Below are 228,706 nucleotides of genomic sequence, written 5' to 3' on the forward strand. Positions count from 1 at the left end.
ACCCCGATTGCAGAGGATATGCCGAGGCACTAGCTAAAGGTGAAGCCCTTCCCAATCAGTGTCCACCAGGCGGGGTTGAGGGCATTAAAAGGCTCAGTCAGGTTTTGACGTCAATTTATCCACAAGATGCATTTGATTTGCATCCAAACATCAATCCAGAATGTGGCATTGAGCGCCCAAGAGCAGTCGCGTTCATTGACCCACAAAAATGTATCGGCTGTACCTTATGCATTCAAGCATGTCCTGTTGATGCAATCGTAGGTGCCTCGAAGCAAATGCATGTGGTGCTATCAGATTGGTGCACTGGTTGCGATCTGTGTATTCCGCCGTGCCCCGTTGATTGCATCTCCATGATCAATGTGACAGAGGAAAAAACTGGTTGGGATGCATGGAGTGCTGATTTAGCGCAGCTTGCACGCCAGCGCTACCATGATCGTGAGCAGCGATTGGATCGGGAGCAAAAAGATAATGATGAGCGTTTAGCTAAGAAAGCAGCGGTTAAGTTAGCCGCTGTAAATGCAGAGCAACCCTCCTCAGCCGAAGAAGAAAAAGAGAAAGAGCGTAAGCGCGCAATTATTGCCGCAGCAATTGCGAGGGCTCAGCAAAAGTCATGATGAACCCAGAAAAGCGGCGTGCTTTTTTTGAGCAACTCAAAGCAAACAATCCAAAACCCACTACCGAGCTGGAATATAACTCGCCTTTTGAGCTACTCATTGCCGTATTATTATCCGCTCAGGCTACTGATGTGTCTGTAAACAAGGGAACTCGCAAACTTTTTAAAGTCGCCAATACCCCTCAAGCAATTCTTGATCTTGGCGAAGAAGGTGTACGTCCTTATATTCAACATATTGGACTTTTTAATGCCAAAGGTAGACATATTCAGGAGACTTGTCGCTTATTAATTGAAAAGCATGGTGGAGAAGTGCCACAAAATAGGGAAGATCTTGAGGCTTTGCCTGGTGTTGGTAGAAAAACGGCCAACGTCATTCTCAATACTGCTTTTGGTCAACCTACCATCGCAGTAGATACTCATATCTTTAGGGTATCCAATCGCACCGGGTTAGCGCCTGGAAAAGATGTTCTGGAAGTGGAGAAACAATTGCTCAAGCGAGTCCCAAAAGAGTATCTTCTAGATGCGCATCATTGGCTTATCTTGCATGGTAGATATACTTGCAAAGCTCGCAACCCCGAGTGCGCCCAATGCATTGTTGAGCCACTCTGCGAATTCAAACAGAAAACGGCAAAAGGAAAAGTTCGTGGCTCTATTTAATCCCACTCGTGAAGAAGTTCGTCGCTTTTTCTGTGATACCTGGAAGAAAAAAAGTGAAGGGCAGATTTTGGATGCGATGGAGACACTTGCCAGCGATTGGATTGCGCAGCATCCGGAATATCACACCCTATTAGCTGACCCAGAGGGAGCTTTATCTCAAGACTACACGCCAGAGCGCGGGGAAACCAATCCCTTCTTGCATCTATCCATGCATCTATCGATTAGTGAACAAATTTCTATCAACCAACCACCAGGCATCAAAGAGATTGCTGAAAAACTGAGTAAGAAACTGGGTTCGGAACATGAAGCCCAACATCTCATGATGGAATGCTTAGGACAAGTGATGTGGGAATCGCAGAGGGAGGGCAAACCCCTCAATCCCGAGAATTATCTCGAGGCCCTCAGGAAACTTTGTTAACGCTATACAAAGAATTAAACGGGTTCAAATAAATGGGTCTTTTGACCATCTTGTGTTTCTTGAAACACTACCCTTACCTTTTGCCCAACTCGAATTGAATCAAAATCGCAATTGGTCAGGTGAGTCAACATAGAAATTCCCTCTTGTAATTTGACATAAGCCATTGCAAAAGGCACCTCAACACCGCGCCTCATAACGGTATAAGAATAGATTTCTCCTACCCCTGCTGACTTGATCCAGGTGGTGTCATCACTACCGCAGTGGGGGCAAATGGTGCGCGGATAGTAATGAGACTCCTTGCAAGAATTGCAATGCTTTAATAGAAGTTCATCTTTCTGCGCTGCCTCGAGGAATGCTTTGTTCTCAGGATTGGCAACAGGACTTGGCAAACGATGTTCTGCTTGCTTTTGATTTGCTTGGCTCATTGCAATCTCCCCATAATTAACACTGAAGCACCGTGACGAGTACCTAATGCACCGCCAATGCCAGATGCAAGCGCAAACTCTAGATTGGGAACTTGTACAGCTGGGTGTGCTTCTCCGCGTAACTGTCTAACTGCCTCAATGACCTTAGTCATTCCGCCTCGATTGGCTGGATGGTTATTGCATAAACCACCGCCGTCGGTATTGAATGCTAATTTTCCTTTACCAGAAATGAGTTGACCACCTTCTACAAACTTACCGCCTTCTCCTTTTTTGCAGAACCCAAGATCTTCTAGCTGAATCAATACGGTAATAGTGAAGCTGTCATAAATAGAGGCATAACGAATTTGCTCTGGCGTCAGTTTGGCCTCTTTAAATGCGAGAGGTGCAGCCCATGCCAACCCTGAATAAGTCAGATCTACCTTGCCACCCATCTGACCCTTCGTTGTTTCTCCAGCACCCATCATGGTGACAACTGGCTTCTTCAAGCTCTTAGCGATATCTGGATGCACCACTACCAGTGCGCCGCCACTATCAGTCACAACACAACAATCTGCGCGATGCAATGGATCTGCAATCATCGGCGAATTCAAAACATCATCCACTGTTAATACATCTTTCAAAGCGGCATTGGGATTGTGTTGCGCATGATGGGAGGCCGCCACTTTAATCCAAGCCAATTGCTCACTGGTAGTGCCAAACTCATACATGTGACGCATCGCGCACATTGCATAGGTATTCAATGGCGCTGGAGAATAAGGTTTCTCGAAGGCAAAGTCGGGTGCACTCGCCCATTGGCTACGCACTTGTGTGCCACTGGATCCTTCTGATTTTGGTCGGCCCGCCAAAGTAATTAGGGCAACCTTACATTGACCGGCAGCAATAGCGCGGGCAGCATGATTTACGTGCGTTAAGTAGGAAGATCCGCCAGTATCCGTCGAATCAAGATAGCGTAATTTCTTTAATCCTAGATAGTCAACCATCGATACTGGACCCATTCCAGGCGCGTCACCAGCACAGAAATACCCATCTACATCATCTAAAGTGAGACCTGCATCTTGCAAGGCACCTTGAGCAACTTCAGCATGCAATTGTGCAACCGTATGATCTGGCGCAACTCTCAGAGGGTGCTCGTAAATGCCCGCTATACAAGCATCGTATTTGTTAGCAGCAAATGACATGGATGTTGATTGCCTTTCTATATCTCTTATCTTATTAATCAATCGTAATTTGGGACTGCGCAATTAACTTACGCCATTTCTCAATTTCACTTTTAATAAAGGTAGCAAATTGTTCAGGAGTTCCAGGCATTGGATCAGCACCCTGCGCAATTAATTTATCCTTAAATTTAGGATCCACTAGAATGCCCTGCAACTCCTTATTAATTCGATTACGAATTTCTACTGGTAAATTTGCTGGCGCCACTAAACCATACCAAGTCGCCATGTCATAACCTGGAAGCCCAGATTCAGCGATAGTTGGAATATTAGGTGCAGCACTAGATCGCTTTGCAGTAGTAACGCCAAGAGCTCGTAGACTGCCAGACTTTACATGCGGTAAACCACTGGGTAAGTTTGGAAAACTCATATCTACTTGCCCTGAGATCACATCTGGCATAGCACTACCAGTACCCTTATATGGCACGTGAATCATATCGATCTTAGCCATCTTTTCAAATAATACTGCTGATAAATGAACGGATGTACCGCTACCACTAGAAGCAAAAGTAAGCTTGCCGGGATTTGCTTTTGCAGCTGCAATCAATTCATTTACAGATTTATAAGGCGAGTTTGTAGGAAGGATGAGGATGTTGGGTGCTGAAAACACGCTGCCAATCGCCGTGAAATCTTTCACAGGATCATATGGAAGATTTTTGTAGAGCGAAGCATTTACAGCATGGCCAATTGAAGGGAAATACAAAATATAACCATCTGCTGGTGATCGCGCTACGTACTCAGCAGCGATGTTTCCGTTTGCACCAGCCTTGTTTTCAACTACAACAGGTTGACCCAATCTAAGTGAAAGTCCTTCAGCCAAAGCGCGCCCAACTGTATCAGCGGAGCCTCCCGGAGAAAATCCGACAATTAAATGAATGGGCTTACTTGGGTAATCCGTTTTGCTTTGAGCGCAAACAATTCCAGAAAACAACCAAGCAGTAAGAATGAATATTGATCTAAGGCACGCGTTCATTTATTGTGCCGAACCCTGAATCATTGGTACGCCACTTAAAGATTGCAGCTCTTCAAAACTAAGACCGTCTACCCAATCTAATGCAACAAGCCCTTCAGGGGTAACAGCGATTGTTGCCAAATCGGTATAAACGCAGTCAACAGCAGCTAAAGCAGTTAAGGGATAAGTGCACTCTAGAACGAGTTTGGACTCACCAGATTTAGTGAGATGCTCCATCATGACAAATAACTTCTTTGCGCCCAAAGCCAAATCCATCGCGCCACCCACTGCAGGGATGGCTTTAGGATCGCCCGTGCGCCAATTCGCAATATCGCCTTTGACGGAAACCTGAAAGGCGCCCAATACACAGATATCAATATGGCCCCCACGAATCATCACAAAAGAATCTGTATGGTGACAAAGAGATGCACCCGGCAGCATCGTGACTGGCTGCTTGCCAGCATTCACCAACTCTTCATCAATCTCATGATCCTTAGCAAGTGGGCCCATTCCAAGCAACCCATTCTCCGAGTGCAAGAGGATTTCTTTATCTGAAGGTAGGTAATTAGAAATGGTCATGGGTTGACCAATGCCCAAATTGACATGTGCCCCGTCAGGAATATCTTGAACAATCCTCTTGGCAATATCCGCTGTTGTACGTTTTTTGACTTTGGAGAGATCAATCATGATTTTCCTCCTACTAGCACAACACGTTTTACAAAAATTCCGGGGGTGATGATCACTTCAGGATCGAGCCGCCCCAATTCCACAACTTCATTGACTTGCGCAATTGTGCAACGCGCAGCTGTTGCCATAATGGGGCCGAAGTTACGACCTGTGCGATGATAAGTTAAATTACCCCAGCGATCCCCTTTGTCAGCCTTGATAAGAGCATAGTCCGCTTTGATTGCCGTTTCAAAAATGTGGTCAACGCCATCAATAATCCGTGTATCTTTTCCTTTAGCTAACTCTGTACCAAAACCAGTAGGGGTATAGAATCCACCTATTCCAGCACCACCAGCGCGTATCCGCTCGGCTAGGGTACCTTGCGGAACTAACTCCAGCTCAATTTTTCCCTCACGATACAAATCGTCGAAAGCACCAGACTCTGGCTGACGAGGAAATGAGCAAACAACTTTTTTAACCTGGCCTTTACCAATTAACTTAGCAATACCAATTCCTGAATTTCCGGCATTGTTGCTGATGATGGTGAGATTCTTTGCGCCCTGTTCCGCAAGGGCATCCAATAAATATATTGGCAAGCCTGCACCACCAAAACCTGAAACCAAAATGGTTGAACCATCGGCTATATCTTGGACGGCTTGCGCCACGCCAGGAATAATTTTGTTTATCACTACCTGTCTCCATCTATTTTTATTATTTGTGCCGCTTTTCAGCTTTGCGCTGATTTTCTATTAATTTAATACATTTGCGAGATCGCATCACGAATAATTGCGGGCAGCTTCTTGGCAAGCGCTCTTCTGGACTCAAGCGCTGATTTTGAGCTTTCTCTCACCTTCGCCGACCATGGTGAACCCGGGAAATAATCATCATCCTGGTATCGAGGAATGACATGCCAATGAATGTGAGGAACCATATTGCCTAAGGCAGCAAGATTAACTTTATCTGGCTCCATCACCTCACGAATAACCTCTTCAACCGCAAACACTAAAGACATGATGTGTTCACGTTCGCCATAGGTGAGGTCAGACATTTCAGGAACATGGCGATTCCAGATTACCCGACAAAACCCTGGCAAATCAGGATCATTCACCATGATGACTCGGCAATCATCGCCGCGCCAAATTAACTCACCCTCATCGGGCTTGAGTTCATCCTTACAAAGTGTGCAATTTGTCATGCAATGAATGTATACGAAAACGGCATCTAAGTCACCTTTGTGAGGTAATTTAGATGCCGCGGCAGTAAGGGTGTTACTGCTACTACAGACTACTTAGGGATTCTTAGTGGAACTGCTCTTCTTCAGTGGAACCAGTCAACGCTGTAACCGATGACTTACCACCTTGAATTACAGTAGTTACATCATCAAAGTAACCAGTACCAACTTCTTGCTGGTGTGATACGAAGGTGTAACCACGATCACGCGCTGCAAATTCTGGCTCTTGCACTTTCTCAACATAAGCAGTCATGCCACGCTTAGAGTAATCTTGCGCCAAGTCGTACATGTTGTACCACATTGAGTGAATACCAGCGAGAGTAATGAACTGATACTTGTAACCCATTGCGCCCAACTCACGTTGGAACTTCGCAATCGTTGCATCGTCCAAGTTCTTCTTCCAGTTAAATGATGGTGAGCAGTTGTATGCCAACATCTTGCCTGGGAACTTCGCACGAATCGCTTCAGCGAATTGACGTGCAAAATCCAAATCAGGAGTGCCGGTTTCACACCAAACCATATCAGCATATTCAGCGTAAGCCAAACCACGTGAAATTGCTTGATCCAAACCTTTACGAGTCTTGTAGAAACCTTCTGCAGTGCGCTCACCAGTCAAGAATGGCTTGTCGTTTTCATCGTAATCAGATGTCAACAAATCAGCAGCTTCAGCATCGGTACGAGCCAAGATGATGGTTGGCACGCCCATTACGTCAGCAGCTAAGCGGGCTGCGATCAATTTCTGTACAGACTCGCCAGTTGGCAACAATACCTTACCACCTAAGTGACCGCACTTCTTAACAGAAGAGAGTTGGTCTTCAAAGTGAACACCAGCAGCACCTTGTTTGATCAATGCTTTAGCCAATTCAAAAGCGTTTAATACACCACCGAAACCAGCTTCAGCATCAGCAACGATTGGCGCATAGTAGTCGATGTATCCTGCATCGCCAGGGCCAATACCTTTAGCAGTTTGAATCTCATCAGCACGTTGGAATGAGTTGTTAATACGCTCAACCATCTTTGGAACAGAATCTACTGGATACAAAGATTGATCGGGATACATTGCTGCGTAAGAGTTTCCATCAGCAGCCACCTGCCAACCAGACAAGTAGATCGCCTGAATACCTGCTTTAACCTGTTGCATTGCTTGACCACCGGTCAATGCGCCTAAGCAATTTACGTAGGCTTCGTTATTCACGAGATCCCACAATTTTTCAGCGCCATGCTTTGCTAATGTATGCTCAATCTTTAACGAGCCGCGTAGACGTACAACGTCCTCTGCTGTATAGCCACGTTTGATGCCTTTCCAACGTGGATTGGTATCCCAATCCTTCTGAATTGCTTCGATTTCAGCTTTGCGATCTGCCATGTTTTTCTCCCTAAGTTAAACAAGTAATTCAAAAATTCGAAGAGCCTTAAGAACTGATTTAAGTCTTATGTCTTATATAAGAGTTTAGAGAGATATAACAAGCAGGCAAGATCTATTTCAATCTTTTTTAAAAAAATTTAACCCTTAATTTTCAGTTACTTATGGAGATATTTTTGTAATGCGGAATGTGTATCCGCCCTGCGGAATTAAAAATATCTATACATGTTGCACCGCATTTTATGCAGCGTAATGAAGTTTCATATTATGAAAAATATAGACGTTGGGGGTTGCTACAGAGAATCCGATTGCGTAGCTCCTCATCGGGAGCATACAAAGCCAAACTTTCCAGCATTTGCGCGACTCGCGGCATGACCCCCCAATTAGCAACATGCGGCCAATCGGAGCCCCACACACATCTATCTGGTGCCGCAACAATTAACGCTTTAGCGTATGGCACCACATCCAAGTATGGGGGTGGTTCATCAGTTAAACGATATGCGCCTGATACTTTTACCCAAGCTCGCTCCTTAACCAACTCAAGCAGGGCTGCAAAACCGGCTGACTGCATTCCCACTGATGTACGCAAATATCCCATATGATCAATTACTAAAGTCGATTGCATCTTTTGCATGCGTGGCATCAGATCTGGTAAATCATTTGTATCCAATAAGAATTGAATATGCCAACCCCAATCTCTGGCGAGAGCATCGCACTCTTCCAATTTTGAAATGTCTAAACCACCACCAGAGAACATCAAATTCATACGAATGCCGACAACGCCAGCATCCTTCATTCTTTGGTAATAAGCGTCTGGCTGATTAAGCAGAGGAACAGCGACGCCACGTAAGCGTTTTGGGTGACTCTTCAGCACCCTAAGCATGGGTTCGTTATCTTGGCCATTCACACTCACTTGAATCAGAACACCATAAGTCATACCAACCTCATCGAGCATACGAATATATTGCTCTTCGGTTGCCTCCGGAGATGTGTATGAGCGATCAGGCACAAAGCTGGCAGCACTGATTACATGGGCATGCGTATCAACTGCACCATAGGGAACATTAAAAGGAAAAGGACCGCTCTGATGTTCAGGCGGTCCAGGGCAAAACGGAATATCTACTGCAGACACAGACTTCCTTAATTGGCTTGCAACTCTCGTCCTTTAGTCTCCGGAAGAATCACTGCCGCAATAAAAAATACGCCATAAGCAATCACTGCAAAAATCGCAATTGCCATTGCTAATCCATATTGAGCCGAGAAGTAGCCAACTAATGCTGGGAACAAAGCACCGATGCCGCGACCAAAGTTATAGCAAAAGCCCTGTCCAGATCCGCGTAAACGCGTTGGGAATAATTCTGTCAAGAATGCGCCCATACCAGAGAAATAGCCGCTAGCGAAGAATCCCAATGGGAAGCCTAACCACATCATCATCTCATTAGTAATTTCTAGCTGGGTGTATGCAATCACCAAGACAATCGCACCAAGTGAGAATGTCATGAATAGCTTCCGGCGACCGTAACGGTCCGCCATCCATGCGCCCACAAGATAACCGATGAAGCTTCCTACAATTAAGAAAGCTAGATAACCAGTCGATCCAACTACAGTTAATTTACGTTCCGCCTTTAAAAAAGTTGGCACCCAAGTGGTAATAGCGTAGTAGCCACCTTGCGCGCCCATGGTCAGCAATGAAGCCAAGATAGTAGTTTTCAAAATACCAGGCTTGAAGATTTCCAAGATAGAAGGTGCTTGACCTGCCGCAACCACTTTTTCACGAGCAACTTTTGCAATTTCTGGCTCATCCACATGGCGACGAATATACAAAAGCAACAATGCAGGGAAAAAACCGACCACGAACATTGCACGCCATGCCATATCGGCTGGCAATAAGCTAAACATGATGGCCTGCAAGAGAACTGCAGCACCCCAACCGATTGCCCATGCAGACTGCACGGTACCAACCGCGCGACCGCGATACTCTGCACGAATGGTTTCACCCATCAATACCGCGCCAGCTGCCCACTCACCACCGAAACCAAATCCCAAGAGTGCGCGAGCAATCATGAGTTGATTAAAGTCTTGAGTAAATGCGCAGACCAAACTAAAACTGGAAAACCATAAGATGGTGAATTGCAAAGTGCGGACACGACCAATTCGGTCAGCGAGATATCCAGCAAACCATCCACCGAATGCAGAAGCAAGCAAGGTCCCCGTTACCGCTAAACCAGCCATACCGCGATCCACTTGCCAGATAGCAATAATGGTTCCAATGACTAATGGATAGATCATGAAATCCATCCCATCTAAGGCCCAACCCAAGAAGCAACCCCAGAATGTTTTCTTTTCTTTGGGGTTCATGACCTTATAGAAACCGGTCAGACTAGTATCTGTTTGTTGACTCATTTTGTCTCCTTTTTGTTTTAGGCTTTAAATTAGCGAATGAGTAACGCATTTATAACCTAAATATTCTGCTTATAGGGCAAACTAGAGTAAACCCTTAATTTCACATCATCATGCATTGCACACTCATTGGCGACCACAGCGTATTAATAGATTTCTCAAAATCAAGTGAGCCGCTCAAAAGCATTCATGCGCTCAGTAAAGCTCTCTTTGCCAATCAACCAAGCTGGGCATCTGAAATCGTACCAGGACTAGATTCGCTCGTTATTCAATTGCAATGCACCAATGAAGATCCCAAAACGATTCGTGAGCAAGCGCTTGCAGATCTTAAAAAGATTGGAGGGCAATTTGAAAAACAGAAAAACCGCAAAACAAGTCCGAACAAGATTCATCGGATTCAGGTTTGTTATCACCCAGATCTCGGATTAGATTTACCCGCCATTGGCAAAGCTTGCAAACTATCAACTGAAGAAGTTGTTCGTCTACATAAAAACAGTTTGTATACCGCAGACATTTTGGGCTTTATGCCTGGATTCGCTTATTTCAGCGGACTCAATCCTGAGTTGCGTTTACCTAGACTGGCTTCACCTAGGCCAGCGGTGCCTAAGGGAAGCGTTGCAATTGCGGAATTACAAACTGCCATCTACCCCCGCGTCACACCTGGAGGCTGGAACATTATTGGTAGATCGCCCAACAAGTTATTTGATATCGATAAAGATCCGCCGGGCTTATTTATGGCTGGAGATCAAATGGAGATTGAAGAAATTTCACTTGATCAATTTCGTCAACTAGATGATGCCAAAGCATCTAAAGAAGTAATTCGATCCTTTGATAAAAATACATCAGCAGCATCAGTCGAAGTTTTACAAGCAGGTACTTTTAGCACTATTCAAGATGAGCCACGCTTGGGTCTCTCTCACTGGGCAGTGGGCCCCGGAGGTGCTTGTGATATTACTTCCCTACATCTAGCAAATGCATTAGTAGGCAATTCACCAGAGACAGTAGCTATTGAAATGACCTCTACTGGCCCTAGCCTGCTTTTTCATGAGGCAGCTTGCGTAGCTTGGGTTGGCGCAAGTTGCGAAGGGATTGTGAAAAATCAACGCATTCCAGGTAATAGACCTGTATGGATTCCAAAAGGATCTACCCTAAAATTTTCCGCTTTGAATCCAGGATTCAGAACCATACTCGCCATTGGTGGTGGATTAGATCTTCCCAAAACATTAGGTCGCTTTGGATCCCACATTAGCGCAGACATTGGACCTAAACGTTTAGAAAAGGGAGATCAACTATTGCTTGCGGATCCCAAGATGCCATTCAAATCCACATTCCTAAAATCGCTTTATCAGGAAGAATCACTGCCCACCTATCCGAAGTGGCATATTCGTTCACCATTTTTACCAACTAGTTCAGATACTCAAATCCGCTGTTTAGCTGGTCCGCACTTATCATTTCTCAGTGCAAAAGAGCGTGAATTATTTTGGTCTACTGTCTGGACAGTAAGCAATCAAAGTAATCGCATGGGTGTGCGCTTGCAGGGCGACTTCAAAGTAAAAAAAGATTTACCGAATATTCCGTCTCAAGCCATTACATATGGAACGGTGCAATTCCCTCCATCCCATGAACCAATCATTATGTTGGCCGAACACCAAACAACTGGAGGCTATCCACGTCTAGCAGAGGTCATTCGCTCGGACCTCATCAAATTAGCCCAAGTAAAGCCTGGTAATAAATTACAGCTTCAATTAATCGATCTAGATGAAGCAGACACTATCAACGCAGAGGCAGTAAAGTTGCAAGAATCAACCTTAAATTCAATTCAGACCATCATTGATAACTAATGGAAATTTGTATGGATATTAATAGCGATATGGGCGAAGGTTTTGGGGCCTGGGAAATGGGCAATGATGCCCTTTTACTTGACTACATTACTTCCACAAACATTGCTTGTGGCTGGCATGCCGGTGACCCTGCTCGCATGCAAAAGTTAGTGAATCTAGCTATCCAAAAAAAGGTTCGCATTGGCGCGCACCCAGGACTGCCTGATCTAGCTGGTTTTGGCAGGCGCGAAATGGCCATCTCAGAACAAGATGCCTATCGCTACACACTCTATCAAGCTGGCGCTCTGCAAGCATTTGTAAAAGCGGCGGGTGGAGTACTTCATCATGTTAAACCTCACGGGGCTCTGTACAACCAAGCGGCTCGAGATATCAAACTTGCCCGCGGAATTGCAAAAGCCGTAAAAGATCTAGGCAACGAAGTGATTTTGTATGGCTTAGCAGGGAGTTGTCTCATTACAGCGGCAAAAGAAATCAATGTGCCTGTTTGGCAAGAAGTGTTTGCTGATCGCCGCTATACACAAGAAGGCTTCTTAGTTCCCCGCACTCAAGCAGGCGCAGTCATTGAAGAGGATGAGCAGGCACTCAAACAGGCCTTAAGAATGGCAAATGATGGTGTCGTGACCTCAATCGATGGAAAAGAGATTGCTATTCAAGCGGATACTTTGTGCATCCATGGAGATAACCCACATGCAGTCGATTTTGCAAAGAAGATTAAAGCCGCCCTTCACTAACTCCCGTGAAATATTTAAGTAGGGTTATGAGTAGTGGATGAAACTTTAAATACGGTTGGAATAATCATCAACTGAAATAGCGCGATTCCAATGAAGAGTGCTTTTGGTAGTCCTGCATCCATAAAGAATCCGAACACAAACGGCCCAACAGCCGCACCCAAATCAATTCCTGAATATACGATACCGTAAACGCGCCCAGCAACACCTTTTGGCGTTGCTAATTTCACCAACAAATCTCTTGAGGGAGCAATAACACCATAACCAAATCCCAATGCACAGAAAATAACTGGGATCAATTGCAAAGGCATGAACCCCGTTGAAAGAAGCAAACAAATCATGATGGTGATCGAAAGAAAACTCGACACAATTCGCTCTGGGGTATACAACTTGGCAGCCAGATATCCGCCGACCAAAACACCTGCCGCACTACCGAGCGCCAAAAGTGTTAAGTAGTAATTACCGAGATTAACCGGTAAGTCATAGATCTTAAACAGCGCACTGGGTGAAAAGGATTGTAGGCTTGAGGTAGAAGCCATGCTAAAGAAAAAGAAGATCCAGCATAACCAAACAGCTTTTAATCTTAAGAACGCAAACGCTCCTTCTGCACTTGCACCCGATTTGCTTGATAAATTATTTTCTTTGTCATGCTCATGGCGCTCTTTGACGTTATCAACCAGTTGGCTCTTATTAACCCAAAGAATTAATAGGATTGCAGCCTCCAATAGTGCCGCCGATAAGAAAGCAATCCGCCAATCTGATATCTGCGCTATTCCCACCATAAATGCTGGCGCTGCAGCCCAACCCAAATAACCTGTTACACCATGCATTGAGTAGGCATAAGGTAAATTTGGCGGGGAGATTTTATGGTTAATTAGTGTGTAATCAACTGGATGAAAAATGCCATTGCCACACCCCGCAATCACCGCTCCCATCACCAACATCCAATATCCATTGCTTTGGGAATAAGCAAGAGCAGCCAAAGCCAACAAACCAACACCCGCAAATAGAATAGGTCTTGCGCCAATACGATCGACCAAAAACCCTGAAGATGCTTGCACCACGCAAGAGACAACAAAGAAGATGGACATCAATAGCCCAAGCTCAGCGTAATTGAGTGCGAACTCATTCTTCAACCAAGGAAACATTGGTGGAAGAATTAAATGAAAAAAGTGAGAGCTGCCGTGCGCTAGGCTAATAAGACTAATAACCCGGACATCACTGGCACGCCTACTAAGCGCAACAGTCATGTACCGAGTGTACTAGCGCAGGATGATTCCTGCAAAAAATATGAGATCTTAATGAACTAGGCGGGTAAAGCTAAACTCGCCATTCTTGTCCACATCCACTGGAACAACATCCTTAGGGCCAAACTTACCCTCCAAAATCATCTTAGAAACAGGGTTCTCGATGTGTTGTTGGATGGCTCGTTTTAATGGACGCGCACCAAAGATTGGATCGAAACCAACCTCGGCAAGCTTGCTTAAGGCAGCATCGCTCACGTCAAGTTGCATATCTACCCTCGCCAAGCGCTCCGACAAATTCTTCAACAAGATCTTTGCGATATTGGCAATATTGTCTTTATCCAAACCATGGAATACTACGATCTCATCAATGCGATTTAAGAATTCTGGACGGAAGTGATTCTTCAATTCTTCAAAAACCGCTTCTTTAATCTCAGCTTGCTTCTTATCTGCCATAGATTGAATTAACTGCGAGCCAATATTGCTAGTCATCACGATGACCGTATTTTTAAAGTCGACTGTGCGGCCTTGACCATCAGTCAGACGTCCATCATCAAGTACTTGCAAGAGTACGTTAAAGACATCGGGATGTGCTTTCTCGATTTCATCAAACAAGATCACGCTATAAGGATGACGACGGACTTGCTCAGTTAAATAACCACCCTCCTCATAGCCAACATAACCAGGAGGGGCGCCAATTAATCGTGCAACACTATGCTTCTCCATAAACTCACTCATATCGATGCGAATTAAATGATCTTCGCTATCAAATAGGAAGCCAGCCAATGCTTTACATAGCTCAGTCTTACCAACTCCAGTTGGTCCCAAGAATAAGAATGAGCCATAAGGACGATTCTCTTCAGCCAGACCAGCACGAGAACGACGAATCGCATCCGATACTGCGCGAATAGCCTCATCTTGTCCTACTACACGCTTATGCAATAGCTCTTCCATTTTGAGGAGCTTGTCACGCTCGCCTTGCATCATCTTAGATACAGGAATACCTGTCGCACGTGAAACCACTTCAGCAATCTCTTCAGCGCCAACTTGCGTCCGAAGAAGTTTATTCTTCACAACACCATCTTTATCGCCCTTTGCTTCAGCTGCAGCAGCAGATTTGAGCTTTGCCTCAAGCTCAGGTAATTTTCCGTACTGCAATTCAGCAACTTTTTCGAGTTTGCCCTCACGTTGCAACTTAGCGATTTCTGCACGAACCTTCTCAATCTCTTCTTTCAGATGTGCGGCACCTAATACAGCACCCTTCTCCGCCTTCCAAATCTCTTCTAAGTCAGCATACTCAGCACCAAGACGCTTGATCTCATCTTCAATCAAAGCAAGGCGCTTCTGCGAAGCTTCATCCTTCTCTTTTTTGACTGCTTCACGTTCAATCTTGAGCTGAATCAAACGGCGATCCAACTTATCCATCACTTCAGGCTTGGAATCAATCTCCATACGAATACGTGAGCCAGCCTCATCGATCAAATCAATCGCCTTATCTGGTAAAAAACGGTCGGTAATGTAACGATGAGATAACTCAGCAGCAGCTACGATTGCTGGGTCAGTAATTTCGATTCCATGGTGTAACTCATAACGCTCTTGCAAGCCACGCAAGATAGCAATAGTTGCCTCTACGCTTGGCTCTTCTACCATCACTTTTTGGAAGCGGCGCTCCAACGCGGGATCCTTCTCGATGTACTTACGATATTCATCCAAAGTAGTTGCGCCAATGCAATGCAATTCGCCACGTGCCAAAGCAGGCTTAAGCATATTGCCAGCATCCATAGCGCCATCACTCTTACCAGCGCCGACCATCGTGTGAATCTCATCAATAAAGATGATCGTCTGACCTTCGTCTTTAGCAACATCACTCAAAACCGCTTTCAGACGTTCTTCAAATTCACCGCGATACTTCGCACCCGCCAATAACAAAGCCATATCTAACACCAAAACACGTTTATCTTTCAGTGTTTCAGGTACTTCACCATTCACAATACGTTGCGCCAAACCTTCCACAATGGCTGTTTTACCTACACCTGGCTCACCAATTAAGACGGGGTTATTTTTACCGCGTCTTTGCAGAATCTGAATGGTGCGACGGATTTCATCGTCACGACCAATCACAGGATCAAGCTTGCCCATACGAGCGCGCTCCGTTAAATCCACGGTATATTTTTTCAAGGCCTCACGTTGACCTTCAGCATCTGCACTATTCACCGACTCTCCTCCGCGGACTAAATTAATCGCCGCTTCAAGTGATTTACGATTTAAACCATTCTCACGAGCAACTTTACCGAGCTCGCCCTTGTCATCGGCCACCACCAGTAAAAATAACTCACCAGCAATGAATTGGTCATTGCGTTTGTTTGCTTCTTTTTCGCATAAGTTAAGCCAATTTGCGAGGTCTCGCCCTACTTGAACCTCACCACTGGTGCCCTGCACTTCCGGGAGGTTATTAATGATCTTTTCTACGCCTTTTTCAAGACCAGAAATATTCACCCCAGCACGGGTCAATAAACTCTTTGCAGCACCATCGGAGTCACGTAACATTGCTAATAACAAATGGGCTGGCTCGATATATTGATTATCTTTAGCTAAAGCAATACTCTGGGCCTCGCTCAAGGCTTGCTGAAATTTAGTAGTTAATTTATCTATTCTCATTTTTATTGCCTCATGTATTCCATGTATTTATATCTATAGGATATATGGGCTATATTACGAATTTCAAGGCTTTTTACAGCCCCTTTTAACCCAAATTTGGCCTGATTTTGACCTGGTTTGTTTACCTTCTAGAGTGCTCTGACGGCAGTTACTACGCTGGCATTACAAACCGTCTTGAACATCGCATTAACGCCCATAATTTAGGGCAAGGTGCACGCTATACAAGATCCCGCGGACCGGTTAAATTATTAGCAACTCAAGAGCATCCAGATCGATCTGCTGCATCAAAAGCTGAAGCCCAAGTAAAGCGCCTGTCGCGCTCGCAAAAATTAGCGTTCTTTAAAACTCCAAAAGGGTAGCGCCTAAGAAAGGCAGAAACCACCATTTAGCAATGCGCTAGGCAAAGTCCAAGCCCTATACAAACCAAACCCGGCACCAATAAATAACAGCAAAGCGGCAAAATATCGAACCCATGCATATTGCCCAAACTGAGTTAAGGCTGCGGAAAATTTAGAGATTAATACTAGGTTTGGTAAGGTACCCAAACCAAAAGCGAGCATGATGGCTGCACCAGTCAATACATCGCCAGATAGAAACGCCAATGGCAGCACGCCGTAAACCAATCCACAGGGCACAAGCCCCCACAACATTCCACTAAACCAGCGAGACGGTTTATTGGCAAAACGGCCGAGATACTTAGACCAATAATTCGCAACTTGAGCACTAAGCCAGCCACCACCAATACGCGTGCTAGATCGATCCATACCCAATAATCGAGCTCCCATGAAAGATAGCAAGATTGAGGTCAATACAAATAATGCGCGCTGGATTGGCAGCACATTTTGTTGCCATAGTGCTAGTCCAACCCAAGCCGCAAGGGCCCCCAATAAAACATAGGTACTGACACGTCCGAAATGCATAAGAAGCTGGTCGTATATCAGCTGGGATTTGGGGCGCAAAGGCGCCTGAGAGGCCACGGGACGCTCAATTGCAGCGGCTATACCACCACACATCAAAGCGCAATGCCAGCCACTGACAAGCGCTCCCAAAAATACTGCTACCAAAAGGCTCAGGGTCAACATATAAAAAGGTGAGGGCTATCGTTCACCCTAGTAGAATAAACTGTCTGCATAATTAACCCAATATGAATTACAAGCCTACCGATACCCCTACCAGCAAATGCTCGGTTTGCGTTTTGGGGCAGTTTTGTCTACCAGTGGGGTTAAGTTCTAGCGATGTATCTAAAATCGATACCCTCGTGAAAGAGCGGGTGCATTTACAAAAAGGGGAAAGCCTCTATCGCCATGGCGATCCATTGAGCTCAGTTTATAGCGTCCGCTTTGGTACCCTCAAAACTGAATACTGCCTACAAGATGGTCGGCAACAAGTGATCGGCTTTCATCTACCTGGTGAAATTTTGGGATTAGATGGGATTGGGGATGGTCACTACCAATCTGACGCCATTGCACTTGAAGAAAGTGACGTCTGCATTATTCGTTACGATGCATTTGAGGATCTTGCACGACAAATACCAGTTCTGCAAAATCAGTTTCACCGCATTATGAGTCGCGAACTCACTCAAGATCAACGTCATTTACTGTCTCTTGGCACAATGCGCGCCGAGGAACGATTGGCAGCTTTTCTATTAAGTCTTTCGCAACGCTTAGCAGCACGCGGTTATTTAAATAATGAATTTGATTTACGGATGAGTCGCGTGGATATTGGTAGCTATCTTGGCATTCAAATTGAGACGGTTAGCCGCATGCTCTCACGCTTTGCTGAATCAGGGCTCATCCAAATTAAACAACGTCATATCAAACTGATTGACATGAATGGACTCTACGAACTGGCCGGCATACCAAACCCAGATAGAACTGCCTGCGTTAGCCCTGACATCCCCGTAAAACAGGGGTAAGCACTAAATTAATCCGCGATCGATTTCTTTGTTCTCGGATGACTCAATGCCAGGCAATATATAAGCAGTTAATGCGCTTGAGACTGCGCAAAATGTCCAAATAATGAAAAACCCAATGGTATAAATTCCCTCATCTGATACATCTGGATGATAGCCAAAGAACAATAAATCCTGCGGGTGAATAACGGTAAACAGCAAACCCTCCGCCATACCGGCAACCAAGAATGAGGGCCACAAAATCCATATGAGTAAGCGATATTTCATTTGCGAACCTGCGCATCTTTCAATTGCTCAACCTTTAAACCCTGCTTCACTACGCCATCCCGCAAAGGCTTATCCGTATACATATTTACTGCAAGCCAAATCGTAATCACACAAGCAATCATTGCCACTGCTGGCCCGCTAATTAAGAGCCAAGGCCACAACTGTTTCCACCAGGGCTTGCTGATCTGCTGTTCGGTCATATGCTTGCTCTCCATCTTTTGCTTGCTAGCTTAACGAGGAATGATAAAGCTGGATTTTTCATTACGTGTTCTTGTAATAAATTCATTGCCAGCTTGCTCTTGCGCCGTGACATCAAAATGAATTGGGTAATTTCCAGAATCGTTTTGGCCAATATTGGTACTGACTTTAATTGGCATCAACTGATTGCTTGCGGGACCGACATTGATTTCGTTAACCTCTTGGCCTTGAGAATTCAGAATCCTTAAATCATTCAGACCAGTCGCCTTAATCTGAACTTTCATTGGGTTCTCTGAGGCATTCATGATCTGAATACGATAAATGTTTTCAATGCGAACACCCTCCACTTCACGTGCTAATGCCCCACGGTCACGCATCACATCGACACGTAGCGGATTTCTAGTGGCTAAAGAAAATAAGAATGCGGAAGCCAGTAGCGTAATAAATGCTGTATAGAAAATCACGCGTGGACGGAATATATGTCTGATAGCGCTTTGATTAGTCTCTTTATCCAACATCGCTCTCTCGGTGGTGTACCGAATCAAACCTTTAGGATAATTTACCTTCTCCATCACTTGATCGCATGCATCAATACAGGCGCCACAACCAATACACATGTATTGCAAGCCATCTCGAATATCAATACCCGTTGGACACACCTGCACGCAAATACTGCAATCAACGCAATCGCCTAAACCTAAAGCGCCATGATCCGCAGACTTACTTCTACTACCACGTGGTTCACCACGAACTTTGTCATAGGTCACCAAAAAGGTATCTTTATCGACCATCACACTTTGGAAGCGTGCGTATGGGCACATATATTTGCAAACCTGCTCACGCATAAAGCCTGCATTACCCCAAGTAGCGAAGCTGTAGAAACACAACCAGAATGTCTGCCATGGGCCTAAGGACAAATGCAAAATGGCAGTGCCCAGGGTTTCAATCGGCGTAAAGTAGCCGATAAAGGTAAAGCCGGTCCAGAAAGCAATCACCAACCAAAGGAAATGCTTCGCTACCTTCAAGCGCCATTTTCTGAAGCTCCATGGCCACTCTTCCCCGTCTAGACGTATTCGCGCAAAACGATCACCTTCTACCTTGCGCTCGATCCACATAAAAATCTCTGTGTAAACCGTCTGCGGGCATGCGTATCCGCAAAATAGACGACCTGCAACCGCAGTAAACAGAAATAAGGCTAAAGCAGAAAGGATTAAAAGTAATGTGAGATAGATCACATCCTGTGGCCATAAAACCAAACCGAAGATGTAAAACTTACGCTGAATTAAATCAAATAGAACCGCTTGACGACCATTCCAACTGAGCCAAGGCAGACCATAAAAGAGAAGTTGTGTGGCAAATACTAAGATGAAACGCCAGCGGGCAAACAAGCCCGAGACAGAACGCGGGTAAATCTTTCGCCGGACCTCGTAAAGAGATTCCTCTATTACCTCTATTGGAACGGGTTTTCCACCCGGCGAATTCTCTGACACCGTTACTTCACTTACCCTATTTACTTACTTGCTGGAGCTTGCTTATTGTTTGATAAACCCCAGACATAAGCTGTTAGCAACTGAATCTTCTCAGGACTTAACACTTTATCTTGAGCAGGCATCATTGCCATACGACCCTTAGTAACTGTCTCAATAATGGTTGCCTCAGAGCCACCATACAACCAAGTTTTATCAGTTAGATTGGGTGCGCCTAACGCGATATTGCCCTTACCATCTGGGCCATGACAAGCCGCGCAGTTCGCTTTAAATACTTCTGCGCCACGCGCTACTTTGAGATCATCAGCAGGCAAGCCGGATAAGCTACGAACATAATTTGCTACATCCACAATTTGCTTGCTATCCAATTGCGGGAATGGAGGCATTACACCACCACGACCATTGGTAATGGTTGTTTTGATGTTCTCAGGTGAGCCACCATATAACCAATCACCATCGGTCAAATTCGGGAAGCCTTTAGAGCCACCAGCATCTGAGCCATGGCATTGCGCACATGAATTTAGAAATAAACGCTGGCCCATTTCACGGGCTTGTGGATCGGCAGCAATTTGCTCTATATCCATCTTCACGTATTTTGCATAGACCGGCTTGAGCTCATCGTTTGCATTCGTCATCGACTTCATCAAGGCGCCATCGGTGCTATACCCCAATACACCTGGATAGGAGCCGAGACCTGGGTATAGCACTAGATAAACCAAAGCAAATATGCATGAGATTAAGAACATCCACATCCACCAACGTGGCAATGGATTATTCAACTCGCGCAAGTCGCCATCCCAAACGTGACCAGTGTCATCCACTTGGCCATCTGGCTTTAGCGTTACCTTAGTCTTGCGTTGAGAAAATAATAACCAAATGCACCATACAATACCGACCAAAGTTACTAAGGCGATATAGGTACTCCAACCGGCACCAAGAAAGTCACTCATGATTTATCCTTACTGAATTCATCGGGTAGATCGAACGGGAGTTCTGCGGATTCTTGATTGGCGGGCTGTCTTTTTGCAGACCAAGCCCACCAAACGATTCCTAAAAAAACTACTAAGCCAAGCACTGTAGATATTGCCGAGAGGTAGGGTGCGATATTTTGCATAGTTTCCCAATAGCTAAGAATTACTTAGCTACCACCTCGTCAACAATGATGTATCTACGATTAATGCCAAGTCCTTGTAGATAGGCAACCAAAGCATCAAGCTCAGTTTTCCCCTCTAATTCTTTTGGCGCATTTGCAATATCTTCATCGGTATATGGCACACCCAATCGACGCATTGCAGTCATATGTGACTGAATAGTGCTGGCATCTGCGGCGTTCTTCGCCAAATACGGATAAGCAGGCATATTTGACTCGGGCACAACATCACGTGGATTGTTTAAGTGAATCTGATGCCAAGCGTCAGAATAACGGCCACCAACACGTGCCAAGTCTGGGCCAGTACGCTTACTACCCCAAAGGAAGGGATGATCAAAAACAGATTCACCGGCTAGTGAATAAGGGCCATAGCGCTCTACTTCAGATCGCAATGTACGAATCTGTTGCGAATGGCAACCCAGGCAACCTTCTCGCTGATAAATATCACGACCCGCTAAACGTAATGCAGAGTAAGGCACTACTCCAGGGCTTGGCTCTGTAGTGGAGTGCTGGAAGAATAGTGGAACGATCTGCACCAAGCCCGCAATCGAAATTGCTGCGATGGTAGCAATAATCAACCAGCCAGCATTACGCTCAAGCGTTTCGTGGGAGAAAAATCGACGTTGTTCTGACATGTTCTTTTCCTTAGTGAGCGGCAACAGATGCTTGTGGAATCTCAGCATCAATAAATTTTTTGTTAATCACTGTCTTGTACACGTTGTAAGCCATGATCAACATGCCACCTAAGTAGCAGAGACCACCCAACAAACGAATCACATAGAAGGGATAAGTCGCTTTTACAGATTCCACAAAGCTATAAGTCAATGTGCCATCTGGTTCAAAGGCTCTCCACATCAAGCCTTGCATCACACCAGCAATCCACATAGCAGCGATATAGATAACTACACCGATCGTGGCTACCCAGAAATGCAACTCAATTAATTTCGTGCTGTACATATCTTTTTGACCAACTAAACGTGGGATGAGATAGTACAAAGAACCGATTGTGATCATTGCAACCCAGCCTAATGCACCAGAGTGCACGTGACCGATGGTCCAATCTGTGTAGTGAGATAAGCTGTTCACCGTCTTGATTGACATCATGGAACCTTCGAAGGTAGACATGCCGTAGAAGGACAGCGCCACAACCAAGAACTTCAAGATTGGGTCGCGACGTAACTTATGCCATGCGCCAGATAAAGTCATGATGCCGTTGATCATGCCACCCCATGAGGGTGCCAATAAGATCAATGAGAACACCATGCCTAAGGATTGAGTCCAATCAGGCAAGGAAGTGTGTTGCAAGTGGTGAGGACCTGCCCACATATATGTAAAGTTCAATGCCCAGAAGTGAACGATGGACAAACGATAGGAGTAAATTGGACGCTCTGCTTGCTTTGGAATGAAGTAATACATCATGCCCAAGAAGCTGGTCGTTAAGAAGAAGCCCACAGCATTATGTCCATACCACCACTGGATCATTGCATCTTGCGTACCAGCATAAGCAGAATAAGACTTGAACAAGCTGGCTGGCATTTCAATGTTATTAACAATATGCAGAACTGCAATCGTCAAGATATACGCGCCGAAGAACCAGTTAGAAACATAGATATGTTTGGTTTTGCGCTTGATCACTGTACCGAAGAACACAATCGCATATGCAACCCAAACAACGGTAATTAAGATATCAATTGGCCACTCTAATTCAGCATACTCTTTAGAAGTAGTAATACCCAATGGCAATGTGATCGCTGCAGAAACAATGACTGCTTGCCAACCCCAGAAGGTAAAGGCAGCTAACTTGTCACAGAACAAACGTACCTGGCATGTTCTTTGCACGATGTAATACGAAGTCGCAAATAGTGCAGATCCGCCAAATGCAAAAATCACGGCGTTGGTATGCAGTGGACGCAAGCGACCATAACTTAACCAAGGAATATTAAATGTAATTTCAGGCCAAATTAATTGCGCAGCGAGGATAACCCCGACGAGCATGCCAACAATTCCCCACAAAACGGTAACGATGGCAAATTGGCTGATTACCTTGTAATTGAAGGTATCTTGATTACTCCCCACGGCAGATCCCATGGTTTCTCCTTTTTCTGACCAAACAGCGACACAATCCAAATAGACTGGATTGATTATCAAATTAAGGTTTTAGGTGGGTTTTGATCTATATCAAAAAGGGTGGGGCAAAATCAGAACCCGCCATGGATAGCAGGCCATGAAGCATATAACATATTGTTTTATATGGTTATTTTTGAGAGTGTTCGCTAACTTTTTGTGGTTTTGGAACGTCATCATCCATCAAAATAGACTCGCCAGGACCACTCAAATCATCGAACTGCCCACTTTTCACTGACCAGTGCAAGATCCAGGCTAATAAAGCCACCAAAAGCAGGGATAGAGGGATCAAGATAAAAAGACTTTCCATCCCGACAGTCTATGCCTTTCTTAAACGCCAAGCATTTAATGTGACTGCCAAAGAAGATAGGGACATGCCTATTCCCGCTATCCATGGATTGACCAACCCTAACATCGCAGTTGGTATCGCTAACACGTTATATACCAATGCCCACAACAAATTTTGCTTAATGATTGCTTGAGTCTTATCAGCCAATATCAAAGCTTTTGCTAAAGGCTCTAAAGAATTTGCAGTCAGTATTGCATCCGCACCAGCAGCAGCAAGTGGTGCACCTGCACCCACTGCAACAGAAACATCGGCACGCGCTAGTAATGGCGCATCATTTACACCATCTCCAATTGCCCAAACAAAGCGCCCCTCTTTTTGCAATTGCTCAATGTAATCAAATTTATCTTCGGGCGTACAGGTACCGCGATAATCTTCGATCCCTACTTGTTGCGCCCACCAAGCAACGGTGTGCGCATTGTCACCCGACACCAAGTGGACTCGAATATGTTTTCCCCTAACTGCCTGCAATAATTTTTCTAAACCAGGTCTAGGTGTATCCAAGAAAACAAAGCTTGCGATTAAGCCTTGCTCATCCGCTAAATACACCTGACCATATTGCCCATCAGATGAACTCATTGCATCATGCTGCAAACCAAGCCAATTGGCGCTTCCAAGACGATAAGAACCACTACTGAGACCTTTACCAAGTAAGTTATTGACTGGCTCAGATAACGTAACGGGCGTAAGGTTTTCTAGCTCAATAGCGCGCAATAGAGATAAAGCTAAGGGATGTTTTTGACCAGCCTCTAGTGCAGCTACAATCGCTAAAGCATCTTGCCTAGAGAAGCCAGATCGCACAATCACAATCTCTTTTAGCTCAGGCTGACCCATGGTTAAGGTGCCAGTTTTATCTAAAACTAAATCAGTTGCTTTTGATAAACCTTCGAGCACATGACCACGCACAATCAATAAGCCTAATTTTGTAACAGTACCTTGCGCTGCAGCGAGTGCTGTTGGCACAGCCAGCGAAAGAGCGCACGGGCAACTTGCCACTAAAACAGATACTAATACTGTCCATGCTTGAGTGGGATCAAAGTACAACCAAATCGTCGCAGAAACAAATGCGCTGAGCAAAAGAAATCCAACAAAATACGCAGCCCATTTTTCAGCCAGGCTAACCATCACTGGTTTAGCAAGCAGAGCTTGATCTAACAAAGATGCAATGCCCGCAATACGGGTGGATTGGCCTATCGCATCAACGCGCATAATCAATGGATTGAGAATATTGTGAGTTCCGGCATAAACATGGTCACCGATTTCCTTCTCGACAGGCTTTGACTCACCAGTTAGTAAGGATTCATCCAAAGAACTGGCGCCCTCAACCAAGACACCATCAGCAGGAAGCACTTCTCCTGGTGAAACGCGTAAGTAATCACAAGCGCTGCAATTGACTACAGGAACAACAGTAACTACTTTTGATTGTGGGTAATTACTCAGCCGTTCACATGTTGCTGGAAGTTGTTTTGCTAATGCTTCCGCGCCACCTTGTGCATCCTGTCTTGCTAATAGCTCGACATAACGGGCAGCCAAAATAAATGCGACAAACATTGTGATCGAATCAAAATAACTCTGACCAGATCCTTTTATAAGATTAATCGTGCCAGCAGTAAACGCCAGGAATAGTGCTAAGGCAATTGGCACATCCATACCCAACATATGGGTTTGTTTAAATGTTCGCACACTACGCCATGCAGCTTGAAAAATAGGGCCAGCCGAGTACACCATCACGGGCACTGTTAAGGCCCAGCTTGTCCAGCCTAATAACACTTCAAATTCTGGAGTGATATCAGCACCTACATAGCTTGGCCATGCATACATCATGACTTGCATCATGCCTAACATCGCCACACCAAGCCGAGTTAATAATTGGCGCCGCTCCTTTTTGGATCTTTCAGCCGAGAGAGAGGGCTCGAATGGCCAAGCTTCATAACCAATGCGCTCAATCTCAAATAGTAAACGAGCAAGACTAGTTTTGTCTGGCATATAACGCACAATGGCTTTCTGCGTTACATAGTTGATCTGTACTTCTTTTACACCAAAGATTTTTCTAAGATGTTGCTCACACAACCATACACATGCAGCACAGCGAATCTTCTCTAGGCGCAAAGTTGTTTCTAAATCGCCCGTATCGCCATAAGATCGAGTAAAGCGCGCGCCCAATGATGGATCATCATAGGGCTTGAGATTTTCAGGGATCTCATTACTAGCAAAATAGACTGCGGGCTTTTCGCTAGACTGGGCTCGTCGCGCATAAAACACCTCGAGACCTTCGCCATGAATCGTTTGAGCAATCGCCATGCAACCCGCACAACAAAATTGACGCTGTATACCCGCTAACTCAGCCTCTATCAGCTCACTAGGCAAAATACTGCTTGAGCAGTGGTAACAAGTAAATGAAGGGCTGCTACTCATGTTTCGTTACTCACCCAATGGTTTTATCAACCCAACCATTGCGACGCTCATAAATTACAAACATAACTCCCCAAATTACGACAGCTGCATAAGCCCATATCCATGCTGCAGAAGATGCACGCGACCCTGCAATATCTAATACAAAACCAAAAATAGCGGGGCCCATTAATCCACCGCCAAATCCCATTAATGAATGCAGACCCATGGCAGCACCCTTAATATTTTCTTGAGCGCTGATCACTAAACCCGCAGTTAATGTTGAAGAGTCGGCCATGATGAAAATCGCATGGCCTATTGCCAAGGCAACAATCAACCACCATGAGTGGCCAGTAGAGGAAGCTAGAGCAATTCCCATGACCGCACTGGTCAACATCACAATACAAACCCACTTTTGTCGCCCAACTCGCAAGGCGATTTCATTACCCAGAATTGATGAAGGAACCCCAAAGAAATTAATTACACCAGCCAATGTAGTGGCGGTTAAAAAAAAGCTCTCTCCGGAAGCGGCAGCACAAAATGCAAAGAACGCCACAATCCAACTTCTAGAGGCAAACAACTCAAGGGAATGCGCGGTATACCCAAAAATAAATCCTGATGCTTTTTTATCCATCAACACCAGTTTCCATTTATTCACCGGGAATATGTCATGCAAGCGAATTCGAATCGGTCCCTTCCATTTTTCATGAGCCAATGGCGGAATACAGAAGAGCACAATTAAAAATGCCGCGAAAGGTCCCAACGCAATAATCCCAAATACATAATGCCAACCCAAGGCGTTTAGGATCCAGCCAGAACATAAATAAGAAAAGCCAGTACCAATACCAAAGAACGCCGTGTAAAAAGCAATATGTCTAGTTAGCTCACCAGACTGAATACGATCAGACAATATTTTTAACCCTGGCATATAGGTGCCAGCAAGACCAGCGCCATTAATAGACATAAACAAAAGAGCTGTCCAAAAATTATTGGCCAATAGGGCCATTCCCAATAAGCCGGAGGTCGCTGAAATTCCGCCTACTAAATATACTTTTCTAGCATCAACGCGGTCAGTAAGTGCTGTCGCCAGAGGCACGGCTAACATATAGCCAAAGAAAAAGGCACTGGCAATCAAGCCAGACTGGAGATTAGAAAGATGCCATTCTTCCTGCAGCGGAGCCAGAACAACGGCATAGCACGCGAAACCCAATAAGGCGCAGGTTTGCGCCATAAGCATAAAGGGAGTGTAGCCAACTGATCGAAAACGCATAGAGCACCGGTGAAATCGTCAGCTCATTCTACTCGCCCAGATGATCGAGACCCGCTACACTAATGAAAAATAGAATGGAGACGATATGAAGCATACATTTTTCCTTGGGTGCCTAGCTAGCTTGACGCTTGCACTCGGCAGTCAACTCGCATATGCGGATAACTACCCATCAAAACCTATCAAAGCGATTGTTCCCTTTGCGCCTGGTAGTGCCACTGATCAAATTGGCCGAGCATTTGCAGCCAAGATGGCCGAGTCCCTTGGTCAACCAGTAGTCGTTGAAAATCGCCCCGGAGCCAATGGCATGATCGGCGCCGATGTAGTCGCTAAATCACCTGCTGATGGCTACACCCTACTATTTGGAACCAATAGCACTAATGCCGCGTTAAAAAGTTTAGTCAAGAACTTACCTTACAACCAAGATACGGCATTTACGCCAATTGGTTACTTTGGATCGGTACCATTAATTGTTGCGATCAATAATGATGTGCCAGCTAAATCGCTAAATGGTTTTGTATCCCTTGCAAAAGCCGATCCAGGAAAAATGACATTTGCTTATGCCAGCACATCTCAGCGCGTATCCTCAGAAATGTTAGCTAGTGCTGCTGATATCAAAATGACTGGCGTCTCTTATAAGAGCGGTCCAAATGCAATGACCGATCTTATCGGCGGTCAAGTCAATATGTTTACGGCGGACTTTGCAGTGACATTGCCACAAGTTCAAGCAGGGAAAATTCGAGGTCTAGCAGTGACCTCACTGAAACGCTCCCCTGCGATTCCTGAGTTACCCACCGTCAATGAGGCGCTAGGCATCAAAAACTACGAATTGATTGCATTCTTTGCCGCATTTGGACCTGCAGGCATGCCAAAAGTTGCTGTACTGAAACTTAACAAAGCCATTAACGATGCAGCGAAATCAAAAGAGTTAACTGAGCGATTTGCTTCTATGGGTTTTGAAACACAACCAGGCAGCCCTGAAGCGCTTGGCCAGAAGATTAAGCTCGAAACTGCGAAATGGGCAAAGGCTATTAAAGCGGCAGGAATGGAAGCGGAATAAGAAACTTACTTTGTATCAATTTCCATGGATAAGAGCCAATAAGAAAGGCTCTTGCCATGAGAATCCAAATTCAAAGAAAGATTGACGCCACCATCCAATAAGTCGTCAATAACAAAATTGAGTGCCTGCAAATTCGGTAAGTCATAACGCTTTACTGCGCTTGGATGACGGAATCCAAAATGATCCTTAACTTTTTCTTCTGTCAACTCTCTTTGCAAGATTGGGAAATCTTCTTTTCGATACGCAATCACACTCATGTTTGAGCGAGAGCCCTTATCCCCCGTACGCGCATGGGCAATGTGATGCAGAGGCGTTAAATGATTTTTCATTTTCACTTCCCTTCCCCATAAAAGACATAGGATGGTCTTATTTCAGCCCGGGGAATCATGGCGACCAGAGTATTCAATCTAGGCTTAAGACTGGTTCTCACGCCACCACCGCCAGCTGGGCCGCAGGTGTACAAAGCAGTCACTTCGCGACACACCCGCATTGCCAACTGTCGATCTTGATTGGCGGCAGCAACACGAAGACGTATATCTTCAAAGGATTTTGAGGGATTGATTAAAGGTCCCTCTCCAGAATCACTCATAAAAACACTAGATGATCCAATGAAATCAATCCTAAGAGCTAAGTCTTCACCAATTCGATCACAAATAATTTGTGCCGCCAACTGTGCGCGCTCAAGAGCGTGATGACCCGCATATGAAATCTCAGCCTCAGCGAGCCATCCACCATCAATACAAATATTTGCTTTGAGAGAATGTGGTTTGGGATGTCCTTTGATACCAGTTAATTCAACCCGGTTATTTCCAAGATCACAAATCGTAGCGCGAGTAATGTCCGCAACAACATCAGGAGTTAAATAAGCGGCAGGATCATGTAACTCGTATAGCAATTGCTCAGTGACGGTTAAACGGTTAACAATACCCCCCGTACTCTCAGGCTTAGTAACGCAAATATTACCTTGCGAATCAAACTCCACAATTGGAAAACCTACATTGCTTAAGTTGGGAACGTCTTTGTAACCCGGATCTGCAAAATAACCGCCTGTGACCTGAGCCCCACACTCCAGTAGATGCCCAGCCATTGTGGCGCTAGCCAAGAAATCCCAATCTTCCCAGCTCTTTTTAAAGTGAGCCATCAGTGGGCCGACAGTTAGAGCTGGATCAGCAACGCGACCTGTCACCACAACTTGAGCGCCAGCAGTTAAGGCATCCGCAATCTCTTTGGCACCAAGATATACATTCGCACTGACTAGCTGGCTTTGTGCCAACAGTTCTTGATCTGACTTCGCAAGATGAGCCTCAATAATTCTTTGATAGTCAGATCCAGAGATGTCATCACCTATGACAACTGCGATCTTTAATTCCGGCAAATTCTTTTCTTTTGCCAAACTCGCAATGACGGCAGCGGCGGCAAATGGATTTGCAGCGCCAAAATTACCAATAATTGGAATACCCGCTTGCACACAATCAGACAAAATGGGTTCAATCATTTCTTGAAGCAAGGGCTCATAACCCAATTGATTATTCTGGCGACGCTCCAATTGGGCAAGCGCTAAAGTTCTCTCGGCTAGGCTTTCAAAAATAAGGCATGCCGGCCCTCCATGCTTCAACAATGCATCTATCAGAGGCTTCGCCACTCCTAGGCGATCACCTGAGAACCCTGCGGCACAAGCTACACGATAAATGTCCGGCACGATTAATTAGGAATTATTGTTGGCTACGGTTAGGAGAGTCTTGAAAACCATTAGATCTAAATGTGAGAACCAAGGTATCGCGATATCCATAGTCAGCTAATGGCTGAATAGGGGTAGATTCATGAATCATCCGCTCATCATTCATCAACAGTAGAGACCAAGGCTGAGTTAAGGTGAAGCGCAAGCCGGCAGAACCTTTTGCATCAAAGATTCGAGTTTCACCACCTTTAATACCCACGCGATTCAATAAAAATACTGCGACAAAATCTACTCCATCACGATGCGCGCCCTCTGGTGTTGGGCGTCCAATACCATCAGCAGTATCGATGCGGAACTGATGAGCCTCAACAAACCATGTCTTTACTGGCTTTAAACTATTCAGGAGATTGGATAGGCCAAGTAACACACCCTGCCAAGCAGGATCATTCAAGACAACAGGCAGCACGGGCTCAAACCAACGCTCTATACCGCCATGCAAAGCGTTGTAGTCGAGCGATTGCCAATGCGCGCGATGGGGAACCAAATTCAAGTTTTGATTTTGAATCTCGAAGCTGGCATGACGCCGAAAACGATAGCGACCCCCATCTTTTAAATAAGGGTCACGCGGCAAACCTTCCCAATACTGAGAAAGATTTTGCAAGTCTTCTAAAGACATACCACTCACCTCTGCCACAGTTTCTGGAGATGCCACCACAAAACCATCTCGACTCAAAGCTTGAGAGAGTTCTTTAGCTGAAGTCAGCTTAGGCGAAAGTATGGCGGCAGTCATAGATTGATTGTAGGACAAGCGAGCGCTTAATCAAGCTGAGCACCAGACGCCTTCACTATTTTTGCCCACTTAGCTAATTCATCCTTGAGCAATCCGGGAAGCTTTGCTGGTGGTACTGGATTCAGATCTAAACCTTGAGCAATCAATTTTTCCCTTACATCCGGCTTGGCCATTAGCTTATCCATAGCTGCCTGAATTTTTTTCACGATATCTGTTGAAGTTCCGATTGGAGCGAATAGGGCAACCCATACTTCACCAACGCAATCTGGATAAGTTTCTGCGATTGTTGGAATCTCTGGCGCTGCACTAGAACGCTTTGCCGAACTGATTGCAATCGCTTGCAGCTTACCTGCTTTGATGTAATTTAATGCGGATGGCAAACTGGCAAATGCTAAGGGAACTTGCCCGCCAAGTACATCATTAATCGCAGGTGCCACGCCCTTATAGGGAATATGCTGCATATCAACACCGGCGCTCGTATTAAGCATTGCACCTAAGAGATGACTGATAGTTCCATTGCCAGCGGAAGCATAGGACAGCTCACCTGGCTTCTTTTTAGCGGCAGCAATTACCTCTGCCAAAGTCTTGTATGGTGAACCTGGTGGTGAGACTAGAACATATGGTGTAGCTCCGATGTAATACAGAGGAACAAAATCATTAATAGGATCAAATCCTGGGTTTTTGTACAAAGCGGGATTAATTGCTTGTGCGCTATTAATCGTCAGGAGCAAGGTGTAACCATCTTTAGCAGAACGGGCAACACTTTGCGTACCAATGTTTCCCCCGGCACCAGGTCTGTTCTCAACCACCACTGAGCCACCAATTGCTTCCCCAAATGCAGGCGCAATTAAACGCGCCACAATGTCATTTGTTCCACCTGCCGCTTGTGGAACCACTAAAGAAATCGGCTTATTCGGGTAAGGTTGCGCAGCTAACGACAGAGAAAGAAACGCCCCGCCCGCAAGAGTGGCTAACTTACAAATTATTTTATGCATTGCTTTGTCTCCAGCTTTTTTATTATTTAATGAATCATCGAGTGCCTCAAACTCCTGAGGCACTACCTTTAGAAACTCAGGGGTACAAGTGCTTTAGTCGTGCACGCACATCACCAACGTGACCCTTCAAGTCATACAACTCTTTAGAGTCCATCATCGATACCTTGATATTGCCGACACGCTTCTCAATCGTTTCTAGATCCCGAAAGTTTTTCTCCTTCAGATCAGGATTAAATGCATTTCTTTCAAGCTCTCGTAACTCTGCATAAACCTGAGCCAGCTTTAATCTCAGCAAAAAGTTTTTGGCTGAAGGAATATAGGTAAAGAGTGGAATCAAAATAACCAATAGCGGGATCACAATCTTGACGAAGCGTCCTACCCAAACCGCAGTCCAGAATGGGAGATGGCGATGTAAGAATGATGGGCCATCTTTTAAATAGATTTCTGCATCAACGTGCAAGGGAAAATCCATGCCAACACCAGAAGGAAACTCCCCTGGTTTTTGCAAACGAGAATAGGATTTCAAAATATCGTAAGAGGCACTCAGCATGAGCGAAATCATTGCTGGGCTGACTTTGTCTTGAGTCACCAAAGTTGCCGTTGGCGCGATTACCTGAATGTCTTGCCTTGGAACGTCATGCTCAATACTCAATAAGCCCCTAGGAACACTAACCTTGGATAAATAAGGCAAATTACGTGTATAGGCATCGGCTTGATCAAAGCTCATCAATCGAATACCTGGAAACTCATAAAATTTCTTCAAAATCGGGGCTTCAGCTGCTGCCACGATAAATACCGCATCTAACTCACCATTACTGAGTTTTGCTAATGCCTGGTCTGGCTTTAATTTTTCACCGTGGATTTCATCTTCTTTAATGCCACTAATTTTCAACAAAGCCGTGCTTAGGGCAAGCGTTCCACTCCCCTCATTACCGATGGCCACTCGCTTACCTTTGAGCTGACTTAATACCTGTAAGCGGCCACCTTCACTTTTAAATCCTGGTTCGCGATACCAAACCCAGATAGGCTCATAAAACATACCGGCAATCGAAACCAAATTGGGGTATTTGCTTACGTCAGCAACTCCGCCTTGCACCATGGCGAAATTCACACCGGAGTTTGGGTCATTTAATAAACCTAAGTTATCAATCGTTCCGCCCGTTGCCTTTACTTCAAGATCGACACCATCTTTAGCAACCTCTTCTTTGAGGCGCTCGCCAAATTGGTAATAAAGCCCCGTTGGAAAGCCCGTAGCCATCTCAATCACCTTTGGTGGCGGAGGCACCAAAATCCATAACACCGTAAAAATTGCAACCAGCACCACACAGAAACCCACCGCAATTGCAAAAGGGTTGTATAGATATCTTTTATAAGTTGTCATAGGGTGGGATTAAGTAATTACGGATAAACCTGATTAACCAATATACGTACTTTAGCTGAACCCAGCTTTACAGTTTGTACCGCCGATATCAAATCACCTGACTCAGCCTTTGCCATGCCAGTCTTCGAAATTCGAGCCTCAATATTGACCTCAGATAGCTCAGAAATCCGTTTATTCGGATTCATGGCTAAAGAGTCATCCAATACAAAACTAAATGGAAATTGACTTACGGGCATTTTTAGAACAGCTACTGGCATACGCTCGCCTGGCTGTCTTGCGATGACCATCAGCATATCTCCAGGCTTTATCTTGGACTGAAGCTCAGCGGATAACTCAATTTGACCACTGATGGTTTTTCCAACAGCCGCAGGGGTAGCAGCAACTCCACCTTTCGAACGCGCTTCCTCAATAGAGCCAGCAATCGCACGCGCTTCATCCGATCCCGGAGGCAGCAGTTTGGCGAGCTTCTCCCAAGTTTGGGCTGCTAAAGAATAATTTCCGTTGGTATACGCAGCAGTGCCAGACAACCAGAGTGCTAACAAATTATTAGGGTCTAATTTAAGAGACTGCTGGAGAAGCTGCATTGGCTTACCCGCAAAACTTCCATTGGCAACTCCTACCAATACATCTGCGTACTCAGCCAAGAGCTCAGGATCATCGTTAATAAAATTACCCGCGCGCGCGTATGCTTTTGCAGCATCTTGATTGCGTCCCAAAATACGATAAGAGCGAGCCAACATGGCCCACCCTTTTAGATTATCTGGATCCTTCTCCATCTTGAGCGCAAAATCAGCGACCATTTGCTCTACACCGGCTTGGGTCATGGGCTTTTGATCATTTGTTTGCGCTACTCGATACGCATCACCTAATGCGAGATATAAACCAACTGACAAAAGCACAGTAAATACACTAAGACCAATAATGACTTTTTTGGTGGAACCCATTACTGCCTTATCATCCTCAACTTCGGCATCCTGGAAAAGACGCTGACGCATCTCAGCATGACTCATTTCATATTCTTGAGCATCAATTCTTCCGGCTGCTCGATCTGTCGCCAGCTTCTCTAACTCTTCTTGATAGATAGCAGCATTCATTTGACGGCGCGATGTATTTTCTTCCCCCTTGCTAAATAGAAATGGCTTGAGAAGCAATGCCAGCACTATTACTAATAGAAGCAATGCGGGAATGAGAAAGCTAATCATGAGGTCAATCCCGATCATTCTTTGATATTGTATTTAGGAGGGCATCAATTTTTTGATTGTCTTCAGCCGTTAGCTCTTTTGCGACAACATTGGCGTTGCGGCGACGCAGGTAAGAAAATAAAAAACCAATACCAATCAACAAAATTACAAACGGGCCAATCCATAGCAGCCAGGTAATCGGCTTGACGGGTGGACGGTACAGCACAAAATCGCCATATCGCTCCACCATAAAACTACGAATCTGCTCATCACTCTTACCTTCTTTTATAAGCGTGCGAATTTCCCTACGAAGATCGTTCGCCAGATCAGAGCGCGATCCTGCTAAAGATTCATTTTGGCAAACTAGGCAGCGCATTTCTTCAGAGATGCTGATTAAACGTTGCTCTGTTACAGGGTCATCTGTCAGTGGTGCTGCATCATTTGCATATGACAACTGCATGATGAGGATAGAAGCAATCACCAAGAAAAACGATTTCATGATTTCTTGAGCTCACGAATTAATGGATACATTTTTTCGTTCAAAACCTGCATAGTGATGGGTCCAATATGCTTGAACCGGATAATCCCTGCCTGGTCGATGATGTATGTTTCTGGAACACCATAAACACCATAGTCAATTCCCACTCTGCCATTCTCATCAAATGCTGAAAGCACATAGGGGTCACCTAGACGCTGCAGCATCGCTAAAGCATCCTCACGTTTATCTTTATAATCAAGGCCAATTACAGGTGCTTGTCCAGATTTTGCCAACTCAACTAAGACTGGATGCTCTTCACGACAAGCAACACACCAAGATGCCCACACATTCAAAATCCACACCCGGCCCTTCATGCTGACTGGTGAAAAGGTTTTATTAGGTTGAGATAACTGTGCAAGCTCGAAAGCTGGGGCTGGCTTATTAATAAGAGGTGAAGGAACCTCGCGTGGATCACGGTTGAGGCCAACCCCCAAAAACACCACTAAGACAAGAAATAGAATTAAAGGAATTAAAAACTTCGCTTTCATGGCAAGACCTTCTTTAACTTCATGCGATAGCGTTTATCCATCATCGCCAAGATTCCGCCCAAAGCCATTAAGAGACAGCCTCCCCAAATCCAATCAACAAATGGCTTGTAATACACGCGTACAGCCCAAGCTTTATCACTTAACTCCTCACCCAGAGATACATAAACATCTCGAGTTAAGCCAATATCAATTGCCGCTTCTGTCATTGGCATGGTTGATGAGAAGTAATTGCGCTTTTCAGGGTACAAAATCGCTTGAGTAGAGCCATTTTTGCTTAAGGTGAATGTGCCGCGCATAGCTTGATAATTTGGCCCAGGTACAAGCTCAACACCCTCCAGCTGAATTTGATAACCCCCAACACTTACGGTATCGCCAGCCAACATTCGCACGTCTTTCTCTTCCTGGTATGCGCCTACCATCGTTACGCCAATAACAAAGATCGCTATTCCAAGGTGCGCAATTTGCATGCCAATAAAGGAGCGTGTTGGCTTACCCAATTTAATCTGACGCAGAATCTGCAATGAGCCAGAAGCAATAATCCAAAAAGCCAACAAGAAACCAAGGCCTGCTAACCAGGTGAACTGGCCCATGATCATAGGAATGGTGATACCCGCAATCACGGCAGCTAAACCTGCAGACCACAAACGCTTAATCACTGATATCAAATCAGTATTTTTCCAATTAGCCCATGGACCTATACCCATTAATACCAAAAGTGGAACCATGATGGGTACAAAAACACTATTGAAGTATGGAGGACCCACTGAAATTTTTCCTAAGTGGAGAGCATCAATCAGCAAGGGGTAGAGTGTTCCAAGCAAAACAGAACCAGCGGCCACAACTAAAAATACATTACCCAACAAAATAAAAGTTTCTCTTGAACTCAAACTAAATTTACCGCCCAAAGTATTTTTGGGAGCACGCCATGCATACAAAGTTAGAGATGAACCCACTACTAGAGAGAGGAATATCAAAATAAATATTCCGCGTCTTGGATCAGTAGCGAACGCATGAACAGAAGTCAGAACGCCTGAACGAACTAAAAATGTTCCCAGCAAAGAGAGTGAGAAAGCAGTAATTGCTAACAGGACTGTCCAGCTCTTAAAGCCACCACGCTTTTCTGTTACCGCTAAAGAGTGCAATAAAGCCGTGCCAACTAACCACGGAATAAATGATGCATTCTCAACAGGATCCCAGAACCACCAGCCGCCCCAACCAAGTTCATAGTAAGCCCACCAAGACCCAAGTGCGATACCCAGCGTTAAAAATATCCATGCCGCCGTAGTCCAGGGGCGAGACCAGCGAGCCCATGCTGCATCCAACCTTCCAGAGAGCAAAGAAGCGATTGCAAAAGCAAATACTACAGAGAAACCAACATACCCCATGTACAACATCGGCGGATGGAATACCAAGCCAGGATCTTGTAATAAGGGATTTAAAGATCTTCCATCTTGTGCCGCTGGTAATAAGCGCGCAAAGGGATTTGATGCCGTCAGCACAAACAACAATAAGCCACTGCTCACTAAACCTAAAACGCCAATTACTCTCGCAACCATAAATTCATCTAAGGCTTTTGAAAGCTGGGCAACCAAAATAGTCCAAGTGCTTAATAAGAATATCCACAGTAATAAAGAACCTTCGTGACCGCCCCATACTGCACCCAAGCGATAAATCACTGGTAACTGTGAGTTCGAGTGCTCTGCCACATAAAGAACAGAGAAATCATTGACGTAAAAACTCCATGCGAGAGTCCCAAAAGCAATCGCCAGCAGTAGAAATGCAGTTTGCGCAGCAGGCCTGGCTAGAACTAAAAATTCACGGCGGCCATAATGGGCGCCGAGTAAAGGCAAGACGCCCTGAATTAACACCACACAAAGCGCTAGGATCAGCGCGTAATGCCCAAGCTCAGGAATCATTTTTGCATTCCATTTTTCTGCGCTTGCTCTAAAGCATGCTTCGCTTCTGGAGGCATATAGTTCTCATCATGCTTTGCCAGAACCTCACTCGCAACAAATTCGCCATTAGCATTAAGGCGCCCTTGTATCACGGCGCCCTTACCTTCTTTAAATAGATCCGGCAAAATACCGGTGTAAGAAACGGGGATATCTTTGACCATATCGGTGATTACAAAGTGCACAGTTAATCCATCGCGTTGCAAAGAACCATCTTTCACCATACCACCAATCCGAAATGCCTGCCCTTGCGGGGCTTTGCCTGCAGCAACTTCACTTGGCGTTACGTAAAGAGCAATATTGCTATTAAGGGCATTCAAAATAAGTAGGGCAGCAATCGCAATTGCCGCTAGAGCAGCAACAATAATCACAGCGCGTTTATGTCTTGGCTTCACTTGCGGCTTTCTTTATCAAACTGTTCTGCCAAGCGCTCCTGCCGAAGTCGTTGAATAATAGCTTTTCTGCGAACACAAATACTCATTGGCTCAAAGAGCATTACCAAAATGCAAACTCCAAAGCTGCACCATACATAAAGGGCATAACCACCCATTGCAAAAAACTCTGCTGGACTATTCCACATTAACCATTTACCTCTTTAATCTCTTCTAAGCGCTTTACCCAATCTGCATGAGCCTCACGCTCCAGAATGATTGTGCGGACTCGCATCAATCCCACCGCAATTGAATACATCCAAAAACAAAGCGCCATCAACAGCATTCCCCACAACATCGTTTGAGCCATTGCGGGGGCTTTTGTTAACGATACAGAGGCACCTTGATGCAAGGTATTCCACCACTTCACAGAGAAATAAATAATTGGCACATTCACGATGCCTACTAATGCCAAGATTGCACCAGCTTTGTCAGCTCTGCGCGGGTTATCAATAGAAGCTTGTAACGCCATAAAACCCAAATACAAAAATAATAAGATCAATTCCGATGTCAGGCGTGCATCCCAAACCCACCATGCACCCCACATTGGTTTACCCCAAAATGCACCCGTCCATAAAGACAGAAATGCCATCCAAGCACCAACAGGCGCTAAAGCTTGAGCCATCATCGCAGACAAACGCGTATTAAAGATAAGACCCACCCCCGCCCAAACTGCCATCACGATATAAATAAACATCGACATCCATGAAGCGGGAACATGAATAAAGATAATGCGGTAGCCCTGTCCTTGCACGGCATCAACAGGTGCAACAAAAAAACTAATCCACAAACCAATCGCCCCAAACAGTGCTGTTAAGGCCCAGAAAATAGGAATGAGCTTACCCGCCACCGGATAAAAGGTGCTCGGGCTTGATAACTTAAACCAGTTAATCAAGCGGTTATTTGAAAAGGTGCCGATCTCTGTCATTCGATTGCAATCTTTACAGCGCTAGCGCTGACCCAAGGTACAAATGCTAAAGCCAAAATGAATATCGCGCCCAATAAAGAAAAATGTCCTGAAGTATCTAGGCCAACACTATTGGCATAAACTGCGCCAGCACCAAAAATTAATACCGGAGTGTAAAGCGGCAAAATGAGCAAGCTAACAAGCAAACTACCGCCACGAACACCAAGGGTTAGCGCCGCCCCAATTGATCCCAATAGAGATAACACTGGGGTTCCCAATAAAAGTGTCCCCATTAATACATATAAGGAAGTTCTATCCAGATCGAACTGGATTCCAATAATCGGGGCCAAGATCACTAGCGGAAGGCCGCAAACAATCCAATGTGCCAAAATTTTTCCCGCAACAATCATCACCATCGATTGAGGCGATAAGGCCATTTGCTCCAGGGAACCATCTGCGTAATCCGTCGCAAACATGCGATGTAGCCCCAGTAAAGTTGATAACAAAGCCGCCACCCAAATCACTCCAGGTGCCACCTTGCGTAAGAGCGTGGCATCTGCACCGATACCGAGCGGGAAAAGGCTAGTGACTACTACGAAGAAAAATAATGCAGTAAGTACTTCACTCTTACGGCGCGCTACCAATAGCAAATCACGATGAATTACCGCAAATAGAGCGCTCATAATTCGAGCAACCTTACATTAGGAATCCTAACTGCCTGGTGACTAGTCAACACCAATAATCCACCTGATGCTAGATGCTCAGCCATTAACTCTTCAAGCTGAGTAACTGCATTCACATCAAGCGCATTAAAAGGCTCATCTGATATCCACAACTTTGCTTGTCGTGTGAGCATACGCGCCATTAATACCCTACGCTTCTGTCCAGCCGATAGGCAATTGACTGGTAAATTTTCACGGCCCCGCAATCCAAAACGCCATAATGCAGCTAACGCCCTCTCAACAGGTAGCGCAATATCATCAACTGCAGCATAGGTTTGGAGATTCTCAAGGGCAGTTAACTCTTCCTTAAGTGCATCACGATGACCTAAAAATAATAATTCTCGGTGGTATCGATCGACCTGCTTAGAAATGGATTCTTGATTCCAAAGAATCTGACCTGCATCGGGCTTAGATAAGCCAGTCAATAAACGTAACAAACTGGTTTTCCCAACGCCATTTTCTCCACGCACATGAAGGCATTCCCCTGAGTGCAAACTAAAACTGAGATTTGAGAATAATTTTCGCTCTCCGCGCACACAAGCCAAATCTTGAGCTTGGAGCGTCAAGATATTATTACTGGAGGTCGAAGAAAAATGGGCTGTCATGAGGGCTTAGGGCTTGAATCAAACCGCCAAACGCATTGTCCAAGAGCACCTATTAGCTGTCAAACGCACAAAAAGGGATTTTTAGAGAATATTCTCTTTTAATTCAATTGCTTACGTAATTATAAGCCCTGTCTCTCTTAAAAGAAAAAACCACCCGAGGGTGGTTTTTCATGAGCCGAAAATAAAAGTTCTTTATTTCAAACGTTTTGTGATTTCGGCAATACGCTGTCCATAGAGTCTGGCTGTCTCAAGATCGCCAGGATTAACCTCATCCGCACCGGCATCAGATGGGGTTTGCATCATAGCGCCAGCAAATGAACCAACATAGTTCACATCATCACGCTTGGCCGCTTTTGAATTTGATGGCATCAAACCAGTACCGACCCACAAACCAGAATGTTGCATCGCTAGTGTAAAGAAATAATGCAATGTTGAATGCTTATCACCATTCATTGTTGCGGAGTTTGTGAAACCACCAAACACCTTATCTTTCCATTGCTGTGAAAACCATTGCTTTGAACTAGCATCAGCAAATTTCTTAAATTGCCAACTCACAGTACCCATATAAGTTGGCGATCCAAATACAATCGCATCCGCTTCATTTAGAGTTGCCCACTGAGCATCGGTAAGATTACCTTCAGCATCAATGGCAACCAAAGTGCCATTCGCACCCTTTGCAACAGCTTCGGCCTGCTTTACTGTGTGGCCATAGCCACTATGAAATACAACTGCTACTTTTGTCATTTCATTCTCCTATTAACACTGTTTGTTAAGTTATTTATTAAGATTCATTTGCCTTATTTTTAGCATCGACAGAAAAACCACCGGCACCAAATACAGTCAAGAGCAATAAACCACCTGCCATACTTAGATTCTTCATAAACATAATATTTTGAATATATGCTTGATCTGCTGGAACTGCCCAGAAGTTATGAAAAATGAAGGCGGCCACCACCGAGAAACCAGCTAGCAAGAAACCGGCTACACGGGCTTTATAGCCGATCACCACAGCAATTCCACCTAATACTTCCAAGGCGATTGTGAGGGCAGCCAATACTGCTGGAAGAGGTAGGCCTTTTGATGCGATATAGCCAACAATTCCATCAAATCCAGTTAGCTTTGATAAGCCAGCAGAAATAAAAATTGCGGCCAATAAAATTCTTGCTACCAATGCCAATGGACCTGAGCTGGATTTGCAGATTGCGTTCATATGAATTCCTTTAGTTTGAAAATTTATTTATCAAAAACAGTAGTTAGTGTTTGCAGGACGTTTGATAGCTCTGCAAGCTCTTTTGCGCTTAATTGATTGAATGCTTTACCTAGATATTGCAAATGCGCTGGAAACACTCTTTCAAATAGTTTCTGACCTTCTATAGTTAATCCAATCATCTGACTGCGAGCATCATCTGGATTTAACTTGCGATCCAAAATACCCTTTGATTCCAGTCTTTCCAAAACACCCGTTAGAGTTCCTTTGGTAACCAAGGTTTTTTCACCTAACTCTTTACAAGTCATTGGTGGCTGATTGCCTAAGGTCGCAATGACATCAAACTGGGTCATTGTTAAACCCATAGATCGAAGATCTGGTGCTGAATATCGCTCAAATCCCTGATAGGCAGAAACCAAATTTCTCAAAACAGGTAAAAAGTTCGTTTGCATTGGATAAACATTAAAAAGTACTAACTAGGACTAGTTTAGTACTAATTAGAACTAATTGCAACACCCCTGCCTTTCCAATAAAAAACCCCACAATATCTGTGGGGTTTGGGCTTTTGAACACTAAAAACACTAGAACTGCACTGTTTCTCCCTCGGTCATGGGAATGATTTTGATATTGCTTCCCTTCATCGCAGCTTGGAACTCAGCTAAGGTGCCTTTTGTCATGGGATTAGAGTTGTAATGCATTGGGATTACCATTTTTGGCTTCACCCAAGTTTTTAAAGCATATGCAGCATCATCCGGAGCCATCGTAAAGTTACCGCCGATTGGAATCAATACTAAGTCTGGCTTGTAATGTTCGCTGATGAATTTCATATCGCTAAATAAGCCGGTATCACCCATGTGCCAAATTTTGAATCCGTTCTCCAGCTCGATGATGTAGCCAACTGGCTCACCTGCAGGATGTGATTCCATTTTGTCGGTTGCAGGATTTTTCCAAACTAATAAAGAAGAGTGCTCAGCTTGTACTGCGGTTATCTTTACCCCTGGCAATGGAGTAACTCGTCCAGTCTTGTTAAAGCGCCATCCTAAGTCTGCAGGAAGTATTCCCAAAGTAATGAGTGGCGTCACCATATCGGCTGGGCCATACAGCTTGACATTATTCGATTTGGCAACAGTTGGCGCATCACCAATGTGATCAACGTGCGCATGCGTTACCAGCACCACATCTATTGGCCCAATTGCCGCGAGATCATTTTTGTATTGAGGCGGTGTTTTAGGTCCACCAGTAATCCACGGATCAATCAAGATCATCTTACCTTCTGGTGTTTTAATCCGAAAGCCAGCTTGACCAAACCACAATAATTCTGTTTTACCTTGGGCGCTAGGAGCACTCTGTGCAATTACAGATTGTCCAGTGATTAGCAATAAAGGCATTGCTATAGCAGCAGCAAAGACTTTTTTAAGTGAATGCATTCCCATCAACTTGTCCCCCAATCTATTTATGAATAGGAAAACTATATCTCATATCAGAGATATCAGCTTGAGGGATCTGTACGGCACCGCAACAATATTTAGGGCTGAATACTTTGAATCTTTTTCAGCTTTAGCTCATAAGAGATGAAGTACTTATACACGTTCCTCACATAAACCATAGGTTCATAGCCCATATGCTCGGCCGCAGCAAACTCAACATTACCAAACCATTGGTCTGGATCAAATCCTTGCTGCTTGGCAAGATCTCTAGCCTTAGCAACATTATTAGGGCCGATATTGTAGGAAGCCACGGCAAATATGGCACGATTTTTACCGGCAAAATTGATATTTGGAAAATATTTTGTGATGAGCTGATTCATATAGTCAGCACCTGCATGAATATTAGGCTCCAGTAAATGAATATCTCCCACTCCAAGAGCATTACCAGTAGCAGGCATGAGTTGCATTACACCTACTGCGCCAACCTTACTTACAGCATTTTGATTAAGTAGCGTTTCTTGAAATCCAAGCGATGCGATAAAAAGGGGATCAATTTTGTACTCAGTACCATACTTATCAAAGAGTAAGCGCATAGACTCAAAGCGCGCCCAAGCAGCTTTTTCAACGGGATCTTTTAAACCTTTTGCGTGATCCTTATATTCCTGCTCATGAAATGCATCTAAGGCATTATTAAATTTATCGGTTCGATAAAATTCTGAAAGTTCTGCATTTAAGTCCGCATTGCTAGAACGAACGGCTGAACCAACCCAACCCAAATCATCCGCATAAATATCATTGTGTATCTGCAAGTTTTTATAGATAGGTTGCCAAAGCTTGGCTTTCCAATCAGCAATGATTACAAATGGAATCAGACCTGCATCAACCATCTCTAATAAATCCTCATCATCGAGAACGCCTAGAGGAGAAATTAGATTAACGGGGGCCTTACCGGCCTTATTTAGCGCTTTATTTAAGGGCTGCAAGGTAGAATCAAAATTGATGTTAGGGCCGCCATACACGGTCTGCCCTGAAAGATCATGGATGTTTTCAACGTTAATTGAACTAGGCCCAGATATCAACACCTCTCGATTAAATCTAAAGGCATGATTGAGGAGAAACTCATTGGAATATGGCAAGGATTGATTCACACCCAAATTACCAATCACGATATCAGCCTTACCCGAACTCAATGCAGTAAAAAGCTCTGCTCTAGCAATAGGAATCAACTTTACAGAAACTTTGTTCTTGCCTTCACCCGCATTTTTAGTGTTAGTCCAGGATTCAAATACCTGAGCCATATTAACCGCGAGCCCTCGCGGCACTCCCTTATCGTTAATATAGATTGTTCGGTCATATGGAACGGCAACTCGTATCAATCCACGCTCAAGCATCTGATCGTAAGTACCCAACCAAATCTCATCTCCAGAAGTTGATGAACGCGATGATTGCGCATTAGATAAAGCAGAAATAAAAAAAACGCTAGCGATCGCCAGCGAAGTAAATATGTTTTTTAGATTTATGGGGCTTAAGGACAACACTACTCACTTCCAGAAGAGAGATATCTTTTGTGATGCATTTGCTTTCACGTTTAATGTTCTTTTCTGTTCAACACCTTGATAACTTGCCTCAATAGAATAATCGCCTGGCTCCAAGTTGATCAGCATGTATGGGCCATCAGCTTGCGCATTAAAGATCACTTTTTGCTGCTTATTGATGAGCTTAATTTGTGCTCCAAAGATCCACACGCCTCTGCCATTCTCAATTTGAGATAACTCTAACAACAATGGCCACTGCTTCGCTTCAGCCAAAATTGCAACAGACTCTTCCTCACCAACCCCGCCAGAAATATAGGAGATGCCATACGAATGCTGGGTAGCAGGAATTTGCGCGAAGGCAAAACCAGAAACGATAAGAAAAAAGCTGGTGATTACGTATTTAAAAAATGTATTCATATTTTCATATTACAACTTGCTCACAAAATAAAAAAGCCCTGCTAAGCAGGGCTTCAATTGAGGCCTTGTTGAATTAAGGAATCATCACAATTGCACCAGACACTTTTCTGCCTTCTGCAGCACGATGCGCATCAGCTGCTTGTTCTAGAGGAAATTTAGCACCAATTTGCACTTTGACATGACCTTTGGAAATAGCGTCAAATACTGCCTTTGCATTTTCCTGCAGCAATGCGTGCGTAGCGTTATGCGGGAAAACAGATGGTCTTGTTAGGAACAAGCAACCTTTTTTATTTAAGATCTCCGGTTGAATTTCAGGGGCAGGGCCAGAGGCTGCACCAAACAGCGCAACAGTACCAAAAGGTGCAGCGCAATCCAAAGAACCCAAGAATGTATCTTTAGCAACAGAGTCATAAACCACGTTAGCCTTCTTGCCACCTGTTGCCTTTAATACCTCATCGACCCAGTTCGGATTAGAGTAATCTACCACCGCATCGCAACCTGCAGCTTTTGCCGCTGCTACCTTTGCTTGCGAGCCAACCGTGCCAACGACAAAGGCTCCCAATGCTTTAGCCCAACCTGCCAATATTTGTCCAACGCCACCAGCGGCTGCATGCACCAAAACAATATCACCCGCTTTAACTTTATAAGTCTTTTGCACCAAGTATTGCGCCGTCATCGCTTTGAAGAAAACTGCTGCGGCAACTTCATCAGAGATATCGCCAGGTACTGGGACCACCTTATCAGCCGCAACATTACGCGCGCTTGCATAGGCACCGATACCCGCATTCATATACATAACGCGATCGCCCACTTTGAGCCCAGTCACGCCCTCACCTAAAGCCTCAATCACTCCGACAGCCTCATGACCCAAGCCAGTTGGCAAATCTAATGGGTAAACTCCTGAGCGTTGATAGACATCGATGAAGTTAAAACCAATCGCCGTTTGTCGCAATTGCACTTCACCTTTCGCTGGCGGAGGCAATTCTTTATCAATCAGTTTGATTACGTCTGCACTGCCAAGCTTATCTAAGCTTACTACTCGCGCTTTAGTCACGTGTCACCTATTTATATTTGTTATGAGAAAAAATATCATACCCCAAAAGACATTCTTAAGCAGGGGCCGAAAAGCACCGCTAGAATGATTTAATTCATCAATTGGCAAACTTTGAAAGCATATTACTCCGACCACTTTGTTTTACCTCTTCCACCGGGGCATCGCTTTCCGATGGAAAAATATTCGCGCTTACGTGATTTGGTCGGCGCCCTTCCTAATGTCTATCTAATTGAGGCTCCTGCCGCCACCGATACGCAGCTGCTCTATGCGCATGAACCAAGTTATTTATTAAGAGTGGTTCATGGAAATTTGAGTAATGTGGAGCAAAAAGAAATCGGTTTCCCATGGAGCGAAAAAATGGTGGAGCGCTCCAGACGCTCCGCTGGCGCAACGATTGCTGCAACCAAAACTGCTATGCAAGAAGGCATTTCAGGAAACCTTGCTGGTGGCACACATCACGCCTATCGCAATCGTGGCAGTGGGTTCTGTGTTTTTAATGATGCAGCAGTTGCAGCACGGACCCTGCAAAAAGAAGTGAACCCCAAACTAAAAGTGGCCATCGTAGATCTCGATGTCCATCAAGGCAATGGCACTGCATCAATACTGGAACATGATTCATCGATATTTACTTTATCTATTCACGGGGAAAATAACTTCCCGTTCCAAAAAGAGATAAGTGATTTGGATTGCGGTCTCCAAGATGGCTGTGATGATCAAACTTATCTACAGGCTCTCTACGAATGTCTTGATCAATTAGATAGGCGATTTAAACCTGACTTTGTCATTTATCTTGCAGGTGCAGATCCCCATGAGGATGACCGCCTCGGTAGACTAAAAATCACCAAAGAAGGCATGCGATTAAGGGATGAGACCCTATTTCAATACGGTCTTGACCGAAACATACCAATCGCATTTTCAATGGCAGGTGGCTATGGGAAAGAAATTGCCTCTACCGTTGAAATCCACTATCAAACCATCCAAACCGCACTGCAGTTTCAGATGCGGTATTGATTTGAGCCTACTCTCTGCCCTGTTTCTTCTTTGAAGAACCCTTAGCAGCAGATAAGTTAGCAACACTCTCCACACTCTTTTCAAAGTTTGCGAAAGAGTCTGCCATGGCAGCGCGTACTAGCTCAAAATTCTGGAGTGCATTATTAAAAGAAGTCTTAAATACAGAAACATATGCCTCACTTCCAACTGGTGCATTATTGGTAGCATCATTCACAAAATGAATAAGATCCGCTTTTGAGTCTTGAATCATTTCTTCAGCAATTTCCGATAACTCTTTATTACCACTTCGAAGAACATCAAGAAGCTGCTGATGGTAGTGAGCCACCTCTTTTGCGGCATCCTGTAAAACCTCTGCATGAACATAATCAAAAGCTGTCTTAGGATCCTGCGTTTTCATCAGATCAGAAACACGCCTTTGGATTAGCTCAGCGAAATCTTGGGCTGCCTTTTGATTGATGCTTGCAATCGCTTGTGCACTTTCCATGGCAACACGACTTACCGCCTTACTAGCGTCAATTGCTTTTTGTGGACTTTTACTCATAACCCCTCCATTAGAGACATTGGTTAATACCAATCTACTCCGGTTTTAGGGTGTTGCTATAGAGAAATACCAGTAGAGCCTGACTTAATAGCCTGCCAGACCTCCTGACTGCAAGCACTTATTTTGCAGAAGTACCTGATGTCACTTTTTTTGGCATGCTATTCAAGGTAGCAGCATCGTTTAATTGCTGGTCCACTAAATAGAGAGCGCCACCATAGTTTGCCTGTAGGTCGTATCCTGACAAGCCAACTGTATAGAACGTAATATTTGGATTGAATGAGCGAATCGTGCCACCAGAACCAGCTGAGAAGTTCGCATCCACATCAATTCCACCCTGTTGACCATCTACAGTGGAAAGTAAAAATTGATCGATTGCAGAAGTAGTCTTAAAAATTACCACTTGATACTGCTTTTGATAGCCTGCCCCAAGACCCTCACCTGTTTTAATGTCTTGCATAAAAATGGGTTGCTTGCGACGCTTGTCATATAGAACACCTTCGCCGCGCGCAACGACTAACAAGACAATATTGACGTTGGTTGCATCGAAAACAGCATACCCTGCCGCCGCATCAATCTCTTTCCTGACGGCTGGATTTTGTTTGAGCAAAGCATCCAAACCCGTTTGCGCCATCTTCAGAGTAGCTTCACGCTTTTGAATAATCTCTTCTTGAGTAAGAGGTTTGCCATCTTTACCGGTGGATTGGCAACCTGAAAGGGTCAATAGAGCGAAGGCAATTAAGAAAATTGGCTTGGTAAGCGTAAAAAATGAAATGCGCATAAACAGGTTCTTATTAAGTGATTGCTGAGGGGATTTATCTAAGCGCTCATTATCCCGCTTTTTAGGGGTCTTAAGCCTGTTTTTGTTATCTAATAAATCGATTATTTATATCAATATTATTCATTATACAAATATCAAGATAGTGCCTAGAATGGACCCCGTTGTCACAGTTTTTCATGAATCATTTAGTTAAAAAAGGAAAAGGAGCACCATGTCTATTATCAATACAGCCGTACAACCATTTAAAACTGAAGCTTTCCACAATGGTAAGTTTGTAACCATCACTGACGAGACCCTCAAGGGTAAGTGGTCAGTTCTCATTTTCATGCCAGCAGCATTTACATTTAACTGCCCAACCGAAATTGAAGACGCTGCTGAAAACTATGCAGAGTTCCAAAAATTAGGCGCTGAAGTCTATATCGTTACAACCGATACTCACTTCTCACACAAAGTTTGGCACGAGACTTCTCCTGCCGTTGGTAAAGCGAAGTTCCCACTCGTTGGCGACCCAACACACACATTGACAAACGCATTTGGCGTACATATTCCTGAAGCAGGTTTGGCATTGCGTGGCACATTCGTCATCAACCCAGAGGGCGTGATCAAGACAGCTGAGATTCACTCCAATGAAATTGCTCGTGATGTTTCTGAAACATTACGTAAGCTCAAAGCAGCTCAATACACAGCTGCTCACCCAGGTGAAGTATGCCCAGCTAAATGGAAAGAAGGCGCTGCTACTTTGACTCCATCTTTGGACCTCGTAGGCAAGATCTAATCGATCAATCCTAACCAATCAGACTCTCTCCGGAGAGTCTATTGGAGAGGACAAGATCCTGCCCAATGGACTCACTGAAATTTATACAAAGGATGTCACCATGTTAGATAACAACATTAAGACCCAATTAAAGGCTTATTTTGAAAAGATTGTTTCGCCAATCACGCTAACTGCGTCACTGGATGACAGTCCAGCTTCCGCTCAAATGCGCGAGCTACTCAATGAAGTGGCTGAGCAATCAGACAAGATTACTGTTGAAACCAATGGTAGTGATAAACACGTACCTAGCTTTACCGTTAGCAAAACTGGTGAAGCAGCTCGTATCCGTTTTGCAGGACTACCAATGGGTCATGAAATGACTTCATTTATTTTGGCGATCTTGCAAGCCAGCGGTTACCCACCAAAAGTGGAAGAAGATATTCTGGCGCGCATTCGCAAATTGGATGGCAAGTTCCGTTTCCAAACATTTATCTCCTTGTCATGCCATAACTGCCCCGACGTAGTTCAGGCACTCAACTTGATGGCTACGCTAAACCCCAATATCGAACATGAAATGATCGATGGCGCGCTCTTCCAGCCTTTGGTTGATCAGTATCAAATTATGGCTGTTCCAACCGTGATCTTGAATGGTGAAGTTTTTGGCCAAGGTCGTATGGGAGCGGAAGAGATCATTGCCAAACTCGATACTGGCAGCGCCGAAGAGGAGGCTGCAAAACTCAATGCCAAGGGTGACTTTGATGTTTTAATTGTTGGTGGTGGCCCAGCTGGATCAGCGGCAGCAATTTACGCAGCTCGCAAGGGCATTCGCACTGGTATTGTTGCTGAGCGTTTTGGCGGCCAAGTGATGGATACCTTAGGTATCGAGAACTTCATTTCCGTTTCTCATACAGAAGGCCCCAAACTCGTTCAAGCTTTGGAACAACACGTCAAAGACTACGAAGTCGATATCATGAATTTACAACGTGCTAACGCATTGCGTAAAACCAACTCTGGCATCGAAGTTGAAATGGCGAACGGTGCAATATTAAAAAGTAAATCCGTCATCATTAGCACTGGTGCACGCTGGAGAGAGATGAATGTTCCAGGTGAGCAAGAATATCGCAATAAAGGCGTGGCCTATTGCCCGCACTGCGATGGCCCCTTGTTTAAAGGGAAGCGAGTTGCAGTAATCGGTGGTGGTAATTCGGGCGTTGAGGCTGCGATTGACTTGGCAGGTATTGTGAGTCACGTTACCTTGATTGAGTTTGATAGCCAATTACGCGCTGATGCTGTATTACAAACAAAATTGTTCAGCCTGCCTAATGTAACTGTGATTAAAAGCGCACTTACAAAAGAAGTTTTGGGCGATGGTAGCAAGGTCAATGGCCTACGTTATCAAGACCGCACCAATAATGCCGAACATACGATTGAGCTGGAAGGTATCTTCGTGCAAATTGGTTTGTTACCAAACACCGAGTGGCTCAAAGGCACCATAGATTTATCGCCACGCGGAGAGATTATTGTGGATGCTAAAGGCGAAACATCTGTGCCAGGTGTGTTCGCAGCAGGTGATTGCACTACCGTTCCTTATAAGCAAATCATTATTGCTATGGGCGAAGGCGCAAAAGCTTCACTAGGTGCATTCGATTACTTGATTCGCCATTCTGTTAGCGAAGAAGCACCAGTCTTAGCAGCTGCTTAATAAGCGTTAGGCAAATAAAAATCCCCAGAGAGACTTCTGGGGATTTTTACTTTCTACGTTCAAATATAGTGATTAGCGCTTATAAAAGCTTAGCGTGACCTCGCCCAATTCAATTCCAAATTTACTCATCTTGGCTTTATTGATCATTACTTTTGAGTTCATAAGATACATCCAGTCATTGAACTGAACGTGATAGATCGTGCCATCCACAGGTAGCGCCAGCGTATAAGCCCAATTGAGGGCATTGCCTGCTGCAATGCCATTAGCATCACCTACTACATCATCAGCTCTGCCAACATACTTACCTGGTGAAACTTCGGTAATCACCCAAATACGCTTTTGTTTAGTGCCATCTGAATATTCAAAACTCTCATCTAGAGTACCTACTTTTTTGCCATCCACCACTTTCCAGCTAGCCTGCATTAGCACGGTAAAACGCTTGACTACCTCACCACTTCGATTCGTAAAGATGCCATAAGCATCAATCGTGCCATTGAAATACTCACTTAAATCCAGGGTTGGCTTTTCTTTGGCATATTGCGAAACTTGTGGCCCTGCACAAGCAAATAAAAAGAACGCGCAAAAAGTAAAAGCAAAAATCTTTTTTACTAAGTTTTTCATTGCTTACAGGTTTCCTCTAGTAAAGGTGGCGGGCAATATTGCCCCAATAATTGTTCACGAAGTTTTGGCGCAGTAGTTTTTGAATCAAGCCATATACCAAAGAATGCCTTTGAAAAATCAGCACCAGCAATTTGTGCCAGCGGCTTCCCATCGAAATAGAAACTAGTTCCTTGTTTAGGGTTATAGATTGCGGTCAAACTTTGACCCGGCTCTACGTTTGGTAGAAACGTCGCCAATTGCTTTCCCCAAACCTGAGCTTGGGTTTCAGGGACACCCAGTTTCTTCATCTCCTCGGCAGATCGATTCGCAATCGCTAAGCCACTTAATGATTTGTGATACTGAAGATGTAAGGCAAATTCAGCTGAATTGAAGGAGCCAGATCGATAAAAGTTAGCATCATAAATATGCAAGCCCCACCAAGTCAGCTTGCCACTTCCTTGAAGTTTTGCTGGGTTGAGAGCTTGATCAATGTAAGCCAGATCACGGGCAAAACTCATTGAGGTGATTCCATAGGCAATGAGTAGTGCCGTAGCCAAAAATAACCTTGCAAAATATTTCATTATTTTTTCTGCACCAATCGCAAAGCAATAGGTCCAATGACGCCAGAAATCGCATGCCGATTTTTAGCAAAGACTTGATAAGAAAATCTCAAAAATGGCTGAAGAGATTTTCTGGAGCAAAGCCAGGCTAGAAAGCGAAGGTTAGCCCTTCTGTAGGCCTCAGGGAAAACTGCTGCACCATGAATCAAGGAGCCATCAGCATACTGCCCATACATTGCAGCCAAAGCTTGCTCACAAGTAACGCCGACTTTTTCAGGATCATATTGATTAGAGTGGATATCCACAAAGCGCAATAGCTTATCTTGATTCCAGCTAGATAAAAACAAAATTTCGGCCTGGCACAAGGGACATGTGCCATCATAAAACAAGGTGAGTTGTTGCAAATTGCCATCCATTGAGCAAGTGTAAGACTTATTGAATAAACTGGCAGGACAGCAATTAAATTCAATAAAAACTTTGCAAATTCTATCTAAGCCCTTTCGTGCACTAGTCATCGGCTCCTCGGGAACGATTGGGTCTGGATTTGTTGATCTTCTACAAAATGACCCTTCTTGTATCGGGGTTGCAGGTATTCACCGCAAATCCATACCTGCCATTGATTATCTCGATCCCGAGACTATTCAAACTTGCGCAAGTTCACTAGCCCAAAAAGGCCCCTATCAACTCATTATTAATACGATCGGGGTTTTGCATACAGATCGCTGGATACCTGAAAAACGATTGGATGATCTCAACTCTGAACAGCTCATCGAGCTAATGCAAATAAATGCTATTGGACCAGGATTAACCATACGTCATTTTTTACCCCTATTAGATCCCTCAGGAAGTTTGATGGTGACGCTTTCAGCAAAAGTAGGCAGTATTGAAGACAACCGTCTCGGAGGTTGGTATAGCTATCGCAGCTCTAAAGCAGCATTGAATATGCTCATCAAAACTGCATCCATTGAGCTTGCCAGAACCAAGCCCAATATTGCCCTTATCGCCATGCATCCCGGGACTGTGAACTCTAGACTATCAAAACCATTTAAGGGTCAACAAATCGGTAGGCCCGCAGTTGATGCCTGCACCGACATGTTCAATGTCATGAAGAGCCTCCAAGCAAAAGACTCGGGCAGTTTTATTTCTTATTCCGGCGAAAGATTGCCATGGTAATCGACTTTACGATTGGGATTTACTAGAGCGCTTGCGACAGGCATCTGAGCAATATTTGATTGATTCCCAATTTTTCTCCCAAGACTTTCGCCAAGTCATTTCTTTCTTGCAAACAACACAAATCTTGCTTGGTAAAAAGGATTTATTTCCCTTAAAGGAAGATTTCATAATTCTTACAAATTATTCAGATTATTTAATACTTGTTGAGCATGCTCGACTATCGCAGATTGATCGGCATCATTTATCTTCTTCAGATTTGCCGTCATTAATCGTGTACGCGGATTACTGTCAAACTGCTTACGATGTTTAATTAAGAAATTCCAGTACAGGGTTGTTACAGGGCATGCACTTTCGCCGAATCGTACATCGGGTTTATATTGACAACCGCTACAGTAATTACTCATGCGCTTAATGTAGGCGCCGCTGGCAATGTATGGCTTGCTGGTAAAGCGGCCACCGTTCGCAAAGAGCGCCATTCCGGCAGTATTAGGCAACTCAACCCATTCAATCGCATCTACATAAATCGCTAAATACCAATCACAAACAGCCGATGGCAATATTTCAGCTAGCAAAGCAAAGTTACCAGTTACCATCAAGCGCTGAATATGGTGGGCATACCCATATTTAAGTGTCTGATCAACGGCATCTTGCATACAGCGCATTTTGGTTTTGCCAGTCCAATACCAATCTGGCAAAGCGCGCTGATGATCATAGTAATTATCTTGAGCCAAGTTTGGCATATCGAGGTAATACATTCCTCGAACAAATTCTCTCCAACCCAATATCTGACGAATAAATCCTTCGACTGTCGATAAATCAAGAGAGTATTTTTTCCATGCATCCAAGACGGCAGAAATAAGCTCGCGTGGATTGAGCAACTTGAGATTTAAGGAGCTCGACAAAATAGAGTGCCATCCATATGGCGTGTCTGTCCACATCGCGTCTTGGTAAACTCCAAAATTTCTGAGGCGATAGTCTACAAAGTAGCGCAAAGCCTCCAAAGCCTGATCCCTGGTGACTGGCCAACGAAAGTGCTCAAGTGAACCAGGATGCTCGGAGTAATTAGCCTGGACAAATTGAAGCACTTCCCGAGTAATTGCATCGGGCTCAAATAGAACTGGGGACTCAATAATGCCGGGGCCTGATTTGGGATATGGCTTACGGTTATCTTGGTCAAAATTCCACTGACCGCCCTCTGGGTTGCCGTCTGTATCTAAAAGAATATTATGCGTTTTTCGCATGAGTCTATAGAAAAACTCAAGACGCAACTCTTTTTTATTGGCAGCCCACTCTCGAAATTCACGATGACTACAATAAAAGTGTTCATCCTCGCGCATATCTAATTGCAATTGTGAATCTTGCGCTAATTTTTCAATATCCCTCTTTAAGCGCCACTCTCCAGGCTCAACACAAATCAGATGAGCAATCTTTTTTTGTTGTAATAATGTTTTTAGGGTATCGACTATCGATAATTTTGAGTCGGAAACGTAATGAACTGCATACCCATCTGCGACAAGTTCTTTAGCAAAGTGACGCATAGCCGATAGAAATAAAGCAATCTTGGCTTTGTGAGACCACACCACCTGAGCCTCTGGGATTGACTCAATCATCACCACTTCGTCATGCTGAAAGTCAAAATCCTTTAAAGCAGAACTCTGCTTATCCAGTTGATCACCAAGAATCAATACCAGTCTTTTGGGTTTGCTCATTTATTTTTATATTGAGTTGGGCAATAAGCGCGTTGAACCAATTTGCTTCGGAGCGCCATATGTTTTGTGACTCTGCCAGAGACCCGCTCTCTCCATAAATCAAATGAACCTCTCTTGAGCTCTCGACGCATTAATTGAATCACTTGAGACTCTGAAAATCCAAATGTTGCTTCAATAGCCTCAAATGGAGTTCGATCCTCCCAAGCCATCTCAATCAGGCGGGACAGTTCATCTTTAGAGAGCGTTTTAGATGGATCTTTTGACATCCTGCAAGTTTAAGACTTATTCACTAAACTCGTACTGACCTTTTAATTCTGCAATTTAAGATGAATGGCAAAATTCGTCAAAAATTGATTACACAAGCACCTCGAGTAATTGCAAATACTCAAGCAATCATTTGCCCAATATGCGATCGATCTATTCCAGCATCTCAAAAAGATGCTCACCACCTCATCCCGAAATCTAAAGGGGGAAGAACTACAGAATTTCTCCATCGTATCTGCCACCGACAAATACATGCCCTCTTTACCGAAACCGAGCTAGCGAACCAATTCCATAATGCAGCTGCCTTGCAAGATCATCCAGAAATGAAACGATTTATTCAATGGGTAAAAACAAAGCCAGATACTTTTTATGAAAGAGTTCGCAAAAGTGCCCGCATTAAAACATAGAGGCCTCTAGAATCAGTATTCCTTTGCCCATAGATAATAGAATGGCAATATCACGATATTTCGAGACAAACACCAAAAATTATGAATCATTCAAACAATAAGGTTGCTTTAGTTACTGGCGCAGGAGCAGGAATTGGTAGGGCTGCGGCCAAAGCGTTATTGCACGGTGGCTATCAGGTTGTATTAACAGGGCGTAATTTAGAAAAGCTACAAAAAGCTATTAGTGATATTGGTGGCAATGGGAATAATTGTCTAGCTGTCACCTGTGATGTTGGTAATCCAGAGCAAGTAAAAAAACTATTTGCAGCAACTAAAGCCAAGTTTGGTCGCATTGATGTCCTATTTAATAATGCAGGTATGGGCGCACCTGCCGTTCCCATGGAAGACTTAACGTATGAACAATGGATGAGTGTCGTCAACACCAATCTTTGCGGAGCCTTTCTGTGCTCCCAAGAGGCAATTCGGATGATGAAAGCACAATCCCCTCAAGGCGGCAGAATTATTAATAACGGCTCAATCTCAGCACACGCACCAAGACCCATGTCAGCACCTTATACCTCCACAAAGCATGCTATCAGCGGCCTTACAAAAACAATCGCTTTGGATGGTCGACCATTTAATATCGCTTGTGGACAAATTGACATTGGCAATGCCGCAACTGAGATGACTGAGCGCATGGCTGCGGGCATCATACAAGCCGATCAGTCCATTAAGGTAGAGCCTCGTATGGATGTTGATCATGTTGGTCAGGCAGTACTTCACATGGCACAACTACCACTGGAATCCAATATTTTGAATATGACCATCATGGCAACCAAGATGCCATTTGTAGGTCGAGGCTAGCTCCACATTCAGCCCTCGTAACTAAAAAGCCACCCTAGGGTGGCTTTTATTATTTCTCAGGCTTGAAATTACTATCCAAAAAGTCTTGGACCCCCGCGAACATTAGCATACGGTTTTTCTCCATAATGATGGTATGGGTGCCTTCGCTAATCTGCAGCATAATTTTGTATGGCGCATTCTCTAGCTTTGTGTAGTACTCATACATCATATAGCTTGGCAAGTCTGCATCCCATTCAGCATGCACCAACATCACTGGCACACGAATTTCTTTAGGATCGTAAACAGGAATACCGGCAGTCCAAAACTCACGCGCATCTTGAACAGTGCCGTTTGGCGCACGCAATTTTTTAGGATTTTGTGTTTTGCCCCAGGGGTCAGTCTCAAATGTGGCTTCTGCCCACTTCTCAAACCAACCTTCAGGTATTAGGCTTGCTTTTGCACTTTCAGGAACCCCCGTTAACCAACGATTTTTCGCGTCAGCAACAGAAGCCACTCGATAGGCACCTAATTGACCGCCCTTGTCAGTCAATGGTGCACCACCCTGACGCAACCATTGCGGGGCGTAGAGAACCAACTTATTTACTTTTTGATTATTAAGGGTTGTGTATTTTCCCATAATGGTTGTACCCCAAGACCAACCAAGTAAATTAAGTTTATTGATGTTGCGTTTAGCAAGAATGTAATCAACAGCGCTAGAAACGTCACGAACAGCAACATCAGTGCGCACTATTGGCGGATTTTGATCTGCTGGTTGATCCATTTCCGGTGGACGAGTAGATTTGCTGTAACCACGCAGATCGACCAACCAGACGTCATAACCCCTAGCGGCGATATATTCCATCCAAGAAGTGCCGCCCAGAGATAAATCAAAAGCTGTTTCAGCTGGATAAGTTGATCCATGCACATAAAGTAGAGTTTTTTCTGGAGAGAATTTTTTCATTCCCGCCAAATGTTTATTGCGCACGTACAGGGAGATGCCTGGTGTATCGCTCTGAATCATGTACTCATTCATTTCGATCTTTCCCGCAGCGAAAGCCTGAGAAAAGCCAATAAAAACGAGCAAGCTCAAAACAGAAAGCCCAATAGCTTTAAAAATGAATTTCATATTGTCTCCAAAATACTTTTTTTATTTCAACTACTCTACACTAGATTCCTAGAGATACTCTTAGCTGCTATAAAAACTCAGGGAATTACCCGATCAGTTCACTAATCTCTATAAGATTCTGATCTGGATCTCGGACATACACAGAATTAATCTTTGCTGTCGCACCTGTCCGTATAACTGGGCCTTCAATAATGGGCCAGTTCTCTTGTGCCAAATGATTGATTACCTCAGTTAGAGCTCGGTCTGCTATAAAACATAAGTCCAATGAACCAGGGGTAGGGATATTTGCTTTAGGCTCAAACTCCTTGCCCTTGGTATGCAGATTAATTTTCTGATTACCGAATAAAAATGCCTTGCGTTCCACTGGCGGGGTACCGCCAATAAATGATTCCAACTTCATCCCGAGAACACGTGTATAAAAATCAATACATGCTGTCTCATTAGCCGTTGTTAAAACCAAATGGTCTAAGTGATCAATCATATAAGCCCTTTATTTTTCTTTGCTTACTTAAGATCATTTATATATTCTGGGGCAGGATGCAAATCGCAACTACGCCCTGCTTTAGCAACTTGACCCGGTACGGTATGACCAACGATTTGTGGTAACTCTCTAGCCAACTCTAACAACTTAGGGATGTTAATGCCCGTCTCGTACCCCATAGCATCAAGCATATGAATGGCATCTTCACTGGAGATATTGCCGCTAGCACCTGGCGCATATGGACAACCACCCAAGCCACCAAGTGAGCCGTCAAAACGAATGATGCCGCTCTGCACTGCTGCCAGCACATTGGCTAGTCCCATACCTCTCGTATTATGAAAGTGCATTGTCATCTGCAATTGAGGGAACTTCTTTTGCAAAGACTCGGACATTTTTGTAACCTGCGCCGGATTTGCCATACCAGTCGTATCGCATATCGTTAGCCCACGAACTCCTAGATCCGCAAATCGTTGGCAAAAATGCTCTACTACCTCTTGCGGAACATCACCCTCCATAGGGCAGCCAAATGCGGTTGATAATGAAACATTAATTGGTGTTTTTCCATCCACGTACTTAATTACTTCTGCCAATCCAGCAAAACTTTTCTCACGTGTCATGCGCAAATTGGCGAGATTATGCGTTTCTGATGTGGACATCACTAGATTAAATTCGTCTGCGCGAGATTCCAGAGCGCGTTCTGCGCCACGAAGATTGGGTACAAGGACCGTATATTCAACGCCGGGAACTCGTTTGATCCTACCCATGACTTCTTCAGCATCTCTGAGCATCGGGATAGCCTTTGGAGATGTAAAGGAAGTCACTTCTATTTTTGCGAAGCCACACTGACTCATAGCATCAATCAAGCGCACCTTATCTTCCGTTGGAATAAAGTTTGGCTCAATCTGAAATCCGTCTCTAGTGACTACGTCATTGAAATAAATTCTGGTCATGTTCTTTTTCTTCTCTTATTGTGTAAAGGCAACACCGCGCTCTTTTAGGGAAGCAATTTGCGAGTCATTCAAGCCGATTTCTTTTAAGACCTCATCGGTATTTTGACCAATACTTGGTGCAAGGGTCTTAATTGACCCTGGTGTGCGCGATAACTTTGGCAAAACACCAGGCACTTCTAGATGACTGCCGTCCTGCATCTGAATGCTTTGAATATTCTCACGTGCTCGGTAATGAGGGTCATTAGCAATATCCGCCACGGTATAGATACGCCCCGCAGGAACAGCAGCTGAATCAAGTAATTCAAGTGCTTTATCAGTCGTAGTTGATTTTGCCCACGCACCGATTGCTTGATCCAATTCTTGAACTCGTTTGACGCGCCCGTCATTATTTTCCAACTCGGGATCGTTACCTAAATCATCACGTCCAATGAGCTTCATCAAACGCTTAAAGATACTATCGCCATTGCCAGCAACCAAAACATAGCCGCTATCTGAGCATTGATAAGCATTAGATGGCGCAATACCTGGCAGTGCACTGCCAGCAGCTTGTCTCACTTCACCGAAGGCACTGTACTCAGGTAGCAAACTCTCCATGCAATTGAAAACTGCCTCATATAAGGCAACATCTATTACTTGACCCTTGCCACTACGATGGCGCTCTTGCAACGCCAACAAAATACCGATAACACCATGCAGTGATGCCAATGTATCGCCAATACTTACACCCACTCGTACCGGAACCCTTCCAGGTTCAGCAGTTAAATGTCTTAGGCCACCCATTGCTTCCGCTACAACACCAAATCCAGGCTTGTCTTTATAAGGACCTGTCTGACCATATCCACTAATTCGTAGAATGATGAGTTTTGGATTTAGCTCAAGTAATTTTTCTGGATCCAGACCCCAGCCCTCTAATGTTCCAGGACGAAAGTTCTCAATCAAGATATCCGCTTCTGTAGCGAGCTTTCTGACGATGTCTTGCGCATCCGTTTGGCGTAAATCTAAGGAGAGAGAGCGCTTATTTCTTGATTGCACTTGCCACCAAACCGATGTGCCATCTTTTAATAAGCGCCATTTACGTAATGCATCGCCCACTTTTGGCGGTTCAATCTTGACTACATCCGCACCAAAATCTGCCAAGGTTTTTGCGGCGAATGGACCAGCGATCAACTGACCCATTTCAATCACTTTTAATCCTGCTAGTGGCTCCATACGAGATTCCCCTGCTCTTTTGCATCTTGGTTTTTTCAATGGTAGAAAAATAACCCTAGTTTTCCCCTTTGGGAATTGCTATCTATCTAGCAAGCCTTCTCATTTTGCGAAGGCTTGCTAGAATATCCCCATGAAACCCCAAATAAACCCCGCTAGAGTGGACTTTGTTACTCTCAAGCTGTTCTGCGCCATCGCACAATCCGGCAGCATTACCAAGGGCGCCAATGAATGTAGCCTGGCTCTTTCAGCAGCCAGCAGAAGAATTTCTGAGCTAGAGGAGACGGTTGGGCTGGCGCTTCTTGATCGATCAGCTAAGGGTGTCACCCTGACTCAGGCTGGACATGCAGTCATGCAACATGCCTTACGACTATTCCAAGGCTTTGAACAATTTAGCAATGAACTTGGTGAGTACGCCAAGGGGATTAAAGGGCATGTGCGTTTGTGGGCCAATATGTCTGCGCTAACTGAGTTCTTGCCAAGCGCTCTCGCCGGGTTCTTAAAAACACATCCTGATATTCAGGTGGAAGTAGAAGAACAAATCAGCGGTGATATTGTCAAGGCATTACTCGATGGCATTGCCGATGTAGGTGTATTCGCGGATGGCACACCAACAGCTGGGTTGGAAACCTACATCATTGGCCAAGACGAATTGGTTGTAGTTTGCAGCAAATCACACCCAATCAAGAATCGCAAAAGCATCTCTTTTGAAGAATGTTTGGACTACGACTTTGTTGGACTCAATCGCGGTAGCTCACTACTCGAACTGACTTCAAGACAGGCAGAACGCCTAAGCAAGCAAATGCGCCTACGAATCCAGGTTCGAAGTTACGATGCCATGTGCCAAATGATCGCGGTTAATCTGGGTGTAGGCATACTGCCTCTACAGGCTTGCGCACCTCAAATTAAGGCCATGGATCTTAAGGTGATACGTCTTGAAGATGGCTGGGCAAAACGCAACTTGCTCCTAGCTACCAAAGAGAATGGACGCCAATCTCCCGCTAGCATATTACTCATTGAGCACCTCCTTCAAAGATCAAAAAGTTAAGCTAATATCTATCAATCTTAAAAATGCAATAACAAAAGACAAAAGGACAAAGAAAAATGAGTCTCTTAGATAAACTGAAATGGCGCTATGCCACCAAGAAAATGGATCCTACTAAAGAGGTCCCAACAGAAAAAGTAGGGCAGATTTTAGAGGCTATTCGCTTGACAGCCAGCTCTAGCGGCCTTCAACCCTATGAGCTGATTGTGATTACCAACAAAGATCTTCGTGAAAAAATTAAAGCAATTGCTAACAATCAGAGCCAAATTACGGACTGCTCTCATCTAGTCGTTTTTGCAGCATGGGATCACTACACTGAGCAGCGCATTAATGATGCATTTGATATGACCGAGAAAGTTCGTAACTTCAAAAATGATGCGGGCGTTGCTTACCGTCAAATGCTACTTAAAAATTATCCGGCCAGAGATCCAGAGGTGAACTTCACGCATACTGCTAAACAAGCTTATATTGGACTGGGTACTGCTTTGATTGCAGCAGCAGAGCTGGAGGTTGATGCCACTCCGATGGAAGGATTTGATCCCAAGGCTTTAGATGAGATTCTTGGTCTAAAAGCTAAAGGTCTTCGTAGCGTGGTTATGTTGCCACTAGGCTATCGCAAAGCCGATGAGGACTGGCTCTTGAATCTAAAGAAAGTTCGACGTCCTGCCGATCAATTTATTAGCTGGATTAAATAAAGCATTACGCAGTAAGTAAAACGCCAACCCTAGGGTTGGCGTTTTAGCTTGCAAACTAACAAATTACTTCAGTAGTAATTGATTCATACGCTTTACAAAGCTGGCGGGGTCATTTAATTGCCCACCTTCGGCCAAGAGTGCTTGATCAAATAGCAAATTAGTCCAATCATCAAACTGCTTGTCATCACTCTTAAGCTTTAACAGCAGTGGATGCTCTGGGTTAATCTCCAGAATAGGCTTCATGTCTGGCGCCTGCTGTCCAGCAGCTTTTAGCATGCGCAATAAATTGCCCGAGAGCTCATTCTCATCCGCGATCAAGCAAGCAGGAGAGTCTGTTAAGCGGAAAGTGACTCGCACATCTTTAGCCTTATCCTCAAGGACTTTTTTCATGCGCTCAATCAAATCCTTGAATTGCTTCTCGGTTTCTTCGTGCTCTTTCTTTTCCTTTTCATCACTCAGGCTGCCAAGATCTAAGCCACCCTTGGCAACAGAGGCTAATTGCTTGCCATCAAATTCGGTGATGAACGACAACATCCACTCATCTACGCGATCTGAAAGCAGAAGCACCTCAACGCCTTTCTTGCGGAATATTTCCAAGTGAGGGCTATTCTTAGCAGCATTGAAAGACTCACCAGTGACGTAATAGATCTTGTCTTGACCTTCTTTCATGCGTGAAACATACTCAGCGAGCGATACTGTCTGCTCAGAAGAATCGGTATGCGTACTTGCAAAGCGCAAGAGTTTGAGAATGCGCTCTTGATTCGCCTGGTCTTCGCCAACGCCCTCTTTCAATACCTGACCAAATTGAGTCCAGAAGGCGCGATATTTTTCTTTTTTCGCCTCATCATCGGTATTAGCAAGCTCCTCGAGCATGCTCAATACCCGCTTTGTCGAGCTTTCACGAATCACTTTAATATCGCGCGACTCTTGCAAAATCTCACGAGATACATTTAATGGCAAGTCAGCTGAATCAATGACACCAGTAACAAAGCGGAGATACATTGGCATGAGTTTTTCAGCGTCATCCATAATGAAAATACGCTTTACGTATAACTTAATGCCACCACGCTTATTGCGATCCCATAGATCAAATGGGGCACGAGATGGCACAAAGAGTAATTGCGTAAATTCGTTTCTGCCCTCTACTCGATTTAAGGAGTAGCAAAGGGGATTCTCATAGTCATGAGACAGATGTTTATAGAACTCGTTGTATTGCTCTTCGGTGATATCAGACTTATTGCGCGCCCATAGAGCTGAAGATTGGTTGATGCTTTCTAGCTCATCCCTAATAACCTGCTCTTTCTTCTTCTCATCCCACTCTTCTTTGCGCATCTGAATTGGCAAAGATATATGGTCAGAGTACTTACGAATAATCGATTTCAGCTTATAGCTATTGAGGAAATCATCTTCGCCTTCACGTAAATGCAAGGTGATTGTCGTTCCACGCTGCGAACGATCAATAGTCTCAATTGTGAATTCGCCAGAGCCATCAGATTCCCAGCGAACACTATCGGCCGCAGGTAATCCAGCACGACGAGTTTCTACGGTAATGCGATCCGCAACAATAAAAGCGGAGTAAAAGCCAACACCGAATTGGCCAATTAATGCCGCATCTTTTTGATGATCACCTGAAAGTTTGGAAAAGAATTCTTTGGTTCCCGAGCGGGCAATAGTGCCGAGATTGCTAATAACCTCTTCACGACTCATGCCAATGCCGTTATCTGAGATTGAAATCGTTCTAGCGGCTTTATCAAACTCAACCTTAATTTTGAGTTCTGGATCGTCACTATACCAATCGGGGTGCGCGATGCCCTCAAACCGTAATTTATCAGCAGCGTCTGATGCGTTGGAAATCAGCTCGCGTAGGAAGATCTCTTTATTGGAATACAAAGAGTGAATCATCAGTTGCAGAAGTTGTTTGACTTCCGCCTGGAAACCCATCGTTTCTTTAGTTGCAACAGTCATTTCAGAATCCTATAAAAACCCAATAACTCCCTGTATATAGGGGCTATTTTTCAGATTTCAAGCCCCAGTAAGGGGTTTGTAAGCCCTAATCTAGCTCTACACGGGCATCTTCGCTAGGCAAGTCTTCCAATATCTCTTTGCGGTTACGCTTTTGAAGATATTCGAGAATCAGGCGCTTTAACTTAGGCCTTGTTATTGGCTCCCGGGCATTTTCCTGGAGCTCTAAATGATCAACTTCGAGCATTTTTTCTCCAATTTAATGTTCAAAACAAACTTACTCAAAAAAATAGTGGGTATTAATTAACCCCAAATTTTTGGGGAGATTTGACACCCAGATCCTTAGATATTGGCAAAAATTTCAATTTCAAGACCCCCTTGAAATTGAAAAAAGTAATCCCTAAATAATGCTTACCTAGATGCCTTCGGGGTCCAGGAATTTGTGAACTTGCTTATATTTAAGGAGAAAACGATGTCTTATCCATTTGGTAGAAATGTATTACTAAGCTCTGTTGGCTTTGATCGCTTTATCAACGCTATAGAGGAATTAAATTCAGGGGAATCTCTGAATAAGGCGCAAAGCTACCCCCCATACAACATTATCAAAAAAAATGAGCGAGATTACGCCATTGAGATCGCAGTTGCCGGCTTTAAAAGCGATGAAATCGACATTACCGCCGAGGGTAATAAACTTACCGTAACCGGCAAAGTAAATGCCGCTCAAGAAGGTGAGTACCTACACAAGGGAATAGCCAACCGTGACTTTAGTCATGACTTTACCCTTGCAGAAACCGTCAATGTCCGCTCAGCAGACATAGAAAACGGGCTACTCATCATTAAGCTGGAGAACGTTATTCCTGAGGAAAAGTTGCCTCGTAAGATTCTCATTGGCAGAAATTCCAAGCTAGTCATTGAGGAAGTTAAAGAAGCGGCTTAACTGGGTGCCTACCCAGCAATTGCTGGGTAGGCATTTGCATTTACTTTTGGAGAAAAGCATATGAACTCAAATAATCCTATTAGATTGCGCTATTCGCTTGCGGATTGCATTCAATCTTTACAAAAAGCAAATGTGGGGAAGTTTCCTAAACATAGCGTCACCGACTGCCTTAACTCAATTAAGCAAATGAAAAATGGGAATTAAAAAAATTTCCTTAATTGGCTTTTTTCTACTTGCTCTTATTCTCACCATTCCAATAGTCCATTGGGATGGCGTCGACTCATTCACCACGGAAATGAAATGGGTCTTTCAGGAATTGCCGGAAGTTAAATCAATTGAGCTAATAGATAGATTTAAGAAAACTTGAGCCTTAGGACCTAGCTTGCAAAGGTCAATTTAGCGATATAGATATAAAGCGGGATACCTAAAATGATATTGAATGGAAAGGTAATTCCTAAAGACATACCCATGTAGAGTGCGGGATTGACTTCCGGCAAGGCATGCCGCAAGACTGCTGGGACTGCAATATACGAGGCACTAGCAGCAAGCACCATCAATAAGACTGTATCCCCTAGTGGTAAGCCCAATAACTTGCATAAACCCAGCGCTATTGAAGCATGCATAAGCGGGGCCAGAATGGCGTAGCACAGAGTAATAGGTGGCTTGCCTTTTAATCCCTCAAAGTTCTTTGCAGCCATTAAGCCCATATCCAATAAAAAGAAGGCTAGCATCCCCTTAAATAGATCAATTGAAAATGGCGCCATCAACTTCTGACCAGCCTCACCACTAACAAGGCCAACTACCATTGAGCCAAGTAACAGCAGTTGCGCACCATCAGTGAATGACTCATGAAGAATTTTGGACAAACCAATAGACTGGCTGATACCAGAAGATTCAGCACGTGCTTTATTTGCCAATAAGATCGCCAAGATAATCGCAGGCGACTCCATTAATGCCATTGCGGCTGCCATGTGGCCACCATATTCAACACCATATTGACCCAATACTTGCGTAGCAGTAATAAAGGTAACCGCACTAACCGAACCATAAGTCGCAGCGATTGCAGCGGCATCAAAACTATTAAGTCTACTTCTTAAGATGGCATAACCCATTAGGGGAACTAAGATAGCCAAAAATACTGCGAGGCCAAGAGCTAAGCCAATTTCAGTGGTAAAGCCCGATTTATGAAGAGCAAAGCCCCCTTTTAAACCTAGGGCCATTAATAGGTAGAGAGATAAGAACCGAGCAATCGGTTGCGGTATCTCCAGATTTGACTTCACTAAACCAGCAAATACACCAAATATAAAAAATAAGATTGCCGGATCTAGGAAATTGCTCATGCTTGTATATTAGGGAATTTTTAGAATTCTTGCATTAGCCACACGCTGCATAGGTCTAATAAGCAAGCAACAATCACCCAATAAATAAGCGGGCGCTTGATAAACAGAAACCCCCAAATTGGGGGTTTCTAAGTATGACTAAGAATCAATTAAAGAGCCCTATCGCACCCATTCTATTGAGTGGTGAGTGTTTCGATTGAATATTTGCTCTTTAGCGAAATAAAAGTTGGCGCTGATTTATCAAAATTAGTTCGATTTAAATCCACCATTCTGAGTGGCTGATAGTCATAAGTAGAAAAATAGAAGCGCATATTCTTCAAATCAGATATCACACTCCATTGCGTTAATTCCATAAAGGTCTTCTTATTAATGGGCGTTCTAATAGAGCCAATCGGAATATCAAAATTGTGTAATACATGCTCAGCTAAGCGTACATTTTGGTCTGCACTCTTTGCTGGCGTAATGGTAGAGCTATACGCTAAAGCTCGAATGAAACGTGAAGGCGAAGTGCTGTCACCAGGCATTCCCAAGAAACCTGCTCCGGTAGATATTGGGCTGACGGATTGACCAAACACTTTGATTGGATCAGGCTCCACAGGACTGAGCTTCACATAATTACCAAGGTTATTTACATGCCAATCAAATGGAGGTGAGTTTGTCATCACCCCATAAGGATTGTCATAAGCAACTAATTTTCCTTTAATTGGCTCTACAACTAAAACAGCACCTGATGCATCATGAAAGACATAGTGGAACGGTGGTACCACTTTTAGATCTGGCTGCACAATATTGATTACCGATACGTCATTTAGTGCTGACTTAATCTGTGCAACACTTGCAAAATTCATCAGTGCCCAAGACATAAATTCCCATGGGGCCATCGATTTCTTAGCATCTACATCTTTAGGGTTTGCATATACGGCATGATCTGGAAAATAGAGAATTCCACCCGCCAAACCTTTCTCATTTAAACCATCAATAACGAGTGGCTTACCAAAACCATTCATCCCTACCACGCCATACTTACCATTCCAAGAAGCTCCAGGCTGATTGTTGGGGCCAGTCGCCACAAAATGAAAATTACGGGGCATGATCACGACGTCGGAATATAAGGGAAACTGAAACTCCATCGTGCGCGCATACACACGAGAGCCATCTGCTGCTACTAACTGAAAACTGGTGCACGCCCCTACTGCCTGACAAAAGAAAGTGAGTGCAAGGATGGGCAAGAAAATAATCTTCTTTAAGGAATGCATATTGATCTCTCTCGAAAAACGAAATTACAAATTGGAATGCCCTGGGAACTTGACCTGAAAAGCGACAAAGATTCCCAGTAAAACAAACAGGGTAACTGATACGGAATTAATTACCTTATCCGAAGCTTCGGTAGATTAATTGCGCAAAATACCAAATGACCGATAAAGGCAAAACAAACAATTTCAGTCTAGTGGAGCTTTATCTAAAAGTCTAGGCTCAACAACCTTGATTGGCGACTGTTAGAATCCAGGACTAATTAGGGGGTTGTCAACCTGTCCTTTGGAAATACAAGCTTGAATGTACTGCCGCTTCCAGAAACACTCTCTATTAATAGTTGCGCCTGATGTCGATTTGCAATGTGCTTAACAATTGCCAAACCAAGCCCGGTACCACCAGTTTCTCGAGAACGACTGCGATCAACTCGATAAAAGCGCTCAGTCAGGCGCGGCAAATGCTCAGCTGGAATTCCGGGGCCACTATCTCTTACTGCAAATACTCCTTGGTCCTGATCCGAAACAGACCAACTGACATCAATCTTTCCGCCTTCAGGTGTATACCGAACCGCATTAGATACTAAGTTGCCAAATGCCGAAAGCAACTCCCGCTCATCGCCCAGAATATTGAGATCTTTATCTGCAGTAAATTGCAAAGAATGCTTAGACTGAGATAAAGCTTCTGCATCATTTTTTAATAAGGCAAAGATAGTGCTCATTTGCACTTTTTGATTTGGTGCGGGCAAGGTATTTGCTTCTAGGTTTGCTAGAGTCAATAAGTCTTCTACAAGGTTTTTCATACGCCTTGCTTGAGTCATCATCATTTCAAGATATTGATCTTTTTGAGACTCCTCTAAATCTAATGTCTGTACAGTCTCCAGAAATCCCATCATGACGGTCAGCGGAGTGCGCATTTCATGAGAGACATTAGCAACGAAGTCCCGACGCATTGCCTCAGCCTTACGTAAGTCTGTTACATCCTGAACTAGTAATAAACGACGATTCTCGGCAAATGGGAAAGCTTGCAGCAGTAGAGATAAATTGGCTGATGGTCCCATTTGCTCAATGAGCAGCGGCTCATCAAATAGTCGGTCATTTAAATAGCGAATAAACTCTGGTCTTCTAATAAGGAAATTGATTTTTTGTAAGGCGTCACTCTTAAAGCTCAGACCGAAGAAATGCTCAGCAATCGAATTGCACCATTCAATTTGATCCTGATCATCGAGCATGATGATGCCGTTAGGGGATGCCTGAAATGCCTGAATAAAGCGTTCATGCTGCTTCTCAATATTGCGCACTTGGCCCTTCATATTACGAACCAGTCTTTCAAGGCGAGAGAAAACTTCTCCCCACAATCCGCTGGCAGCAGGTAATGCCTCAACGCGATTTAGCAAAATAAACTTCTGAAGTCTTGCCAAATTAAAGTAGGCATAGATAAGAGGTACCGATAAAATAGCTAAGCCAGCTACAAAAGCAGAGTATTGCCCCCAAAAGCCACTAGCAAGCCATGCGAATAGAATCGCAACCGCCAAAATAGTGAGGTATCGGGTAATTACAGCCAACATGCCATCATCTTAGAGCATGGGGAGATTTATTGGGAAAGTGGTGTTTTAGTAATGCGGTATCCACTACCCCGAACGGTTTCAATAAACTGATCGCAATTAAATGGGGCAAGGGCTGCTCTGAGTCGTTTTACATGAACGTCTACCGTCCGCTCCTCAATATATGCCTCGTTACCCCATACATGATCAAGCAAATTGGCTCTTGAGTGCACCCGCTCTGGGTTAGCCATCAGGAAATTCAGGAGCCGAAATTCGGTAGGGCCTAAAGCTAAATTTTTAATATCCTGATTGGGCCAGTGAATAGCAATTCGATGCGTAATGGCATCAAGACTCATAGGGCCCACGACTAACGGCCCCTCTTCTGAGGCCACTGAATATCTTCTTAAAAGCGCTTTTACTCTAGCAATTAACTCTTTAGGTGAAAAAGGCTTTGTTACATAATCATCGGCACCAGCGTCTAAACCAGTCACCTTATCCACTTCCTCGCCCTTGGCTGTTAACATCAAAATTGGAATGTCCTTGTACTTTTCATTTGCACGCAAATCTTTAGCAAATTGAACGCCAGACTTCCCAGGCAACATCCAATCAAGCACGATCAGATCAGGTGCTTGAGTATTCAGCATGGACAGCGCTTCATCTGACTGCATTGCTCTTCTTACAGCATAACCAGCATGCGTCAGATTCACCGCAATTAACTCGGCAATAGATGGCTCATCTTCCACAATGAGTATTTGCTGGGACGACTGAGTCATAAATCCTATTTACTTGCCTCGCGAATGAGATCTTCATGCGCCATGTGACGTACGTCCGATCCTTTAGCAACATAAATAACAAACTCAGCAATATTTTTGGCATGGTCACCAATTCGCTCAATGGCTTTTGCGATTGTCATCATATCTAAACCGGTAGTAATTGTGTGGGGATCTTCCATCATATAAGTGATTAGTTTACGCACAAATGCACGGAACTCCTCATCAATTTGACGATCCTCCTGAACTACCTCAGCAGCAGCGACTGTATCGAGTCGGGCAAAGGCATCCAAACTTCGCCTTAATAAAGATATTGCCATTTGACCAGATAAACGAATTTCAGCTACATTGATTTTGCTATTCACACCCGACTCAATGAGTCGCTTCGTTCTTTTCGCTACCCGCTCCGCCTCATCGCCCGCCCTCTCCAGATTAGTGATAGCCTTTGAGACGGCCATGACTAAGCGTAGATCTCGTGCGGTTGGTTGCCGGCGAGCAATTAATTCTGTGCAAGCTAAATCAATCTGAATTTCCAGGTCATTTACTAATTTTTCATTTTCGATGACGACATTGCATGTATCAAGATCCATTTGCGTAAATGCACGCATGGCAGTGGCAATTTGAGACTCCACCAAGCCGCCCATCTCCAACAAGCGACTAGATAGAGAATTTAGATCGGCATCAAATTGTGAGGATAAATGTTTATCTGGCATAGTCGTCTCCTGTTAACCAAATCGACCAGTAATATAGTCTTCGGTCTCTTTTCGTTTTGGCTTAATAAAGATTTCGTCTGTCTTACCGTATTCGATAAGACTTCCTAAATACATATACGCTGTATAGTCTGATACCCGAGCCGCCTGCTGCATATTATGTGTAATGATAGCGATAGTGTAGTCATTTTTCAGTTCATGAATCAGCTCTTCTACCTTACCAGTGGATATGGGATCTAAAGCTGAAGTTGGCTCATCTAACAGGATGACTGAAGGCTTTACAGCCACACCTCTGGCGATACATAAACGTTGCTGCTGGCCCCCTGATAAAGATAAGCCACTTTGATTGAGCTTATCTTTAACCTCACTCCATAGAGCCGCTTTATTTAATGCCCACTCAACTCGCTCATCCATTTCAGAGCGAGATAGCTTTTCATAGAGGCGAACACCAAAAGCGATGTTTTCATAAATTGACATCGGGAATGGAGTTGGCTTTTGAAAGACCATACCGATCCTAGAGCGCAATAGATTTAAATCTAAACCTGGCTCAAGGATATTTTGACCATAGAAGTTAATTTCACCTTCTGCTCGCTGACCTGGATACAAGTCATACATGCGGTTTAGCGTTCTTAGCAGAGTGGACTTACCACAACCAGATGGGCCAATAAATGCAGTTACCTTGCCTTGCTCAATGTCTAGATTGATCTTCTTTAAACCCTGGAATGAGCCATAGAAGAAATTCAGATTCCTAACTTCAATCGCATTCACAGCATTATTTTGCGGCTCTTGACTACCCGTATTCATTAAACCCCCTTGACCATCCACCTGATTTAAGTCAAACATTGTTCTCATATCGCTCATCACGCCTTAACCTTGTCTCGAAACACTACGCGAGCCAAAATATTCAAACCAAGGACAGCAAACGTAATTAATAACGCACCGCCCCACGCCAAATTTACCCAGTTGTCATACGGGCTCATCGCAAACTGATATATCACTACTGGCAGGTTCGCCATCGGTGCATTCATATTAGTTGAGAAAAATTGGTTATTTAGAGCTGTAAATAGAAGTGGTGCCGTTTCACCGCTGACACGAGCAAGCGCGAGCAAAATTCCTGTTATCACGCCGCTTTGCGCAGCACGCAAAGTGATCATGAATGCTACTTTCCACTTCGGCGCGCCCAAAGCATAGGCTGCTTCACGCAAACTTCCAGGAACTAGGCGCAGCATATTCTCTGTTGTTCTAACAACTACTGGTATGGCAATTAGCGCCAAGGCAATCGTTCCAGCCCATCCTGAAAAATGCTTTACCTGTGCTACGACAAAAGCATATACAAATAAACCAATCACAATTGAGGGTGCGGATAGCATGATGTCTGTAACAAATCGGGTTGTGGCTGCAACCTTGCCGCGATCACCATATTCAGAAAGATAGACTCCAGCTAATACACCAATAGGGGTGCTAATTAGGGTGCAGCAGCCAATAATCATGAGGCTGCCAACAATCGCATTGGCTAATCCACCACCGTCAGACCCAGGGGCGGGCGTACTGTGCGTGAAAAGAGAAAAATCAATCGACGAGAATCCCTTTATCAACAAAACACTCAAAATCCAGAATAAGAAAATCATGCCCAGGCCCATAGCACTCATTGAGAGAGCTAAGCCAATCTTGTTTGCACGCTTACGACGGGCAAATACCGCAGGATTAATGTTGCTAGCCTTATTCATGACTTCAGACCTTGCTTCTTTTCCATATTGTTCAGCATCCATTTAGCGCATGCCAAGACAATGAAAGTAATAATGAACAGTGCCAAGCCTAATGCAAAGAGTGAAGACAAATGATTGCCAGCCTCAGCTTCACCAAATTCATTGGCAAGGGTTGAGGCAATAGACGTGCCTGGGGCAAATAGTGAGGCAGATAGGCGTTGTGAATTTCCAATCACAAAGGTAACTGCCATGGTTTCACCAAGCGCCCGACCTAAACCCAGCATCACGCCGCCAATCACACCTGCTTTTGTATATGGCAAAACAACATTCTTAACCACTTCCCAAGTAGTGCAGCCTATGCCATAGGCAGATTCTTTTAGTACCGGCGGAACAATTTCAAATACATCTCGCATGACTGATGAGATAAAAGGCAGAATCATCATCGCCAAAATTAATCCGGCACACAACACTCCAATACCATTGAATGCACCTGAAAATAAAATGCCTAGCCCCGGTATTTTGCCAAGTGTTGCAGCCAAAGCAGGCTCAATATATTCAGCAAACAGTGGCGCAAATATGAACAAACCAAACATGCCATAAATAATGGAAGGGACGGCTGCCAAGAGTTCTACTGCTGTACCCAAAGGCCTGCGCAATGGACCAGGACATAGCTCAGTTAAAAAGACAGCGATCCCAAAACTGAGCGGCACTGCAATCAAGAGCGCTATTAGAGAGGTAACGAGCGTTCCGTAGATAGCAATCAAGCCACCAAACTCACCATTAACAATATCCCATTCTTGGGTAAAGAAAAATCCTGGGCCAAAGGTATGCAAGGCAGGCCAAGCATTAATGATCAAAGAAATAATGATGCCTAACAAGGCGATCAAGACACTGCAAGCAAAAAATTGAGTGACCCGATGAAATAGAAAATCTTGGATCCTTTGGATCTTGGCGATTTTCAGCGCTTGTGGAGTTGGGGCAGAATGTTGCTGAGCGCTGTTGTTCATTTTGATTGATGCTTTTTGATCGGGCGACCCTAGCTTGGTAGCGTCGCTCTATTTGATCAAGTAAACAATAAAGTTGTAGTTACTTAACTGCGATTTTGGTGAATACATTCTTACGAATGAAATCAGTTGTCTTGTCTGGCATTGGCACGTAATCAAGATCCTCAGCCATTTTCTTGCCATCTTTGAAAGCAAAGTCGAAGAACTTAATGACTTCTGCAACATTAGCTTTGTTCTCAGGGTTTTTATAGATCAAGATGAATGAGGCGCCTGTAATTGGCCAAGATTTAGCACCTGGAGCATTTGTAATGAAAGTACCCATGCCAGGAACAGCCGACCAATCTGTACTTGCCGCTGCGGCAGAGAATGTTAAATCATCCGGCGCCACGAATTGACCGTCTTTATTCTTAAGAGAAATAAAGGTCATCTTATTTTTCTTGGCATAGGCGTACTCAACATAGCCAATCGCATTTTTAACGCGGGTCACGTTCGCGGCAACACCTTCATTACCTTTGCCACCTACTGTCGATGCTGCTGGCCACTTCACAGAAGCTCCGGAACCAACCGAATCTTTAAACAAAGAACTGGTTTTAGCTAAGTAGTCGGTAAAGATCGCTGTTGTACCAGATCCATCCGCGCGAACAACCACTGTAATCGGGCCCGATGGAATTTTGACTCCAGGGTTCATGATGGCGATACGCTTATCACCCCAATCAGAAATCACACCTTGGAAAATGTCTGCAAGTGTTGGACCATCTAATTTGATTTCGCCCGGCTTAACACCCTCCACATTGATAACTGGAACAACGCCACCAATAATGGCAGGGAACTGTACAAGGCCATCAGCCTCTAGATCGGAGAATTTGACTGGATTATCGGTAGCGCCAAAATCTACTGTCTTGGCTTTAATTTGCTTGATACCGCCAGATGAGCCAATCGATTGGTAATTTAAGTTTGAGCCAGTCTTAGCTTTATATGCTTCCGCCCATTTTGCATAAATTGGGTACGGGAAAGTAGCGCCTGCGCCTGTCATATCTGCCGCAAAAGCTACCGGAGCAAGTGAAATAGCGCCTATTACGAGGGCTTTTTTCAAGAAAGATTTCATTAATCAGTCCTTAGAAATATGCGCATTAGCGCGATACCAGAACGATAAATCCGCAATATGACAGTTTTATGACGGTCTATACGGCCCTGAAAATAGGGCATTTAACAATATCCCCCAAGGATTGTCATGCTCTTATGCGACGATGCTCATCACATTTATCTATTTTTTCAGGGGTAAATCACAAATAAGCAAATCCAAACCAATCAAATGGTTTACCAAAAAACTTGGCAAAGAGGCAAAAAAGTTAAAAAATGCCTCAAAAAAAGAAGTTTGCTAGCATTCCAAAAGCTCGTTCAGAAAGCAAAGATACGGCTGGAAAATATGACAGCGTCAAGGCGATTTTTAAAAAATAAACCTTTTACAACTACATCTTTGTCGTACAAAATTTCATTAATCAAAGAAGTACAAACTTTACTTATTAAGTAAATCTATAAATTAATGTCAGACGCACTTATAAAGTAGACGCAGATTCTGGATCTTTCCAAATTGATATTCTGCAGCCTGCATTTCATCATCGTAATTTTCTTTGTGAGTGTGAACAAAAATATGCAACACTCGCTTAGCCTGATCATGGCCCTGTAAGGCAGCTAATGATAAGAAATAAAATGCTTTCTTTAAATCTAATGGCACAAATTCACCTTTACCATAGAGCGAGCCCAAGGTGTACGCGCATTGACGACTCCCCTCTTCAGCGCCAATAGTTAAGTATTTAATGCCTAATTCAACATTTCGTGGAACGCCTTGTTCCATACCTAAGCCCAGGGCATAGATATTGCCTAAATTACAAAACGCATCCTTTACCTCTTCTTTGACCGCTTTTTGATAGTAATCGACAGCAATTTTGTAGCTTTGCGGAACCCTGCCAAGACCTCGTTCATGCATCAAACCCACATTAAATAAGGCATAACCATTACCAAGACTAGTATGGCCATTTTGCAACTCATAAAACTTTTCCATCTGCTCAGCATTCAGATTGCCATCAAAGGTCATCTTTGTTAACAAAAAGAGTGCGTCATCGTTTTGATCGTTAACTGCTGAATCAAACAAAATATCAAAGGCAACATCGTACTTGCCTTTTTGCATATTCATTTGCGCTAAATCTATTGCGCCGTAATTCATAATTTTTACCTTTTTTGAATGCTTATTTATTAATTTACAAGACCTATTATATAAATATGACTATATATAGGATTAAATCTGATCACGAAATTGGTGCACTAGCTCCAGGATACATCCTGATACCAATAATTGATTCGTCGATTTAAACGTGCATTTTGGATTGCTGAACGCGTACTGTAGAACTCATTTAAGTTCAATTTTGTTGGCTCATGTAGCTCGCACCCAACTCGAATGCGAGAAGCCTCGAGTGGACTTGGACGCAGACTTTTAATGACCAAATCAAACTTTGCTGTTCTCGCAGTCAATCGCTCAAGGCTACTATTCTTCCAAATAGTTCCTATCTCCATTTCTGTAGAACCTAAACGCAGATCAAGCTGTAAGCCATGATCAGAGATATCGACAATATCCCCAATCATCTCCTTGCCTACAGTAAAGAAAATAAGTGCTTTAAAAGTACGATCTGGCGGTGCCTTTACTCTAAAGTCCTCTCGCCTCTGAATGAGTGTTACAGCTTTGGGTATATGACAAGTTAATGTTCCCGTTTCCGCTGACCTTAATCCTTCAATTAGAAATTGCAGCTTTCCACCATCAAGACCTGCAACAAAGTAGCATGACTCTCCCATATATGAACCTACGCCATTTTTAGGAGGTTCTTCTAATTTGAATTTGATACCTGCCTTGGGATCCAAACTCTGCACACTAACCGGGAACTTTTCCGAGGTTTTTACATTAAAGATTGCTGAAACTGGACCTGGGGATAACATCCTCTCCAAGTTTTTAAAAATAAAGCGTGGGTCTAGCACGTATTTAGGATCGATTTCACCAAGCTCCGGAGAGTATATTTCAAAGGTCATGCGGTCCATTTTACTGAATACTGAAGTATGATCGATGAGAGATCAGGAGTGAAATCAGCCGTGAAAAAGTTTGAGGTAATCTCAATTGAACCTAGTGATTTAGCCCATTTTTGGGTTGTCAGCTACAAAATCGGTGATGGCGAGATAGAAAAAGAGGCAATTGAGGCAATTGACTCTAATGAGGCATATATAAAATTTCGCAACATGATGATCAAACAGTTCAAGAATAGAAACAAGGGAAAAAGAAGTTAAAGAAAAGTACAATCAACCTGTGATTTCTATGGAGAATGAAGGATGACACCCGCAGAATTTGAGAGGCATGCCGATCTAATACGTAAAGCCAAGACTTTAAGTGCTGCAAGCGAGCATTATTTCAAAGCAGCGCGGGCGATTGAGATGGGCGAGTCCGAAGATGCCAGATATTTGCACATTAAAGTCGCAAAAGAATCACTTGAAGATGCTTTTCCGGAAATATTTCAAGCTCGACAACCAACACACAAATTTATGATCAAAGAAGAAAATGATCATCGAGTTCTCAAAACAATTGGTTTAGTGACACTAATTTTGGGTATTCTATTTGCTTTTGTGAAGTTTGGGCCGACTGGCGACCTCACCAAAACATGGACAGCTGACGACATTCCAAAAGCAACCGCCTATCCAAAATAATCTAGGTCTCAGATGCAACTTGCGCTTCAGCAAACTTCATTTCTAGAGCCAGTCGCTTGAAACCAGGCTTATCTGAATAAGTCTTAGAAAGATAGTAAATTAATTCTCGATCAGTTTTGCCATACTGATGGTCCTTTAGCATTGTTCTTAATGCCCAAATAATCTGTAGCGTATTTCGCTCATCTCTTAGTAAATTTGCTTTTTCTTCCGCACTTTCATCTAAAGCGTCAAGATCAACCCCTCGAGCAAACGCGGCAAGCCTTGGTGGCATCTCCCATTTGCGAACATTGCCAGCCCAAAATAAGAAGCGCTTGAAATCAACACGCATGTTTTGCGCAGAAAAATTCTGGATCCATGCATGCTCCGTAAGCAAATCAAGCTTTATCCGAAATTCATCGTATCGACCATCAAAGTTTGTTCGTTCGAAATGAAGTTCACCTGCCGCATCACGCACCGGAAATTTAATTTGCTTAGGATTGATTCCCTGAATCAGGGCTGCAGCCTGCCAAGTATATATATATGTCTTTGAGAACCAAAAATCCCAATCAATGTCCGCCATGAGCTATCCTTAAGAATGTGCAATTCTGTATAGCTTACTATGGCTTGCATACATCTGTTAAATTAGAAACTTAATTCTTTTCCAAAATTAGAATGATGATTAAAATCTTGCCACTTCTCGCAGCAGTCTTAACCTCTTTTCATGCCTATGCAGGTTTATCGGTCGCCGAATTTGAAAACAAAAACAAGACCCTCTCCACAAACACTTATCTGTTAGGCCTGAGTTCAGGATTAAATGCCTCGAACAACCAACTTAGCGCAATTAATCAAGTGCCATTATTTTGCTATCCGCCTTATTTAAATCTGACAGTAAATAATTACCGAGAAATTATTGTCCTGGGCATTAAAGATATACCCCCCAATAGCCCAACGAAACCCACTATTGATGAAGTCTTACTCAAGCAACTAATGAAGCTTTATCCCTGTGGCTATAACTGAGCCAACTAAATCGGATCAGCTTTTTTAATCGTTTGTGCTCTTGTTGAGTTTTCTGCGCTTTCCTTGGCGTAATTCTCAGCTTGGATTGTGAGATATTGAAGCAATTCAGCATCTAGCTGAGTGGACTCAGTCTCCAAAGAATGATTCCTTGGAGTTGGCCCAAGCAGCAAATAAAAGCCAAACAAAGCAGAGAAAAGCGCCAGAGCAAGAGGTGCCAACCAGCTCTTTAGTTGCGCTTTCATCGAATGGCAATCAAGCTAGAGTCAACGCCATGAATGACACTTGGCAACACATCGCTTGAATAGGCGCGCTTATTCACCTGCTCATGCCACCTGAGATAATCCTTGACGAGGTCTTCAATATGAAGCTCTACAAAATCCTTAGAATTATTCGCCGGTTTATTGATCGCATCTTTTTGCCCCATACAAACTCCTTGTGAGAGAGATTTCTAATTCACATCCTAGGGGCAATTCAATATGGCGAAAAGAGAAAAGCCATTTACAAAACGTATTTTTTATCTACTGAAATTTTTTTTAAATTATTGATTTATAAGCAATTTATTTCATACGTAAAATTTATCTCAGGGATAACAAGGGTATGAAATCAAATACTCATATTCACTTTATAAGAATGTTATAAGTCTCTGATTTTGAGAGTAATTGTGAAAAATTTTGCTTATAGATATAAGCAAAAGTAACAATAAATCTTTTGCTCATGCAAAAAAGATCTAAGCCTATCACTTCATTAGCAGGCGACTTAATGCGCCTCGAGCTTCTGATACATTTAAATCCATCGCTAACTGAAGCAAGCTTGTCGCCTTGGGAATGTCTCCGAGATGACCTGACACAACTCCATAGTTATAAATCGCTTGAGGATTTTTGTTTTTAACCTCCCGCTCTAACTCGTGGAAAAGCACATCAAGCTGGGATTGATTAAGCTGGCCAGCCATGGCCATCATGCAAGGCTTTAAAAAAGTACATTCAAAATTTCCTACCTCAAGCGCCATAAACATCTCAAAAGCTTGCGGATATAAACCTAGCTTTAGGTACTGTTCGGCCTGGTAGTAATCAGAGTTATCCATCATTCAAACCCACATTAAACCTGAATTTGCTCCCATGTACCGCTTAGTTTGGTATGAAAAGGTTCGTGATAGCGGTAGAACTCTATCTCTGTAAATTGACTGTCCGTTTCTAAGATACGATTTGATAACTCTGCGATGTTAGATGGCTTCCAGCTAAAGTCAGGCTGCTCTACCCAGGCACGAATTCCCTCCTCACGCTTAATAAAATGATCCATTGATCCAATCATTTTTGTAATCTCCGCGCCATACGTGACAATCGCCCGCAAAAACTTTGGAGAGTCGACAAAAGCAAATTGAATAACAATATAGGGCAATGCAAATGCGAGCGTCATATGTTTTCGAACATTACGAAAATAAACCTGCTGCGTTATATCCCAAGGCTTATCTGAACCATTTAACGAATAGTCAAAAATCCAATTACGACTATAGAAAAAAATACACTGACGCCCAACGATTTCATCGCTGATGGTGCGAATATGCGCCTTCTCGCGCAGTAGTCGCAACTGCTCATATGGCTGCAGATAAGAGCCTGAATTTGAGTCTAACTCAGGTGAAGGGCTCATTCTTGTTTCTTAAATTGTTCGATGACCACATCAACCTTATCGCCTAGATCCCTGCTAATACGATAAACAAAATTTTGGTCATAAATAAAGAAATATTTCTTAAGGTATGGGTCGGCGAAAACGATGCGCTTGAAATTTCCTTCACCAAGACCGTTTACCAACGCCAAAGTTTTTTGAGCCTCAGGCTTTAAGGCAACTCCAGAATCCTGCGCTCCAGAGATTCTAGCCAAAAGATCAGATTTATTGGTGGAACCTTCGTAAAAGGCTAAACAACATTGCACAACTCCCTTTGGTCTAGTTCCGGTCCAAGTAAACTCCTCACCATTCAAAATGAGTGTATTTGCGGTTACCGATAACTTAAGCTTAGCGCTCTCGGCAGTCCACGTACCAATCCATCGCTCATTAATCGGGGTAGAAGCCAGAGACTTGATGGGCTCTTTGGCATCATTGGTGCTCGCCACATCTTGATTTGATATGGTTCCAGTAACCACCTGATCAGAATTAGGCATCTCTGCGACAGGCAGGACGGGTGTGCTTGGCGCAATGGGCTTTGGTGCATACCGTACTGAATTGGAATTTGCGTAGTACAGACCACCCAGAACCACCGTAAACAAAATGGCGCCCAAAATACCACTGACCTTTAAACGCCTGGCATCATCCCAAGTCGTAATTAAGGCTTGATCACTTGGATGTTGAACATTTAAAAAAGGATTTTTTAAACCAACTGTCTCAGCCTCAAGAGGCTCAGAAGCTTCGGGCTGCTGGTCCCCCTCTACGTCGCTAGACTCGGTAGCAGAAAAAGTGCTGGCGGGTGCAACCTTATCCAAGATTGGGCTCTCAATTAAATGCACATAAGCCAGGGCATCATTTATAGAGGAGAAAATTTTATTGCATGCAGTATGCTGATCAAGTACAAGATTTTTTTCTATTTGATATTTATCAATCAAATAAAGAACATACGAATCGTTACTAAGATCTCTGTCACCAATAAAGGTTCTTTGCTTGCTGGCCATGACGGGAACGAAAAAAATTCCAGCAGATAAAAAAATTAGGCCAAACAACCATTGCAGCTGAGAAGTACTTTGGATCTGGTTTGCGACAAAGCTTGAAAATGTAGCAAAGTCCATTGGTTGGCTGCCAGTGTGAGCGGCAGCAAGCAATAAAACAGCGCCACAAGCAATAGCGATGATTTTAAAAGCTAGTTGTAGCCGCCTTGATGGGGGTGTGGCACTTCGCATTAATTTCCTTTGGGGACAAAAAACCTTGCCAATTAGAGCGTTACACCTACAGGCAAGAATTTCTCAATTTTAACCACATTAAGGGGACTTTATTCTGCCCTAGTAGGTTTAGCGCTACGGACCTCTTCCTCGTCAGCACCTGAGACCTCAACTGGCTTCAGAGCCGATGAAGCATCACCCTCTTGTTCATCTTTTGATTCTGGATTGGAATCAGACAAATCATTACCCTCCCCAAGCGAGTTGGTCATGGTGAATGTATCGGCTGAATCAAAATTCTTCACCCATTTAAATTTTTCCATGAACTCCGCAATAGGCAAAAAACGTAAGTTTGAATCAACAAGATTCTTGTACTCAACATAAGAAATGCCAAGCGCATTAGGTGGAAAGACTTGCCGGACAGCAACCCTTGCGCCATTCTCATCTTCAAAAATGTCATGCCTTTGGGGATCACTCATGATGGGCCTATATTAAGTTGTGCTAAAGGGAGGAAAACTTATGCCCTAGTTAGTGTATTTCAATTTACTTGTCATTTTTGCGCAAAAAACTAGGAACAAATCGCTTGCTAAACGATTGCTCTTGGGTGCCACCCTGAGCTTCGTCAGATACCAATTCTTGGTTGAATTCAGCGTTAGCCGCCCCCCCATAAAAACCAAGGCTTTTTGCCCTATTTCGGTAATCATCTAACACGCTAACTTTTTTTGCAATTTCTCGGTTGATAGATTGACCTGAGATCGACAAAGTCCTTCTAATTTCGCGACGTTCATCAATTTTTTGCGAAATATATTTTCCGAAGGCTGAAAAATTATCAGCCACCGCCTTATCTGAGCATACACAGAGAAAATCTTGATAAACATAGCTATCTATTTCAGGTGTGCGATGAATTGGCGGCGCAATAAAGCAATTTGCTAAAAAATCTAAATTGGTAAAAGATCCCTGTGAAGCATATCCAGGATCAACCCTGCTTGGAACTACTATCAAGCTTTGCTTACTTGCAGCCAAACGAGCCATTCTCTTTTGAACATACTCGAGAATAAAAATTTCTGTGCTAGCCATTTCAAACTTCGCGCTTGAACTTGGTATCAATACGATATCAAAGTCAGTCATGAAATCTTCCGACATAGCCGGCGTCCAAGTGAAATCACAAATACTAATTTGGACACCCGATGAATATTTGCGTAAATTCGCCCTAGCACTTAAGAGGGCCATACCAACGCTTTGATAATTAATTTCCGCCCGACTCACTCGAATTCCAATATCTGGAGCCTTTTTAGTCCAATGGGATGAGGAGGCCTGCTTATCAAAATCTATCAAAGAGACCCCTAAACCCTCTTGAATAGCAAGATATGCAGCCAAATTCGCGGAAATCGTGCTTTTACCAACACCACCCTTCTGATTGGTAACGAGTATCTTTATGGCTTCACTGGCGGGCATCGCAGATCTCTCCTTAAGACTACATTAGCCATCGAGCTGATCATCAGCAAGCAAGTCTTGCTCCGTGATCTTAGATAACAAGCCACTCAAGCGAGCCCCCTGCTCAATTCCAATTTGGGCATAAATGATATCTCCATGAACATCTGCCCCACTATGTAGCTCAACCCGCTCGGTTGCCCGAACGTTACCTTCCACTCGTCCAGCCACCAGCACCCTGCCGGCAGAGATGTTGCCCTGCACCAGCCCTGTTTTACCGAGGGCAACACAAACATCGGCGCCTTGTTTTGTCACAACATCGCCAATAATCGTTCCATCAATACGCAAACTCTTGGTGGCCACAATACGGCCAAATATTTCTAAATCAGATCCAATGATCGAGCCAAACGTTTCCCTAGAGGGATCTAGTATTCGAATCGCATGACTTTGTCTTATGGCCACGGATTAAATGATTAGTTTTTAATAAACTTACCAGCAACTTTACCGCCACGCTGAATATGGATGTACTTGTAACTAATATTTCCATCTACGTGCGCAACTGGACCAACATTGAGATCTTCGCAATTCACATCACCCTTGAGCTGGCCTTTAATTACCAGTTGCTCTGAATTCAGCTCTCCATCCACCTGGCCAGTGGAGTCGATCAATACAGACTTTGCCGTAATTTTCCCACGAACGGTTCCAGCAATATTGAGCACACCATCTGAAGTAATGGTTCCTTCAAATGTAAAACCTTCGCTAATGATCGAGGGCTTAGTTAATACACTTGACCGGTTCGCTGAATCTAGTCTTGTAACTGGCTCGGGAGCATAAGTAGCTACAGCCGGCACCTGTTCTTCTGGAGTACTTTCTTGAGCAATCTCTTCGCTCACGTTAGAGATTGAATCATTGTCGACGGTTGGTTGATTTTTAGAAAAAATAGACATCATTCAATATTCGGAAATAAATTTAAAAATTAATTAAGAGTGTGGATTGAGGTTATGTAATTCACCATGCAGATGTCCACCTTTTTCGATTTCGATTTCTGAGTAATGAATTGATCCAGTCACCTTACCGGTAGAGCGAATAATTAAACTGCGAGAAGAAGAAACCTGCTCATTAACTTCGCCACGAATATCAATTGACTCTCCGCTTAGCTTGCCGCGCACAATACCAGTAGCCTCAATTAAGATTTGCTTGGCTGTGAGTTCACCCTCTACAGTGCCTGAAATGGAAGCAATATCAGGAACTTCGAAGTTACCCTTGAGAACAACCCCCTCACCCACAAATAGGCAACCCTGTTGATTTACTTCGGCCATACTTAGCGCTCCTTAGCAAGCAATGTCATTAATAAAGATTTAGGCAATTCTAGCAGTTGATCTTCACTTTTGGGCTTTAAAATACATAAAATTGCACCTAAATACTCTTATCAGCCCCAAAATTAAAAATGCCCCCATTCCTCAAAAAAATGGCATTAATGTCGATTACGGCTTTTTTGCTCAATCCAATTACCCCTAGTTTTGCAAAATGGGTTTTTTTATCCAACGATAACGTTGGCAATGCCTATTACTACGAGGACAGCAAAACTGTAAATGACCCTGAAAATGAGCAAGTAAGCACTTGGCAGCTCATCAGCTATACCGAGGCACTTTCTGCCCCCAATGGAGAGACGACTTTATCCATCATCCAAGATGTGTCATATTTTTGTAAGGTGGGCTATGAAAGCTATAAGCAGTTTTACATAGGCTACTACTCTGGACCCAGGGGCTCTGGGGTTAGCGTGGATCAGGTTGACACCTCTAATTCCAGCTGGGAAAGGGTCATTCCCGACACCATGAGCTATGTGCTCTACAAATTCTTTTGCAAACCCCCTAATCTACCCAGTTAATTTGACTCAGAACCCTCATCTGATTTAGAGCTGGTTGGCTTAGTGAAATAACTCATCGGAAAAGTCGATTCCGTGCCATAGGGCCCCTTGATCCAGATTTGATCGTTATAGCGGACATAACAACTCCTTGTCACCATGCCTAAAGCATTGACAGAGTACGAAAAATACCAATTGGGTTCTACTCGACCTGATTCAGACGTACAGGGCTCGGAGGTGATATACAAAACCTCAGTTAACGAAGGCATCTGACCAATAATGGCAGCCTTAGGCGAAGCAGTAAAAACCAGCATAGCACTAGAAAAAATAAGCCAAAGCGGTATTTTCAAGGTTAAAAACCAGGGTTTTGATTTGATCACAGTCTTATATTAAGGCTAAAATGACACTCGTTTAAGGATTATAGGTCTTTTAAAGATCCATATTTGGTAAATTATTTAATATAAATCAAACACTTATAATCATTTCATGCAATTATTTTGGGTATCGGGCTCGACTGGAGCAATCAAACAAATCAACATCACCAAAGAGCGCCTCACGCGCCTTGGAATCATTGTTGGTGGCTCCTTCCTCTTGCTCGGAGTTCTCATCTTCTCCACAGGCATTCATATTGCACTTGAAGTTAGCCCTGACTTCGCTAGAGAGGTCAGTGGAGTGGTCACAGTTAAAGAGCGCATGGCCCTCGATAACAAATATGCCAAGCAACTTAAAACAATTCAGGATCAGCTAGCTAAAGCATCCATGCAGTTTAATGAATTGAAGTCGATCAAAGATCGCTACCTGGCAATTTCTACACCCTACACAATTAAAAACAAATTTGTCGACAATGTTAGCGTTGGCGGCCCATTAAAACCCCTCAGCTTTAAATATGAACCAGCTAAAACCTTGGCTGAGAATTTCGAAGACTCCGTATCTAAATCCACTGAGATGGCTCAGATCTTTGAAAAATCAGAGCCCGAATGGAATAAGCAATACCGCTGGTTGCGCACTATACCTATAGGACCCCCCATTGATGCTCGCCTCGGTATGACTAGCAATTTTGGCGTCCGCGTAGACCCATTTACAAAGCAACTTGCACAGCATTCCGGTATCGACTTTGTCACCCCTGTTGGCACCCCTATTGTGGCGACGGGGGATGGCACCGTTATCAAGGCGGGCCAAGATCCAGCTTATGGTCATTTCATTGAAATCGCACACGGAGATGGCTTTATTTCAAAGTATGCTCACAATAGCAAACTATTTGTAAAACCCGGTCAGACGATTACTCGTGGCCAGCTAATTGCCAACTCAGGGTCTACTGGCAGATCCACTGGACCTCACCTGCATTACGAGATCCACCAAAATAATACCTATTTAAACCCAGCAAAAATTCTGGTCTATGCACCGCCCTCCGCCTACTGGTAGAAAGCAAAGTTCAACTTTTTTGCTTTTGCGCGCTCTCTAGCAAAATATTAAACAGTTCGCTTTGTAATGGCGTTGCGTTATTTGGATCTGCAAAGTATTTCACTAGTTCATCAACATCGCTCACACTCACAATTTGCTGCAATTTGGAGATGGCAATCTTAAGCTCTTCTGCGGCAACCGTTGGATGATTCGATAAAAAGCTTAAATCAAGTACAGGCGTTCCACCATGAGCACTGCTAGTATCGGCATGTTCGACGCCCATTTGTACTTTAGCTTTTTCAAGCAGGCGATCCAACTCGCTTTTGGATAAATGCAATCGTTTAGCTTCAGCCTCAATCAGCTCTTGCTCCTCCGCTGAAATCACTCCATCCTCTAGCATGTGATAGAGCTCATTCATCATTTTTTCACGCTCGATGCGCAACTGATCACTTAAGGCGGATGACAGAATCGCCGCAGGAATTGCAAAAATACCGATTCCAAGAAGAGCTAATACAATAGTCATCGCACGGCCTGCTGGAGTGATCGGAGAAATATCTCCATATCCCACACTGGCTAGCGTCACAACCGCCCAATAAATAGATTGGGGAATATTTTCAAACTTATCAGGCTGTGCTTCATGTTCAAATAAATAACCGAGGCACGCAGCCAGCATCACCAACAAAATCATGATGAATGCTGATGCCTTCATGACCGGCCACTCACGCTTAATCACCACAAATAAAGATTGCGTAGCACCGGAGTAACGGGCTAGCTTGAGCAATCGCATCAATCTAAAGACCCGCAAGAATCGCAAATCAAATAAATGATGCAAGAGACTTTCCAAATAAAATGGCAAGATAGCTAACAAATCAATAATGCTAGTTGGGCTAGTTGCATTTTTAAGGCGCCCCATAAACCAAGATTGATATCTTGGATCTTCAGGGCAACTGTATATGCGCATTAAATATTCTGTAGAAAATATTGCAACCGCCATGATGTCAAGAATCACAAATTCAGAATGCAAATAGTAGTTAATGCTATGCACTGATTCCAAAATGACGCACAGCACTGAAATGATTACCCAGATAACAATGGTGAGATCAAATATGTGATGCAATTCGCCACTAGTTGGGGTTTCGTTCACTAAAGCGTATATTTTGTAGCGAAATGACTTATCTTTATTTTGCTCTAGGAAATCTTGTACCGCAGGCGCAACTGCTCTAAACAACTTAAACAAACGCAAGAGTCGTAACGCTCTCAGTACACGTAAGTCAGCATCAAAGAAGGCGCCCAAGTAGAACGGTAATATCGAGATTAAATCAATTAATGCAAAGGGGCTTTTAAAAAAAGCGAAGCGTGGAACTTTTGCGGAACTAAAAGCAGGGTCTTCGGGAGCGACATATAAACGCAATGCATACTCTATTGTAAAAATTCCCAAAGAAAAAACATCGAACAGATGAAATAAGCGTTGACGAGATTCATAAATTACTGGAATGTGCTCAAGCACTAAACCTGCCATATTAAGCACAATCATGTAGGTAATGAACTGCTCAAATTGGCGATGAAAATTATTTTTTAAATCGGGATTAAACAGTAAGTCATATACCTTCTTGCGTAAACGCAAATTCATACTAGATATCAATGGGATCTTGGTATTCATAACCTAAACTCCCCGATTTTGATAAGGTAGTAGCCGGTGTCGCAAAGGCTTAAACGAATGTTCATACCGCTTACTAGCTTTTCATTTGGATCCATTGTGCTCACTGTTGAGGGTCCTGCTGGGTTCATTATCATTTTTTCAAAAATGAATGCGCCAGCCGTCCCCAACTCATGCTTGTCACATTTGCTTGCATAAGGAGGGGCTTGAGGCATGATTAAATTGGTGTATCCATGAAAAGGGCCCTCTGCGGAAAATAGCAGGCTAATGCAATCATTCCATGTATTAGGTTTAGCACCTTTGAGGTCTACCGGAATCTCTTGTGCAGGAATGCAGGATTTTTGGTCTACAGGTTTATTTTCTTGAAGTTGTTGATTAAATCCCTCAAACCAAGAAATGATCTGTTCGCCACTGGTTTGGGAATAAGCAACTTTCAGAGCTTTTTGATGATCACCAACCCCGAGATATGCAACCAGGACTAAATTTGCAAATAAAACCCATAGGAATAAAAAATCGGAATATCGCATTCCCTGAAATATTCCATAGCCCTGTTTACTCAAACCCATCTCCCAAAACCCTGCTTATTTTGCAGCTATCATGCCGCTTTTAATTGCTGTATATTCAATCTAATTGCTTGCAACCTTTTTTGGAATTAACCATGTTTATTCAAACAGTTATTCAAACCCTTCTCAAAAAAAGAAAAAAAGCAGAAAGATCGTCAAAGCCAACAGTAACTACAAATCCTAGAGCCGAAAATGAATTGTCCCCAATGGCTCAGAGCATAATGCAAAAGCTTGCCGAGCACGAAAAAAATGCTGCCACAAGCCCAAAAAAGGATGTGATTGCGGAAGATAAAGGGTCTAAATAGAGCCCCAATAAATCATGAAGCGAGTTTTTAGTCTAATTGGATCTTCTTAAACTTGCCTAATAGCGCTAGGCTAGCCAAAATTTTATTCGCCATAGACCCCGCTAAATCCCCCTTAGCCAACCCATACAGGATTTGATCTGCCCGCTCTTGCTCGGGCGCAGCTAGCAAAACTTTAAAGACTTCAGCCTCACCCATGCCGACATTGAATTGTAATGGGGTCAAATTGATTTTTACGCTACCACCCCTGATGCCAAAACGCACTTGAGCGATCTCTATAAGTTCTCGTTCTTGCCTCTCTTGGAGCTGGATCAAGCTCGGCATTGGATCATTGACTAAACTAGCTTGCTGCTTTTTATATTTTGTATATACCAAATCGTCCATATCCACTCTTTAATTTTTATATGGGCGATAGTCAATAATTATTGCCTATAGTAACTTCGTGATTCTTTGATAGGCACTGATGCGTCTGTCGGCGCTCATCGGGATAGCATCAAGCGGATTGGGGCTACTGACTTTTACCTCGAGGTTCACCGAAGGTCCAGGCTGAGCCACTTTCAAGTCTTGAGGAGCTGGATGAGTCCTGCTGACCGCCGCCCTGGGTATTGTTGTTTGGCGCTCATGAATTGTGCCCCCGCTCCTCTGAGACGAGGTATTTAAATACTGAGACTGAAGGTTTAACTTATCCAATTGGCGGCAGAATTGTTGGCTAATCAGTGTATCTTAGCAAAAATTTCAGCATTAACAGGCACAAAAAGTCGTTTTAATATACAAATTGCCCGAATTATCTTGTTGCTCTTGGATTAGATGGTAAATAATATCGAAATGTGCGATATCACTTAATCACCAATGAAAAGGGTTGCGGTGAATAACGATTCAATGAGACTGCTATGACAAAATTAAATCGCTGGATTTTGCTGATATTTTCTGCTGGATTGGTGCTTTTGCTCACTGCTTGCGGCAAAGGCGATGAGCAAACAAAAGCAGAAATTTGGCTGCCAGACACTAAAGTCGTCAAACTGCCCATGGACGACTATGCAGGCATTCCATTTAATACTACCCGCGAAGAGGCTAAAGAAAAATTCAATTGCACGGCCTATGAGCTGTCATTTAGCTGCAAGGTGAAAGTGGATGACAAAGAAGAGGCTATTTGGCTAATTTATAACGAAGCAGGACGCCTTGTTCTGATGAAAAAGGAACTAGGTTATTACAACAAACAAATTGCCGATACGATTATTGAGCGCTTTACTATCAAATATGGGCTTGACTATACCCCTTCTGAAGGTCAAGAAAGCGCATTTGCTGCCGGCATCCGTAAGTCAAAGACTTATGTTTTTGGTGGTGGTCAGGTAGCATTTCAGATTGGAAGAAGTTTAAATAACCGCAATGAACTGATGTTGGTTTACTTTTTTCCAGAAGATGTTGGGACCACCTTCGCAAAAAGCGTGATGAACTGAGTGCAGACTTACAGCAGGGGTTTATTTGGCCTTAGCTGCTCTGGAATGAAATTAATTTCAGGTATTTCACCCTGAACTCCGCCTGACTCTCTCACCTCATACGCCCATGCAAGTATCCTTGCAACTGCTTCAAAGAGAGACATTGGGATAGCTTCACCGATTTCTAATTGACTATAGAGGTAACGGGCGAGTGGTGGTATTTGAGCAACGGGCACCGCGTGCTCTCGAGCCACCTCCTGTATTCGCAAGGCTAGAAGATCAGTTCCCTTGGCAACTACGATTGGCGCCGACATCTTCTCCATGTCATAGCGTAGTGCAACTGAGTAGTGATCCGGGTTAGCCAATACAACATCGGCACGCTCAATGGCTGCCATCATGCGGGATGATGCGATCTGACGCTGTCTTTGACGTAAGCGTTGCCTAATTTCAGGTGAACCTTCGGATTCCTTCATCTCCTGCTTCATTTCCTCAGGACTCATCCGTATTTGCTTGCGAAAGTTGAACCATTGCAACCAACCATCACCCACTGCAATCAACAGCAAAGGAATCATCAGCAGCAAGAAGCCGTTGAGAATGAAATAAGACGTATGCAAAAGCGCAGCATCAAAATCCTGGCTCACAATCGATCTGATATATACAAATAGCCCTGATAAATAGGCCATCCCTATTCCCAAGACTAGAGTCGTTTTCAGGATATTTTTTATGAGCTCTGTTAAGGCGTTTAATGAGACCATTCTGCCAAACCCAGAAATAAAATCCAATCGGCTCATGTCAAATTTGGGGGCAAAGTAAGCGCGAAAATTCACCAAGGATAGAGGAGCAAAAATAGCTACCAACCAAATAGGCAGAAAAATTAAACTTAACAAAAGCAAGACTACGAGAAAAGCTCCGCCCAACCATTCTTGAATATGATCCAAGAGTTCAATCGGCTTAGAAAACACAAAGCTGGACTTGGTCATTAAAACTAACTGCTGAAGCAGCAACGGACCTGCGGCGATTAAAAAGATGATAAAAACCGTTAATAGCGCAAAAGTTGCGATATCTCTTGATTGTGGTAGCTGTCCTTGTTCTCGAGCACGTAGTATTCGCCGTTCACTCGGCTCCAGTTCCCGTTCTTGAGCGTTATCCCCGCCTTCAGCCAATCTTTACCCCATCAACGATACGTTTTCAATTAAGAATAAACGATTTGAGATCGATATATAGCGCTAAGCACCTAGGGCATGGTTTTCTTGAGTTTGGCTATTAATTCGCCAGCCCTTTCCAGCTCCGCAGGGCTTAATTTTGCCTTTAACTGCTTAGCCTCTGAAGATGCCATCGGATTACCGGAATTATGGGATAACTCCATCCAAACATAAGCCTGAAGTAGATCTACAGGGACCTGATTACCGTCCTCATACAGATGGGCCAAGTTGTACTGGCCAGCAGCACTTCCCGCCATTGCCGCCTTCTGAAACCACATAAATGCCATTTGCTCAGAATTTTCTAAAGAGGGACTTTTTTGATAGCGAACTGCCAACTCCAACATAGCCTGAACATTACCGCCATTGGCGGCTCGATTCATCCAGACCCAACCCTTATCTATATTTTTACTTGTACCGATACCCTGCAAATACATTTGTGACAAGTCGTATTGGGCTTGACTGTCGCCAGCATTTGATAACTGCTCGAAAATGTGTAGAGCTTTTGTATATTCGCCTGCCTCATAGGCTGACCTAGCTTTACGATAATCCGAACAAGCCATCAGCAAAGCAACCAGCAAGAATACAAACGGCACTCGTGTCACGGAGTGCCAATTGATCGATCGCATAAAAAGCTTAATTATTTTTTAGCTGGAGCTTGCTTATCTGATTGCTTGTCTTTACCTGCAGCTGGCTTAGCATCCTCTAAATCTTCGTCATCCTCAGCTGGAGCATCCGCAGCTTTTAGATTGAGAGTTGGGGCTGGTGGCTCAACACGATAGCTGGCACCCAAGTCCCCGCCGATCATCCTGGCGTAAGCGCCAAAGTAACGGCGACTAAGATCTGGGTAGTAAGGGGCAGTTGCCAAATAACCTTTGCTACGAATACATGCGGCATTATTCATGGCGCCCTCGCAACTAGCGATCGCGGAGAGTCTGCCCACCTCGAATTGTTCGCCCAAGATAAAACAAAAAATAAGCAATACCAAGGGCAGAATGAACCAAAGAAGGGCCTTTTTGAGAAGTCCAACGATACGTTCTAATTTTTCATTCATGTTGAGCAATCTCCAATATTTTCTATATTAATGCTGTTGCGTCTTTTTGCCCGTAGATTTTTGCACTAAATCACTGGGCAATTTTCTCCAAGATGCAATCGGCTCTTCATTATGTAACTTTGCATACACCTCAACAATGCGAGGGTCTGCAGGATTAGCATTTTCTTTCATTGCGTTGTACATCTTAGCGCCATCAATTTTATTGCCTTGGTTGATAAATTCTATGGCAGCAGTGTAGTAAAAGTTGGTTGCCTTATCTTTTCGCGGCGCGCCCAAAATGGTTGAACTGTATACGTTTCCTAAGTACTGGCAAGCATAGGCATTTTTTTCTTTAGCGGGTAGCGCTAAATATTTTTCTGCCAATAAAAATTGCTGCTTGGCGTAGCGACGGTAGACTGTAGCAGTCAAAATAAAATCAGGATGGGTGATAATCTCGGCTTGAGAATCATAATAAACGCCTCGCTCATAGGCAATCAGGCCACGATAATAATTGGCCTGGATATCACCCTCTGCAGATAACTCATCCAATTTCTGCAATATTCGTAAGGCTTCCTTGCTATAACGCAGCACTTCATCCTCTGGATCAACGCACTTGGGATTGCGCACACATGCAATAGCTGTAATGGTTTTATCAGTTGCCTTTTTATATCGCTTGTACAGCTTCTTTGCTTCCGACGAGGGGCCCACAAATGGCTCGCCATTGTTTGATGATGAAGTTTTGGCTACCTCACTATGAGACGCCTCTGCTGGTGCATGAGAATCGCTTGCAAAACTAGTTTTGCAAGCGAGGAGAATTATTAAAAATAGACTAAACCTGGAGATAGTAAACAAGGTTTTACCTCGCTGGCTTATCCGCTGATGGACTTACTTTAGGAGGTATCTCCATAACAGGCGCTTTGGGCGCATTATCTTTCGACAAGAATTGCGCTGGAGCGCGCAAATTCGGCGGAATCTCTTGAGCGCCCTTCTCAATGGTCTCTGGCACCTTCTCAATTGGACGAACTACAGGCTTTTTCTCATCCTGCTTGGGCTTCTTATTCAACAAAGTAATAGAGATACGTCGATTTAATGGATCATTCAAATCTTCAGGGTTTAAAGGGACGGTATTGGCAAAACCAATTACCTGAACAATCAATGCAGGATCAAGACCGCCTGCAATTAACTCGCGACGCGCTACGTTAGCGCGATCTGTGGACAATTCCCAGTTGGTGTAGCCAGTCTCACCATTACCGAACTTTGCGCCATCTGAATGTCCTTCGATGCGCACGGGGCCCGGCGCCATCTGAATGGATTTACCAATGATCCGCAATAATCTTCGCGCAGAAACACTAGGCACGGTACCACCGCTACTAAAGAGCGGTTTACCCTTTTCATCAACAACCTGGATGCGCAGACCTTCAGCGGTGATATCCATAAATACCTGGCCCTTTGCATTCTTGAGCTCAGTATCCGCTTCTATCTTCTTCTGAATATCTTCTTTGACTTGCTCATTCTTTGTTTTATCTTTACGAGCATTCTCAACATCAGTAACTGAAGAGTCACTAATACGACGCTGCTCTGTATCAGCATCAGCTCGAGATTCCTCGCCAACAGTTTTTGTAATGTTGTCTCCTCCGCCCTTGATGATGCGGGTGGCATCGCCAGAACCCTGCCCACCAGATAAGGAAACACGTAATGGATTTTGAAAGTAAGCCGAAATACCAGCCAAATCTCCTGCTGTTGTAGATCCGAGAACCCACATCAGCAAGAAGAAGGCCATCATGGCCGTTACGAAGTCTGCGTAAGCGATCTTCCAGGCGCCACCGTGATGTCCGTGACCGCCCTTCTTAACGCGCTTAATGACAATAATGGGCGCGTCGTTCTTTGCCATACTACTTATTTTCCTTTAACGGCTTTAGTACCCTCATCAAGCTCAGCAAACGTTGGACGCTGATAGCTAAAGAGCACTTTGCGACCAAACTCAACCGCTGCCGCAGGAGGGAAATTGTTTAAGCTTGCAATCAAAATTGCTTTAACTGCCATGTATGCACGGCTATCAGCTTCTGCGTTTTGCTCCAACACTTTCGCAACTGGGGAAACAATCGCATAAGCAAGCAAAATACCCAAGAAGGTACCTACAAGCGCCGCACCAATCAACTTACCCAATTCAGCTGGTGGCAAACCAATGGATCCCATAGTGTGAACCACACCCATAACCGCTGCCACAATACCGAAAGCCGGCAAACCATCGCCAACGTTAGTAACGGACGCCACTGGGATATGAGTTTCCTGGTGGTGCACATCCAATTCTTGCTCCATCAAGCTCTCAATCTGAATTACATCTAAGGAGCCGCCTAGCATCATGCGCAAGTAATCAGTAATGAAATCAACCAAGTGATGGTCTTTCATAATTAGAGGATACTTCTCAAATAGAGGGCTAGCTTCTGGTTCCTCAATATCACCTTCTAATGACATCAAACCATCGCGCTTAATCTTTTGCAAAATCTCAAACATTAAGCAGAGCAAATCTAAGTGCATCTGCTTAATATTGCTTTTTGATTTAAATGCACCACCTAAAGCAGAAAGCGTCTTCTTTAGGTTAATCATGCTGTTTGAAGCAATCATCGTTCCAACAGCAGCGCCCACAATGGTCAGAACCTCAGTTGGCTGCCATAAAACCATGATGTGGCCGCCGTGCAGGGCATAGCCTCCCAGGGCACAAGCAAGCGCAATAATCCACCCTAAAGGAATATTCATACTTCGATCAACTCAGTTTTTATAGTTTAGAAAACAAGTTACTAGACTGAAGCTTAGCAAACATTGCTTGGGCTGCGTTTAGTAATGTCTGAGCTCTAGTATAAGCCGCAGTTGCCTCGGCCATATCAGTATCCAAAAGGGTAGACTGGGAAGAGGCAAATTCAACGCCAAATGCGCTCATTGCCGTCTTGGAAGCATCTACCTGAGCGGAAATCCCCCCGCTAATCTGCTCAGCCATCGTAATCTGGTCAAAAGCAGCATCCAGACCCGATTCAACACTCCCGGCCGTTTGGGTGGTAGCCACCCCACGGGATTTTTCATCTAAATAGGTTACAAATTTATTGATACTGTCATAAAGCTGGGAATTTTCTGGGCTTGAAAATGTACCCCCCGCCCCAAAGGCGTCGGTAAATTTCACCCCAGAATCGACCATCACATTTGGCTCAATTTGCACCTGATTAACGGTATCTGCAAAGATTGGGTTGCCAGTTGCATCTTTCGCAACCATCTGGCTTTTGATTGTGTCGCGGATTTGCTGCGCCTGAATTTTCAAAGCACCAAAGTTTGAAGTATTTAATGCGCCATTTTGAGATTGAGTAAAAGTTTGTTTGAGGCTATTTAACTCATCAATGATGCTCCCCATTTGAGCTTGAGCAACCGCATGAGAAGACGTTAAAAAATTTTGATTAGCCTTATACATTTGAAGTCGACCAATATCAAAATCCAGTCTCACCCCTCTTGACACTGCGTAGGCATTATCTGAAACCTTGCTGTATTGCTTGCCAGAGCTAATTTTTTTCTGCCAAGCGGTTGCATCAACCAGGCTATTATCCATTGCCTGTGTTCCGGCATCTAATACTTGATTTGAACTAATTCGCACGCTCATTTCTTACTCCTTAGTTCATTATTGATAGAAGGGTGTTGAACATCTGATTGCCTGCCTGTAATACTTTTGTGGAGGCGGTATAAAGTTGCTGATACTTTAATAAGTTAGCAGCCTCTTCATCTAAGTTCACTCCAGAAATTGAATCGCGCTGATCTTTAAGATTTGACATTACAACCGTGTCGGCCTTTTGATTGTTTTTCCAGGTGGCTACCTGAACACCAATTCCATTCACGAAATCAGAAGCTCTAGAAGCAAAAACAGTGCTCAACTTCTGCAATGTATTGGCTTTAGCCGAAGTAATCAACGGAGCGCCCCCATCAACAGCACCTGTAAAGTACTGCAAGAAATTACTAGGAGCAACCGAGACAAAATTAGAGGCTTTTAATCCGTTTGCAGTCATTGAATTGGCTGGCGTAGCTAAATCGTTGTACAACGATGTCATGTCAGCATTAGATGCAATATCTCGAATATTGGCGGTTCTATCGCCGGTTGCCAAACTTGAATAGGTAGTTGAGCCCACTTTAAAACCGAAGATTGCCAAGGCAGTTGCGGTTCCAGCACTACTTTGTGCAGCGCTATTTGCTACCTTGACTAAACCTAACGCTATCGTATCAAGCTGCCGAACCATATCGGGTACAAACTCATTAGATATTTTTAATAACGCTCCGGCCTGCCCACCATCCAAACTTTGAACAGTAGTCTGAAAGCCTTTATCAGGTCCGTTTTGTAAATTAAAGGTCAACGCTACATGTTCAAGATCGGCATTAATAGTTACCTTATTGGCAATCGCCCTTTCTACCAATGGCATGCCTGCAACTAATTGTGTGGCCGTTTCATCAGAGTTAATCAAACTCTGTCCACCAATCAATTTTTGCAGCTGAGAAAGAAGGCGGTCTCGCTCATCTAACAAATCAGCTGATGGAGCAGTGTTACCAGGGCTGTTGGCCTCAATAATTCTTTGATTTATGTCTGCTAAGGCAGGTAACAGCGTATTTACCTGAGCGACAGTATCTGACAGACCTTTTTGAGCATCCGCTTGTATCTGGGCAGCAAGTGTGCTCATCCCAGTCATACGCTGAGCAACTGCATTTGCAGCCCCAGTAATCGCACCAGCCATTGATTTATTTGTTGGGTCTGCAGCGTAGGTACCAAAAGCGTTAAAAAAATCATTTAATGCGACATTAAGGCCTGTAGCCTTATCAGCAACCAAAGAATCGACGGATTGGGTGTACTGCACTAATGTATTGGAATAGCTAGACTTAGCCTGCTGATTTAGTAGCTGACCATTCAATAAGGATGAGTATTGGCGTGTGAACCCCTCAACTGCAAAACTTGATCCATTTAACATCAATGAATTTGGGGCCAACTTATCCATAATGGCATTGGCATTTCGCCTAGTGTAGCCATCAACGGAAGTACCTGCTACGTTTTGCGAGGTCGTCAAAATTCCTGCTTGAGCTATATTCAAGCCAGAAAGTGCTGATTCAGTGATGGAGTAGATACCCATTTTGCTTCCTTACTTATTTAGCCGCGCCCAAAGAGCCATCTGGCCTCTTTAGAGCGTTTAAGGCTTCGGCTGAAACTGCGCCTTCTCTAGGTGCATTTAGTGGTTTAACGGCAATTTCTGAGGATCCGATTAGCTTTCCAGCATTTGCCTGCTGAATTAGCTGCTCAGCCATTTTGGTTGCAAATCCAATCCCATTACCCCTAGAGAGCATATCTGCAACATGGTCGTCCATAATCTCTAGGTAAGACCTTGAACTATTACTAGGCTCATCCGTGCCGCGTATGTTGGTACTACGAACGGTACTCAACATTTGACGTATGAGTGTACGTTCAAAGCCTTGGGCAGCCTTTCTCAGCTTGTCTTCGCTACTAGTAGTTTGTACATCGATCTTTGCAGGCATCAAGAGTCTTGCGCTATTTTGATCGATAGGTGCCGAGATGGAATTTGAAACAGACATTAGATTACCTCCAACTCTGCCCTTAAAGCTCCTGCTGATTTCAACGATTGCAATATTGAAATCAAATCTTGTGGGGTAGCACCCATCATATTGAGCGCTTTAACTACTTGGTCAAGTGATGCCCCTGAGGGAACGGATATTAAGCTATTTTCTTTGCCGCTATCGCTCAGGGTTGCCGTATCTTGAGTAGCTACAGCAGTCTGCCCACGACTAAAAGGTAAGGGTTGACTAATGGTTGGTGTTTGCTGAATTTTTACAGTTAGATTTCCATGCGCGACTGCCGATGGGGATAGCTGAACTGCTTGATTCATAACCACAGAACCTGTTCGAGAATTCAAAATAACTCTTGCAGGCCCACTAACCATTGGCACTTCTAAATCTTGTAATGCAGCCATAAACGCTGTGCGTCTTAAAGGCTCAACAGGCACCCTTACATTTAACGTTCTAGCATCAACTGGAAGCGCAGTTCCTAAGCCAAAACGTTTACCAATAGTCTCAGCAGTTCTTTGCATTAAGGAGAAGTCTGCTCTATGCAAATCCAGTTGAATAAATTCATCAGCAAGCAAAGATGGAACTGCCCTCTCAATCAAACCACCAGAAGGTATACGACCCGCATTCAAATGATTGACTGAGGTTGCAGCGCCACCGGTAGCGGCTCTTGAGCCCCCAATCACAATATTTCCTTGGCCCTGCGCATAGACCTGACCATCTGCAGCCTTAAGGGGCGTCATAACTAATGTTCCGCCCTTTAAGCTCGTGGCATTACCTAAGGAGGAAACAGTAATATCAATTTGCTGACCAGGACGAGCTAACGCTGGGAATTCTGCAGTAACCATAACAGCAGCAGTATTCCGCAACTGTGTTTGACCACCACCCTGTGGAATGGTTACTCCCAAAACACCAATCATCTGCAATACGCTTTGCAAAGTAAATGGGGTTTGTGTTGTTTGGTCACCAGTACCATCAAGACCAACAACCAAGCCATAACCAACCAATTGATTTGAGCGTTGACCAGCAATATCAGCAAAATCTTTAATGCGATCAGCAAAACAATTAGTTGAAAATATTCCAAAGCTTACCAATAGCAGTAAGCTTTTTTTCAGAGAATTTGCACGCAAAGTATTCATCACATTAGAACGGAGCAAGCTTCAAGAATAGTCTCGTGAGCCATCCGGTGCCCTGCGTATCATCGGTTGCACCTCTACCACGATATTCAATACGTGCATCAGCCACTTGTTGCGAAGAGACTTGATTAAATACCAAGGTATTAGGATTTACCACTCCACCAAAGCGAATAATTTCTTCTTCGTTGCTAACCGCGACCTGCTTTTCGCCCGCTACCACTAGGTTTCCGTTTGAAAGAACCTCAACAACGGTAACCGTAATTGTTCCAGCAAAAGTATTGCTTGCTGCACTTGCTCCAGTTCCTTCACTCTTGATATCACCTGTACCACCAAAGTTCGCAATATTAGCAATACTGGTGTAAGGACCAAATGACATTGGTCCAGTATTTGAGAAATCTGATGCCGCATTCGCTTTTCTAGCAGCAGACATACCACTATTTTTAGCCGCACTAGTTGTTTCATTGAGTACTACAGTCAAAGTATCGCCAACATTACGTGCGCGACGATCTTCGAATAATGGGCGATGACTAACTGCATTCACATATGGCCCGCCAGAATTCGCTGGATACAAACTGCCCATATTGGCGGAAGTCTCTTGAATTGGGCGTGGCCTCGCCGTTACTGGGGTAGTCAATAGTGTTGGACGGTCCGCACTTGCACAACCCCATAACACTAACACGCTAAAAATTAGCGCAATATAGTGACGATAGTTTCTAACTAAGAGTTTCATCACTGACCCATATTACTTACACGTTGCAAAATCTGGTCTGAAGCAGTTACCGCGCGTGTATTAATTTCATATGCACGCTGTGCAGCAATAAGATTCACCAATTCTTCTGCAACGTTAACGTTTGACTGCTCAATGTAATATTGATTGGTAGTTCCCATGCCATTTGTTCCAGCAATATTATTTTGCGCTGTACCTGATGCTGGGGTTGGAATAAAGTTTCCTCCACCGAGGGCAAATAGACCTGCTGGATTCACAAAGTTAGCCATAGTAATTTGTCCAGCAGTAATTGCTGTTTGATTACCTTGAAGGGTATATTGCACTAGACCAGCTTGATTAATTGTTATTGATGTTGCATTTGCCGGAATCACGCCCGCACCTGCAACCACATTACCTGATGCCGTTACGATTTGACCCGTCGCACTCTTGCTAAATTGACCATTTCTTGTATAGGCCAAGGTGCCGTCAGCAAGCTGGATCTGAAAAAATCCATTACCCTGAATGGCAACATCTAATTGATTACCAGTTTGGATCAATGTCCCTTGTATATTGTTACGCTCAGTTGAAGTTACCGCTGCACCTGCACCAATTTGCAGGCCGGTTGGTAAAAGATTTTGTGCATTTGATGCAGAACCAGCAGTTCGCAATGTGGTGTACAACAAGTCCTGAAACATTGGTTGTACACGTTTAAATGCAGTTGTTTGAGAGTTCGCAAGGTTATTGGTAATAACATCGAGATTGAACTGCTCTGCATCCATCCCAGTTTTGGCGATCCACAATGAACGTAACATATTTTCTCTTTTTCTTTTATTTATTAAGCACGTGATAGGGACATTAAGGTGGTTGCTGATCGAGCATTTTGATCCGCATACGTAATAGATCTGGTATTTAAATCAAACATCCGGCTTTGATCAATCATTTGCACCATCGCAAGCGCGGGATTATTGTTGCTCAACTCATAGGCGCCTTGAACTACCCTTACGCTTGGATCCGCGGCTGCCTGTTCACCAGGAATATCGAATAACCCATCGGCAGCCCTTACAAGACTGTTTGTATTGGGATTTACTAACTTTAATTTGCCTGCCTGGTTAAGATACTGATTACCCGGAATCTGGGTATAAACAGCGCCATCCTCCGCGATTTGAACTGATGCTCCCACAGGAATGGTTATCGTACCTCCAGCACCAACAACCGGTATATCTTTTCCAAGCATAAGCATTCCCTGCTCGTTAGTCATGAACTTACCAGCCCGGGTATAGGCTTCTTGTCCGTCAGGACGACGCACAGCAAACATACCGTCACCCTTAATCGCCACATCTAATGAGTTGCCAGTGGTTTGTATTTGCCCTTGTGTGAAATTACTACCGGGAGTGGTATCGGCTACAAATACACGTGTATCAGCACCATTGCCAGTAAATGGCACGCCATCACCCTTTAAAGGAACGGCGCGAAACGCACTAATTACCTCTCGGAATCCTGGAGTTAATGAATTCGCCAAATTATTCGATGTCACAGCCAACTGCTGCGTGGCAGAAGTTGCTCCTGTCATCGAAGTGTAGGCGTAACGATTGATCATAATGAGTAAGCGCTTAATCCTTATCGACCAATGTTGATAGCATCATCAATTAGCGTTGCAGCCATCACCTTTGTTGCTTGTGAAACTGCAGAATATTGACGTTGCAATACCATCAATCGAACCAATTCTTCGGTTAGATCTACGTTTGATTGCTCAACAGCTTTAGAACGAATCGCACCTAAGGTTCCATCACCGGGGAAACTCAGAAGCGGGTCTCCAGAAGCAGATGAAGCCTCATAGGTATTGTTTCCGTTTGGAATCAAGCCTTCTAGATTATTAAAATATGCCAAAATTAATTGGCCTTTAACAACAGATTTTCCGTTGTCATATTGAGCAACTAATCTACCGCTTGAGTCGACATTATAGGAAGCCAATTGAGATGTAGCTGATCCATCCTGCGTATTTGTATATGTTTGTCCAGCAGATGAGTAGGCTGTATTTCCATTCGATTCAATTGTTAATTGAACTGCACCACCATTCAGTGTTTGTCCATACCCGGACCCAGTACCCCGTGACGCATCAATATTGAATCTTGTGGCAAATTGTGGATTACCAAATGAATCTCTTGATAATGAGTCAATATTTTTACCAGCAATGAAACCTACCACTCCAAGGGCCTGTTGCTCTGCAACTGGAGAACCCTCAATTAGTACACTTGAGGCTGTCGTACCACCAACCACCGGATTTAATACACTTGTTAGTGTCGATACATCTGACTTACCAGCCGTACAAGTAAATGTCACGGTGTTTGTTGATCGCGTACCAGTGGACCAATCGGCTGCGGCACCAGATGTAAATACACCACCCGTGGCTGCACCGGTTAATGAATTATTTGTATTAACTGTTGTGTAGCTCTGACCAGCGGTAATACTTGCAAATGCAGCAGCCACTTGTGCTGCAGTAGCGCCTGAAGTTCCAGCTGTAAATGTCAATCCTGCCATTGTGATGCTTTGACCAGCAGCCAGGCTATTAAAGGCCAATGATGCTGTTGCTGCTACACCCGATGTTGTTGTGATAGTTGGAGCTGTACCAGTACTGGTAGCCGTCAAATCAGATACATTTGTGTAAGGCGTAGTACTTGTAAACACTACTGTCGCAGTTGATCTAGCCCCAGTGGACCAGCCTGCGGCTGTACCAGAAGTAAATGTACCACCTGTTCCAGATGTTGTTAACCCATTGTTAGAATTGATTGTCGCGGCAGTATCACCGGCTGTAATACTTGCAAATGCTGCTGCCACTTGTGCGGCTGATGCTCCACTTGAATTTGCCGTGTAGGTTAATCCAGCCATAGTTAAAGTCTGGCCACTAGTTAAATCTTTAAACAGTACTGAATTTGTTTCTGTTACTGCGGCAGCTCCAGCTGTTCTTGTGGGTGGAGTTGATGGAGTAATGCTGGCATTAGACGTTACTGGATTGCCATCCATGGTTGCAAACACCTCAAAACGGTCAACGCTCACTGTGTACTGAGCTTTAACATTTGATGCACCAGCAACAGTTTGAGTAAGGGTTAGATTAGTTCCATCACGCAATCTCAAGTTGTATACAGAACCAACGGTATTTGCTGTGCCGCTAATTGGCGTTAAGGTCGCCTCATAGATAGTCTCAGTGCTTGCCGCGCCTGTTCCAAGAGCGACTGCTGTAGATGCAATCTTATTAAATTGCTCGCCAGGAGGCCTGTTATACGAATCAACTGAAGCAATGCTTGGATCAATTGTTTGGGTTGGACTGAAGTCAAAATTGGTTCCTGCGGCAGTGCCAACAGCGCTTGCAGTAACGGTTAATAATTGCGAGCTAACTTTCTTGTAAAAAACTGACAAAGTATGAGCAAAACCCTTGTCATCGTAAACGGTTTGTGAAGTAGCTTGACTATAAGTTGTTGGATCTGTTGGTGAAAACACATTCCCTGTTTTTGGATCCACGCGATCATCAAGATTAAGTTCTAGCGTCGAATTTCTGGTTGGAGTTTGCGCCAAAGGCTCGCGATCCAAAACTAATACTGACTTTGCGCTAGAAATAATAGTTCCCGAAGAGTCAGCAGGATAGCCAACCAAGTACATACCATTCTCATTCACAATTCGATTTTGGCCATCAACAGCAAACTGGCCGTTACGAGTAAATTGGAATTTAGTAGGGTTCTCGGTTGGAACGGTGCCATCAACTTGCTTTGCCAGCATAAACATGCCGGGACCAGTAATTGCCATATCCAAAGGATTTTGAGAATTAACTACAGTTCCATAACCACCCGTGCGACGAATCGACATACGGTATGCGCCCATACCCGCACGATCAAGAGACTGCGGATCCTGAGCCTTAAAGAACTGATCGGAGAATACATACTCTCCAGACTTATAACCGATTGTCTGCGCGTTTGAGATGTTATTACTGGTAACGTCAATTGCTTCGGAGGCTGACTTTAATCCTGATAATCCGATTCCGTATCCCATTTTTGTTTCCTTTGTCTAACTTTGTTCTGTTTATTTATAACTATGTAAATTAATATCTATTTAGCTAATCCACTGCTGCACTTCTGAAGAATTCACGGTTCTGCCATCTGCCAAATTCAGGATGGCATCACCATTAGTTCCTTTGGTTACTGAAGCTACAGGTGATGCAACATAGGCTGTTGGATTTTCAGTGGCGTTATCTGCGTTTTTACCCGAGAGGCTTAAGTAATAGATCCCAGCAGGAACGGTATCGCCATTTGCGTCCTTGCCATTCCATATGAAATTTGTCATGCCGGTATTCACGTTGCCAAGGTCAACACTATTGACCACATTGCCAGATGCGTCGGTGATAGTTGCAACCACTGACTTCAGTGGATTTGTAGCGTTAGCCCCAAGCATCACTTGGGTTGCACCATCAAATGCAATGCCATTTCCAGCAACTACTGGACTGTGCCCAATTAGCGCTGCTTGATTCATGAAGTTCACGCTCTGCATTTGTGCAAGCATCGCAGTCATAGAAGTATTCATATTGCCCATACTGCTAACCATATTCAGCTGTGACATTTGTGAGGTCATAGTCGATGCATCCATTGGCGCCATTGGATCTTGATTCTGAATCTGGGCAATTAATAACTTCAAAAAGTTTTGCGTTTGCTGAGCAGCAGTACCGCCCGTTGTTGAGTTTGTCGTGGCATCAGCCGGCTTATTTGCCGTCGCTGGGTCATAAACTCTGATTCCGCTTAATGGATTGGTTGCCATGATTTCCTCTTATTTCTTACTTTTCAGGTACCACTGATTACTTACCTAAATCCAAGGTCTTTAACATCAACTGACGCGATACATTCATTGCCTCAACATTCATCTGGTATGAGCGTGATGCAGAAATCATGTTCACCATCTCTTCCACTGGATTGACGTTTGGCATTTCTACATAACCAGCTGCATTTGCTTTTGGATGTCCAGGGCGGTATTCAATCCGCATTGGGGCATTACTTTCAATAATCTTGCTCACCTCAACACCTGCACCAGGCTGTCCTGGTTTATAAACAGCGCTAAATTCCACCTGACGAGCGCGGTATGGTCGACCATCGGGACCGGATACGCTCTCTACGTTGGCAATATTGGAGGCAGTCGTATTCAAGCGCATGGATTGCGCTGTTAAGCCGCTAGAACCGATATCAAAAGCGCCTAATAAACTCATGAGGCTTGTCCTGTAATTGCCGACATGCGAGCGCGGATTGTGCTACCCAACATATTTAAGGCGGACTCAGTAAAAACCGAGTTTTTAGTAAATTCACTGAGCTCAATATCGCCATCTACCGTATTGCCATCCATTGATGGTTGATTTGGGATGCGATAGAGCAAACGGGGATCCTCTTGACTTGACTTGCCAGGTATGTGGGCTGAATGAGTGGTAGCCAAGCCAACTGCATTGGAAGGCGCAACACCCTCCAATTGAGCCTTCAGTACATCAGCAAAGCGAATATCCCGAGCTTTAAAGCCAGGGGTATCAGAATTTGCCAAATTGTTACCCAGCACTTGTTGACGGAAAGTCCGCAATTTAAATGCGGTTTCGCCAAAAGTAAGTGGATCATACTGCGGCACTGCGTTCATTCAATCTCCTCCCTACTCGGGGATGAAAAAGCCTGAGGGGAAAGTCCTCAAGTATGAATATGCAAAGACCGTGCCAACTTTGGTTTCTGAGAGAAAGATAAGTAGTCGCTAACCTACTCGAGTTTATGCATTCAGAGAGTTAAAACTTAAAAAGGCGCTAAAAATAGCAAAAAAGCCCTATTTCTAGGGCTTTTTCATTCAAGGTGGCAAATTTTGCCGTTTTGTCAGATCAAAATTAGAAACATTGGACAAAACCTGCCAAAAAGCTCTTTTATATGAGATTTACAAACTACCCCTAGTTTCCTTGATCAAACGATCTCCCTTGGGCTGCAAAGGGCGCGCATTCATGGGGTAGATGCGGTCAAAGTTCTTCACTTGCTCTTCGCTCACGTAAATTGGGTTTTTCATGACGAACCAAAGAACATTTTCGCTACATGGAGGAGTTGTTAGGGATCCCATATAGGTGAAATAGCCTCTATCGGTTGGCAACAGCTGATTCACATCAATCATTACGCCTGGGGTCTCAGTCCTGCCTTTTACCAATGGAACATTGTTCCAAAGGGTCTGAATCATAGGATTATCTTTGCCACCATCATCACCAAACCAGGATTTTTTAGCTGATCCGGGCTTTTTAGTATTCATCAAGACGCCGACTACCGCAAGGCTGCCGTCGTGATGCTGATGCACCAAGTGCACCACCATATCGGTACGCTCACCGTTAATCGCCTCTTCACTGGGCTTATGAAAATGGAACTGAACCAGTCGATACTGGCGACCGTCAACCAGCAAGTTACTGCCTTCACCATAATTCACCATCACAGTATGACCGTTATCCACGATCGATAATGGCGATGGTCTGTAGAGAAACTCCAATGGAGGAAGCTCAGCCTTAACCGCGCGATCGACATTAATGTTGATGGGAGACTGGGTTTTGCCTGTTGAGCACGCCAAATTGGCTTTACTCAGATTGCCCCAGTTCTCGGGACCGCCAGGACCATCTATATATGACCAATGTACATCATGGGCATCTTTTTCAGCGGGCTTTGTAGTTTTCGCAACTTTTGGTTTATCTGCTGCTTTCACCTCACTAGGGGGGGCACCTGCAGGTAAATCGCCAGTACGAATTACGATATCACCCGAGCCTTTGCTGATCTTGTCAAACAATGCTTTGCTCATCTGATCGTCACCAGAAGCAGCGGGTACCGAAGCCTTAGTCTTGGGGGCTGCAGGTGCAGCGGCGGCTGGCGCAGGAGCATCATGCGAGTCGCTCGCGAGGGCATTACCCGCAAGCAGCATACTTAATAAGGCGCCAACTGAAACAATAAGGCGTGGGGATAGATTATTTGTTTTCATAAGTTCGCTAACGGCTTTTGTATAAATAGTGTTTATATTGCCATATAAATCAATGCTTAAGCCGATTTTTCAGCTGACTCAAGGCGATTGCTTAAATTCTCGACGCTCAGGGTTGTTTATTTGCGGGCTTCTTCGGGGTAGCTTTCTTCACGGGAGTTGAAACGGGCGCGAGATTACCATTCGCACTGCTACCTCCAGGCAATACGTCTATTACTGGCGAACTGCTTCGAGAAAACATCCACTCACATTTCATAAGCCCTGCTGTTTCCTGCTTGCTTTCTAAGGGGGTCGACTGCTTTAGTGCCACCTCTAATGCTTCATCTGTCGGAGGTGGAGTCAAATCATTACTAGTGGCCCACCTTAAAAAGCGCTGATACCAACCTTGCTTGGGCATTCTTCCAGGATCAGCATAAAAGTTGGAACTACAGATTTGTAAGCGGCGCTCAATTTCACTTGCGGCCATGTAATAGCCGTCGACCAAGATATTGGCTACAGCCGAATTGCACCTAGCCCAAGCAGCCAGTTCAATCTTCGAGCCAGTCGTCCCTCCACCCGAAGATTTATCTGAAACCAAAGAATTGATTTCGCAAATCATTCTTTTCCCACGAATTTGCAGTTTTTTGCAAATATCTCCACCATTTTCGGCATATGGGTTATTGGATGTAGATGCAGGGAAGGGGTACTTTAATTCGCAATCTACTGGACCAGTCGGCGCTTGATCCAATGAATTTTGGTTTAACTTATCTTTTTGCGCGGCAGTGAGTCCCTCCTCCACAGAACCGTTAAGGGGTACCTCTGAATTTACCTGAGCATTTGCTAGATTGCTAAGACAAGTCACAGATAAAAATAAACCTGCAGCAAATAGGTGAGAGAAAAATTTATTTTGCATAGGGAGTCTCTACGCCTTGGCGAATAAGTTGCATCGGATTTTCAAGTGATCTCTCCAAAACAATTTGCAGATCCGGAAGAATCATAAAAATAACCAAGAATGCTAAAGGAATGCTAACAGCAAAACCAACGGAGAACAAATTCATCTGCGGGCTCGTGCGGCCTAAAAAAGCCTGGGTTAAGTTAAACATCATATAAACCAACAATACAGGCATCGAAAGAATCAGACCGAGACGAAATGATGCGGAGACCAAATCTACGACACCTTTTGAGGACCATGCACTTGGCCATATGCCAACCGGAATAGTCTTAAAGCTTTGCAAAATAATTTCAATTAACACTAAGTGAATGTTCAAGGCAAATGCTAAGGCAATCACAACTAGACCTAAAAACTGACCCACCAAACCCGAGTCTAGAGTTGGATCTCGGAAATAGGTTGAGGCAAAACTAAATCCCGCCTGAAATGACAATACCTCAGCCGCTATATCGACCACCATAAAGCCAATTCGAATCACAAAGCCAATAAATGCACCGATCGCCAATTCGATGATTGATGCAAAAAAAGTGATACTTCCCGGATCGGAAATCTTTTCTCCACCAACTAAGGGCATCACATAAAAAGCAAATGACAATGCAATCAGTAAGCGGAATTGCATCGGGAACGTTCTGAACGCAAACATTGGAGTTGTTAAAAACATTCCAAAGACCCGCAAAGAGGCAAACATAAAGATTGCCATGTACTGCTCAATTTGAAGACCGGTAATAGTCAACATAATTTAATTAACCAAACCTGGAATACGGGCAAAGAGCTCTTTTATATAGTCCGTGAATAGCGATAAGGTCACCGGACCGATGAGCAAAATAACAACACCAAAAACAATTAACTTGGGTACAAAGGCTACTGTTGATTCATTAACTGAGGTAGCCGCTTGCAAAATACCGATAACTAGACCTACAACTAAAAGTGCCATCAAAATTGGGCCAGCCAAAAGCCCCGCCATGCGCAGAGCCTGAAATACTAAATCGATAATGACTCCACTTTCCATAATGCTTAGTTAATGTAACTTTGCACTAAAGAGGTTGAAAGCAAGGCCCAACCATCAGCCAAAGCAAAAACGATTAACTTCAAAGGCAAAGAGAACATCATCGGCGACACCATCACCATACCAAGTGATGTCAAGATACTGGCTACAGCAAAGTCAATCACCAAAAACGGCAGGTAGATGACGAAGCCAATTAAAAAACCTGTTTTAATTTCTGATATGGCAAACGCTGGAATTAGTACCGTAAAAGGCACATCTTCACGAGCTTCAATTTCTTTTCCATAGAGCTTAGCAAATAAGTTCAAGTCGTCTCGCCGTGTTTGCTTGAGCATGAATTCTTTAAGCGGCTTTGCTCCAACCTCTACCGCCTGGGGAAATCCCATCTTTCCAGCAGAGTATGGTTGATAAGCATTCTTATAAATCGATTCAAACACCGGATTCATGATGAAGAGCGTCAAAAAGAAAGACAATCCAATCAACACAATATTGGGCGGCATAGTCGTCAAACCCAGTGCCTGACGTAGCAAGGAAAAAACGATCAGAATACGGGTAAAGCTAGTCATTAAAACCAGTGCTGCAGGCAAGAAACTTAACGCAGTTAACGCCAATACCGTTTCAACCGGAACGGCATAAATTGTGCCGCCGCCACCTTGTTTAGCGGTCACCAAAGGTAGTGTTTGACTCCATGCAAATAAAGGAAACAGCCCGATGAGGGCTGTAATTGCAATTGACCACCAAAAGATTCTGCGCTTCAACCCAATTTCCTCTTAACAAATTGCCGCAAATTATTTGCAAAATCAACATTAATGGTTTGGGGTTTTAAATTAGCTACATCTTCTGGCTCGAGCTCTGTAAGCAAAGAAATTTGTGAAGGGGTATGCCCTACAACCAATATTCGATTCAAGACATTCAAAACAATAACCCGTTCTCTTGGGCCTATCGCTTGCTGAGCCAAAATTTTGACATGTGGGTTAACTGTGCGCATCGCACTATCGCGCTTTATTAAAAAGGCAACCACCCAAATGAGAGCCGCAGCAAGTGCAAGCCAAATGAAGGAGAAAAGCAACATACCTCCGACCGAGGAGCCCATGTGAGGTTAGCGATTAATTTTACGAAGTCGTTCGGCAGGTGTAACGATATCAGTCAAACGAATACCGTAGCGGTCATTGACGATCACTACCTCGCCTTGCGCCACCAAACAGCCATTAACGACTACCTCTAATGGCTCACCAGCCAAGATATCTAACTCAATTACCGAGCCATAAGTCAAGTTAAGCAGGTTACGAATTTGCATTTTGGCGCGACCAAGCTCAACCGTAACCTGAACTGGTACATCCATGACCAAGTCGATCTCATTAAATTCAGCGCCTGCTTTAGCACCATCTTCCAAAGTATTGAAAGTAGCTTTGCGCAATGAACCGGATACGTCAGTGCTGGTAAGCGATTTCGCTAAATCGTTGTCATTTTCAGCCATGGTAATCCTCTTGTTCCTTGCTTTTTTCTATGCGTTTATGCTGTTATGCACTTGAGCCGTCTGGCGTTAAGCTATCGGCTATGGTACTAATTGTATCCCCAGAGTCCATCGGCGGTATGTTTTCTGGATGGCTCTGCGCAGCCTCTGGCAATTGCTCATAAAGCTCCCCTTTTTCGGCGCTTCGCATCATGCTTGGTCCTAAGCGGGCACTCTCAAGTGGACTCTTCAAGAACTCCGCTGGATGTTGAATGGTGCCTACTTTAACTGAATACCGACCATCCTTTGTGCCATATTGCCCTTTGATGACCGGCAAGCCATCCACATATACGGTTACTGGATCATTAATCTCAATCGGAATAATGTCGCCGACCGATAAGGAGGTTATCTCTCGTAACAACATCTGCTTACGCGCCAAAACAGCAACTGCGGTTACAGGTGCTTCGTGTACTTGATCATTGAGTAGATCGGTCCAGTGTTGATCGGGCTCAGTCGCAAACCCTTGCATATTGTTGTAAAGGATGCTTTTGACTGGTTCCAGAACCCAGAATGGAATACACAGATCAATATCTCCTGGGCGACCATTAATCTCAATCGTAAACTTAGAGTGCAACACCATCTCACCAGGGGAGGTAATTTTTGCGAAACCGAAGTTCGTTTCTTGACGCATAAAGTCGAACTTGATTTCATAAACGGACTTCCAGGCCTTTTCATACTCATTTAAAAAGGCATCTACTAAACGGCGAATGATACGCAACTCAGTTGCAGTGTACTCACGCAAGTTGAGGCGAGGTGCAAGGCGGCCTTCCCCGCCGAACATATTGTCAATAGCGATGTACACAACACCGGGATCCACAATCCAGCAACCCACACCCCGTAATGGACGAATACCAACAATATTAATGTTGGTACGCTCAGGAAATTCATCTACGAATTTTTGATAGCTCTTCACGATCGGAAGATGCATCTGCACCTCAATAGGCGCGCGAATCATATTAAATAAGGTTAATCGAACCGCTCGACTAAAGCGCTCATGAATAAGCTCCAAAGTCGGCATGCGGCGCCGAGCAATAATCTTCGACTTGTCAAACATTGCACGCTGATCTTCAGCGTCAATATTCATCTCGACATTTATTTCCTCTGCCGCCATGATTTCCTGATAGGCTTTCTAAGGAGGTTGATTATTGCATTACGAACGAACTAAACAACACTGCCTGTACCGGCAAATCCATTTCGGTTACATTCCAAAACTCAGCGGCCGCCCTTGCAGCTTCTCCGGTAATCTTTTGACCGGTCGAAGTTTCTTTAGGCACAGCGCCAATACGCTCCAGATTTTGCATATCAGCAGTGCCAGGCTGCTGTTGTAAGACATAAATAGCGGTTAATTGTGGCGCAATAATCGAGTTAATCACCAAGGCAATCTCACGAGCCATCATGACCTTACCTTCAACCGTTGCCAATTCTTGCATTTGACGTGATGACAAAACAGTGATGATCTTGTCACGAATCACAGGCATGAAATTTTTAATCTTGCCTTCAGTTGAAGAATCGTTTGTGCGCAAAACAATTTTGGTCTGCAAATAGTGCTCGCCACCGCGACCAGGCAAGTTCACTACCATTTCTTCTAAAGGAATATAAATAGGAGGCGCATTTTCTTTACGCTCCATCAATTGTTTTTTAAGGATATTTTCGGGACGCTTTGCTTCTTCGGCGAGTCGATGCTTTTCTTCAGCAGCGTGTTGACTGTACAAGTAACCAGCAACAGAACCAGCAATAACCACTACCAAGCCTATTATGATAAAAAGCTTAGCTTTACTTTTTTTCTTGGGAGTATCTTCGTCAGCATCATGCATATCTGCAGGAGGGGGGGTGGCTGCCTGCGGGGCAGCAGCGCTTGGATCTAAAGTTGGTTCAATGCGCTCTTCATCAGCCATTACTATTCCTCTTTACTTAATGCTTAATAATATCAAGCATACAGGTGAACTGCACTGCTATTTTCCCTATTATCACCTGAACCGATAGAATTTATTGAGGCTACTGAGCTCAAACCTTGTGCATTTGAAAAAATCCTGTTGTAACCAGGCTGACGACCGCTAAAAGCGGCTTGATCGAACATTTGCTGGGACTGTCCGCCCTGCCTTAAATCTAAGGACAAATTCAACCCCATTTGAGCGAACTCATTTTTAAGGTTTTGGCCGCCCTGATCTAGGCGAGATTTAGTGGCTTCACTAGCACCCTCGACAATTAAGTGAGCTTGGCCAGCTGAATTAATTCGTAAATCGATTCTGATCGTACCCTGCTCAGGAGGGGTTAACTCCAGCATGATTCTTCCGCCACCAGACTTAGCGGCACTCATTACTTCAGTGTGTAATGGGCCGGTAGCCAAGGAAACTTCAGATGCTTTTAACTCCATCTTTTGAGCGGCAGCCGAATGACCGTCAATTCTCGCAAGACCACTGTTATTAGCTGTCATTGCATTCAAATCAGGTTGATCTTTAGTGCTTTGAACAACTAACTGATCCGCCTGATCAGGCTTCGCTACTTGACTCTGATCTTTAGTCATGACTGATACAGCTTCATCAATTAAAGAGCCTGGCTTCGTACCGTGATTCTTATCGTTAAATGCATTAAAAGTAAGTGGACCATCGATTGTTTTGCCTTTTGGCAACTTATCAATAGCAGTGGTCATCACCTGAGCCTGCTTACCCTCAGTTAAATTCTGAATAGTTGTCGCTTTAGTAGGATCAACCGCACCAGCCTGAAGGGTCGCATCAGCCTGAACGCCAAGCAACTTAATGCCTGACGACTGATCATTGCCTTGATTAATGAGATTTGTTAACTGCGTTTGAAGCTCAGGTGCCAGACTAATGCCGTTTTTCTGAGCAAAAGCTTGAATAGCACTAGCAATCTGAGCAGGGGTTTGAGTGCCACTCTGATTAAATAGAGAGTTTTGACCGCCACCACCTTGTAACGACTGCAACAAAGCGGCAACCTGAGTTTGCATCATAGCATCCGGCGCTTGACCGTTGGCCTTCATTGCCTTAGTTAATGCCTGACTAATGAGTGCCGCTTGCTTTGAGTCAATTTGCTGACCTACCTGCCCGATCAATGACGTTAAGTCAGTGGTCGAACCATTTGCTTGCGCGTTCAGACTAGCCATCAAAGCCTCAACACTCATGGACTGGTTCGTTGTAGCGCCAAGCGAAGTTTGGTTAGCAGCATTAAAGGTTTGTACTGCAGCATTTTGAGCAGCTAGGCTTTGCGCTGCTAATTGAGCCATTAACAGTTGCAATGGATCGGAATTTTTTGCAGGGTCCGAAGAGTTTTGGATTGATGTAGGCAAATTTTGCCCCCTCAATGCTCCTGGTAACGCATTTTGAGTGCTTGATCGATCAGAATCGCCTCTCACACTTAGGCGTGCCATCTGACTTTGATCTAAAGCCGCCAAGAATGCCTCAAAGCCACCGGGCGTAGCAGAGCTGCCAGGCGTAGAGCCAGGCTTAGCCATAGCGCTATTTGCGCTATTAGCAGCTGCTTGCATCCGAATTTGACTTACTGTTGGCATAGCCTCTCCAAAAGGAACACTTCTTACTATGCATCTTTCGTGCCAGAATTCAGATTAAGCCTGCCGGCATAGCTATCCTCAAACTGATTCATTTCCGCCTTAGCCTTTTTCAGCCTAGCTTCGTGGCGCTTTTTCTCGACCAATTTTGTTAATCCCCGGGTGCGCATTCTGGCCTGGGTGGCGGTCATCAAGGTATCCTCAGAGGCTCTAGAAAGCCCCTGAATTTGGGCATCCATTTCAACCGAGCTTTGAATTAGCTTTTCCCTAAAAGCGTTTGCATCCTGAATAAAGGCAATCGGCAGACTCTCATTTGAGGCAGCTAGCATTTGACCTTCATACTCCTTTGCATACTCAAGCACTTGATTTTTAAAGGCTTTTGTCTGATTTACCTGTCCTGCAGCCCTTTTGGCTCTTGCCATAGCTTGATCCTCACGGATTTTGGCTAAGCGCAGTAACAGTTCAATAGCGGACATGTTAGGGATCTAGATTACTAAGTGGTAGGTGGGGCGATCTCAAACAACAACCTCTCGGTCTGATCAATCGGAATTGTCACTTCTGCATCTTGCTGCAAAAAGGCCTGAATTTTGGGCCATGCTGCCAAAGCCGCATCCAGTTCTGGGTCAGTGCCGGCAATATAAGCGCCCATGGAGACCAAATCTCTACCCCTCATGTATCGACTATATAACTGCTTGAGACGTCGGGCTGATAACAGGTGCTCTTTGGAAACCACTTTGGGCATCACGCGCGAAATGGACTTCTCTACATCAATCGCGGGATAGTGACCACTATCGGCCAACTCTCTTGAGAGGAAAAAATGTCCGTCTAAGATTCCTCGAGCTGTATCAGCCACCGGATCGTTCGTATCGTCGCCCTCAAGGAGCACTGTATAAAAAGCCGTAATCGATCCATCGGGATTGGCGCCATTACCAACACGTTCAACCAACTCCGGCATTCTGGCAAACACACTAGGTGGATAACCACGCGCCACAGGCGCCTCACCTAAACTCAAACCGATTTCTCGTAGTGACATTGCATAGCGAGTCAATGAATCTACGATTAAGACCACATGTTTGCCCTGATCCCGAAACCAGATAGCGACATCAGTTGCGTAGGAAGCACCTTTCGATCTTGCTAGAGGTGATGCGTCTGCGGGTGCGGCAACAACAACTGAGCGCTTAAAAGATTCTGGGCCTAAGGTATCTTCACAAAATTCTCTTACTTCTCGACCACGCTCGCCGACAAGCCCGATCACAATCACATCAGCAACGCAATTACGCGCCAGCATTCCCAATAAAACACTCTTACCGACGCCAGAGCCTGCAAAAATACCGACACGTTGCCCTCGACCAACCGTTAGCAAGCCATTGACAGCTTGGATACCAACATCTAGAGGCTCATGAATCGGAGTTCTATCAAGCGGATTTAATGTTCTCTGAATAGATGGGGTAAGTTGTTTTTCGCCATAACCTTTACCATCAATTGGACGACCAAGACCGTCAACAACTCTTCCTAATAAATCCTCACCAATGGGAAGTGGATCACCAATGCTGTTTGAGGTGTAACCGCTTCCAGAATTAAAAGGGGTATTAGTTGGATAAACGAGAGCGCCTGGGGAAATACCTTCCATAGAATCAATAGGCATCAGGTAAGTAATTGCGCCATTGAAACCGATACACTCCGCATCATAGGTTTTCCCACCCAACTCAGAGAGTATGGTGGCGCCTGAGCCAATGCTCATCGGCAAACCTTCTACCTCTAGCACAATGCCAGAGACACGTTTTAGTTTTCCCTCGCGAATCGAGAGCGGTGTTTCTAGTAAGTGCTGCTTGCGCATCTCTAACTGATTTGCCAATTCAGCTGGTTGCAAATGACTCACTCTGATTTTTCCTCATCGCCTGTAGCAGAGTTATCTTGATCAACACCTTCTCCATCTTGATAACCAAGCACAGTTTGATTTTCTTGCTCGATTGAATCGCGATCCAACCCTAGTGCCGCCCTAACTAGTGCGATTCGCGCTTGCTCACCTAAGTCAATGCGAGCCCCACTCACTTCAACATATGCATGACCTGGATTGACATCAGCATCAACCAAAATCGTACAATTAAACGGCAGACCAGGATCATCGACAATTTTTTTCCAAGTCTCGACTTCCTCGGCATTTAAACGCAAATAAAGATTCTCACCAGGACGCGGTAAACGCATTAATGCTTCTTGAACTGCCGCAACAAAGGGTCCTCGCTCCATAGAGACATTAGCCGCCAAACGTGACGCAGTTTCGTAGGTAAATTCAATCAGGGGTTGCGCAATCGCCTCAGGCATTCCCCTAAGAGCTTCCAATAATTGTCCGAGGGCATCCTGTAAACGTTTTGTTTCAGCATCTGCATCGACATATCCGCGCTCGTAACCCTCGCGGTAGCCAGATTCTTTTCCTTCTTTATATCCAGCATCGCATCCCTCAACAAAGCCTTGTTGATTGCCAAGCTCATACGCTTCCTTAAAGGCTTTCTCGCGAATTGCCTCGACTTCTTCTACGGTGGGGTAAAGGACCGGAGGAACCTTGGGAGGCTTTGGGGGCTTTGGAGGATCAAAGGAGGGAGGCTCCCACCTCGTCAGCAAAGAGTCCTCATCAGAGGAAGGCATCGGCTGACTTGCCCCTTTCCATAATCATGCGGCCTTCCTCGGCCAATGTACGAGCGATACGGATAACCTCTTTTTGCATCTCTTCGACTTCTTGCACTTTGACTGGTGGGCGTGTCTCGAGATCTTCGCGCACACCATCGGCGGCGCGCTTGGCCATATTCTTGAAAAGCTTCTCGCGTAGCTTCGGACTCGCGCCCTTGAGCGCCATAACCAAGGTTTCTTGTGGAACTTCCAAGAGCAAGGTTTGCAATGAGCGATCTTCGATATCGTTGAAGTCCTCGAACACAAACATCTTCTCTTGAATGGCATCAGCCAAATCAGCATTGAAATCATGAATCGTTTTAAGGGCTTGCTTATCAAGCCCTCCAGAAAGCATATTCAGAATTTCAGCAGTAGGCACTACGCCGCCAACAGTACTTCTGCGGAAGTCTGCATCTGGACCAGCAGAACGAGACATCACTTCGTTCAATTCTTTCAAGGCGGCGGGTTGGACTTTTTCTAACAAAGCGATACGCAAAATGAGTTCGTTACGCAAATCATCCGGGAAGAGCTTCAATACAGACGCTGCTTGACCAGGCTCCAAGAACACCATCACGGTTGCGACAATCTGCGGATGTTCACCTTTAATCATCTCATACAGAACATCGGGCTCCATTCGTTTAAGAGTTTCAATACCGGACATGTCCAGCGTAGACTCCAAACGACCAAGCAAATCAGATGCACCCTCAGCACCCATTGCTTTTGTAAGCATATTTTGCATGAAGTCATCGGTGTCAAAGGCCACCTGAGAATTGTTCTCTGTAACTTCTTTAAACTGCCGCAACACTTGCAGCACCAAATCACGACTAAGAGATCGCACCACCGCCATCTTTCCAGACAGTCTTTGAACCTCAAAAGGAGTCATAGTGCGTAATACGTTTGCGGCTGATTCAGCACCTACAGCCAATAAAACCACCGCGGCGCGAGAAGCACCATCAAGCTCCTCGAAAGTTAAGGTGCCTGACTGGGTGGCGCTTTTAACACCCTCTTTAAGAGCCTCCGCTATCGAGAGGCTTTTCGGTGCTTCGACTTCATCATCAGGCATGTTATCTACTCTTCATCTCAACTTGCAGCGGCAGCGGCAGCGGCATTTGCACTATTTGTTTTTTCAGCATCAGCGGCGAGCCACTCTTTGAAAATAGAAGATACCACTTTCGGATTTTCAGCAACAAAGTCGGTAGCGTATTTGAGAAGTGACTCGTACTCGTTCTTTTTCTCTTCTTCCATCCGGATACGCTCTTCTTCCATGCGCTTTTTCTCTTCTTCGATGCGCAAACGTTCTTCCTCTTCGGCAATACGTTGGCGCTCTCTCAATAGCTCCATTTCCATACGCCGCTTCTCGCGTAGTTTTGGATCCATTTGCGCCATCTCAGCTTTGATCTTCTCATCAAACTCTTCTTCAATACGCTGCTCCTCCAACGCATCGTCCATCTTCTTCGGAAAGAGTAGCGGCTTCACAACACCAAAGAACATGATGCCTAAAGATCCTAAGATGATGGCAAATTTGAAGAATTCTTTGCTCAGCTCAATGACACCAGGCTGCTTATAAAATGCGGGTTCTTCTGGCAGTTCGAGCTTAAATGGAATGTTGGCAACGCTGACGCTATCGCCACGTTTCTCGGTATAACCCACAGCATCTCGAGCCAAATTATTGATTTGATCTAATTCTTTTGCAGTATATGGCACAGGCTTGAGGGGCTTACCATCCTTATCAACACCAGTTGGTTGTTTGTAGTTCACTACAACGGCAGCAGACACCCTTCTGACTTTTCCTTTTTCAGACTTAATACGCTCGATCGCACGATCTAACTCATAATTTACCGTCAGATCTTTCTTAATATTGCTTGCCGACGAGCTTGAACTCGATGGTGGCGCATTCAAGTTTTGAGGGCCTGCATTGGCAGCAGCGCCACCAGCTGCATTGATTGGCGCTTGACCGCCACCAGGGGGCTGATTTGTTAGCGCACCTGGTACACCAGAGGCGGATGAACTTGGTGTGGCAGCCTCATTACTTTGTTGACTGCGAATCGAGGATTGATTTGGTGGTGAATTGCGACCAAAAGTTTCTTCAGTACGCTCTAGTTCTCCAAAGTCCATATCTACCGTAACTTGTGCGCGCACGTTCTCTTTGCCAGTCACGGGTTCCAAAATTGCCTGAACCCGCTTGGAAAGCGCACCCTCCAACTCAGCAACATACTTGAGCTGATTACTGTCTAAGCCCATCAAGCGCTGAGCATTAGGAGCGAGCAGACTTCCTTCTGCATCCACAATCGTGACATTGGCGGGGCCTAAGTTGGGAACAGAAGACCCCACTAAATTGGTAATCGCAGCAACCTGTTGAGAATCCAAGAAGCGACCTGGGTGCATTGTGACAACTACTGAGGCAGTTGGCTTTTCTTGCTCGCGCATGAATGCAGTTTGCTTTGGAATAGCCAGCATTACTCGCGCCGATTTCACCTGCGCTAAAGAACTAATGCTACGTGCCAATTCACCCTCAAGACCGCGCTGATAGTTAACTTGCTCAACAAATTGACTGGTACCCATTTTTTGGTTTTCAAGCAACTCAAAACCAACATTTCCAGCCTTGGGCAAGCCCTGTCCAGCCAATCTCAAGCGTGTTTCATAAACAGAGGATTCAGGCACCAAAATCGCTGCGCCACCCTCGGTGAACTTATAAGGCACATTCATTTGCTGCAAGGCAGCCACAATAGCTGCTCCATCACGCTCATTCACACTAGAGAACAAAACGCGATAGTCATCTTTGCTGCGACCAGAAAAGGTTACAAAGATGAGCGCTGAAATAAATAGAAATAAGGCGGCTACAACGATTAGTCTCTGCTGCATCCCCAGCGCTTCGAAGCGCATTTGGAGTTCACCTAATTTTGAGGGGAGTTTTACCCTTCCCCTTGCAGGGGCCGAATCTGGAGCAGTTTGCGCTGCAGGACGGGAGCCAATATTGACTACCGCAGCGTCTTTTTCACTCTCCGGGACTGCTGGCTTGGCTTCTTCGCTCAATAGCTTGGATTCCGTAGGTTCGGGTAAAAGTTATTAAAAAGCATAATAGCACTAAATATGGAACATTTTTGCCTATTTTTTCTAAATATTGATATTCTATGGCCTTAATATGAGGAAAGAGGCAAAATTTGCCACCCCCAGCACCGAATAACAAAACAGCAAAATAAAGCTATATTCATTGACCAATTCTGAAGCAAATATACCCCCGAGCAATAAGCCAAGTCTAGACGTGAAACATCTGGAGGAGGCGTTTGCCATTTTTTATGCAGAGTCCCAGAAGCTTGAGGCTCAGCAAAGCGCCCTTCAGGAAAAGATTAATCAACTTAGCGATGAGCTACAAAAATCCAATCAGCGCCTTGGCATCCTAGTGAATGCCATCCCCGCTGGAGTGATATTGCTAGAAAACAATATCGTGCTCTTGCATAATCCTGCGGTCCTGCACTTCTTACCCTCCCTGAGCTCCGGGCAAACATTTGTCATTCCAACTGATTGGCAGCCGTCGATTGCGCCTGGGGAGTACGTCATCAATACCTCAGATACCCACGGCAAAAAGCCCCAAAAGACAGTACAAGTGATCAGAATCGATGACGGCATCCGCAGTTACATTCAAATACAAGACATCACCGCCAACATTGCTCTTCACCAAGAGACTCAACGAGAAAATCGCTTATCAGCAATGGGAAAAATGGCTGCAGGAATCGCACATCAATTTCGCACACCTTTGGCAACCGCCCTGCTGTATTCGTCACACCTGTGCGATGACGATCTAGCGCCCGATATATCAAAAGAGTTCGCGCAGCGCCTTCGCAAACAATTACTTGACCTAGAAAAACTTTCGCAAGATATGTTGCGTTTTATTTCTAATCGTCCTAGCAAAACTATTTTGGTGAGCGCGCGGCAAATTATTGATGAGGCCACCGCAAGTATTCAAGCCCTATTCGAGAGTAGCGATGTTCAATTAAAAGTGCACTGCGATATACCGACATCAACCATGCTGATGGTTGAGCCTAAGTCAATACCAAATGCGATCGTGGCTATTCTAGAAAATGCGCTGAGTGTTTCAAAGCCTGCAGATCAGGTGTTTTTACAAGCCAAAGTCGAATCAAAAAGGATGATTATTCTCATCGAAGATCAGGGACCCGGAATCGCATCGACCATTATTGATTCTCTCTTTGAGCCTTTTTCCACTACCAGCGCAAACGGTACTGGCTTGGGTTTATCAATAGCTAAAAATACTATTGAAGCCCATCGAGGAACAATTAATGTTGAGAACTCTGCCAAAGGGGCCATTTTTAAAATCACACTGCCAATTACCTCTGAATAACTTTTTACAAATTCCCCACATACAACGAATAACAAAACCATGAACGAGCATTTAAATGAACGCTTCCCAGTGATTCTGGTTGAGGATGACGAAGACCTCAGGGAGGCAATTGCAGTAACTCTGCGAATGAAGGGTATTGAATTTGTTACTCATCAACGAGCTGAAACTGTCGTTCCCTTACTGCGTCCCGACCTCAAAACAGTATTAGTGACTGACTACAAACTACCAGGCATGACCGGCATCGACTTGCTCAAGATCGCGCAAAAAGAATGTCCTGATTTGCCCGTGGTGATCATGACAGCATTTGCCGATGCCAAGCTTGCAGTGGAGGCACTTAAGGCGGGTGCTAGAGATTTCTTAATTAAGCCTTTTGTACCTCAGCAATTGATTGAAATTATTTCTCGTTATCGCACATTAAATGATGTTAACGATAGCAGTCTTAATGACACCCCAGAAAACATAACTTCCGCAACAAGCATCACCACAACAGAAGCAAACAAGATCGATGCTGGCGGATCAGCGATTCGACCCGCAGAGAGCAACGTTATTGCTGTTGACCCTCAAACAATTGCGATTTTTTCGCGTTGTGAGCGTGTTGCAGGAACTGATACAAGCGTTTTAGTCACTGGAGAATCTGGCGCCGGAAAAGAAGTTGTGGCACAACATATTCACAAAACATCTAAACGTGTAAATGGCCCTTATGTAGCCATCAACTGCGCTGCAATTCCAGATACCCTTCTGGAATCCATCTTATTTGGCCATGAAAAGGGCTCATTTACTGGTGCTACTAAAGCGCAAGCGGGCAAGTTCGAGCAAGCAAATAAAGGCACTTTATTCTTAGATGAAATTGGGGAAATGCCTGCAACCCTCCAAACCAAATTATTGCGAGTACTACAAGATAAAAAAATTGAGCGTATCGGCTCGACTGATTCGATTCAAGCCGATGTCCGCATCATTGCTGCAACTAACTTAAACCTTCAAGAGCAAGTCAGAGCTGGAAAATTTAGGGAAGATTTGTTCTTTCGTTTAAATGTATTCCCGATTCATGTTCCGGAACTACGCAAACGCCCACTGGACATCATTCCGCTTGCGGAGTTCTTTCTCAAGCGCTACAGCGTCAACATTGGCAGAGACTCTTTAAGCCTGAGCAATCAAGCTAGAAACTTACTCCAGGAATACAACTGGCCAGGCAATGTACGTGAGCTTGAGAATGTTATTCAGCGGGCGGTGTTGCTGGCCGATGACGACCAAATCTCGGCTCAAGATTTAGAACTAGATTTCCACCAGGGCAATCAGCCACCTAACCAGCCCCCCACCCAAACCGACACTCAGGAACGTCAGAATTTAAGCCCTAAATCAGGGTCAAATGGCACAGAAATTGCATCTGTAATAGGTGAAAACCAAGATATTGAGTCAATTGAGCGCGAGCACATCCTCAAGATTTTGGCTGAAGTAAAGGGAAACCGAACAAAAGCCGTAGAGATATTAGGAATATCAGCAAGAGCCCTGCGCTACAAGCTCAAATCCTACAAAGAAGCTGGTTTCTTGAATGAATAAGTAGCGGAAGTGTGTTTTAAGAGATTTTGATAGATAATTACGAAATGAGCACAAACAACGTCGACTCTATGATTACTCGGATGCAGGCCCTTGCCGCTGCAGCCAGTGGTAAGCCTTTGGTCAGCGATAGTCAGGTTAATAATGGCGTTGATTTCTCCGCCGTCCTGAAAAATGCTATCGAGAACGTCAATACCGCTCAAAATAGCGCCCAGGCCAAAGCTCAGTCTTTTTCCACTGGCGCTTCAGATACCTCCCTAGAAGATGTGATTGTTTCCTTACAAAAAGCCAATCTTTCTCTTCAAGGCATGATTGCTGTGCGCAACCGTTTAGTCGATGCTTACAAAGAAGTTACTAACTTACAGGTTTAGATCGATTTTTGACCTACCAATACAAAAAGCCCGAGTATTCGGGCTTTTTTATTTTCTGAATCCACTAACTAGATCCTTGACGATCAATGACGACATTATTGGGATTCGGGATGGTTTTTCCATCAACCTCGTAAGCCCATGCAAGGACCTCTGCTACAGCAGCATACAGTTTTGGCGGCACTAACTCATTAAGCTTAAGTTGCATTAAAAACTCCACCAACTCAGGCTCTGTTCTTGTGGGAATGCCGAATTCTTTTGCTTTTGCCAAGATGGCATCAGCTACAAAGCCTTCGCCTTGCCCTGTAATTCGTGGTGCTGCGCTATTGGTCTCATAAGCGAGAGCAACAGCTTTACGGATTTTTTTCTCATCCATTGGAACTAGCCTCAACACCCTTGAGACTCACTTTTGCGTCAGGATCTACCTGGGTACGCATTTGCTCTAATAGCTGTGCAAATGAGTTACTTAATATGACTTGCGAATCGGGCGATGCCTCAATAGCAACGTGCACGCCCTCCCCAAACTGAGTGCCAACGACTCTAAATGGACCGAGATTAGGAAGATTAACTTCCATCGTGATCTTGCTGCCTTTTTGCATTTGAGTTGGATCTTGGGGATCTGGTTGCCATGCATCCTCTCGATAAAGGCGACCCTGGACATTTGGCATTAATTGACCCTGCCACAGTAAATCACCACGCAACAACAGCTTTACTGAGTCCTGAACTACTGGGTTATTTGCTCCAAGCTGTGACATCAACTTTTCTGTCTCAGCAGGAATATCCGCAATGCCACTAGCCTTCACATCGCCATCTTCACTAGCTGGAAATAAGAGTCTTTTTAGCTGGTCAGCAGCAAAAATTCCAGAGGTTTGTAAATTTTGGTACAAGAGGTTCATGGCGACTTTTGGGTCAGTCGTATTTGCAAGCAGATTGTTTGTTGCATTCATCGACCCTGGCCAGTTGACTACAACATTCTGTGCAGAGCTTTTATTATCAGATTTATCCGCCTGACCTAATTCAGGAACATCCACTGCCAAAATATCGGAGAGCAACTGCCCTAGAGCCGCTCCACCCAAGTTATCCATGCGACTCAAACTTTTGGATAGCAAACTATCAATCTGAGATTGGGATGGATTGGCAGCAGCCTCGGCTTGATCAGCGGTAAGGCTAGAAATTTCTAACAACACTGCCTGATCTACAGAGGGCTCAGTTGGTGCCAATGGATTTTGCTGACCACGCCCAACAGCACTTTGTAGAGCATCTTGCAATGAGCCGCCCGCTGAGGAGTCGACTACTGGCAGAGGCATGTTGAGTGCAACTCGTGGGTCTATAGCTGCAAGACTTTCTACTACTGCAGGAGCCGCAGGTGGTGAGATTAAATCGTTGCGATGAAAATCTACCAATGGATTTAAAGGTAAGTTAGGAGGAATAGGAATTGCCATTCTAATCCTCCGTAATTTTTATTAAATTCTTACCTAGGAACAAAAAACATACTTGATTATTCAGTAACTTGAGGCTTGTGATGTCTGGTTCATGCTGGGATTGGGAGCGGCCAATCCCACTACCAACTCTTTAGGAGCCAAAGAAACCCAAGCTTCATAGAGTGGGCTCAACACATTAATCACTTCATCAACTTTTTCAGGTGATTTAGAAACTCGAGCATTAATAATTTCGCGCAACGACCATTCATAAATTGCCCCAAGATTCAAGGCAACTTCACCGCCAACATCTGGATTTAAAGCGGCAAGCAGCCCCTGCTGAATCAAATCGTGAGCCTTAGTGAAAGGCTCGACACCATACTCACCATTCTCAAGAGCCCTCTTTGCTACCTTCAGATGATCAAATATGCGCTCATAAATGAGCACAATCAGATCACCCGGCTCCGCGGCGCTAACCGATGTCTGAACTGAACTATCTGCGTAAGCTCTTGCTGATCTTGAGGGCATTTTTTTATCTACTTGTTATTGTTACTATTAGCTAATGCAGTCAAAGCACTCGTTAAAGAATTACTTGTGACGCTTAGTTGATAAAGAAGTGTATTTAATGCTGAGTATTGTGTGATGTAATTGTTTTGAATCTTAGCTAACCTATCTTCCAGGTTGGTCTGTTTAGTATTTAAATCATCAAGCGCTGAATTCTCATTAGCTATCGTATCCGCGATTAAACCACCACTGCCAGTCACTCCAATCAACCCGTCGATATATTTATTTAAGTAATTTGTATTACTCACATAACCCATTTTTACACCGCTTGCTAATTTCGACTGAAGTCCATTTGATTGTGCAACTGTAAAATTTGTTGAATTAAATGTAGCAACGCCATCTTTTGCTAGATCTATTCCTAGATCCTTCAAACTGATTGAACTCACACCGTTAACCCCATATGAAACACCCTTGGCAAAACGTGCCTTAATTTCATTTATAAAGTACAACATGGTGGGATTAGCGGCAAATGTCCCGGTTTTCCCAGAGCTCGAATTATGCGAATTGGCAATCATTGACTTATGGGTGTCAATGAGATCGTTGTATGCTGTTATAAGACTTTGTATTTTTGTCGAAGAGTTATCAGTGCCTTCACTAACATTAATTGTGTAAGTATTCGTGGGGTCAGCCGCCTTTAAAGTAAAAGATGCTCCATTAATCACATCAGAGATAGTATTGCTTGATCGTGTGTAAGTTGTACCGTCGACCTTAAAACTTGAATTAGTAGCAGTCACAGAGGCCGCTGCGTCCTTATACACACTGCCTGCACCACTAAACGAAGTGGCACCACCGAGAGACCCAAAATCGCTGACCGTAAGGGCATTATCGATTCCTGTTGCTGTTCCGCGTATTGTAAAAATGTAATCTGAGCTGCTGCTTGTTTTCGTCACCGCAGCGCTTGCACCAATCCCCAGGGCATTAATTGCTGTAGCTAATTCAGTAATATCAATCTGCAGCCCATTAGCAGGAACCGTCAAATTTCCTAGGGAGATACTTGTTGCGGCTGCCCCACCTATAGATGCACTAGAAATACTTAAAGCATCCCCATCTTTAAAGCCACTGCCCACCGAAGTAATTGCGACAGTAAAATTTCCAGAACCATCAACGGTAACGGTTCCATACGCACCGCCGCCACTAGCACCAGAAATCAATACATTGGTATAGGTTCCCGCAGTGTAATGGCTTGCTCCAGCAGAAAAACTTTTGGTCGCCAATGTGGATGTTCCGGTATCCGAGGTCTTTTCTTGACCAGTCAATCCACCATAAACAGTGTAGGTTGACCCAGAACCAACTTGAATCGTAAATTTCCCCTGATCTAGTGGCACTGTGGCAGAGGCAGACGGGAAATTTGCGCCAGAAGTGCTTTTGTATGTCAATACAGTGGCTTTAGCAAGTGAAATATTGCTAATGGCATAACTACCAAAAACCGAGCCCGAAATACCTGTGGCAGAAATAACATCAGGATTTGAAGAGCTAGCATTTAAAACTGAAAAATTACTAGTTGTCTCTAGGCCATCCAATGCTGACTGGAAGCTGGCGATTTTTCCCTTGATCACACCAAGATCGCTAATAACCGTCTCTTCCTTGGTAATTTTTGCCTGCAGGGCAGTCAAAGGCACTTTTTCAGCCTTCATAAGGGAATCAACGATTCCCGCTACGTCAATAGAGGTTGTCGAATTTGCGCTGGAAGTAGAGGAAACAGCCATTTTTACCTATCTAAATTTCATAATCCAAGCTGAAGTCTTGCAAGAACTATGCCAATCAAATAAATACTCTACGCCCGCTGACTCACCAGGACGTTATTCATTCTCTGAAAATCCCTGGCTACCTTCAATAATTCCTCGGAAGGCAGTTGACGAATTAGCTCTCCAGTATCCGGGTTAACTACCCGAACTACATGGTAGCCCGTTGTTTCATCTACTGAAAAGTTCAAATTACGACCCATAGACTTCACAAACTCTTGTAAATCGGCGGCCGCTTTTGCCACCGCTTCGCGTGTAGGTCTACTGGTCTCATTAATACCTGAAGGCTTAATTTCAGCTGCAGCAACTTTAGATACCACCTCAGCATCAGATCTTGTTTGAAGTGCTTGGGGCGGCGTGCTGGCAGGCTGCATGACATTGGCGCTAGTAGCAGCGCTATTGTATGCATTAACTGTTGTGCTCATTCCAAATTCTCCCGTGTACTAACTGCTGATGCATAGTGTATTACCCATCACACTATGCATCAACTCATCTCATTACTTCAACAAAGACAGAACAATGTTTGGCATCTGATTAGCTTGGGCTAACATTGCTGTTGCTGCCTGCTGCATGATCTGACCCTTAGTCAATTTCGCAGTTTCTGCTGCAAAATCAGTGTCTGTGATCGCTGAACGTGAGCTCTGTAAGTTAGTGCTATAAGCTTCTAAGTTCTGGTTAATGTAGCTGATACGGTTTTGCAATGCACCCATATTAGAACGCTGCTCAGAAACAACATCTAGGGCTGCATCCACAAAGGTTCCCATCGTACTAAAGGCATTTGCCCAAGTCGTTTGTGCAGTCGAAGTCGTATAACTATTAAGCAAGTTAATCTGACCACCCAAATCATTCATTGCCTGGAAGCCACCGGAGGTAGTATCGGTACGCATATTAATTGCGTCATAAACCACCATATTTGGAGTGGAGGTATCTGAACCACCTTGGAAATAGAGGTCAGGAACAGTACCACCGGTTGTGGTGATCTCATTTCCATTAAATGCTTTTGCAAGGTCGACAGCAGAAGCTGCATATGCGCTACTAGCCGTAAAGGATATTGCAATACCAATTTGGTCAAAGTTAATAGTTTGAACACCGCCAGCAGTTCCGGCATAAGCTGTTAACCCCAGTGATTGCGAATATGTTGTCGAAGTTACAACACCAGCATAAGTGCTCGTAATGATCGAGGAAGCTGTTAAAGTACCTGAAGCACCTGTTAGGGTAAATGTACCCAGTGCCATGGTATTTGCGGAGACAGAGACGCCTGAGGCTGCTGTCGCAATAGCTCCTAATGTCGCAGCCGTTCCACCTGTTAAGGTCACGCCACTGGCCAAACCACCTACTACACCCGATTTTGCTGTTCCAGAAGAAGTGCCACCGGCAATAGCCGCACTCACTGTAGAAGAAATCAAATTATTTCGGTTGAACTTGGTGCGAGCTGCTGTTGCGTTAATTTCAGTATTTAGTTCGTTAATCTCATCAACGATTTGAGTACGCTGACTAGCAGACAAAGAACCATCGTAACCCTGGGTTGTCAAGGTTTTGATACGCAGAAGCATGTCCTGAATAGTACCCATTGAGGTATCTGCAGTCTGGATCAAATTGGTCGCATCATTCAAGTTACGACGGGATTGATTAACACCATTGATCTGGTTTTGCATGAACTGAGAAATTGCCAGGCCTGCAGCATCATCCTTAGCGCTATTGATACGTAAACCAGATGAAAGGCGCTGTACCGAATTAGCTAAGTTATTTTGCGCATTAGATAAGTTGTTTTGCGCATACAACGAAGCCAAGTTAGTGTTAATTACTGTAGACATGACATTTTCTCCATTAATTCTGTCAAATTAGGATCAACTTCTTTATATTGACCCCCTGTGATTGATTTAACGGACAGGATGAAGAAAGTGTTTAGGGACGAGACCAGTCAATATAGAAAAGAAAAAGCCGCCATATGGCGGCTTTGATGCGTGAAACTATAGAAAATTAAGCCCGCTGACTCACCAGGACGTTATTCATTCTCTGAAAATCCCTGGCTACCTTCAATAATTCCTCGGAAGGCAGTTGACGAATTAGCTCTCCAGTATCCGGGTTAACTACCCGAACTACATGGTAGCCCGTTGTTTCATCTACTGAAAAGTTCAAATTACGACCCATAGACTTCACAAACTCTTGTAAATCGGCGGCCGCTTTTGCCACCGCTTCGCGTGTAGGTCTACTGGTCTCATTAATACCTGAAGGCTTAATTTCAGCTGCAGCAACTTTAGATACCACCTCAGCATCAGATCTTGTTTGAAGTGCTTGGGGCGGCGTGCTGGCAGGCTGCATGACATTGGCGCTAGTAGCAGCGCTATTGTATGCATTAACTGTTGTGCTCATTCCAAATTCTCCCGTGTACTAACTGCTGATGCATAGTGTATTACCCATCACACTATGCATCAACTCATCTCATTACTTCAACAAAGACAGAACAATGTTTGGCATCTGATTAGCTTGGGCTAACATTGCTGTTGCTGCCTGCTGCATGATCTGACCCTTAGTCAATTTCGCAGTTTCTGCTGCAAAATCAGTGTCTGTGATCGCTGAACGTGAGCTCTGTAAGTTAGTGCTATAAGCTTCTAAGTTCTGGTTAATGTAGCTGATACGGTTTTGCAATGCACCCATATTAGAACGCTGCTCAGAAACAACATCTAGGGCTGCATCCACAAAGGTTCCCATCGTACTAAAGGCATTTGCCCAAGTCGTTTGTGCAGTCGAAGTCGTATAACTATTAAGCAAGTTAATCTGACCACCCAAATCATTCATTGCCTGGAAGCCACCGGAGGTAGTATCGGTACGCATATTAATTGCGTCATAAACCACCATATTTGGAGTGGAGGTATCTGAACCACCTTGGAAATAGAGGTCAGGAACAGTACCACCGGTTGTGGTGATGGTTTTATTGTTTAACCCAACACTCAAATTAGTTGCAGATGCTCCGGAAGTCAGTGTTACATTGATTGCCAATCCAATTTGATCAAAGTTAATCGTTTGAACACCGCCGGCCGCCGCCGTATAGCCAGTTAAGCTTAATGTTTGAGAGTATGTTGTCGAAGTTACAACACCAGCATAAGTGCTCGTAATGATCGAGGAAGCTGTTAAAGTACCTGAAGCACCTGTTAGGGTAAATGTACCCAGTGCCATGGTATTGGCCGAAACAGAGTTCACCGCTCCATAGGTTGATGTATCAATAATATTTGTAGCGTTGGTAGTTGCACTCACTGTAGAAGAAATCAAATTATTTCGGTTGAACTTGGTGCGAGCTGCTGTTGCGTTAATTTCAGTATTTAGTTCGTTAATCTCATCAACGATTTGAGTACGCTGACTAGCAGACAAAGAACCATCGTAACCCTGGGTTGTCAAGGTTTTGATACGCAGAAGCATGTCCTGAATAGTACCCATTGAGGTATCTGCAGTCTGGATCAAATTGGTCGCATCATTCAAGTTACGACGGGATTGATTAACACCATTGATCTGGTTTTGCATGAACTGAGAAATTGCCAGGCCTGCAGCATCATCCTTAGCGCTATTGATACGTAAACCAGATGAAAGGCGCTGTACCGAATTAGCTAAGTTATTTTGCGCATTAGATAAGTTGTTTTGCGCATACAACGAAGCCAAGTTAGTGTTAATTACTGTAGACATGACATTTTCTCCATTAATTCTGTCAAATTAGGATCAACTTCTTTATATTGACCCCCTGTGATTGATTTAACGGACAGGATGAAGAAAGTGTTTAGGGAATTTGAGGGGGCATCTAAATTTATCAACAAAATCAATTGTTTATGAAATTAAATGGCTTTTTAATCAGCAATCCAGGGCTTTCAATTACTGACTAAACTATGGCAAATATATCCAACACTAACCATTGCCCACACAAGATCCAGTAATTATCAGAGTATGAGAGACAACATGTACCAATTTACAAACACGTGGTTTCTTGATGGCGCTAAAGATGTTGGGATTGCCTTATCCCCCAGCTAAATCCAGCAAGAATACTAGAAATCGGTTCTTTCGAGGGCGCTTGTATCTGCTATTTAATTGAAAAATTGGGCGCGAAACATAGTCTAGAAATTCACTCTATAGACACCTGGTAAGGCAGCATAGAGCATAAAGACCAAGGATTTGAGGCTACAGAAATGTCTGGTGTTGAGAATCGTTTTAAACACAATGTCTCCATCGCCAATAAAACTCTGAAAATCTAGTAAATATGCGTAAACATAAAGGGCTAAGCCATGTCAAATTAGCTGAACTTATCAACGACGGCTACGAAAATTTCTTTGACTTAATTTACGTAGATGGATCTCACCAAGCCCCCCGATGTAATTTTAGATGCCGTATCAAGTTTCAAGCTTTTGCGAACGGGTAAGGTTATGGTTTTTGATGACTACCTGTGGAATGAGTCTCTACCCTATGGAGTGCATCCAATACGCTCTCCAAAAATTGCAATAGATGCATTTACCAACATTTATAGCAAAAAGATCTCAATTCTGAGGCTGCCCCTGCATCAACTTTATGTTCAAAAAAACTCAGATTAGTTGATCCTATTAGAAATACTAACTAGTCTCAATAGTTGGCGTAATTTGTGACTTTGTGCTCCAGACTTTTATGCTCTTCGACATTAAGCATAATTACCTTACGCTTTTTTGCAGCAACCGACTTCAACGCAAGATCTTCGTTTGATTTCGTATAGGTATCAATATTTTCGTAATCATAATGCCCTTGTAATTTTGCAGCCGCTCCGCATCCAGGACAAAATCTCTTAATCTGATCTCCAAATTGATCTATGGGGGTTTTCCACCAATCTAAAACAACCTCATGTCCATGATCTTCATTTCGAGCCAGATCAAATGAGGCTGCAACCTCACAAAAATAGGCCCTCAATTTTCCGTTGTTTTGCACAATTGCAGCAGACCATTCGCGATTAATGTCACAAGCCGCAATCTTTTCCCACATTTCATGCTCTTCATATATATCTTTAATAGCCGTCAATAATGGGGCATGGTCTGAACTTTTGTCATAGTAACCAGCATTACGTCCACCCATCGCCAGAACAGTCTGATGGAGATCTTTTAAGGGCTCAATTGCTCGAGGATTATTATGCGGATTCAGATTGAAGCTACCAAATGTCTCTTCAACTAATTTTCGATGCTTAAAATAATTGTTTGTCCAAAGACCACGTTGAATTTGGTTTGGGATTTCTTCAATAAATATTTTGCATAACTCTTCAAACTTAGTATGCATGCATGGATTTCCACCAATCATGGCAATTACACCATTGTAATTTTTTAAACTTCTTAGAGCCTCTCTAAAGTTCTCGGGACTCATTTCCCAGTACTTGTCTTGATTTTCCAGTAATCTGGTGCAATTTGAGCAGGCTAGATCACACTTATTCGTAACATCTACACAAATAATGTGCATATGCTCTGGGCTACGCATTCTTTTGATCGCTAAGTCTGCATAGGAGATTTTTCCCTCTTGAGCTAAGTTTTTCTCCAGTATCTCAGCAACTTCATGAAGGGAGAATTCCTTAGTAAAAAAGTGCCTATCTTCTTTTATTTTTTTAAGTTTTTGATAAATTTGCTCAAATGGTATGTTATTGACAATCTCGGGGATACGCTCCAAATCTCTCTCAGCCACAACTAAGCAGTAATCATCCCACTTTATTTTTTTAGAAAAAGGCAGGACATAATCGTCGGATAAAAGAATTGGTATGGATCCATTCAAAAGCGCCTCCAAAAATCTAAAGCTCCAGCGACCTATTCCTGCAGGACATAAAGTAAAAAAACTTCTTGCCATGATTGAATGGTATGTAAACTGCGGAAACTCTTCGGGGGCGCCAATAACTATATTTGCATCACTGAATTTATTTTTAAAGTCGATTAGCTTTCCACCTCTAATATGGGATGGAGGCAAAAATAGCTGGGTTAATTTACCGAGAAATGAAATAAGAATATCTCTAGCCTCATTTGGATAGGGAATCTCTTGATGTTGATAAGGCAAGAAAGCAATATCGCGCGGCCAGAGATTAATCGACTCTAAGACTATCAGGGAAAATCTTTCATCTAACCATTTGTATGGTTGATCGTACGCCCTTCCAGGAACACCTTCGGTCATATCATATTTTGACCGAACTCTTTGACCTACATCCCCAGTAGAAAGAATGATGTGATTGCCCCTATCTAAATATTTACAATTCTTAAGAATTAACTCTTCGGGATCAATATTTGCAAATTGCCATCCAGTTAGATAAAGAGGTACATAGAAATAATGAGCCTCATCCGGATCCAAAGTTCTATATTTGGCAAAAAAATCTGTGAAGTCAATCCAATACTGCAAATGATGCTCTTGCCTATGAATTGCGGCTGTATCTAGATTAAATTGTTGCAAGCTCTCATCTAAAAACTCATCGTATATAAAAATTTTCATTGGAGATACCCTATTTTTTTAGATCTTCCGCAATTCTGTTAACAACAGATTCCCAATCATGGGGCTTGGGCTGCCTATAAATCTTGAATGTTGGATACCATGGACTATCCTCTCGGTCTAATAACCAGCGCCAACAGGTGTCAAAACGATTCATAAGCCACACTGGCTTACCAAGTGCGCCAGCCAAGTGTGCCGTTGATGTATCAACAGATATAACAAGATCTAAATTTTCTATAAGCGCTGCGGTATCAGTAAAGTCATTGAGTGAATCAGCATGATTAATAATTCTTGGACCATCCCAATTTTGCAAATGAAGCACAACAAGCTCTGACTCCGGAAGTTCACCTTTTTGAAGGCTATGGAACTCAATTCCTTCGGTTTTAAAATTTTTTAACTTTGATAGTTCAATATTTCTTCTTCGATTTAGCGGCCATAACTCTGGCTGATCAGGCCTAAAGCCCCCCGACCAAACTAAGCCCACCCTTTTAGCATTTACAGGTCCTAATTTTTGCTTCCAAGCTTGTACCTTTAAGGGGTCTGCTTTCAGGTATGGAATTTCACTGGGTATATTCTCGATTCCGTTGCCTAAAAGAAAAGGTAGACTCATTAAATTACAGTAATAATCAAATCTTGGAACAGGCTGACCTGTCGAAACTATTTGAGCTAACCCATCTAAATTCTCTAAGAGCTTTTCAAGAGGTGGCTGCACCTCTAGAACAACATTAGCCCCCATGGTATTTAACGTCTTGACATATCTACAAAACTGAATCGTATCCCCCAAACCCTGCTCAGCGCGCAACAAAATGGTTTTATTGGTTAAATTTTGAGAAGGCCCTCTCCACTCAAAATTTTTTAGCTTGGCACGGTCATAACTAAATACTGCCCTCTTAAGATGGAACCTATTTTCATACTCTTTCCAGCCCCTCTCAAAATCTCCACTACAAAGCAGCAATAAAGCGCGATTCCAAAATACATCCACTTTTGTAGGATCAAGCTCAATTGCCTTGTTATAGTCCGCAAGAGACTGCTCAAATCTTAGTAGCCTTTCAGCTGCATAAGCCCTATTGAAATAGGCGCCTGCATAATTTGGATCAATTGATATTGCCTTGTCATAGCACTTGATTGCATCCTCAACCTCTTCAAGCTTCTCCAGTGCCACGCCTTTATTTTGATATGCCTGCAAAAACTTTGGATTGATGGCAAGAGCGGCATCGTAACATTCGATTGCTTCTTTGTATTGCCCCATCTTTTCAAGTGCAACCCCTTTATTACCGAGGCACTCAAAAAATTTCGGTTGTAGCTTTAAAGCCTTTTCGAAGTAAGTAAGGCCAATATCGGGGTTATCCAAATCAACCAAGCATAGCCCGAGATTATTCATCGCCTCAAAAAAATCAGGTTTTATTAGGATCGCCGTCTCATAGGCATTAATAGCCTCTAATAATTTACCTGTTGAATTGAGAAGGTTCCCTTTGATAAAAAAACCTAGATGATGGTTTGGGCAGAGGGAATTAAATTTCTCTAGAGCAATAATTGCCTCATTAGATTTGCCGATTTTTGCCAGAATATTCGCTTTGTTATAAAAACTTTCCGCAAAATTAGGGTCTAACTCGATTGCTGTTTCAACACTGTTAAGACCTTCATCGAACCTCTCAAGCCCCTTAAGAGCCATACCCCTATTGCTCCATACACTTGCTTGCTGATTATTGACTTTTAAGGCGCGATCAAAATAACTGAGCGCATCTGAAAACGCATTTTTTTGAAGGAAAACAACTCCGAGTAGTTGAATGGCATCAAAACATTGGGGGTCCACTTTAAGGATTTCTTCATAAATCTTCCGAGCACTTTCCAGCTCACCCTTTTGGTGAAGGTCAACCGCATTAACCAGTTTTGCTGCAGCCTTGTCTTGTTTTTTCATATTTTTGTTTAAGCTATTTATCTGATTAGCCTTTAGAGGCCCGCCATTAACTCAAAAGGCAATTGAACAAACTGAAGACATGCAATTTTCTTGCCAAAATTGAGAAATATTCCTTAAATTCGCTATTTTTACAAATTTATGGGCTGTCAAGGCCTAGATCTTGGTCATAATCCGGCGCCCCCACTAAACGAATAATCAAAATTGTCCGTATGAAGTTAACCAATAATTCGCTTAGAGACGGCCATGGTTACGATCAATACAAATATAAGCTCACTTTATGCTCAGCAAAATCTTGCTGAAACCCAAAAAACGCTTACAGAGACCATTACCCATTTATCTACGGGAAAAAGGGTTAATAGCGCCCAAGATGATGCCGCATCCCTAGCTATCTCACAGAGCATGGTTAGTCAAATTCTTTCAATAAATCAATCAGTTAGTAATTTAAATAATGCGACCAACTTAATGCAAATCGCCGATACAGGCCTTTCTTCATTGCAGGATATGTTCTTGAGAATTAATGAACTTGCTATACAAGGTCGCAATGACAGCCTTAATGGGTCGCAAAAGATAAGCATCGTCAAAGAACTTTCCGCACTAAATGATGAAATTGATCACGTTATCGACCGAACCAAAATGAATGGAAATGGTCTTTTAACGAATTATGGTGTACTTAATGGCGGCTCTGGATTGCAAGTAGGTTCGGTAAACGTCGGGGTTTTAGATTCTACTGTTGCATCCAGTATTGATGTCAGTGGTGCTCGGCCAGGAATTTATAAATTCTCAAATATAGGCGCTGAACTTACTCTGACGAAAACAGATCTGAATGATAACACCCTTGGAAATCAAACCGTTACCGTTGCAACCCCGACCGGTGCAAGGGGCAGCACCTATAACCAAACTCTTGACTTTAGCGCGTTTGGGATTAGCATTAACTTACGAAGCACAACTATTGGCGTTAACGGACTAACTGATAGCGGCGAAGAAATTGCCCACAATCTAAACAATATTTTTAAACCTATTATTGTTGATGAAGCGGTTCGACTCAATTTTGGAACGGATGGCACTAATAGATCGCTTATATCCTTTAGACCAATCAACCTCACCACAGTTGCCGCCCCAGATGCGGTACTTGGCGAGAATTTAAATCAAAACGGAATATCAAACACCAATACAGGTGCCATACAAGTACTTGCTTCTGCTGAAACCGTAAAAGGTAGTTACGCAATTACAGTCAACCAGTCTGCTGCTGCCTCAGAATTCGAACTTGTTGGATTTAGTAACAGCGGTACTGGAAACGCATCACCAAGCACCGTCGGCATTAACTCTGGATTTACATTAACAGTTGGCAACCGAACCTATAAAGCCAATGGAGATAAGGTTGTTGGAGGAGTTACAACCTCTGGAGCAGTTCCAGTTTTGAGCGGATCAAACGTCAACGTAGATACCTTCACATCATGGATAAATAGCCTTAATGACAACAACATCTCGGCACGCCTGTATCAGCGTAGCACTGGTGATTATGCTATCAAGATTAATGGCGGACAAACTGGTGCTGATAATGCCGTCTCATTTACCAACATGAATTTAGTAGTTGCCAATAATTTTCTAACCAATACTAAAATTTATGGAAATGTCAGTCTTGCTGCGGACGGAAAACTCACTACGAGCTTTACATATACTGTTTCTGATCCTTATTCGGCAAGTCCAATTACCACGACTGGCGGAATATCTGCCTATGAAGGCAATAATTCAACCTACTTGAGCTACAACTCGTCACAAGCAGCTTACTTAAGCTCAAGTTACTCGAATTATTTGACCACTACAACCAGAACAAGTGGGGGCATAACTGGTACCACCGAGCTTTCGCCGAACCCAGCATACGTCTCGTATTATCCCTATGCTAATCCATATAGCATTTACTATGATCCAAACTATTCCTCATATGCTTGGTATCTTGGAACGCGCGATCAACCTAGTTCATCCAGTTATGCATATAGTTCAGCAACATGGAATGCCAACTACACTTCAAATATTCAGATCATGAATTCCGTAGTTGGCATCGACCCAGCTCGGGATGCAACATTAACCATTACTAATGGTGGAACCACGAGAAGATTAACTGAATCGACCAATACATTTACTGATGCCACTACCGGATTAATTCTAAACGTAGGCACAGGTCGACAAGCATGGGATGGAGCGGCAACTGCCAATATCGTAGTTGGCGACGCACTGCCACCATTGCCTAGAAATAACTCCAACCTTGTTGCAGTGGATCAAAAAATAACTGCCATGGAGAACTTCACCGCAAATACAAGTACCGCCGACTGGCATGCCGCGTTTGATTTTCTTCAAGATCAATCGGATAAGGCGCTGGATTACCTATCTTATGAGCGCGGGATTATTGGCGCTCAGATTAACCGCGTTGCATTTATCAATACCAACTTAAGATCTCAAGGCCAAAATCTTGATAAATCAAAATCCGATCTTGTGGATGCAGATATTGGAGCAGAAACAGCACAGTTTGCAAAAAGCCAGTTACAGCAAAGGGTTGCCTCGCAAATGGTAACGCAGGCAAATTCGCTGGCCAATCCAATTAAGACCATGATAGGCCTCTGGGACGACATTAAGTCAAAATAAGCTTGCTGCACAACAAATCTAATGGCCCCTTGGGGCCATTTTTCTTGAGTGATTGGATAAAAACCTATATTCATCAATGCTTTAGGAATTTTTTGCCACCTTTTTAGGCAAACATAGGCAAAATTTGCCATTTTTGGTGTTTTTCTCAATGAAATCAAGTATATTTAGGGTTGTTTTTGGCGCGGACCACTAGATATGGTGAATTTCGTCTCTTGTGAATGAGCGCTAACTATATTGAGCTTGTTTTTGGCAATTTTGACTAGTTTTTAATCATTTATCGGGCAAAAGACCTATACGCATGAAAATTCTGGGTTTTGACACCTCTAAGCTGCCGAGTCCTTCGGCACAAGGCGCCATCCCGATTCTGGTTCTGCTGGTTTTGATCATGATGCTGGTGCCTTTACCAGCCGTCATTCTCGACATACTCTTTACATTCAATATCGCCTTATCGATCATCGTCCTGTTTACGGCGATCAATATTAAAAGCTTCAAAGACTTCGTTGCCTTTCCAACGGTTTTACTGCTTACCACCCTACTTCGTCTATCGCTAAACGTTGCTTCAACTCGTATCGTTTTATTAGATGGTTACAAAGGAACTGATGCGGCCGGTAAGGTGATTGAGGCCTTTGGCGTGTTTTTAATTGGAGGCAACTTTGCGGTAGGTATCGTGATCTTTATTGTGATCACCATTATTAACTTTGTGGTGATCACCAAGGGTTCTGGTCGCGTTGCCGAGGTTTCTGCCCGCTTCGCCTTGGACTCCATGCCTGGTAAGCAGATGGCAATTGATGCAGACCTCAATGCGGGCCTGATTCAACAAGACGAAGCCAAGGCGCGACGCGCTGATGTAGCACAAGAAGCAGACTTCTTTGGCTCAATGGACGGTGCTTCAAAGTTTGTGCGTGGCGATGCTATGGCTGGCATCATGATTCTGGTCATCAACCTAATTGGCGGTCTGTTGATTGGCGTCTTGCAACACGGCATGGATTTTGGCAAAGCGCTCTCCACCTTTGCATCACTCACTATTGGCGATGGTCTTGTTGCACAAATTCCGGCGCTAGTGATTTCGACGGCTGCCGGTATTTTGGTGACCCGCGTTGCCACTGAGGATGATTTTTCTGGTCAGGTCTCAAAACAATTTGAGGCCAACAGTAATGCGCTTGGGGTAGTTGCAGCTGTTCTCGGCATCTTAGGTGTGTTGCCTGGCATGCCCCACTTTATCTTTTTGGCCTTTGCTGCCCTGTTTGGTGGCCTAGCGTATTTAACTCATCAGCGCATTCAAAAAGAAGCTGCGGCCGCCAAGATTGCTGCGGCTCAACCCGTTACAAATGAAGAGCTCGAGTGGAAGGATGTACCCATTGTTGAGCCGCTCTGCTTAGAGCTAGCCTATCGACTTATTCCTTTGGTAGATAAAGGCGACGAGAGTGATTTAATCAAGCGTATCAAGGCGATTCGTCGCAAATTTGTAACGCAGGTTGGCTTTTTAATTCCATCAGTACATATTCGCGATAACTTGCAATTATCTGCTGAGAGTTATCGCGTCTTACTCTACGGTGCTGAGATTGGTCGTGGCCAATGTTTGCCAGATCGATTACTAGCCATTCAACAAAGTGGTACTGAAAAAATTCCTGGCATTGAAGTCAAAGATCCTACCTTTGGCATGCCTGCTGTATGGATTGAACGCCGTCAACGCGATGAGGCTATTGCCAAAGGCTATACCGTAGTTGAACCAGCAGTTGTGATCACTACGCACTTAGATCACCTGATTCACCAACATGCTGCAGAGCTTTTAGGTCGTCAAGAAACCCAGGACTTACTCGATCACTTCAAGATGAGTTACCCAAAGCTCGTTGAAGATGTCATCCCCAAAATTGTGACGGTTGCACAACTACAGCGAATATTGCAATTGCTGCTAGAAGAAAATGTGCCTATCAAAGACTTGCGCACTATCTTAGAAGTTGCTAGCGAATACGCAGGAAAGCTTAATGACCCCCTCGAAATCCTGCCGCATATTCGGTATGCATTACGCAGAACGATTGTGCAAGATAGCTTAGGTGATGGCAGCAACTTCAAAGTGTTGGGCATTCAACCTGAGTTTGAAAGACTGATCGAGCAATCGATTGGAGCCGGTGCAATTGCTCCTGATGGCCTCATTGAACCCTCTTTGGCCCGTATGTTTGGCGAAGAAGTCATCAAAGGCATACAGGAAATGGAAAACGATAACCTACCCCCCGTCATCGTCAGTGGCACCCGAACTAGGACAACCATCTCCCGAATTGCCCGTAGGGTTTGCCCCCAAGCGATTATTCTGGCTCTCAGTGAGCTGCCGCCGACTGCAAATCTGGCTTTTTACAAGGTTCTTTGTTCCCAGACGGGCAAAAACCCCTAAAATCACCATTAAAGAGAATGTTCCGGAGTTAACCCATGGGCCCCCAAAAATTTATTGCAGCCAATACCGCTGATGCTCTAAAGCTCATTCGCGCTGAGATGGGTCCAGATGCCATGGTGCTCTCAACTCGAGATACCGATCAAGGCGTCGAAGTCATGGCTATTACTTCAAATGATTTAGCAAATCTATCTGCTCGCTCTGAATTACTTGATCCACAATTTGGCGAAGCAAATGCGTTTTCAGAGCGATCTCTAAAAGAATCTGGCCTCTCTGATAAATTTGCTAACGCCATTGCACGGCGTTCAATACCAAGCCCAGCAACAACATCAGCTGATACTGCAAAACCGAGGATACATACTGATATCCCCAATGGTGTTTTACGTCGCAACCCGGCGCGGGCCGAGCGCCCCATCAGAGCACCAGGTGCGGAAGCTTTTTTACCAACTTCGTTTAATGATGTTGAGCGTATCCCCAGGGGTTCAGCCAATGTTATTAACCCATCCACTAACGATGCCATCTTTAAAGCGAGTCTTGCGGCTAATGCCAAGGCAAGCCAAGAGGCAGCGGCTCTGAATGCACTCAAAAGCGCCGCCCAAAGTGCAGCACAAAAAGTTCGTGCTGCTGGTAGCGGGGTGGATACTGCTAACACCACCACTAACGCTATAAAAAACGAGCCTACTCCAACAACGGCTGCACAAGCAGAAAGCTCCCCTAAAGTTGAAAAACTTTTATCCGAGATTAGTGAAGTTAAAAATCTCCTTCAGTCTCATGTAGCTGGTAGTTTTTGGGGCAATATTCAACAAGAAAACACGCACATTACTGAGGTAGTAAAACACCTCCTCAATAGCGGCTTTTCACCAAAACTGGTTTCAGAGATTGCTCAAAATCTTCCTGAGAACTTAAGCACACTGCATCTTCTCAAAAATGCGCGCGAGCAAGTCAAATGCATGCTTAAAACATCGAAAGCCTTTGACATTTTTGACCGCGGAGGCGTATTTGCCTTTATTGGCCCGACCGGCGTTGGCAAAACCACTACTGTTGCCAAAATAGCGGCACGCTGTGTACTGCGCTACGGCCGCAATCAAGTGGCGCTATTGACCACAGACACCTATCGTATCGGCGCCCAAGAGCAACTCAAAACATTCGCAAAAATTTTGGGTCTATCCGTTACCGCCGTTCGCGACAGCGAAGATCTTGCTACCAAAATTAGAGACTTTTCCAATCGCAAGATCATTTTGCTTGATACCGCAGGTGTTAGTCAGCGCGACGCCCTGATGGTTGAGCAATCACATCTTCTTGAGCACGGCTCCAGTAAAGCGCGACGCATTCTTGTAATGAGCTCCACAACGGATTTACGCACTCAGGAAGAGGTGATTAATCTACATAATCAAGCGATGCAAAACACTAATGGCGAAAAACTTGATTCTGTCATCATTACCAAAATCGATGAGGCGGCTCACCTAGCACCAGTGATCGATAGCGTGATTCGCCATGACCTGTCTATTTTGTTTGTCTCCAATGGTCAGCGTGTTCCTGAGGATTTAAGTCAGCCAGATGTGAACTATCTGAGTCATCGTGCGATGGCAATGCGCGCTTTTGCTGAGACATTTTCGTTAACTGACGAGCAGGTGCCTGCCTTACTCTCCGATCATTTAGGTGACTGGATTCGTAAAGTCAATCAATGAATACGGCAAGCACTGTTACCGGCACTGATCAGGCCGCTGGATTACGCGATATTTTTGGCTCAGAATTGTGCCGCGTCGTATGTATTGCAAGCACTCTAGATCCTGATTCAACTATTCACCTAGGTCATGGTACTGCTCATAGCATCAAGCAAATGGGTCATCGAGTGCTGTTAGTTGATGAGGTGCCTTTGGTTGATCGTAAAACCATGTCGGGCTTTTTATACCCAGTTCGGTATGACCTTGGACAGGTTTTTTCGAACTCTGTAGAGTTACATAAGAGCATCAAACAAATTGAAGAAAATCTTTGGTATGCGACGAGCGTCAAGCTACGTCCAGAGATTACTGGTCGTTTTGCGAAATACCCCAAATTAGACGCGCGACTTGTTAAGCATGAATTTGATATAGATTATGTAATCTTCCCTACCGTCGATCCACAAGCGAACATCGTGGCCTACTATGGGAACAATATCAAACGTATCCTTGTTGCCTCCACTGATGCGGCTTGTCTTAAAAAGGCAATGGTGATGATTCGCCAAATGGCGGAGCTGCAACTCGATGAGCCATTGGCAGTATTAATTGTTGGCGGTCAAGACGAATCGGAAGGAGCTGCTGCCTTTGAAAAACTACAAGAAGCGGCACAGAGAGCTCTTGAGCAAACCATAGAATTTTTGGGATGGATTCGTGCTGTTACTGCTCAACGAGTGGAAATTGACCCTGATGATATGAGCTTTAACCCGGTAAGTAAGGGCCCCACTCACGAATTTGTCCTTCCCCATGGTTTCTTTAAGGCAATTTCTGCCAAAATTACTACTTAAGCCTATTTTGAGTTTTCCGATTGATGTTTTTTTGCGTGAGCAGTGATTGAAGCCATCTAGTTATACACAATCTGTTGATCTTGATCTTGCCATCAAAGAACATTTACCGCTGGTAAAACGTATTGCCCATCAAATCTGTTCACGCTTACCCCCCAATGTAGAGGTCGATGATTTAATTCAAGAAGGTCTTACCGGCTTGCTAGATGCATTAACCCGTTATGAGCCACAGGCAAACCTGAATTTTGAGGTGTACGCGCGAACCCGAATTCGCGGGGCCATTTATGATGCCTGCCGAAAAAATGATATTTTGCCGCGCAATCAACGCGATGAGCTGGAAGATCTTGAAAAAGTCACTCGTAAATTGGAGCAAAACTTAGGTCGTCATCCTTCGGAAAAGGAAATTGCAGCTGGTGCAGAAATGACGATCGAAGCCTACCATGCCATCATGGCTAATATGGTTCATTTGATGCCACTCGACGATCTATCAGATGACCTGCTACCCTCTGACACTGATTCATCGGACCCCATGAGAGCAGTAGCGCTGGGTCAACTGGCCGAGCGAATCGCCACGATATTGGAGGGTTTACCAGAAAACGAGCAGTTAGTATTCGCACTGCACTACCAAGAAGACCTATCCTATCGAGAAATTGCTCAAGTAATGAACATTACCCCAGGGCGAATTAGTCAAATTCATACACAAGGCATGATTCGCATTCGCGCCAAACTCAAAATATAATTTTGCAATGCTTGTTGCTATCTATTTATAGGCACTTATAGAGCCTACGCATATTCTGAATTTTTCCATACTGTAATTCAGCCTCATCAAACTCCTTATTGAAGTCATCCTTATTGGTGTGCTGAAAAATGATCAATACTCGGTGGGCTTGTTCATGACCAGCCAAAGTAGCCAAGACTAGGTAATAGCAAGCTTTGCTGTGGTCTTGGGGAATATATTCCCCTTTTTCATATAAACACCCTAGGGTATAAGCAGATTGCCGACTACCTTCTTCCGCACCCTTTGCCAGATACTTGATCCCTTTGTATATATCACGGGGAATACCCTGCTCCTCAGCTAGCCCAAGCGCGTAGATATTGCCTAGATTGCAATAGGCATCTATAACTTCCTCTTTAATTGCTTTTTCGTAATACTCAATAGCAGTTTTATAGTCTTGCTTGATTCCGCCCATACCTCGCTCATGCATCAGAGCAACATTGAAGTGCGCATAACCATTGCCCAAGCTACTATTAGCATTTACCCACTCGAATAGCTTGGCAATTTGCTCGGCATCCAAGTGACCATCAAAACACATTTTGGTCAATGCAAATTGCGCTTCCTCATCCAAATCATGAACAGCTAACTCATAGAAGATCTCAAAAGCCGCTTGATAGCGACCTCGATTGAGATTTTGCCGAGCAATATCTAAGCGAGCATTATCAAAAAATTGCATAACTTCTGAATAAGTGCAAATAATTAACTATCAAAACCATTCTGGCGAAATGGCGCTATTGCTCTTAAATGAGCATCTTTATTATCGTTAAAAATACTGAAAATTTCTGGTGATGAAATGCCAGCTACTAGAAAATTAAAGGCACTAAACCTTGCGAGAGAGCACGCCACCAACCGACCCTGGAACTCCACCCTCACTATCATACGTGGCACTAGGCGCCTGCTGGGCGATAAATGACTGCATTGCAGCGCTACGCTGCATCGCCAATCGAATCAGATCGCCATTAATTTGATGGTTAACCGACGCCTCATCCAACAAACTCATTAAGCGGTACTTTTGGTCTTCGGGAAACTGATTGATATCCGCTTTCAGTTTTTCAGCGCCGCCCGGGTACTGATTAATGGCATCTAAGGCAACATTAGTTTGATCCAATGCGGCAGGTAAACGCTCCATGTCATTTGATTCTAGTGCGCTACGTAAATCTGAGACAGCATCAGCAATTTTTTGCAGAAACACTTGCATCCCATCAAATGACATTGATGGGGTTGGCTGTGACATAAATTAGATTATTAAGGTAATAAAAAGCACTACAGTCCCAAGCTTAGCTTAGGCTTGTTTTGGCTTTTGACCAATGGCGGCAACAACATCTTTGAGCATTGCCTGAGATATCTTTTTGTAATCGATTTTAAATTCGCCATTAGCCACTTGGTTACGCAATTTTTCAATTAACGCTTCATCCGTAACCTTATTAGCCTTCGAATCGCTTTGTACTTCAGCTAATTTAGCAGTCAAACTGATATCCAAATTAACTGCTGGACCTGCGACTGCATCGCTTACAACTTTATTTGCCCCGGGGTTTACAGAAGTCGAGTTCGAGCCTGGGTTAGCCTTACCAACCCCTGAGTTTGGTGGAATCAACACTCCGTTCTCATTTACTTTCATCTTGCTCTCCTCTGTACTGCATCGATTTTACTACCCCAAGGACAGATCCAACGACTGACCTCGGTTACCACTACTGTAATGCAAAACTACAGTTTTTACATAACTCATTCAAGCGTGACCACCACTACAGACGGCCTTAAAACCCGACCCTGCAAGACCTGACCATCGGCTAAGCGCACTCGAACCATATCGCCAATCATGCCGGCTGTTTGGGCCACACCCTCGCCTGAAACTTCAAAATCTTTACCCTTAAGAACAAGCCTTACAGGATCTCCTGTCTTAATAACGGAAGATTCTTTTAAATCGTTTAGCCCAACCGGAGAACCCATTTGTAAAGAGCGGCTTAATACCCTTTCATATGCATTTCTGGGGGTTCGAAGGACATCGTCTGGCAGAGCGCTGAGCTCACCCTCAATCACCCGAATATCGCCAGGCTCGAGTTTTTGGCCAGCCGGAAGGTATTGGCTTGCGACCACATAATTGCCAAATACTCGAATATTGAACGGTACATTGACCATCCACCCCGCTTTAGCACAACGCAGTTGCAAAGTTGTCCTACCCCAAATACGTGCCCCAGGTTGGACATTAATCTCAATAGCGCCCCCAGCACATGCCGGAACCGTAATATTGGGATCCATTAGCTCTGGTTGTACGCGTAGGCCATTAACTGTAGGGCTTGATTGCACATAGCGAAAAATTTCTCTTTCTAAATCAGGCGCTAGGGCTGCTTGCACATTTGTGCCTAAAAAATAGGCAAATAGAAAAATTACCCGCCAATACATTATCGAGAGTACCGGTCTAAAGCGATCCATGAGTAAACATTATTGGCGCCGTCTAGGGCAACTCCTGCCATCCAATATGGGCGCTCCAAAGCAGATGGAAGATTCTGATGCACGTTCATATTTTGCACCCCCAAAAACTCATGCGCATGAATCACATAATCCTGATTGCCAACACGCACAAAAATGTTTCTAGATGGATGAATGATTTCACCTAAAAAATCGATCTTTGAATCCACGGGTTTATTCAGGGGCTCCTCGCCGAGATACTGAATCGCTGAGACAGCATAATGCTCGCCGTGACGAGTGAAAAAAGCCATCGGCATCCGCAACATACTCGATGGGCAAGATAGACGAATGCCGTCATGGTGGATCTCTAAAGATCCCCCTATCTCAGCCATCATGGTGCTTACTGCCAATAAATGTTCGTTTGAGAGCGTTACATGATCCAGGTCGATAAAAATCATCAGCTCTTGTTGAACCGCAAAGATACTGGGGCACGGAGGCAAAATACTCAAAATCGTGAGTAATTGTTGCGCGATCTCTGGATCAGCATACACTTCATCGATCAATAACTCATCAGTTAAGTTCTCGAAAATATGGCGCAGAGATTGTTGACCGGCTCGCACTAATTCGTCTTGCTCTCGACTGAGCAAAAAATCCACTTCTGCACCACTCCAGCTATCAGCCCGTCCCACCAAGCTGCGCGCTTTTTGCATACGATTTAAGTTGCTGGAGCGATCTAGTGCGTAATGTCTATCTAAATAACGAGTCTTACTGGAGTAATCCAAAGCGCTATCGCGATCAATCGGCTTGCTTAAGTTCTCTGGTAAAGAAAATGCTTTGGGCTCTGGTGGTGTGAATACCACCGGCGGAGACTCTTTTCTCGGCGCAAATAGATGACTCAATTGACTGGTAGCCCGATCTAAAGTTTGGTCGAGAGCCTGTTCGCTGGAAACTGAGGAATCAAGGTCAGGTGTTGTGGAATGCGTCAAAGTTGACTCATCATTTTCTTCGCGTACGCTCTCAGCACTTTCCCTCTTTGACTGCAAACCACGAAAAAGTTCAGATGAAAATTCTTGGTTAGGAAATGCATCTTCAGCCACATCTTCAATCGATGGTGCTTTTTCACTGGAGCCTGGAGGGCTCGTGGATACGATGTCTTCTATAGCAGGTGCAACAGGCTCGGCCTTCAGGGAATCACTGGTGATGGCAATCGGCTCAAGGGAGATTGGCGCACCCACCTTTAACTGCTCAAGTTTTTTTACAAAGTTAGATTTCGCATCTTGCAATACAGCGTCGCTTAAGGTTACCCGAGATGCATCTGCGGGGTGAATTAAAGCCACCCCTGCATTTGTTAATTCAATAAAGTCATTTACCAAGAGTAGAGACTGTTTATAGTTTTCTTTAAATTGATTAGCGAGCTCTTGAGCAAAAACTGAGAGATCTTCCAATCCCGCACCATCAAGCGCATTAGACAGATCGATGCAATGCATAATAATTGCCTCGACTTTTGGTAGCTCAGCCTCATTTTTTGGCGTAGCCGACAGCAAGCCCTCAATAGCGCGATCTATATCTACTAAGAATAGGGGTTTTTCTTCGGCCATGGAATATTGGATCTACTGTTTGCTAAATTCAATCAAACTTTAATATCGCGTTTGAGCTCAATAAAGGCATGACTTAATCCATCGAATTCCTCTTGCCATAAATCAAGATCTCGCATAACTTGCTTCGCATCCATATTAATCAACTCGATCACCTCTGGCGAGACCTGAGGGGCTGCAGTTTGTGCTTCGGTTACCTGATCAAGAGCTTGCGCCAATGAAGCACGCATTTTGGATACGGTTGCTTCAATTCGCTCAACCAAGAGATTTAGCTGCTCAGTCTCTACGGCCAACTGCTTACTGGAGTGGTTGTCTAGAATAGCTAAATATAGGCGCACACCCTGCTGCTTAAGCGCAAAAAACGCATCTTGTAACTGCTCTAGCGGGCCACCGCGATTGGCTCCAGATCTTGTGTCGTATACCCCTTCAGCTTGTTCATTAGATGCAAAGCGCATTTGAGCACTTTTGTCTTGCAAGGTGCTAACTGAGTGACGCAATTTATTGCCGACTTGCGCAAGTACCTTCATACGCTCTTCAATACGGGTCACCTTCGCCCTTAAATCTTGGCTTAACTCTGAAATCACATTGACGACTGTTTTCAACTCCGGAGTACCAACCTGAGTTAGGTCACTTTGATCGCTATCAGATTTTTGTCTAGCGGAGATCTTAGATTCAGGATTTACTTGAACTTCTTCAGTATTCTTTATTTCAGATTTACCTAAGTTCAAATCTATAGAACCTAAAAGTGCATCAGCTGCGGTAGTAAGCTTAGCAGCGCGATCATTTGCCACAGGAGCTATGCGGCTATTTTTTAACCACATTCCGCCACCAAGCCCAACACCAATCAAAGCGATAACGCTCAGCAATGACAAACCTAAAAATCCACCGGCCGTGCCAAAATCAAACAGGCGTAAGCCCTTAGAGTTCTTTAACGCTACAACACGCAAAGCTTCGTGATCAGAAGCAAATTCACGAACTGCCTGAATATTATTAGTGTATAACTTTAGCGCCGCAGCGCTCTCTTGCGGCAACTTCGAATGCCATGGACTTTGATGGACTTTTGGCATCGCTTGCGTCAGACTTAATGTTGATTTACCAGAAGTTTTTTTACCTGCCTCAATCTCTATCAGCACCTTTTGATCAATCACTGTCCCAAGAGCTTTTTGCAAGGCTGTCGATGCAGAAGAGCTCGTTATATTTTTTTGCCAAACAGCATTTGCTTTTACAAATTCCGCCAAGCTTTCTGCATATTTTTTTGCGGGAGAATCTGCGGGAATTTTATCGAGCTCTAACGCTCCCTTTGTAGATATCAATGCCTCTGCTGATTTAGCCAAAATATCTAGCCCAGCCAAGCTTTTCTCCTGCGACAACACAATCGAAATCGACTGCTCCGCAGTCTTTGCCCCAACCAATATATCCTGAATATCTTCCGCATTCACAGACTTTTGCTCTGGGAGTTGCGAACTCACTACAGGTTCGTCAATTGCAGAATCCGCATACTTATCTGGTTTTCCGAAAAGTATCTTCATAATCTTAGAATCTAATTTTTGGAAAAATGCCAAGGCTGGATTATCAGAAAGTGGCGCAGGAGGGGTATCCCGCTCAGAAGAACTATTACCAGTATTTTGAAGCTTGCTCACATTGGATGTTGACGCTGACCTTTGGGTTGCCGATGAATTGGCAACTGGATTAACTGCGGCAGTTGAATTTTCGGTTGTCGGCACCTTTACATCATCCGTCATTGATCTCAATAACCGATCCACTTTTCTTAAGTTATTGAAAAACTCTGAATCTAAAGCGTGTGTACCTGATACTTGCTGTTGTAAATCTTTTAATGCAGGAATAAGTCTTAAAACTTCAATCTGATCAATATCAATCGCTTGCAAGTATCGACCGTCTCCCAACCAGCTACGCGCGGTCAAAAATGCGCCAACGCTAGACAGTATTGCAATTGAAAACGAAATAATGGCTATCCATTGCCATGGCTTGGTGGAGCGTTGAAAGACGTGATTGTTATAAATTTTGCGCATAATGATTGTCTTAATATAAAGTTTCGCAGCAAACCCGGCAACCTTATAAAACCTCTACCAAATAAAAATCCGACCCGTTGTATTCTAAAAATGGTGACTGAGGCGCAACAGTGGAAAGAAATGGTCCCACAATATTGTTGACCCTAAAACCAAGCCCTCTCTCCATGCCGCCCTTGAGAACAACAACCCAGGGGGCATGTTCGCGTCTTAGGACTTGTTGCCATGGTGCCGCACCCTCAATTGCACGAGCCGTCTTAAGTAACTGAAAATGATTACGCAAATAAACTGGTTCGCCGTCATGCACCACAACACCACTAATCTTCAATTCTTTAATAGATTGCTCTGGCTCGGGATAGAGAAAAACACTATGTACTTGTGAAGCTGCTAAGGCATAACGTTCGCCGTTAATTCTCAAACCTAGCCAGTAATCTTGATTCTCGAGCGAGTTCATGATTTTTTACCTGCTACTCTGCGTTGGTACCAATACAAGGCAAGCGCAATCAAAAAAATGATCAAGCTACATACAAAACCAACAACCGCATCACCCATGCCGGTCAAATAGAATGCATTTTTGTTTTCTATTTTTCTTCTTTGAGAAAAGTAGCTATCAATTGCTTCTAGCACTTTTTTGTGCTGCCAATTGAGTACATCCTTAGTCTGAATTTTGGCGGAGGAAGGGTTTGATGGATCAAACACACCTTTAGCAATTAAGTTCAGACGCTTAGCGCTTTGCATCAGATTATTTGCCGCATCCACTCGCCAATCAACCGAAATTGCTGGCAACATTTCGCGGCGATATTGATCAGCCATGCGCTTGCTATCTCGCTCTGTTAAGTAAATTACCTCTGCCGGAATCTCAAACTTAATGCCGCTATTGTTCTCAGTAATGGGGCCCTTGGCTAAACTCTTCATCACCACTGAGACAGTATTTTGCTTGCCTCTTAACAACTTTAAGCTGATTTCGGAGGAAAGCTTTTCGTTCAGAGCCTGGTAATACCCCATGATCGATTCGATCTTATTAGATCCGACATAGATCACGAGATCCCCATGCTTGACGCCGGCAATATCCGCAGGCGAGCCTGGCTCAACTGATTCAACAGTTGGCAATGTAACCGTCAAGATAGGCGCCGAGCGTTTATTTTCAAATTCCGCGAAATACTGGAATGCACGATTCACCGCATCATCAAGGCTAACTGGCACTATCGCATCGTCCGCCAATTTAGGAATATCACTTGGTTTTAAGCGCCGCGTATTCAAAGTGGAGTTATTCAGACGAAAATCAATCGCCTGATAACTGACAAATTCTTCAATGTTCGGCATTGAAACCTTCAGATTTTTTAAATCCGAAGAAGAGCTCGATAACTCACCCGCAGCAGTCAATAAGGTTGCCAGAGAGAAGAACAGCAATAGACTTGAGAAGGCCAAAAACCAAAAGTAAAGGCCTTTTTGAGTGCGGGGAAACTTAATATTTAGCACGTTTTTTACTTTTTCTTAGACCCTATATCAGCTCTAGTGCTAGCTAACTTGTTGCCACCTTGATTCAAGATAAACCGCTGTTTTAACAACTCTACCTCACGATGTTCTGCCATCAGCTGAACTTCTGTTTTGCGCTTATCCATTAGCAATCGGCAACTTGCAATGTCATCAATCCACTCACCTGCCTTCATTTCAATGATCGCCGACTCCAAGATATCGCGACCATTTGTCTCATTTGCTTTAATACGAACCACAAACAAACGAACATCGTCTACATCACGCAATGTCAACTCAACAAAGTATGTTCTGGCAAATCGGTGATTGATAGCAGTGAGCTTGTAAGGATAGTTATGCAAAGTGAAATAAATTTGAGTGCCATCATCCAACGGCATTGGCTCGACCTTGAGCTCGGTAATACCGGCTTGAGCATGCCATTCCAAATCCGTCTGCTGCGCCTCTAAACTCTTTTTTGGGAATGCGCGAGTTTCAAAATAAATTTGGTACAAGGTTTCTGGCAAATGCCTCTCATTTGCTAAATTTTTTAATACCTCGGCTGTTGATGTAATTCGGAGACGCTCTGCCATCAAATCCAACTTCATGTTGGCAATTTTTTGATTAATCACTTCCTCAAGTTGATGTGTTTTTTGCAAGCTAGCCACAACTACGGGTTCAATGGGTTTAGTCTTCTGATCCTTAACCTCATCCACCACCTTTCCGTAAAAGTCTCGGATGAAAAAATAGACCAAGGCAATGAACATGAGAAAACTCACGACAATGATCAATTTTCCAGTTGTAAAGGAAGCAAAAAAATTCATAATGAATTCAAACTCGAAGACCTGACATAACTTGCTTTATACGGCTATTCATGCCAGCAAGCTCCTAAATACCATCGATTTAAGCGGCTCTGCACGCGGGCATTTTCAATCGCACTACGCGTACTTTCAAATTCTTTCAGCGCTAATTTTTTTGGCTCGTATAACTCGCAGCCCGCACGAATTCGATCAATATCTGCCCCAGGACGAACATTTTTAATAACCAGATCAATCGTTGTAGAACGTGACCTTAGACGCTCAAAATAACCCGAGTGCCAATAACGTCCGACTTCCACTTCGGTGGCACCTAGGCGGATATCAAGCAAGATGCCGTGGTCTGAAATATCTATCACTTTGGTAAGTAACTCCTGACCCGCACCAAGGCAGAGAACAAAATTTAAATCGTCATCTGCAGGACCAAGAGTACGAAATTCCTTACGACGCTGAATGAGAATTAAATCTGCCGGCATAGGGCAAACAAAATTACCTTCTTCATTTAACCTCAGGCCGGTCGCCAAAAATTGCATCTTCCCACTTTCACCACACAGAACAACGATGCGCCGACCACCAATCAGGCTAGTGAAGCCGCCCTCAGGCTTGATTTCAGGCTTCATCACAATCAGCCCTTGACGAATATCCAACATACTGACGGGCAACGCTGCGCCATCACCATCAACTGGGTAGAGTCCTGCCAGCGGCTTTCTACTTAATTCACGCTCGATGGTTTTTGCAATCGCTCGAGGCTCTACATGGAATCTCGGCTCAATGCTTTTGAGCCCCTCAGGAGGAAAAATATTAAATCTCATATGTAAATTAAGAACCGCAAACTTGGGTAAAGATAATTGCTAAAGGGGTTCCTTCTGGAATGGGATCGTCATTTAACTCAAAACCCGTCTCTGTCTGCAAACTGGGTTTTCCCATAGCGTTAGGCTCAGAATAATTAACGACCGCCAACGTTGAATAGGTATTGCGTACGCAATTAAACAAAATATTGCGTCGAACCGATTGAATTCGCTCTGGGCCAATACCTTGCTGCTGCTTACGATTGGTAATAGTCCAAACCTTTTTCCAGTCGGGGGGTAATGCCTTCACTGAACTTTTGTAATAGGAAATGCTGTACTGGCGGCCATCCAAAACCGTGACCAAATCTTCGTTTATCTGAGCAAGGGGAATACCGCCGCTAAAGGCGACAAGAAAGACAAAAAAAGAGGTTTTTTGGAAAAAGGAGCGACCCATACAAGGAACCCACAATAAACGATCATTATACGGATATCCTGTATTTAAGCCCTCCTTAGCGCACCTCTTGAAGCTCCCACTACAGTGAAAATACTTGGAAAACAGCTAATACTGGTCAAGAATAGATCTATGGATTTCCCTGAGTTAGCTGGCTTTGTAGAACATTGACATTTTCACCATTAACAACATGCTTTACCCAATAGCGAGCGGCTGCAATATTAGTCGTATAAAAAGCAATTTTGTTATGCCTTTCGATGGTGTAAAAGCGCTCGCCACGAATGCGATGCTCGGTAATGACAGGATTTTCCATAATGTGAAATTCCTCTTTTTTAGTGACAGGGTAACTGTAAACGGAAAAATACGCAAAAGCGATTAACCTTTTCCTTAATTTTTACTTCTAACTGATCCAAATAGTACTTAAGTATATGATTTATATAAGTAAATTTTATAAAGCCGAATAAATAAGTCGTCAAATCAGTCAAAAGGCCTATTCAAAAAGGAACATTGCCGCTTGCTATTCTGACTCCGATTTGTTTTTGTAGGTCAATTTGAAACCAGCAGAACTGAACCTAGATATTCCATTCTAAAAATCGGCAATTACACTTAAGCATATGCAATCTAGGCTTCATTTAACCCTCAACCTTTCCATGACCTGTCGTTAAGTACATGGCTATTTCTATCAATACCAGAGCTAGCCAAACAGTTAGCCTGACTCCACAACTTCAGCAATCAATCAAGCTTTTACAGCTATCCAACTCAGAACTGGAGCAGCAATTAGCAAAAGAGGCTGAAGAAAATCCTTTACTCGAATTTGAGCCAAACCCTGAAATTGAATCAAATCTGACCCAATCTAACGAACGTATTGAGGTGACTCAAAGCTCATGGGCCAATCCACGCATCTCACAAGACGATGATGAGGACTGGGGCGAACAGTATGAACGAATTGCACACAAACAAACCTTGCTGGAATATTTAGAGGAGCAAATCCATCTCTTAAATGTGGCGCCTGATGAGCAATCTCTGATTGCCTATTTAGCGGGGTGTCTTGATGAGCGTGGCTATTTACCTGAGGACCTACAAAACATCTATATAGATTTAACATCCCAAACATTAAGCAAGGACTCTTATGAGCGCCTTGAAAAAGCCCTCGCGATGCTGCAATCGCTCGACCCTCCTGGAGTAGGAGCACGCGATCTTGCCGAGTGTCTTTCTCTCCAAATAGATCGGATTCTAGAAAACGTGAATACCAATCGAGATATATGGGAATTAGCCAAGGAGATCACAAATTCCCATCTATCTAAAGTTGGCTCAAAAGATTGGCAAAAGATCAGACAGGCGAGCGGCCAATCCGAAGCGGCAGTACTTAAAGCGGTAAATCTCATAAGAAGCCTTCAACACAATCCAGGCGCACAATTTGAACGTGAGAATGACCAATGGATTCTTCCTGACATAGTAGTGAAATTAAAACAGCAGCGCTGGATCGCAGAATCGAACCCGAATGCAAAACCGAGACTGTCTCTTAATAATGAATACGCAAGGATCTTAAAAGAGAACGGTCAAAAAAAAATAGACGGGGCTTTAAAGCAGAAGATGCTTGAGGCCAGCTGGTTAGTCAAAAATATTGCTCAACGTGAAGAGACTATATTGAAAGTTGCGCAAGCAATCGTATCGAGACAGCAGAAATTTTTTTCCATCGGCGCAATTGGAATGAGACCCTTGGTACTCAGAGAAATCGCTGAAGAATTAGAAATGCATGAATCCACGATCTCTAGGGTAACAACACAAAAATACCTGGCTTGTCCACTCGGGATTTTTGAATTCAAATACTTTTTTAGCAGTCAAGTCAGCTCAGAAAACGGCAGCGGCATCTCTTCGACGGCTATTCAAGCATTAATCAAAAAAATTGTGGGTGAGGAGTCGCCAAGCAAGCCGGTATCTGACACCCAAATAGCTCAAATATTGAACGCACAAGGCTATAACATTGCTAGACGAACAATTGCTAAATACCGTGACATTCTTCGCATTCCACCAGTGCACCTGCGCAAGCAATAACGTCACATAAGGATTTCTTACTCAGCAAACCGAATACAGTTTTTCCCCGCTCGTTTAGCACGATACATGGCACCATCTGCTGCCTCAATGAGGGCAAGTGCATTTTTACCCCGCCCAGAATTGCCAGGTTCAATTACGGAAACTCCTATGCTTGCACCCAAGAAGAGGGTGAGTGGCTCATTCGTATTTAATCTCATTGGACTTGAAATAGCATTGAGTAGTCGATTGGCTAAATTCATTATGTAATCTTTATGCTCAATATTTTGCAAAACCACTATGAATTCATCGCCACCCCACCGGCATAACAAATCCTCTGAACGGATGGAGTTTTTTAAACATGCTCCCACCAAACCTAAGGCTTGATCACCAATAACATGTCCATGCTGATCATTAATTTCTTTAAACCCGTCCAAATCAATGAAACAAACCGCTGAGAACTTATCTCGATAATGAAGTTCATTTAAAGTCCGCTCAAAGCAGTCCAGCATGCTGGTCCTCAACAAGAGACCTGTTAACTCATCATGCACAAGAGCAAATGGAAGTGGCTGATCATGACTCAATTCGTGGAAAATATGACGCTGGAGTGGCGATAAATCAGAGCTCGCTAGAGTTGACGCAAAGATGTCTTGATGCTTAGCATCTTGAACCACTTTTTGCATCTGGGTAAACAAGGACTTAAATTGTTCAGCTAGACGAGAAGACTTTAGATTTTGGTCTGCCATTTAGTTGCAGATAATTGACTTCACACTTGATTCAATTGTGTCCGGATCAATAGGCATCACACTTGATTTACTTTTATTGAAAAATACTTCATTCAAGGATTTGGTTTTGGAGTCAAAATACAGGTAAGAAGCACGGTAAAAGAAAAAGTGATTTTCTTTGCAATCTTGAGCGCCACTCAAACTAAAAAGATTAAATGGTTTACCGTTTGGCGCCAAATGATCCTTGTTGAAATGGGCTGACACGGTATACCAAACATATGGCTCCTCTGCTTTACCCCAACCTGATAACAAATACAGAGTCGATTCGGCATTTTTCCGAATAACAATGTCTTTATCATTATTGACTTTAGAGCCCTGCTTTCCGGTACTCATTTTTGTAGCAGCCGGCTCTTGATGATCCGACTTTGCTTGAGCGCTCGCAACCAAAGAAATTGTCAATAAAACCCAAAAAATACGAGGCAGGCAAGACCGATGTAAATCCTTCAAGAGGCAGTTCATTATTTGACCTCCTCTACACTTTTATTGGGCTGCCACTTCGCAAAAGCCGATGGAATGGGTTTACCTTCTTCGACGCCGTAATATACAACCGCACCACTTTGGCTAATTGCTGCGAAATATTGACTAGTCTCCGGATCAATCACAAAAGCGGATTCGAGCTCGTTGCAAGCTTGCTTTTTGCATCCAGACCCTAAGATTTGCTTACCCACATAAGTAATTTGAGCACTTTCTTCCATCGCCTCTTTAAACACTTTGTAGTCAGCCGAAAGCAGGTAGGAAAAAATAAAGCTTCGGTCCCCATCCTTTACATAATCCAATGAGGAAGTGCCTACCATTAGTGGCGCGTAGGAAACCTGGTCCTTAACCAAGTCATCGTACTTTATCTTCTGTCGATTCTGAAGAGCCGACTGTTCAGCTTGTTTATTTTCAAGCGCTCGATAATCCCAAACTTTGAATACGGCATAGAGTAAGACAAGTAAAGCAAGAAAAAAGGCGATGCCTTTCAACAACAACTTTGCCAAGGCTTTTACTTTAGCCACCATCATCAACTCTTGATATCCAATCTATTTGAGTCAGTCTTATAACCAGCGTTGCCCAATTAGAGCGTGCATTTCTTCAATAACACTATAAAGCAAATCAACATAGGCGCCCTAAGCTTACTTGAAAAAGAACTGGTTTTGCAAAAATGATGGTCGGCCCACGAAATTTGCCATAATCTCACATATTCTATCCACCTTAATATCGGAGCTCTTGAAACTTAAAGAGCCGACCCAGATTTGGAGCCTTCATGGGAAATCTTGATGATGCAATCGCCGAGCTAAAAGAAATTAACAGTCGCTTGGCTGAAATAAGCGACTCCATTCAGGCTAGGGATAAAAAATCTGATGAAAGCTTAAATACCATCAGAAAGGATCTTTGGAACATTAAAAATATCGTCGCCGATGAAAATATTCAAAATAAGATCATTCAAAAAGGAGTAGAGAGAGCGTTAGCCAAAGCGGCTATTTATGCTCTAGTGTCATCTATGATGCTATACATCATTGGAAAGTTTCTGCTGTAGCGTACCCAACTAAAATCGCTAGTTAGATTCAATTTTTTCTATAACAACAGAGTATTGAATATCACCAACAAAACGACTCAACCAATTTTTTTCAACGAGGTCGTTGACCACTAAATAAGCAAGAGAGTAATTACCCTCGTTAGTAATCAAGCTTGCAACACAGGACCGCCGAGAATTGTCATGAGAGACTTCCCGAATCCGATCAAAAGCCTGTGTTCGAGCATTTTTAATAAGCGCTTCATTACTCCTAATGTTTTTATTTAAAAGAATCTGGACGGACTCATCCTGACATTTTGGAAGGTCGCGATAGTAATAAATATGAATTAACGCGCCAGCCACCGTCAACAAAATAAAGCCTACCAACAACAGCCAAGGAATCTTCCTCCGACCAGAATCCTCCTCTAGTGATTCCTTAAGATGATGGATCTGATCCTTTGGTATTTGCGCCATCTCAAGCCCCGAAGATTTACCCTTGTGCACTTTCAGATTTTGTTAACGGCACAACATTATTGGCCAAATCCTCAAGATCAGATAGGGTGGCAGCATTTTTCAATACATCCGGCAACAAACACTTTAGGTTGCCATTTACTTTAGCATCAGGGTGAACGTTAATTTGCGAGTAGGTTATGTCGCCACAGACCACGGCACCTGGATAAACCTCAACCCTTCCTTTTGCTAAGACCGATCCATTAATGCGTCCAATAATAATTGCATGGGAACTATGAATATCGCCCTCCAAGAATCCGGTCTTACCGATCACCGCAGTGTAACCATTGTCTGCCTCAGGCCCAGTTTCATCCTGATGAATATCGCCCACAAGATGTCCGGAGAGCAACATATTGCCTCTGTGCGTAAAATTTCCCGTAACCTTTGAACCAGAACCGACTGTAGTTGAATACGTCAACTGCGTATCAGCCATTGGGCCTTTTTTTGAAAATTCAAACATATGTACCTCCTCTACAAGATGAGAGTCAACTACCTACTGCATTGCAACTTCAACCAACCTCATTTGTTTCATACCAGCGTTAGGCGGCCGCACCCTCCAACCCTGATAAAACATCTCAACATTGTCTAAATCCTGCGCCGTCACAACAAAAGGAGGGGTGCCCTTAAATGAATGCGCCGTATTTGGCTCTAACTCAACCAATACTTGCTTGCCTTGACTATCAGTCACACACAAAACTTGTTTAACCAAGGTTTTGATGTTGACAGCATCGCCAGACTTCGAGGGATTTGGGGACTTATAAACCAGTAATTGATCATCTCGAACTGGTGAACATTGATTTGGAGCACCTACTGAGGTTGCAACTGATTCCACTTTGGCATCAGCCTTTGAAGAAGACTTTTCATCCTCTTGCATCGGCTTTTCATCTTGAGCTGCAATATCCTTGGGCGACTCAGGTAATTCGACTTTTTTATTGTCACCTTGCCCCAAAAAAACCATAGCCCTATCCGAGACATGAAACCAATTTTCCGAAACATAGATCGCTGCAAACCCCAGCAATACAAATGCCGAAACATTCATCCACTTGACTTGTCTTGGTCGACTACTAACATGAGGCAATGAAGTACCCGAATTAGTACTTTCATAAATAAGATCATCCAACTGCTCTCCTTCACCTGAAAGCGACTGATTGGCACCAGTCTTCGCCAAATCACTCTCATGATGCTCACTCAGACCTTCAACAGCAAGTTGGGGAGAATTGTTTTCGACAGCTTCTGCGGGCTGCTGCAGATAGTCTTCAGCTTTTAAACCCAAATATGTCCCGACTTTTTTTGCAGCAGAAACTTTTAGTTGAAAATTATAGAAAGATGAAATTCCACCCTCTTCCAACTCAACAATCATTTTGCTAGAGAGACAGCAGTGGGATGCCACCTCTGCCCGCTCCATGCCTAGCTTTTCTCTGGCTTTCTTAAGCGCATTTCCATCAATTTCGGGAAGGCGAGCATGGTGCATAAATTTAGCGTTCTACAGAAAACTGCAAAAATTCGCAATCGGATTGGTCTCTTTTTATGGTAAGAATTACTGACGCCATATTAGCACCAAATAGACATCAAACCCTTAAAAATACTAGTCAATCTTTACAATATGACTGAAAAAGTACAAAATTGAGGCTGGAAATAAAATCACGCATTATTAAAGATTAAAAAACCGTCGCTCAAATGCAATTAATCTGGGTTTCAGGCTCTACTTCAACGATGAAGCAAATCAAAATTACGGGTAGAACCGTAATTAAGCTTGCTGTTTTATCGTTCAGCGTCTTTATTCTGATCGGCATAGGGATTCATTTTTTAGGCTTTCGAGTTGCCATTCGTTTTAGCCCGGAAATGACCAAAGAAATGGGCGGGGTAATCACCCGGAAGGAGCTCGATGAGATTGAGGCTACTTATCGCGAAAAGCTTCAAACTCTGCAGCGTCAACTTCCTGTCATAGAGTCGAAAATCAGCGCACTCAATGCTTTAAAGGATCAGTTTTCGGATTTAGCCACCCCCACACCGATCAAAATTAAGCCACAGAACAACGACAACTAATGCACAACTTTAGTGCATTAGTTGTCTTGCTTTAAATTTTGAGGCAAGTCCGTTATACGATATGATCAAGTCACATTTATTAATTTAGGAAAATAATGATGATGGATAACAATCCAAAAGGTTCACTCTTTGTTGGCGAAGGCGTGGTAGTTAAAGGTACATTCGAGGTTCCTGAAATGGCGGTTGTTGCCGGCGTAGTTGAAGGCGAGTTAAACACCAAAGAGGTTTTAGTGGATGCAACTGGGATTGTTAACGGCAGAATTAATGCGGAAGTTGTTGAAATCCGCGGCGAGGTAACTCAAGGCCTTCATGTAACCAATCACTTAAATATCAAATCAAGTGCAAAAATTACAGGCTTGACCCAATACGCTGAGATGAGTGTTGAAAAAGGCGCAAAACTCAGTGGAGAATTACGAGTAATTGAAACTAGTCACGTTCCCTCATATTCTTCTAGCCCTTCATACGGCTCGAACATTAGCACTACAGATGGCGAATAATTAGACTCAAATTTGAGAAGCGCATTGTATTTAGCGCCTCTCAAATACAGGCTCGCCGCAAGCGTTGAGCATAGTCAGCATTTGGAAGTAGGCTGGGGGACTCGCGTTCAATTCCGAGCCTTCAAATGCAGCGATCCGAGTTTTATCAATCGCCTTAAAAATTTCTGAATCAAAATGGATACCCCTGATTGATTCATCAAGCTCATATCTATCCTCACTCAATTTTTGGACAGCTTTAAATACCTCGGCCCTGCCAGTCCCAATCCTAACAATCCAAATATCGGAGAACCCGGTCGAGTCACGGAATAATGTCCATCTACCCCAAGTCACATCCTCATTTTCCATATAAGAATCTTGCTCAAGGACTTTAAGTACGCTACCACTATATTTAAAACTTGAGCTCAGTGCTTCATTTAGTCCGTCTAAGAAAAAATGAATCTTCGTTTGATTGTCAAAATGGATTGGCTGCAATTGCGCAATTTGGGACTCATAGCGGTGAAGATTTCTCATGCAAGAAGTTACTCGCCCAGCCGTATTAGCTGTAACTAAATGATTTTTGTCACCAGCTTCTTTTAAATTATCCTCAGAACTGGCTAGGACAACGTCCGCTTGCGATTTAATTACCCCAAATAGCGTTAGCGATTCAGGACTAACGCCGAATTTCTTGCTCCAATACTTCTCAATCTCTAAACATGCCTCAGACAACTGCGCTCTCAATTGCTCATCTTTAGGAAATTTAGTCACCTGAGCAAACAAGCTATCGACTAGACGAACTTCCCGCCCATCAGCGTTTACTGTTTTTGCATGCCAAAAGCTTTGAAAATCTTCAAATTGATGACGAAGGCTGTAAAAACGGAATACAGCAACATCAAACATGGCCTGATCCATGTATTGCGGGGAAGTAGATCCTAAGTTAAATAAGGCCATAAGTTTTTTAGTTCTGAAGTAAGAAGTAAGCCTTTGTTGCAATGCTCATCGACTTCTTATCTTAGCCCAATTTGCCTGGAATACTGCCGCAGAAGAGTCCACCACCCCTTCTGGCTCCTCACCATTTCTAGAAATCATTAAGCCATTTAATTTGGCCCCATGCTCTATACCCAGTTGACCATAGGTAATATCGCCTCGAACCTCTGCGCCCTCATGCAATTCAACGCGTTCGGTAGCATAAATATTACCCTCAACTCGTCCAGCTACCAAAACTCGGAAAGCATAGATATCTCCCTGAACAAGTCCAGTGCGACCTAAAGCAATACTGACATTTTTGCCCTGCTTGGCTTCAATATTCCCAATCACACTACCATCAATTCTCAAACTCTCATTTGCAACCAATCTTCCATGAACTTCTGTTGCAGGGCCAACAATAGTCTCAAACGACTCCATAGTCGGCTGCAAAAATCTAATCGATTGAGATTTTTTGAAAAGCATCTTCAAACCCTTTTAAGCTCATGGCTGTTTATTTTGGTGCTGAGTACCGTATCTCTTGAATCCAGAGAACTCAGGGAGAGACATTCTATCTTTATTTTCTGAATTTCAGAAGAGAATTATAAGTGAATACTCACTAACATTTATCATTCACATTACTCCAATAGACTCTAAGGTCAAGCCAAAAAAACCATGCTGAGGTCAATAACCCTCTCCTTTTCAGCATTAAAACCAGCATTGATGGCAGTAAACCTGCGTTAGCAGAATAATGAATACAAATCGTAGGCAATGGAAAAAATGCACCCCATCATTTCTGATGAGGGCTTTCTTTTTTCTGGTGGGCCCACCAGGACTTGAACCTGGGACCAAAGGATTATGAGTCCTCTGCTCTAACCAACTGAGCTATAGGCCCTATGCCCTCATTGTAATTGAAGGGTCACTCAGATCCCCGTATCCAATGTGGGCAAATGCATATGCATCACATAAAGATATACATTATTGTATGTATATCTTAAGGAGCTATTGATCATGATTGTTTCTAAATGGGGTAACAGCCTTGCAATTCGATTGCCTTCCCAGGTGGTTGATTACTTGAAGCTAAAAGAAGGTGACGAAATTGAGGTTCATGTCGCCGATAAAAAACATTTTCAAATTAGGAAGAAACCATCTCTACAAGAGAGGATTGAGGGTCTGAGAAAATTCCGTGGACGTATGCCCGCTGATTTTCACTTTGATCGATCTGAATTGAATGAACGCTAAAAAAATATTTTTTGATACAAATACTTTGCTTTATCTACTGTCATCAGATGATAGAAAAGCAGATTGGGTTAGTAAAAATCTACAGCAGTACAATGTAGTTAGCGTTCAAGTGCTTAATGAGTTTACTTCGGCCAGCCTTAGAAAAACAAAATTATCTAACGGCGAGTTAGATGAGTTTTTAGATCTTTTTACATCTCTATTTCAGGTGAGGTCTCTTGATATCGACACCTTCAAGACCGGGCTGATGGTTTCAAGGCAATACGGATACCAACACTATGATTCGATGATTATTGCTGCTGCATTGCAGGCGGGTTGCGAGAGGCTTTACTCAGAAGATATGCAGCATCGGCAAATAATTGATAAGAGACTACAAATCGTGAACCCTTTTGTTTAAGGGGTTCACGATATTGATTACAAAGCTCAATCTTCCTCGAGGAAGGTCTTGAGCTTATCGCTGCGGCTTGGATGACGCATCTTGCGCAGTGCTTTCGCTTCAATCTGACGAATACGCTCACGAGTCACATCAAACTGTTTACCCACTTCTTCAAGGGTGTGGTCTGTACTCATCTCCACACCAAAGCGCATCCGTAATACTTTTGCTTCACGTGGTGTAAGTGAGTCCAATACATCCTTCACAACATCACGCATCGAGTCATGCAATGCTGCTTCAGAAGGAGCAAGGGTATTGCCGTCTTCAATGAAGTCGCCCAAATGAGAATCTTCGTCGTCACCAATTGGTGTTTCCATTGAGATTGGCTCTTTCGCAATCTTCATGATCTTACGGATCTTATCCTCTGGAATCTCCATCTTCAGCGCCAAAGTTGCCGCATCTGGCTCATGACCAGTTTCCTGCAAGATTTGACGACTAATACGGTTCATCTTATTGATGGTCTCAATCATGTGAACTGGGATACGGATCGTACGTGCCTGGTCAGCAATCGAACGAGTAATCGCCTGACGAATCCACCAAGTTGCATAAGTTGAGAACTTATAGCCACGACGGTATTCAAACTTATCTACCGCCTTCATCAAACCAATATTACCTTCCTGAATCAAATCCAAGAACTGCAAGCCACGGTTGGTGTATTTCTTAGCAATTGAAATAACCAAACGCAAGTTCGCTACGGTCATCTCACGCTTCGCCTCACGAGCACGCTTCTCGCCCGCGATCATCTGTTTGTTTACTTCTTTGAGTTCAGGCAAGGGAATAACCACATTCTTCTGAATGTCGATCAACTTCTGTTGCAATTCCTGAATCGCTGGAACGTTACGTTGCAAGAGCGCGCTGTATGGCTTGCCCTCTTTGAGCAACTTATCTGTCCAGCCCAAGTTCATAGACATCTTAGGGAAGTCTTTTAATACTTCACCACGATTTACACCCACTTTATCAACTAACAAGCTAACAATACCGCGCTCCAGTTTCCAAACCTGGTCTACTTGGGCACGCATGGTGTCACATAGTTTCTCAACACTCTTTGCCGTTAAGCGGAAACCGAGTAACTCTGCACGAATCGCTTCTTGTGCCTTGATGTATGCAGGACAGTTATAACCATCCTTATCAAAGGCACGGCGCATTTTTTCAGCTTGGGTACGTACGATGGCAAATTTCTCTAATGAGATTTGCTTTAATTCCTCTAACTGCTTGGCGTTTGCAGTTGCAGCACCACCGCCACCACCCCCGCCTTCATCGTCACCGTCTTCTTCGCCCTCTTCAGCGTCAGGATCTATTTCAGACTCTTCAGGTCCTAGCTTGATGTCTTCTGCATTTGGATCAACTAAGCCATCAACGAATTGATCAATTTCTAATTCGCCAGCGGCGATCTTGTCTACGTTACTGAGAATTTCTGCAATCGTTACGGGGCATGCAGACAAGGCCATCACCATGTCTTTAAGACCGGCCTCGATCTTTTTCGCGATGACGATCTCGCCTTCGCGGGTCAACAAATCAACCGTACCCATTTCGCGCATATACATACGTACTGGATCGGTTGTGCGACCAAACTCTGAATCCACAGTAGACAGGGCTGCTTCAGCCTCTTCTTCAGCCTCTTCTTCAGAAGCGGCGGCTGCTGTGTTATCAGACAGAATTAATGTTTCTGCGTCTGGCGCTTGTTCGTAAACAGTAATACCAATGTCATTCAACAAGCTGATCAGGGTTTCCAATGCATCCGCATCAGACAACTCATCAGACATCACGTCATTCATCTCACCATGGGTTAAGTAACCCTTGGACATACCCATCTTGATCAAAGTCTTCAAGCGGGCACGGCGTAACTCTTGTTGTTCTTCAGTGCCTAACTGTTGCGCGGCAAACTCTTTTAACAACGCTTTTTCCTTTGCCTTACGCTCACGCGCTTTTTGGCGATCGGTTAATACCGGCTCTGCGCCATCGGCAGCAGGTTCTTTGGCTTTGCGGCCACGCTTCTTCTCTTCTTGAGGTGTGGCAACTTCCGCTTGTACAGCTTTCGCTTTTTTGCCCTTAAGCTCTTTTGTATCTTCAGCCTTTTCGGCAGCCTTACCTTTTTTTGCTGTCTCAACTTTCACATCAGCCTTAGTAGGCTTAGCTGGCTTTTCAACTTTTGCAGGCGCCTTTGCTGGAGCTTTTGCTTTTGGTGCTGGCTTAGCTGGTGTCTTAGTTTTAGCTATTGGCTTTGCAGGTGCTTTGGCTTTCACTGCTGGTTTTGCTGGGGCCTTTGCTTTCGCTACAGGCTTTGCTTTTGGTGCTGGCTTAGTTACTGCCTTAGCTGGTGCCTTACCTTTAGCAACTGGCTTTGCAGGCGCTTTCGCTGCAGCTTTTGTCTTTGGTGCTGGCTTGGCAGCTACTTTTGCTTTTGGAGCTGGCTTAGTTGCCGCCTTAGTTGCCGCCTTAGCTGGTGCTTTAGCTTTAGCAACTGGCTTTGCAGGCGCTTTCGCTTTCACTGCCGCTTTTGCCTTTGGTGCTGGCTTGGCAGCTACTTTTGCTTTTTGGGCTGGTTTGGCGGATTTTTTTGTCTTGGTATTAGGCATTTATTAGCACTTACTCACATAACTGTTATTGATCACGACTGATTAAGCACAGCCTCGTAGTCCACTTACCCAGAATTTCCTAAAAACTAAGCGCAAGTGGCTGAATTAATTCGTTTTTTTCTTGGGAACAAAGGATTATAGTCGATTGCGACTTTTTTTACCCCCGTTTACCTAAAAATATGGGGTAATTTCAGGTGTTTTCTAGGGGTGTTTCAGGAAATTTTTAGGCAAATTTCAGCTTTTCGCCTAATTCCCTATATCTAGCCTTGTCTTGGTCGCTGGCGCTACCCCCAGCAATTTTTTGGGCGATTTCCGTCATTTCCTGCTTGAGGCCTGCTTTCTCCAGCTTACTGAAAGCACCGTCCAAATCTGCGGAAGCGCCCTCAAGCTCAACGTCGCTTCCCATAATTCTCTTTCTTAATACCTCATACATAGAGGCAAGCTCACTTCGAGAGAGTTGATCCTGAAACATCGCAAAAGATCCTGCACCAACTGTCATCTTCCCACTTTCATCGGCAATCAGCTCTACTTGATCACATTGCGAGAGTAAATCTTTCATCAATATCAAAGCATTTGCCGAGCGTTGCTCTGCCGCCTTTAATGCCAATGCACGCTTACTCTCATTTAATGCTTTGCCTAAATGCGGAAACTGAATGAGAACTCGTAAAATTTGTTCTGCCAAATCCATTGGCGCTTTAGGTGGCTCAATGACTTGTGTGGCAACCCGTTTTGCAGAACCCTTTGATGCTTGCCATGGCGCACCTTGTCGATTACCTAAACCACTTAGGTTATTTGCTAGGTTTGTAGATTTCGCTTGTGTAGCTTGATAAGGTGATGTCTGCACGGGAGTGGGAACTACACTGAGACCGCAAAATGACTCCAACTCGGCAGGAGTAGTATTGGTACGAATCGCTAGCTCACGCAGCATTTGTGTGCGCAAGGCAATTGGTGGCATCGACAATAGTAAAGGCTTTGCCGCATGGTGTGTTTGCGCCCTGCCCTCTGGCGTAGTTAATTCGTGACCCTCACTAGCTACCTTAAAGAAGAAACTCGATAAAGACATCGCTTCTTTAATCACTTTTTCAAAAGCAGCTTCACCATAGGCCCTGACATAACTATCTGGGTCATGCTCAGTTGGCAAGAATAAGAAACGAATCTCTTTGTCGTCAGACATGAGTGGCAAGCAGGCCTCGAGCGCACGCTGTGCTGCCCGCTGCCCTGCTGCATCACCATCAAATGAGAAAACTACTTTATCGGTTTGACGCAACAACATGCGCACATGATTTGCTGTACATGCAGTACCTAATGTTGCTACTGCATTTGGAAAACCTAGTTGCGCAAGAGCCACGACATCCATATAGCCTTCGCATACCAATACATATTCTTTGGCGCGAATGGCTTGTCTTGCTTCAAACAATCCGTAAAGCGTATTACCCTTGGAGAACAATGGTGTTTCCGGGGAATTTAAATACTTGGGCTCACCTTGATCCAGAATGCGCCCACCAAACCCGATGGTTTGTCCTTTGGGATTGCGAATCGGAAACATGATGCGATCGCGAAAGCGGTCATAACGCTTTACTGGCGCACCTTCAGACTGCTCACCCTGAATAATCAAGCCGCCCTCGACTAGAGTCTTTGCAATTTCATCATTTGAGTAAGACCCAAAGACTGCCTCAAGACCTTGCCAGCCATCAGGGGCATAACCTAGTGCGTAGCGCTTTGCGACCCCACCCGTCAGGCCACGCCCTTTGAGGTATTCAACTGCACGCGTGCTTCCTTTGAGTTGCTGGCGATACCAATCAGCCGCTGAACTCATCACCTCACTCAAGGCCATCGCTTGCTGTTGACGGGCAACATCATTAGCAGTTCGCTCTTCGCGAGGTACATCTAGCCCAGCAGAGCGTGCGAGCTCTTCTATCGCATCGACATATCCAAGACCGGAATACTCCATCAAAAAACTAATTGCAGATCCGTGGGCCCCGCATCCAAAGCAGTGATAGAACTGCTTGGTTGGTGAAACAGAAAATGATGGTGACTTCTCAGAATGAAAAGGGCACAAACCTTGATAGTTCGCACCAGCCTTTTTTAACTTCACATGCTGCCCAACCACATCAACAATATCGACCCTATTTAACAGATCGGCAATGAAGGATTGTGGAATGAGCGCCATACGATCAGTATGAAACGGTTTTCTGAGTTTTACTAGAGAGTTACTTCGCCAGCGCGGCTTTTACCAAGCCAGATACTTTACCCATATCGGCTTTACCAGCTAGCTGACCCTTGAGCACACCAATCACCTTGCCCATATCCTGTGGGCCTGCAGCGCCTGTAGATGCAACCGCCGCAGCAATTGCCACCTCTACTTCTGCGTCTGACATTTGTGCTGGTAAGTAGGCTTGCAGAATTGTCATCTCTGCAGATTCGACTGCAACGAGATCATCACGCCCCGCTTTCTCAAACTGGGAAATAGAATCTTTGCGCTGCTTGATCATTTTTTCAACTGTAGTAATCACCGCTGCATCATCGAGCACAATGCGGTCATCTACTTCACGCTGCTTGATAGCAGCCAACAACAGACGAATGGTTCCCAAGCGCGCAGTTTCTTTGGCGCGCATGGCGGATTTCATATCTTCAGTGATTTGATCTTTCAAACTCATGGGGCGATCCTAGTTTTCTGAGGTGGTGTTTAAAAAGCAAAAACCCGCTGCGTTTCACCGTCAGCGGGTTTCAAAGCCTCTCGGTGAAGAGAGCTTTAAATTCTATTAGTAAAGCTTCTTAGGCAACATTTGGCTGCGAATGCGCTTGTAATGGCGCTTAGCAGCTGCAGCCTTTTTACGCTTACGCTCAGCCGTTGGCTTCTCGTAAAACTCGCGTGCACGCAAGTCTGTCAAAAGACCATTTTTCTCAATGGTGCGCTTGAAACGGCGCAATGCCACTTCAAATGGTTCGTTTTCGCGAAGGCGGACTGTAGTCATACTTATTTAACTCGTATATGCTCGATGGGTATCGAAAAATTAACTCAATTGCGATTCTAGCACGACCAAGCGAAAAATGATTGTTTTAGGCATAGAAACTTCCTGTGATGAGACTGGGGTGGCGATTTACAACACCGCCCCCTGGGAAGCTGGAAAACCTGCATTTTTAGGCATTCTGGGCCAGGGTTTGCACTCCCAGATCGCCATGCACCGGGATTATGGGGGTGTTGTTCCTGAGCTAGCCTCCCGAGATCATATTCGTCGTGTTTTACCCCTTTTAGACCAATCCCTGACCCAATCTGGCCTTAAATTAGGCGATATTGATGCGATTGCCTTCACTCAAGGGCCTGGTTTAGCCGGCGCCCTATTGGTTGGCAGTGCTTTTGCCAAATCTTTAGCCCAAGGCCTTCATTTACCCACCATCGGGGTTCATCATCTAGAAGGCCACCTCCTTTCCCCGCTTTTGGGTCAAACCGCTCCGCAATTTCCATTTATTGCCCTATTGGTTTCGGGTGGGCATACCCAACTTATGAAAGTTTCTGGCATCGGCCAATATGAACTTTTGGGCGAGACCTTGGATGATGCTGCTGGTGAAGCCTTTGATAAAACTGCCAAATTGTTAGGTTTAGCTTACCCAGGTGGTGCTGCGATTTCCAAGCTGGCAGAAAAAGGTCGTGTCGGCATTTTTGATTTACCAAAACCAATGCTGCACTCTGGCGATTTAGATTTTTCGTTCTCGGGATTAAAGACTGCCGTTCTCAATCAAGTCAAAAAGTTTGAATCACAATCTGTAACAGATTCCACGCAAGTGGCACAGTTTCATGCTGATCTTGCTAGAAGTTTTGTAGACGCCATTGTTGCCGTGCTCGTTAGCAAATCTGAGAAAGCCCTTAAGCAAACCGGTTGCAAACATTTGGTTCTTGCTGGTGGTGTGGGTGCTAATTTGCAACTGCGCAGTGCACTGAACGAAAAAGCATCTCGCAATGGTTTTGAAGTGCATTACCCACCGCTGGAGCTATGTACTGATAACGGCGTCATGATTGCATTTGCTGGTGCACTACGCTTGCTAAGCAAAAATAATGGCTCCACAACCTCTGGAGCCTTTGACATCAAACCCCGCTGGGATTTGCAAAGCAATAATTTAGTTTAGTGTGGCTTAGCTCAGCTCAGTGCGCTTTATTTCTGGTGCGAAATTCTGGCAAACGCGCTGTGGTTATGAATGGATTCAAAGTTCTCAGCCTCGACTATAAAGGACTGAATACGCTGTTCTGCCTTTAAACGGCCAGCAACATCGCGCACCAAATCTTCAACAAATTTAGGATTACTGTAGGAATGTTCAGTCACCCACTTTTCATCAGGACGCTTGAGTAAGCCCCAAAGCTCGCTGGATGCCTCGCTCTCTGCCGCCGCAACCAAATCTTCTACCGTCATTTGCGTTGCTGAATCTAGAGTCACTGTCATCGTGACATGTGAACGCTGATTATGAGCGCCAAATTCTGAAATCTCTTTTGAGCAAGGGCACAAACTCATCACTGGTACTTGTGCACGTAATCCCAGCTCAACATCTGTTGCACCATTGGCATTTTGTTTTGCTGTTGCCATCCAAGTCACTTCGTAATCCATCAAGCTCTCAACACCAGAAACAGGCGCTGCTTTTTTAACAAAGTGCGTATAGGTAAATTGCACATGACCTTCTTTAGCATCCAACAATGGCAACATTTCGCGCACTAACGTGACCACTGTAGTGCTGTCGACTGCTTGTTCTTGCTGTTGCAGCAGCGCCATGAAACGAGACATGTGCGTACCTTTCACATGCGCTGGTAAAGCTACATCCATCTCGAAAGTGCCAACCGATGGGAAGTTCCCTGTATTGCTACGAATCATTAATGGATGACGCACGCCACGAATACCAACTTGCTCAATAGGCAAGGCGCGCTTGTCCAAGGAGGACTGCACATCCGGCATAGCGCTGGCTTTGAGAAAGGCGGGGTTCATGTCATTCATAGCTCTATTTTCAAGCAAAACGATCTTATTTGCCTGAAATCACCGAATTTGCCACGAATACCGCTGGAAAACGTTGCTTTATCGAGTTTGTAATGCCCTCAACATCAAGGCCGCACTTGGTCATGAGCAACTGATAGTCGCCATGTTCAATGAATTCATCTGGAAGACCTAACTGAAGTAAGGGCTTTTGAATTCCTAATTTTGTAAGAACTTCGAGGCAAGCACTACCAGCACCGCCAGCAATCGCACCATCTTCAATCGTGACAAAGTAATCATGATCCATTGCTAGCGATTGAATCAATTCAACATCTAATGGTTTTACAAAACGCATATTGGCAACAGTGGCATCCAAGCTTTCAGCAGCCTCTAAAGCGCTATAGAGCAAAGTACCAAATGCCAAAATCGCAACTCTCTTGCCTGTAGGTGCCGATGACTTACGACGAACTTCACCTTTACCTAATGGCAAAGTACGCAACTCGCTAGAAGGAGTTGCGCCAATACCGGAGCCGCGTGGATAACGAACTGCGGTTGGATGGGGTTGATGAAATGCAGTTGTCAATAAATCGCGACACTCCGCTTCGTCTGCTGGTGTCATCACCAACATATTCGGGATACACCGCAAGAATGGAATGTCATATGCGCCAGCATGGGTTGCGCCATCCGCGCCTACTAATCCCGCGCGATCGAGCGCAAATAAAACGGGCAAATCTTGTAAGGCCACATCATGAATCAATTGATCATAGGCACGCTGCAAGAATGTGGAATAAATTGCCACTACAGGCTTCATACCTTCACATGCCATGCCGGCTGCAAAAGTAACTGCATGTTGCTCGGCAATACCCACATCGTAATAACGTTTCGGGAAATTCTTCTCAAACTCTACAAGGCCAGAGCCTTCGCGCATCGCAGGTGTAATGCCGATCAACATTGGATCAGCGTGAGCCATATCACATAGCCATTCACCAAAAACTTGAGTGAAGGTCTTTTTGCTAACAGCTGCTTTTTTAACGCCTTCGTGTGGATTAAATTTGCTTGGGCCGTGATACAACACCGGATCGGCCTCAGCCAACTCATACCCCTGACCTTTTTTGGTCACGACATGCAAGAACTGTGGTCCACGCCCTTCCAAAGCCAAACGTCGCACGTTTTGCAACATCGGAACAAGCGCATCTAAATCATGTCCATCAATCGGACCGAAATAATTAAAACCAAATTCCTGGAAGATTGTCGCTGGCGATACCATGCCTTTAGCATGATCTTCTAAGCGTTTTGCAAACTCACGTAAAGGAGGTGCAATTGAGAGAACGCTATCAATTCCTTTTTTTGTGGTCGAATAAATATTGCCACTCAGCAATCGCGCAAGATGGCGATTGAGCGCACCCACCGCCGGTGAAATCGACATATCGTTGTCATTCAAAATCACCACCAAAGGCAAATCGTCATAGACGCCAGCGTTATTCATGGCTTCAAAGGCCATGCCACCGGTCATCGCGCTATCACCAATGACCGCAACTGCTACCTGACGCTCACCCTTCGTTTGAAAAGCGCGCGCCATTCCCATCGCAGCAGAAATACTTGTGGAAGAGTGCCCGGTACCAAAGGCATCGTATTCACTTTCAGCTCGATGCGGAAATCCTGAAAGACCTTTGTATTGACGCAAGGTATTCATGCGATCACGACGACCCGTCAAGATTTTATGTGGGTAACTTTGGTGACCCACATCCCAAACAATGCGATCGCGTGGCGTATCAAATACATAGTGCAAAGCAATTGATAACTCAACAGTTCCTAGGTTGGACGATAAATGGCCGCCTGTTTTAGAAACAGAATCCAATACAAACTGGCGCAACTCATCAGCGAGAGCGGGTAGTTCTTCGCGCGTCAGTTTTTTTAAATCGTCAGGAGAGTTAATCGAAAGTAAAGTCATCGCGTTATTGCATTAATTCTTTATTTACCCCTATTGACTACCAATAGAGCTAAATCTTTTAGCGCTTGAGCTTGATTGCCAAAACCATCCAAACTACTCATGGCGATTTCTTGCAATTCTTTTGCCTGCCGCTGTGCATAGTCTAAACCCATCAAGGTCACATAGGTGGGCTTGTTGGCGGCAGCGTCTTTTCCGGCAGTCTTTCCAAGTGTTTGGCTATCGGCTGTCGCATCCAAAACGTCATCCACAATTTGAAACGCTAAACCGAGCGCCTTGGAATACCGCTCTAACCGAGCTAACTGATCTGCATTGAGATTGGCAGCAATGCCGCCTAATTCAACTGCGCAAGAGAGTAATGCGCCCGTCTTCATGGCATGCATTTGTTTCAAGCCTGCCAAATCTAATTTTTTACCCACACTCTCTAGATCAATAGCTTGGCCGCCAGCCATGCCGCGTGAACCTGAGGCTGCCGCTAAACACGCAATCATACGCAAGCGTTGATTTGCATCGCCAGAGGTGTTGGCTAACACTTCAAATGCACGCGTCTGCAATGCATCTCCAACTAATAGCGCTGTTGCTTCATCAAATGCTTTATGGACGGTGGGCCTACCTCGACGCAAATCATCGTCATCCATGCACGGCATATCGTCATGCACTAATGAATATGCATGAATACACTCAACCGCTACCGCGGCGGCATCGAGCATTTCTGTTTTTTGTGATGAAACTACATCGCCCAGCTGACCAGCTGCATAAACTAATAAAGGACGAATACGTTTGCCACCACCCTGTGCGGCATAGCGCATGGCTTCGTGTAAACGGTGCGGAGTAGTTTGTGGCGAATCGAGTAAACGATCTAATGCCAACTCCACTCGTTCAGAGTGAACTTTGAGCCACTCTTGAAATGCAATTGCTGTCAATTAGACCTCAAATACACGCACTTGTTGTTCTACTTGAGCAAGAACGCCTTGGCAATGTTTAAGAAGGGCTGCACCACGTTGATATGCCAATAGGGTCTCTTCAAGAGAAAATTTGCCCGATTCCATGTCGGCAATCAGCTTCTCGAGCTCTTTAACTGCTTGCTCGTAACGCAGGTCTGGGTCGATTTGAAGCTCAAGGCCTGGTTTTGAACTCTCTGACTTTTTCGTTGCCATAAGCGGTTTCCTTCATATTCCCGATGCGGATAGCCCTACATATTAAAGCGAGAAGACCCTCAGATGGGTATAATTCCCCCCTTCCTTTCCAATATCGATCCGTCGATGGTTGGATTGGTTATTCCGCTTAGCTTCGGCTGACGTTTTCGGGGGTGGGGAGAATGACTAATCTGGCTACCGCGCAGCAGCTTGCGCCGTCCAATCTACAACTGCCGGTTTCGGCATATTTTGACGCTGACTTGTATCAGCGGGAAATTGAACTGCTTTTTAAGCAGGGTCCTGGCTATGTTGGCCACGAACTCATGGTGCCTGAAATTGGCTCCTATCAAACTCTAGGCGCTGAAAACGAAGGTCGTATTTTGGTGCGCAATCAAGGGGGGATAGAACTACTCTCTAACGTTTGTCGTCATCGCCAAGCATTGATGCTCAATGGCAAAGGCAAAACTGAAAATATTGTTTGCCCACTGCATCGCTGGACCTATGACTTAGGTGGCAATCTATTAGGTGCACCCCACTTTGAAGACAAGCCTTGTCTCAATCTTGGTAAATCACCACTGCAGAATTGGCAGGGGCTCTTGTTTGAAGGTCCACGTGATGTACGTGCAGATCTTGCAAAACTTGGTGTTGCGGATGATCTTAAATTTGACGGCTACATGCTTGACCATGTTGAGGTGCACGATTGCAACTACAACTGGAAAACATTTATCGAGGTTTACCTCGAGGACTACCATGTTGTACCTTTTCATCCAGGCTTAGGTAAATTTGTTTCTTGCGAAGACTTGCACTGGGAATTTGGTGAATGGCATAGCGTGCAAACTGTCGGCATTCATAAAGACTTGCAAAAGCCTGGGTCACAAACTTACCGTCACTGGCACGAGGCTGTTCTGCGACAGTTCAATGGCAAAGCTCCACGCCATGGGGCAATTTGGCTTACTTACTATCCTAATGTGATGGTGGAGTGGTATCCAGGCGTGCTATGTGTATCAACATTGCATCCAATGGGCGTCAACAAAACACGCAATATTGTCGAGTTCTACTACCCAGAAGAGATCGCCCTATTTGAACGCGAATTCGTGGAGGCAGAACGTGCTGCCTACATGGAAACCTGCATTGAAGATGATGAGATCGCCGAACGCATGGATCAAGGTAGAGCTGCACTACTGGCACGCGGTGTAAATGAGGTTGGCCCCTATCAAAGCCCCATGGAAGATGGCATGCAACACTTTCATGAATGGTATCGACGCGTCATGAACTTTCAAGGCGCATAATCTCAGTAAGCACTCTCTCGCCACTACAAAATAGGAAGCATCATGACTCCTCTAATTACCGCAAACCAGTTAGAAGAAATCATTAATAGTGGCGAGAACGTATTACTCTGTGATTGCCGCTTTGATCTAGTAGACCCACAAGCAGGCAAAAAAGCTTACGAAGAAAGTCACATTCCTGGCGCGATTTATGTCGACCTTGATCATGATATGTCTGGCGCTAAAACTGGCAAAAATGGTAGGCATCCATTACCCACTCCTGAAGCATGGGCACAAACTAAGACTCGCTTAGGCATTAATCCAAATACCTTAGTAGTTGCTTACGACAAACAAGGTTCTGTCTATGCCAGTCGCCTCTGGTGGATGCTCAAAGCGACAGGCCACGCAAATGTTCAAGTATTGGATGGCGGTTTAGACGCCTGGAATGGCCCTATGGGAACCATAGCGCGCAAGCCGACACCATCAAGCACTCCCATTGCGGCAAGACCGTACGAAGGACTCGTGTTAGTTGATGAAGTAGTTAGCAATTTACAGTCCAAGAAATATATTGTGATCGATGCACGTGCAAATGATCGCTTTCATGGACAAAATGAAACTTTAGATCCGGTGGGCGGCCACATTCCTGGTGCACTCAATCATTTCTTTAAAGAAAACTTATCTGCTACTGCTTTTAAATCAGCAGAACATCTCTTTAAGGACTTTGTGGAATTACTAGGTTCACATAAACCAGCACAAGTCATTCATCAATGCGGCTCTGGTGTGACTGCTTGTCACAACCTATTAGCCATGGAAATTGCTGGCCTCAAAGGCTCACGTCTATATGCTGGCAGCTGGAGCGAGTGGTGTGCCGATAGCAGCAGACCGATTGAAACCTAATTCACATTAGTGGATCATTGAGAGCAGCACAACGAACCCCACTCCACAGGCTATCAAGATCGTTTGACGTAATGACTCAGCCCAGTGTGGGCGACGGTGCATTTGGGGAATCAAATCGCTGACAGCGATATAAATAAAACTACTAGAAGCAATCACAAGCAAATATGGCATTGCTGCATGGGCTTTTTCTAAGAAGAAATACGCCAGCACGCCACCAACCACCGCTGCCAAGCCACAAATACAGTTGTATATCAAAGCGCGAGTGCGTGAGAATCCCGCATTTAACAAGACAATGAAATCACCGATCTCCTGTGGGATCTCGTGCGCAATGATGGCAATCGCAGTAAAGATGCCGACATGGTAGTCCGCCATGAATGCAGCAGCAATCAAAATACCATCCACAAAATTATGCAAACCATCGCCAACCAAAATCATCCACCCGCTACGACCCGCATTCTCGGCGTCATGTCCGTGGTGATGGTGATGACCGTCACCTTCATGGTGATGGTCATGGCGCAGTAGCGCGATTTTTTCAAGCAAAAAGAATCCCAATAGACCCGCTAGTAGCGTTGCAAATAACAACTGCGGATTAGCGGACTGCATACTAAAAGCTTCTGGCAAGGAGTGTAGCAATGCGGTAGCCAACAGAATGCCTACCGATAGGCTGACCATGTTATTGACCATCTTCGCTAGCAAAGCCAAGGAACAACTAGCGGCAACCAGCGCGCTCGCAGTACCCGCGAGGGCTGTTACCAGAAGAATGCTTTGCAAGACGGTCATAAAGTATTAAACAACACCCATTTTCTTGAACCAGGCGATACATTTTTCCCAGCCATCTTTTGCAGGCCCCTCGCGATATGTTGCGCGATAATCTGCATGGAAGGCATGAGGTGCATCAGGGTAGACTTCAATCATCGATGCTTTAGCGGCAGGATTTTTAGAAGCTGCTTGCGCAAGTGCGGAGCGCATCTGCTCAACACTCTCTAAAGAAATTCCAGTATCAGCGCCACCATAAAGACCGAGCACAGGAGCTTTTAAGTCAGCGGCCAATTCAACGGGATGGCGTGGATTGCCCTCAGTCTTTTCGCCGACTAAGCGTCCATACCAAGCCACACCTGCCTTGACTTGAGGCAAGGTTGCAGAAAGCCAAGTAATACGACCACCCCAACAAAAACCAGTCACGCCAACACGTTTCAAATCACCGCCATTTTTCCCAGCCCACACTAAAGCAGCCTGTAGATCATTCAATACTTGCGAATCTGGTGTCTTTGCCACAATGTTTGTCAAAATATCGGCAACTGTTCCGTATGTATTCGGGTCACCAGCACGGACAAAAAATTCTGGGGCAATCGCCAAATATCCCAATTTGGCAAAACGTCTTGTGACATCAGCGATATATTCATGCACACCGAAGATTTCGCTCACCACAATCACAATTGGCAAGTTACCCTTGGCTTTTTCAGGGCGAGAAACATAGGCAGGCATTTGAAAACTGCCAACCGGAATCATTTGCTCACCCGCCTTAATACCCTTGAAGTCCGTTTCAATTGCAGCGGCTAATACAGGATCTGCCGCAGCGACAAAACCCACACTCAAGGTAGTTGCCGCAGCCCCTGCAACGGATGTCTTTATGAAACTTCTTCTGCTTTGATCTTGTGTTTTTTCACTCATGATGTTTGTCTCCAAGTCATTATTTAATGCGCTTCTTCCCAATTATCACCAATCCCAATGCTAACTACTAAAGGCACTTTTAACTTAGCTACATTGCACATCAAATCTGGCAATTTTGCTTGCAAGCGCTCGATTTCATCAAAAGGCACATCAAATACCAATTCATCGTGCACCTGTAGTAAGAGCTTGGTTTTAAGCTGTTCTTTCTCTAACCAATCTTCCACCGCGATCATGGCAAGCTTAATGAGATCAGCAGCCGTACCTTGCATTGGCGCATTAATTGCAGCACGCTCTGCTCCTTGGCGACGAGGACCATTTGAGCCTTTGATTTCTGGAAGCCATAAGCGTCTACCAAATACAGTTTCCACATAGCCATTTTCTCGAGCCTCTAGGCGTGTGCGCTCCATGTACTGCGCCACACCAGGGTAACGATCAAAGTATTTCGCAATATAGTTCTGAGCGGCTGCGCGCTCGATACCCAAGTTACCCGCTAAACCAAACGCACTCATGCCATAGATCAAACCAAAGTTAATGACCTTGGCATAACGTCGTTGCTCTGAACTGACTTCCTCGAGAGGAATACCGAAAATCTCTGCTGCAGTAGCTTGGTGCACATCTTTACCTTCTCTAAAGGCAGCCAATAGATTTTCATCTTCAGCAATGTGCGCCATGATGCGCAATTCAATTTGCGAATAGTCCGCTGACAGTAGTTTGCAACCCTCCGCAGGTACGAAAGCCTCGCGAATACGACGGCCCTCTTCAGTGCGCACTGGGATATTTTGCAAATTGGGATCACTTGAAGCAAGACGGCCCGTCACCGCAGTTGCTTGAGAAAAATTGGTATGCACACGACCCGTCTTAGGATCAGCCATGCGTGGTAATTTCTCAATATAGGTTGACATCAACTTTGCCAAACTACGGTAGTCCAGAATGCGCGCTGGCAAGGGATAATCCTCAGCCAACTTTTGCAATACTTCTTCATCCGTAGAGGGGGCGCCAGATGGCGTCTTTTTAATGACTGGTAGCTCTAATTGCCCAAAGAGGATTTCAGCAATTTGTTTAGGCGATTGAATATTAAATGGCTGGCCTGCCAATTGATGGATTTCGCCCTCCAACTCCAAAAGGCGTTTACCAACTTGCTGCCCCTGCTTACCTAACAGCTCTGAGTCGATGCGGATTCCGTTACGCTCCATGACTCCCAGCACATGCATTGCTGGCATCTCAATCTGCTGATACACATACAGGAGACCCGAATTTTCCTGAATTTGGGGCCAAAGCTCTTGGTGTAGTCGCAGGGTGATATCGGCATCCTCAGCGGCATAGTCAGTGGCAACTTGTAAATCTACTTGATCAAAGCCAATCTGATGCGCGCCCTTGCCGCAAACCTCTTCATAGCGAATTGTTTTCACACCAAGATGGCGCTCAGCCATACTGTCCATATTGTGTGGAAGATGGGACTCCAACACATAAGATTCCAACAAGGTATCAAATGCAATGCCACCTAAGGTAATTCCGTAGTTTGCAAATACATGGATGTCGTACTTTAAGTTTTGCCCTACTTTTAAATGTGCTTTACTTTCTAGCCATGGCTTCATAAGTGACAGCACATGATCACGATTTAGCTGGGTCTCACCATTACGATGTGCCACAGGAATGTAGCAAGCCTCACCTGGTTTTACTGAAAGCGAGATACCAACTAACTCTGCAGCCAATGCATCTAGGTTGGTTGTTTCTGTATCGACAGCCGTTAACTCAGCTAATTCAATTTTTTTCAACCATTTCTCTAAAGCAGCTTCATCTGTAACGCACTCATAATGGCGCTCAAGCAAATCTGGTGCGGCTGTTTTTGCTAGTGCACTAGTAAGCGCTGTAGATTTCTTAGATTCAGCCTCGTCATTCTTGCCAATTGCAGATGCGATGGGCGTGCCTGCTAGATCGAAGGCACCTTCCTCTGAAGCCTTGCTGGATGGGCTTTCTAGCTGTTTTTCAACATCACGTAACCAGGTTTTAAAGGCATAGCGCTCAAATAGCTCACGCAATAACGCAGCGTCTTCAGGCTTGGCATGCAAATCATCTAAACCTGGTAAGTGTGGTGATAAATCGCAATCGGTTTTGACAGTAATGAGTTGTCGCGCTTGCGGTAACCAATCAAGAGTTGCTCGTAAGTTTTCCCCAACGACACCTTTTACTTGATCAGCATTCGCAATCAAATTATCTAAATTGCCAAATTCTGCCAACCACTTATTTGCCGTTTTAGGTCCCGCTTTAGGAACACCAGGAACATTGTCAACGGCATCACCAATGATCGATAAATAATCTACGATCAATTCTGGTGGAACACCAAACTTTTCAATGACGCCATCAACATCCAACATTTCATTCGTCATAGTATTAATCAGCGTGACTGAAGAATTGACTAATTGCGCTAAATCTTTATCGCCCGTGGAGATGATGGTTTCCCAGCCAGCTTGCGTAGCCTGACAAGCCAGAGTGCCGATCACATCGTCAGCTTCCACTCCTGACACCATCAAAACTGGCCAACCCAATGCCTTAACCATCAGATGAATTGGCTCAATCTGCTTAACCAAATCTTCGGGCATGGGCGAGCGATGGGCCTTGTACTCGGAGTACATCTCGTCCCGGAAGGTTTTTCCCTTAGCATCAAATACGCAAGCAATATGGTCGGCTTTTAGCTCTGATCGGGCACGGCGCATCATATTGACCATGCCATAGATGGCCCCCGTGGGCTCCCCGGCCCCATTTCTCAGGTCGGGCATGGCGTGGAAGGCGCGGTAGAGGTAGCTAGAGCCGTCTACCAACAAGAGTCTATGTTTCGTCATACCGCAATCGTACAATCTAGTTAACAATTACCTACAGGACGGATTAATGAACTGCCCAAAAGTAGGCCAAAAAAGGTGAAAAATGATGCATACCCTAACAAACGTAATCAGCCATGTTTTTAGCCAAAGTCTCGCTCTGACGAGTTTTTTGGTGATTTTTGCCATATTCGGAGCAGGATCCGCACAGGCTCAGAATAACAGCCAGGCTCTTAGTCAATCCGAGCTCAACCGAATTAACAATCAACCTCTGTCTCCAACGATGAGCCCAGCTGGCGTTGTTAGCAACCCAGAAACCCGCAAACCAAGCTTTCAACACAAAGAGGCCACTGGGACAGAAATTACCGAATACAAGGATGCAAACAGTCCTACGCAAGTGCAAGTTAAAACGAAGTACACCACTTATGAGATGTCACCACCAGATTCTGCAATGCCTGGACCACCTTCAGGTGAAGGCGCTCTAATTAGCGTGCCTAGCATTAGCATCCCGATTCAATAAAGAACTGCACATTCATCAATGGCTGTATTCACCCCGATTGAACTTGGCGAGATCACCCCATGGATCTCTCAAGAATTTACTATCGGTGAAGCCGCAGACATCCGCGGTATTCATGGTGGAATTGAGAACTCCAATTTCTTTTTGGACATCACTAAAGATGGTAAAAAACAAGAATATGTTCTGACAATCTTTGAACGTTTATCCGCAGAGCAACTACCCTACTACTTAGAGCTGATGCGCCACCTGGCAAATAAGGGCATACCTGTCCCCAAGCCCATTGAGAACAAGCGCGGAGAGATTCTTTTCTCCCTCAAGGGTAAGCCAGCAGCGATTGTTAGCAAGCTACCGGGCCTGTCTCGCATGCAACCCGAAGTAAAGCATTGCGCCTTGGTAGGTGAGATGTTGGCCAAAATGCATCTTGCCGGAAAAGATTTTCCAAGGTCACAAGAAAATCTTCGCAGTCTTAGTTGGTGGCAGCAAACGATTCCACTAGTATTGCCACATTTAAATACCGTACAAAAAGAATTACTCACACATGAACTAAGCACACAAGAGGCCTTTTTCTCATCCAGCGATTACGATATGCTGCCGCAAGGTGCCAGCCATTGCGATCTCTTTAGAGACAATGTCTTGTTTGATCCCAAAGGATCGTCTGATACCAGCAATGATCAATTGGGTGGTTTTTTTGATTTCTATTTCGCAGGCACCGACAAGTGGCTGTTTGATCTTGCAGTCACTGTGAATGATTGGTGCCTAGCTGAGAACAAGCAGGATTTAGATCCAGCGCGCTTTAATGCTCTGATGCAAGCCTATCAATCTGTACGCCTGCTTACCAAAGAAGAGCAAGCAAGCTGGCCACTGATGGTGAGAGCAGCAGCTCTACGTTTCTGGGTATCCCGTTTATGGGACTTTTACTTACCCCGTGACGCTCAAATGCTCACGCCTCATGACCCAACGCACTTTGAGCGTATTCTTCTAAGCCGTCGCACTCTATGAAACTGAATTCTGTCGCCCCAAAAGAAGGCTATACCTGGATCAGACAGGGTATTTGGCTGTTCAAGCAAAATCCTTTGGGATTTTTAATGTTGGTCTTTATGTATGTTTTTGTAGCACAGCTTGCCGTCATCATCCCAGTAATTGGCGTATTTGCAGTTCTACTACTAACACCAACTCTTTCCGTTGGGTTTATGACGGCGTGCCGACAGGCGATTCAAAAAGAACGCATTCGACCGAGCGTCTATTTGATTGCACTGCAATCAGGGCAATTTATTCGTAATCGAATTTTGCAATTAGGTTTGGTGTATGCGGCACTAATTTTGTTAATGAGTTTCGTCTTGAGTCTTTTGGTGGATTTCGAAACGCTATTACCCCTCATGACGACGGACAAACCTATTACTCCTGAAGCACTCAGACAGGTATATCTCGTACTAGTCTTTGGTGCCGTTTTATATATTCCGATTGCAATGTTGATGTGGTTCTCCCCCATCTTGATTGCGTGGGCCGATATGTCAGTTCCGCAAGCTTTATTTTCCAGTTGGCTGGCATGCTGGACAAATAAAGCTGCATTCTTCTTTTATCTAGCCATCTGGAGCGCGATCTTGATTGCCATTCCTTTAACGATTGGCATGATCTTTGATGCTCTTAATTTTGGTCAAGCTGCATCATTTATCGTGGCGCCAATCTCAATGGCGGGCCTAACTATCATGCATTGCTCTTTCTACGCTACCTGGAAAGCCTGCTTTGCTGAAGACTAAACAAACGATCAGTTTGGTTTAGCAATACTCAATCAATCGCAGCAAGTTTTGCAATGCTAAGTTGCAACCATTTGACACCGTGACGCTTAAAGTTTACTTGGGCTCTAGCATCAGCATTAACACCCTCTAGTCCAGTAACGCGCCCTTCACCAAACTTAGTGTGAAAGACATTCTGACCAATAGTGAATGGATAATTTCCGCGAGGTGGTGAAGCTAAGCGCTTTACTTCCATAGAGGCTGAACCCACTCGCTTAGTTGGTCTTGAGCGTTCGCTAACTGAATCAAAAAAATCATTGGATTCATATTCACGCTGGCGAGTGTAGCCATCTTGCCAAGTTGAACTAGATCTTGAGCTGCTACCCCAGCGTGCATCTTTAGCCTTGGGCGTTAACCACTTTAGCGATTCAGATGGCAATTCCTCCAAAAAACGAGAAGGCATGTTGTAGCGCACTTGACCATGCAACATACGCGACTGAGTATGCGATAAATACAAGCGTTCCTTGGCGCGAGTAATAGCGACGTACATTAAACGTCGCTCTTCTTCCAATCCGTTTTGTTCATTCACGCTATTCTCGTGTGGGAATAAGCCCTCTTCAAGACCGGTAATGAATACCGAAGTAAATTCCAAACCTTTTGCAGAGTGCACTGTCATCAACTGAACAGCATCTTGTCCAGCTTGGGCTTGGTTATCTCCAGCCTCCAAGGAGGCATGCGCCAAGAAAGCAGCGAGTGGCGACATCTCTACAGCGCCTGGATCATTCTCGCCTGGCAATAGAGCGGCAACGGCGTCTTGGCCGTAACCCTCTTCCGCAATAAATGCCGTAGCGGCGTTAATCAATTCTTGTAAGTTTTCTACTCGATCTTGCCCCTCACGCTCAGACAGATAGTGCTGAATCAAGCCACTGTGCTGAATGACAAACTCCACCGTTTCAGGCAAGGTATTGTGACGCGTTGCTTCACGCATATGATCCACCAGGCGAATAAAACCGCCTAAAGCAGCGCCAGCTTTTCCTTCAAGAGAAGAAGCTGCTGTATACAAAGAACATTGCTGATCCCTGGCGGCATCCTGTAAGGCCTCAATTGATCTAGCACCAATTCCTCGTGTTGGGAAATTCACCACTCGCGAGAAAGACGTGTCGTCATTCGGATTTTCCAGCAAACGTAAGTAAGCAAGTGCATGCTTAATTTCAGCGCGCTCGAAGAATCGCAAGCCACCATACACACGATATGGAATACCTGCCGAGAAAAGAGCGTGCTCAATGATTCGTGATTGCGCATTACTTCTGTAGAGCAAAGCGATTTCGGTGCGTTTGATACCGCTATTCACTAGCGCTTTAATTTCATCAACTAGCCAAGCTGCTTCAGCATGATCACTAGGGGCTTCATAAATACGAACTGGCTCTCCATGCCCTGCATCAGTTCTTAAATTCTTACCAAGGCGCTCACAGTTATTCGCAATTAAATGGTTGGCAGTATCCAGAATATGGCCATGTGAGCGATAGTTCTGCTCCAGCTTCACCAATAAGGGATGAAACTGCTTTTCATACAGACGCATGTTTTCTACATCGGCGCCACGGAAAGCATAAATACTTTGATCATCATCGCCTACCGCAAATACTGAACTGCTACCCATGCCACTGACATTGACGCGACTAGCATCATGCCCAGAAAGTAATTTAAGCCAGGCATATTGCAAGGCATTGGTATCCTGAAACTCATCAATCAAGATATGACGGAAACGCTCTTGATAATGCGTACGAATAGGCTCGCTATGTTTGAGTAACTCATAACTGCGTAGCAATAGTTCAGCGAAATCCACCACTCCCTCGCGCTGACATTGCTCATCATAGGCGGCATACAGTTGCGCCATCTTTGCTTGAAAATCATCACCGACTGATAAATCTTTGGCGCGCTGTCCTCGTTCTTTTGCATGCGCAATAAAATATTGCAATTGTTTCGGTGGATACTTTTCGTCATCCACCTTTAAGCCTTTTAAGAGACGCTTAATGGCTGATAACTGATCTTGAGTGTCCAAGATCTGGAAAGTCGATGGCAAACCAGCCTCTTTGTGATGGGCTCGCAATAAACGATTGCATAAGCCGTGGAAAGTGCCAATCCACATACCTCGAGTGTTAATTGGCAGCATAGCGCTCAAGCGCACCATCATCTCTTTTGCCGCCTTATTGGTAAACGTTACGGCTAAGACCCCAATCGGCGAAACCTGACCCGTTTGGATCAACCAAGCAATGCGGGTGGTCAATACACGTGTCTTACCGCTACCAGCACCTGCCAAAATCAAGGCGGATTGGGCTTGGCCATTTGGGTTTACGGGCGGGAGGGTTACGGCCTCGCGCTGTTCTGGATTAAGGTTCGCGAGCATGTCTGAATACATCAGCCCAATTATAATTTGCCTCTTATGCCAAATGCCTCAAATACCCCTAATTCATCAGCAACTAGCTCTGCGGAAGAGCTAGCCAAATCCTACGAACCCGCACCGATTGAAGCCTATTGGGGCCCAGAGTGGGAGCGCAGAGGCATTGCTGATGCCAGCATGGATGAAGGTAAGGGTGATTTTTCGATTCAGTTGCCACCACCCAATGTAACCGGCACCCTACACATGGGGCATGCTTTTAATCAAACCATCATGGATGGTTTGGTGCGTCACGCCCGCATGTCTGGCAAAAATACTTTATGGGTGCCTGGCACAGACCACGCTGGTATTGCTACTCAAATCGTAGTTGAGCGCCAACTCGATGCGCAAAAAATTTCTCGTCATGATCTTGGTCGTGAGAAGTTTCTAGAAAAAGTGTGGGAGTGGAAAGAAACTTCCGGCAATACCATCACACGTCAAATTCGTCGCCTCGGCGCTTCAATTGATTGGAGCAAAGAATATTTCACAATGGACAGCAAAATGTCCAAGGCCGTGGTTGAGGTTTTCGTACGCCTGCATGAGCAAGGTTTAATTTATCGCGGCAAGCGTTTAGTGAACTGGGATCCAGTTTTGGGAACTGCCGTTTCTGATCTCGAAGTGGTGAGTGAAGAAGAAGATGGCTCAATGTGGCACATACGCTATCCGCTGGCTGATGGCTCAGGGCACTTAACCGTTGCCACTACCCGCCCAGAAACCTTACTGGGTGACGTTGCCGTCATGGTTAACCCAACTGATGAACGCTACAGACATCTCATTGGCAAGTCAGTCAACCTGCCTTTATGTAATCGCCAGATCCCCATTATTGCTGATGAATATGTTGATCTGAATTTTGGTACGGGCGTTGTGAAAGTCACCCCAGCGCACGACTTTAATGATTATGCGGTTGGACAACGTCATCAGTTACCACTGATTAATATCCTGACCCTTGACGCCAAAATTAATGAAAATGCTCCAGTTGCTTATCAAGGCATGGAACGTTTTGCAGCACGCAAGCAAGTGGTTGCTGATTTAGATGCGGCAGGCTTACTCGAAAAAGTTCAGCCTCATAAATTGATGGTGCCCCGCGGCGATCGTACCCAGACCATCATCGAGCCAATGCTGACAGACCAGTGGTTTGTGGCCATGTCTAAACCGAGCCCTGATAACCAATATCAACCTGGTTCCTCTATTGCAGGCGCAGCCTTGGATGCTGTCACCAAAGGCGACATTAAATTAGTTCCCGAGAATTGGATTAATACCTACACCCAATGGCTTGAGAATATTCAGGACTGGTGCATCTCCAGACAACTCTGGTGGGGTCATCAGATTCCCGCTTGGTATGGCGATAATGGGCAAATTTTTGTGGCACGCTCCGAAGAAGAAGCTAAGGCCAAGGCTGCTGCCGCTGGCTATAACGGAAAACTCAATCGCGACCCTGATGTGCTTGACACCTGGTTTAGCTCTGCTCTAGTCCCATTTAGCTCGCTGGGCTGGCCTGAAAAAACCCCAGCGCTAGACCACTTCTTACCATCCTCAGTATTGGTAACTGGCTTTGACATCATTTTCTTCTGGGTGGCGCGCATGGTCATGATGACCTGCCACTTCACAGGAAAAGTGCCGTTTCATACGGTGTATGTGCATGGCTTAGTGCGCGATGCTGAAGGTCAAAAGATGAGTAAATCCAAGGGCAATACTTTGGATCCGATTGACTTAATCGATGGCATCAAACTGGATGAGCTGGTAGGCAAACGTACTACTGGCCTCATGAATCCAAAGCAAGCCGAGAGTATTAGCAAGAAGACTAAAAAAGAATTTCCGGATGGTATTCCTGCGTTTGGCACAGATGCGCTACGCTTCACTTTCGCCTCTTTAGCATCGCTTGGCCGCAATATTAATTTTGATCAGAAACGTTGCGAAGGTTATCGTAATTTCTGCAACAAGTTATGGAATGCAACGCGCTTTGTGCTCATGAATTGCCCAGGTAGCGATGAGGACAACGGTCTAGCTCCATGCGATAACCAATGTGGTCCAGAAGGCTATTTAGACTTCTCGCCTGCAGACCGCTGGATTGTGTCCCAGCTGCAAAGAACTGAAGCCGAAGTAGCCAAAGGATTTCAAAACTATCGCTTTGACAATATCGCTAGCAGCATCTACCAATTTGTTTGGGATGAATATTGCGACTGGTATCTAGAGCTTGCCAAAGTTCAGCTACAAACTGGTACGCCAGCTCAGCAGCGTGCAACCCGTCGCACTTTGTTGCGTGTGCTTGAGACTATTTTGCGCATGGCACACCCACTCATTCCATTCATTACTGAAACACTTTGGCAAACTGTTGGGCCAAAGTCTGGAAAAGAATTGGCTAAGCAAGCCAAGCAAACTATCGCACTGCAACCCTACCCTGTTTCTCAACCAGAAAAAATTGATGAGCAAAGCGAAGAGTGGGTGGCGCAAGTCAAAGCGATTGTGGATGCTTGCAGAAATCTTCGCGGTGAAATGCAAGTGCCTCCAGGTCAAAAAGTACCTCTCTGGATTTATGGTCCAGAAGCATTTCTACAAAAAGCGACACCCTATTTACTGGCTTTAGCCAAGCTAACAGAAGTCAAAATCTATAGTGATGAATCTGCTCTTGAAAAAGATGCTCCTGGCGCACCAATTGCCCTTGTAGGCGATATCAAGCTCTTGCTCAAAATTGAAGTAGATGTGGCTGCTGAGCGTGCTCGTCTTGGTAAAGAAATTGAGCGTCTGGCAAACGAAATTACCAAAGCCCGTGGCAAGCTGAGTAATGAAAGCTTTGTGGCTCGAGCACCCGCCGACGTAGTTGCCCAAGAAAAACAACGCCTTGCAGGCTTTGAGCAAAATCACGAGAAGCTTGTTGCACAATTAGAGCGTCTTCAATAAAGATTGGATGAGCAATGCCCTTAACTACCAAAGCGGTCACTAAAGCGGTTTTCCCAGTTGCGGGTTTAGGCACGCGCTTTTTGCCAGCAACTAAAGCCAGCCCTAAAGAAATGCTCAATGTGGTTGATAAACCACTTATTCAGTATGCGGTTGAAGAAGCGATTGCAGCTGGCATTACTGAAATGATCTTTGTGACTGGACGCAGCAAACGCGCGATTGAAGATCACTTTGATAAAGCATATGAGCTAGAAGCAGAACTTGAAGCAAAGAACAAACAAGCGCTTCTCGAAATCGTGCGAAGCGTAAAACCCAGTCACGTTGATTGCGTCTATGTCCGTCAACCAGAAGCACTTGGTCTTGGTCATGCAGTCCTATGTGCAGAAAAGCTGGTGCGTGACGAACCATTTGCAGTAATCCTGGCAGATGATTTGTTAGACGGTAATCCACCCGTTCTCAAACAAATGCTCAAAGTATATGAAGAGCAAAATGGCTCAGTACTGGCAGTTGAAAAAATTGATCCCGCCAAAAGCAGCTCCTACGGTATTGTTGCTGGGACTGAAGTAAGCAAGGGCATTCATCGCTTAAACGGCATTGTGGAAAAACCCCAACCCAAGGATGCACCATCAAACCTAGCTGTTGTGGGTCGCTATGTTTTGTCATCCGACATCTTTAAACATATTCGCAACCTCAAGCCAGGAGCGGGTGGCGAAATTCAGTTAACTGATGCAATTGCCTCGCTTCTAAAAGAAGATCCTGTATTTGCCTATGAATACGATGGCGTTCGTTATGACTGCGGTAGCAAACTTGGTTATCTCAAAGCTTCGGTGGAATTTGCATTGCGTCACCCCGAAGTATCAAAAGATTTTGCAGCCTACCTAAAGGGTCGCTCATTGACGTAATTTTCTTTACTTAATTTACTTCACCTAAGTTGCTGGTGACATCAACAAAAAAGGCAGGTAATTCCTGCCTTTTTTATTTTCATCAGCTCTAACTCAACCGTTTGTTTGTTCCCACTATTGACTTATCTTCTCTTTAGAAAGAAAACCAATACATCTCCCTCAGTAGTGCTGGCAATTAACTCATTACCGGTTTGTTTAGCAAAAGCAGGAAAATCCCTAGCCGCCCCAGAGTCAGTGGCCTTGATCTTGAGCACCTCACCAGATTGCATGGTGGCCAAAGCTTTCTTGGTGCGCAAAATAGGTAATGGACAATTCATGCCGATGGCATCTACCTCGGCATTGAATGCGATATTACTGATGTCACTCATTTGCTTGCCACCCAATCCTTCACGCCAGCAAGGGCCGCATTGAGCTTGCTAGGATCGTTACCGCCCGCCATGGCCATTTCTGGTTTACCACCACCTTTGCCGCCTACCTGCTGAGCGACAAAATTCACAAGGTCACCGGCCTTCAGTTTAGATATTGAATCTGCGGTAACACCCGCAACCAAACTCACCTTGTCACCCTGAACCGACGCCAAAACAATGGCTGCTGATTTGAGTTTTACCTTAAGCGCATCCATAGTCTCGCGCAATACTCCTGCGTCTGCACCGTCCAAACGCGCTGCGAGCACTTTGATGCCATTGACATCAGTTGCTTGGCCAGCCAACTCATCGCCCTGACTAGCCGCCAATTTGGAATTGGCTTTCTCTAACTCGCGCTCAGCTTGACGCAAACTCTCTTGAAGTTGTGCGACACGATTTACCAAATCACCAGGGTGGGTTTTCAAGATAGCGGCAACTTCATTGACCTTATCTTCAAGACCTTGCAAGAAATGAAGGGCTTGATTACCGGTAACTGCTTCAACACGACGTATACCAGCAGCAACACCGCCTTCAGAAACGATCTTAAGGCTACCAATGTCGCCAGTGCGAGATACGTGAGTGCCTCCACACAATTCTTTTGAGCTACCGATTTCTAGTACTCGCACTTCATCTCCATACTTTTCGCCAAAAAGCATCATGGCGCCAGTCTTCTGGGCATCTTCCAGAGACATTACCCTCCCAGAGGTGGCGGTATTGGCCAAAATCTCGGCATTCACAATATCTTCAATGCGACGAATTTGTTCTGTTGTGATTGGGGCGTTATGGGTAAAGTCAAAACGTGTTTTAGTCGCATCAACTAAAGAGCCTTTTTGCTGCACATGATCACCCAAAACTTCTCGCAAAGCTTTATGCAAGATATGGGTTGCGCTATGGTTACGCATGGTATCTGTTCTTTGCTGAACGTCCACTAATGCGTTTAAGGTATCGCCGACTTTGATCTCGCCTTCGAGTAATTCACCTTGATGCCCAAATACATCCGCCTGAATCTTGAAGGTATCCTCAACAGCGAAACGAAGTGACTCATTACGCAACTCACCACGATCACCAACCTGACCGCCAGATTCTGCATAGAACGGGGTGTGGTCTAAAACAACTACCGCAGCATCTCCAGCCTTGACCGAAGCCACCTCAGAACCATCTACATATAAGGCAGTGACCTTAGCACCTTCATGTTTGAGAGTATCGTAACCATGGAACTGGGTTGGCTGACCCTTGTACTCCAGGCCCTGAGCAACCTTGAACTTGCCTGCTGCTCTAGCCTGATCGCGCTGCTTTTGCATCGCCACTTCAAAGCCTTCAGCATCGACCGTAACACCACGCTCACGACAAACGTCTGCCGTTAAATCCAATGGGAAACCAAATGTATCATGCAAGCGGAATGCAGTTTCACCATCAACTACTTTAGCGCCACCAGCTAATGCGCCATCCAAGATTTCCATACCATTTGCAATAGTCTGGAAAAAACGCTCTTCCTCTTGCTTTAAAACTTCACTGACTTTATCTTGTGCAGCACGTAACTCTGGATAGGCATCACCCATTTCTTGCACAAGCGCAGGTACGAGTTGATAGAAAAATGGTTTGCGCGCACCCAATTTATAACCGTGACGAATCGCACGACGTGCAATACGACGCAAAACATAACCACGCCCAGAATTACTCGGAATAACACCATCTACTACGATGAAACTGCAAGCACGAATATGATCTGCGATCACCTTTAAAGAAGGTGAGGCGGCGTCACAATTACCACCACCAGCCGCATCCACAGCATCTTTGGAAGCCTTGAGGAGATTGACGAAGAGGTCGATTTCATAATTGGAGTGAACATGCTGCAATACCGCTGCTATGCGCTCTAAACCCATGCCCGTATCAACGCTAGGCTTTGGTAGTGGATGCATCACACCCGCTTCATCACGATTGAACTGCATGAAGACGTTATTCCAAATTTCGATGAAACGATCGCCATCTTCCTCAGCGCTACCAGGAGGCCCGCCCGGAATATGCTCGCCGTGATCATAGAAAATTTCAGTACAAGGTCCGCATGGGCCTGTGTCACCCATCATCCAGAAATTATCTGAAGCGTAGCGCGCGCCTTTATTGTCACCTATGCGAATAATGCGATCTGCTGGCACGCCAATTTGATCTTTCCAAATTGCATATGCCTCATCATCCTCGGCATACACCGTGACTAATAACTTTTCTTTTGGCAACTTAAATACTTGGGTTAGTAAATCCCAAGCAAACTGAATCGCATCTTTCTTAAAATAATCTCCGAAAGAAAAATTACCCAACATCTCAAAAAAGGTGTGGTGACGCGCGGTGTAGCCCACATTGTCCAAGTCATTGTGTTTGCCACCAGCTCGAATGCATTTTTGGGCGGTAGTTGCTCGGGTATAGGGGCGCTTATCAAAACCTAAAAATACGTCCTTAAATTGGTTCATCCCCGCATTGGTAAAGAGCAGGGTTGGGTCATCGCCCGGAACTACCGGGCTTGACGGGACGATTTGGTGGCCTTTTTGAGCAAAGAAATCCAGGTAAGCCTGGCGAATTTGGGAGACTTTCATAGCCTTAATTATGGCATTCGCACCCGTCTAGGGCAAACCCTAGACAAGGTACCCCCCTCGTGGCTTACAATCGCTCAACATCAATAAATAATCGGCTTCTATGTCCGATATAAAAGGAGCGCAACTTGAAAATTCGCAATCAACGGGATTTTGGGGCTGGGATCATGTATATGGTCATTGGTCTCTTCTTCACTATCGTGGCCACGAACTACCCTATGGGAACAGCCGCAAAAATGGGTCCTGGGTATTTTCCATTTTATTTAGGCATCTTAATGTTTTTGCTTGGACTAGTGGTGTCAGTTAAGTCCGTTGGCGCTAAAGCAGCAATTGAGTCTATCCCTAAATTCAACTGGAAAGTCATGGCGCAAATTACCGGCGCCGTAGTCTTGTATGGATTGCTCCTGCCAAGAATGGGATTTTTGGTAGCAGTGGTTGTTTTGGTATTTGTCTCAGCCAGTGCAAGTAAAGAATTTACCTGGAAGGGTACTGCGATCAATGCAGCATTCTTGGTCACCTTTACTTATTCAGTATTTGTTGTGGGACTAAAACTGCAGTTCCCACTACTACCTGTATTCCTACAACAATAACGAACCGGGACTCTAAAAATGGATTTATTTGCTAACTTAGCTCTCGGTTTTGATACCGCGTTTACCTTACAAAATCTCTTGTACTGCCTTATCGGTTGCATCTTGGGAACCTTGATTGGGGTTTTACCCGGTCTTGGCCCCATCGCAACAATTGCAATGTTGTTGCCCGCCACTTATGCACTTCCCCCTGTAGCAGCATTAATCATGTTGGCTGGCATCTACTATGGCTCACAGTACGGCGGATCCACAACAGCGATTTTGCTCAACATCCCAGGAGAAACGTCATCGGTGGTGACGGCGATCGACGGCTATCAAATGGCACGTAATGGTCGAGCTGGTGTTGCTTTGTTTACTGCTGGCATGGGTTCATTCTTCGCAGGTTGCGTTGCAACTCTCGTGTTAGCTGCTTTTGCTGCGCCCCTCTCACAACTCGCGTTTAAGTTTGGTCCTGCAGAATACTTCTCGCTCATGATCCTTGGCTTGATCGGAGCAGTAGTGTTGGCTTCGGGTTCACTCATTAAAGCGATTGGCATGATCATCCTCGGCTTGCTGATGGGCCTCATCGGCACGGACGTTAACTCTGGAGTATCACGCTATGCGTTTGACATTCCAGAATTAAGTGACGGAATTGGTTTCGTGGCAGTTGCAATGGGTGTATTCGGCTTTGCGGAAATCATGGGTAACCTTGAAAAGCAAGGTGAAGATGAAGGCTTCCTTAACAAGCTCACCAGCATGGTTCCAACTAAGAACGATGTCAAACGTATGATTCCATCCGTTTTACGCGGCACAACCATCGGCTCCATCTTGGGTATCCTTCCCGGTGGTGGCGCAGCTTTAGCAGCCTTTGGCGCTTATTCAGTGGAAAAGAAATCATCCAAACATTCGCATGAGTTTGGTAAAGGTGCTATTGAGGGTGTTGCAGGTCCTGAAGCTGCCAATAATGCAGCCGCACAGACATCATTTATTCCATTGCTTACCTTGGGTATCCCACCTAATGCTGTGATGGCATTGATGGTTGGCGCGATGACCATTCATAACATTCAACCTGGTCCACAAGTGATGACGAGCAACCCCGCTTTGTTCTGGGGTCTGATCGCCTCGATGTGGATCGGCAACGTGATGTTGATTCTCCTGAACTTGCCACTCATTGGAATTTGGGTAAAGCTCTTGAAGATTCCATATCGCTTCCTCTACCCAGCGATTTTGGTGTTCTGCTGTATCGGTGTGTACACCGTGAATAACACTGTATTTGACGTGTACGTAACTGCAGGCTTTGGCTTGATTGGCTACCTTTTCTTCAAATTAGGTTGCGAACCACCTCCATTGCTCTTGGGCTTCGTGCTTGGACCGATGATGGAAGAGAACTTCCGCCGCGCATTATTGCTTTCTCGTGGCGACTTCTCTACCTTTGTTACGCGCCCACTGTCGCTTGGATTACTGATCGCAGCAGCTTTGCTGGTGGTGATCGTAGCCTTGCCAGCAGTGAAAAAGACTCGCGAAGAGGCCTTCGTCGAAGACTGATTGTCTGAGATCTCACAGAAACGAGCCCGCAGCAGTTTGCGGGCTTTTTCTTTATAGGTCGGGGGTTTTCTCTACAATGTGACTATGTCCCAAGATAGCAAACCCTCTAAAGCTGGCGCTGGCGCAATCGCCGAACCATCCAACTTCTTACGTCAGATCATTGATCAAGATTTGGCGAGTGGTGCATATTCACAGCGCACTAATTTAGCTGGCGAGCCGATTCCTTCCGTCATCACCCGCTTTCCTCCAGAGCCAAATGGCTATTTACATATTGGCCACGCTAAAAGTATTTGCTTGAACTTTGGTTTAGCAGCTGACTACAACCAGCAAGCAGGTGGTGCACGTTGCAATATGCGTCTAGATGACACCAATCCTGTCAAAGAGGATGTTGAGTACGCCGACAGTATTTTGGATGCGGTGAAGTGGCTAGGCTTTGATTGGGGCAATCATCTTTATCACGCCAGTGATTACTTTGATCGCCTCTATGAGTTTGCAGAAATCCTGATTCAAAATGGCAAAGCGTATGTTGATAGCCAAAGTGCCGATGATATTCACACTAATCGCGGGAACTTCGGCCAAGCAGGAAAAAACAGTCCATATCGCGACCGTAGCCCAGAAGAAAATCTCACCCTCTTCCGAGAAATGCGCGATGGCAAATACAAAGATGGCGAACATGTTCTGCGCTTGAAGATTGATATGGCGCACCCCAACATTGTGATGCGCGACCCTGTGGTTTACCGCATCCGCCATACCGATCATCACCGCACTGGCAGCAAATGGTGTATCTACCCTTTATATGACTTCACCCACTGCATCTCTGATGCGCTAGAAAATGTTTCTCACTCCATTTGCACCTTAGAGTTTGAAAATAATCGCCCACTCTATGACTGGATCGTAAATTCTCTAAAAGAATTAGGCGTATTTAAAGACCCCGTACCGCACCAGTACGAGTTTGCTCGCCTCAATCTCACCTACACCATTACAAGTAAACGCAAGTTATTGCAACTCGTTGAAGAAAAGCATGTTGATGGCTGGGATGATCCTCGTATGCCAACGATTGTTGGCATACGTCGTCGTGGCTACACGCCGGAGAGTATTCGTTTGTTCTGTGAACGTATTGGCGTATCCAAAGCAGATAGTTGGATTGATATGAACACCTTAGATCAAGCGTTGCGCGATGATCTAGAAGTCAGAGCCCCTCGAGCAACTGCAGTTCTCAAGCCACTGAAGTTGGTAGTAGAAAATTTTGATGCAAATGTTAAAGAGCCATGCTCTGCTCCACGTCATCCTCAACATCCAGAGTGGGGTAATCGCGAGTTTCATTTCACACGCGAGCTATGGATTGAAGCAGATGATTTCATGAAAGAACCTATTAAAGGCTTCTTCAGACTCTACCCACCCATCGGTGATCAGCCTGGTAGTCGAGTGCGCCTGCGTCATGGCTTTGTAGTTGAGTGCACCGGCTATGAGACCGATGACCAGGGCAATGTCATTCAGGTCAATGTCACGCACTTCCCAGATAGCAAGAGTGGCACACCAGGATCAAATAATTACAAGGTGAAGGGTAATATCCACTGGATTAGCTCTGCAGAAGCCATTCCAGCAGAGGTTCGCCTCTACGATCATCTCTTCACAGACCCTCACCCCGATAGCGGTGATAAGAATTTCCTAGATGCCATTAATCCAAACTCTAAAGAAACTATTACCGCTTATTTAGAGCCCTGCATGAAAGATGTTCAAGCAGAAGATCGCTTTCAGTTTGAGCGTCATGGTTACTTTATTGCTGATAAAGCAGATTCCAAACCAGGCAAGCTAGTATTCAACCGTACGGTTGGCCTCAAGGATTCTTGGAAATAGTCTTTAGAAAATCCGCAACGCTTGGATAACGTAGCGGTCTTTTTAATTCCGATAAGCGTGTATTCGTCACGCGCCTCGATTCGCGCATAAACGACCACAGCATCGGGCTGACAATTGCTTGTAATTGTTTCGCAGGCATTCTTCGCACTCTAGCTAAACCAAAAGCATCCGCCACTTCATCAAAATAATCACCCATTTTGGTTTCATTGCCATCACACGCATTGATCACTCTTTGCGGCTTGCCGTGATAAACGGCTGCGCATACTAGACGCGCCAAATCATCACTATGAATATGATTGGAATAGGCATCTTCCTCTGGCAATAATGCTGGGGTCTGCGATTTCAAGCGCTCGATGGGCAAGCGATCGGCAGCATAGATCCCGGGAACACGCAAAATAGTGATGGCTACTCCGTGAGCGGGGCCCCATAGGCGGAGCATTCGCTCTGCATCCACCCTGCGTTGGGCTCTCTCACTTTGTGGATTAACTGGGGTCACTTCGCATACCTTGGCGCCCCGGTGGTCGCCATAAACGCCAGTAGTGCTGATATAGATAAGCCGCCTGACGATCGAAGACCCTTGGGCTAAAATTCTGAGCAAGTTACGGGTTCGGTAATCGCGATTTCCTTGATTTTGGGGTGGGGCTAAATGAATAACGGTTTGAGCTAAGCTCGCCAGCCGCCATAAAGACTCTGGATGATCCAGGTTTCCTAAAATCGGTATCGTGCCAGCCTCTCGTAATTCCTGAAAACGATGTTGTGAAGAAGTCAGCGCAAAAACCCGATGGCTATACGAAAGCTGTTTTGCCACCCGAAGCCCTATATCACCACAGCCAATGATCAGGATTGAAGGTTTACCAAAAGTACGCATAAGTAACATCGTAACGATTTATTGAAAGGAATGAGAGTGTCTTACCAAGTCACGCTCAAAACGAGCGGCAAACAATTTACTGTTACCCAAGATGAGACCCTCTTGGAGGCCGCATTACGTCAAGGCATTAACTTGCCTTATGGTTGCAAAAACGGCGCCTGTGGATCTTGCAAAGGAAAAGTGGTCGAAGGCAGGGTGAGTCATGGTCAACATAGCGAAAGCGCCCTTAGCAAGGCGGATGAAACCGCTGGTGGCATCCTATTTTGCTGCTCACACCCACAATCAGATTTATTGATTGAAGCGCGCGAAGTTCAAGGTGCTGGAGATATTGCCATCCGCAAAGTACCTTGTAGGGTCAACACCATTAGCAAGCCAAGTAGTGATGTAGCGATTCTTAAACTGCAACTACCCGCAGCGGAACGCTTTCAGTTCTTAGCGGGTCAATACATCGAGTTTTTATTAAAAGATGGTCAGCGTCGCGCTTATTCAATTGCCACATCTCCAGACCAGGAAGGACCGCTAGAGCTGCATATTCGTCATCTACCAGGCGGCGTATTCACTGATTTTGTATTTGGAGCAACTAACCCAGCCCTAAAAGAAAAAGATATCCTGCGCTTTGAAGGACCTTTAGGCAGCTTTTTCTTGAGAGAAGATTCTAAGAAACCGATTATCTTTTTAGCTGCTGGAACTGGCTTTGCGCCGATCAAATCCATCATCGAACAGATGCAAGCCAAGAAGATTGAAAGACCTGTTTATCTCTACTGGGGCGGACGTCGTCCAAGCGATCTCTACTTGAGCGATCTTTGCAAAGCCTGGGAAAAAGACATCCCGAATTTTCAATATATTCCAGTGATCTCGGATGGCCTACCGGAGGATGCTTGGCAGGGCCGCACTGGATTTGTGCATCAAGCGGTAATGCAAGACCATCCAAGTCTTAAGGGCTTTCAGGTCTACGCTTGTGGAGCTCCTGTGATGGTGAACGCCGCCAGAACCGACTTTTCAGCAAAATGCGAGTTGCCTGAAGAAGAGTTTTTTGCCGATTCCTTTACCAGCGCTGCTGATTTAGTCACCGAGTAGTCTTAATAAAGTTAGATAATAGAGTACTAATCAGCTTTTGCAATCCAATCTCCTACCTCAATTAGCATGAACTCACCTGCCCCTATCGACACCCATTCCGTGATGTTTATCACCCAACGTCCAGATGTGATCATGGTTGAAGGGAATGGCTCTTGGTTAACCGATAACAATGGCAAGCGCTATTTGGATTTCTTGCAAGGCTGGGCAGTGAACTGTCTAGGTCACGGTAACCCAGGAATGATTGCGGCGCTCAATGCACAAGCAAAGAAACTCATCAATCCAAGCCCCGCGTTTTACAACGAGCCAATGATTGGCTTATCCAATTTGCTAACAGCCAATAGTTGCTTTAATAAAGTCTTTTTTGCAAACAGCGGCGCAGAAGCGAATGAAGGCGCAATTAAGTTGGCTCGCAAATGGGGTCAGCTCAATAAAAATGGCGCCTTTGAAATCATCACTTTTGATCACAGCTTTCATGGACGCACTTTGGCGACCATGAGTGCTTCAGGCAAACCAGGTTGGGACACCATGTTTGCCCCCCAAGTAGCAGGCTTTCCGAAGGCAGATCTCAATGATTTAGATTCTGTCAAAAAGCTTGTAACAGATAAAACAGTTGCAGTAATGCTAGAGCCCGTTCAAGGCGAAGGCGGCGTGATTCCAGCCTCCAAAGAATTTATGCAGGCTTTGCGTAAATTCACTAAAGAGAACAATCTTCTGTTGATTGTGGATGAAGTGCAAGCAGGTTGTGGTCGTACGGGCACTTTATTCGCCTATCAACAATTTGGCATCGAACCCGACATCATGACTTTGGGCAAAGGTATTGGTGGAGGTGTTCCCCTTGCGGCACTCATGGCAACTGATGCAGTAGCCTGCTTTGTGCCAGGCGATCAAGGCGGCACCTATAACGGCAACCCGCTCATGACTGCAGTTGGTATTAGCGTGATTGAACAATTATTAGCCCCAGGATTTTTGGATAGCGTTAAAGCAAAAGGCGAACTATTAAAGTCTGAACTCCTCAAGCTCTCAGCAGAGTTCGGCTTAGAAGGCGAACGCGGCGAGGGATTGCTGCGTGCGTTAATGCTTGGCAAGGATATTGGCTCAAAATTAGTCGAGTTAGCTCGTGATCGCAGCCCTGAAGGCTTGTTGATTAACTCACCAAGACCAAACTTGTTACGTTTTATGCCAGCTCTCAACGTCAGTAATGATGAGATCTTGCAAATGTGCAATATCTTGCGTGAGCTTCTTAAAGAAGCTACTTAGCAGCCTCTTAGCAGTTGCTTATTCACCCACTTACTCACCTAAATAGGCAGTGCGCACCCTTGGGTCTTGAAGTAATTCCGATCCGAGGCCAGTGAGGGTAATCAGCCCACTTTCCATCACATAAGCCCGATCCGCCATTTGCAAGGCAAGACGTGCATTTTGTTCTACCAACAAGATAGTCATACCGCTGTTGGAAAGATTGCGAACCACATCAAAGATCGTTTCAACCATGATGGGAGATAGACCCATTGATGGCTCATCGAGCAACAATAATTTAGGTTCAGCCATCATTGCTCTACCCATTGCTACCATTTGTTGCTCACCGCCAGAAAGAGTTCCCGCTAATTGAGGGAGTCTTTCTTTCAATCTTGGGAAATACTGAAAGACCTCTTCAAGTTTTCGCTCAATTACTTTAGTATCGCTCTTCAAAAAGGCGCCCATCTGCAAATTTTCCAGAATGGTCATGCGCTTGAATACCCCGCGCCCCTCTGGCACCAAACCAAGACCCAGTTGAGCTAATTCATAAGCGGGCCGACCATTAGTTTGCTGGTTAGCAAATTGAATAACGCCTGCCGCTGGCGTTAATAAACCAGCGATGGCCTTGAGGGTAGAACTCTTGCCAGCGCCATTGGCACCAATTAAAGCAACTAGTTCACCTTGATTCACATGCAAATCAATACCCTTAACTGCATTGATGCCGCCATAGGCTACCCTCAAATCTTCGACTCTGAGCAGCGCACTCATTACACAGCCCCCTGACCTAGATAGGCCTTAATGACTTCGGGATGTTCGCGCACATCGCTAGGTTTTCCTGAGGCAATGACCTTGCCGTAATCGAGCACTGTTAGATAGTCACAAATACCCATTACTAAGCTCACATCATGCTCAATCAGTAGAATCGTTTTTCCATCAGCGCGGATACGTAATAGCAACTCACGTAGTTCTAACTTTTCAGTGGCATTCATGCCAGCGGCTGGCTCATCTAATGCCAATAACTTTGGCTCAGTTGCTAATGCTCGAGCAATCTCCAAACGTCGTTGATGTCCATAAGATAGATTACGCGCTTGCATATCCGCATAGTCACTCAAACCAACATACGCAAGCAATTGAAGAGATTTCTCCCGAATCTGCTGCTCCTCGCGCCGAGTTGAAGAAAAACGAAAAATAGCGCCTAGTAGTCCTGCTTTAGATCGACAATGGCAACCCACCATCACATTCTCCAAAACAGTCATCTCACCAAATAAACGAATATTCTGAAAGGTTCTTGCCAATCCAGATTTTGTAACCTGTGATACCGACTCTGGGAAGTATGAGTTGCCATTAAATAAGAAAATTCCAGAATCGGCAGGATAAAGGCCGGTAATGACGTTAAAGAAAGTGGTTTTACCTGCGCCGTTGGGACCAATCAGACCGACAATTGCGCCGTGTGGGACCTGCAAGCCAACAGAATCCAGTGCCTGCACGCCACCAAAACGCTTGGATACGTCAGCAACATCCAATAACAAATGGGTGGCCATTATTGATCACCCCGCTTCTGCCAGATGCCACCGGGACGATAGAGCATGATCAAAATTAAAGCCAGGCCGTAGATCAGTTGCCGAATCACTTCCACATCAACGATTACATGACCAAATAACATTTTCTGTACAGGCTCAGCAACCACACGCAACACCTCGGGAAATACTGCCAAGACAATCGCGCCCAAGATGACCCCAGGGATGTAGCCAATTCCTCCAAGGACAACCATTGCTAAAACCACAATCGACTCCCACAAGGTAAATGATTCTGGAGAAACGAAACCCTGAAAAGCGGAAAAGAGCACGCCTGCTACACCAGCGAAAGAAGCGCCAATCGCAAAGGCTAGTAATTTCATATTGCGGGTATTAATGCCCATCGCTTTAGCAGCGATCTCATCTTCTCGAATAGCAACCCATGCACGTCCAATTCGAGAATTTTGCAAATGTAAACAAACGATTGTCACTAGAACTGCCAGAATTAGAAAAAGATAAAACACTAAATACAAACCTGGAACCTGAATCAACCCTAAATCTAATGGCTTGGTAAACGTGATGCCAAATACCTGCAAGGGATCAATTGCTGTAATCCCTTTTGGACCATTGGTCAGATTCAAAGGGCGATCTAAGTTATTCATAAAAATACGAATGATTTCACCGAAACCCAAAGTCACAATCGCCAAATAATCACCACGCAATTGCAATGTAGGCAAACCCAGCACAATCCCAAAGAGAGCAGCCAAAACAATTGAAAATATCGCCACCATCCAAGGTGAAAAATGCAGTCCCTGCGGGAATGCCGAGGCAATTACTTCAAAATGATTTGGCAAGTGTGGAGAGGCGAGCAATGCATAGCTATAAGCGCCAAGTGCATAAAAAGCGATGTAACCTAAATCTAATAGGCCAGCGAATCCAACAACAACATTCAGACCCAAGGCCAGCACGATATATAACAATGCAAAGTCGAGAACTCTAACCCAATAGTTACCGCCACCAGCACCTACGATCCATGGCAATAAAACGAGCGCAATTACACCCAAACCAAGATAAGTATTACGACTGAGATGATTTTGGATAAGCTTCTTAAGCACGATCAGAAACTTTCTCACCCAATAAACCAGTGGGTCGAAGTACCAACACCAAAATCAATACTAAGAAGGCAAAAATATCTTGGTAATTTGAACCAAAGACTCCACCGGTGAGTTCACCGATATATCCAGCACCTAGCGATTCAATTAAACCCAATAAGAGACCGCCTAACATGGCGCCCTGCAGATTGCCGATACCACCCAAAACAGCGGCGGTAAACGCCTTAAGGCCGGGAATGAATCCCATATAAAAATGTACGTTGCCATAATTACTTGCGATCATGACGCCAGCCAATCCCGCAAGCGCGCCACCTAACATGAAGGTGATCGAAATTACGCGATTAGGATTAACGCCCATCAAGGAGGCAATTTGAGTTTGCTCAGCGGTTGCACGCATTGCTCTTCCTAGTTTAGTTTTCTCAACCAAGAACAATAATCCACACATCACTGCCAATGCCACCAGAATGATGACAATCTCTTTTCCTGTGATTGTTGCGCCTGTAGAACCTAATTCAATCGGAGTAGATGGAAGTAATTGTGGATAGGTCATCGGATTTCGAGACCAAATCAACATAGCAACTGTTTGCAAGAGTATTGACATACCGATTGCAGAGATCAGTGGTGCTAAACGAGGAGCATTACGCAGGGGGCGATAAGCGATCCGCTCAATCCAATAGCTCAAGCCAGCACAAGCTGCCATCGTGACTGGCAAAACAATTAATAGGGTTAGCCACCCTGGTAACCCACTAGTTAATCCCAAAATCAATCGCAGCAATGATAAAGACATCATAGCGCCAATCATTAGCACTTCGCCGTGCGCGAAATTAATAATCCCCAGCACACCATACACCATGGTGTAGCCTAAAGCGATCAAGGCATAGATACTGCCAAGCACTAAGCCATTGATGATTTGCTGAAGAAAAATATCCATTACTAAACTTTAATAAAAAGAGCGCCGAATACTCGGCGCTCTTTCAAGACTTATTACATATTGATGACATCAAGAACCGTTTTCTTTTTGTCTTTGAAGTCGTACAAAGTAATCACGCCTTCTTTCATATCGCCTGTGCTGTCAAAAGCAATATTGCCAATCAATCCATTCATCTTGGTATCAGGCATTGCAACCAAGATTTTTGCTGGATCAGTTGAGTTGGCGCGTTTCATTGCATCCACTAATACATAGACTGCATCGTAGGTAAATGGCGCATAAATTTGCACATCAGAATTAAAGCGCTCTTTGTAGCGCTTCTGGAAGTCTGCACCCTGAGCCATTTTAGAAAGCGCTTTTCCAGCTTCTGAGCAAGTGACATTTACAACTGCTTCGCCTGCAAGCTCAATGAGTTTTTCGGTGCACATACCGTCCCCACCAACAATCTTCGCTTTAATACCTAACTCAGTAGCCTGCTTAGCTAATGGACCGCCAGTAGCATCCATACCACCATACATAATAACGTCAGGTTTGCTGCCCTTCACCTTGGTCAAAATAGCTTTGAAGTCAGTTGCTTTGTTGTTACTCGCCTCGCGAGTCACCACTTTTAGACCTGCCGCTTTGACGGTCTTCTCAAACTCATCAGCCAAACCTTTACCGTACTGAGTCGAGTCATCAATAATGGCAACCGTTTTTGCTTTTAAAGTGTTTGCAACGTAATTACCTAAAGCAGGACCTTGCTGGGCATCAGTTGCCACTAGACGATAGGTCGTTTTAAAACCTTGCTTGGTGTAATCGGGATTGGTCGAAGACGGAGAAATCTGTGTAATGCCCGCATCGCTATAAATCTTTGATGCCGGAATACTGGTGCCAGAATTTAAGTGCCCTACAACGCCGACTACTTTCGCATCTACTAATTTTTGCGCAACCTGTGTAGCTGTTTTTGGATCTTCTGCATCATCTTCAGGCACTAAAGTCAGAACTACTTTTTTGCCATCAATTGTCAAGCCGGCTTTATTGATTTCCTCAAGGGCCAAACGAGCACCGTTTTCATTATCTTTACCCAAGTGAGCAATGGGTCCAGTCAATGGGGCTACATGTCCAATCTTGACCTCAATACCATCAGCGGGAACGGCAGCAGCTTTATCACCACCCTTTCCACAGGCTGTCAAAATTATTGCAGTCACCGATAAGGCAATAGCGCTCTTCATAAAATTCACTTTTGATGCATTGGAATTAATCATCTACAGCTCCTCTGTTATGAATCAAACTTCAATCAACTAAATTTTTTGGTAACGAAAAGGTTACATCCTCAACAACACCCGCTAAAGGTCGGACACTTCGCGGGCCAAACTCTTGAATGCGAGCTACGATAGATTGAGCAAGGCTTTCAGGGGCTGATGCGCCCGCAGTAAGACCAACTCGCTTTTTGCCTGCAAACCATTCTGACTTCAACTGCTCTGGCGCATCAACCATGTAGGCAGGCACGCCTAATTTTTCCGCTAATTCACGCAAACGATTAGAGTTCGAGCTTGACGCACTACCCACCACAATAACGACTTCGACTTGAGGTGCCATAAATTTCACAGCATCTTGGCGATTCTGAGTGGCATAACAAATATCTTGTTTGCGAGGCTGAACAATATTAGGAAATTTTCTGGTGAGCGCTTCAACAATCTCTTTAGTCTCATCAACGGACAAGGTTGTTTGCGTTACAAAAGCAATTTTTTCATCGCTTGCGAAAGGCAAATTTTCTACATCGCTAATTTTTTCGATTAAGAAAACACCTTCTTTAACTTGGCCCATAGTGCCCTCTACCTCCGGGTGCCCCGCATGACCAATCATCAATACCGTAAAACCCTCTTTGCACATCTTGATGACTTCAAGATGCACTTTAGTCACCAGAGGGCAAGTCGCATCGTACACCTGCAAGCCACGTTGCTCAGCATCTTTACGCACTTCTTGAGATACCCCATGTGCGCTAAATACGACGATTCCACCTTTAGGTACTTCATGCAACTCTTCTACAAATACCGCGCCCTTATCGCGCAATTCATTCACCACATAGGCATTGTGAACAATTTCATGGCGCACATATATCGGCGCACCAAAGCGCACCAGTGCTTCATTCACGATATTGATTGCACGATCAACTCCTGCGCAAAAACCGCGGGGCTGCGCCATCAAAATTTCTGCGTTATCAGATCCACTCATATTGCTTTAAAGAATAGCGACAATCTGCGCTTCAAAAGTTACTTCGCGACCAGCCAAAGGGTGATTGAAATCAAACCAAGCACCCTCGTCATCAATAGATTGCAAGACACCCGCATATTGAGCACCACCAGGCGCATTGAATTCAATAACGTCACCTGGATTAAATTCCACATCATCATCGCGGCCTTCTTTCAGAGCCTTGAGAGAAACCCACTGCACCAAATCTTCTTTGCGCTCTCCAAAACTTTCTTCCGGCGAAAGTAAGGCGCTCTTTTTATCACCAACACCTAATCCCAACAACACCTTTTCAAAGCAAGGCGCAAATTGACCAGAACCCATCAGAACCGTCGCAGGACGATCAACAAACGTGTTGATGTAATCCTCCCCATTGGGCAAAGTCAGCCGATAGTTGAGGGTCAAATAGGAGTTGGGCAAAACAGTAAGCTTAGTCATAAGGTGATTGTATCTAGCCCCACGTCGGGAATGCATTCTTCAATCCCCCAATGGCCCAAAAATCAACAGCCCCGTGAGAAGCTTCGCCTACATGGCGCTAAATGCCTTACTGATGCAGAGTTGTTGGCGATATTTTTAAGGGTTGGCGTCAAAGGTAAAAATGCCGTCACCCTAGCAAATGATCTTTTGCACCACTTTGGCAGCCTTCCCCGCCTGCTTGCCAGTAGTCCAGCTGAATTTACCCGTATCCATGGAATGGGGATCTCAAAATGGAGCCAAATTCAAGCGGCATATGAGCTAGTTAAACGCAGCCTAGAAGATGGTCTTGCCCAACAATCCATCTTTTCCTCTCCGGGTCATGTCAAAGAGTTTTTACAAGCCAAAATTGGTGGTCTGCCACACGAGGTTTTTCTCTGCCTCTATCTAGACTCAGAACTGCACTTGATTGAATGCCAAGAGCTGTTTCGGGGATCAATCACGCACACAGCGGTATATCCCCGAGAAATCCTCAAAGAGGCCCTTTCCAGAAATGCCAGCGCCCTGATTGTTGCCCACAACCATCCTAGCGGCAAACCCCTGCCTAGCAAAGCGGATCAAGATTTGACCCAAACCCTTATTAAAGCCTTGCAGCTTGTGGATATCCCCTTGCTAGACCACTGCATCGTAAGTCATGGCGGTTTTTTCTCATTTTCGGAATCTGGCCTTATGGATATTGAATAATATTGATAGTATTTACTAACATATTAGAAAAATACTGTGCTTCTATGGTCAATTTCACGCCTTTTTGACCCTTTTGGCCTACCGCCAAAGCCACATGGGGCTAGCCCAAAATAGGCTTTGGCTGATACAATCTTTCTTTTTCGCAATTAATGGAGTTAGTCATGGCAAAAGTTTGCCAAGTCACTGGGAAAAAGCCGATGGTTGGCAACAACGTATCCCATGCAAACAATAAAACAAAGCGTCGCTTTTTGCCGAATTTGCAAAACCGTCGTTTCTGGGTTGAATCTGAAAACCGTTGGGTTAGCTTGCGCTTAACCAACGCTGGTTTGCGCGTTATCGACAAAAATGGCATCGATGCTGTTTTGTCTGATCTCCGTGCACGTGGCGAAATTTAAGGAGCGCACAAATGGCTAAAGGCGGCAGAGAAAAAATCAAATTAGAGTCATCAGCTGGTACTGGTCACTTCTACACAACTTCAAAAAACAAGCGTACTAAGCCTGAGAAAATGGAGATCATGAAATTTGATCCAACCATTCGCAAGCACGTTGCTTACAAAGAAACAAAACTCAAGTAATCGACATAAATCATTACTTGAAGTAAATAAAAAACCCGCTTCTGAGCGGGTTTTTATTATTCATATTAGATAATTTAATTTATCTTTTAATGGCTTATGCGTAACGACGCAATCTTAAAGAAAACTCTCGCAGACTTGTTAAGCCGCTATCCTCTGCACGTTGACACCAAGCATGCAATTGTGACAAAAGCTGTTCACGTGTCGCTGATGAACGACCCCAAATCGCCTGAAGATCGCGGCGCATCTCGATCATCTTGCGAAGCTGAGCATTACTAGCCATCAACTCTTCTAGCTTGGCCTTCTCCTCTTGGCTTAGGCGTGATTCATCTTTAACCAGCCAAGTGCGTGCATCGCTTAAATGGCTTGCGAGCACTTGCATATGTTGCACTTCGTTACTAAAGAAGTTACGTAAGGTTTTACTGTAACGCGCCATGATTTCATAGCGGTTTGCAATGATTGCTTCTAGTGTATTTTGATCGGCTGGACGCAAATCACTTAAGACTGGTTTTGGTGGTGTCTTTTTCACAGTAGCCAAACCAACCGCGCTCATCATCTGGATATATAACCACCCAATATCAAACTCATACCACTTGTTGGAAAGTTTCGCGCTAGTGGCAAACGTATGATGGTTGTTGTGCAGCTCTTCGCCGCCAATCAAAATGCCCCAAGGAAAAATATTGGTTGAGGCATCTTCACAATCAAAGTTGCGATAACCCCAATAGTGACCAATACCGTTAATGACACCAGCGGCAGTAATCGGAATCCACAGCATTTGAACAGCCCAAACCGTTAAACCAATTGCTCCAAATAAAAACACATCAATGATGAGCATGATGGCAACACCTTGCCAAGTAAACCTGGAGTAAATATTGTGCTCAAGCCAATCATCTGGAGTGCCATGACCAAACTTTTCCAAAGTCTCTTGATTCTTTGCTTCTTGCTTATAAAGCTCAGCGCCACGTGATAAAACTGTGCCGATTCCGAGAATTTGTGGGCTATGGGGGTCATCCACCGTCTCGCACTTAGCGTGGTGTTTACGGTGAATTGAGGCCCACTCTTTGGTCACCATACCGGTGGTAAGCCAAAGCCAAAGGCGAAAAAAGTGAGAAACAATCGGGTGCAGGTCGAGAGCACGGTGCGCCTGACAACGATGCAAAAAGATGGTTACGGCGGCAATCGTGATGTGGGTAGCAATCAATGTAAACAGGGTGATCTGCCACCAAGACCAATCTAAATATCCATTGGCCAGCCAATTAAGGAATAAATCAAAACCTGAGCTCGAGACGGTATTCAAAAGCATATCCTTTAAGTATCAGCTTTCATTTTAACGCTTTTCAGGCTTTTTTTGACCTATCTTTCGTTAATTCTTAGGTTTTGGTATTTCTGGGTTTTCAGATTTAATGCTTTTTTTCTGAAAAACAGCCCCAAAAAACCCATCTGTACCATATATATGAGGCCACAATTGCCACCAAGGATTATCTGCCGAGCAGCCCAATGGTAATTTTTCCTTTGGAAACAATGGCTTGAGAACCTCAGCCGCTGGAACCACCTCAAACTCTGTGTGATTCTTGAGAAAATCCTCTGCAACTCCTTGATTTTCCTGAGGTAATAGGCTACAAGTCGCATATACCAAGCGACCACCTGGCTTTAGCAGACGGGCTGCTGAATTCAGAATACTGACTTGCTTTTGATTCAGTTCAGCAACTCCCTCGGGGGTTTGGCGCCACTTGAGGTCTGGATTGCGACGCAAGGTACCCATACCACTACAAGGGGCATCAACCAGAACGCGATCAATCTTTCCAGCCAAACGCTTGATCTTGGCATCGTTCTCAGAATCAATCCACACAGGGTGGACATTTGAAAGACCGCTACGAGCCTGCCTAGGTTTGAGATTGGCCAAGCGCCGCTCAGATGTATCAAATGCATATAGGCGACCTGTAGATCTCATCAACGCGCCAATTGCTAATGTCTTGCCACCGGCGCCCGCACAAAAATCGACAACCATCTCACCTCGTTTTGGAGCCAGCAAATATGCCAACAATTGACTGCCTTCATCTTGCACTTCAAACATACCCGCTTTAAAGCCCGCAGTGTTTTGCAAGGCAGGTTTACCCATAATGCGCACACCATCTGGTGCAAACGGAGTTGGAGTAGCTTGATAACGACCACCTAAAGCATTCATCTGCGCGAGCAATTCTTCACGATTGGTCTTCATCGTATTCGCACGTAAATCTAAAGAGGCAGGATGCATTAATGATTTCGCTAATTCTTCGCGAGTATCTTCACCTGGATATTTTCCAAAAGCATCCCATAACCACTCAGGTAAATTGTTGCGCACTAATGGATTTAAAGAACTTGGATCTACCGTTGAAATTCGTTGCAACCACTCATACTCACCTGGCTTCAGAACATGCGCTAAGTCCGCGATTGCGCTCTCGGCACGATTACCAGAGCCAAGCCCACCTTCAGATAGAGCGGACAGCAAACCCAATAGGGCTAAGCGTCTAGACTGAGATCCCTCACCACTTACAGCAAACTGAGAGAACTCATTTTTACGACGCAAAATGGCAAATGCACTCTCCGCTATCAATGCACGATCGCGATTACCAAGCTTTGGCTCAGATCGAAAATAACGACTTACTACTCGATCAGCAGGTTGATCAAATTGCAGCAATTCAGGAAGCAGGCGCTCTAGGTGAATCGCATGTTGAGGTAAAGCTTTTGCATTTGAGAAATTTTTCTGACCTTCAGGCGCAATCAAATTACCACTAGCATTGCGTCGCTCAGGACGACGCAGTGGATCTTTTGATTTAGTCGCATAACTTTTTTGCGGACCTAAGCGCTTACTGGATTTTGGGTTGGAACGTTCTGCGCTCATAATTTAAATAATTGCGATTCTGGGGGTTGTAACTTCACTTGATTACCTTCAATGCGCAATCGTCCATCAAGAAACCATTTTACGGCTCGCGGATATATCTGGTGCTCTGCTTTTAAAACTCGAGCGGCAAGTGTGTCAGCATCATCACCCTCGAGTACCGGCACGGAGGCCTGACAAATAATTGGCCCCTCATCAACACCCTCGGTCACAAAATGCACTGTTGCTCCATGCTCTTTAACCCCTGCCTCTAGGGCTCGCTCATGTGTATGCAAGCCAGGGAAGGCTGGCAAAAGGGCAGGATGGATATTAATCAAGCGACCCTCAAAATGACGAATAAAACCAGGGGTCAAAATCCTCATAAAACCCGCCAAGACCACTAAATCAGCCCCTAACTCATCAATCTTTTGAATTAAAGCGGCATCAAAAGAGTCCCGGGTAGCATGTTCCTTGTGCTCAATTGCAAACGCTGGAATGCCCTGCGAGCGAGCAAAATCAAGGCCCTTAGCCGCAGAGTGGTTGGCTATAACACCTGCAAATTTGACTGGCCATTGTTCTTTTTGAGCCGTTTTAACGATGGCCTCGAAATTAGATCCGCGGCCGGAGATTAAGGTAACGATAGAAAGCATGCCCACAATATAATTGATGGCTACCCTGAAGGCGATTTTGTGAACGTATTTCGTGGCTCGACCCCGTTTTCCGCAGGACCTGCTTGTGCTCTAACCATCGGAAATTTCGATGGCGTGCACAGGGGTCATCGCGCCCTGCTCAAGCAGTTGGTTGCTGGCGCTCGGGAAAGGGATCTAGTTAGCTGTGTGCTGACCTTTGAGCCCCACCCAAAAGAATTCTTCTCCCCCGAACAAGCCCCACCCCGAATTCTGAATCTGCGTGACAAATTGGTCGCGCTTGCAGATCTTGGTATTGATCGAGTGGTTGTAGAACATTTCAACTCAGCATTTGCTCGCCTGTCACCTGAAGAATTTGTAGCAGAAATTATTGTTAAACGCCTCAACACCAAATGGATTTTGATTGGCGATGACTTTTGTTATGGGGCTAAGCGAGCAGGTAATTTTGCAAGCCTCAAAGTGGCTGGCGAAAAATATGGATTTGAAGTTTCCAGCATTCAAACGATCTCTGAAGATGGAAAGCGCATTTCTAGTTCAGCATTGCGCACCGCCCTTGCAAATGGTGATATGAAGCAAGCAGAGAAATTACTCGGTCGTCCTTATGGGATTTCTGGACACGTCATTCATGGGCAACAACTTGGTCGCAAATTAGGATTCCCGACTTTAAATTTAGCCGTAGCTAATCATTTACATCATCGCAAGCCTGCGACTACTGGCATCTTCACTGCGCAGGTACTGGGGCTTAGCGACAAACCGTTACCAGCTGTAGCTAGCCTGGGTGTAAGACCTACGGTAGAAGATGAAGGTCGTGTGTTACTTGAGACCCACATCTTTGATTATCAAAAGGATGTTTACGGGAAAATTATTACCGTTGAACTCTTAGAAAAAATTCGTGACGAGGAAAAGTATGATGACCTCGACACTCTCACAAATGCGATTGCGCAAGACGCGAAGCACGCCAGAAATTATTTCCAGAAAAAATCTTATGTCTGAAAAAGAAAATAGCTATCCAGTCAATTTACTAGACACCGCATTTCCTATGCGGGGAGATCTAGCGAAACGTGAACCACAATGGGTTGCGCAATGGCAAAAAAATAAACTCTACGAAAAGATTCGTGCGGCTCATGCTGGTCAACCAAAATTCATCTTGCATGATGGTCCTCCTTATGCCAATGGTGATATTCACATTGGTCATGCGGTTAATAAGATCCTAAAAGACATGATTGTTAAATCCCGCTGGTTAATGGGATTTGATTCCGCCTATGTGCCTGGCTGGGATTGCCATGGAATGCCAATTGAGATTCAAATCGAGAAACAGTTTGGCAAAAATCTACCTACCGCCGAAGTGCAAGCCAAAGCTCGCGCCTATGCACAAGTGCAGGTAGATAAGCAAAAGAAGGATTTCGAGCGCTTGGGTGTATTGGGTGACTGGAATAACCCCTATCTCACCATGAATTACCGCAACGAGGCCGATGAAATTCGTGCGCTGGGCAAGATTTGGGAAAAAGGCTATGTATTCCGTGGCCTCAAACCAGTGAACTGGTGTTTTGATTGTGGCTCTGCACTTGCAGAAGCTGAAGTGGAATACCAAGATAAAACCGATCCAACAGTCGATGTAGGTTTTGCGTTTGATGATGCACAGCGTCCACAACTAGCCAAAGCATTTGGATTGGCAGAACTTCCCAATAAGCCTGGTCAGATTGTGATCTGGACAACAACGCCTTGGACTATTCCAGCCAACCAAGCAATGAATGTTCACCCAGAGCTAAGCTATGCTTTAGTTGATGTAGGCGAAAAGCTTTTGATTCTTGCAAAAGATCGCGTTGAAACCTGTTTGCAAGACTATGGTCTCCAAGGTAAAGTCATTGCCACTTGCCTTGGTGAGAAACTCGCCAATATTTCTTTCTGGCATCCCCTAGCTTCCTTACATGAAGGCTACAAACGTCTTTCACCAATCTATGTAGCCGAATATGTCACGCTGGATACCGGCACGGGAATTGTTCACTCTGCACCTGCCTATGGTGAAGAAGACTTTAAGTCTTGCAAAGCGAATGGGCTTGTAGATAAAGACATCTTGAACCCTGTAATGGGAAATGGTGTTTATGCGTCTTGGTTGCCGCTCTTCGCTAACGAATACATCTGGAAAGCAAACCCAAAAATTGTCGAGGCGATGCGGGAAGCAGGAAGCCTACTGCGTGACAAAACGTATACCCACTCGTATATGCATTGCTGGCGCCATAAGTCGCCGATTATTTATCGCGCGACCTCGCAATGGTTTGCAAGCATGGATAAAAAGCCATCGGATGGCAAAGCCAGCTTGCGTGAAACTGCTTTAGCCGGTATCGACAGCACCGACTTCTTCCCCGCTTGGGGTAAGCAGCGTCTACATAGCATGATCGCCAATCGTCCCGATTGGACGCTCTCACGCCAGCGTCAATGGGGTGTGCCGATGGCTTTCTTTGTTCATAAAGAAACTGGAGATCCACATCCCCGCACAGTCGAGTTACTCGAGGAAATTGCAAAGCGCGTAGAAAAAGGTGGCATTGAAGCTTGGCAGCAACTTGAGGTTTCTGAGTTGCTCGGTGATGAAGCTTCTCAATACGAAAAGAATCGCGACACATTGGACGTCTGGTTTGATTCAGGCACAACGCATTGGCATGTGATTCGTGGATCGCATCGCGATGAACTACTCACCGCAGAAGCTGAAACGCCTGCTGGTCGTTTGGCTGACTTGTATCTTGAAGGCTCCGACCAACACCGCGGTTGGTTTCACTCTTCATTACTTACTGGCGCGATGCTCGATGGCAAGCCCCCCTATAAAGCGCTATTGACTCACGGCTTTACTGTTGACGGCCAAGGCCGCAAGATGAGCAAATCAGTGGGTAATGTTATTGCACCTCAGCAAGTGGCAGACAAACTGGGAGCAGAAATTATTCGTCTCTGGGTTGCTTCCACAGACTACTCGGGTGAGATGACGATCTCCGATGAAATCCTGAAGCGTGTAACTGAAAGCTATCGTCGCATTCGCAATACTTTGCGATTCTTGCTTGCCAATCTTTCCGACTTTGATCCTAGTAAGCATGCGATGTCTTCCGATAAATGGCTGGAAATTGACCGCTATGCAGTAGCACTTGCCAATCAATTACAAAGCGATATTGAGGCACATTACAAAGCTTATGAGTTCCATCCAGCTGTCGCGCGCATGCTCACATTCTGCTCAGAAGACTTGGGGGGATTCTATTTGGATATCCTCAAAGATCGCCTATACACCAGTGCGCCTGATTCCGCAGATCGTAGAGCAGCTCAAAATGCACTTTTCCACATCACCCGCAATCTCTTGAAGTGGCTATCTCCATTCCTATCATTTACCGCAGAAGAAGCTTGGCAAGATCTTCCCAAAGACCCTAGCAAGAAACATTCAGAATCGATCTTTATGGAAGAATTCGGCTCTCTCCCAGAAATCGCTAACGCAGATGAACTGCTTGGTAAATGGAATCGTATTCGCGAGATTCGTTCAGAAGTGACCAAGGCCATCGAAGTTGAGCGAGAGGCGGGTAATGTAGGCTCATCCCTGCAAGCCGAGCTCACTATTAAGCTTGGTGATGCCGACTTCGCCATCTTGCACTCGCTCGAAAATGACCTACGTTTCGTCACCATTACTTCAAGCGCCAATATTGAGTTAAGTAATGATGGCTTAGAGGTTTTGGTACGTGGCAGTCAATATAAGAAGTGTGGCCGCTGCTGGCACCACACCAAGGATGTTGGCAGCAATGCGGATCACGCCGATCTCTGCAGCCGCTGCATTAGCAATCTTTTTGGTGATGGCGATCATCGTCTCTTTGCTTAAATCGATTTATTAATGAGCCAACAGAACATTCCGTTTTTACGTTGCATGGCGATTGCAGCTATTACATTGCTCTTAGATCAGGCGACTAAATGGCTGGCCTTGAGTCAATTACAACCTGGAATTCCGGAACCTGTTCTGCCTTTCTTCAATTGGTTGCTACTGTTTAATCCTGGCGCCGCATTCTCTTTCTTGGCTCAAAGTTCGGGATGGCAACGTTGGTTCTTTACCGCCCTCGGTCTGCTTGCTTGCGTCTATATCGTCTTTATGCTGCGCAAGCATCAAGATGAAAAGCTACTTTGCATCGCCCTTAGCCTCATTCTCGGGGGAGCAGCAGGTAATGTTTTAGATCGCCTAATGTATGGTGCTGTCGTTGATTTTATTGATCTGCACTACGCCAACTGGCATTGGCCGGCCTTTAATGTAGCTGATAGCGCTATTTGCATTGGGGCTGTATTGATCATTGTTAGCGAATTACGCAAGTCATTTGGCAAATCTCCTCAATCCCAGTAAGCTGGCGCCATGCAATCCCTATTAAATAAAAAAATCGTTCTTGGCATCTCTGGCGGCATTGCTGCTTACAAGACGCCTGAACTTGCACGATTACTCATGCAAGAAGGTGCTTCCGTTCAAGTGGTCATGACTGAAGCTGCCCAGCAATTTGTTACCCCAGTAACAATGCAAGCACTTACAGGCAATCCCGTATTTACAAGCCAATGGGATAACAGCATCAGCAACAACATGGCGCATATTGAGCTCTCACGCGCTGCCGATGCGATTGTGATTGCCCCAGGAAGCGCCGATCTAATGGCAAAGCTTTCTTTGGGCCTGGCAGATGATTTGTTAAGCACCCTATGCCTTGCCAGAGACTGCCCTTTACTCATTGCACCCGCCATGAATAAACAAATGTGGGAGCATGCCGCCACACAAAGAAGCGTAGAAAGGCTGCGTAAAGATGGTGTGACGCTACTCGGCCCTGCCAGCGGATTCCAGGCCTGTGGTGAAGTAGGTATGGGTCGCATGCTGGAACCCAGTGAAATCGCGGAGCAGGTCATCGCCTTCTTCCAGAAAAAAACATTGCTCGGCAAAAAAGTATTGATCACTGCAGGACCTACATTTGAGGCGATTGATCCAGTTCGGGGAGTCACCAACCACAGCTCCGGCAAAATGGGCTTTGCTATTGCTAGGGCTGCGCTTGAAGCTGGTGCTCAAGTGCATTTAGTTGCTGGTCCATGCGATTTACCCACTCCACTTATGGCAACTGGGCTCATTACTCGCATCAATGTCGTTAGCGCTAAAGAAATGCATGCTGCCACACTAGCCGTGACTGATTGCGACATCTTTTTTGCAGTAGCCGCGGTCGCTGACTGGGGTATCGCCAAACCAGCCAAAGAAAAGATCAAGCGCAACGGAAAAGAAGCGCCCAATATTGAATTCGTGGCCAATCCTGACATACTTTTAGACTTTGCTAAGACAGTCAAAACCAAGGGTGGCAAACCCCATCCTTACTGCGTTGGTTTTGCCGCCGAATCTGCCGACCTTGAAAAACATGCTGACGAGAAACGTAAGCGCAAAGGCATCCCAATGATCGTGGGCAATATTGGTCCAGATACTTTTGGCAGCGATTTAAATCAATTACTTGTCATAGATGCCAGTGGCAGCAAAAAAATTGCCAAAGCAGAAAAACTCCAGCTCGCACGCCAACTGATTCAGCTAGTAGCTAAGAAAATTTAATTTAGGAAATTTCATGCAATCTTTACAAGTCAAAATTCTAGATGAACGTATGCGCGAGCAGTTGCCAGCTTATGGCACACCCGGTAGTGCGGGATTAGATTTGCGCGCCTGTATCGATGAAACAATCGAAATTGCGCCGGGTCAAACAGTATTAGTCCCCACAGGTTTGGCAATTTATGTTGAAGATCCACGTTATGCTGCGTTTATTCTGCCCCGTTCAGGTCTTGGTCATAAGCACGGCATAGTCTTGGGTAATCTAGTTGGCCTGATTGACTCTGACTATCAAGGCCAACTCATGGTGAGCACCTGGAACCGTGGTTCCACGCCATTCAAGTTGGAGCCCATGGAGCGCCTAGCTCAGTTAGTAGTCATGCCTGTACAACAAGTTGAACTTAAGGTCGTTGAAGAATTTACTGAGAGTAGCCGTGGCGCCGGAGGTTTTGGAAGCACTGGTCGCAGCTAAGTCAATAATAGTTAACCGAGTAATAAAAAAGCCACCTAGTACATAACTGGGCGGCTTTTATTTTTTTGATCAAACTTATTTTCGAATATGAGCATGGCGAGCTGCGTCTTGCGACATACCTGCACCCTTACCTTCACGTGACTCTTTCTCAGCAGAAATCTCTTTACGACGCTCTTTGCAAGAACCAGCAATTTCTTGCAAAGCTTTGCGGGCCCGAGCCGCAGAGGCTTTAATACCCTTTACTTCAAACTTTTCGTTCTCAGCTTTATATGTTTCAAGTGCTTCAAGCAATTTATCGTGATGAGACATATTTTCCTTTTATTAAAAACGGTAATGAATCAAATTTCTTCTGCGGGGGCAACATCAATTTTTGCGGCTTTACCTGGTAATTTTGGTACATCAAAAGTCAGGTTCACTTTACCGTCAGCATCAATATCCACATCGACATGTCCGCCTTGAGCTAATTTGCCAAATAGCAACTCATCAGCCAAAGCTTTACGAACCGTATCCTGAATGATCCGTTGCATTGGTCGTGCACCCATCAATGGATCAAAACCATGTTTCGCTAAGTGTGCGCGCAGAGCTGGACTAAAGGTCGCATCCACTTTCTTTTCATGCAACTGCTCTTCCAATTGCATCAAGAACTTATCCACCACGCGCATGATGATGGTTTCATCGAGAGCCTTGAAGGAAACAATGGCGTCTAAGCGATTGCGGAACTCGGGGGTGAAGAACTTCTTGATATCCGCCATCTCATCGCCAGATTCACGTGCATTCGTAAAGCCGATGGTGGACTTCTGCATTGCCTCGGCCCCTGCATTGGTGGTCATGATAATGATCACGTTGCGGAAGTCTGTCTTACGACCATTGTTGTCAGTCAAGGTTCCATGATCCATGACTTGCAACAGAATGTTGAAGATATCGGGATGCGCTTTCTCGATTTCATCCAAGAGTAGTACGCAGTGAGGCTTCTTATTGACCGCCTCAGTCAATAAGCCGCCTTGATCAAAGCCTACATATCCAGGGGGAGCACCAATCAAACGACTTACGGCGTGACGCTCCATGTACTCAGACATATCAAAACGCAAAAGCTCAATACCCAAGATAAAGGCTAACTGTTTTGCTACCTCTGTCTTACCAACACCAGTCGGACCAGAGAACAAGAAAGAGCCAATCGGGCGATCAACCTTACCAAGACCAGCGCGAGTCATCTTAATAGCACTGGCCAAAGCCTCGATAGCAGGGTCCTGACCAAACACCACACTCTTAATGTCGCGATCAAGAGTCTGCAATTTACTGCGATCATCAACCGTAACCGATTGAGGTGGTATGCGAGCAATCTTGGCAACAATCTCCTCAATTTCGGGACGGCCTATCGTTTTCTTTTGCTTCGATTTAGGTAATATGCGTTGCGCCGCGCCTGCTTCATCAATTACATCGATTGCCTTGTCGGGCAAGTGACGATCATTAATGTAACGAGAGGAAAGTTCAGCGGCAGCTACTAAAGCGCCAGCAGAGTACTTCACGCTATGGTGCTCTTCAAAGCGAGATTTAAGGCCCCGCAGAATTTGCACGGTCTGATCTACACTTGGCTCTACAACATCCACCTTTTGAAAGCGCCGGGATAAGGCAGCATCTTTTTCAAAGATACCGCGATACTCAGTAAAGGTAGTTGCGCCAATACATTTCAGAGAGCCATTAGATAGAGCAGGCTTTAGTAAGTTGCTAGCATCTAAGGTGCCACCTGAAGCTGCACCAGCACCAATCAGCGTATGAATTTCATCAATAAATAAAATTCCGTGCGCGTGATCTTTTAAAGACTTCAGAACACTCTTGAGACGTTGCTCAAAATCGCCGCGGTATTTAGTGCCTGCAAGCAAAGCACCCATATCCAAGGAATAGACGGTGGCGTTTGCCAATACCTCTGGCACATCACCCTTCACGATTCTCCAAGCCAAGCCTTCAGCAATCGCAGTCTTGCCAACACCAGCCTCACCCACCAGCAAGGGGTTATTTTTACGACGACGGCATAAAACTTGTATTACACGCTCTACTTCACTCTCACGACCAATCAATGGATCGATCTTGCCTTGGCGAGCCATAGCATTGAGGTTCTGGGTGTACTGGTCTAGAGGGCTTTCTTTACCAGAGGCAGCAGACTCTTCAGTGTCTTGCGTCGACTCTACTGGCTTCACATGCTCAGCCTGATCTTTACGTACACCGTGACTAATAAAGTTCACTACATCCAAACGAGTAACACCTTGTTGTTGCAAGAAATACACCGCATGAGAATCTTTTTCACCAAATATCGCAACCAGCACATTAGCGCCAGTAACTTCTTTCTTTCCGTTTGAAGTGGATTGAACATGCATGATCGCGCGTTGAATTACGCGCTGAAAGCCTAAGGTTGGTTGTGTATCGACTTCATCATTACCAGGAACTACTGGAGTGTTGTCGTTAATAAAATTCTTTAGCTGGGCGCGTAGCTCTGCGATATTAACTGCGCAGGCCTTGAGCACTTCAACTGCAGTGGCATTATCTAGTAAGGCTGCAAGCAAATGCTCTACCGTAATGAACTCATGTCTGGATGCACGGGCGTCAACAAACGCCATATGCAGGCTTACTTCTAGTTCTTGAGCAATCATGCTTCCTCCATAGTGCACTGTAGTGGGTGACCAGCTTCACGCGATAATTCGATTACTTGATGTACTTTAGTTGCTGCGACATCGCGTGTAAAGACACCGCAAATACCTTTACCAACTAAATGCACTTGCAACATGATGCGTGTTGCAGTCTCATGATCTTTATTGAAATACTCCTGAATGACCATCACCACAAATTCCATTGGGGTGTAATCGTCATTCAGTAACAAAACTTTGTACATCGAGGGAACCTTAACTTGCTCGACTTGTTTTTCAAGTAAAAGGGTGTCCTCAACATGGGGGTTGGCAGGAATGCCTGTAGTGGGATTCTTTGGTGCGCGACTCATGAGAAACATTCTAAACACAGATATCTAAACTGGATTTTGGGGGATTCTTATTGTGAAAATCCCTAAAAAACCCTGATTTAACCCATATTGGGGCATTTTTTGATAAAAAAAGGGGGTAAATACTGGTTAATAAGGGCATTTAACTCCTTGACACCCCTACAAAAAGGGCAAACAATCGGGGGGTAGGCCTATAAAAGGGTTCTATTTAGGCGTGTTGTGGATTGAAACTGATTAAAAAGTATTTACCCTCATCACGGTTGTTTTAAGTTTATGTAATGGAGTTCGCATGGCGACCGGAATTGTTAAGTGGTTCAATGATGCAAAAGGTTTTGGCTTTATCAAACCGGATGATGGTGAAGAAGAGTTGTTCGCGCATTTCAGCGCAATTACTATGCCTGGGTTCAAGACCCTCAAGGAAAACCAAAAGGTAACTTTTGATATTACCCAAGGTCCTAAAGGCAAACAAGCTACAAATATCCAAGCGGCTTAATAGTCCTTAGATCATCATGAAAAACCCGGGATTTGTTCCTGGGTTTTTTTTCGCCTGAAATTTGCCTACCTTAAAATGCAATCATGCATACAAAAGTAAAACTCATTCACACATTCTTTATTAGCTGCTGTCTACTATGCTCAGCAAGCACTTGGGCTCAGCTCAATGTGGGACTGCCGACTGTTGAACTCAAAACAGGCATCTACCGAATTCAGGCGGAGTTAGCTGACACACCTAAAGCGAGAGAAATTGGTCTAATGAATCGCACCAGCATGCCAACCAATTCGGGAATGCTGTTTATCTTTGAACAAAAGGCGGGGCATTGCTTTTGGATGAACAATACCAAGATTCCACTCTCGATTGCCTTTATTGCTGACGATGGCAAGATTGTGAATATCGAAGAAATGCAAGCCGAAACCACAAACAATCATTGCCCTAAAGCTGCCGTGCGCTACGCTTTAGAAATGAATAAACAATGGTTCTCTGATAGGGTGATTGTTCCCGGTAGTGTCATTACGGGACTACCTAAGAGATAAACTAATATCTAGTTTTTCAAAATAAACTGGGCTGCAGCTTTAATGAATTCGGGCTCTTTTTGATTAAAGCCGTGGTAAGCCCTCGAGCCAAAAACATCGCCCTCGCTAATGCCTCCATCAATTTGAATCAATTGAGCAATGGATTGCTTGGGTCGACCGTCAATAATTCTCTCTGAGCTAACTAAAGGAGTGGTTGCGCACCCATCATCCACATGATGAATTGCCAAAACAGGCACTCTAACATCTGAGTCCACCGTTGCTGACCTATAAGTACCTGCAACAATCACACCAGCGATGAGCTTTTCTTTTTCTATTCCACCATTAACAAATTCGGTTACGCTAACTGTGCCCATGCTATGACCAAATATCCAGACTGGTAAATTAAATTTAGCCCTATAGTAGTTAACAACGTTCAAGATTCTTTGTTGATGGTCTCTAATGGATCGAGAATTACGCATACCCGCACCCAGGTCATAAGGCGTATCTACTAAAACGGAGTCAATTCCGTATTGCGCCCAAAGGGCCCTTGATCTTACAAAGGTGTGGCCGTTTGCGGTTGAGCCATCATCCTGCAAATTGAGAACACCGCCACCGCCCGGAAATAGCAATACAACCGCCTTGGCATTTTGAACGGGCGTCAATAAGGTCCTAGTAGGAGGATCATCCTTATAAGGAACATCAAAAACTTGGGAATACGATACAGAGGAAATGAATATCCCAAGTAATGTGATGAGTCGAATGATTTTCATGAGCAGATTCTGACACGCCAGGAAATAAAAAACCACCCGAAGGTGGTTTATTTGTTTCAATTAATTTTCTTACTCAAAGTGGCAAACATAATGCACTGGCTGCTCAGCACGGATGATGAAATAACCACCCTTTTCCACCTCCCAGCTTTGGCCTGCCTTGAACTCCTGCTCTGGGGCGCCATTAATGCTGACAAATGCATTGCCATCAACAACTTCCATAACTTCTTTAGTGCTGAGATCAAAACGTAAAGTGCTCGGCAATACAACGCCAACAGATTTACGTACGCCATTGGGCATTGTCACAGTATGTGAAACACACTTACCATCAAAAAATACATTGGCTTTCTTGCCAACAGAAACTTGATCAAATTGCATCTGAACTCTCTCTTTATTGTTTAAATTATTTCTTTGTACGCTTGCGTTTTGTGGTTTCAGCGATACGCATACGCAATGCATTGAGCTTGATAAAGCCGCCAGCATCAGCCTGGTTATAGGCGCCACCGTCATCATCAAAAGTGGCGATTGTTTGATCGAACAAGGTGTTTTCCGAATCTCTTGAAATGACAGATACAGAACCCTTGTAGAGTTTCAAACGAACCACACCATTGACCATCTGCTGGGTGTGATCGATCAGAGTTTGCAAAGCAATACGCTCTGGAGACCACCATAAACCGTTATAAATCAAGCTTGCATAACGCGGCATCAAATCATCTTTTAAGTGCGCTACCTCGCGATCTAAGGTAATACTTTCAATACCACGGTGTGCTTTGAGCAAAATCGTGCCGCCAGGAGTTTCATAGCAACCACGGCTCTTCATGCCGACGAAACGGTTTTCCACTAAGTCGAGGCGACCAATACCGTGCTTGCCGCCAAGGCGATTCAGTTCGGCCAATAACTCATGTGGCTTGTATGCCTTGCCACTAATAGCAACAGGATCGCCAGACTTAAATTCAATTTCAATAATTTCAGGGGCATCTGGAGCCTTTTCAGGAGATACTGTCCAACGCCACATGGATTCCTCAGCCTCAGCATTTGGATCTTCCAAATGACGGCCCTCATAGCTGATATGCAATAAGTTAGCATCCATCGAATAAGGTGAGCCACCTTGCTTATGTTTCATCTCTACTGGAATACCATGCTTTTCAGCGTAGGCCATCAACTTCTCACGAGAAAGAAGATCCCATTCGCGCCATGGAGCAATCACTTTAATTCCTGGCTCAAGAGCGTAGTAACCCAACTCAAAGCGGACCTGGTCATTACCTTTACCAGTGGCACCATGCGATACGGAGTCCGCACCAGTTAAACGAGCAATTTCAATTTGACGTTTTGCAATTAGTGGGCGGGCGATCGAAGTACCGAGTAAATACTCACCCTCATAAATCGTATTTGCACGGAACATTGGAAATACAAAGTCACGCACAAACTCTTCACGCAAATCATCAATAAAAATATTTTCTGGCTTGATACCAAATTGGAGTGCTTTGGCGCGTGCTGGCTCAAGCTCTTCGCCTTGACCCAAATCTGCAGTGAAAGTAACAATCTCACAACCATAAGTATCTTGAAGCCACTTCAAGATCACGCTGGTGTCGAGTCCACCAGAATACGCTAGTACGGCTTTTTTAATATCAGACATGATTTCTTATTCAATAAAAATTTACAAATAAATGATTTAATGTTTTTCTTAATAATTCTTTACTGCCTTTTGTCCCTTAATCCAAACGGCCACAGAGTAAGTACTCCATCAAGGCTTTTTGAACATGCAGGCGATTTTCCGCCTCTTCCCACACAATACTTTGTGGTCCATCAATCACGCCGGCAGAAACTTCCTCACCACGGTGAGCAGGCAGACAGTGCATAAATAAAGCATCAGGCTTTGCAAGTGCCATTAACTCCTCATCTACCATCCAATCCTGAAAGGCATTCATTCTTGAAGCATTTTCAGCCTCATAACCCATGCTAGTCCATACATCTGTAGTTACCAAGTCAGCATCCTTGCATGCATCCTTTGGATCAGCACAAATAGTGAGATGCTTGGCGGCATTGCTACTTAGGCGAGCTGGATCTAATTGATAACCTTCAGGTGCAGAAAAGCGCAATTGGAAATCTAAGCATTCTGCCGCCTGAATCCAGGTGTAGGCCATGTTGTTTGCGTCACCAACCCATGCGACTGTTTTTCCTTGAATCGGACCACGTGCTTCAACATAGGTAAAGATATCTGCCAGAACTTGGCATGGGTGGTACTCATTAGTCAGGCCATTAATCACAGGCACACGAGAGTTCGAAGCAAAGCGCTCAATGATTTCTTGTCCGAATGTACGAATCATAATGATGTCAGTCATTCGTGAAATGACCTGCGCGGCGTCCTCTACGGGCTCACCACGACCTAGTTGAGTATCACGGGTATTGAGATAGACCGCATGACCGCCAAGCTGGTGTATTCCCGCCTCAAATGAGAGGCGTGTACGTGTTGAATGCTTTTCAAAAATCATTGCCAAGGTACGATCATGCAGCGGGTGCCATGTCTCATAACTTTTAAATTTAGCTTTCAACCATGCTGATCTTTTCAGCAGGTAGTCATATTCTTCACGAGTGAGGTCAGCAAACTGCAGGTAGTGCTTGACCTGACCAGGCACTTGAGGCTTTGCCAGAGATGTCATAGTTGAGCTTTCTACTAAAGTTTTGGCTTGCATTTTTTTCTTAAATCAATCAACTGCACGAAAATAGAACATAAAGCCATCTTACGGTCACCTCAGGCTGTTAAGCTAGAGGGCTTAGTACTACTCCCACAAATATCCAAACGCCAACTTGAACCACAAAACGCTTTTCATTCAAGGCATTACGACTTCTGGCAAACCGTTTCGGCCCAGCGACTGGGCGGAGCGTCTTTGCGGGGTGATGGCTACTTTTCGCCCTCCAGGTGATTCTGGAGACCCTCGCTTCACTTATTCGCCCTATGTAAGACCGGTACTCATTGCAAAAGTGAAATGCGTTGTTATTGATACCAGGCTAGGTGACCTCGACCCAAGAGCGTTGGACTTTGTCATGAACTTTGCCAAAGACAACAATCTACCAATCGAAGAGGCTTGCGAGTTCAACCCAGCAACACCACCCCAGCCTTAAAAACAAAAACCCGCTCTGATGAGGAGCGGGCCTAGGTCGAAAAACCTTTCGACCAGCCTAAAACAAAAACTAAATTACGCTGCCATCGCCTTAATAGCAGCAGACAAACGTGACTTTTGACGAGCCGCAGTATTTTTGTGAGCAATCTTTTTGTCGGCAATCTTGTCGATTGTTGACTGAGATGCTGCGAATACTTTTGCAGCAGCAGCTTTATCACCAGACTCAATCGCTTTGCGAACTGCCTTAATGGAAGTGCGGAGCTTTGAACGCAAGCTGGAATTGTGCTCGTTCTGTTTTACTGCCTGGCGTGCGCGCTTACGCGCTTGTGCTGTATTGGCCATCTTTAAACCTTGCCTCTATAAATTGCTAATTACGATTAGTTAAATATCTTGCGACCCTGCCAGTTTTCTAAGCAAGCTCGCCAAAACCCAAGATTTTACCCGAAAGGGGCAAAAAAGCCCAGTCAAACAATAAATAGGGGAAAATCGGCTCATGAACCTGCTTTCTGCCGCCGCTAAGGTCAGCTCCCTCACCATGCTTTCCCGTATTACGGGGCTTCTGCGGGAAACACTCATTGCCCGTAGTTTCGGGGCTTCCGAGTGGACGGACGCCTTTAATGTGGCTTTTAGACTACCGAACCTGCTACGACGACTATTCGCCGAGGGGGCCTTTTCTCAGGCTTTTGTGCCCATTTTGGGGGAAATTTCGACAAATGAGGACCAAAATAAGGCCAAAACCCTCATAAATGCCGTTGCCACCCTTCTATTTTGGGCTTTATTGCTGACAGTATTGGCAGGGGTTATCGGTGCCCCACTATTGATTTTGGCGATCGCTACCGGCTTTTCTGGTGGTCCGACCTACGATGCGAGCGTAGTCATGACCCGGATCATGTTCCCTTACATTGGACTCATTTCCATGGTATCACTGTCCGCCGGAATCTTAAACACCTATCATCGCTTTGCGATTCCAGCATTTACACCTGTTCTCTTAAATCTCGCGCTGATAGGTAGCGCTATTTTCTTAGCGCCACATTTAGAGCAACCAATTTACGCCCTTAGCATTGGTGTACTTTTAGGTGGCGTTCTGCAATTAGCAATTCAAGTGCCATCACTTGCACGATTAGGTTTATTGCCTCGCATTGGTTTGCTACCAGGCGCGATTCAAACCGCCTTCAACAATCCAGATGCCAGACGAGTTTTAAAACTCATGGGGCCAGCTATCTTTGCTGTATCTGTTGCACAAATTTCACTCATCATCAACACCAATATCGCATCTCGCTTACAAGCCGGAAGTGTTTCATGGTTGTCTTATGCCGACCGCTTAATGGAATTTCCTACTGCACTGCTCGGCGTAGCGCTTGGTACAGTTCTCTTGCCAAGCCTGAGTAAAGCAAATGCCAAGAATGATTTAGTTCATGCGGGAGAGTTATTGGTTTGGGGCTTGCAATTAACTTTCTTGTTGGCCGCGCCTTCTGCTATTGCCCTCTTTATTTTTGGAGAACCCCTGGCGGCCGTCCTGTATCACTATGGAAAATTCAATGCGCTAGATGTGCTGATGACACAACGTGCTTTAGCAGCATATGGCGTTGGCTTAATTGGTTTGATTCTGGTAAAAATTTTGGCGCCTGGCTTTTACTCCCGTCAAGATATTCGGACGCCTGTCAAAATTGGCTTGATTGTTCTTATTGCCACCCAGCTAGCAAATCTCGTTTTTGTTCCTTGGCTAGGACATGCAGGGCTAGCCTTATCTGTTGGAACTGGCGCTTGCTTGAACGCAGCCCTACTGTGGATAGGGTTAAGTAAACGGGGCGCTCTTCCAAGTGCTGCCTGGCTCAAATATCTAGGGCAGCTATTACTCGCCCTTATCCCATTCTCAGCCGTGCTCTTTTATGCGGCCTCCGCCCATAACTGGATCGAACTTCAAGCCCAACCCTGGACTCGCATTGGCCTATTGACGCTATGGTTAACGGCTGCGGCCCTGGTTTACTTCGTTTCTTTAGCATTAGTAGGAATTCGCTGGCAAAAATTCTTACGTCATGCAAAATAGGAAGTATGCCAACACAACAGCTCGACTACTTCACTTCTTTAGTTACTGAAGACGAACACTTTCCGCTAACGGAAGCTGCTATCGCAGTGGCGCAACATGCATACCCAGGCCTAGACGTTCAAGGCGTACTCGATCAACTTGATGAACTGGGCAATAAATTAAAAGCGCGCATTACTCCGGATACATCTCCTGTTCAGCGCTTACAAATTTTGAAACACTTTTTTTATGCCGAGCTAGGGTTTGGTCCTAACCCAAATGATTTTTATGCTCCCGAAAATTCTTACTTGCACTACGTGCTTGAAAATCGTCGTGGCATTCCCATCTCTCTAGCAATTTTGATGATGGAGCTTGGGCAGCAAATTGGCTTGAAGATTCGTGGCGTCTCATTTCCAAATCACTTCATGATGCGTATCTCCCTGCAACAAGGTGAAGTGATCATGGATCCCCTAACCGGTGAATCTCTTTCCAAAAACCAACTACAAGAAATGCTGGATCCATACCTTGATGCCAAAGGCTATCGCGGCGAGCTCAGTCTCCCTCTAAACGTTTTCCTACGGGCTTCCAGCTCTAGGGAAATCCTTTCCCGATTCCTCAGAAACCTCAAGATGATCTACTCGGAGCACGAGCGCTGGGAGCGTTTATTGGGGATTCAAGAGCGCCTTGTAATTTTGTTGCCCGATTCAATTGAAGAGATTCGAGATCGCGGCCTAATCTTTGCTCAGCTTGAATACTTGCGACCCGCCTTAGAAGATATGCATCGCTATTTGAGCGAGGTACCAGAGGCGGAAGATGCTAGCGATATTCGCGAGCACATTGCAACTCTGGAAAGTCAGACAAAGTTGCACTAAAAAAATCTACCTTAAGCCAAACAGAATTTTGTTAGGCTAGTTTTTCTTACGTTGAAAAATCTTATATAGGGCAGCCAAAACTACTGGTACAACCGCTGCCCCGATGCCTACTAAAACAATGACATTGAGATTTTGGCGAATAAATGGAATATTGCCAAAGAAGTATCCTGCAATGACCAAGCCAAATACCCAAAGGACTGCACCCGTAATATTAAACAACTGAAAGCGTGAAAAGTTCATTTCAGATACGCCAGCGATAAATGGCGCAAAGGTGCGAATGATCGGCAGAAAACGCGCAAGAATAATTGTCTTGCCACCATGCTTTTCATAGAAGGCATGGGTCTTTAATAAGGCACCCTGATCGATCCAACGAGACTGAGTGCTAAATATTTTTTTACCAATCCATCGACCAATGAAATAGTTAACCGTATTGCCTGCAACTGCAGCGATCAATAAACCAAAGCATAAAGTCCAAAGATTGAAATGCTCTGTTGCGCAATAGGCTCCAGCAATAAAGAGCAAAGAATCGCCCGGCAAGAATGGTGCAACGACTAAGCCTGTTTCCGCAAATACGATCGCAAAAAGTAAGCCATATGCCCAAGGGCCATATTGAGAGATAACCACATCCAAATGGCGATCAATATGTAGCAGTAAATCGCTTAATTGCAAAAGGGCATCAATCAACACGCTCTCCAAAAATAGGTTTGATGGGCATATTAACAGGCTCTTATAATGTCTTATGCAAACTGAACTACACATTCAGCCTATGCAGTCATCAGCAAGCAATCCGATACTTTGTATTGTGGGTCCGACTGGTGCTGGCAAAACCCATCTGGCCATGTCGCTGGCGGAATACGCCAAATCTATTGGCCTAACCCTTGAACTGATCAGCATGGACTCAGCATTAGTCTATCGCGGGCTAGACATTGGTAGCGCAAAACCCACTAAAGCGGAACAAGCAGCGGTCACGCATCACCTGATAGATATTCTTGAACCAACAGAAGTTTACTCAGCAGCCCGTTTTGCGAGTGATGCAAAACAACTCTGCACAGACATTGTTAGCAGAGGAAATATTCCAGTGATTGTTGGTGGCACCATGCTCTACTGGAGAGCATGGGCATATGGCCTATCGTCTTTACCACCTGCAAACCCGGAGATCCGAGAACGATTAGATGAAGAGGGTAAGCGTATAGGTTGGCCAGCAATGCACGCCAAACTGGCCACAATCGATCCAGAAACCGCAATGCGCCTAGAGCCAAATGATTCACAACGAGTGCAGCGCGCACTCGAGGTTTACGAAATTAGTGGTAAAGCAATGTCAGCCTTGTTAGCGGAATCTCCCAGCGAAGATGGAAGAGAGGGTTCAGATATACCCAAATGGATTAACTTAGTTTCATTAGAGCCGACTGATCGCAAGCGACTGCATCAAAATTTAGAAAAGCGTTTTGATGAAATGCTCGCAGCGGGATTTTTAGATGAAGTAAGGCTATTGAGAAAAAATGAATCTCTACATGCTGACTTACCTGCTATTCGCTCGGTGGGCTATCGCCAAGCTTGGGAATTTCTCAATGGAGAAATCGATATGGAGCAAATGCGTTACAAAGCATTGGCAGCGACAAGACAATTAGGAAAACGTCAACTCACATGGCTCAGAGCAATCTCTGGCAGAAATACCTTTGACCCCTTCAACTCAATTGAGATGAAGGCGGCTCTAGACTATTGCAAAAATAGCTTGAAAGCGAATACTTAGATAAGCTTAAATAACGATAGTTTGCGGAGCATCTTTTGGACGATCTACGACTTCACCTACCGTCCATGCTTTCAAGCCTTGCGCAGTTAACGATTTAATAGCTGCGTCAGCCTGGGCCGGCGACACAATTACCACCATACCAATACCGCAGTTAAATACTCGGACCATTTCAGCATCGGCAACTCCGCCCTTCATTTGCAACCAACGGAAGAGCTCAGGCAACTGCCAACTATCACGATGCAATACTGCTTGGGTATTTTCGGGTAGCACACGTGGCACGTTATCTACTAAACCGCCACCAGTAATGTGGGCCATGCCTTTCACATCGATTTCAGAAATTAATTTCAGGAGCGGTTTCACATAAATTTCAGTTGGAGCCATGACGACATCACCCAATGATCTACCACCCAATTCATCAGTTGGTTTTGCGCCAGCGCGTTCAATAATTTTTCGCACTAAAGAGTAACCGTTGGAATGAGCGCCACTAGATCCAATTGCCAACACTACGTCGCCAGGAACAATAGTGTTGCCAGTAATGATTTTTGATTTCTCAACCGCGCCCACTGCAAAACCCGCCAAATCATATTCACCTGGGGGATACATTCCAGGCATCTCAGCAGTTTCACCACCGATCAATGCGCAGCCTGATAATTCACAACCCTTCGCGATACCACCTACTACCGTTGCTGCAGTCTCTACAGAGAGCTTGCCGCAAGCAAAATAATCCAAGAAAAATAATGGCTCGGCACCTTGAACCAAAATGTCATTCACACTCATGGCAACCAAATCCTGGCCAATGGTGTCGTGACGATTCCACTCAAAAGCTAAACGCAGCTTAGTACCCACTCCATCAGTACCAGATACCAAAACAGGCTCTTTGTAGCGCTTTGGAACCTCAAAAAGAGCTCCAAAACCACCAATTCCTGCCAAAACCCCCTCACGCATCGTTTTCTTGGCTAGGGGCTTAATGCGATCGACTAAGTCATCTCCAGCATCAATATCAACACCGGCATCACGGTAGGAAAGGCCTTTTGAAGAGGAATTGGTAGAAGAAGTCATATCTGGGCTGGAATATTAGTAAAAAATGCTACTAGGTCAGTAGAATCATTGAATTCTAGAGGATTACTCGTAATGGCTGAAATTTTTACCCCATTTTTGACCGCATTCATCCTGGCGTATGCCCTGCGACCCGTTTGCCTATGGCTTGAAAAACACCGCCTGCCCCGTGGTCTTGCTGCTGCTCTAGCCGTCCTTTTTGGTCTTGGTCTCATTTTTTTCATTCTCAGCCTCCTCATTGGGCTGCTCAAATATGAAATCCCCCTAATTCGCGCTCAAATTCCCAATTGGATTGCGAACACTCAAACCTGGCTTGGCCCACGGTTAAGTGATCTGCATATTAATTTTGATTGGGCATCTCTCAAGGTGGATGCCATTCAAAAAATTACAACACACATCAATGAGAATGCCGACAGCCTGATGAGCACTGCACTCAATACCGTTCTGCTATCGAGCAGT

General features: G+C 44.6%; 246 protein-coding genes and 1 tRNA gene (2 of these 247 cut by a window edge). 66 read left to right on the forward strand and 181 right to left on the reverse strand.

What is annotated here, in order from left to right; translation table 11 throughout:
* The 3 genes in view from rsxB to NHB35_RS08050 are tightly spaced (each overlapping or abutting the next) and all read left to right on the forward strand, a layout consistent with a single transcriptional unit that may run on beyond the window.
* Positions 1-614 carry the 3' portion of an electron transport complex subunit RsxB gene (gene rsxB, locus NHB35_RS08040; RefSeq protein WP_353431851.1) on the forward strand. Its footprint begins 79 nt before the window's first position, so only the last 614 of its 693 coding nucleotides appear in the window; its start codon lies off the left edge, out of view; it ends in the stop codon at positions 612-614.
* Positions 614-1,270: an endonuclease III gene (gene nth, locus NHB35_RS08045; RefSeq protein WP_353433430.1), complete on the forward strand. Its 657-nt coding sequence runs from the start codon at positions 614-616 to the stop codon at positions 1,268-1,270. Before rsxB ends, nth begins: the two co-directional genes overlap by 1 nt.
* Positions 1,257-1,688, forward strand: a complete 432-nt coding sequence (locus NHB35_RS08050) for a DUF1841 family protein (RefSeq protein WP_353431852.1) — start codon at positions 1,257-1,259, stop codon at positions 1,686-1,688. Before nth ends, NHB35_RS08050 begins: the two co-directional genes overlap by 14 nt.
* A 14-nt stretch (positions 1,689-1,702) precedes the next feature.
* Here the strand turns inward: NHB35_RS08050 and NHB35_RS08055 are convergent, their stop codons facing one another.
* From NHB35_RS08055 to NHB35_RS08095, 9 genes are all read right to left on the reverse strand, one after another.
* On the reverse strand, positions 1,703-2,113 hold the full coding sequence (locus NHB35_RS08055) for an OB-fold domain-containing protein (protein ID WP_353431853.1): 411 nt from the start codon (positions 2,111-2,113) through the stop codon (positions 1,703-1,705).
* Complete coding sequence (locus tag NHB35_RS08060; protein ID WP_353431854.1) at positions 2,110-3,291, reverse strand: thiolase domain-containing protein; 1,182 nt, start codon at positions 3,289-3,291, stop codon at positions 2,110-2,112. The genes NHB35_RS08055 and NHB35_RS08060 overlap by 4 nt, the downstream gene beginning before the upstream one ends.
* A gap of 34 nt (positions 3,292-3,325) precedes the next feature.
* Positions 3,326-4,300: a tripartite tricarboxylate transporter substrate binding protein gene (locus NHB35_RS08065; protein ID WP_353431855.1), complete on the reverse strand. Its 975-nt coding sequence runs from the start codon at positions 4,298-4,300 to the stop codon at positions 3,326-3,328.
* Positions 4,301-4,966, reverse strand: a complete 666-nt coding sequence (locus NHB35_RS08070) for a 3-oxoacid CoA-transferase subunit B (protein ID WP_353431856.1) — start codon at positions 4,964-4,966, stop codon at positions 4,301-4,303. It abuts the gene before it with no gap.
* Positions 4,963-5,634: a 3-oxoacid CoA-transferase subunit A gene (locus tag NHB35_RS08075; RefSeq protein ID WP_353431857.1), complete on the reverse strand. Its 672-nt coding sequence runs from the start codon at positions 5,632-5,634 to the stop codon at positions 4,963-4,965. Before NHB35_RS08075 ends, NHB35_RS08070 begins: the two co-directional genes overlap by 4 nt.
* A gap of 65 nt (positions 5,635-5,699) precedes the next feature.
* Positions 5,700-6,140 (reverse strand): HIT family protein, encoded by a 441-nt coding sequence (locus tag NHB35_RS08080; RefSeq protein WP_353431858.1) that lies wholly within the window; start codon positions 6,138-6,140, stop codon positions 5,700-5,702.
* Positions 6,141-6,243: 103 nt separating this feature from the next.
* Positions 6,244-7,542, reverse strand: a complete 1,299-nt coding sequence (aceA, locus tag NHB35_RS08085) for an isocitrate lyase (RefSeq protein WP_353431859.1) — start codon at positions 7,540-7,542, stop codon at positions 6,244-6,246.
* Between the two features lie 262 nt (positions 7,543-7,804).
* On the reverse strand, positions 7,805-8,671 hold the full coding sequence (locus NHB35_RS08090; protein ID WP_353431860.1) for an amidohydrolase family protein: 867 nt from the start codon (positions 8,669-8,671) through the stop codon (positions 7,805-7,807).
* Between the two features lie 8 nt (positions 8,672-8,679).
* Positions 8,680-9,942, reverse strand: coding sequence for an MFS transporter (locus tag NHB35_RS08095; RefSeq protein ID WP_353431861.1), 1,263 nt, complete (start codon positions 9,940-9,942; stop codon positions 8,680-8,682).
* A 110-nt stretch (positions 9,943-10,052) separates the two neighbouring features.
* Here NHB35_RS08095 and NHB35_RS08100 point away from each other — a divergent pair, with 110 nt between their 5' ends.
* Positions 10,053-11,780, forward strand: coding sequence for an urea amidolyase family protein (locus NHB35_RS08100; protein WP_353431862.1), 1,728 nt, complete (start codon positions 10,053-10,055; stop codon positions 11,778-11,780).
* On the forward strand, positions 11,780-12,511 hold the full coding sequence (locus NHB35_RS08105) for a 5-oxoprolinase subunit PxpA (RefSeq protein ID WP_353431863.1): 732 nt from the start codon (positions 11,780-11,782) through the stop codon (positions 12,509-12,511). The genes NHB35_RS08100 and NHB35_RS08105 overlap by 1 nt, the downstream gene beginning before the upstream one ends.
* A 14-nt stretch (positions 12,512-12,525) precedes the next feature.
* On the opposite strand, the gene NHB35_RS08110 is transcribed toward NHB35_RS08105, so the two are convergent.
* Entirely contained in the window at positions 12,526-13,758 is a 1,233-nt protein-coding gene (locus NHB35_RS08110; RefSeq protein ID WP_353431864.1) for an MFS transporter, read from the reverse strand.
* 48 nt (positions 13,759-13,806) lie between these two features.
* Positions 13,807-16,410, reverse strand: coding sequence for an ATP-dependent chaperone ClpB (gene clpB, locus NHB35_RS08115; protein ID WP_353431865.1), 2,604 nt, complete (start codon positions 16,408-16,410; stop codon positions 13,807-13,809).
* A 107-nt stretch (positions 16,411-16,517) separates the two neighbouring features.
* Between clpB and NHB35_RS08120 the strand changes: the two genes are divergently transcribed.
* Positions 16,518-16,769: a GIY-YIG nuclease family protein gene (locus tag NHB35_RS08120; protein ID WP_353431866.1), complete on the forward strand. Its 252-nt coding sequence runs from the start codon at positions 16,518-16,520 to the stop codon at positions 16,767-16,769.
* A gap of 3 nt (positions 16,770-16,772) precedes the next feature.
* On the opposite strand, the gene NHB35_RS08125 is transcribed toward NHB35_RS08120, so the two are convergent.
* Positions 16,773-17,492, reverse strand: a complete 720-nt coding sequence (locus NHB35_RS08125; RefSeq protein ID WP_353431867.1) for a sulfite exporter TauE/SafE family protein — start codon at positions 17,490-17,492, stop codon at positions 16,773-16,775.
* A 62-nt stretch (positions 17,493-17,554) separates the two neighbouring features.
* Here NHB35_RS08125 and fnr point away from each other — a divergent pair, with 62 nt between their 5' ends.
* On the forward strand, positions 17,555-18,325 hold the full coding sequence (fnr, locus tag NHB35_RS08130; RefSeq protein WP_353431868.1) for a fumarate/nitrate reduction transcriptional regulator Fnr: 771 nt from the start codon (positions 17,555-17,557) through the stop codon (positions 18,323-18,325).
* 3 nt (positions 18,326-18,328) lie between these two features.
* On the opposite strand, the gene NHB35_RS08135 is transcribed toward fnr, so the two are convergent.
* The 10 genes from NHB35_RS08135 to NHB35_RS08180 form a co-directional block, all read right to left on the reverse strand.
* Positions 18,329-18,589: a hypothetical protein gene (locus NHB35_RS08135; protein WP_353431869.1), complete on the reverse strand. Its 261-nt coding sequence runs from the start codon at positions 18,587-18,589 to the stop codon at positions 18,329-18,331.
* Positions 18,586-18,789, reverse strand: coding sequence for a FixH family protein (locus tag NHB35_RS08140; RefSeq protein WP_353431870.1), 204 nt, complete (start codon positions 18,787-18,789; stop codon positions 18,586-18,588). The genes NHB35_RS08135 and NHB35_RS08140 overlap by 4 nt, the downstream gene beginning before the upstream one ends.
* A 30-nt stretch (positions 18,790-18,819) precedes the next feature.
* Positions 18,820-20,277: a cytochrome c oxidase accessory protein CcoG gene (gene ccoG, locus NHB35_RS08145; RefSeq protein ID WP_353431871.1), complete on the reverse strand. Its 1,458-nt coding sequence runs from the start codon at positions 20,275-20,277 to the stop codon at positions 18,820-18,822.
* Between the two features lie 20 nt (positions 20,278-20,297).
* On the reverse strand, positions 20,298-21,224 hold the full coding sequence (gene ccoP, locus NHB35_RS08150) for a cytochrome-c oxidase, cbb3-type subunit III (RefSeq protein ID WP_353431872.1): 927 nt from the start codon (positions 21,222-21,224) through the stop codon (positions 20,298-20,300).
* Complete coding sequence (locus tag NHB35_RS08155) at positions 21,221-21,379, reverse strand: CcoQ/FixQ family Cbb3-type cytochrome c oxidase assembly chaperone (protein ID WP_201721764.1); 159 nt, start codon at positions 21,377-21,379, stop codon at positions 21,221-21,223. The genes ccoP and NHB35_RS08155 overlap by 4 nt, the downstream gene beginning before the upstream one ends.
* Before the next feature lie 29 nt (positions 21,380-21,408).
* Positions 21,409-22,059 (reverse strand): cytochrome-c oxidase, cbb3-type subunit II, encoded by a 651-nt coding sequence (gene ccoO / locus NHB35_RS08160; protein ID WP_215315842.1) that lies wholly within the window; start codon positions 22,057-22,059, stop codon positions 21,409-21,411.
* A 10-nt stretch (positions 22,060-22,069) separates the two neighbouring features.
* Positions 22,070-23,512: a cytochrome-c oxidase, cbb3-type subunit I gene (gene ccoN, locus NHB35_RS08165; RefSeq protein ID WP_353431873.1), complete on the reverse strand. Its 1,443-nt coding sequence runs from the start codon at positions 23,510-23,512 to the stop codon at positions 22,070-22,072.
* Between the two features lie 166 nt (positions 23,513-23,678).
* Positions 23,679-23,858 (reverse strand): cbb3-type cytochrome oxidase assembly protein CcoS, encoded by a 180-nt coding sequence (ccoS, locus tag NHB35_RS08170; RefSeq protein ID WP_353431874.1) that lies wholly within the window; start codon positions 23,856-23,858, stop codon positions 23,679-23,681.
* Positions 23,859-23,867: 9 nt separating this feature from the next.
* The gene (locus tag NHB35_RS08175; protein WP_353431875.1) at positions 23,868-26,309 is read right to left on the reverse strand and encodes a heavy metal translocating P-type ATPase; all 2,442 of its coding nucleotides are present in this window, start codon (positions 26,307-26,309) and stop codon (positions 23,868-23,870) included.
* Positions 26,310-26,319: 10 nt separating this feature from the next.
* Positions 26,320-27,522, reverse strand: a complete 1,203-nt coding sequence (locus NHB35_RS08180; RefSeq protein ID WP_353431876.1) for an MFS transporter — start codon at positions 27,520-27,522, stop codon at positions 26,320-26,322.
* A gap of 118 nt (positions 27,523-27,640) precedes the next feature.
* Between NHB35_RS08180 and NHB35_RS08185 the strand changes: the two genes are divergently transcribed.
* Positions 27,641-28,612 carry a tripartite tricarboxylate transporter substrate binding protein gene (locus tag NHB35_RS08185; RefSeq protein ID WP_353431877.1) on the forward strand — a complete coding sequence of 324 codons (972 nt, stop codon included), beginning with the start codon at positions 27,641-27,643 and terminating at the stop codon, positions 28,610-28,612.
* A 5-nt stretch (positions 28,613-28,617) separates the two neighbouring features.
* On the opposite strand, the gene NHB35_RS08190 is transcribed toward NHB35_RS08185, so the two are convergent.
* The 21 genes from NHB35_RS08190 to NHB35_RS08290 form a co-directional block, all read right to left on the reverse strand.
* A complete protein-coding gene (locus NHB35_RS08190; protein WP_353431878.1) occupies positions 28,618-28,941 on the reverse strand; it encodes a hypothetical protein in 324 nt (107 codons plus the stop codon).
* Between the two features lie 2 nt (positions 28,942-28,943).
* Positions 28,944-30,314 (reverse strand): acyclic terpene utilization AtuA family protein, encoded by a 1,371-nt coding sequence (locus NHB35_RS08195; RefSeq protein ID WP_353433431.1) that lies wholly within the window; start codon positions 30,312-30,314, stop codon positions 28,944-28,946.
* Positions 30,315-30,324: 10 nt separating this feature from the next.
* Positions 30,325-31,080, reverse strand: coding sequence for a 2OG-Fe dioxygenase family protein (locus NHB35_RS08200; protein WP_353431879.1), 756 nt, complete (start codon positions 31,078-31,080; stop codon positions 30,325-30,327).
* A 26-nt stretch (positions 31,081-31,106) separates the two neighbouring features.
* Entirely contained in the window at positions 31,107-32,075 is a 969-nt protein-coding gene (locus NHB35_RS08205; protein ID WP_353431880.1) for a tripartite tricarboxylate transporter substrate binding protein, read from the reverse strand.
* Positions 32,076-32,151: 76 nt separating this feature from the next.
* A complete protein-coding gene (locus tag NHB35_RS08210; RefSeq protein ID WP_353431881.1) occupies positions 32,152-33,456 on the reverse strand; it encodes a TAXI family TRAP transporter solute-binding subunit in 1,305 nt (434 codons plus the stop codon).
* Positions 33,457-33,473: 17 nt separating this feature from the next.
* Positions 33,474-34,658 carry a c-type cytochrome biogenesis protein CcmI gene (gene ccmI, locus NHB35_RS08215; RefSeq protein WP_353431882.1) on the reverse strand — a complete coding sequence of 395 codons (1,185 nt, stop codon included), beginning with the start codon at positions 34,656-34,658 and terminating at the stop codon, positions 33,474-33,476.
* Between the two features lie 4 nt (positions 34,659-34,662).
* A complete protein-coding gene (locus tag NHB35_RS08220; protein WP_353431883.1) occupies positions 34,663-35,136 on the reverse strand; it encodes a cytochrome c-type biogenesis protein in 474 nt (157 codons plus the stop codon).
* Positions 35,133-35,663, reverse strand: coding sequence for a DsbE family thiol:disulfide interchange protein (locus NHB35_RS08225; protein WP_353431884.1), 531 nt, complete (start codon positions 35,661-35,663; stop codon positions 35,133-35,135). The genes NHB35_RS08220 and NHB35_RS08225 overlap by 4 nt, the downstream gene beginning before the upstream one ends.
* Complete coding sequence (locus tag NHB35_RS08230; protein WP_353431885.1) at positions 35,660-37,579, reverse strand: heme lyase CcmF/NrfE family subunit; 1,920 nt, start codon at positions 37,577-37,579, stop codon at positions 35,660-35,662. Before NHB35_RS08230 ends, NHB35_RS08225 begins: the two co-directional genes overlap by 4 nt.
* Entirely contained in the window at positions 37,576-38,010 is a 435-nt protein-coding gene (gene ccmE, locus NHB35_RS08235) for a cytochrome c maturation protein CcmE (protein ID WP_353431886.1), read from the reverse strand. Before ccmE ends, NHB35_RS08230 begins: the two co-directional genes overlap by 4 nt.
* Positions 38,007-38,195 carry a heme exporter protein CcmD gene (gene ccmD / locus NHB35_RS08240; RefSeq protein WP_353431887.1) on the reverse strand — a complete coding sequence of 63 codons (189 nt, stop codon included), beginning with the start codon at positions 38,193-38,195 and terminating at the stop codon, positions 38,007-38,009. The genes ccmE and ccmD overlap by 4 nt, the downstream gene beginning before the upstream one ends.
* A complete protein-coding gene (locus tag NHB35_RS08245) occupies positions 38,195-38,974 on the reverse strand; it encodes a heme ABC transporter permease (protein ID WP_353431888.1) in 780 nt (259 codons plus the stop codon). The genes ccmD and NHB35_RS08245 overlap by 1 nt, the downstream gene beginning before the upstream one ends.
* A complete protein-coding gene (gene ccmB / locus NHB35_RS08250; RefSeq protein WP_353431889.1) occupies positions 38,971-39,636 on the reverse strand; it encodes a heme exporter protein CcmB in 666 nt (221 codons plus the stop codon). Before ccmB ends, NHB35_RS08245 begins: the two co-directional genes overlap by 4 nt.
* On the reverse strand, positions 39,633-40,280 hold the full coding sequence (gene ccmA / locus NHB35_RS08255; protein WP_353431890.1) for a cytochrome c biogenesis heme-transporting ATPase CcmA: 648 nt from the start codon (positions 40,278-40,280) through the stop codon (positions 39,633-39,635). Before ccmA ends, ccmB begins: the two co-directional genes overlap by 4 nt.
* 192 nt (positions 40,281-40,472) lie before the next feature.
* Positions 40,473-41,024, reverse strand: a complete 552-nt coding sequence (locus NHB35_RS08260; RefSeq protein WP_353431891.1) for a flavodoxin family protein — start codon at positions 41,022-41,024, stop codon at positions 40,473-40,475.
* 37 nt (positions 41,025-41,061) lie between these two features.
* Positions 41,062-41,490, reverse strand: coding sequence for a DoxX family protein (locus NHB35_RS08265; RefSeq protein WP_353431892.1), 429 nt, complete (start codon positions 41,488-41,490; stop codon positions 41,062-41,064).
* A gap of 23 nt (positions 41,491-41,513) precedes the next feature.
* Entirely contained in the window at positions 41,514-41,939 is a 426-nt protein-coding gene (locus tag NHB35_RS08270; protein ID WP_353431893.1) for a MarR family transcriptional regulator, read from the reverse strand.
* A gap of 129 nt (positions 41,940-42,068) precedes the next feature.
* Positions 42,069-42,920, reverse strand: a complete 852-nt coding sequence (locus tag NHB35_RS08275) for a metal-dependent hydrolase (RefSeq protein ID WP_353431894.1) — start codon at positions 42,918-42,920, stop codon at positions 42,069-42,071.
* Between the two features lie 92 nt (positions 42,921-43,012).
* Positions 43,013-44,452, reverse strand: a complete 1,440-nt coding sequence (locus tag NHB35_RS08280) for a transglycosylase SLT domain-containing protein (protein ID WP_353431895.1) — start codon at positions 44,450-44,452, stop codon at positions 43,013-43,015.
* 3 nt (positions 44,453-44,455) lie between these two features.
* The gene (locus NHB35_RS08285) at positions 44,456-44,866 is read right to left on the reverse strand and encodes a carboxypeptidase-like regulatory domain-containing protein (protein ID WP_353431896.1); all 411 of its coding nucleotides are present in this window, start codon (positions 44,864-44,866) and stop codon (positions 44,456-44,458) included.
* 73 nt (positions 44,867-44,939) lie between these two features.
* Positions 44,940-45,920, reverse strand: a complete 981-nt coding sequence (locus tag NHB35_RS08290) for a quinone oxidoreductase (protein ID WP_353431897.1) — start codon at positions 45,918-45,920, stop codon at positions 44,940-44,942.
* Between the two features lie 111 nt (positions 45,921-46,031).
* Between NHB35_RS08290 and NHB35_RS08295 the strand changes: the two genes are divergently transcribed.
* Positions 46,032-46,931: a histone deacetylase gene (locus NHB35_RS08295; protein WP_353431898.1), complete on the forward strand. Its 900-nt coding sequence runs from the start codon at positions 46,032-46,034 to the stop codon at positions 46,929-46,931.
* Between the two features lie 7 nt (positions 46,932-46,938).
* Here the strand turns inward: NHB35_RS08295 and NHB35_RS08300 are convergent, their stop codons facing one another.
* Positions 46,939-47,472 (reverse strand): phasin family protein, encoded by a 534-nt coding sequence (locus tag NHB35_RS08300; protein ID WP_353431899.1) that lies wholly within the window; start codon positions 47,470-47,472, stop codon positions 46,939-46,941.
* 118 nt (positions 47,473-47,590) lie between these two features.
* The gene (locus NHB35_RS08305) at positions 47,591-48,250 is read right to left on the reverse strand and encodes a hypothetical protein (RefSeq protein ID WP_353431900.1); all 660 of its coding nucleotides are present in this window, start codon (positions 48,248-48,250) and stop codon (positions 47,591-47,593) included.
* Positions 48,251-48,461: 211 nt separating this feature from the next.
* Here NHB35_RS08305 and ahpC point away from each other — a divergent pair, with 211 nt between their 5' ends.
* Positions 48,462-49,025, forward strand: a complete 564-nt coding sequence (ahpC, locus tag NHB35_RS08310) for an alkyl hydroperoxide reductase subunit C (protein WP_353431901.1) — start codon at positions 48,462-48,464, stop codon at positions 49,023-49,025.
* Positions 49,026-49,125: 100 nt separating this feature from the next.
* Entirely contained in the window at positions 49,126-50,706 is a 1,581-nt protein-coding gene (gene ahpF / locus NHB35_RS08315; protein WP_353431902.1) for an alkyl hydroperoxide reductase subunit F, read from the forward strand.
* 72 nt (positions 50,707-50,778) lie between these two features.
* Here the strand turns inward: ahpF and NHB35_RS08320 are convergent, their stop codons facing one another.
* The 3 genes from NHB35_RS08320 to NHB35_RS08330 are packed head-to-tail and all read right to left on the reverse strand — an operon-like array spanning position 50,779 to position 52,282.
* Entirely contained in the window at positions 50,779-51,327 is a 549-nt protein-coding gene (locus NHB35_RS08320; protein ID WP_353431903.1) for a DUF3833 domain-containing protein, read from the reverse strand.
* Positions 51,324-51,887 (reverse strand): chalcone isomerase family protein, encoded by a 564-nt coding sequence (locus tag NHB35_RS08325; protein WP_353431904.1) that lies wholly within the window; start codon positions 51,885-51,887, stop codon positions 51,324-51,326. The genes NHB35_RS08320 and NHB35_RS08325 overlap by 4 nt, the downstream gene beginning before the upstream one ends.
* Complete coding sequence (locus NHB35_RS08330) at positions 51,887-52,282, reverse strand: DUF393 domain-containing protein (RefSeq protein WP_353431905.1); 396 nt, start codon at positions 52,280-52,282, stop codon at positions 51,887-51,889. Before NHB35_RS08330 ends, NHB35_RS08325 begins: the two co-directional genes overlap by 1 nt.
* A 61-nt stretch (positions 52,283-52,343) precedes the next feature.
* Between NHB35_RS08330 and NHB35_RS08335 the strand changes: the two genes are divergently transcribed.
* Positions 52,344-53,039 carry an SDR family NAD(P)-dependent oxidoreductase gene (locus NHB35_RS08335; protein WP_353431906.1) on the forward strand — a complete coding sequence of 232 codons (696 nt, stop codon included), beginning with the start codon at positions 52,344-52,346 and terminating at the stop codon, positions 53,037-53,039.
* Positions 53,040-53,045: 6 nt separating this feature from the next.
* Here the strand turns inward: NHB35_RS08335 and NHB35_RS08340 are convergent, their stop codons facing one another.
* The 3 genes from NHB35_RS08340 to NHB35_RS08350 are packed head-to-tail and all read right to left on the reverse strand — an operon-like array spanning position 53,046 to position 55,014.
* The gene (locus tag NHB35_RS08340) at positions 53,046-53,207 is read right to left on the reverse strand and encodes a DUF2256 domain-containing protein (RefSeq protein WP_353431907.1); all 162 of its coding nucleotides are present in this window, start codon (positions 53,205-53,207) and stop codon (positions 53,046-53,048) included.
* A gap of 5 nt (positions 53,208-53,212) precedes the next feature.
* A complete protein-coding gene (locus tag NHB35_RS08345) occupies positions 53,213-54,748 on the reverse strand; it encodes a cryptochrome/photolyase family protein (protein ID WP_353431908.1) in 1,536 nt (511 codons plus the stop codon).
* Positions 54,745-55,014, reverse strand: coding sequence for a TIGR03643 family protein (locus tag NHB35_RS08350; protein ID WP_353431909.1), 270 nt, complete (start codon positions 55,012-55,014; stop codon positions 54,745-54,747). Before NHB35_RS08350 ends, NHB35_RS08345 begins: the two co-directional genes overlap by 4 nt.
* A 60-nt stretch (positions 55,015-55,074) precedes the next feature.
* On the opposite strand from NHB35_RS08350, the gene NHB35_RS08355 reads away from it, so the two are divergent.
* Positions 55,075-55,419 (forward strand): HNH endonuclease signature motif containing protein, encoded by a 345-nt coding sequence (locus NHB35_RS08355; RefSeq protein WP_353431910.1) that lies wholly within the window; start codon positions 55,075-55,077, stop codon positions 55,417-55,419.
* An 81-nt stretch (positions 55,420-55,500) separates the two neighbouring features.
* Entirely contained in the window at positions 55,501-56,262 is a 762-nt protein-coding gene (locus tag NHB35_RS08360) for an SDR family oxidoreductase (RefSeq protein ID WP_353431911.1), read from the forward strand.
* Between the two features lie 49 nt (positions 56,263-56,311).
* On the opposite strand, the gene NHB35_RS08365 is transcribed toward NHB35_RS08360, so the two are convergent.
* The 4 genes from NHB35_RS08365 to NHB35_RS08380 form a co-directional block, all read right to left on the reverse strand.
* On the reverse strand, positions 56,312-57,367 hold the full coding sequence (locus NHB35_RS08365) for an alpha/beta fold hydrolase (RefSeq protein ID WP_353431912.1): 1,056 nt from the start codon (positions 57,365-57,367) through the stop codon (positions 56,312-56,314).
* Between the two features lie 85 nt (positions 57,368-57,452).
* Positions 57,453-57,848, reverse strand: a complete 396-nt coding sequence (locus NHB35_RS08370) for a VOC family protein (protein ID WP_353431913.1) — start codon at positions 57,846-57,848, stop codon at positions 57,453-57,455.
* 23 nt (positions 57,849-57,871) lie between these two features.
* Positions 57,872-58,798: a hydroxymethylglutaryl-CoA lyase gene (locus tag NHB35_RS08375; protein ID WP_353431914.1), complete on the reverse strand. Its 927-nt coding sequence runs from the start codon at positions 58,796-58,798 to the stop codon at positions 57,872-57,874.
* Between the two features lie 15 nt (positions 58,799-58,813).
* Complete coding sequence (locus NHB35_RS08380) at positions 58,814-60,007, reverse strand: CaiB/BaiF CoA-transferase family protein (RefSeq protein ID WP_353431915.1); 1,194 nt, start codon at positions 60,005-60,007, stop codon at positions 58,814-58,816.
* A gap of 130 nt (positions 60,008-60,137) precedes the next feature.
* On the opposite strand from NHB35_RS08380, the gene NHB35_RS08385 reads away from it, so the two are divergent.
* Positions 60,138-61,052 (forward strand): LysR family transcriptional regulator, encoded by a 915-nt coding sequence (locus tag NHB35_RS08385; RefSeq protein WP_353431916.1) that lies wholly within the window; start codon positions 60,138-60,140, stop codon positions 61,050-61,052.
* A 56-nt stretch (positions 61,053-61,108) separates the two neighbouring features.
* On the forward strand, positions 61,109-61,744 hold the full coding sequence (locus NHB35_RS08390) for an NAD(P)H-dependent oxidoreductase (protein ID WP_353431917.1): 636 nt from the start codon (positions 61,109-61,111) through the stop codon (positions 61,742-61,744).
* 63 nt (positions 61,745-61,807) lie between these two features.
* Here the strand turns inward: NHB35_RS08390 and htpG are convergent, their stop codons facing one another.
* Together htpG and NHB35_RS08400 are read right to left on the reverse strand one after the other, a co-directional pair.
* Positions 61,808-63,709 (reverse strand): molecular chaperone HtpG, encoded by a 1,902-nt coding sequence (htpG, locus tag NHB35_RS08395; protein WP_353431918.1) that lies wholly within the window; start codon positions 63,707-63,709, stop codon positions 61,808-61,810.
* Between the two features lie 85 nt (positions 63,710-63,794).
* Complete coding sequence (locus tag NHB35_RS08400) at positions 63,795-63,953, reverse strand: hypothetical protein (RefSeq protein WP_353431919.1); 159 nt, start codon at positions 63,951-63,953, stop codon at positions 63,795-63,797.
* A gap of 225 nt (positions 63,954-64,178) precedes the next feature.
* On the opposite strand from NHB35_RS08400, the gene NHB35_RS08405 reads away from it, so the two are divergent.
* Positions 64,179-64,643 carry an Hsp20 family protein gene (locus NHB35_RS08405; protein ID WP_353431920.1) on the forward strand — a complete coding sequence of 155 codons (465 nt, stop codon included), beginning with the start codon at positions 64,179-64,181 and terminating at the stop codon, positions 64,641-64,643.
* 377 nt (positions 64,644-65,020) lie between these two features.
* On the opposite strand, the gene NHB35_RS08410 is transcribed toward NHB35_RS08405, so the two are convergent.
* The 11 genes from NHB35_RS08410 to NHB35_RS08460 all read right to left on the reverse strand — a co-directional run bounded on the left by NHB35_RS08410 (position 65,021) and on the right by NHB35_RS08460 (position 76,042).
* Positions 65,021-65,983, reverse strand: a complete 963-nt coding sequence (locus tag NHB35_RS08410) for a sodium-dependent bicarbonate transport family permease (RefSeq protein ID WP_353431921.1) — start codon at positions 65,981-65,983, stop codon at positions 65,021-65,023.
* A gap of 173 nt (positions 65,984-66,156) precedes the next feature.
* Complete coding sequence (locus NHB35_RS08415) at positions 66,157-67,239, reverse strand: choloylglycine hydrolase family protein (protein WP_353431922.1); 1,083 nt, start codon at positions 67,237-67,239, stop codon at positions 66,157-66,159.
* Positions 67,240-67,496: 257 nt separating this feature from the next.
* Positions 67,497-68,798: a phosphate regulon sensor histidine kinase PhoR gene (phoR, locus tag NHB35_RS08420; protein ID WP_353431923.1), complete on the reverse strand. Its 1,302-nt coding sequence runs from the start codon at positions 68,796-68,798 to the stop codon at positions 67,497-67,499.
* 26 nt (positions 68,799-68,824) lie between these two features.
* Positions 68,825-69,547: a phosphate regulon transcriptional regulator PhoB gene (gene phoB / locus NHB35_RS08425; RefSeq protein ID WP_353431924.1), complete on the reverse strand. Its 723-nt coding sequence runs from the start codon at positions 69,545-69,547 to the stop codon at positions 68,825-68,827.
* Positions 69,548-69,552: 5 nt separating this feature from the next.
* Positions 69,553-70,257 carry a phosphate signaling complex protein PhoU gene (phoU, locus tag NHB35_RS08430; RefSeq protein WP_353431925.1) on the reverse strand — a complete coding sequence of 235 codons (705 nt, stop codon included), beginning with the start codon at positions 70,255-70,257 and terminating at the stop codon, positions 69,553-69,555.
* Positions 70,258-70,269: 12 nt separating this feature from the next.
* The gene (gene pstB / locus NHB35_RS08435; RefSeq protein ID WP_353433432.1) at positions 70,270-71,058 is read right to left on the reverse strand and encodes a phosphate ABC transporter ATP-binding protein PstB; all 789 of its coding nucleotides are present in this window, start codon (positions 71,056-71,058) and stop codon (positions 70,270-70,272) included.
* 56 nt (positions 71,059-71,114) lie between these two features.
* Positions 71,115-71,981, reverse strand: coding sequence for a phosphate ABC transporter permease PstA (pstA, locus tag NHB35_RS08440; protein WP_353433433.1), 867 nt, complete (start codon positions 71,979-71,981; stop codon positions 71,115-71,117).
* Positions 71,978-72,967, reverse strand: coding sequence for a phosphate ABC transporter permease subunit PstC (pstC, locus tag NHB35_RS08445; protein WP_353431926.1), 990 nt, complete (start codon positions 72,965-72,967; stop codon positions 71,978-71,980). Before pstC ends, pstA begins: the two co-directional genes overlap by 4 nt.
* A 79-nt stretch (positions 72,968-73,046) precedes the next feature.
* Positions 73,047-74,069, reverse strand: a complete 1,023-nt coding sequence (gene pstS / locus NHB35_RS08450; protein ID WP_353431927.1) for a phosphate ABC transporter substrate-binding protein PstS — start codon at positions 74,067-74,069, stop codon at positions 73,047-73,049.
* Between the two features lie 441 nt (positions 74,070-74,510).
* Positions 74,511-75,188 (reverse strand): tetratricopeptide repeat protein, encoded by a 678-nt coding sequence (locus tag NHB35_RS08455; RefSeq protein ID WP_353431928.1) that lies wholly within the window; start codon positions 75,186-75,188, stop codon positions 74,511-74,513.
* 98 nt (positions 75,189-75,286) lie between these two features.
* The gene (locus NHB35_RS08460) at positions 75,287-76,042 is read right to left on the reverse strand and encodes a hypothetical protein (protein WP_353431929.1); all 756 of its coding nucleotides are present in this window, start codon (positions 76,040-76,042) and stop codon (positions 75,287-75,289) included.
* 60 nt (positions 76,043-76,102) lie between these two features.
* Here NHB35_RS08460 and NHB35_RS08465 point away from each other — a divergent pair, with 60 nt between their 5' ends.
* Together NHB35_RS08465 and NHB35_RS08470 are read left to right on the forward strand one after the other, a co-directional pair.
* Positions 76,103-76,294, forward strand: coding sequence for a hypothetical protein (locus NHB35_RS08465; protein WP_353431930.1), 192 nt, complete (start codon positions 76,103-76,105; stop codon positions 76,292-76,294).
* 42 nt (positions 76,295-76,336) lie between these two features.
* The gene (locus NHB35_RS08470; RefSeq protein WP_353431931.1) at positions 76,337-76,708 is read left to right on the forward strand and encodes a hypothetical protein; all 372 of its coding nucleotides are present in this window, start codon (positions 76,337-76,339) and stop codon (positions 76,706-76,708) included.
* Between the two features lies 1 nt (position 76,709).
* On the opposite strand, the gene NHB35_RS08475 is transcribed toward NHB35_RS08470, so the two are convergent.
* Positions 76,710-77,267, reverse strand: a complete 558-nt coding sequence (locus tag NHB35_RS08475; RefSeq protein WP_353431932.1) for a hypothetical protein — start codon at positions 77,265-77,267, stop codon at positions 76,710-76,712.
* A 92-nt stretch (positions 77,268-77,359) separates the two neighbouring features.
* Here NHB35_RS08475 and NHB35_RS08480 point away from each other — a divergent pair, with 92 nt between their 5' ends.
* Entirely contained in the window at positions 77,360-77,704 is a 345-nt protein-coding gene (locus NHB35_RS08480; RefSeq protein WP_353431933.1) for a hypothetical protein, read from the forward strand.
* 5 nt (positions 77,705-77,709) lie between these two features.
* Here NHB35_RS08480 and NHB35_RS08485 read toward each other — a convergent pair whose 3' ends face one another.
* The 10 genes from NHB35_RS08485 to NHB35_RS08530 all read right to left on the reverse strand — a co-directional run bounded on the left by NHB35_RS08485 (position 77,710) and on the right by NHB35_RS08530 (position 83,312).
* Positions 77,710-77,946 (reverse strand): hypothetical protein, encoded by a 237-nt coding sequence (locus tag NHB35_RS08485; RefSeq protein ID WP_353431934.1) that lies wholly within the window; start codon positions 77,944-77,946, stop codon positions 77,710-77,712.
* The gene (locus NHB35_RS08490; RefSeq protein ID WP_353431935.1) at positions 77,943-78,128 is read right to left on the reverse strand and encodes a hypothetical protein; all 186 of its coding nucleotides are present in this window, start codon (positions 78,126-78,128) and stop codon (positions 77,943-77,945) included. The genes NHB35_RS08485 and NHB35_RS08490 overlap by 4 nt, the downstream gene beginning before the upstream one ends.
* A 312-nt stretch (positions 78,129-78,440) precedes the next feature.
* Positions 78,441-78,788, reverse strand: coding sequence for a hypothetical protein (locus NHB35_RS08495; RefSeq protein WP_353431936.1), 348 nt, complete (start codon positions 78,786-78,788; stop codon positions 78,441-78,443).
* Between the two features lie 11 nt (positions 78,789-78,799).
* Positions 78,800-79,348 carry a hypothetical protein gene (locus NHB35_RS08500; RefSeq protein ID WP_353431937.1) on the reverse strand — a complete coding sequence of 183 codons (549 nt, stop codon included), beginning with the start codon at positions 79,346-79,348 and terminating at the stop codon, positions 78,800-78,802.
* The gene (locus NHB35_RS08505) at positions 79,345-80,586 is read right to left on the reverse strand and encodes a hypothetical protein (RefSeq protein WP_353431938.1); all 1,242 of its coding nucleotides are present in this window, start codon (positions 80,584-80,586) and stop codon (positions 79,345-79,347) included. The genes NHB35_RS08500 and NHB35_RS08505 overlap by 4 nt, the downstream gene beginning before the upstream one ends.
* 89 nt (positions 80,587-80,675) lie before the next feature.
* Positions 80,676-81,041, reverse strand: a complete 366-nt coding sequence (locus NHB35_RS08510) for a hypothetical protein (protein ID WP_353431939.1) — start codon at positions 81,039-81,041, stop codon at positions 80,676-80,678.
* 64 nt (positions 81,042-81,105) lie between these two features.
* Positions 81,106-82,017, reverse strand: a complete 912-nt coding sequence (locus NHB35_RS08515; RefSeq protein ID WP_353431940.1) for a ParA family protein — start codon at positions 82,015-82,017, stop codon at positions 81,106-81,108.
* 24 nt (positions 82,018-82,041) lie between these two features.
* Entirely contained in the window at positions 82,042-82,455 is a 414-nt protein-coding gene (locus tag NHB35_RS08520; protein ID WP_353431941.1) for a polymer-forming cytoskeletal protein, read from the reverse strand.
* 11 nt (positions 82,456-82,466) lie between these two features.
* Positions 82,467-82,943 carry a polymer-forming cytoskeletal protein gene (locus NHB35_RS08525; RefSeq protein WP_353431942.1) on the reverse strand — a complete coding sequence of 159 codons (477 nt, stop codon included), beginning with the start codon at positions 82,941-82,943 and terminating at the stop codon, positions 82,467-82,469.
* Between the two features lie 30 nt (positions 82,944-82,973).
* Positions 82,974-83,312 (reverse strand): polymer-forming cytoskeletal protein, encoded by a 339-nt coding sequence (locus tag NHB35_RS08530; RefSeq protein ID WP_353431943.1) that lies wholly within the window; start codon positions 83,310-83,312, stop codon positions 82,974-82,976.
* Positions 83,313-83,470: 158 nt separating this feature from the next.
* Between NHB35_RS08530 and NHB35_RS08535 the strand changes: the two genes are divergently transcribed.
* Positions 83,471-83,881 carry a surface-adhesin E family protein gene (locus NHB35_RS08535; RefSeq protein ID WP_353431944.1) on the forward strand — a complete coding sequence of 137 codons (411 nt, stop codon included), beginning with the start codon at positions 83,471-83,473 and terminating at the stop codon, positions 83,879-83,881.
* Here NHB35_RS08535 and NHB35_RS08540 read toward each other — a convergent pair.
* Positions 83,878-84,171 carry a hypothetical protein gene (locus NHB35_RS08540; RefSeq protein WP_353431945.1) on the reverse strand — a complete coding sequence of 98 codons (294 nt, stop codon included), beginning with the start codon at positions 84,169-84,171 and terminating at the stop codon, positions 83,878-83,880. The two genes, NHB35_RS08535 and NHB35_RS08540, sit on opposite strands and share 4 nt — an antisense overlap.
* Before the next feature lie 172 nt (positions 84,172-84,343).
* Between NHB35_RS08540 and NHB35_RS08545 the strand changes: the two genes are divergently transcribed.
* On the forward strand, positions 84,344-85,279 hold the full coding sequence (locus NHB35_RS08545; RefSeq protein WP_353431946.1) for a M23 family metallopeptidase: 936 nt from the start codon (positions 84,344-84,346) through the stop codon (positions 85,277-85,279).
* Positions 85,280-85,289: 10 nt separating this feature from the next.
* Here NHB35_RS08545 and NHB35_RS08550 read toward each other — a convergent pair whose 3' ends face one another.
* Together NHB35_RS08550 and NHB35_RS08555 are read right to left on the reverse strand one after the other, a co-directional pair.
* The gene (locus NHB35_RS08550) at positions 85,290-86,918 is read right to left on the reverse strand and encodes an ion transporter (protein ID WP_353431947.1); all 1,629 of its coding nucleotides are present in this window, start codon (positions 86,916-86,918) and stop codon (positions 85,290-85,292) included.
* A complete protein-coding gene (locus NHB35_RS08555; protein ID WP_353431948.1) occupies positions 86,915-87,475 on the reverse strand; it encodes a hypothetical protein in 561 nt (186 codons plus the stop codon). Before NHB35_RS08555 ends, NHB35_RS08550 begins: the two co-directional genes overlap by 4 nt.
* 98 nt (positions 87,476-87,573) lie before the next feature.
* Here NHB35_RS08555 and NHB35_RS08560 point away from each other — a divergent pair, with 98 nt between their 5' ends.
* Complete coding sequence (locus NHB35_RS08560; RefSeq protein WP_353431949.1) at positions 87,574-87,783, forward strand: hypothetical protein; 210 nt, start codon at positions 87,574-87,576, stop codon at positions 87,781-87,783.
* Positions 87,784-87,810: 27 nt separating this feature from the next.
* Here the strand turns inward: NHB35_RS08560 and NHB35_RS08565 are convergent, their stop codons facing one another.
* Positions 87,811-88,164, reverse strand: coding sequence for a hypothetical protein (locus NHB35_RS08565; protein ID WP_353431950.1), 354 nt, complete (start codon positions 88,162-88,164; stop codon positions 87,811-87,813).
* 506 nt (positions 88,165-88,670) lie between these two features.
* Here NHB35_RS08565 and NHB35_RS08570 point away from each other — a divergent pair.
* Entirely contained in the window at positions 88,671-89,237 is a 567-nt protein-coding gene (locus NHB35_RS08570; protein WP_353431951.1) for a hypothetical protein, read from the forward strand.
* A gap of 8 nt (positions 89,238-89,245) precedes the next feature.
* On the opposite strand, the gene NHB35_RS08575 is transcribed toward NHB35_RS08570, so the two are convergent.
* From NHB35_RS08575 to fliF, 32 genes are all read right to left on the reverse strand, one after another.
* Entirely contained in the window at positions 89,246-90,379 is a 1,134-nt protein-coding gene (locus tag NHB35_RS08575) for an EscU/YscU/HrcU family type III secretion system export apparatus switch protein (RefSeq protein WP_353431952.1), read from the reverse strand.
* Positions 90,380-90,450: 71 nt separating this feature from the next.
* Positions 90,451-91,044 (reverse strand): tetratricopeptide repeat protein, encoded by a 594-nt coding sequence (locus NHB35_RS08580; RefSeq protein ID WP_353431953.1) that lies wholly within the window; start codon positions 91,042-91,044, stop codon positions 90,451-90,453.
* An 11-nt stretch (positions 91,045-91,055) separates the two neighbouring features.
* On the reverse strand, positions 91,056-91,469 hold the full coding sequence (locus tag NHB35_RS08585; RefSeq protein WP_353431954.1) for a hypothetical protein: 414 nt from the start codon (positions 91,467-91,469) through the stop codon (positions 91,056-91,058).
* A 27-nt stretch (positions 91,470-91,496) separates the two neighbouring features.
* Positions 91,497-92,300, reverse strand: coding sequence for a hypothetical protein (locus NHB35_RS08590; protein WP_353431955.1), 804 nt, complete (start codon positions 92,298-92,300; stop codon positions 91,497-91,499).
* A gap of 4 nt (positions 92,301-92,304) precedes the next feature.
* Positions 92,305-93,339: a flagellar motor protein MotB gene (gene motB / locus NHB35_RS08595; protein ID WP_353431956.1), complete on the reverse strand. Its 1,035-nt coding sequence runs from the start codon at positions 93,337-93,339 to the stop codon at positions 92,305-92,307.
* A 5-nt stretch (positions 93,340-93,344) separates the two neighbouring features.
* Complete coding sequence (gene motA / locus NHB35_RS08600) at positions 93,345-94,205, reverse strand: flagellar motor stator protein MotA (RefSeq protein WP_353428216.1); 861 nt, start codon at positions 94,203-94,205, stop codon at positions 93,345-93,347.
* 19 nt (positions 94,206-94,224) lie between these two features.
* Complete coding sequence (locus NHB35_RS08605; RefSeq protein ID WP_353431957.1) at positions 94,225-95,091, reverse strand: flagellin; 867 nt, start codon at positions 95,089-95,091, stop codon at positions 94,225-94,227.
* Positions 95,092-95,101: 10 nt separating this feature from the next.
* On the reverse strand, positions 95,102-96,598 hold the full coding sequence (gene flgK, locus NHB35_RS08610; protein WP_353431958.1) for a flagellar hook-associated protein FlgK: 1,497 nt from the start codon (positions 96,596-96,598) through the stop codon (positions 95,102-95,104).
* Positions 96,599-96,611: 13 nt separating this feature from the next.
* Positions 96,612-97,055: a hypothetical protein gene (locus NHB35_RS08615; RefSeq protein WP_353431959.1), complete on the reverse strand. Its 444-nt coding sequence runs from the start codon at positions 97,053-97,055 to the stop codon at positions 96,612-96,614.
* Complete coding sequence (locus NHB35_RS08620; RefSeq protein WP_353431960.1) at positions 97,055-98,200, reverse strand: flagellar basal body P-ring protein FlgI; 1,146 nt, start codon at positions 98,198-98,200, stop codon at positions 97,055-97,057. Before NHB35_RS08620 ends, NHB35_RS08615 begins: the two co-directional genes overlap by 1 nt.
* A complete protein-coding gene (locus NHB35_RS08625; RefSeq protein WP_353431961.1) occupies positions 98,187-98,909 on the reverse strand; it encodes a flagellar basal body L-ring protein FlgH in 723 nt (240 codons plus the stop codon). Before NHB35_RS08625 ends, NHB35_RS08620 begins: the two co-directional genes overlap by 14 nt.
* Entirely contained in the window at positions 98,909-99,697 is a 789-nt protein-coding gene (gene flgG, locus NHB35_RS08630) for a flagellar basal-body rod protein FlgG (protein ID WP_353431962.1), read from the reverse strand. The genes NHB35_RS08625 and flgG overlap by 1 nt, the downstream gene beginning before the upstream one ends.
* A gap of 23 nt (positions 99,698-99,720) precedes the next feature.
* The gene (gene flgF / locus NHB35_RS08635) at positions 99,721-100,482 is read right to left on the reverse strand and encodes a flagellar basal body rod protein FlgF (RefSeq protein WP_353431963.1); all 762 of its coding nucleotides are present in this window, start codon (positions 100,480-100,482) and stop codon (positions 99,721-99,723) included.
* Positions 100,483-100,502: 20 nt separating this feature from the next.
* Positions 100,503-102,926, reverse strand: coding sequence for a flagellar hook-basal body complex protein (locus NHB35_RS08640; protein ID WP_353431964.1), 2,424 nt, complete (start codon positions 102,924-102,926; stop codon positions 100,503-100,505).
* Between the two features lie 60 nt (positions 102,927-102,986).
* Positions 102,987-103,685: a flagellar hook capping FlgD N-terminal domain-containing protein gene (locus NHB35_RS08645; protein WP_353431965.1), complete on the reverse strand. Its 699-nt coding sequence runs from the start codon at positions 103,683-103,685 to the stop codon at positions 102,987-102,989.
* A gap of 37 nt (positions 103,686-103,722) precedes the next feature.
* The gene (gene flgC, locus NHB35_RS08650; protein WP_353431966.1) at positions 103,723-104,127 is read right to left on the reverse strand and encodes a flagellar basal body rod protein FlgC; all 405 of its coding nucleotides are present in this window, start codon (positions 104,125-104,127) and stop codon (positions 103,723-103,725) included.
* On the reverse strand, positions 104,124-104,540 hold the full coding sequence (gene flgB, locus NHB35_RS08655; protein ID WP_353431967.1) for a flagellar basal body rod protein FlgB: 417 nt from the start codon (positions 104,538-104,540) through the stop codon (positions 104,124-104,126). Before flgB ends, flgC begins: the two co-directional genes overlap by 4 nt.
* A gap of 282 nt (positions 104,541-104,822) precedes the next feature.
* Positions 104,823-105,893 (reverse strand): carbonic anhydrase family protein, encoded by a 1,071-nt coding sequence (locus tag NHB35_RS08660; RefSeq protein WP_353431968.1) that lies wholly within the window; start codon positions 105,891-105,893, stop codon positions 104,823-104,825.
* A gap of 106 nt (positions 105,894-105,999) precedes the next feature.
* Complete coding sequence (locus NHB35_RS08665; protein ID WP_353431969.1) at positions 106,000-106,782, reverse strand: hypothetical protein; 783 nt, start codon at positions 106,780-106,782, stop codon at positions 106,000-106,002.
* Positions 106,772-107,554, reverse strand: coding sequence for a flagellar biosynthetic protein FliR (locus NHB35_RS08670; protein ID WP_353431970.1), 783 nt, complete (start codon positions 107,552-107,554; stop codon positions 106,772-106,774). The genes NHB35_RS08665 and NHB35_RS08670 overlap by 11 nt, the downstream gene beginning before the upstream one ends.
* Positions 107,555-107,557: 3 nt before the next feature.
* Complete coding sequence (locus tag NHB35_RS08675; RefSeq protein ID WP_353431971.1) at positions 107,558-107,827, reverse strand: flagellar biosynthetic protein FliQ; 270 nt, start codon at positions 107,825-107,827, stop codon at positions 107,558-107,560.
* Positions 107,828-107,832: 5 nt separating this feature from the next.
* Positions 107,833-108,579 carry a flagellar type III secretion system pore protein FliP gene (fliP, locus tag NHB35_RS08680; RefSeq protein WP_353431972.1) on the reverse strand — a complete coding sequence of 249 codons (747 nt, stop codon included), beginning with the start codon at positions 108,577-108,579 and terminating at the stop codon, positions 107,833-107,835.
* Positions 108,576-108,893, reverse strand: coding sequence for a flagellar biosynthetic protein FliO (gene fliO / locus NHB35_RS08685; protein WP_353431973.1), 318 nt, complete (start codon positions 108,891-108,893; stop codon positions 108,576-108,578). Before fliO ends, fliP begins: the two co-directional genes overlap by 4 nt.
* Positions 108,894-108,920: 27 nt before the next feature.
* Positions 108,921-109,298: a flagellar motor switch protein FliN gene (fliN, locus tag NHB35_RS08690; protein ID WP_353431974.1), complete on the reverse strand. Its 378-nt coding sequence runs from the start codon at positions 109,296-109,298 to the stop codon at positions 108,921-108,923.
* Between the two features lie 43 nt (positions 109,299-109,341).
* Positions 109,342-110,445, reverse strand: a complete 1,104-nt coding sequence (fliM, locus tag NHB35_RS08695; protein WP_353431975.1) for a flagellar motor switch protein FliM — start codon at positions 110,443-110,445, stop codon at positions 109,342-109,344.
* 31 nt (positions 110,446-110,476) lie between these two features.
* On the reverse strand, positions 110,477-111,229 hold the full coding sequence (locus NHB35_RS08700) for a flagellar basal body-associated FliL family protein (RefSeq protein ID WP_353431976.1): 753 nt from the start codon (positions 111,227-111,229) through the stop codon (positions 110,477-110,479).
* Positions 111,230-111,261: 32 nt separating this feature from the next.
* Entirely contained in the window at positions 111,262-112,860 is a 1,599-nt protein-coding gene (locus NHB35_RS08705; protein ID WP_353431977.1) for a flagellar hook-length control protein FliK, read from the reverse strand.
* 26 nt (positions 112,861-112,886) lie between these two features.
* Positions 112,887-113,333: a hypothetical protein gene (locus tag NHB35_RS08710; RefSeq protein ID WP_353431978.1), complete on the reverse strand. Its 447-nt coding sequence runs from the start codon at positions 113,331-113,333 to the stop codon at positions 112,887-112,889.
* A 17-nt stretch (positions 113,334-113,350) separates the two neighbouring features.
* The gene (locus tag NHB35_RS08715) at positions 113,351-114,736 is read right to left on the reverse strand and encodes a FliI/YscN family ATPase (protein ID WP_353431979.1); all 1,386 of its coding nucleotides are present in this window, start codon (positions 114,734-114,736) and stop codon (positions 113,351-113,353) included.
* Positions 114,733-115,500 (reverse strand): FliH/SctL family protein, encoded by a 768-nt coding sequence (locus tag NHB35_RS08720; RefSeq protein WP_353431980.1) that lies wholly within the window; start codon positions 115,498-115,500, stop codon positions 114,733-114,735. Before NHB35_RS08720 ends, NHB35_RS08715 begins: the two co-directional genes overlap by 4 nt.
* Positions 115,487-116,584, reverse strand: a complete 1,098-nt coding sequence (fliG, locus tag NHB35_RS08725; protein ID WP_353431981.1) for a flagellar motor switch protein FliG — start codon at positions 116,582-116,584, stop codon at positions 115,487-115,489. Before fliG ends, NHB35_RS08720 begins: the two co-directional genes overlap by 14 nt.
* Before the next feature lie 17 nt (positions 116,585-116,601).
* A complete protein-coding gene (gene fliF / locus NHB35_RS08730) occupies positions 116,602-118,554 on the reverse strand; it encodes a flagellar basal-body MS-ring/collar protein FliF (protein ID WP_353431982.1) in 1,953 nt (650 codons plus the stop codon).
* Between the two features lie 229 nt (positions 118,555-118,783).
* Between fliF and NHB35_RS08735 the strand changes: the two genes are divergently transcribed.
* Genes NHB35_RS08735 through fliE form a run of 3 tightly spaced genes read left to right on the forward strand, consistent with a single transcriptional unit; the run spans position 118,784 to position 121,803 of the window.
* Complete coding sequence (locus tag NHB35_RS08735) at positions 118,784-119,878, forward strand: HAMP domain-containing sensor histidine kinase (protein WP_353431983.1); 1,095 nt, start codon at positions 118,784-118,786, stop codon at positions 119,876-119,878.
* A 39-nt stretch (positions 119,879-119,917) separates the two neighbouring features.
* Positions 119,918-121,435, forward strand: a complete 1,518-nt coding sequence (locus NHB35_RS08740) for a sigma-54 dependent transcriptional regulator (RefSeq protein ID WP_353431984.1) — start codon at positions 119,918-119,920, stop codon at positions 121,433-121,435.
* A gap of 44 nt (positions 121,436-121,479) precedes the next feature.
* Positions 121,480-121,803 carry a flagellar hook-basal body complex protein FliE gene (fliE, locus tag NHB35_RS08745; RefSeq protein ID WP_353431985.1) on the forward strand — a complete coding sequence of 108 codons (324 nt, stop codon included), beginning with the start codon at positions 121,480-121,482 and terminating at the stop codon, positions 121,801-121,803.
* Between the two features lie 64 nt (positions 121,804-121,867).
* On the opposite strand, the gene NHB35_RS08750 is transcribed toward fliE, so the two are convergent.
* From NHB35_RS08750 to NHB35_RS08795, 10 genes are all read right to left on the reverse strand, one after another.
* The gene (locus NHB35_RS08750; RefSeq protein WP_353431986.1) at positions 121,868-122,176 is read right to left on the reverse strand and encodes an EscU/YscU/HrcU family type III secretion system export apparatus switch protein; all 309 of its coding nucleotides are present in this window, start codon (positions 122,174-122,176) and stop codon (positions 121,868-121,870) included.
* The gene (locus NHB35_RS08755; protein ID WP_353431987.1) at positions 122,169-123,242 is read right to left on the reverse strand and encodes a hypothetical protein; all 1,074 of its coding nucleotides are present in this window, start codon (positions 123,240-123,242) and stop codon (positions 122,169-122,171) included. The genes NHB35_RS08750 and NHB35_RS08755 overlap by 8 nt, the downstream gene beginning before the upstream one ends.
* Positions 123,243-123,302: 60 nt before the next feature.
* A complete protein-coding gene (gene fliS, locus NHB35_RS08760; protein ID WP_353431988.1) occupies positions 123,303-123,746 on the reverse strand; it encodes a flagellar export chaperone FliS in 444 nt (147 codons plus the stop codon).
* Between the two features lie 8 nt (positions 123,747-123,754).
* Complete coding sequence (gene fliD, locus NHB35_RS08765) at positions 123,755-125,488, reverse strand: flagellar filament capping protein FliD (protein WP_353431989.1); 1,734 nt, start codon at positions 125,486-125,488, stop codon at positions 123,755-123,757.
* A 68-nt stretch (positions 125,489-125,556) separates the two neighbouring features.
* Positions 125,557-125,949 (reverse strand): flagellar protein FlaG, encoded by a 393-nt coding sequence (locus NHB35_RS08770; protein ID WP_353431990.1) that lies wholly within the window; start codon positions 125,947-125,949, stop codon positions 125,557-125,559.
* 72 nt (positions 125,950-126,021) lie between these two features.
* Positions 126,022-127,338 (reverse strand): flagellin, encoded by a 1,317-nt coding sequence (locus tag NHB35_RS08775; protein ID WP_353431991.1) that lies wholly within the window; start codon positions 127,336-127,338, stop codon positions 126,022-126,024.
* 166 nt (positions 127,339-127,504) lie between these two features.
* Positions 127,505-127,897: a flagellar protein FlaG gene (locus tag NHB35_RS08780; RefSeq protein WP_353431990.1), complete on the reverse strand. Its 393-nt coding sequence runs from the start codon at positions 127,895-127,897 to the stop codon at positions 127,505-127,507.
* A 72-nt stretch (positions 127,898-127,969) separates the two neighbouring features.
* Positions 127,970-129,202 (reverse strand): flagellin, encoded by a 1,233-nt coding sequence (locus tag NHB35_RS08785; protein ID WP_353431992.1) that lies wholly within the window; start codon positions 129,200-129,202, stop codon positions 127,970-127,972.
* 921 nt (positions 129,203-130,123) lie between these two features.
* Positions 130,124-131,986, reverse strand: coding sequence for an exostosin family protein (locus NHB35_RS08790; RefSeq protein ID WP_353431993.1), 1,863 nt, complete (start codon positions 131,984-131,986; stop codon positions 130,124-130,126).
* A gap of 10 nt (positions 131,987-131,996) precedes the next feature.
* Entirely contained in the window at positions 131,997-133,901 is a 1,905-nt protein-coding gene (locus NHB35_RS08795; RefSeq protein WP_353431994.1) for a tetratricopeptide repeat protein, read from the reverse strand.
* A gap of 243 nt (positions 133,902-134,144) precedes the next feature.
* On the opposite strand from NHB35_RS08795, the gene NHB35_RS08800 reads away from it, so the two are divergent.
* The 5 genes from NHB35_RS08800 (at position 134,145) to NHB35_RS08820 (ending at position 142,166) form a co-directional block, all read left to right on the forward strand.
* Positions 134,145-136,541 (forward strand): flagellin, encoded by a 2,397-nt coding sequence (locus NHB35_RS08800; protein WP_353431995.1) that lies wholly within the window; start codon positions 134,145-134,147, stop codon positions 136,539-136,541.
* A 298-nt stretch (positions 136,542-136,839) separates the two neighbouring features.
* Positions 136,840-138,930, forward strand: coding sequence for a flagellar biosynthesis protein FlhA (flhA, locus tag NHB35_RS08805; protein ID WP_353431996.1), 2,091 nt, complete (start codon positions 136,840-136,842; stop codon positions 138,928-138,930).
* A 35-nt stretch (positions 138,931-138,965) separates the two neighbouring features.
* A complete protein-coding gene (flhF, locus tag NHB35_RS08810) occupies positions 138,966-140,615 on the forward strand; it encodes a flagellar biosynthesis protein FlhF (RefSeq protein ID WP_353431997.1) in 1,650 nt (549 codons plus the stop codon).
* Positions 140,612-141,430, forward strand: a complete 819-nt coding sequence (locus NHB35_RS08815; RefSeq protein WP_353431998.1) for a hypothetical protein — start codon at positions 140,612-140,614, stop codon at positions 141,428-141,430. Before flhF ends, NHB35_RS08815 begins: the two co-directional genes overlap by 4 nt.
* Positions 141,431-141,476: 46 nt before the next feature.
* Positions 141,477-142,166, forward strand: coding sequence for a FliA/WhiG family RNA polymerase sigma factor (locus NHB35_RS08820; RefSeq protein ID WP_353431999.1), 690 nt, complete (start codon positions 141,477-141,479; stop codon positions 142,164-142,166).
* Between the two features lie 25 nt (positions 142,167-142,191).
* Here the strand turns inward: NHB35_RS08820 and NHB35_RS08825 are convergent, their stop codons facing one another.
* From NHB35_RS08825 to NHB35_RS08880, 12 genes are all read right to left on the reverse strand, one after another.
* Positions 142,192-142,878, reverse strand: coding sequence for a tetratricopeptide repeat protein (locus NHB35_RS08825; protein WP_353432000.1), 687 nt, complete (start codon positions 142,876-142,878; stop codon positions 142,192-142,194).
* Positions 142,879-143,022: 144 nt separating this feature from the next.
* Entirely contained in the window at positions 143,023-143,436 is a 414-nt protein-coding gene (locus NHB35_RS08830) for a hypothetical protein (RefSeq protein WP_353432001.1), read from the reverse strand.
* 48 nt (positions 143,437-143,484) lie between these two features.
* Positions 143,485-143,820, reverse strand: a complete 336-nt coding sequence (locus NHB35_RS08835; RefSeq protein WP_353432002.1) for a flagellar biosynthesis anti-sigma factor FlgM — start codon at positions 143,818-143,820, stop codon at positions 143,485-143,487.
* Positions 143,821-143,924: 104 nt separating this feature from the next.
* Positions 143,925-144,554 (reverse strand): flagellar basal body P-ring formation chaperone FlgA, encoded by a 630-nt coding sequence (flgA, locus tag NHB35_RS08840; protein WP_353432003.1) that lies wholly within the window; start codon positions 144,552-144,554, stop codon positions 143,925-143,927.
* 47 nt (positions 144,555-144,601) lie between these two features.
* On the reverse strand, positions 144,602-146,206 hold the full coding sequence (locus tag NHB35_RS08845) for a hypothetical protein (RefSeq protein ID WP_353432004.1): 1,605 nt from the start codon (positions 146,204-146,206) through the stop codon (positions 144,602-144,604).
* 32 nt (positions 146,207-146,238) lie between these two features.
* Positions 146,239-148,233 (reverse strand): hypothetical protein, encoded by a 1,995-nt coding sequence (locus NHB35_RS08850; protein ID WP_353432005.1) that lies wholly within the window; start codon positions 148,231-148,233, stop codon positions 146,239-146,241.
* Positions 148,234-148,276: 43 nt separating this feature from the next.
* Positions 148,277-148,684, reverse strand: coding sequence for a hypothetical protein (locus NHB35_RS08855; RefSeq protein ID WP_353432006.1), 408 nt, complete (start codon positions 148,682-148,684; stop codon positions 148,277-148,279).
* A complete protein-coding gene (locus tag NHB35_RS08860; RefSeq protein ID WP_353432007.1) occupies positions 148,681-149,658 on the reverse strand; it encodes a PDZ domain-containing protein in 978 nt (325 codons plus the stop codon). The genes NHB35_RS08855 and NHB35_RS08860 overlap by 4 nt, the downstream gene beginning before the upstream one ends.
* Before the next feature lie 56 nt (positions 149,659-149,714).
* Positions 149,715-150,524 carry a hypothetical protein gene (locus tag NHB35_RS08865; protein WP_353432008.1) on the reverse strand — a complete coding sequence of 270 codons (810 nt, stop codon included), beginning with the start codon at positions 150,522-150,524 and terminating at the stop codon, positions 149,715-149,717.
* 44 nt (positions 150,525-150,568) lie between these two features.
* Entirely contained in the window at positions 150,569-151,327 is a 759-nt protein-coding gene (locus tag NHB35_RS08870) for a hypothetical protein (RefSeq protein WP_353432009.1), read from the reverse strand.
* 7 nt (positions 151,328-151,334) lie between these two features.
* Positions 151,335-151,757: a surface-adhesin E family protein gene (locus NHB35_RS08875; protein WP_353432010.1), complete on the reverse strand. Its 423-nt coding sequence runs from the start codon at positions 151,755-151,757 to the stop codon at positions 151,335-151,337.
* Positions 151,758-151,884: 127 nt separating this feature from the next.
* Positions 151,885-152,067 carry a hypothetical protein gene (locus NHB35_RS08880; protein ID WP_353432011.1) on the reverse strand — a complete coding sequence of 61 codons (183 nt, stop codon included), beginning with the start codon at positions 152,065-152,067 and terminating at the stop codon, positions 151,885-151,887.
* Between the two features lie 356 nt (positions 152,068-152,423).
* Here NHB35_RS08880 and rpoN point away from each other — a divergent pair, with 356 nt between their 5' ends.
* A complete protein-coding gene (gene rpoN, locus NHB35_RS08885; RefSeq protein WP_353432012.1) occupies positions 152,424-153,809 on the forward strand; it encodes an RNA polymerase factor sigma-54 in 1,386 nt (461 codons plus the stop codon).
* Between the two features lie 17 nt (positions 153,810-153,826).
* Here rpoN and NHB35_RS08890 read toward each other — a convergent pair whose 3' ends face one another.
* From NHB35_RS08890 to NHB35_RS08900, 3 genes are read right to left on the reverse strand one after another with little or no spacing between them, the layout of a single operon-like run.
* On the reverse strand, positions 153,827-154,531 hold the full coding sequence (locus NHB35_RS08890) for a GGDEF domain-containing protein (RefSeq protein ID WP_353432013.1): 705 nt from the start codon (positions 154,529-154,531) through the stop codon (positions 153,827-153,829).
* A complete protein-coding gene (locus tag NHB35_RS08895) occupies positions 154,532-155,029 on the reverse strand; it encodes a hypothetical protein (RefSeq protein ID WP_353432014.1) in 498 nt (165 codons plus the stop codon). It lies immediately after the preceding gene.
* Positions 155,029-155,577: a hypothetical protein gene (locus NHB35_RS08900; protein ID WP_353432015.1), complete on the reverse strand. Its 549-nt coding sequence runs from the start codon at positions 155,575-155,577 to the stop codon at positions 155,029-155,031. The genes NHB35_RS08895 and NHB35_RS08900 overlap by 1 nt, the downstream gene beginning before the upstream one ends.
* Before the next feature lie 239 nt (positions 155,578-155,816).
* Here NHB35_RS08900 and NHB35_RS08905 point away from each other — a divergent pair, with 239 nt between their 5' ends.
* On the forward strand, positions 155,817-156,089 hold the full coding sequence (locus tag NHB35_RS08905; protein WP_353432016.1) for a hypothetical protein: 273 nt from the start codon (positions 155,817-155,819) through the stop codon (positions 156,087-156,089).
* Positions 156,090-156,107: 18 nt separating this feature from the next.
* On the opposite strand, the gene NHB35_RS08910 is transcribed toward NHB35_RS08905, so the two are convergent.
* The 3 genes from NHB35_RS08910 to NHB35_RS08920 are packed head-to-tail and all read right to left on the reverse strand — an operon-like array spanning position 156,108 to position 158,046.
* Positions 156,108-156,539 carry a hypothetical protein gene (locus NHB35_RS08910; protein ID WP_353432017.1) on the reverse strand — a complete coding sequence of 144 codons (432 nt, stop codon included), beginning with the start codon at positions 156,537-156,539 and terminating at the stop codon, positions 156,108-156,110.
* A gap of 16 nt (positions 156,540-156,555) precedes the next feature.
* Complete coding sequence (locus tag NHB35_RS08915) at positions 156,556-157,035, reverse strand: polymer-forming cytoskeletal protein (protein ID WP_353432018.1); 480 nt, start codon at positions 157,033-157,035, stop codon at positions 156,556-156,558.
* Positions 157,036-157,068: 33 nt separating this feature from the next.
* On the reverse strand, positions 157,069-158,046 hold the full coding sequence (locus NHB35_RS08920) for a helix-turn-helix domain-containing protein (RefSeq protein ID WP_353432019.1): 978 nt from the start codon (positions 158,044-158,046) through the stop codon (positions 157,069-157,071).
* A gap of 206 nt (positions 158,047-158,252) precedes the next feature.
* Here NHB35_RS08920 and NHB35_RS08925 point away from each other — a divergent pair, with 206 nt between their 5' ends.
* Both NHB35_RS08925 and NHB35_RS08930 read left to right on the forward strand, forming a co-directional pair.
* Positions 158,253-158,621 (forward strand): hypothetical protein, encoded by a 369-nt coding sequence (locus NHB35_RS08925; RefSeq protein WP_353432020.1) that lies wholly within the window; start codon positions 158,253-158,255, stop codon positions 158,619-158,621.
* Positions 158,622-158,716: 95 nt separating this feature from the next.
* Positions 158,717-159,118, forward strand: a complete 402-nt coding sequence (locus NHB35_RS08930; RefSeq protein WP_353432021.1) for a polymer-forming cytoskeletal protein — start codon at positions 158,717-158,719, stop codon at positions 159,116-159,118.
* A gap of 30 nt (positions 159,119-159,148) precedes the next feature.
* Here NHB35_RS08930 and NHB35_RS08935 read toward each other — a convergent pair whose 3' ends face one another.
* From NHB35_RS08935 to NHB35_RS08945, 3 genes are all read right to left on the reverse strand, one after another.
* Positions 159,149-160,045 (reverse strand): hypothetical protein, encoded by an 897-nt coding sequence (locus NHB35_RS08935; protein ID WP_353432022.1) that lies wholly within the window; start codon positions 160,043-160,045, stop codon positions 159,149-159,151.
* Positions 160,046-160,090: 45 nt separating this feature from the next.
* Complete coding sequence (locus NHB35_RS08940; RefSeq protein WP_353432023.1) at positions 160,091-160,543, reverse strand: polymer-forming cytoskeletal protein; 453 nt, start codon at positions 160,541-160,543, stop codon at positions 160,091-160,093.
* A gap of 332 nt (positions 160,544-160,875) precedes the next feature.
* A tRNA-Ile gene (locus NHB35_RS08945) sits at positions 160,876-160,952 on the reverse strand.
* 116 nt (positions 160,953-161,068) lie between these two features.
* Here NHB35_RS08945 and NHB35_RS08950 point away from each other — a divergent pair.
* Together NHB35_RS08950 and NHB35_RS08955 are read left to right on the forward strand one after the other, a co-directional pair.
* The gene (locus NHB35_RS08950; RefSeq protein ID WP_353432024.1) at positions 161,069-161,299 is read left to right on the forward strand and encodes an AbrB/MazE/SpoVT family DNA-binding domain-containing protein; all 231 of its coding nucleotides are present in this window, start codon (positions 161,069-161,071) and stop codon (positions 161,297-161,299) included.
* Positions 161,289-161,693, forward strand: coding sequence for a PIN domain-containing protein (locus tag NHB35_RS08955; protein WP_353432025.1), 405 nt, complete (start codon positions 161,289-161,291; stop codon positions 161,691-161,693). Before NHB35_RS08950 ends, NHB35_RS08955 begins: the two co-directional genes overlap by 11 nt.
* Positions 161,694-161,719: 26 nt before the next feature.
* Here NHB35_RS08955 and rpoD read toward each other — a convergent pair whose 3' ends face one another.
* The 4 genes from rpoD to rpsU form a co-directional block, all read right to left on the reverse strand.
* Positions 161,720-164,305: an RNA polymerase sigma factor RpoD gene (gene rpoD, locus NHB35_RS08960; protein WP_353432026.1), complete on the reverse strand. Its 2,586-nt coding sequence runs from the start codon at positions 164,303-164,305 to the stop codon at positions 161,720-161,722.
* 223 nt (positions 164,306-164,528) lie between these two features.
* Complete coding sequence (gene dnaG, locus NHB35_RS08965) at positions 164,529-166,475, reverse strand: DNA primase (RefSeq protein ID WP_353432027.1); 1,947 nt, start codon at positions 166,473-166,475, stop codon at positions 164,529-164,531.
* A 40-nt stretch (positions 166,476-166,515) separates the two neighbouring features.
* Positions 166,516-166,962: a GatB/YqeY domain-containing protein gene (locus NHB35_RS08970; RefSeq protein ID WP_353432028.1), complete on the reverse strand. Its 447-nt coding sequence runs from the start codon at positions 166,960-166,962 to the stop codon at positions 166,516-166,518.
* A 105-nt stretch (positions 166,963-167,067) separates the two neighbouring features.
* Entirely contained in the window at positions 167,068-167,280 is a 213-nt protein-coding gene (rpsU, locus tag NHB35_RS08975; protein WP_011903537.1) for a 30S ribosomal protein S21, read from the reverse strand.
* Positions 167,281-167,356: 76 nt separating this feature from the next.
* On the opposite strand from rpsU, the gene tsaD reads away from it, so the two are divergent.
* The gene (gene tsaD / locus NHB35_RS08980; protein WP_353432029.1) at positions 167,357-168,430 is read left to right on the forward strand and encodes a tRNA (adenosine(37)-N6)-threonylcarbamoyltransferase complex transferase subunit TsaD; all 1,074 of its coding nucleotides are present in this window, start codon (positions 167,357-167,359) and stop codon (positions 168,428-168,430) included.
* 26 nt (positions 168,431-168,456) lie between these two features.
* On the opposite strand, the gene folE2 is transcribed toward tsaD, so the two are convergent.
* The 4 genes from folE2 to xseB are packed head-to-tail and all read right to left on the reverse strand — an operon-like array spanning position 168,457 to position 172,365.
* Positions 168,457-169,284 (reverse strand): GTP cyclohydrolase FolE2, encoded by an 828-nt coding sequence (folE2, locus tag NHB35_RS08985; RefSeq protein ID WP_353432030.1) that lies wholly within the window; start codon positions 169,282-169,284, stop codon positions 168,457-168,459.
* Positions 169,285-169,309: 25 nt separating this feature from the next.
* Positions 169,310-171,211 (reverse strand): 1-deoxy-D-xylulose-5-phosphate synthase, encoded by a 1,902-nt coding sequence (gene dxs, locus NHB35_RS08990; protein WP_353432031.1) that lies wholly within the window; start codon positions 171,209-171,211, stop codon positions 169,310-169,312.
* Positions 171,212-171,231: 20 nt separating this feature from the next.
* Entirely contained in the window at positions 171,232-172,131 is a 900-nt protein-coding gene (locus NHB35_RS08995; RefSeq protein WP_353432032.1) for a polyprenyl synthetase family protein, read from the reverse strand.
* Positions 172,132-172,365 carry an exodeoxyribonuclease VII small subunit gene (gene xseB / locus NHB35_RS09000; protein WP_353432033.1) on the reverse strand — a complete coding sequence of 78 codons (234 nt, stop codon included), beginning with the start codon at positions 172,363-172,365 and terminating at the stop codon, positions 172,132-172,134. It lies immediately after the preceding gene.
* A gap of 161 nt (positions 172,366-172,526) precedes the next feature.
* Here xseB and NHB35_RS09005 point away from each other — a divergent pair, with 161 nt between their 5' ends.
* Together NHB35_RS09005 and NHB35_RS09010 are read left to right on the forward strand one after the other, a co-directional pair.
* Positions 172,527-173,633, forward strand: coding sequence for an aromatic ring-hydroxylating dioxygenase subunit alpha (locus NHB35_RS09005; protein WP_353432034.1), 1,107 nt, complete (start codon positions 172,527-172,529; stop codon positions 173,631-173,633).
* Positions 173,634-173,675: 42 nt separating this feature from the next.
* Positions 173,676-174,506, forward strand: coding sequence for a sulfurtransferase (locus NHB35_RS09010; RefSeq protein ID WP_353432035.1), 831 nt, complete (start codon positions 173,676-173,678; stop codon positions 174,504-174,506).
* Positions 174,507-174,512: 6 nt separating this feature from the next.
* Here the strand turns inward: NHB35_RS09010 and NHB35_RS09015 are convergent, their stop codons facing one another.
* Genes NHB35_RS09015 through polA form a run of 3 tightly spaced genes read right to left on the reverse strand, consistent with a single transcriptional unit; the run spans position 174,513 to position 179,017 of the window.
* Positions 174,513-175,286: a ZIP family metal transporter gene (locus NHB35_RS09015; protein WP_353432036.1), complete on the reverse strand. Its 774-nt coding sequence runs from the start codon at positions 175,284-175,286 to the stop codon at positions 174,513-174,515.
* 6 nt (positions 175,287-175,292) lie between these two features.
* Positions 175,293-176,177 (reverse strand): dienelactone hydrolase family protein, encoded by an 885-nt coding sequence (locus tag NHB35_RS09020; protein WP_353432037.1) that lies wholly within the window; start codon positions 176,175-176,177, stop codon positions 175,293-175,295.
* A gap of 23 nt (positions 176,178-176,200) precedes the next feature.
* On the reverse strand, positions 176,201-179,017 hold the full coding sequence (polA, locus tag NHB35_RS09025; RefSeq protein WP_353432038.1) for a DNA polymerase I: 2,817 nt from the start codon (positions 179,015-179,017) through the stop codon (positions 176,201-176,203).
* A gap of 82 nt (positions 179,018-179,099) precedes the next feature.
* Here polA and NHB35_RS09030 point away from each other — a divergent pair, with 82 nt between their 5' ends.
* The 3 genes from NHB35_RS09030 to NHB35_RS09040 are packed head-to-tail and all read left to right on the forward strand — an operon-like array spanning position 179,100 to position 181,267.
* Positions 179,100-179,513, forward strand: coding sequence for a hypothetical protein (locus NHB35_RS09030; RefSeq protein WP_353432039.1), 414 nt, complete (start codon positions 179,100-179,102; stop codon positions 179,511-179,513).
* A gap of 18 nt (positions 179,514-179,531) precedes the next feature.
* On the forward strand, positions 179,532-180,509 hold the full coding sequence (locus NHB35_RS09035) for a homoserine kinase (RefSeq protein ID WP_353432040.1): 978 nt from the start codon (positions 179,532-179,534) through the stop codon (positions 180,507-180,509).
* Positions 180,506-181,267, forward strand: a complete 762-nt coding sequence (locus NHB35_RS09040; protein ID WP_353432041.1) for a BPSS1780 family membrane protein — start codon at positions 180,506-180,508, stop codon at positions 181,265-181,267. The genes NHB35_RS09035 and NHB35_RS09040 overlap by 4 nt, the downstream gene beginning before the upstream one ends.
* Before the next feature lie 28 nt (positions 181,268-181,295).
* On the opposite strand, the gene NHB35_RS09045 is transcribed toward NHB35_RS09040, so the two are convergent.
* Positions 181,296-183,659, reverse strand: a complete 2,364-nt coding sequence (locus NHB35_RS09045; RefSeq protein ID WP_353432042.1) for a UvrD-helicase domain-containing protein — start codon at positions 183,657-183,659, stop codon at positions 181,296-181,298.
* A gap of 24 nt (positions 183,660-183,683) precedes the next feature.
* Here NHB35_RS09045 and NHB35_RS09050 point away from each other — a divergent pair, with 24 nt between their 5' ends.
* Together NHB35_RS09050 and galU are read left to right on the forward strand one after the other, a co-directional pair.
* The gene (locus NHB35_RS09050) at positions 183,684-186,575 is read left to right on the forward strand and encodes a valine--tRNA ligase (RefSeq protein ID WP_353432043.1); all 2,892 of its coding nucleotides are present in this window, start codon (positions 183,684-183,686) and stop codon (positions 186,573-186,575) included.
* 14 nt (positions 186,576-186,589) lie between these two features.
* Positions 186,590-187,474, forward strand: a complete 885-nt coding sequence (gene galU, locus NHB35_RS09055) for a UTP--glucose-1-phosphate uridylyltransferase GalU (protein WP_353432044.1) — start codon at positions 186,590-186,592, stop codon at positions 187,472-187,474.
* A 122-nt stretch (positions 187,475-187,596) separates the two neighbouring features.
* Here galU and NHB35_RS09060 read toward each other — a convergent pair whose 3' ends face one another.
* Positions 187,597-187,824: a sulfurtransferase TusA family protein gene (locus NHB35_RS09060; RefSeq protein ID WP_068949805.1), complete on the reverse strand. Its 228-nt coding sequence runs from the start codon at positions 187,822-187,824 to the stop codon at positions 187,597-187,599.
* 14 nt (positions 187,825-187,838) lie between these two features.
* Complete coding sequence (alaS, locus tag NHB35_RS09065) at positions 187,839-190,463, reverse strand: alanine--tRNA ligase (RefSeq protein ID WP_353432045.1); 2,625 nt, start codon at positions 190,461-190,463, stop codon at positions 187,839-187,841.
* 125 nt (positions 190,464-190,588) lie between these two features.
* Between alaS and NHB35_RS09070 the strand changes: the two genes are divergently transcribed.
* The 3 genes from NHB35_RS09070 (at position 190,589) to NHB35_RS09080 (ending at position 194,428) form a co-directional block, all read left to right on the forward strand.
* Positions 190,589-191,050 carry a tripartite tricarboxylate transporter TctB family protein gene (locus NHB35_RS09070; protein WP_353432046.1) on the forward strand — a complete coding sequence of 154 codons (462 nt, stop codon included), beginning with the start codon at positions 190,589-190,591 and terminating at the stop codon, positions 191,048-191,050.
* A gap of 18 nt (positions 191,051-191,068) precedes the next feature.
* On the forward strand, positions 191,069-192,571 hold the full coding sequence (locus tag NHB35_RS09075; RefSeq protein ID WP_353432047.1) for a tripartite tricarboxylate transporter permease: 1,503 nt from the start codon (positions 191,069-191,071) through the stop codon (positions 192,569-192,571).
* Between the two features lie 84 nt (positions 192,572-192,655).
* Entirely contained in the window at positions 192,656-194,428 is a 1,773-nt protein-coding gene (locus tag NHB35_RS09080) for a glutamine--tRNA ligase/YqeY domain fusion protein (RefSeq protein WP_353432048.1), read from the forward strand.
* Here the strand turns inward: NHB35_RS09080 and NHB35_RS09085 are convergent.
* Positions 194,409-195,296, reverse strand: a complete 888-nt coding sequence (locus tag NHB35_RS09085) for an SDR family oxidoreductase (RefSeq protein ID WP_353432049.1) — start codon at positions 195,294-195,296, stop codon at positions 194,409-194,411. The genes NHB35_RS09080 and NHB35_RS09085 overlap by 20 nt on opposite strands.
* A 36-nt stretch (positions 195,297-195,332) precedes the next feature.
* On the opposite strand from NHB35_RS09085, the gene NHB35_RS09090 reads away from it, so the two are divergent.
* A complete protein-coding gene (locus NHB35_RS09090; RefSeq protein ID WP_353432050.1) occupies positions 195,333-196,373 on the forward strand; it encodes a CDP-6-deoxy-delta-3,4-glucoseen reductase in 1,041 nt (346 codons plus the stop codon).
* A gap of 66 nt (positions 196,374-196,439) precedes the next feature.
* Positions 196,440-197,630, forward strand: a complete 1,191-nt coding sequence (locus tag NHB35_RS09095; RefSeq protein WP_353432051.1) for an acetylornithine transaminase — start codon at positions 196,440-196,442, stop codon at positions 197,628-197,630.
* Positions 197,631-197,660: 30 nt separating this feature from the next.
* Here NHB35_RS09095 and NHB35_RS09100 read toward each other — a convergent pair whose 3' ends face one another.
* Genes NHB35_RS09100 through NHB35_RS09130 form a run of 7 tightly spaced genes read right to left on the reverse strand, consistent with a single transcriptional unit; the run spans position 197,661 to position 203,827 of the window.
* On the reverse strand, positions 197,661-198,374 hold the full coding sequence (locus NHB35_RS09100) for an ABC transporter ATP-binding protein (protein WP_353432052.1): 714 nt from the start codon (positions 198,372-198,374) through the stop codon (positions 197,661-197,663).
* Positions 198,374-199,147: an ABC transporter ATP-binding protein gene (locus NHB35_RS09105; RefSeq protein ID WP_353432053.1), complete on the reverse strand. Its 774-nt coding sequence runs from the start codon at positions 199,145-199,147 to the stop codon at positions 198,374-198,376. The genes NHB35_RS09100 and NHB35_RS09105 overlap by 1 nt, the downstream gene beginning before the upstream one ends.
* On the reverse strand, positions 199,147-200,184 hold the full coding sequence (locus tag NHB35_RS09110; protein WP_353433434.1) for an ABC transporter ATP-binding protein: 1,038 nt from the start codon (positions 200,182-200,184) through the stop codon (positions 199,147-199,149). The genes NHB35_RS09105 and NHB35_RS09110 overlap by 1 nt, the downstream gene beginning before the upstream one ends.
* Before the next feature lie 43 nt (positions 200,185-200,227).
* Complete coding sequence (locus tag NHB35_RS09115; protein ID WP_353432054.1) at positions 200,228-201,163, reverse strand: branched-chain amino acid ABC transporter permease; 936 nt, start codon at positions 201,161-201,163, stop codon at positions 200,228-200,230.
* Positions 201,164-201,216: 53 nt separating this feature from the next.
* The gene (locus NHB35_RS09120; protein WP_353432055.1) at positions 201,217-202,404 is read right to left on the reverse strand and encodes a branched-chain amino acid ABC transporter substrate-binding protein; all 1,188 of its coding nucleotides are present in this window, start codon (positions 202,402-202,404) and stop codon (positions 201,217-201,219) included.
* A 28-nt stretch (positions 202,405-202,432) separates the two neighbouring features.
* Positions 202,433-203,374 carry a 4-hydroxy-3-methylbut-2-enyl diphosphate reductase gene (ispH, locus tag NHB35_RS09125; RefSeq protein ID WP_353432056.1) on the reverse strand — a complete coding sequence of 314 codons (942 nt, stop codon included), beginning with the start codon at positions 203,372-203,374 and terminating at the stop codon, positions 202,433-202,435.
* A 6-nt stretch (positions 203,375-203,380) separates the two neighbouring features.
* A complete protein-coding gene (locus tag NHB35_RS09130) occupies positions 203,381-203,827 on the reverse strand; it encodes an FKBP-type peptidyl-prolyl cis-trans isomerase (protein WP_353432057.1) in 447 nt (148 codons plus the stop codon).
* Between the two features lie 30 nt (positions 203,828-203,857).
* Here NHB35_RS09130 and radC point away from each other — a divergent pair, with 30 nt between their 5' ends.
* The 3 genes from radC (at position 203,858) to rpmG (ending at position 205,121) form a co-directional block, all read left to right on the forward strand.
* The gene (gene radC, locus NHB35_RS09135) at positions 203,858-204,547 is read left to right on the forward strand and encodes a DNA repair protein RadC (protein WP_353432058.1); all 690 of its coding nucleotides are present in this window, start codon (positions 203,858-203,860) and stop codon (positions 204,545-204,547) included.
* A 161-nt stretch (positions 204,548-204,708) separates the two neighbouring features.
* The gene (gene rpmB / locus NHB35_RS09140; protein ID WP_076023792.1) at positions 204,709-204,942 is read left to right on the forward strand and encodes a 50S ribosomal protein L28; all 234 of its coding nucleotides are present in this window, start codon (positions 204,709-204,711) and stop codon (positions 204,940-204,942) included.
* Positions 204,943-204,953: 11 nt separating this feature from the next.
* Positions 204,954-205,121 carry a 50S ribosomal protein L33 gene (gene rpmG / locus NHB35_RS09145; protein WP_015421876.1) on the forward strand — a complete coding sequence of 56 codons (168 nt, stop codon included), beginning with the start codon at positions 204,954-204,956 and terminating at the stop codon, positions 205,119-205,121.
* 94 nt (positions 205,122-205,215) lie between these two features.
* Here the strand turns inward: rpmG and NHB35_RS09150 are convergent, their stop codons facing one another.
* The 3 genes from NHB35_RS09150 to purN form a co-directional block, all read right to left on the reverse strand.
* The gene (locus NHB35_RS09150; protein ID WP_353432059.1) at positions 205,216-206,415 is read right to left on the reverse strand and encodes an acyl-CoA desaturase; all 1,200 of its coding nucleotides are present in this window, start codon (positions 206,413-206,415) and stop codon (positions 205,216-205,218) included.
* A 66-nt stretch (positions 206,416-206,481) separates the two neighbouring features.
* Entirely contained in the window at positions 206,482-207,999 is a 1,518-nt protein-coding gene (locus NHB35_RS09155; protein ID WP_353432060.1) for an RsmB/NOP family class I SAM-dependent RNA methyltransferase, read from the reverse strand.
* Positions 207,996-208,625 (reverse strand): phosphoribosylglycinamide formyltransferase, encoded by a 630-nt coding sequence (purN, locus tag NHB35_RS09160; protein ID WP_353432061.1) that lies wholly within the window; start codon positions 208,623-208,625, stop codon positions 207,996-207,998. Before purN ends, NHB35_RS09155 begins: the two co-directional genes overlap by 4 nt.
* Before the next feature lie 39 nt (positions 208,626-208,664).
* Here purN and NHB35_RS09165 point away from each other — a divergent pair, with 39 nt between their 5' ends.
* Genes NHB35_RS09165 through dut form a run of 5 tightly spaced genes read left to right on the forward strand, consistent with a single transcriptional unit; the run spans position 208,665 to position 214,663 of the window.
* Positions 208,665-209,615, forward strand: a complete 951-nt coding sequence (locus NHB35_RS09165) for a bifunctional riboflavin kinase/FAD synthetase (protein WP_353432062.1) — start codon at positions 208,665-208,667, stop codon at positions 209,613-209,615.
* The gene (gene ileS / locus NHB35_RS09170) at positions 209,608-212,469 is read left to right on the forward strand and encodes an isoleucine--tRNA ligase (RefSeq protein ID WP_353432063.1); all 2,862 of its coding nucleotides are present in this window, start codon (positions 209,608-209,610) and stop codon (positions 212,467-212,469) included. The genes NHB35_RS09165 and ileS overlap by 8 nt, the downstream gene beginning before the upstream one ends.
* A gap of 12 nt (positions 212,470-212,481) precedes the next feature.
* On the forward strand, positions 212,482-212,979 hold the full coding sequence (lspA, locus tag NHB35_RS09175) for a signal peptidase II (RefSeq protein WP_353432064.1): 498 nt from the start codon (positions 212,482-212,484) through the stop codon (positions 212,977-212,979).
* 9 nt (positions 212,980-212,988) lie between these two features.
* Complete coding sequence (coaBC, locus tag NHB35_RS09180) at positions 212,989-214,200, forward strand: bifunctional phosphopantothenoylcysteine decarboxylase/phosphopantothenate--cysteine ligase CoaBC (protein ID WP_353432065.1); 1,212 nt, start codon at positions 212,989-212,991, stop codon at positions 214,198-214,200.
* A gap of 13 nt (positions 214,201-214,213) precedes the next feature.
* Complete coding sequence (dut, locus tag NHB35_RS09185) at positions 214,214-214,663, forward strand: dUTP diphosphatase (RefSeq protein WP_353432066.1); 450 nt, start codon at positions 214,214-214,216, stop codon at positions 214,661-214,663.
* A 75-nt stretch (positions 214,664-214,738) separates the two neighbouring features.
* Here dut and NHB35_RS09190 read toward each other — a convergent pair whose 3' ends face one another.
* From NHB35_RS09190 to clpS, 3 genes are read right to left on the reverse strand one after another with little or no spacing between them, the layout of a single operon-like run.
* The gene (locus tag NHB35_RS09190; RefSeq protein WP_353432067.1) at positions 214,739-214,972 is read right to left on the reverse strand and encodes a hypothetical protein; all 234 of its coding nucleotides are present in this window, start codon (positions 214,970-214,972) and stop codon (positions 214,739-214,741) included.
* A 29-nt stretch (positions 214,973-215,001) separates the two neighbouring features.
* Positions 215,002-217,308: an ATP-dependent Clp protease ATP-binding subunit ClpA gene (gene clpA / locus NHB35_RS09195; protein WP_353432068.1), complete on the reverse strand. Its 2,307-nt coding sequence runs from the start codon at positions 217,306-217,308 to the stop codon at positions 215,002-215,004.
* Positions 217,305-217,619 carry an ATP-dependent Clp protease adapter ClpS gene (gene clpS / locus NHB35_RS09200; RefSeq protein ID WP_353433435.1) on the reverse strand — a complete coding sequence of 105 codons (315 nt, stop codon included), beginning with the start codon at positions 217,617-217,619 and terminating at the stop codon, positions 217,305-217,307. The genes clpA and clpS overlap by 4 nt, the downstream gene beginning before the upstream one ends.
* A gap of 319 nt (positions 217,620-217,938) precedes the next feature.
* On the opposite strand from clpS, the gene NHB35_RS09205 reads away from it, so the two are divergent.
* A complete protein-coding gene (locus tag NHB35_RS09205) occupies positions 217,939-218,142 on the forward strand; it encodes a cold-shock protein (RefSeq protein ID WP_011903586.1) in 204 nt (67 codons plus the stop codon).
* An 83-nt stretch (positions 218,143-218,225) separates the two neighbouring features.
* Complete coding sequence (locus NHB35_RS09210; RefSeq protein ID WP_353432069.1) at positions 218,226-218,678, forward strand: DUF192 domain-containing protein; 453 nt, start codon at positions 218,226-218,228, stop codon at positions 218,676-218,678.
* 8 nt (positions 218,679-218,686) lie between these two features.
* Here NHB35_RS09210 and NHB35_RS09215 read toward each other — a convergent pair whose 3' ends face one another.
* The 4 genes from NHB35_RS09215 to argF form a co-directional block, all read right to left on the reverse strand.
* The gene (locus NHB35_RS09215) at positions 218,687-219,427 is read right to left on the reverse strand and encodes a hypothetical protein (protein WP_353432070.1); all 741 of its coding nucleotides are present in this window, start codon (positions 219,425-219,427) and stop codon (positions 218,687-218,689) included.
* Positions 219,428-219,496: 69 nt separating this feature from the next.
* On the reverse strand, positions 219,497-219,802 hold the full coding sequence (locus NHB35_RS09220) for a pyrimidine/purine nucleoside phosphorylase (protein WP_215390696.1): 306 nt from the start codon (positions 219,800-219,802) through the stop codon (positions 219,497-219,499).
* Positions 219,803-219,827: 25 nt separating this feature from the next.
* A complete protein-coding gene (locus NHB35_RS09225; protein ID WP_353432071.1) occupies positions 219,828-221,060 on the reverse strand; it encodes an argininosuccinate synthase in 1,233 nt (410 codons plus the stop codon).
* Between the two features lie 76 nt (positions 221,061-221,136).
* A complete protein-coding gene (gene argF, locus NHB35_RS09230; RefSeq protein ID WP_353432072.1) occupies positions 221,137-222,084 on the reverse strand; it encodes an ornithine carbamoyltransferase in 948 nt (315 codons plus the stop codon).
* 148 nt (positions 222,085-222,232) lie between these two features.
* On the opposite strand from argF, the gene NHB35_RS09235 reads away from it, so the two are divergent.
* Positions 222,233-222,547 carry a DUF3579 domain-containing protein gene (locus tag NHB35_RS09235; RefSeq protein WP_173956353.1) on the forward strand — a complete coding sequence of 105 codons (315 nt, stop codon included), beginning with the start codon at positions 222,233-222,235 and terminating at the stop codon, positions 222,545-222,547.
* A gap of 74 nt (positions 222,548-222,621) precedes the next feature.
* Here the strand turns inward: NHB35_RS09235 and rpsT are convergent, their stop codons facing one another.
* Positions 222,622-222,888, reverse strand: a complete 267-nt coding sequence (gene rpsT, locus NHB35_RS09240) for a 30S ribosomal protein S20 (protein WP_173956354.1) — start codon at positions 222,886-222,888, stop codon at positions 222,622-222,624.
* A gap of 151 nt (positions 222,889-223,039) precedes the next feature.
* Between rpsT and murJ the strand changes: the two genes are divergently transcribed.
* Positions 223,040-224,593: a murein biosynthesis integral membrane protein MurJ gene (gene murJ / locus NHB35_RS09245; RefSeq protein WP_353432073.1), complete on the forward strand. Its 1,554-nt coding sequence runs from the start codon at positions 223,040-223,042 to the stop codon at positions 224,591-224,593.
* A 5-nt stretch (positions 224,594-224,598) separates the two neighbouring features.
* Entirely contained in the window at positions 224,599-225,441 is an 843-nt protein-coding gene (locus tag NHB35_RS09250; protein ID WP_353432074.1) for a tetratricopeptide repeat protein, read from the forward strand.
* A 36-nt stretch (positions 225,442-225,477) separates the two neighbouring features.
* On the opposite strand, the gene NHB35_RS09255 is transcribed toward NHB35_RS09250, so the two are convergent.
* Entirely contained in the window at positions 225,478-226,122 is a 645-nt protein-coding gene (locus NHB35_RS09255) for a VTT domain-containing protein (protein ID WP_353433436.1), read from the reverse strand.
* Between the two features lie 58 nt (positions 226,123-226,180).
* Between NHB35_RS09255 and miaA the strand changes: the two genes are divergently transcribed.
* Entirely contained in the window at positions 226,181-227,191 is a 1,011-nt protein-coding gene (gene miaA, locus NHB35_RS09260; protein ID WP_353432075.1) for a tRNA (adenosine(37)-N6)-dimethylallyltransferase MiaA, read from the forward strand.
* A gap of 6 nt (positions 227,192-227,197) precedes the next feature.
* Here the strand turns inward: miaA and purM are convergent, their stop codons facing one another.
* Entirely contained in the window at positions 227,198-228,250 is a 1,053-nt protein-coding gene (gene purM / locus NHB35_RS09265; protein WP_353432076.1) for a phosphoribosylformylglycinamidine cyclo-ligase, read from the reverse strand.
* Positions 228,251-228,322: 72 nt separating this feature from the next.
* On the opposite strand from purM, the gene NHB35_RS09270 reads away from it, so the two are divergent.
* Positions 228,323-228,706 carry the start of an AI-2E family transporter gene (locus NHB35_RS09270; RefSeq protein WP_353432077.1) on the forward strand. The gene runs 606 nt beyond the window's last position, so only the first 384 of its 990 coding nucleotides appear in the window; the start codon lies at positions 228,323-228,325; the stop codon falls past the right edge of the window.

This window comes from Polynucleobacter sp. MWH-UH23A (genome assembly GCF_040409805.1).
Taxonomy (GTDB): Bacteria; Pseudomonadota; Gammaproteobacteria; order Burkholderiales; family Burkholderiaceae; genus Polynucleobacter.

Excerpts from the sequence above, each read along its gene's own strand:
- nth (WP_353433430.1), top strand. The coding sequence starts at position 614 with ATGAACCCAGAAAAGCGGCGTGCTTTTTTTGAGCAACTCAAAGCAAAC.
- NHB35_RS08055 (WP_353431853.1), bottom strand. The coding sequence starts at position 2,113 with ATGAGCCAAGCAAATCAAAAGCAAGCAGAACATCGTTTGCCAAGTCCT.
- NHB35_RS08060 (WP_353431854.1), bottom strand. The coding sequence starts at position 3,291 with ATGTCATTTGCTGCTAACAAATACGATGCTTGTATAGCGGGCATTTAC.
- NHB35_RS08065 (WP_353431855.1), bottom strand. The coding sequence starts at position 4,300 with ATGAACGCGTGCCTTAGATCAATATTCATTCTTACTGCTTGGTTGTTT.
- NHB35_RS08070 (WP_353431856.1), bottom strand. The coding sequence starts at position 4,966 with ATGATTGATCTCTCCAAAGTCAAAAAACGTACAACAGCGGATATTGCC.
- NHB35_RS08080 (WP_353431858.1), bottom strand. The coding sequence starts at position 6,140 with ATGACAAATTGCACACTTTGTAAGGATGAACTCAAGCCCGATGAGGGT.
- aceA (WP_353431859.1), bottom strand. The coding sequence starts at position 7,542 with ATGGCAGATCGCAAAGCTGAAATCGAAGCAATTCAGAAGGATTGGGAT.
- NHB35_RS08095 (WP_353431861.1), bottom strand. The coding sequence starts at position 9,942 with ATGAGTCAACAAACAGATACTAGTCTGACCGGTTTCTATAAGGTCATG.
- NHB35_RS08100 (WP_353431862.1), top strand. The coding sequence starts at position 10,053 with ATGCATTGCACACTCATTGGCGACCACAGCGTATTAATAGATTTCTCA.
- NHB35_RS08105 (WP_353431863.1), top strand. The coding sequence starts at position 11,780 with ATGGAAATTTGTATGGATATTAATAGCGATATGGGCGAAGGTTTTGGG.
- NHB35_RS08110 (WP_353431864.1), bottom strand. The coding sequence starts at position 13,758 with ATGACTGTTGCGCTTAGTAGGCGTGCCAGTGATGTCCGGGTTATTAGT.
- clpB (WP_353431865.1), bottom strand. The coding sequence starts at position 16,410 with ATGAGAATAGATAAATTAACTACTAAATTTCAGCAAGCCTTGAGCGAG.
- NHB35_RS08125 (WP_353431867.1), bottom strand. The coding sequence starts at position 17,492 with ATGTTGACCCTGAGCCTTTTGGTAGCAGTATTTTTGGGAGCGCTTGTC.
- fnr (WP_353431868.1), top strand. The coding sequence starts at position 17,555 with ATGAATTACAAGCCTACCGATACCCCTACCAGCAAATGCTCGGTTTGC.
- NHB35_RS08135 (WP_353431869.1), bottom strand. The coding sequence starts at position 18,589 with ATGAAATATCGCTTACTCATATGGATTTTGTGGCCCTCATTCTTGGTT.
- NHB35_RS08140 (WP_353431870.1), bottom strand. The coding sequence starts at position 18,789 with ATGACCGAACAGCAGATCAGCAAGCCCTGGTGGAAACAGTTGTGGCCT.
- ccoP (WP_353431872.1), bottom strand. The coding sequence starts at position 21,224 with ATGAGTGACTTTCTTGGTGCCGGTTGGAGTACCTATATCGCCTTAGTA.
- ccoO (WP_215315842.1), bottom strand. The coding sequence starts at position 22,059 with ATGTCAGAACAACGTCGATTTTTCTCCCACGAAACGCTTGAGCGTAAT.
- ccoN (WP_353431873.1), bottom strand. The coding sequence starts at position 23,512 with ATGGGATCTGCCGTGGGGAGTAATCAAGATACCTTCAATTACAAGGTA.
- ccoS (WP_353431874.1), bottom strand. The coding sequence starts at position 23,858 with ATGGAAAGTCTTTTTATCTTGATCCCTCTATCCCTGCTTTTGGTGGCT.
- NHB35_RS08175 (WP_353431875.1), bottom strand. The coding sequence starts at position 26,309 with ATGAGTAGCAGCCCTTCATTTACTTGTTACCACTGCTCAAGCAGTATT.
- NHB35_RS08180 (WP_353431876.1), bottom strand. The coding sequence starts at position 27,522 with ATGCTTATGGCGCAAACCTGCGCCTTATTGGGTTTCGCGTGCTATGCC.
- NHB35_RS08185 (WP_353431877.1), top strand. The coding sequence starts at position 27,641 with ATGAAGCATACATTTTTCCTTGGGTGCCTAGCTAGCTTGACGCTTGCA.
- NHB35_RS08190 (WP_353431878.1), bottom strand. The coding sequence starts at position 28,941 with ATGAAAAATCATTTAACGCCTCTGCATCACATTGCCCATGCGCGTACG.
- NHB35_RS08200 (WP_353431879.1), bottom strand. The coding sequence starts at position 31,080 with ATGACTGCCGCCATACTTTCGCCTAAGCTGACTTCAGCTAAAGAACTC.
- NHB35_RS08205 (WP_353431880.1), bottom strand. The coding sequence starts at position 32,075 with ATGCATAAAATAATTTGTAAGTTAGCCACTCTTGCGGGCGGGGCGTTT.
- NHB35_RS08210 (WP_353431881.1), bottom strand. The coding sequence starts at position 33,456 with ATGACAACTTATAAAAGATATCTATACAACCCTTTTGCAATTGCGGTG.
- ccmI (WP_353431882.1), bottom strand. The coding sequence starts at position 34,658 with ATGATTAGCTTTCTCATTCCCGCATTGCTTCTATTAGTAATAGTGCTG.
- NHB35_RS08220 (WP_353431883.1), bottom strand. The coding sequence starts at position 35,136 with ATGAAATCGTTTTTCTTGGTGATTGCTTCTATCCTCATCATGCAGTTG.
- NHB35_RS08225 (WP_353431884.1), bottom strand. The coding sequence starts at position 35,663 with ATGAAAGCGAAGTTTTTAATTCCTTTAATTCTATTTCTTGTCTTAGTG.
- NHB35_RS08230 (WP_353431885.1), bottom strand. The coding sequence starts at position 37,579 with ATGATTCCTGAGCTTGGGCATTACGCGCTGATCCTAGCGCTTTGTGTG.
- ccmD (WP_353431887.1), bottom strand. The coding sequence starts at position 38,195 with ATGTGGAATAGTCCAGCAGAGTTTTTTGCAATGGGTGGTTATGCCCTT.
- NHB35_RS08245 (WP_353431888.1), bottom strand. The coding sequence starts at position 38,974 with ATGACAGAGATCGGCACCTTTTCAAATAACCGCTTGATTAACTGGTTT.
- ccmB (WP_353431889.1), bottom strand. The coding sequence starts at position 39,636 with ATGAGCGCTCTATTTGCGGTAATTCATCGTGATTTGCTATTGGTAGCG.
- ccmA (WP_353431890.1), bottom strand. The coding sequence starts at position 40,280 with ATGACAGCCCATTTTTCTTCGACCTCCAGTAATAATATCTTGACGCTC.
- NHB35_RS08260 (WP_353431891.1), bottom strand. The coding sequence starts at position 41,024 with ATGACAAAAGTAGCAGTTGTATTTCATAGTGGCTATGGCCACACAGTA.
- NHB35_RS08265 (WP_353431892.1), bottom strand. The coding sequence starts at position 41,490 with ATGAACGCAATCTGCAAATCCAGCTCAGGTCCATTGGCATTGGTAGCA.
- NHB35_RS08270 (WP_353431893.1), bottom strand. The coding sequence starts at position 41,939 with ATGCAAACGAACTTTTTACCTGTTTTGAGAAATTTGGTTTCTGCCTAT.
- NHB35_RS08275 (WP_353431894.1), bottom strand. The coding sequence starts at position 42,920 with ATGGGAATGCATTCACTTAAAAAAGTCTTTGCTGCTGCTATAGCAATG.
- NHB35_RS08285 (WP_353431896.1), bottom strand. The coding sequence starts at position 44,866 with ATGAATACATTTTTTAAATACGTAATCACCAGCTTTTTTCTTATCGTT.
- NHB35_RS08300 (WP_353431899.1), bottom strand. The coding sequence starts at position 47,472 with ATGAGTAAAAGTCCACAAAAAGCAATTGACGCTAGTAAGGCGGTAAGT.
- NHB35_RS08305 (WP_353431900.1), bottom strand. The coding sequence starts at position 48,250 with ATGCGCATTTCATTTTTTACGCTTACCAAGCCAATTTTCTTAATTGCC.
- ahpC (WP_353431901.1), top strand. The coding sequence starts at position 48,462 with ATGTCTATTATCAATACAGCCGTACAACCATTTAAAACTGAAGCTTTC.
- ahpF (WP_353431902.1), top strand. The coding sequence starts at position 49,126 with ATGTTAGATAACAACATTAAGACCCAATTAAAGGCTTATTTTGAAAAG.
- NHB35_RS08320 (WP_353431903.1), bottom strand. The coding sequence starts at position 51,327 with ATGAAAAACTTAGTAAAAAAGATTTTTGCTTTTACTTTTTGCGCGTTC.
- NHB35_RS08325 (WP_353431904.1), bottom strand. The coding sequence starts at position 51,887 with ATGAAATATTTTGCAAGGTTATTTTTGGCTACGGCACTACTCATTGCC.
- NHB35_RS08330 (WP_353431905.1), bottom strand. The coding sequence starts at position 52,282 with ATGGATGGCAATTTGCAACAACTCACCTTGTTTTATGATGGCACATGT.
- NHB35_RS08340 (WP_353431907.1), bottom strand. The coding sequence starts at position 53,207 with ATGAAATCTTCCTTTAAGGGAAATAAATCCTTTTTACCAAGCAAGATT.
- NHB35_RS08345 (WP_353431908.1), bottom strand. The coding sequence starts at position 54,748 with ATGAGCAAACCCAAAAGACTGGTATTGATTCTTGGTGATCAACTGGAT.
- NHB35_RS08350 (WP_353431909.1), bottom strand. The coding sequence starts at position 55,014 with ATGTCAAAAGATCCATCTAAAACGCTCTCTAAAGATGAACTGTCCCGC.
- NHB35_RS08355 (WP_353431910.1), top strand. The coding sequence starts at position 55,075 with ATGAATGGCAAAATTCGTCAAAAATTGATTACACAAGCACCTCGAGTA.
- NHB35_RS08360 (WP_353431911.1), top strand. The coding sequence starts at position 55,501 with ATGAATCATTCAAACAATAAGGTTGCTTTAGTTACTGGCGCAGGAGCA.
- NHB35_RS08365 (WP_353431912.1), bottom strand. The coding sequence starts at position 57,367 with ATGAAATTCATTTTTAAAGCTATTGGGCTTTCTGTTTTGAGCTTGCTC.
- NHB35_RS08370 (WP_353431913.1), bottom strand. The coding sequence starts at position 57,848 with ATGATTGATCACTTAGACCATTTGGTTTTAACAACGGCTAATGAGACA.
- NHB35_RS08375 (WP_353431914.1), bottom strand. The coding sequence starts at position 58,798 with ATGACCAGAATTTATTTCAATGACGTAGTCACTAGAGACGGATTTCAG.
- NHB35_RS08380 (WP_353431915.1), bottom strand. The coding sequence starts at position 60,007 with ATGGAGCCACTAGCAGGATTAAAAGTGATTGAAATGGGTCAGTTGATC.
- NHB35_RS08385 (WP_353431916.1), top strand. The coding sequence starts at position 60,138 with ATGAAACCCCAAATAAACCCCGCTAGAGTGGACTTTGTTACTCTCAAG.
- NHB35_RS08390 (WP_353431917.1), top strand. The coding sequence starts at position 61,109 with ATGAGTCTCTTAGATAAACTGAAATGGCGCTATGCCACCAAGAAAATG.
- htpG (WP_353431918.1), bottom strand. The coding sequence starts at position 63,709 with ATGACTGTTGCAACTAAAGAAACGATGGGTTTCCAGGCGGAAGTCAAA.
- NHB35_RS08400 (WP_353431919.1), bottom strand. The coding sequence starts at position 63,953 with ATGCTCGAAGTTGATCATTTAGAGCTCCAGGAAAATGCCCGGGAGCCA.
- NHB35_RS08405 (WP_353431920.1), top strand. The coding sequence starts at position 64,179 with ATGTCTTATCCATTTGGTAGAAATGTATTACTAAGCTCTGTTGGCTTT.
- NHB35_RS08410 (WP_353431921.1), bottom strand. The coding sequence starts at position 65,983 with ATGAGCAATTTCCTAGATCCGGCAATCTTATTTTTTATATTTGGTGTA.
- NHB35_RS08415 (WP_353431922.1), bottom strand. The coding sequence starts at position 67,239 with ATGCATTCCTTAAAGAAGATTATTTTCTTGCCCATCCTTGCACTCACT.
- phoR (WP_353431923.1), bottom strand. The coding sequence starts at position 68,798 with ATGTTGGCTGTAATTACCCGATACCTCACTATTTTGGCGGTTGCGATT.
- phoB (WP_353431924.1), bottom strand. The coding sequence starts at position 69,547 with ATGACTCAGTCGTCCCAGCAAATACTCATTGTGGAAGATGAGCCATCT.
- phoU (WP_353431925.1), bottom strand. The coding sequence starts at position 70,257 with ATGCCAGATAAACATTTATCCTCACAATTTGATGCCGATCTAAATTCT.
- pstB (WP_353433432.1), bottom strand. The coding sequence starts at position 71,058 with ATGAATACGGGTAGTCAAGAGCCGCAAAATAATGCTGTGAATGCGATT.
- pstA (WP_353433433.1), bottom strand. The coding sequence starts at position 71,981 with ATGAATAAGGCTAGCAACATTAATCCTGCGGTATTTGCCCGTCGTAAG.
- pstC (WP_353431926.1), bottom strand. The coding sequence starts at position 72,967 with ATGAACAACAGCGCTCAGCAACATTCTGCCCCAACTCCACAAGCGCTG.
- pstS (WP_353431927.1), bottom strand. The coding sequence starts at position 74,069 with ATGAAATCTTTCTTGAAAAAAGCCCTCGTAATAGGCGCTATTTCACTT.
- NHB35_RS08455 (WP_353431928.1), bottom strand. The coding sequence starts at position 75,188 with ATGAATTACGGCGCAATAGATTTAGCGCAAATGAATATGCAAAAAGGC.
- NHB35_RS08460 (WP_353431929.1), bottom strand. The coding sequence starts at position 76,042 with ATGACCTTTGAAATATACTCTCCGGAGCTTGGTGAAATCGATCCTAAA.
- NHB35_RS08470 (WP_353431931.1), top strand. The coding sequence starts at position 76,337 with ATGACACCCGCAGAATTTGAGAGGCATGCCGATCTAATACGTAAAGCC.
- NHB35_RS08475 (WP_353431932.1), bottom strand. The coding sequence starts at position 77,267 with ATGGCGGACATTGATTGGGATTTTTGGTTCTCAAAGACATATATATAT.
- NHB35_RS08480 (WP_353431933.1), top strand. The coding sequence starts at position 77,360 with ATGATGATTAAAATCTTGCCACTTCTCGCAGCAGTCTTAACCTCTTTT.
- NHB35_RS08485 (WP_353431934.1), bottom strand. The coding sequence starts at position 77,946 with ATGAAAGCGCAACTAAAGAGCTGGTTGGCACCTCTTGCTCTGGCGCTT.
- NHB35_RS08490 (WP_353431935.1), bottom strand. The coding sequence starts at position 78,128 with ATGGGGCAAAAAGATGCGATCAATAAACCGGCGAATAATTCTAAGGAT.
- NHB35_RS08495 (WP_353431936.1), bottom strand. The coding sequence starts at position 78,788 with ATGATGGATAACTCTGATTACTACCAGGCCGAACAGTACCTAAAGCTA.
- NHB35_RS08500 (WP_353431937.1), bottom strand. The coding sequence starts at position 79,348 with ATGAGCCCTTCACCTGAGTTAGACTCAAATTCAGGCTCTTATCTGCAG.
- NHB35_RS08505 (WP_353431938.1), bottom strand. The coding sequence starts at position 80,586 with ATGCGAAGTGCCACACCCCCATCAAGGCGGCTACAACTAGCTTTTAAA.
- NHB35_RS08510 (WP_353431939.1), bottom strand. The coding sequence starts at position 81,041 with ATGAGTGATCCCCAAAGGCATGACATTTTTGAAGATGAGAATGGCGCA.
- NHB35_RS08515 (WP_353431940.1), bottom strand. The coding sequence starts at position 82,017 with ATGCCCGCCAGTGAAGCCATAAAGATACTCGTTACCAATCAGAAGGGT.
- NHB35_RS08525 (WP_353431942.1), bottom strand. The coding sequence starts at position 82,943 with ATGATGTCTATTTTTTCTAAAAATCAACCAACCGTCGACAATGATTCA.
- NHB35_RS08530 (WP_353431943.1), bottom strand. The coding sequence starts at position 83,312 with ATGGCCGAAGTAAATCAACAGGGTTGCCTATTTGTGGGTGAGGGGGTT.
- NHB35_RS08535 (WP_353431944.1), top strand. The coding sequence starts at position 83,471 with ATGTCGATTACGGCTTTTTTGCTCAATCCAATTACCCCTAGTTTTGCA.
- NHB35_RS08540 (WP_353431945.1), bottom strand. The coding sequence starts at position 84,171 with ATGCTGGTTTTTACTGCTTCGCCTAAGGCTGCCATTATTGGTCAGATG.
- NHB35_RS08545 (WP_353431946.1), top strand. The coding sequence starts at position 84,344 with ATGCAATTATTTTGGGTATCGGGCTCGACTGGAGCAATCAAACAAATC.
- NHB35_RS08550 (WP_353431947.1), bottom strand. The coding sequence starts at position 86,918 with ATGAATACCAAGATCCCATTGATATCTAGTATGAATTTGCGTTTACGC.
- NHB35_RS08560 (WP_353431949.1), top strand. The coding sequence starts at position 87,574 with ATGTTTATTCAAACAGTTATTCAAACCCTTCTCAAAAAAAGAAAAAAA.
- NHB35_RS08565 (WP_353431950.1), bottom strand. The coding sequence starts at position 88,164 with ATGGACGATTTGGTATATACAAAATATAAAAAGCAGCAAGCTAGTTTA.
- NHB35_RS08570 (WP_353431951.1), top strand. The coding sequence starts at position 88,671 with ATGACAAAATTAAATCGCTGGATTTTGCTGATATTTTCTGCTGGATTG.
- NHB35_RS08580 (WP_353431953.1), bottom strand. The coding sequence starts at position 91,044 with ATGCGATCGATCAATTGGCACTCCGTGACACGAGTGCCGTTTGTATTC.
- NHB35_RS08585 (WP_353431954.1), bottom strand. The coding sequence starts at position 91,469 with ATGAATGAAAAATTAGAACGTATCGTTGGACTTCTCAAAAAGGCCCTT.
- motB (WP_353431956.1), bottom strand. The coding sequence starts at position 93,339 with ATGGCAAAGAACGACGCGCCCATTATTGTCATTAAGCGCGTTAAGAAG.
- motA (WP_353428216.1), bottom strand. The coding sequence starts at position 94,205 with ATGAATATTCCTTTAGGGTGGATTATTGCGCTTGCTTGTGCCCTGGGA.
- NHB35_RS08605 (WP_353431957.1), bottom strand. The coding sequence starts at position 95,091 with ATGAGCGTGCGAATTAGTTCAAATCAAGTATTAGATGCCGGAACACAG.
- flgK (WP_353431958.1), bottom strand. The coding sequence starts at position 96,598 with ATGGGTATCTACTCCATCACTGAATCAGCACTTTCTGGCTTGAATATA.
- NHB35_RS08615 (WP_353431959.1), bottom strand. The coding sequence starts at position 97,055 with ATGTCTGTTTCAAATTCCATCTCGGCACCTATCGATCAAAATAGCGCA.
- NHB35_RS08625 (WP_353431961.1), bottom strand. The coding sequence starts at position 98,909 with ATGAAACTCTTAGTTAGAAACTATCGTCACTATATTGCGCTAATTTTT.
- flgG (WP_353431962.1), bottom strand. The coding sequence starts at position 99,697 with ATGTTACGTTCATTGTGGATCGCCAAAACTGGGATGGATGCAGAGCAG.
- flgF (WP_353431963.1), bottom strand. The coding sequence starts at position 100,482 with ATGATCAATCGTTACGCCTACACTTCGATGACAGGAGCAACTTCTGCC.
- NHB35_RS08640 (WP_353431964.1), bottom strand. The coding sequence starts at position 102,926 with ATGGGATACGGAATCGGATTATCAGGATTAAAGTCAGCCTCCGAAGCA.
- NHB35_RS08645 (WP_353431965.1), bottom strand. The coding sequence starts at position 103,685 with ATGGCAACCAATCCATTAAGCGGAATCAGAGTTTATGACCCAGCGACG.
- flgC (WP_353431966.1), bottom strand. The coding sequence starts at position 104,127 with ATGAGTTTATTAGGCGCTTTTGATATCGGTTCTAGCGGCTTAACAGCG.
- flgB (WP_353431967.1), bottom strand. The coding sequence starts at position 104,540 with ATGAACGCAGTGCCGCAGTATGATCCACTTACTTTTGGCGAAACCGCA.
- NHB35_RS08660 (WP_353431968.1), bottom strand. The coding sequence starts at position 105,893 with ATGAAAACAAATAATCTATCCCCACGCCTTATTGTTTCAGTTGGCGCC.
- NHB35_RS08665 (WP_353431969.1), bottom strand. The coding sequence starts at position 106,782 with ATGCAAAATAAATTTTTCTCTCACCTATTTGCTGCAGGTTTATTTTTA.
- NHB35_RS08670 (WP_353431970.1), bottom strand. The coding sequence starts at position 107,554 with ATGTTGACTATTACCGGTCTTCAAATTGAGCAGTACATGGCAATCTTT.
- NHB35_RS08675 (WP_353431971.1), bottom strand. The coding sequence starts at position 107,827 with ATGGAAAGTGGAGTCATTATCGATTTAGTATTTCAGGCTCTGCGCATG.
- fliO (WP_353431973.1), bottom strand. The coding sequence starts at position 108,893 with ATGTTGCTTTTCTCCTTCATTTGGCTTGCACTTGCTGCGGCTCTCATT.
- fliN (WP_353431974.1), bottom strand. The coding sequence starts at position 109,298 with ATGGCTGAAAATGACAACGATTTAGCGAAATCGCTTACCAGCACTGAC.
- fliM (WP_353431975.1), bottom strand. The coding sequence starts at position 110,445 with ATGGCGGCAGAGGAAATAAATGTCGAGATGAATATTGACGCTGAAGAT.
- NHB35_RS08700 (WP_353431976.1), bottom strand. The coding sequence starts at position 111,229 with ATGGCTGATGAAGAGCGCATTGAACCAACTTTAGATCCAAGCGCTGCT.
- NHB35_RS08705 (WP_353431977.1), bottom strand. The coding sequence starts at position 112,860 with ATGCCAACAGTAAGTCAAATTCGGATGCAAGCAGCTGCTAATAGCGCA.
- NHB35_RS08710 (WP_353431978.1), bottom strand. The coding sequence starts at position 113,333 with ATGTCCGCTATTGAACTGTTACTGCGCTTAGCCAAAATCCGTGAGGAT.
- NHB35_RS08720 (WP_353431980.1), bottom strand. The coding sequence starts at position 115,500 with ATGCCTTCCTCTGATGAGGACTCTTTGCTGACGAGGTGGGAGCCTCCC.
- fliG (WP_353431981.1), bottom strand. The coding sequence starts at position 116,584 with ATGCCTGATGATGAAGTCGAAGCACCGAAAAGCCTCTCGATAGCGGAG.
- NHB35_RS08740 (WP_353431984.1), top strand. The coding sequence starts at position 119,918 with ATGAACGAGCATTTAAATGAACGCTTCCCAGTGATTCTGGTTGAGGAT.
- fliE (WP_353431985.1), top strand. The coding sequence starts at position 121,480 with ATGAGCACAAACAACGTCGACTCTATGATTACTCGGATGCAGGCCCTT.
- NHB35_RS08750 (WP_353431986.1), bottom strand. The coding sequence starts at position 122,176 with ATGGATGAGAAAAAAATCCGTAAAGCTGTTGCTCTCGCTTATGAGACC.
- NHB35_RS08755 (WP_353431987.1), bottom strand. The coding sequence starts at position 123,242 with ATGGCAATTCCTATTCCTCCTAACTTACCTTTAAATCCATTGGTAGAT.
- fliS (WP_353431988.1), bottom strand. The coding sequence starts at position 123,746 with ATGCCCTCAAGATCAGCAAGAGCTTACGCAGATAGTTCAGTTCAGACA.
- fliD (WP_353431989.1), bottom strand. The coding sequence starts at position 125,488 with ATGGCTGTTTCCTCTACTTCCAGCGCAAATTCGACAACCTCTATTGAC.
- NHB35_RS08770 (WP_353431990.1), bottom strand. The coding sequence starts at position 125,949 with ATGAGCACAACAGTTAATGCATACAATAGCGCTGCTACTAGCGCCAAT.
- NHB35_RS08775 (WP_353431991.1), bottom strand. The coding sequence starts at position 127,338 with ATGTCTACAGTAATTAACACTAACTTGGCTTCGTTGTATGCGCAAAAC.
- NHB35_RS08780 (WP_353431990.1), bottom strand. The coding sequence starts at position 127,897 with ATGAGCACAACAGTTAATGCATACAATAGCGCTGCTACTAGCGCCAAT.
- NHB35_RS08785 (WP_353431992.1), bottom strand. The coding sequence starts at position 129,202 with ATGTCTACAGTAATTAACACTAACTTGGCTTCGTTGTATGCGCAAAAC.
- NHB35_RS08790 (WP_353431993.1), bottom strand. The coding sequence starts at position 131,986 with ATGAAAATTTTTATATACGATGAGTTTTTAGATGAGAGCTTGCAACAA.
- NHB35_RS08795 (WP_353431994.1), bottom strand. The coding sequence starts at position 133,901 with ATGAAAAAACAAGACAAGGCTGCAGCAAAACTGGTTAATGCGGTTGAC.
- NHB35_RS08800 (WP_353431995.1), top strand. The coding sequence starts at position 134,145 with ATGGTTACGATCAATACAAATATAAGCTCACTTTATGCTCAGCAAAAT.
- flhA (WP_353431996.1), top strand. The coding sequence starts at position 136,840 with ATGAAAATTCTGGGTTTTGACACCTCTAAGCTGCCGAGTCCTTCGGCA.
- flhF (WP_353431997.1), top strand. The coding sequence starts at position 138,966 with ATGGGCCCCCAAAAATTTATTGCAGCCAATACCGCTGATGCTCTAAAG.
- NHB35_RS08815 (WP_353431998.1), top strand. The coding sequence starts at position 140,612 with ATGAATACGGCAAGCACTGTTACCGGCACTGATCAGGCCGCTGGATTA.
- NHB35_RS08825 (WP_353432000.1), bottom strand. The coding sequence starts at position 142,878 with ATGCAATTTTTTGATAATGCTCGCTTAGATATTGCTCGGCAAAATCTC.
- NHB35_RS08830 (WP_353432001.1), bottom strand. The coding sequence starts at position 143,436 with ATGTCACAGCCAACCCCATCAATGTCATTTGATGGGATGCAAGTGTTT.
- NHB35_RS08835 (WP_353432002.1), bottom strand. The coding sequence starts at position 143,820 with ATGAAAGTAAATGAGAACGGAGTGTTGATTCCACCAAACTCAGGGGTT.
- NHB35_RS08845 (WP_353432004.1), bottom strand. The coding sequence starts at position 146,206 with ATGGCCGAAGAAAAACCCCTATTCTTAGTAGATATAGATCGCGCTATT.
- NHB35_RS08850 (WP_353432005.1), bottom strand. The coding sequence starts at position 148,233 with ATGCGCAAAATTTATAACAATCACGTCTTTCAACGCTCCACCAAGCCA.
- NHB35_RS08855 (WP_353432006.1), bottom strand. The coding sequence starts at position 148,684 with ATGAACTCGCTCGAGAATCAAGATTACTGGCTAGGTTTGAGAATTAAC.
- NHB35_RS08865 (WP_353432008.1), bottom strand. The coding sequence starts at position 150,524 with ATGAATTTTTTTGCTTCCTTTACAACTGGAAAATTGATCATTGTCGTG.
- NHB35_RS08870 (WP_353432009.1), bottom strand. The coding sequence starts at position 151,327 with ATGAGATTTAATATTTTTCCTCCTGAGGGGCTCAAAAGCATTGAGCCG.
- NHB35_RS08875 (WP_353432010.1), bottom strand. The coding sequence starts at position 151,757 with ATGGGTCGCTCCTTTTTCCAAAAAACCTCTTTTTTTGTCTTTCTTGTC.
- NHB35_RS08880 (WP_353432011.1), bottom strand. The coding sequence starts at position 152,067 with ATGGAAAATCCTGTCATTACCGAGCATCGCATTCGTGGCGAGCGCTTT.
- rpoN (WP_353432012.1), top strand. The coding sequence starts at position 152,424 with ATGGCTATTTCTATCAATACCAGAGCTAGCCAAACAGTTAGCCTGACT.
- NHB35_RS08890 (WP_353432013.1), bottom strand. The coding sequence starts at position 154,531 with ATGGCAGACCAAAATCTAAAGTCTTCTCGTCTAGCTGAACAATTTAAG.
- NHB35_RS08895 (WP_353432014.1), bottom strand. The coding sequence starts at position 155,029 with ATGAACTGCCTCTTGAAGGATTTACATCGGTCTTGCCTGCCTCGTATT.
- NHB35_RS08905 (WP_353432016.1), top strand. The coding sequence starts at position 155,817 with ATGGGAAATCTTGATGATGCAATCGCCGAGCTAAAAGAAATTAACAGT.
- NHB35_RS08910 (WP_353432017.1), bottom strand. The coding sequence starts at position 156,539 with ATGGCGCAAATACCAAAGGATCAGATCCATCATCTTAAGGAATCACTA.
- NHB35_RS08915 (WP_353432018.1), bottom strand. The coding sequence starts at position 157,035 with ATGTTTGAATTTTCAAAAAAAGGCCCAATGGCTGATACGCAGTTGACG.
- NHB35_RS08920 (WP_353432019.1), bottom strand. The coding sequence starts at position 158,046 with ATGCACCATGCTCGCCTTCCCGAAATTGATGGAAATGCGCTTAAGAAA.
- NHB35_RS08925 (WP_353432020.1), top strand. The coding sequence starts at position 158,253 with ATGCAATTAATCTGGGTTTCAGGCTCTACTTCAACGATGAAGCAAATC.
- NHB35_RS08930 (WP_353432021.1), top strand. The coding sequence starts at position 158,717 with ATGATGATGGATAACAATCCAAAAGGTTCACTCTTTGTTGGCGAAGGC.
- NHB35_RS08935 (WP_353432022.1), bottom strand. The coding sequence starts at position 160,045 with ATGGCCTTATTTAACTTAGGATCTACTTCCCCGCAATACATGGATCAG.
- NHB35_RS08940 (WP_353432023.1), bottom strand. The coding sequence starts at position 160,543 with ATGCTTTTCAAAAAATCTCAATCGATTAGATTTTTGCAGCCGACTATG.
- NHB35_RS08950 (WP_353432024.1), top strand. The coding sequence starts at position 161,069 with ATGATTGTTTCTAAATGGGGTAACAGCCTTGCAATTCGATTGCCTTCC.
- NHB35_RS08955 (WP_353432025.1), top strand. The coding sequence starts at position 161,289 with ATGAACGCTAAAAAAATATTTTTTGATACAAATACTTTGCTTTATCTA.
- rpoD (WP_353432026.1), bottom strand. The coding sequence starts at position 164,305 with ATGCCTAATACCAAGACAAAAAAATCCGCCAAACCAGCCCAAAAAGCA.
- dnaG (WP_353432027.1), bottom strand. The coding sequence starts at position 166,475 with ATGGCGCTCATTCCACAATCCTTCATTGCCGATCTGTTAAATAGGGTC.
- NHB35_RS08970 (WP_353432028.1), bottom strand. The coding sequence starts at position 166,962 with ATGAGTTTGAAAGATCAAATCACTGAAGATATGAAATCCGCCATGCGC.
- rpsU (WP_011903537.1), bottom strand. The coding sequence starts at position 167,280 with ATGACTACAGTCCGCCTTCGCGAAAACGAACCATTTGAAGTGGCATTG.
- tsaD (WP_353432029.1), top strand. The coding sequence starts at position 167,357 with ATGATTGTTTTAGGCATAGAAACTTCCTGTGATGAGACTGGGGTGGCG.
- folE2 (WP_353432030.1), bottom strand. The coding sequence starts at position 169,284 with ATGAATGACATGAACCCCGCCTTTCTCAAAGCCAGCGCTATGCCGGAT.
- dxs (WP_353432031.1), bottom strand. The coding sequence starts at position 171,211 with ATGACTTTACTTTCGATTAACTCTCCTGACGATTTAAAAAAACTGACG.
- xseB (WP_353432033.1), bottom strand. The coding sequence starts at position 172,365 with ATGGCAACGAAAAAGTCAGAGAGTTCAAAACCAGGCCTTGAGCTTCAA.
- NHB35_RS09005 (WP_353432034.1), top strand. The coding sequence starts at position 172,527 with ATGACTAATCTGGCTACCGCGCAGCAGCTTGCGCCGTCCAATCTACAA.
- NHB35_RS09010 (WP_353432035.1), top strand. The coding sequence starts at position 173,676 with ATGACTCCTCTAATTACCGCAAACCAGTTAGAAGAAATCATTAATAGT.
- NHB35_RS09015 (WP_353432036.1), bottom strand. The coding sequence starts at position 175,286 with ATGACCGTCTTGCAAAGCATTCTTCTGGTAACAGCCCTCGCGGGTACT.
- NHB35_RS09020 (WP_353432037.1), bottom strand. The coding sequence starts at position 176,177 with ATGAGTGAAAAAACACAAGATCAAAGCAGAAGAAGTTTCATAAAGACA.
- polA (WP_353432038.1), bottom strand. The coding sequence starts at position 179,017 with ATGACGAAACATAGACTCTTGTTGGTAGACGGCTCTAGCTACCTCTAC.
- NHB35_RS09030 (WP_353432039.1), top strand. The coding sequence starts at position 179,100 with ATGATGCATACCCTAACAAACGTAATCAGCCATGTTTTTAGCCAAAGT.
- NHB35_RS09035 (WP_353432040.1), top strand. The coding sequence starts at position 179,532 with ATGGCTGTATTCACCCCGATTGAACTTGGCGAGATCACCCCATGGATC.
- NHB35_RS09040 (WP_353432041.1), top strand. The coding sequence starts at position 180,506 with ATGAAACTGAATTCTGTCGCCCCAAAAGAAGGCTATACCTGGATCAGA.
- NHB35_RS09045 (WP_353432042.1), bottom strand. The coding sequence starts at position 183,659 with ATGTATTCAGACATGCTCGCGAACCTTAATCCAGAACAGCGCGAGGCC.
- NHB35_RS09050 (WP_353432043.1), top strand. The coding sequence starts at position 183,684 with ATGCCAAATGCCTCAAATACCCCTAATTCATCAGCAACTAGCTCTGCG.
- galU (WP_353432044.1), top strand. The coding sequence starts at position 186,590 with ATGCCCTTAACTACCAAAGCGGTCACTAAAGCGGTTTTCCCAGTTGCG.
- alaS (WP_353432045.1), bottom strand. The coding sequence starts at position 190,463 with ATGAAAGTCTCCCAAATTCGCCAGGCTTACCTGGATTTCTTTGCTCAA.
- NHB35_RS09075 (WP_353432047.1), top strand. The coding sequence starts at position 191,069 with ATGGATTTATTTGCTAACTTAGCTCTCGGTTTTGATACCGCGTTTACC.
- NHB35_RS09080 (WP_353432048.1), top strand. The coding sequence starts at position 192,656 with ATGTCCCAAGATAGCAAACCCTCTAAAGCTGGCGCTGGCGCAATCGCC.
- NHB35_RS09085 (WP_353432049.1), bottom strand. The coding sequence starts at position 195,296 with ATGCGTACTTTTGGTAAACCTTCAATCCTGATCATTGGCTGTGGTGAT.
- NHB35_RS09095 (WP_353432051.1), top strand. The coding sequence starts at position 196,440 with ATGAACTCACCTGCCCCTATCGACACCCATTCCGTGATGTTTATCACC.
- NHB35_RS09100 (WP_353432052.1), bottom strand. The coding sequence starts at position 198,374 with ATGAGTGCGCTGCTCAGAGTCGAAGATTTGAGGGTAGCCTATGGCGGC.
- NHB35_RS09105 (WP_353432053.1), bottom strand. The coding sequence starts at position 199,147 with ATGGCCACCCATTTGTTATTGGATGTTGCTGACGTATCCAAGCGTTTT.
- NHB35_RS09115 (WP_353432054.1), bottom strand. The coding sequence starts at position 201,163 with ATGGATATTTTTCTTCAGCAAATCATCAATGGCTTAGTGCTTGGCAGT.
- NHB35_RS09120 (WP_353432055.1), bottom strand. The coding sequence starts at position 202,404 with ATGATTAATTCCAATGCATCAAAAGTGAATTTTATGAAGAGCGCTATT.
- ispH (WP_353432056.1), bottom strand. The coding sequence starts at position 203,374 with ATGAGTGGATCTGATAACGCAGAAATTTTGATGGCGCAGCCCCGCGGT.
- NHB35_RS09130 (WP_353432057.1), bottom strand. The coding sequence starts at position 203,827 with ATGACTAAGCTTACTGTTTTGCCCAACTCCTATTTGACCCTCAACTAT.
- radC (WP_353432058.1), top strand. The coding sequence starts at position 203,858 with ATGCATTCTTCAATCCCCCAATGGCCCAAAAATCAACAGCCCCGTGAG.
- rpmB (WP_076023792.1), top strand. The coding sequence starts at position 204,709 with ATGGCAAAAGTTTGCCAAGTCACTGGGAAAAAGCCGATGGTTGGCAAC.
- rpmG (WP_015421876.1), top strand. The coding sequence starts at position 204,954 with ATGGCTAAAGGCGGCAGAGAAAAAATCAAATTAGAGTCATCAGCTGGT.
- NHB35_RS09155 (WP_353432060.1), bottom strand. The coding sequence starts at position 207,999 with ATGAGCGCAGAACGTTCCAACCCAAAATCCAGTAAGCGCTTAGGTCCG.
- purN (WP_353432061.1), bottom strand. The coding sequence starts at position 208,625 with ATGCTTTCTATCGTTACCTTAATCTCCGGCCGCGGATCTAATTTCGAG.
- ileS (WP_353432063.1), top strand. The coding sequence starts at position 209,608 with ATGTCTGAAAAAGAAAATAGCTATCCAGTCAATTTACTAGACACCGCA.
- lspA (WP_353432064.1), top strand. The coding sequence starts at position 212,482 with ATGAGCCAACAGAACATTCCGTTTTTACGTTGCATGGCGATTGCAGCT.
- coaBC (WP_353432065.1), top strand. The coding sequence starts at position 212,989 with ATGCAATCCCTATTAAATAAAAAAATCGTTCTTGGCATCTCTGGCGGC.
- dut (WP_353432066.1), top strand. The coding sequence starts at position 214,214 with ATGCAATCTTTACAAGTCAAAATTCTAGATGAACGTATGCGCGAGCAG.
- NHB35_RS09190 (WP_353432067.1), bottom strand. The coding sequence starts at position 214,972 with ATGTCTCATCACGATAAATTGCTTGAAGCACTTGAAACATATAAAGCT.
- clpA (WP_353432068.1), bottom strand. The coding sequence starts at position 217,308 with ATGATTGCTCAAGAACTAGAAGTAAGCCTGCATATGGCGTTTGTTGAC.
- NHB35_RS09205 (WP_011903586.1), top strand. The coding sequence starts at position 217,939 with ATGGCGACCGGAATTGTTAAGTGGTTCAATGATGCAAAAGGTTTTGGC.
- NHB35_RS09210 (WP_353432069.1), top strand. The coding sequence starts at position 218,226 with ATGCATACAAAAGTAAAACTCATTCACACATTCTTTATTAGCTGCTGT.
- NHB35_RS09215 (WP_353432070.1), bottom strand. The coding sequence starts at position 219,427 with ATGAAAATCATTCGACTCATCACATTACTTGGGATATTCATTTCCTCT.
- NHB35_RS09220 (WP_215390696.1), bottom strand. The coding sequence starts at position 219,802 with ATGCAATTTGATCAAGTTTCTGTTGGCAAGAAAGCCAATGTATTTTTT.
- NHB35_RS09225 (WP_353432071.1), bottom strand. The coding sequence starts at position 221,060 with ATGTCTGATATTAAAAAAGCCGTACTAGCGTATTCTGGTGGACTCGAC.
- argF (WP_353432072.1), bottom strand. The coding sequence starts at position 222,084 with ATGACATCTCTGGCAAAGCCTCAAGTGCCTGGTCAGGTCAAGCACTAC.
- rpsT (WP_173956354.1), bottom strand. The coding sequence starts at position 222,888 with ATGGCCAATACAGCACAAGCGCGTAAGCGCGCACGCCAGGCAGTAAAA.
- murJ (WP_353432073.1), top strand. The coding sequence starts at position 223,040 with ATGAACCTGCTTTCTGCCGCCGCTAAGGTCAGCTCCCTCACCATGCTT.
- NHB35_RS09250 (WP_353432074.1), top strand. The coding sequence starts at position 224,599 with ATGCCAACACAACAGCTCGACTACTTCACTTCTTTAGTTACTGAAGAC.
- miaA (WP_353432075.1), top strand. The coding sequence starts at position 226,181 with ATGCAAACTGAACTACACATTCAGCCTATGCAGTCATCAGCAAGCAAT.
- purM (WP_353432076.1), bottom strand. The coding sequence starts at position 228,250 with ATGACTTCTTCTACCAATTCCTCTTCAAAAGGCCTTTCCTACCGTGAT.